This is a genomic window from Flavobacterium sp. K77 (assembly GCF_021608205.1).
GTDB lineage: Bacteria > Bacteroidota > Bacteroidia > Flavobacteriales > Flavobacteriaceae > Flavobacterium > Flavobacterium turcicum.
Genome location: NZ_JAKIHO010000001.1, coordinates 173,015 through 403,700, shown reverse-complemented (window position 1 = coordinate 403,700; position 230,686 = coordinate 173,015). Strand labels below are relative to the sequence as shown.

Annotated in this window: 206 protein-coding genes and 2 tRNA genes (2 of these 208 cut by a window edge); 89 read left to right on the top strand and 119 right to left on the bottom strand. The window is 35.6% G+C overall.

Annotated features, from left to right (window positions below; translation table 11 throughout):
- Nucleotides 1-640, top strand: partial view of an undecaprenyl-diphosphate phosphatase gene (locus L1S34_RS01825; RefSeq protein WP_236362470.1) — the 3' portion only. Its footprint begins 170 nt before the window's first position; the window shows 640 of its 810 coding nt (coding positions 171-810); the start codon falls outside the window, past its left edge; the stop codon is at nt 638-640.
- A 9-nt stretch (nt 641-649) separates the two neighbouring features.
- Nucleotides 650-1,345, top strand: a complete 696-nt coding sequence (gene truB / locus L1S34_RS01820; protein WP_236362468.1) for a tRNA pseudouridine(55) synthase TruB — start codon at nt 650-652, stop codon at nt 1,343-1,345.
- Between the two features lie 463 nt (nt 1,346-1,808).
- Here the strand turns inward: truB and L1S34_RS01815 are convergent, their stop codons facing one another.
- Nucleotides 1,809-2,405 (bottom strand): thioredoxin family protein, encoded by a 597-nt coding sequence (locus tag L1S34_RS01815; RefSeq protein WP_236362467.1) that lies wholly within the window; start codon nt 2,403-2,405, stop codon nt 1,809-1,811.
- Between the two features lie 106 nt (nt 2,406-2,511).
- On the opposite strand from L1S34_RS01815, the gene L1S34_RS01810 reads away from it, so the two are divergent.
- The 6 genes from L1S34_RS01810 (at nt 2,512) to L1S34_RS01785 (ending at nt 7,759) form a co-directional block, all read left to right on the top strand.
- On the top strand, nt 2,512-3,291 hold the full coding sequence (locus tag L1S34_RS01810; protein ID WP_236362465.1) for a patatin-like phospholipase family protein: 780 nt from the start codon (nt 2,512-2,514) through the stop codon (nt 3,289-3,291).
- Nucleotides 3,292-3,358: 67 nt separating this feature from the next.
- Nucleotides 3,359-4,066: a UMP kinase gene (gene pyrH, locus L1S34_RS01805; RefSeq protein WP_166132874.1), complete on the top strand. Its 708-nt coding sequence runs from the start codon at nt 3,359-3,361 to the stop codon at nt 4,064-4,066.
- A gap of 72 nt (nt 4,067-4,138) precedes the next feature.
- The gene (gene frr / locus L1S34_RS01800) at nt 4,139-4,702 is read left to right on the top strand and encodes a ribosome recycling factor (RefSeq protein WP_236362463.1); all 564 of its coding nucleotides are present in this window, start codon (nt 4,139-4,141) and stop codon (nt 4,700-4,702) included.
- A gap of 574 nt (nt 4,703-5,276) precedes the next feature.
- On the top strand, nt 5,277-6,530 hold the full coding sequence (locus L1S34_RS01795; RefSeq protein ID WP_236362460.1) for a T6SS effector amidase Tae4 family protein: 1,254 nt from the start codon (nt 5,277-5,279) through the stop codon (nt 6,528-6,530).
- A 5-nt stretch (nt 6,531-6,535) separates the two neighbouring features.
- Nucleotides 6,536-6,991, top strand: a complete 456-nt coding sequence (locus L1S34_RS01790) for a hypothetical protein (protein WP_236362459.1) — start codon at nt 6,536-6,538, stop codon at nt 6,989-6,991.
- 297 nt (nt 6,992-7,288) lie between these two features.
- Entirely contained in the window at nt 7,289-7,759 is a 471-nt protein-coding gene (locus L1S34_RS01785; protein WP_236362457.1) for a hypothetical protein, read from the top strand.
- 351 nt (nt 7,760-8,110) lie between these two features.
- Here L1S34_RS01785 and L1S34_RS01780 read toward each other — a convergent pair whose 3' ends face one another.
- The 3 genes from L1S34_RS01780 to L1S34_RS01770 form a co-directional block, all read right to left on the bottom strand.
- Nucleotides 8,111-8,416: a YbjQ family protein gene (locus tag L1S34_RS01780; RefSeq protein ID WP_236362455.1), complete on the bottom strand. Its 306-nt coding sequence runs from the start codon at nt 8,414-8,416 to the stop codon at nt 8,111-8,113.
- A gap of 111 nt (nt 8,417-8,527) precedes the next feature.
- Nucleotides 8,528-8,857 carry a DMT family transporter gene (locus L1S34_RS01775; RefSeq protein ID WP_166132870.1) on the bottom strand — a complete coding sequence of 110 codons (330 nt, stop codon included), beginning with the start codon at nt 8,855-8,857 and terminating at the stop codon, nt 8,528-8,530.
- Between the two features lies 1 nt (nt 8,858).
- Entirely contained in the window at nt 8,859-11,129 is a 2,271-nt protein-coding gene (locus tag L1S34_RS01770) for a cation:proton antiporter (protein ID WP_236362453.1), read from the bottom strand.
- 195 nt (nt 11,130-11,324) lie between these two features.
- Here L1S34_RS01770 and L1S34_RS01765 point away from each other — a divergent pair, with 195 nt between their 5' ends.
- Both L1S34_RS01765 and L1S34_RS01760 read left to right on the top strand, forming a co-directional pair.
- Nucleotides 11,325-13,742, top strand: coding sequence for an efflux RND transporter permease subunit (locus L1S34_RS01765; protein WP_236362451.1), 2,418 nt, complete (start codon nt 11,325-11,327; stop codon nt 13,740-13,742).
- 425 nt (nt 13,743-14,167) lie between these two features.
- Entirely contained in the window at nt 14,168-16,792 is a 2,625-nt protein-coding gene (locus L1S34_RS01760; protein ID WP_236362449.1) for an MGH1-like glycoside hydrolase domain-containing protein, read from the top strand.
- A 51-nt stretch (nt 16,793-16,843) separates the two neighbouring features.
- Here the strand turns inward: L1S34_RS01760 and L1S34_RS01755 are convergent, their stop codons facing one another.
- Nucleotides 16,844-17,302 (bottom strand): RNA methyltransferase, encoded by a 459-nt coding sequence (locus L1S34_RS01755; protein ID WP_166132866.1) that lies wholly within the window; start codon nt 17,300-17,302, stop codon nt 16,844-16,846.
- A gap of 280 nt (nt 17,303-17,582) precedes the next feature.
- Here L1S34_RS01755 and asnS point away from each other — a divergent pair, with 280 nt between their 5' ends.
- From asnS to L1S34_RS01740, 3 genes are all read left to right on the top strand, one after another.
- Nucleotides 17,583-19,016 carry an asparagine--tRNA ligase gene (asnS, locus tag L1S34_RS01750; protein ID WP_166133527.1) on the top strand — a complete coding sequence of 478 codons (1,434 nt, stop codon included), beginning with the start codon at nt 17,583-17,585 and terminating at the stop codon, nt 19,014-19,016.
- A gap of 128 nt (nt 19,017-19,144) precedes the next feature.
- Nucleotides 19,145-20,611 (top strand): RNA polymerase factor sigma-54, encoded by a 1,467-nt coding sequence (gene rpoN, locus L1S34_RS01745; RefSeq protein ID WP_236362447.1) that lies wholly within the window; start codon nt 19,145-19,147, stop codon nt 20,609-20,611.
- An 87-nt stretch (nt 20,612-20,698) separates the two neighbouring features.
- On the top strand, nt 20,699-21,289 hold the full coding sequence (locus L1S34_RS01740; RefSeq protein ID WP_166133525.1) for a Uma2 family endonuclease: 591 nt from the start codon (nt 20,699-20,701) through the stop codon (nt 21,287-21,289).
- 77 nt (nt 21,290-21,366) lie between these two features.
- On the opposite strand, the gene L1S34_RS01735 is transcribed toward L1S34_RS01740, so the two are convergent.
- Complete coding sequence (locus L1S34_RS01735; protein ID WP_166132863.1) at nt 21,367-21,960, bottom strand: thymidine kinase; 594 nt, start codon at nt 21,958-21,960, stop codon at nt 21,367-21,369.
- A gap of 246 nt (nt 21,961-22,206) precedes the next feature.
- Here L1S34_RS01735 and L1S34_RS01730 point away from each other — a divergent pair, with 246 nt between their 5' ends.
- The 7 genes from L1S34_RS01730 to L1S34_RS01700 all read left to right on the top strand — a co-directional run bounded on the left by L1S34_RS01730 (nt 22,207) and on the right by L1S34_RS01700 (nt 28,982).
- Nucleotides 22,207-23,253, top strand: a complete 1,047-nt coding sequence (locus L1S34_RS01730; RefSeq protein ID WP_236362444.1) for a hypothetical protein — start codon at nt 22,207-22,209, stop codon at nt 23,251-23,253.
- 57 nt (nt 23,254-23,310) lie between these two features.
- Nucleotides 23,311-24,030 (top strand): 16S rRNA (cytidine(1402)-2'-O)-methyltransferase, encoded by a 720-nt coding sequence (gene rsmI / locus L1S34_RS01725; RefSeq protein WP_236362442.1) that lies wholly within the window; start codon nt 23,311-23,313, stop codon nt 24,028-24,030.
- Nucleotides 24,027-25,079 (top strand): flavin monoamine oxidase family protein, encoded by a 1,053-nt coding sequence (locus L1S34_RS01720; protein ID WP_236362440.1) that lies wholly within the window; start codon nt 24,027-24,029, stop codon nt 25,077-25,079. Before rsmI ends, L1S34_RS01720 begins: the two co-directional genes overlap by 4 nt.
- A 13-nt stretch (nt 25,080-25,092) precedes the next feature.
- Complete coding sequence (locus L1S34_RS01715; protein ID WP_236362438.1) at nt 25,093-25,437, top strand: HopJ type III effector protein; 345 nt, start codon at nt 25,093-25,095, stop codon at nt 25,435-25,437.
- Between the two features lie 107 nt (nt 25,438-25,544).
- Nucleotides 25,545-27,236 carry a single-stranded-DNA-specific exonuclease RecJ gene (gene recJ / locus L1S34_RS01710; RefSeq protein WP_236362436.1) on the top strand — a complete coding sequence of 564 codons (1,692 nt, stop codon included), beginning with the start codon at nt 25,545-25,547 and terminating at the stop codon, nt 27,234-27,236.
- A gap of 4 nt (nt 27,237-27,240) precedes the next feature.
- Nucleotides 27,241-28,518, top strand: a complete 1,278-nt coding sequence (locus tag L1S34_RS01705) for an MFS transporter (protein WP_236362434.1) — start codon at nt 27,241-27,243, stop codon at nt 28,516-28,518.
- A gap of 107 nt (nt 28,519-28,625) precedes the next feature.
- Complete coding sequence (locus tag L1S34_RS01700) at nt 28,626-28,982, top strand: hypothetical protein (RefSeq protein WP_236362432.1); 357 nt, start codon at nt 28,626-28,628, stop codon at nt 28,980-28,982.
- Here L1S34_RS01700 and L1S34_RS01695 read toward each other — a convergent pair.
- Complete coding sequence (locus L1S34_RS01695) at nt 28,979-29,737, bottom strand: UDP-2,3-diacylglucosamine diphosphatase (RefSeq protein ID WP_236362430.1); 759 nt, start codon at nt 29,735-29,737, stop codon at nt 28,979-28,981. The genes L1S34_RS01700 and L1S34_RS01695 overlap by 4 nt on opposite strands.
- 16 nt (nt 29,738-29,753) lie before the next feature.
- On the bottom strand, nt 29,754-30,206 hold the full coding sequence (locus tag L1S34_RS01690; RefSeq protein ID WP_210788008.1) for a 6-pyruvoyl trahydropterin synthase family protein: 453 nt from the start codon (nt 30,204-30,206) through the stop codon (nt 29,754-29,756).
- A 113-nt stretch (nt 30,207-30,319) separates the two neighbouring features.
- Here L1S34_RS01690 and L1S34_RS01685 point away from each other — a divergent pair, with 113 nt between their 5' ends.
- Nucleotides 30,320-30,487, top strand: coding sequence for a hypothetical protein (locus L1S34_RS01685; protein ID WP_236362428.1), 168 nt, complete (start codon nt 30,320-30,322; stop codon nt 30,485-30,487).
- On the opposite strand, the gene L1S34_RS01680 is transcribed toward L1S34_RS01685, so the two are convergent.
- On the bottom strand, nt 30,477-31,244 hold the full coding sequence (locus L1S34_RS01680) for an enoyl-CoA hydratase/isomerase family protein (RefSeq protein ID WP_236362426.1): 768 nt from the start codon (nt 31,242-31,244) through the stop codon (nt 30,477-30,479). The two genes, L1S34_RS01685 and L1S34_RS01680, sit on opposite strands and share 11 nt — an antisense overlap.
- Nucleotides 31,245-31,369: 125 nt before the next feature.
- Between L1S34_RS01680 and L1S34_RS01675 the strand changes: the two genes are divergently transcribed.
- A tRNA-Ala gene (locus L1S34_RS01675) sits at nt 31,370-31,443 on the top strand.
- Between the two features lie 407 nt (nt 31,444-31,850).
- On the opposite strand, the gene mtgA is transcribed toward L1S34_RS01675, so the two are convergent.
- Nucleotides 31,851-32,597 (bottom strand): monofunctional biosynthetic peptidoglycan transglycosylase, encoded by a 747-nt coding sequence (mtgA, locus tag L1S34_RS01670; protein ID WP_236362425.1) that lies wholly within the window; start codon nt 32,595-32,597, stop codon nt 31,851-31,853.
- A complete protein-coding gene (locus tag L1S34_RS01665) occupies nt 32,597-33,709 on the bottom strand; it encodes an NAD(P)/FAD-dependent oxidoreductase (RefSeq protein ID WP_236362423.1) in 1,113 nt (370 codons plus the stop codon). Before L1S34_RS01665 ends, mtgA begins: the two co-directional genes overlap by 1 nt.
- A 209-nt stretch (nt 33,710-33,918) precedes the next feature.
- On the opposite strand from L1S34_RS01665, the gene L1S34_RS01660 reads away from it, so the two are divergent.
- Both L1S34_RS01660 and L1S34_RS01655 read left to right on the top strand, forming a co-directional pair.
- On the top strand, nt 33,919-35,820 hold the full coding sequence (locus L1S34_RS01660) for a S9 family peptidase (protein WP_236362421.1): 1,902 nt from the start codon (nt 33,919-33,921) through the stop codon (nt 35,818-35,820).
- Nucleotides 35,821-35,925: 105 nt separating this feature from the next.
- Nucleotides 35,926-38,361, top strand: a complete 2,436-nt coding sequence (locus L1S34_RS01655) for an ATP-binding protein (protein WP_236362419.1) — start codon at nt 35,926-35,928, stop codon at nt 38,359-38,361.
- Here the strand turns inward: L1S34_RS01655 and L1S34_RS01650 are convergent.
- From L1S34_RS01650 to pdxA, 8 genes are all read right to left on the bottom strand, one after another.
- Nucleotides 38,354-39,700: a sigma-54-dependent transcriptional regulator gene (locus tag L1S34_RS01650; RefSeq protein ID WP_236362417.1), complete on the bottom strand. Its 1,347-nt coding sequence runs from the start codon at nt 39,698-39,700 to the stop codon at nt 38,354-38,356. The genes L1S34_RS01655 and L1S34_RS01650 overlap by 8 nt on opposite strands.
- Nucleotides 39,701-39,908: 208 nt before the next feature.
- Complete coding sequence (locus L1S34_RS01645; protein WP_166132844.1) at nt 39,909-40,205, bottom strand: hypothetical protein; 297 nt, start codon at nt 40,203-40,205, stop codon at nt 39,909-39,911.
- 266 nt (nt 40,206-40,471) lie between these two features.
- Nucleotides 40,472-41,818, bottom strand: coding sequence for an acetyl-CoA carboxylase biotin carboxylase subunit (gene accC / locus L1S34_RS01640; protein WP_166132843.1), 1,347 nt, complete (start codon nt 41,816-41,818; stop codon nt 40,472-40,474).
- A 98-nt stretch (nt 41,819-41,916) separates the two neighbouring features.
- Nucleotides 41,917-42,396 (bottom strand): acetyl-CoA carboxylase biotin carboxyl carrier protein, encoded by a 480-nt coding sequence (gene accB / locus L1S34_RS01635; RefSeq protein ID WP_166132842.1) that lies wholly within the window; start codon nt 42,394-42,396, stop codon nt 41,917-41,919.
- Between the two features lie 23 nt (nt 42,397-42,419).
- Nucleotides 42,420-43,418 (bottom strand): beta-ketoacyl-ACP synthase III, encoded by a 999-nt coding sequence (locus L1S34_RS01630; RefSeq protein ID WP_166132841.1) that lies wholly within the window; start codon nt 43,416-43,418, stop codon nt 42,420-42,422.
- Between the two features lie 170 nt (nt 43,419-43,588).
- On the bottom strand, nt 43,589-43,783 hold the full coding sequence (gene rpmF / locus L1S34_RS01625) for a 50S ribosomal protein L32 (RefSeq protein WP_133532440.1): 195 nt from the start codon (nt 43,781-43,783) through the stop codon (nt 43,589-43,591).
- A gap of 9 nt (nt 43,784-43,792) precedes the next feature.
- Nucleotides 43,793-44,335: a YceD family protein gene (locus tag L1S34_RS01620; protein ID WP_236362415.1), complete on the bottom strand. Its 543-nt coding sequence runs from the start codon at nt 44,333-44,335 to the stop codon at nt 43,793-43,795.
- A 102-nt stretch (nt 44,336-44,437) separates the two neighbouring features.
- The gene (pdxA, locus tag L1S34_RS01615) at nt 44,438-45,481 is read right to left on the bottom strand and encodes a 4-hydroxythreonine-4-phosphate dehydrogenase PdxA (RefSeq protein ID WP_236362413.1); all 1,044 of its coding nucleotides are present in this window, start codon (nt 45,479-45,481) and stop codon (nt 44,438-44,440) included.
- A gap of 58 nt (nt 45,482-45,539) precedes the next feature.
- Here pdxA and L1S34_RS01610 point away from each other — a divergent pair, with 58 nt between their 5' ends.
- Nucleotides 45,540-46,127 carry a riboflavin synthase gene (locus tag L1S34_RS01610; RefSeq protein WP_166132838.1) on the top strand — a complete coding sequence of 196 codons (588 nt, stop codon included), beginning with the start codon at nt 45,540-45,542 and terminating at the stop codon, nt 46,125-46,127.
- Between the two features lie 374 nt (nt 46,128-46,501).
- Here L1S34_RS01610 and L1S34_RS01605 read toward each other — a convergent pair.
- Nucleotides 46,502-46,575, bottom strand: a tRNA-Ile gene (locus L1S34_RS01605).
- 139 nt (nt 46,576-46,714) lie between these two features.
- The gene (gene mce, locus L1S34_RS01600; RefSeq protein ID WP_236362411.1) at nt 46,715-47,116 is read right to left on the bottom strand and encodes a methylmalonyl-CoA epimerase; all 402 of its coding nucleotides are present in this window, start codon (nt 47,114-47,116) and stop codon (nt 46,715-46,717) included.
- A gap of 202 nt (nt 47,117-47,318) precedes the next feature.
- Between mce and L1S34_RS01595 the strand changes: the two genes are divergently transcribed.
- Nucleotides 47,319-48,971 carry an Ig-like domain-containing protein gene (locus L1S34_RS01595; RefSeq protein WP_236362409.1) on the top strand — a complete coding sequence of 551 codons (1,653 nt, stop codon included), beginning with the start codon at nt 47,319-47,321 and terminating at the stop codon, nt 48,969-48,971.
- 7 nt (nt 48,972-48,978) lie between these two features.
- Here the strand turns inward: L1S34_RS01595 and L1S34_RS01590 are convergent, their stop codons facing one another.
- Nucleotides 48,979-49,743 (bottom strand): amidohydrolase, encoded by a 765-nt coding sequence (locus L1S34_RS01590; protein WP_236362407.1) that lies wholly within the window; start codon nt 49,741-49,743, stop codon nt 48,979-48,981.
- Between the two features lie 163 nt (nt 49,744-49,906).
- On the opposite strand from L1S34_RS01590, the gene L1S34_RS01585 reads away from it, so the two are divergent.
- Nucleotides 49,907-50,380, top strand: a complete 474-nt coding sequence (locus L1S34_RS01585; protein WP_370637559.1) for a hypothetical protein — start codon at nt 49,907-49,909, stop codon at nt 50,378-50,380.
- 86 nt (nt 50,381-50,466) lie between these two features.
- Here the strand turns inward: L1S34_RS01585 and L1S34_RS01580 are convergent, their stop codons facing one another.
- The 3 genes from L1S34_RS01580 to L1S34_RS01570 all read right to left on the bottom strand — a co-directional run bounded on the left by L1S34_RS01580 (nt 50,467) and on the right by L1S34_RS01570 (nt 53,962).
- Complete coding sequence (locus tag L1S34_RS01580) at nt 50,467-51,213, bottom strand: succinate dehydrogenase/fumarate reductase iron-sulfur subunit (protein ID WP_236362405.1); 747 nt, start codon at nt 51,211-51,213, stop codon at nt 50,467-50,469.
- 69 nt (nt 51,214-51,282) lie between these two features.
- Nucleotides 51,283-53,283, bottom strand: coding sequence for a fumarate reductase/succinate dehydrogenase flavoprotein subunit (locus L1S34_RS01575; protein WP_236362403.1), 2,001 nt, complete (start codon nt 53,281-53,283; stop codon nt 51,283-51,285).
- 13 nt (nt 53,284-53,296) lie between these two features.
- Nucleotides 53,297-53,962 (bottom strand): succinate dehydrogenase cytochrome b subunit, encoded by a 666-nt coding sequence (locus L1S34_RS01570; protein ID WP_166132831.1) that lies wholly within the window; start codon nt 53,960-53,962, stop codon nt 53,297-53,299.
- A 367-nt stretch (nt 53,963-54,329) separates the two neighbouring features.
- On the opposite strand from L1S34_RS01570, the gene L1S34_RS01565 reads away from it, so the two are divergent.
- Complete coding sequence (locus tag L1S34_RS01565; RefSeq protein ID WP_236362401.1) at nt 54,330-55,691, top strand: hydroxymethylglutaryl-CoA synthase family protein; 1,362 nt, start codon at nt 54,330-54,332, stop codon at nt 55,689-55,691.
- 300 nt (nt 55,692-55,991) lie between these two features.
- Here the strand turns inward: L1S34_RS01565 and L1S34_RS01560 are convergent, their stop codons facing one another.
- The 3 genes from L1S34_RS01560 to L1S34_RS01550 form a co-directional block, all read right to left on the bottom strand.
- Nucleotides 55,992-56,465 carry a hypothetical protein gene (locus tag L1S34_RS01560; protein ID WP_236362399.1) on the bottom strand — a complete coding sequence of 158 codons (474 nt, stop codon included), beginning with the start codon at nt 56,463-56,465 and terminating at the stop codon, nt 55,992-55,994.
- Between the two features lie 183 nt (nt 56,466-56,648).
- Nucleotides 56,649-57,125, bottom strand: coding sequence for a hypothetical protein (locus tag L1S34_RS01555; protein ID WP_236362397.1), 477 nt, complete (start codon nt 57,123-57,125; stop codon nt 56,649-56,651).
- A 410-nt stretch (nt 57,126-57,535) separates the two neighbouring features.
- Nucleotides 57,536-60,373, bottom strand: a complete 2,838-nt coding sequence (locus L1S34_RS01550) for a WD40/YVTN/BNR-like repeat-containing protein (RefSeq protein ID WP_236362395.1) — start codon at nt 60,371-60,373, stop codon at nt 57,536-57,538.
- Nucleotides 60,374-60,577: 204 nt separating this feature from the next.
- Between L1S34_RS01550 and L1S34_RS01545 the strand changes: the two genes are divergently transcribed.
- Both L1S34_RS01545 and L1S34_RS01540 read left to right on the top strand, forming a co-directional pair.
- Complete coding sequence (locus L1S34_RS01545) at nt 60,578-61,870, top strand: aminopeptidase P family protein (protein ID WP_236362393.1); 1,293 nt, start codon at nt 60,578-60,580, stop codon at nt 61,868-61,870.
- A 318-nt stretch (nt 61,871-62,188) separates the two neighbouring features.
- Nucleotides 62,189-62,989, top strand: coding sequence for a TIGR00266 family protein (locus tag L1S34_RS01540; RefSeq protein ID WP_236362391.1), 801 nt, complete (start codon nt 62,189-62,191; stop codon nt 62,987-62,989).
- Between the two features lie 31 nt (nt 62,990-63,020).
- Here L1S34_RS01540 and L1S34_RS01535 read toward each other — a convergent pair whose 3' ends face one another.
- Nucleotides 63,021-64,265, bottom strand: coding sequence for an AbiH family protein (locus tag L1S34_RS01535; RefSeq protein WP_236362389.1), 1,245 nt, complete (start codon nt 64,263-64,265; stop codon nt 63,021-63,023).
- Between the two features lie 214 nt (nt 64,266-64,479).
- Here L1S34_RS01535 and L1S34_RS01530 point away from each other — a divergent pair, with 214 nt between their 5' ends.
- A complete protein-coding gene (locus L1S34_RS01530; protein ID WP_236362387.1) occupies nt 64,480-65,262 on the top strand; it encodes an alpha/beta fold hydrolase in 783 nt (260 codons plus the stop codon).
- On the opposite strand, the gene L1S34_RS01525 is transcribed toward L1S34_RS01530, so the two are convergent.
- From L1S34_RS01525 to L1S34_RS01505, 5 genes are all read right to left on the bottom strand, one after another.
- Complete coding sequence (locus L1S34_RS01525; RefSeq protein ID WP_236362385.1) at nt 65,259-65,930, bottom strand: ATP-binding cassette domain-containing protein; 672 nt, start codon at nt 65,928-65,930, stop codon at nt 65,259-65,261. The genes L1S34_RS01530 and L1S34_RS01525 overlap by 4 nt on opposite strands.
- Nucleotides 65,931-66,230: 300 nt before the next feature.
- Nucleotides 66,231-69,008, bottom strand: a complete 2,778-nt coding sequence (locus L1S34_RS01520; RefSeq protein ID WP_236362383.1) for a PD-(D/E)XK nuclease family protein — start codon at nt 69,006-69,008, stop codon at nt 66,231-66,233.
- Nucleotides 69,009-69,071: 63 nt separating this feature from the next.
- Entirely contained in the window at nt 69,072-70,520 is a 1,449-nt protein-coding gene (locus L1S34_RS01515; RefSeq protein ID WP_236362380.1) for an OmpA family protein, read from the bottom strand.
- 112 nt (nt 70,521-70,632) lie between these two features.
- Nucleotides 70,633-71,826 carry a glycine C-acetyltransferase gene (kbl, locus tag L1S34_RS01510; protein ID WP_236362378.1) on the bottom strand — a complete coding sequence of 398 codons (1,194 nt, stop codon included), beginning with the start codon at nt 71,824-71,826 and terminating at the stop codon, nt 70,633-70,635.
- Nucleotides 71,827-71,871: 45 nt separating this feature from the next.
- Nucleotides 71,872-75,048 (bottom strand): UvrD-helicase domain-containing protein, encoded by a 3,177-nt coding sequence (locus tag L1S34_RS01505; RefSeq protein WP_236362376.1) that lies wholly within the window; start codon nt 75,046-75,048, stop codon nt 71,872-71,874.
- Between the two features lie 232 nt (nt 75,049-75,280).
- On the opposite strand from L1S34_RS01505, the gene rbfA reads away from it, so the two are divergent.
- Nucleotides 75,281-75,673 (top strand): 30S ribosome-binding factor RbfA, encoded by a 393-nt coding sequence (gene rbfA, locus L1S34_RS01500; RefSeq protein ID WP_166132818.1) that lies wholly within the window; start codon nt 75,281-75,283, stop codon nt 75,671-75,673.
- 3 nt (nt 75,674-75,676) lie between these two features.
- Complete coding sequence (locus tag L1S34_RS01495) at nt 75,677-76,876, top strand: ABC transporter permease (protein WP_236362374.1); 1,200 nt, start codon at nt 75,677-75,679, stop codon at nt 76,874-76,876.
- Between the two features lie 114 nt (nt 76,877-76,990).
- On the opposite strand, the gene dusB is transcribed toward L1S34_RS01495, so the two are convergent.
- From dusB to L1S34_RS01480, 3 genes are read right to left on the bottom strand one after another with little or no spacing between them, the layout of a single operon-like run.
- The gene (gene dusB / locus L1S34_RS01490; protein ID WP_144890531.1) at nt 76,991-77,986 is read right to left on the bottom strand and encodes a tRNA dihydrouridine synthase DusB; all 996 of its coding nucleotides are present in this window, start codon (nt 77,984-77,986) and stop codon (nt 76,991-76,993) included.
- Nucleotides 77,987-78,028: 42 nt separating this feature from the next.
- Nucleotides 78,029-78,796 (bottom strand): TIGR03915 family putative DNA repair protein, encoded by a 768-nt coding sequence (locus tag L1S34_RS01485; protein WP_236362372.1) that lies wholly within the window; start codon nt 78,794-78,796, stop codon nt 78,029-78,031.
- The gene (locus tag L1S34_RS01480) at nt 78,774-80,054 is read right to left on the bottom strand and encodes a putative DNA modification/repair radical SAM protein (protein ID WP_236362370.1); all 1,281 of its coding nucleotides are present in this window, start codon (nt 80,052-80,054) and stop codon (nt 78,774-78,776) included. The genes L1S34_RS01485 and L1S34_RS01480 overlap by 23 nt, the downstream gene beginning before the upstream one ends.
- 150 nt (nt 80,055-80,204) lie before the next feature.
- On the opposite strand from L1S34_RS01480, the gene L1S34_RS01475 reads away from it, so the two are divergent.
- Entirely contained in the window at nt 80,205-81,407 is a 1,203-nt protein-coding gene (locus L1S34_RS01475) for a helix-turn-helix domain-containing protein (protein ID WP_236362368.1), read from the top strand.
- Between the two features lie 28 nt (nt 81,408-81,435).
- Here L1S34_RS01475 and L1S34_RS01470 read toward each other — a convergent pair whose 3' ends face one another.
- Nucleotides 81,436-81,609, bottom strand: a complete 174-nt coding sequence (locus tag L1S34_RS01470; RefSeq protein ID WP_166132814.1) for a hypothetical protein — start codon at nt 81,607-81,609, stop codon at nt 81,436-81,438.
- A gap of 337 nt (nt 81,610-81,946) precedes the next feature.
- Between L1S34_RS01470 and L1S34_RS01465 the strand changes: the two genes are divergently transcribed.
- The 4 genes from L1S34_RS01465 (at nt 81,947) to L1S34_RS01450 (ending at nt 84,662) form a co-directional block, all read left to right on the top strand.
- Nucleotides 81,947-82,612, top strand: a complete 666-nt coding sequence (locus tag L1S34_RS01465) for a GIN domain-containing protein (RefSeq protein ID WP_236362366.1) — start codon at nt 81,947-81,949, stop codon at nt 82,610-82,612.
- A gap of 87 nt (nt 82,613-82,699) precedes the next feature.
- On the top strand, nt 82,700-83,182 hold the full coding sequence (locus tag L1S34_RS01460; protein WP_236362364.1) for a DoxX family protein: 483 nt from the start codon (nt 82,700-82,702) through the stop codon (nt 83,180-83,182).
- A 2-nt stretch (nt 83,183-83,184) separates the two neighbouring features.
- A complete protein-coding gene (locus L1S34_RS01455) occupies nt 83,185-83,544 on the top strand; it encodes a hypothetical protein (RefSeq protein ID WP_236362362.1) in 360 nt (119 codons plus the stop codon).
- 38 nt (nt 83,545-83,582) lie between these two features.
- Nucleotides 83,583-84,662 carry a serine hydrolase domain-containing protein gene (locus L1S34_RS01450; RefSeq protein ID WP_236362360.1) on the top strand — a complete coding sequence of 360 codons (1,080 nt, stop codon included), beginning with the start codon at nt 83,583-83,585 and terminating at the stop codon, nt 84,660-84,662.
- Between the two features lie 12 nt (nt 84,663-84,674).
- Here L1S34_RS01450 and L1S34_RS01445 read toward each other — a convergent pair whose 3' ends face one another.
- Complete coding sequence (locus L1S34_RS01445; protein WP_236362359.1) at nt 84,675-85,313, bottom strand: pyridoxamine 5'-phosphate oxidase family protein; 639 nt, start codon at nt 85,311-85,313, stop codon at nt 84,675-84,677.
- Nucleotides 85,314-85,637: 324 nt separating this feature from the next.
- Here L1S34_RS01445 and lepA point away from each other — a divergent pair, with 324 nt between their 5' ends.
- The gene (gene lepA, locus L1S34_RS01440; RefSeq protein ID WP_236362357.1) at nt 85,638-87,434 is read left to right on the top strand and encodes a translation elongation factor 4; all 1,797 of its coding nucleotides are present in this window, start codon (nt 85,638-85,640) and stop codon (nt 87,432-87,434) included.
- A 112-nt stretch (nt 87,435-87,546) separates the two neighbouring features.
- Here the strand turns inward: lepA and L1S34_RS01435 are convergent, their stop codons facing one another.
- The 3 genes from L1S34_RS01435 to L1S34_RS01425 form a co-directional block, all read right to left on the bottom strand.
- On the bottom strand, nt 87,547-88,173 hold the full coding sequence (locus L1S34_RS01435) for a DUF6705 family protein (RefSeq protein WP_236362355.1): 627 nt from the start codon (nt 88,171-88,173) through the stop codon (nt 87,547-87,549).
- A gap of 16 nt (nt 88,174-88,189) precedes the next feature.
- A complete protein-coding gene (locus tag L1S34_RS01430; RefSeq protein WP_236362353.1) occupies nt 88,190-89,767 on the bottom strand; it encodes a hypothetical protein in 1,578 nt (525 codons plus the stop codon).
- A 203-nt stretch (nt 89,768-89,970) separates the two neighbouring features.
- Entirely contained in the window at nt 89,971-90,897 is a 927-nt protein-coding gene (locus L1S34_RS01425) for a 1-phosphofructokinase family hexose kinase (RefSeq protein WP_236362352.1), read from the bottom strand.
- 512 nt (nt 90,898-91,409) lie between these two features.
- Between L1S34_RS01425 and thiL the strand changes: the two genes are divergently transcribed.
- Complete coding sequence (thiL, locus tag L1S34_RS01420; RefSeq protein WP_236362350.1) at nt 91,410-92,456, top strand: thiamine-phosphate kinase; 1,047 nt, start codon at nt 91,410-91,412, stop codon at nt 92,454-92,456.
- Nucleotides 92,457-92,498: 42 nt separating this feature from the next.
- Here thiL and L1S34_RS01415 read toward each other — a convergent pair whose 3' ends face one another.
- The 5 genes from L1S34_RS01415 to L1S34_RS01395 form a co-directional block, all read right to left on the bottom strand.
- The gene (locus L1S34_RS01415; protein WP_236362348.1) at nt 92,499-93,200 is read right to left on the bottom strand and encodes a response regulator; all 702 of its coding nucleotides are present in this window, start codon (nt 93,198-93,200) and stop codon (nt 92,499-92,501) included.
- Between the two features lie 17 nt (nt 93,201-93,217).
- The gene (locus L1S34_RS01410; protein WP_236362347.1) at nt 93,218-95,302 is read right to left on the bottom strand and encodes a tetratricopeptide repeat-containing sensor histidine kinase; all 2,085 of its coding nucleotides are present in this window, start codon (nt 95,300-95,302) and stop codon (nt 93,218-93,220) included.
- A 38-nt stretch (nt 95,303-95,340) separates the two neighbouring features.
- A complete protein-coding gene (locus tag L1S34_RS01405) occupies nt 95,341-95,625 on the bottom strand; it encodes a 3-oxoacyl-ACP reductase (RefSeq protein ID WP_236362344.1) in 285 nt (94 codons plus the stop codon).
- Nucleotides 95,626-95,803: 178 nt separating this feature from the next.
- Nucleotides 95,804-96,613, bottom strand: coding sequence for a LytR/AlgR family response regulator transcription factor (locus tag L1S34_RS01400; protein ID WP_236362342.1), 810 nt, complete (start codon nt 96,611-96,613; stop codon nt 95,804-95,806).
- 356 nt (nt 96,614-96,969) lie between these two features.
- Nucleotides 96,970-98,511, bottom strand: a complete 1,542-nt coding sequence (locus tag L1S34_RS01395; RefSeq protein ID WP_236362340.1) for a glycine--tRNA ligase — start codon at nt 98,509-98,511, stop codon at nt 96,970-96,972.
- 97 nt (nt 98,512-98,608) lie between these two features.
- On the opposite strand from L1S34_RS01395, the gene L1S34_RS01390 reads away from it, so the two are divergent.
- Entirely contained in the window at nt 98,609-99,292 is a 684-nt protein-coding gene (locus L1S34_RS01390; RefSeq protein WP_236362338.1) for a ComF family protein, read from the top strand.
- 207 nt (nt 99,293-99,499) lie between these two features.
- A complete protein-coding gene (locus tag L1S34_RS01385) occupies nt 99,500-100,108 on the top strand; it encodes a superoxide dismutase (RefSeq protein ID WP_210788114.1) in 609 nt (202 codons plus the stop codon).
- Between the two features lie 363 nt (nt 100,109-100,471).
- Here the strand turns inward: L1S34_RS01385 and L1S34_RS01380 are convergent, their stop codons facing one another.
- From L1S34_RS01380 to purN, 4 genes are all read right to left on the bottom strand, one after another.
- Nucleotides 100,472-102,370 carry an amidophosphoribosyltransferase gene (locus tag L1S34_RS01380; RefSeq protein WP_166132798.1) on the bottom strand — a complete coding sequence of 633 codons (1,899 nt, stop codon included), beginning with the start codon at nt 102,368-102,370 and terminating at the stop codon, nt 100,472-100,474.
- A gap of 123 nt (nt 102,371-102,493) precedes the next feature.
- Entirely contained in the window at nt 102,494-103,417 is a 924-nt protein-coding gene (locus L1S34_RS01375) for a PfkB family carbohydrate kinase (protein WP_166132797.1), read from the bottom strand.
- Nucleotides 103,418-103,512: 95 nt separating this feature from the next.
- Complete coding sequence (gene rnhA, locus L1S34_RS01370; RefSeq protein WP_236362336.1) at nt 103,513-103,995, bottom strand: ribonuclease HI; 483 nt, start codon at nt 103,993-103,995, stop codon at nt 103,513-103,515.
- A gap of 2 nt (nt 103,996-103,997) precedes the next feature.
- Nucleotides 103,998-104,588 carry a phosphoribosylglycinamide formyltransferase gene (gene purN / locus L1S34_RS01365; protein ID WP_236362334.1) on the bottom strand — a complete coding sequence of 197 codons (591 nt, stop codon included), beginning with the start codon at nt 104,586-104,588 and terminating at the stop codon, nt 103,998-104,000.
- Nucleotides 104,589-104,764: 176 nt separating this feature from the next.
- Between purN and L1S34_RS01360 the strand changes: the two genes are divergently transcribed.
- From L1S34_RS01360 to pyk, 5 genes are all read left to right on the top strand, one after another.
- Nucleotides 104,765-105,001, top strand: coding sequence for an acyl carrier protein (locus L1S34_RS01360; RefSeq protein WP_007137004.1), 237 nt, complete (start codon nt 104,765-104,767; stop codon nt 104,999-105,001).
- 177 nt (nt 105,002-105,178) lie between these two features.
- Nucleotides 105,179-106,432: a beta-ketoacyl-ACP synthase II gene (fabF, locus tag L1S34_RS01355; RefSeq protein ID WP_236362332.1), complete on the top strand. Its 1,254-nt coding sequence runs from the start codon at nt 105,179-105,181 to the stop codon at nt 106,430-106,432.
- Nucleotides 106,433-106,436: 4 nt separating this feature from the next.
- Nucleotides 106,437-107,177, top strand: a complete 741-nt coding sequence (gene rnc, locus L1S34_RS01350; protein WP_166132793.1) for a ribonuclease III — start codon at nt 106,437-106,439, stop codon at nt 107,175-107,177.
- A gap of 114 nt (nt 107,178-107,291) precedes the next feature.
- The gene (locus L1S34_RS01345) at nt 107,292-107,777 is read left to right on the top strand and encodes an IPExxxVDY family protein (protein WP_236362330.1); all 486 of its coding nucleotides are present in this window, start codon (nt 107,292-107,294) and stop codon (nt 107,775-107,777) included.
- 5 nt (nt 107,778-107,782) lie between these two features.
- Nucleotides 107,783-109,213, top strand: a complete 1,431-nt coding sequence (pyk, locus tag L1S34_RS01340; RefSeq protein ID WP_236362328.1) for a pyruvate kinase — start codon at nt 107,783-107,785, stop codon at nt 109,211-109,213.
- 77 nt (nt 109,214-109,290) lie between these two features.
- Here the strand turns inward: pyk and L1S34_RS01335 are convergent, their stop codons facing one another.
- The 3 genes from L1S34_RS01335 to L1S34_RS01325 form a co-directional block, all read right to left on the bottom strand.
- Nucleotides 109,291-109,806 carry a PAS domain-containing protein gene (locus L1S34_RS01335; protein WP_236362326.1) on the bottom strand — a complete coding sequence of 172 codons (516 nt, stop codon included), beginning with the start codon at nt 109,804-109,806 and terminating at the stop codon, nt 109,291-109,293.
- 96 nt (nt 109,807-109,902) lie between these two features.
- Nucleotides 109,903-110,985, bottom strand: a complete 1,083-nt coding sequence (gene dinB, locus L1S34_RS01330; RefSeq protein ID WP_236362325.1) for a DNA polymerase IV — start codon at nt 110,983-110,985, stop codon at nt 109,903-109,905.
- Between the two features lie 49 nt (nt 110,986-111,034).
- On the bottom strand, nt 111,035-113,119 hold the full coding sequence (locus L1S34_RS01325) for a site-specific recombinase (RefSeq protein WP_236362323.1): 2,085 nt from the start codon (nt 113,117-113,119) through the stop codon (nt 111,035-111,037).
- 321 nt (nt 113,120-113,440) lie between these two features.
- Here L1S34_RS01325 and L1S34_RS01320 point away from each other — a divergent pair, with 321 nt between their 5' ends.
- Entirely contained in the window at nt 113,441-113,908 is a 468-nt protein-coding gene (locus L1S34_RS01320) for a CYTH domain-containing protein (protein WP_236362320.1), read from the top strand.
- Here the strand turns inward: L1S34_RS01320 and L1S34_RS01315 are convergent, their stop codons facing one another.
- The 12 genes from L1S34_RS01315 to uvrC form a co-directional block, all read right to left on the bottom strand.
- Nucleotides 113,909-114,436: a septal ring lytic transglycosylase RlpA family protein gene (locus L1S34_RS01315; RefSeq protein WP_236362318.1), complete on the bottom strand. Its 528-nt coding sequence runs from the start codon at nt 114,434-114,436 to the stop codon at nt 113,909-113,911. It abuts the gene before it with no gap.
- An 84-nt stretch (nt 114,437-114,520) separates the two neighbouring features.
- Nucleotides 114,521-114,943, bottom strand: a complete 423-nt coding sequence (locus L1S34_RS01310; protein ID WP_236362316.1) for a hypothetical protein — start codon at nt 114,941-114,943, stop codon at nt 114,521-114,523.
- A gap of 129 nt (nt 114,944-115,072) precedes the next feature.
- On the bottom strand, nt 115,073-116,101 hold the full coding sequence (locus L1S34_RS01305) for a fasciclin domain-containing protein (protein ID WP_236362314.1): 1,029 nt from the start codon (nt 116,099-116,101) through the stop codon (nt 115,073-115,075).
- Between the two features lie 50 nt (nt 116,102-116,151).
- On the bottom strand, nt 116,152-119,499 hold the full coding sequence (locus tag L1S34_RS01300) for a TonB-dependent receptor (protein WP_166132783.1): 3,348 nt from the start codon (nt 119,497-119,499) through the stop codon (nt 116,152-116,154).
- A 362-nt stretch (nt 119,500-119,861) separates the two neighbouring features.
- Nucleotides 119,862-121,514: a glucose-6-phosphate isomerase gene (pgi, locus tag L1S34_RS01295; RefSeq protein WP_236362313.1), complete on the bottom strand. Its 1,653-nt coding sequence runs from the start codon at nt 121,512-121,514 to the stop codon at nt 119,862-119,864.
- A 157-nt stretch (nt 121,515-121,671) separates the two neighbouring features.
- Nucleotides 121,672-122,853 (bottom strand): M23 family metallopeptidase, encoded by a 1,182-nt coding sequence (locus L1S34_RS01290; protein WP_370637573.1) that lies wholly within the window; start codon nt 122,851-122,853, stop codon nt 121,672-121,674.
- A gap of 59 nt (nt 122,854-122,912) precedes the next feature.
- Nucleotides 122,913-123,848, bottom strand: coding sequence for a tryptophan 2,3-dioxygenase family protein (locus tag L1S34_RS01285; RefSeq protein WP_236362311.1), 936 nt, complete (start codon nt 123,846-123,848; stop codon nt 122,913-122,915).
- Nucleotides 123,848-124,618 carry a DUF3108 domain-containing protein gene (locus L1S34_RS01280; protein WP_166132779.1) on the bottom strand — a complete coding sequence of 257 codons (771 nt, stop codon included), beginning with the start codon at nt 124,616-124,618 and terminating at the stop codon, nt 123,848-123,850. Before L1S34_RS01280 ends, L1S34_RS01285 begins: the two co-directional genes overlap by 1 nt.
- A gap of 287 nt (nt 124,619-124,905) precedes the next feature.
- Entirely contained in the window at nt 124,906-126,066 is a 1,161-nt protein-coding gene (gene hppD / locus L1S34_RS01275) for a 4-hydroxyphenylpyruvate dioxygenase (RefSeq protein ID WP_236362309.1), read from the bottom strand.
- A gap of 195 nt (nt 126,067-126,261) precedes the next feature.
- Entirely contained in the window at nt 126,262-127,419 is a 1,158-nt protein-coding gene (locus tag L1S34_RS01270) for a homogentisate 1,2-dioxygenase (RefSeq protein WP_236362307.1), read from the bottom strand.
- A 183-nt stretch (nt 127,420-127,602) separates the two neighbouring features.
- Complete coding sequence (locus tag L1S34_RS01265) at nt 127,603-129,957, bottom strand: patatin-like phospholipase family protein (RefSeq protein ID WP_236362305.1); 2,355 nt, start codon at nt 129,955-129,957, stop codon at nt 127,603-127,605.
- A gap of 7 nt (nt 129,958-129,964) precedes the next feature.
- Nucleotides 129,965-131,761 carry an excinuclease ABC subunit UvrC gene (gene uvrC / locus L1S34_RS01260; RefSeq protein WP_236362304.1) on the bottom strand — a complete coding sequence of 599 codons (1,797 nt, stop codon included), beginning with the start codon at nt 131,759-131,761 and terminating at the stop codon, nt 129,965-129,967.
- Between the two features lie 136 nt (nt 131,762-131,897).
- Between uvrC and L1S34_RS01255 the strand changes: the two genes are divergently transcribed.
- Together L1S34_RS01255 and L1S34_RS01250 are read left to right on the top strand one after the other, a co-directional pair.
- Nucleotides 131,898-132,875 carry a succinylglutamate desuccinylase/aspartoacylase family protein gene (locus L1S34_RS01255; RefSeq protein ID WP_236362302.1) on the top strand — a complete coding sequence of 326 codons (978 nt, stop codon included), beginning with the start codon at nt 131,898-131,900 and terminating at the stop codon, nt 132,873-132,875.
- Nucleotides 132,876-132,884: 9 nt separating this feature from the next.
- Nucleotides 132,885-133,448, top strand: a complete 564-nt coding sequence (locus L1S34_RS01250) for a 5-formyltetrahydrofolate cyclo-ligase (protein ID WP_236362300.1) — start codon at nt 132,885-132,887, stop codon at nt 133,446-133,448.
- Between the two features lie 140 nt (nt 133,449-133,588).
- Here L1S34_RS01250 and L1S34_RS01245 read toward each other — a convergent pair whose 3' ends face one another.
- From L1S34_RS01245 to gdhA, 11 genes are all read right to left on the bottom strand, one after another.
- Nucleotides 133,589-134,185: a lipoprotein signal peptidase gene (locus tag L1S34_RS01245; protein WP_166132772.1), complete on the bottom strand. Its 597-nt coding sequence runs from the start codon at nt 134,183-134,185 to the stop codon at nt 133,589-133,591.
- 116 nt (nt 134,186-134,301) lie between these two features.
- The gene (locus L1S34_RS01240; protein ID WP_166132771.1) at nt 134,302-134,682 is read right to left on the bottom strand and encodes a TraR/DksA family transcriptional regulator; all 381 of its coding nucleotides are present in this window, start codon (nt 134,680-134,682) and stop codon (nt 134,302-134,304) included.
- 10 nt (nt 134,683-134,692) lie between these two features.
- A complete protein-coding gene (gene ileS / locus L1S34_RS01235) occupies nt 134,693-138,112 on the bottom strand; it encodes an isoleucine--tRNA ligase (protein ID WP_236362298.1) in 3,420 nt (1,139 codons plus the stop codon).
- 239 nt (nt 138,113-138,351) lie between these two features.
- Nucleotides 138,352-138,639, bottom strand: a complete 288-nt coding sequence (locus L1S34_RS01230) for a hypothetical protein (protein WP_236362296.1) — start codon at nt 138,637-138,639, stop codon at nt 138,352-138,354.
- A 101-nt stretch (nt 138,640-138,740) separates the two neighbouring features.
- Entirely contained in the window at nt 138,741-138,872 is a 132-nt protein-coding gene (locus L1S34_RS14900; protein ID WP_255710672.1) for a hypothetical protein, read from the bottom strand.
- Between the two features lie 123 nt (nt 138,873-138,995).
- Nucleotides 138,996-139,670 (bottom strand): hypothetical protein, encoded by a 675-nt coding sequence (locus L1S34_RS01225; protein WP_236362294.1) that lies wholly within the window; start codon nt 139,668-139,670, stop codon nt 138,996-138,998.
- Nucleotides 139,671-139,811: 141 nt separating this feature from the next.
- Complete coding sequence (locus L1S34_RS01220) at nt 139,812-140,315, bottom strand: hypothetical protein (RefSeq protein ID WP_166132767.1); 504 nt, start codon at nt 140,313-140,315, stop codon at nt 139,812-139,814.
- 189 nt (nt 140,316-140,504) lie between these two features.
- Entirely contained in the window at nt 140,505-140,888 is a 384-nt protein-coding gene (locus L1S34_RS01215) for a hypothetical protein (protein WP_236362292.1), read from the bottom strand.
- Nucleotides 140,889-141,179: 291 nt separating this feature from the next.
- Nucleotides 141,180-141,893, bottom strand: coding sequence for a DNA repair protein RecO (gene recO, locus L1S34_RS01210; protein WP_236362291.1), 714 nt, complete (start codon nt 141,891-141,893; stop codon nt 141,180-141,182).
- A 99-nt stretch (nt 141,894-141,992) separates the two neighbouring features.
- Entirely contained in the window at nt 141,993-144,281 is a 2,289-nt protein-coding gene (gene porZ / locus L1S34_RS01205; protein ID WP_236362289.1) for a type IX secretion system anionic LPS delivery protein PorZ, read from the bottom strand.
- Between the two features lie 119 nt (nt 144,282-144,400).
- The gene (gdhA, locus tag L1S34_RS01200) at nt 144,401-145,744 is read right to left on the bottom strand and encodes an NADP-specific glutamate dehydrogenase (protein ID WP_166132763.1); all 1,344 of its coding nucleotides are present in this window, start codon (nt 145,742-145,744) and stop codon (nt 144,401-144,403) included.
- Between the two features lie 277 nt (nt 145,745-146,021).
- Between gdhA and L1S34_RS01195 the strand changes: the two genes are divergently transcribed.
- Nucleotides 146,022-146,828, top strand: coding sequence for a THC0290_0291 family protein (locus L1S34_RS01195; RefSeq protein WP_236362287.1), 807 nt, complete (start codon nt 146,022-146,024; stop codon nt 146,826-146,828).
- Nucleotides 146,829-146,889: 61 nt separating this feature from the next.
- Here L1S34_RS01195 and L1S34_RS01190 read toward each other — a convergent pair whose 3' ends face one another.
- Nucleotides 146,890-148,068: a cystathionine gamma-synthase gene (locus L1S34_RS01190; RefSeq protein ID WP_370637572.1), complete on the bottom strand. Its 1,179-nt coding sequence runs from the start codon at nt 148,066-148,068 to the stop codon at nt 146,890-146,892.
- A gap of 158 nt (nt 148,069-148,226) precedes the next feature.
- Between L1S34_RS01190 and L1S34_RS01185 the strand changes: the two genes are divergently transcribed.
- Nucleotides 148,227-148,970 carry a DUF3298 and DUF4163 domain-containing protein gene (locus L1S34_RS01185; protein WP_166132760.1) on the top strand — a complete coding sequence of 248 codons (744 nt, stop codon included), beginning with the start codon at nt 148,227-148,229 and terminating at the stop codon, nt 148,968-148,970.
- A gap of 190 nt (nt 148,971-149,160) precedes the next feature.
- Here L1S34_RS01185 and L1S34_RS01180 read toward each other — a convergent pair whose 3' ends face one another.
- Nucleotides 149,161-149,619, bottom strand: coding sequence for a DinB family protein (locus tag L1S34_RS01180; protein ID WP_236362284.1), 459 nt, complete (start codon nt 149,617-149,619; stop codon nt 149,161-149,163).
- A gap of 77 nt (nt 149,620-149,696) precedes the next feature.
- On the opposite strand from L1S34_RS01180, the gene L1S34_RS01175 reads away from it, so the two are divergent.
- The 6 genes from L1S34_RS01175 (at nt 149,697) to L1S34_RS01150 (ending at nt 154,155) form a co-directional block, all read left to right on the top strand.
- A complete protein-coding gene (locus L1S34_RS01175; protein ID WP_166132758.1) occupies nt 149,697-150,053 on the top strand; it encodes an arsenate reductase family protein in 357 nt (118 codons plus the stop codon).
- Entirely contained in the window at nt 150,046-150,927 is an 882-nt protein-coding gene (locus L1S34_RS01170; protein ID WP_236362282.1) for a DMT family transporter, read from the top strand. The genes L1S34_RS01175 and L1S34_RS01170 overlap by 8 nt, the downstream gene beginning before the upstream one ends.
- 159 nt (nt 150,928-151,086) lie before the next feature.
- A complete protein-coding gene (locus L1S34_RS01165; protein WP_166132756.1) occupies nt 151,087-151,947 on the top strand; it encodes a YicC/YloC family endoribonuclease in 861 nt (286 codons plus the stop codon).
- Between the two features lie 83 nt (nt 151,948-152,030).
- A complete protein-coding gene (gmk, locus tag L1S34_RS01160; RefSeq protein WP_086453268.1) occupies nt 152,031-152,603 on the top strand; it encodes a guanylate kinase in 573 nt (190 codons plus the stop codon).
- Nucleotides 152,604-152,884: 281 nt separating this feature from the next.
- Entirely contained in the window at nt 152,885-153,466 is a 582-nt protein-coding gene (nadD, locus tag L1S34_RS01155; protein ID WP_236362280.1) for a nicotinate (nicotinamide) nucleotide adenylyltransferase, read from the top strand.
- Nucleotides 153,463-154,155, top strand: coding sequence for a hypothetical protein (locus tag L1S34_RS01150; RefSeq protein ID WP_236362278.1), 693 nt, complete (start codon nt 153,463-153,465; stop codon nt 154,153-154,155). Before nadD ends, L1S34_RS01150 begins: the two co-directional genes overlap by 4 nt.
- 1 nt (nt 154,156) lies before the next feature.
- Here the strand turns inward: L1S34_RS01150 and L1S34_RS01145 are convergent, their stop codons facing one another.
- Nucleotides 154,157-155,164, bottom strand: coding sequence for a LysR family transcriptional regulator (locus tag L1S34_RS01145; RefSeq protein ID WP_370637558.1), 1,008 nt, complete (start codon nt 155,162-155,164; stop codon nt 154,157-154,159).
- On the opposite strand from L1S34_RS01145, the gene L1S34_RS01140 reads away from it, so the two are divergent.
- From L1S34_RS01140 to L1S34_RS01125, 4 genes are all read left to right on the top strand, one after another.
- Nucleotides 155,140-155,910, top strand: a complete 771-nt coding sequence (locus L1S34_RS01140; protein WP_236362276.1) for a type 1 glutamine amidotransferase domain-containing protein — start codon at nt 155,140-155,142, stop codon at nt 155,908-155,910. The genes L1S34_RS01145 and L1S34_RS01140 overlap by 25 nt on opposite strands.
- A gap of 93 nt (nt 155,911-156,003) precedes the next feature.
- Complete coding sequence (locus L1S34_RS01135) at nt 156,004-157,167, top strand: iron-containing alcohol dehydrogenase (protein ID WP_236362274.1); 1,164 nt, start codon at nt 156,004-156,006, stop codon at nt 157,165-157,167.
- 289 nt (nt 157,168-157,456) lie between these two features.
- On the top strand, nt 157,457-158,452 hold the full coding sequence (locus L1S34_RS01130) for an NAD(P)H-dependent glycerol-3-phosphate dehydrogenase (RefSeq protein WP_166132751.1): 996 nt from the start codon (nt 157,457-157,459) through the stop codon (nt 158,450-158,452).
- A 34-nt stretch (nt 158,453-158,486) separates the two neighbouring features.
- Nucleotides 158,487-158,699, top strand: a complete 213-nt coding sequence (locus L1S34_RS01125; RefSeq protein ID WP_236362272.1) for a hypothetical protein — start codon at nt 158,487-158,489, stop codon at nt 158,697-158,699.
- A gap of 202 nt (nt 158,700-158,901) precedes the next feature.
- On the opposite strand, the gene L1S34_RS01120 is transcribed toward L1S34_RS01125, so the two are convergent.
- The 3 genes from L1S34_RS01120 to L1S34_RS01110 all read right to left on the bottom strand — a co-directional run bounded on the left by L1S34_RS01120 (nt 158,902) and on the right by L1S34_RS01110 (nt 160,864).
- Nucleotides 158,902-159,309 carry a hypothetical protein gene (locus tag L1S34_RS01120; RefSeq protein ID WP_236362251.1) on the bottom strand — a complete coding sequence of 136 codons (408 nt, stop codon included), beginning with the start codon at nt 159,307-159,309 and terminating at the stop codon, nt 158,902-158,904.
- A gap of 77 nt (nt 159,310-159,386) precedes the next feature.
- Nucleotides 159,387-160,406: a phenylalanine--tRNA ligase subunit alpha gene (gene pheS / locus L1S34_RS01115; protein ID WP_236362249.1), complete on the bottom strand. Its 1,020-nt coding sequence runs from the start codon at nt 160,404-160,406 to the stop codon at nt 159,387-159,389.
- Between the two features lie 101 nt (nt 160,407-160,507).
- Entirely contained in the window at nt 160,508-160,864 is a 357-nt protein-coding gene (locus L1S34_RS01110) for a hypothetical protein (RefSeq protein WP_210788159.1), read from the bottom strand.
- A gap of 76 nt (nt 160,865-160,940) precedes the next feature.
- Between L1S34_RS01110 and L1S34_RS01105 the strand changes: the two genes are divergently transcribed.
- The gene (locus tag L1S34_RS01105; protein ID WP_370637557.1) at nt 160,941-161,540 is read left to right on the top strand and encodes a CvpA family protein; all 600 of its coding nucleotides are present in this window, start codon (nt 160,941-160,943) and stop codon (nt 161,538-161,540) included.
- Here the strand turns inward: L1S34_RS01105 and L1S34_RS01100 are convergent.
- From L1S34_RS01100 to L1S34_RS01060, 9 genes are all read right to left on the bottom strand, one after another.
- Nucleotides 161,537-162,283: a tetratricopeptide repeat protein gene (locus tag L1S34_RS01100; protein ID WP_236362248.1), complete on the bottom strand. Its 747-nt coding sequence runs from the start codon at nt 162,281-162,283 to the stop codon at nt 161,537-161,539. The two genes, L1S34_RS01105 and L1S34_RS01100, sit on opposite strands and share 4 nt — an antisense overlap.
- Nucleotides 162,284-162,328: 45 nt before the next feature.
- Nucleotides 162,329-162,709: a GxxExxY protein gene (locus L1S34_RS01095; RefSeq protein WP_236362246.1), complete on the bottom strand. Its 381-nt coding sequence runs from the start codon at nt 162,707-162,709 to the stop codon at nt 162,329-162,331.
- A gap of 51 nt (nt 162,710-162,760) precedes the next feature.
- Nucleotides 162,761-164,509 (bottom strand): BatD family protein, encoded by a 1,749-nt coding sequence (locus L1S34_RS01090; protein WP_236362244.1) that lies wholly within the window; start codon nt 164,507-164,509, stop codon nt 162,761-162,763.
- Nucleotides 164,510-164,529: 20 nt separating this feature from the next.
- Nucleotides 164,530-165,288 (bottom strand): tetratricopeptide repeat protein, encoded by a 759-nt coding sequence (locus L1S34_RS01085; protein WP_236362242.1) that lies wholly within the window; start codon nt 165,286-165,288, stop codon nt 164,530-164,532.
- Nucleotides 165,289-165,318: 30 nt separating this feature from the next.
- Nucleotides 165,319-166,359 carry a VWA domain-containing protein gene (locus L1S34_RS01080; RefSeq protein ID WP_236362241.1) on the bottom strand — a complete coding sequence of 347 codons (1,041 nt, stop codon included), beginning with the start codon at nt 166,357-166,359 and terminating at the stop codon, nt 165,319-165,321.
- Nucleotides 166,360-166,407: 48 nt separating this feature from the next.
- On the bottom strand, nt 166,408-167,409 hold the full coding sequence (locus L1S34_RS01075; RefSeq protein WP_166132741.1) for a vWA domain-containing protein: 1,002 nt from the start codon (nt 167,407-167,409) through the stop codon (nt 166,408-166,410).
- Nucleotides 167,409-169,040: a DUF4381 domain-containing protein gene (locus L1S34_RS01070; RefSeq protein ID WP_236362239.1), complete on the bottom strand. Its 1,632-nt coding sequence runs from the start codon at nt 169,038-169,040 to the stop codon at nt 167,409-167,411. The genes L1S34_RS01075 and L1S34_RS01070 overlap by 1 nt, the downstream gene beginning before the upstream one ends.
- Before the next feature lie 71 nt (nt 169,041-169,111).
- Nucleotides 169,112-169,975 (bottom strand): DUF58 domain-containing protein, encoded by an 864-nt coding sequence (locus L1S34_RS01065; protein WP_236362237.1) that lies wholly within the window; start codon nt 169,973-169,975, stop codon nt 169,112-169,114.
- A gap of 84 nt (nt 169,976-170,059) precedes the next feature.
- The gene (locus L1S34_RS01060) at nt 170,060-171,064 is read right to left on the bottom strand and encodes an AAA family ATPase (RefSeq protein WP_210788167.1); all 1,005 of its coding nucleotides are present in this window, start codon (nt 171,062-171,064) and stop codon (nt 170,060-170,062) included.
- Nucleotides 171,065-171,276: 212 nt separating this feature from the next.
- Here L1S34_RS01060 and L1S34_RS01055 point away from each other — a divergent pair, with 212 nt between their 5' ends.
- The 5 genes from L1S34_RS01055 to L1S34_RS01035 all read left to right on the top strand — a co-directional run bounded on the left by L1S34_RS01055 (nt 171,277) and on the right by L1S34_RS01035 (nt 176,026).
- A complete protein-coding gene (locus tag L1S34_RS01055; protein WP_236362234.1) occupies nt 171,277-172,149 on the top strand; it encodes an aldo/keto reductase in 873 nt (290 codons plus the stop codon).
- Between the two features lie 39 nt (nt 172,150-172,188).
- A complete protein-coding gene (locus tag L1S34_RS01050; protein WP_236362232.1) occupies nt 172,189-172,941 on the top strand; it encodes an SDR family NAD(P)-dependent oxidoreductase in 753 nt (250 codons plus the stop codon).
- Nucleotides 172,942-173,100: 159 nt separating this feature from the next.
- Complete coding sequence (locus L1S34_RS01045) at nt 173,101-174,237, top strand: ATP-binding protein (RefSeq protein ID WP_236362230.1); 1,137 nt, start codon at nt 173,101-173,103, stop codon at nt 174,235-174,237.
- A gap of 520 nt (nt 174,238-174,757) precedes the next feature.
- The gene (locus tag L1S34_RS01040) at nt 174,758-175,483 is read left to right on the top strand and encodes a metallophosphoesterase family protein (RefSeq protein WP_166132734.1); all 726 of its coding nucleotides are present in this window, start codon (nt 174,758-174,760) and stop codon (nt 175,481-175,483) included.
- Nucleotides 175,484-175,525: 42 nt separating this feature from the next.
- The gene (locus tag L1S34_RS01035; RefSeq protein ID WP_236362228.1) at nt 175,526-176,026 is read left to right on the top strand and encodes a DUF6646 family protein; all 501 of its coding nucleotides are present in this window, start codon (nt 175,526-175,528) and stop codon (nt 176,024-176,026) included.
- Nucleotides 176,027-176,157: 131 nt separating this feature from the next.
- Here L1S34_RS01035 and L1S34_RS01030 read toward each other — a convergent pair whose 3' ends face one another.
- The 5 genes from L1S34_RS01030 to L1S34_RS01010 form a co-directional block, all read right to left on the bottom strand.
- Complete coding sequence (locus L1S34_RS01030; RefSeq protein WP_236362227.1) at nt 176,158-176,811, bottom strand: HIRAN domain-containing protein; 654 nt, start codon at nt 176,809-176,811, stop codon at nt 176,158-176,160.
- A complete protein-coding gene (locus tag L1S34_RS01025; RefSeq protein ID WP_236362225.1) occupies nt 176,808-177,893 on the bottom strand; it encodes a hypothetical protein in 1,086 nt (361 codons plus the stop codon). Before L1S34_RS01025 ends, L1S34_RS01030 begins: the two co-directional genes overlap by 4 nt.
- Before the next feature lie 85 nt (nt 177,894-177,978).
- The gene (gene amaB, locus L1S34_RS01020) at nt 177,979-179,532 is read right to left on the bottom strand and encodes an L-piperidine-6-carboxylate dehydrogenase (protein ID WP_236362224.1); all 1,554 of its coding nucleotides are present in this window, start codon (nt 179,530-179,532) and stop codon (nt 177,979-177,981) included.
- 197 nt (nt 179,533-179,729) lie between these two features.
- Nucleotides 179,730-180,269, bottom strand: a complete 540-nt coding sequence (locus tag L1S34_RS01015; RefSeq protein WP_166132731.1) for a 3-hydroxyanthranilate 3,4-dioxygenase — start codon at nt 180,267-180,269, stop codon at nt 179,730-179,732.
- A gap of 98 nt (nt 180,270-180,367) precedes the next feature.
- Nucleotides 180,368-181,468 (bottom strand): endonuclease/exonuclease/phosphatase family protein, encoded by a 1,101-nt coding sequence (locus tag L1S34_RS01010; protein ID WP_166132730.1) that lies wholly within the window; start codon nt 181,466-181,468, stop codon nt 180,368-180,370.
- Between the two features lie 141 nt (nt 181,469-181,609).
- Here L1S34_RS01010 and L1S34_RS01005 point away from each other — a divergent pair, with 141 nt between their 5' ends.
- The 3 genes from L1S34_RS01005 (at nt 181,610) to L1S34_RS00995 (ending at nt 183,892) form a co-directional block, all read left to right on the top strand.
- Nucleotides 181,610-182,611: a S66 peptidase family protein gene (locus tag L1S34_RS01005; RefSeq protein ID WP_370637556.1), complete on the top strand. Its 1,002-nt coding sequence runs from the start codon at nt 181,610-181,612 to the stop codon at nt 182,609-182,611.
- A 155-nt stretch (nt 182,612-182,766) separates the two neighbouring features.
- Nucleotides 182,767-183,126: a YraN family protein gene (locus tag L1S34_RS01000; protein WP_236362222.1), complete on the top strand. Its 360-nt coding sequence runs from the start codon at nt 182,767-182,769 to the stop codon at nt 183,124-183,126.
- Nucleotides 183,127-183,235: 109 nt separating this feature from the next.
- Complete coding sequence (locus L1S34_RS00995; RefSeq protein WP_166132728.1) at nt 183,236-183,892, top strand: aspartate kinase; 657 nt, start codon at nt 183,236-183,238, stop codon at nt 183,890-183,892.
- 9 nt (nt 183,893-183,901) lie between these two features.
- Here the strand turns inward: L1S34_RS00995 and L1S34_RS00990 are convergent, their stop codons facing one another.
- The 5 genes from L1S34_RS00990 to L1S34_RS00970 form a co-directional block, all read right to left on the bottom strand.
- Nucleotides 183,902-184,195, bottom strand: coding sequence for a type II toxin-antitoxin system RelE/ParE family toxin (locus L1S34_RS00990; protein WP_166132727.1), 294 nt, complete (start codon nt 184,193-184,195; stop codon nt 183,902-183,904).
- Nucleotides 184,186-184,410 carry a hypothetical protein gene (locus L1S34_RS00985; protein WP_236362220.1) on the bottom strand — a complete coding sequence of 75 codons (225 nt, stop codon included), beginning with the start codon at nt 184,408-184,410 and terminating at the stop codon, nt 184,186-184,188. The genes L1S34_RS00990 and L1S34_RS00985 overlap by 10 nt, the downstream gene beginning before the upstream one ends.
- Before the next feature lie 141 nt (nt 184,411-184,551).
- Entirely contained in the window at nt 184,552-184,911 is a 360-nt protein-coding gene (locus L1S34_RS00980; protein ID WP_236362218.1) for a hypothetical protein, read from the bottom strand.
- Between the two features lie 190 nt (nt 184,912-185,101).
- The gene (gene mfd / locus L1S34_RS00975) at nt 185,102-188,470 is read right to left on the bottom strand and encodes a transcription-repair coupling factor (protein ID WP_236362217.1); all 3,369 of its coding nucleotides are present in this window, start codon (nt 188,468-188,470) and stop codon (nt 185,102-185,104) included.
- Nucleotides 188,463-189,068, bottom strand: coding sequence for a hypothetical protein (locus L1S34_RS00970; protein ID WP_236362214.1), 606 nt, complete (start codon nt 189,066-189,068; stop codon nt 188,463-188,465). The genes mfd and L1S34_RS00970 overlap by 8 nt, the downstream gene beginning before the upstream one ends.
- Before the next feature lie 352 nt (nt 189,069-189,420).
- On the opposite strand from L1S34_RS00970, the gene L1S34_RS00965 reads away from it, so the two are divergent.
- Nucleotides 189,421-190,359 (top strand): L-threonine 3-dehydrogenase, encoded by a 939-nt coding sequence (locus L1S34_RS00965; RefSeq protein WP_210788178.1) that lies wholly within the window; start codon nt 189,421-189,423, stop codon nt 190,357-190,359.
- Nucleotides 190,360-190,570: 211 nt separating this feature from the next.
- Complete coding sequence (locus L1S34_RS00960; protein WP_236362213.1) at nt 190,571-191,776, top strand: NAD(P)/FAD-dependent oxidoreductase; 1,206 nt, start codon at nt 190,571-190,573, stop codon at nt 191,774-191,776.
- Between the two features lie 77 nt (nt 191,777-191,853).
- On the opposite strand, the gene L1S34_RS00955 is transcribed toward L1S34_RS00960, so the two are convergent.
- Complete coding sequence (locus L1S34_RS00955) at nt 191,854-192,246, bottom strand: hypothetical protein (protein ID WP_236362211.1); 393 nt, start codon at nt 192,244-192,246, stop codon at nt 191,854-191,856.
- A 165-nt stretch (nt 192,247-192,411) separates the two neighbouring features.
- Between L1S34_RS00955 and L1S34_RS00950 the strand changes: the two genes are divergently transcribed.
- Genes L1S34_RS00950 through L1S34_RS00935 form a run of 4 tightly spaced genes read left to right on the top strand, consistent with a single transcriptional unit; the run spans nt 192,412 to nt 198,984 of the window.
- Nucleotides 192,412-195,147: a class I adenylate-forming enzyme family protein gene (locus L1S34_RS00950; RefSeq protein WP_236362208.1), complete on the top strand. Its 2,736-nt coding sequence runs from the start codon at nt 192,412-192,414 to the stop codon at nt 195,145-195,147.
- On the top strand, nt 195,144-196,979 hold the full coding sequence (locus tag L1S34_RS00945) for an AMP-binding protein (RefSeq protein ID WP_236362206.1): 1,836 nt from the start codon (nt 195,144-195,146) through the stop codon (nt 196,977-196,979). The genes L1S34_RS00950 and L1S34_RS00945 overlap by 4 nt, the downstream gene beginning before the upstream one ends.
- A 41-nt stretch (nt 196,980-197,020) precedes the next feature.
- Complete coding sequence (locus tag L1S34_RS00940) at nt 197,021-197,887, top strand: hypothetical protein (protein WP_236362204.1); 867 nt, start codon at nt 197,021-197,023, stop codon at nt 197,885-197,887.
- Nucleotides 197,884-198,984, top strand: a complete 1,101-nt coding sequence (locus L1S34_RS00935; protein WP_236362202.1) for an MBOAT family O-acyltransferase — start codon at nt 197,884-197,886, stop codon at nt 198,982-198,984. The genes L1S34_RS00940 and L1S34_RS00935 overlap by 4 nt, the downstream gene beginning before the upstream one ends.
- A 234-nt stretch (nt 198,985-199,218) precedes the next feature.
- Here the strand turns inward: L1S34_RS00935 and L1S34_RS00930 are convergent, their stop codons facing one another.
- From L1S34_RS00930 to L1S34_RS00910, 5 genes are all read right to left on the bottom strand, one after another.
- Nucleotides 199,219-201,087: a M1 family metallopeptidase gene (locus tag L1S34_RS00930; RefSeq protein ID WP_236362200.1), complete on the bottom strand. Its 1,869-nt coding sequence runs from the start codon at nt 201,085-201,087 to the stop codon at nt 199,219-199,221.
- Nucleotides 201,088-201,149: 62 nt separating this feature from the next.
- Complete coding sequence (locus tag L1S34_RS00925) at nt 201,150-202,778, bottom strand: S8 family peptidase (RefSeq protein ID WP_236362199.1); 1,629 nt, start codon at nt 202,776-202,778, stop codon at nt 201,150-201,152.
- 77 nt (nt 202,779-202,855) lie between these two features.
- Entirely contained in the window at nt 202,856-203,716 is an 861-nt protein-coding gene (locus tag L1S34_RS00920; protein ID WP_236362197.1) for an MBL fold metallo-hydrolase, read from the bottom strand.
- 131 nt (nt 203,717-203,847) lie between these two features.
- A complete protein-coding gene (locus L1S34_RS00915; RefSeq protein ID WP_236362195.1) occupies nt 203,848-204,918 on the bottom strand; it encodes a M48 family metallopeptidase in 1,071 nt (356 codons plus the stop codon).
- A 4-nt stretch (nt 204,919-204,922) separates the two neighbouring features.
- Nucleotides 204,923-205,882 carry a YjgN family protein gene (locus L1S34_RS00910; RefSeq protein ID WP_236362193.1) on the bottom strand — a complete coding sequence of 320 codons (960 nt, stop codon included), beginning with the start codon at nt 205,880-205,882 and terminating at the stop codon, nt 204,923-204,925.
- Between the two features lie 175 nt (nt 205,883-206,057).
- Here L1S34_RS00910 and L1S34_RS00905 point away from each other — a divergent pair, with 175 nt between their 5' ends.
- The 5 genes from L1S34_RS00905 to sufD all read left to right on the top strand — a co-directional run bounded on the left by L1S34_RS00905 (nt 206,058) and on the right by sufD (nt 210,498).
- Complete coding sequence (locus L1S34_RS00905; protein WP_166132709.1) at nt 206,058-206,387, top strand: HesB/IscA family protein; 330 nt, start codon at nt 206,058-206,060, stop codon at nt 206,385-206,387.
- A gap of 35 nt (nt 206,388-206,422) precedes the next feature.
- Complete coding sequence (locus tag L1S34_RS00900) at nt 206,423-206,791, top strand: four helix bundle protein (RefSeq protein ID WP_236362192.1); 369 nt, start codon at nt 206,423-206,425, stop codon at nt 206,789-206,791.
- Between the two features lie 43 nt (nt 206,792-206,834).
- Nucleotides 206,835-208,283: a Fe-S cluster assembly protein SufB gene (gene sufB / locus L1S34_RS00895; protein ID WP_236362190.1), complete on the top strand. Its 1,449-nt coding sequence runs from the start codon at nt 206,835-206,837 to the stop codon at nt 208,281-208,283.
- A gap of 64 nt (nt 208,284-208,347) precedes the next feature.
- On the top strand, nt 208,348-209,100 hold the full coding sequence (gene sufC, locus L1S34_RS00890; RefSeq protein ID WP_236362188.1) for a Fe-S cluster assembly ATPase SufC: 753 nt from the start codon (nt 208,348-208,350) through the stop codon (nt 209,098-209,100).
- Between the two features lie 81 nt (nt 209,101-209,181).
- A complete protein-coding gene (sufD, locus tag L1S34_RS00885; RefSeq protein ID WP_236362187.1) occupies nt 209,182-210,498 on the top strand; it encodes a Fe-S cluster assembly protein SufD in 1,317 nt (438 codons plus the stop codon).
- A 69-nt stretch (nt 210,499-210,567) separates the two neighbouring features.
- Here the strand turns inward: sufD and L1S34_RS00880 are convergent, their stop codons facing one another.
- The gene (locus L1S34_RS00880; protein WP_236362185.1) at nt 210,568-211,914 is read right to left on the bottom strand and encodes a serine hydrolase domain-containing protein; all 1,347 of its coding nucleotides are present in this window, start codon (nt 211,912-211,914) and stop codon (nt 210,568-210,570) included.
- A gap of 181 nt (nt 211,915-212,095) precedes the next feature.
- Between L1S34_RS00880 and L1S34_RS00875 the strand changes: the two genes are divergently transcribed.
- The 6 genes from L1S34_RS00875 to L1S34_RS00850 all read left to right on the top strand — a co-directional run bounded on the left by L1S34_RS00875 (nt 212,096) and on the right by L1S34_RS00850 (nt 216,205).
- A complete protein-coding gene (locus tag L1S34_RS00875) occupies nt 212,096-213,310 on the top strand; it encodes an aminotransferase class V-fold PLP-dependent enzyme (protein WP_236362183.1) in 1,215 nt (404 codons plus the stop codon).
- 17 nt (nt 213,311-213,327) lie between these two features.
- Nucleotides 213,328-213,762, top strand: a complete 435-nt coding sequence (locus tag L1S34_RS00870; protein WP_236362181.1) for a hypothetical protein — start codon at nt 213,328-213,330, stop codon at nt 213,760-213,762.
- Nucleotides 213,763-213,774: 12 nt separating this feature from the next.
- Nucleotides 213,775-214,194, top strand: a complete 420-nt coding sequence (locus L1S34_RS00865; protein ID WP_236362179.1) for a SufE family protein — start codon at nt 213,775-213,777, stop codon at nt 214,192-214,194.
- 116 nt (nt 214,195-214,310) lie between these two features.
- A complete protein-coding gene (locus tag L1S34_RS00860) occupies nt 214,311-214,634 on the top strand; it encodes an SUF system Fe-S cluster assembly protein (protein WP_086455167.1) in 324 nt (107 codons plus the stop codon).
- A gap of 67 nt (nt 214,635-214,701) precedes the next feature.
- Nucleotides 214,702-215,223 carry a DUF2480 family protein gene (locus L1S34_RS00855; RefSeq protein ID WP_236362177.1) on the top strand — a complete coding sequence of 174 codons (522 nt, stop codon included), beginning with the start codon at nt 214,702-214,704 and terminating at the stop codon, nt 215,221-215,223.
- A gap of 70 nt (nt 215,224-215,293) precedes the next feature.
- Nucleotides 215,294-216,205 carry a DUF3078 domain-containing protein gene (locus L1S34_RS00850; protein WP_236362175.1) on the top strand — a complete coding sequence of 304 codons (912 nt, stop codon included), beginning with the start codon at nt 215,294-215,296 and terminating at the stop codon, nt 216,203-216,205.
- A gap of 213 nt (nt 216,206-216,418) precedes the next feature.
- Here L1S34_RS00850 and L1S34_RS00845 read toward each other — a convergent pair whose 3' ends face one another.
- From L1S34_RS00845 to hflX, 4 genes are all read right to left on the bottom strand, one after another.
- On the bottom strand, nt 216,419-217,285 hold the full coding sequence (locus L1S34_RS00845) for a DUF5694 domain-containing protein (protein WP_236362173.1): 867 nt from the start codon (nt 217,283-217,285) through the stop codon (nt 216,419-216,421).
- Between the two features lie 60 nt (nt 217,286-217,345).
- Nucleotides 217,346-217,948, bottom strand: coding sequence for a hypothetical protein (locus tag L1S34_RS00840; RefSeq protein ID WP_236362172.1), 603 nt, complete (start codon nt 217,946-217,948; stop codon nt 217,346-217,348).
- 158 nt (nt 217,949-218,106) lie between these two features.
- Nucleotides 218,107-218,691 carry a PepSY-associated TM helix domain-containing protein gene (locus L1S34_RS00835; protein WP_236362170.1) on the bottom strand — a complete coding sequence of 195 codons (585 nt, stop codon included), beginning with the start codon at nt 218,689-218,691 and terminating at the stop codon, nt 218,107-218,109.
- A gap of 370 nt (nt 218,692-219,061) precedes the next feature.
- A complete protein-coding gene (gene hflX, locus L1S34_RS00830; RefSeq protein WP_236362168.1) occupies nt 219,062-220,318 on the bottom strand; it encodes a GTPase HflX in 1,257 nt (418 codons plus the stop codon).
- 298 nt (nt 220,319-220,616) lie between these two features.
- Between hflX and L1S34_RS00825 the strand changes: the two genes are divergently transcribed.
- On the top strand, nt 220,617-222,731 hold the full coding sequence (locus L1S34_RS00825) for a glycoside hydrolase family 97 protein (RefSeq protein ID WP_236362166.1): 2,115 nt from the start codon (nt 220,617-220,619) through the stop codon (nt 222,729-222,731).
- A 62-nt stretch (nt 222,732-222,793) separates the two neighbouring features.
- On the opposite strand, the gene L1S34_RS00820 is transcribed toward L1S34_RS00825, so the two are convergent.
- From L1S34_RS00820 to L1S34_RS00795, 6 genes are all read right to left on the bottom strand, one after another.
- Nucleotides 222,794-223,252, bottom strand: coding sequence for an FKBP-type peptidyl-prolyl cis-trans isomerase (locus L1S34_RS00820; protein ID WP_236362164.1), 459 nt, complete (start codon nt 223,250-223,252; stop codon nt 222,794-222,796).
- 59 nt (nt 223,253-223,311) lie between these two features.
- Nucleotides 223,312-224,667, bottom strand: a complete 1,356-nt coding sequence (locus tag L1S34_RS00815) for a DUF5689 domain-containing protein (protein WP_236362162.1) — start codon at nt 224,665-224,667, stop codon at nt 223,312-223,314.
- Between the two features lie 10 nt (nt 224,668-224,677).
- The gene (locus tag L1S34_RS00810; RefSeq protein ID WP_236362161.1) at nt 224,678-227,515 is read right to left on the bottom strand and encodes a carboxypeptidase-like regulatory domain-containing protein; all 2,838 of its coding nucleotides are present in this window, start codon (nt 227,513-227,515) and stop codon (nt 224,678-224,680) included.
- A 496-nt stretch (nt 227,516-228,011) separates the two neighbouring features.
- On the bottom strand, nt 228,012-229,283 hold the full coding sequence (locus tag L1S34_RS00805; RefSeq protein ID WP_236362159.1) for an MFS transporter: 1,272 nt from the start codon (nt 229,281-229,283) through the stop codon (nt 228,012-228,014).
- 76 nt (nt 229,284-229,359) lie between these two features.
- On the bottom strand, nt 229,360-230,400 hold the full coding sequence (locus L1S34_RS00800; RefSeq protein ID WP_236362157.1) for a Gfo/Idh/MocA family oxidoreductase: 1,041 nt from the start codon (nt 230,398-230,400) through the stop codon (nt 229,360-229,362).
- Between the two features lie 153 nt (nt 230,401-230,553).
- Nucleotides 230,554-230,686, bottom strand: partial view of an NADH:flavin oxidoreductase/NADH oxidase gene (locus L1S34_RS00795; RefSeq protein ID WP_236362155.1) — the 3' end only. The gene runs 935 nt beyond the window's last position; the window shows 133 of its 1,068 coding nt (coding positions 936-1,068); its start codon lies beyond the right edge, outside the window; the stop codon is at nt 230,554-230,556.

Here is a 230,686-nt window from a genome sequence, read left to right as displayed (position 1 = left end):
TGTCGCTTTGTACTGGAAAAAATTCTTTGATTTTTCTAAATTTAATTTTTACCTCAAACTATTTTGCGCTGTTATACCTGCGCTTGTATTAGGTAAATTATTTGATGACAAAATAGAAGCCGTTCTAGGAAATCCTATTCCTATTGCCATAGTTCTTATTTTAGGTGGTGTTGTTCTACTTTTTATTGACAACTATTTCAAAAATCCTACCGTTTTAAAAGAAGAGGATATTTCTATAAAAAAAGCCGTAACTATTGGTTTCTGGCAATGTTTGGCCATGATGCCTGGCACTAGTCGATCTGCGGCATCAATTATCGGAGGAATGCAACAGGGTTTATCTCGCCATGCTGCAGCCGAATTTTCATTTTTTCTAGCAGTTCCAACCATGATGGCCGTTACTTGCTACTCTGTATTCTTAAAGACCTACGAAAGCTCACAGATGAAGGGTTATGAACTCATTTTAAAATCAGATCAAAACATTCAGCTTTTTATAATTGGTAACATTGTTGCTTTTGTGGTTGCCATTATTGCAATAAAATTCTTTATTGAAATCATCAAAAAATACGGTTTCAAACCTTGGGGTTGGTACCGAATAATAGTTGGGATCTTTTTACTGATTTACTTTTCATACTTTAAATAAATTCCAGCGATGACAGTCGAAGATTACCAAAACGGACAAATTTTACTTATTGACAAACCATTAAATTGGAGTTCTTTTCAGGCTGTAAACAAGCTTAAATATGCTTTGATTAATAAAGTTGGATTGCCTAAAAAATTCAAGATTGGTCACGCCGGAACCTTAGATCCATTGGCAAGTGGTTTATTAATAGTTTGTACCGGAAAGTTTACCAAAAGAATTGCTGAACTTCAAGGTCAAGCCAAAGAATATACCGGAACTTTTTTCATTGGCGCCACAACACCTTCCTTTGATTTAGAAACAGAAGTTGACCAAACTTTCCCAACAGAACACATAAACGAAAGCTTGATTCATGAAACTGTGAAACAATTTCTTGGTGAAATTGATCAAATACCTCCTATTTTTTCGGCAATAAAAAAAGATGGCGTTCGCTTGTATGAGCACGCTCGTGCAGGAGAAAGTATTGAAATTGCAAGTCGAAAAACCACCATTCACGAGTTTGAAATCACCCGAATTGCATTACCTGAAGTAGATTTTCGAGTAGTTTGCAGTAAAGGAACTTACATTCGTTCTCTAGCGTATGATTTTGGTAAAGCCATGCAATCCGGTTCTCACCTAACCGTTTTACGAAGAACAAAAATTGGAGATTACGAAGTTAAAAACGGAATTAATGTTCTTGATTTTGAAGAAAGTTTAACCGTAAAGTAAAATCACTAACAACGGATTACAAGAAGCTTTATAGACTTTGATTGTGTTATAAAAGACAAAAACACATGACAAATTCAAACTGAAATTTGCGATGTGTTTTTTCTAAAGGTAAAAAGTAATTTTCACTTCATACTTTTACTCTGTCTGGAATTAGTAATGAGGAATATTTTTTCCACCAAATAAAACCAGAGACAAATAATCATACAATCTTTCAAATAAATTTTTCATGGTACTGTTTTTTAATTGTTAAACAATGCGAAACATGTATAAAAAAAGCAAATTAATTAAATAGATTTGGTTATCTGTCAGCAAGTTACGTTTATTTTTGAGTCTAAAGAATTAATTTTTCTTAAAAGAAATATAAAAAATAAAATGATGCGGTTCATCGATTTATATAGTTCGTTCATCGATTTTTAAGCACTTAATTTGTTAAAAAAAATCAATCAAAAAGCGAAAGACAAACTCAATCAATCAACAATTGTAAGATTTCACTTTGAGTAGAAAGTCCTTTATCTTGCAAATACCACAACTGTAGGTTTGTCTTTAGGTTGTCATCAATAACACCAAACTCTTTTTTATAATTAGAAACTAGTTCTAATGCTCCATTTGGCCTTGGTCCCCAACTATTTAAAACAGTTCCTGTTTCTTTTTCGACTGCAATCACAATAGGAATCGATTTGGCATTATTTGTCAAAAACAAATTCATTAATTCCTCATTATCATCACGCAAAACCAACCGTAATTCAATACTTGGTGTTAGCGCTGCCATTTTGTTAATTATGGGTAAAATTTGAGCCGCATCGCCGCACCAGCCTTCGGTAATGACTAACAAAATATATTCCTTACGCAAAGTTTGCAATCCATTCATAATTTCTGGAGTAACAACGATCGTTTTATCCAATCGTTTCATCCGTGCTTCATTGAGGGCACTGTAGTGCGTTAAATCTGCCGTTTGCTGTGAGCCAGTAGATTTATTTTGTGTCAAGAGATCGGTTATTAATTGCTTATATTCTGGATAGGAATAACTTTGTTTCAGTGATTGATTCACTATTTCTTTCATGTGGCCAATTTTAGTTGTACAAAGTTACGCATTACGATAAATTTTTATACCACATGAACTTAATTAACAAATAAAAAAAAGAGTAATTTTAGCACAAATAAATACAATGGATTTAGAAACAAAATCGATAGGATTAGTACTTTCGGGTGGAGGCTCCAAAGGATTGGCTCACGCTGGTGCGATTAAATTTTTAGAAGAAAAAGGCATAAAGCCCAGTATTATTGCAGGAACAAGCGCTGGATCAATAGTAGGTGCATTGTATGCCTGTGGTAAAACACCTGATGAAATTTTAGCTTTTTTTAAATCGATTTATCTTTTTAACTGGAAACATTTAACTTTTAAAAAAGCGGGATTGATCGATTCTGAATCGTTTAAGATCTATTTTAAAGCCATTTTTAAAGAAGCAACTTTGGCCGATTTAAACATTCCATTGCAAATAACTGCAACTGATATGGTACGCGGGAAGTTAAAAATTTTTAGCCCCAAAACCCTTGTAGTTGATGCCGTTTTGGCCTCATCTGCTTTTCCGGGAATAATTTCACCCTATGCCATTGATGGAAATATTTACAGTGATGGCGGAATCCTAAACCACTTCCCTACTGACATTTTATTAGGACAGTGCGATACCATTATAGGAGTTTATGTGAGCCCGATTCAAAAAATTGAAGCCTCTGACTTAAACTCAATCAAAGCAGTGACGACACGCGCCTTTGATTTGTTATCGGCCAACTCCAATATTCATAAATTTAATATGTGTGATTGGGTCATCGAGCCAAAAGAACTCTGTATCTATAGCACCTTTGAAACCAGCAAACTAAAGATGGATCAGGTGTTCCAAATTGGTTATCAAGCAGCCAAAAATTCGTATGAAAAACTAGCTTTATAAAATAGAGTCAAGATTATTTTAAAAAAAAAGAAAATTCTATATTTGCACCAATCAACGCAACATACACATGAAATACAAAAGAATTCTACTGAAATTAAGTGGAGAAGCCTTAATGGGCGACTTACAATACGGAATTGATCCTAAAAGACTAGCTGAATACGCTGACGAAATCAAGCAAATTCACGCTAAAGGAGTAGAAATTGCCATTGTTATAGGTGGTGGAAATATTTTTAGAGGAGTTGCAGGCGCAAGTGCTGGTATGGACCGTGTACAAGGCGATTATATGGGAATGCTTGCTACCGTAATCAACGGAATGGCATTGCAAGGTGCTCTTGAAGAAAAAGGAATGAAAACCCGTTTGCAGACGGCTTTAAAAATGGAGTCCATAGCTGAGCCTTACATTAAAAGAAGAGCCGACAGACATCTTGAAAAAGGCAGAATTGTAATTTTTGGTGCTGGAACCGGAAACCCATACTTTACAACAGATACTGCAGCGGTTTTAAGAGGAATTGAAATTAATGCCGATGTAATTTTAAAAGGAACGCGTGTTGATGGTGTATATGATTCTGATCCAGAAAAAAATGCATCAGCGGTAAAATTTGATTTTATCTCTTTTGAAGATGTATTGAAAAAAGGATTGAATGTAATGGACACCACGGCTTTTACCCTAAGTCAAGAAAACAAATTACCTATTGTAGTTTTTGATATGAATAAAGTGGGTAACTTACTAAAAATTTGCCAAGGCGAAAATATAGGAACTGTAGTAAACATATAGTACGCAGTTACAGTTTGCAGTCGCAAAGCGGCTAAAACTGAAAACTGTTGCTGAAAACTGAAAATTAAAATTATGACTGAAGAAATTGATTTTATATTAGATAGCACACAAGAATCAATGGCGGGTTCTATTGCGCATTTAGAAAAAGAATTTTTAAACATCCGTGCCGGAAAAGCATCGCCTGCTATGTTAGGAAGTGTTTTTGTTGATTATTACGGAGCAGCTACGCCTTTGTCACAGGTTTCAAAAATCAGTGTGCCAGACGCGAGAACGATTACGTTGCAGCCGTTTGAAAAAAGCATGCTTCACCCAATTGAAAAAGCCATCATGATAGCTAATTTGGGCTTTAACCCAATGAACAATGGAGATTTAGTAATCATCAGCGTTCCACCTTTAACCGAAGATCGTCGTAGAGAATTGGCCAAACAAGCCAAAGTAGAGGCTGAAGATGCTAAAATTGGTATTCGTAATGCTCGTAAAGATGCCAACACCGAAATCAAAAAATTAGAAAAAGACGGTACCTCAGAAGACATTTGTAAAGGTGCCGAAGAAGAGGTTCAAAACTTAACCAACAGTTTTATCAAAAAAATTGATGAACTATTAGTGGTAAAAGAAGCCGAAATCATGAAGGTGTAAACCTGATTTACAAATATATGATAACCGCCTTGTTGATAAAACAAGGTGGTTTTTTTATGGTAAATATCACCAAAAGTGGGTATTGTGCAACCTAAAGTGTATTGCTATTTTTATAATTATTAATTAACCAAAAAAAAAATATGCAAACAAACAAACAAACAAACAAACAAACAAACTGAAGAACTACGTTCGTAAGTTATTTATCTTTTCAATTATTGCTTTAACACTGAGTAATTGCTCGCAAGATACCTTGGATTTTAATGAAAATACAGTTGAAGGAACCTCAAAAAATGAAATTTCATTCAAAACTTTTAAAAGCAGGACTGGATTACATGAATTTAAAAAAACGATTAACTTACCTAATGAATCCTTAAATTTTAAAGGCAAAACAAACTTCCAAAATCACAAAATTTTCAAAGAATTTATTGTTGACACTTCGTACATAAAACAATGTGTAGTACAACACCAAATAACGTATAGTTTTAAAATTATTCCCAAAATAATAACATCAAATAGTATTTTTAATCTAATTGTGCATAATAAAAATGGCGTTTGGGAAACTACAATAATTGAAATGATGCCCTCAAAACAAAACTTAAAAGACCTAATTAGTGGTAGTTCAGAGCAATTTAAAGGTAAAATGAGACTTATTTATCAATCAAATCCATTCCAAAAAAGCAACAATAACCACTCTGCAAGAGCTACAACTACTGGCACTGGTTACACCACTATATTTGTAGAAAACAGGCATTGCACACGAACAGGAGATTGTACAGCTACCTACTGTGACAACTGCAATGCTTGTGTAAGTTACAGCTCGTATAGAGTTTCTGTTTCAGGTCAAGCAGTTGAAGCTTTTGAAGAATATACAGGCGGTGGCACCCAAGGCGGTGGCGGAGGCGGTGGCCCTATTTATGAAGATCCTAGTGGATACGTTATAGACCCTAACTTATTTGATTTAAGTGATCCACAATCATACCTCATATTGCAAAAAGCACAAATTGCTGCCACATTTTGGGCTGATTTATTAGACGAGCAACAACAATGGGCAACTCTTAATCATGATAAATATAGTGCAGTACTTAATTATTATTTAGAGAATACTTCGCCTGAAAGTAAAGCGTTTGCTAATTTTGCAATAAAATTTTTAAATGACAACTCTGATGTTACATTGGAGCAGTTCGAAAACTGGTTTATGGGAACATCCGAAGGTCAAGATGGTGAGTATGATACCGCTTTTTGGGAAGATCCTAACTTGACCTTCCCACCACAGAATTTGCCAACATTAGCTGCTTTTAAAAGTGCAATGCCTTTAAAATATACTGATGGAGGAACACTTTGCAACAGTTTAGGCGGAGATGTCCTAAAAATATATAATGATGTTATTGCAAAAGGAAAAAAACTAAACACTTGTGCAATTCGTGTTTCAATTGCATTAATCAAATGTGGAATTGTAATTCCTTTTATCCCAGATAGTAAAAAAGGATTTAAAAATACAATTAAAGACAAAGACGGTAATTATTTAATTATAAATGCTAAAGCTTTGAATGAATGGATGCGCAAAACATTTGGGACAAATCCCGCAAATTATCGCCATTTTACAGCTGCTCAAGGAGGTGTAAAAGGTGGAAATTTTCCCAAATTAATGGAAGATATAGGAAGTGATGGTATTTACTCAATGGTTTCAAGACCTGAAATCCATGGGACGTGGGGAACTGGGCATGCTGACATATTAGAAGAAGGAGATTGTAGAATTAAATGTCATTTCTTTGATGAGAAAAACAATTTCGTACCTGTTGATTATATTGATGTCTGGATATTAAAATAAAAAAAATGAAAAATAAAATAGTTATAATTGTCATAGGTTGTGTTTTATGGTCATGTACAACATACAAAAGGAATAAATTTGAATATCATTTTGGTAAAAATCAAAATGAATGGATCAATATGTATAAAACAGATATTTTTCTTACCTGCATAAGAAAAGGCTATAAAGATGATGAGGTTTTTAAATTAATAGCAAAAAAAGACCTACTTGTACCATATGAACCTTTCTTGTACATAAAAAGCATTGACAGTTTAGCAACAAATGTCATAAAAAATATGCCAAAACCAATTTTCCCACATTGTGATGATTGCACTGAAGCAGAAGAAATTGAAGAAGCAAAAAAAAATTATATTTGTGCCAGTTGTTTGAATTATTATGCTAGTAGAGAGTTAGATTCGATTGCTAGAAAAGCTTACAAGGAATACTTAAGAGGCAAAAAAGAATCATTACTAACAAACTAGAAGTCCTATTTAAATTAGTTTTAGAAATATACTAATGTTGCTTTTTATAAATTGTAAGTCTAAAAATTAAAGTGTTATAATATAAATTGTAAATACGAGCGAGACGCTCGCATCAGCCGGTGAAGATTTTCCAAATAAATTAAAATATATATATAGTATATATTCCATGATAACTACTGAAGAATACGATAAAAAAGGGGCTTCTGGCCATGCAGATCTTTTATTTACCGATAGTAAAGGTTTTGGAAATTGCCCATTTTATTGTTTTTTTAATTTACCAATACAAAGAATTGATATATGGATATTAGAATAGTAAAAACAGTTTTAGCGACAGGGGTTGTTTTAGCGATATTTTCTTGTTCAAGCATTAAAGGCAGCACAGACCTCAATACTTATTATGGAGACGCCTTTTTTTATCCAGGATATTCAAAAAATAAACCGAGACCCATAAACGGTTGGGTAATAGAATATAAAGAAAATGCCTTTTTTGATTGTTTATTTCAGGGCTATAAAAATGATTCTATTTTTAAATTAATTCAAAAAGAAGACTCTTTCATTAATGCTGATAATATTCCAATAACATTGTGGCCTAAAATTAAATCAGATAGTAAAAAAATAATACAAGCCTTACCAAATGCTGAATATTATGATGATGAGCTCTCTAAAAACAAAAAACATATTTCACAAACGTGTTTATGCTATTTTGCGAGCAGAGAACTAGACTCTATTGCAAAAAGAGCGTACAAAGAACATGCAATTGTAAAATAAAATACACCACATAATCGGATTTAGCATAGACTCCCCGCTCGTGAGGCTTGTTATGTTTTGATATAATTTTGGCTTATGATAGTGTTTAAAAATTAAAATATGTTAAAATATGTATTATATTCACAAGAGTGACGCTCGCGTCAGCCGGAGGTAAAACTTGACCAATTGTTTTATCAAAAAAATTGATGAATTGTTAGTAGTTAAAGAAGCTGAAATAATGAAGGTGTAAATCTGATTTACAAATATTTTAAAAACCGCCTTGTTGAAAAATGAGGCGGTTTTTTTATAGTTTTAAGTAGCTAGTAGTTCAATATAATTAAAGCTAAACTCGTTTAGAAAAAAAGTAATACTCTAGCGTTTAACCACACTCACTGCAGTTCCTGTTATCATTACAGTGATTAAACCTTCTCCGCTTTTTAGCTCCACATCTACTTGAATTCCTACTACTGCATTGGCATTCATTTTTTCAGCATTTGCTTGTAAGTTTGCAAAAGCCTTTTCTCTCACTTCTGCGATACTCTCAGCAATACCGTCATAGTATTTTTGCATGCTAAAAGTCAAACCCATTTTTTGTATGTTAATAGCAGTGCCTGAAACAATGCCATTGTATTCGAGAATTTTATAATCTTCGATAGAGTTGGTTGTGGTTAGAATCATAATCGTTTTGGTTTATAATTGGTTAAGTATGTTGTATTGCAGGAATTACACTGTACTTAACGTAAGTTATCCAAAACATGACAATCTTAAACCAATAAAATTTAAAAATCACTAATGACTTGAAACGAATTTCAATCCTATGATAGAACTAATTAAGGTGGTAATAAAAAACAGACGCCAAAAATCAGCTGGTTCCTTGAATACAAAAATACCCACCAATACAGTTCCCACTGCGCCAATCCCAGTCCAAACTGCGTATGCGGTTCCTATAGGTAACGTTTGCGTAGCTTTATAAAGCAATACCATACTTATTGTTAAACATGCCAAAAAGCCGAGCAACCATAATGTTGCTGCCGTACCGGTACTTTCTTTGGCTTTACCTAAACAAGTTGCAAAACCTACTTCGAACAGGCCACCAATAATCAACAAAATCCAATTCATGTTATTGTTTTACAATTAATACTGATGGTACTCCGCTAAGCCAAACGCTACGCGAATCAACCAGCTGTTTCCAGCTTTCGAGACTAATTAACATCAAATTTTGTTGAGCCAAAAACTCTTTCTTGATGGTTTTTTCAGTAATCAAACTGATATTATTTGGATGTTTTTGTTCTAAAGAATCTACGGCACTATTCATTACAAAATTAGTAGCCACATGACCATTTACATCTAAAATTATCACTTTAGAATTGTTGTTGTAAATCAATTTTTGGATGTAATCAATCACAAAAGCATCTTCGGTACTAAAAACAGGTACAAAAACATTTTGCACTTCTTGTAAATCTTTGTCAATTAAAATCCCAATTGGCATTTTGGTTTTAGAAATAATTTGTCTCGTTCGCTCATCAAACGGAGAGTTTTCGAACAAACCTTCTTTACCCGTAAATTTATCAATTAAGCGATCTGGATTTATAATTCGAGTAGTAAAACCAATTACTTTACCCAAAATAGTACCTTCAAAAATAGATTTTCCAAGTCCTACTAACAGCAAATCATAGTCGCCTTGATTGGCCACATCGGCAATTTCAGTTTCAATATCTGTAGTGGCTTTAAAAATCGTAGTGATCTCCTGTTTGAGTACCTGAGACTCCTCAACAATAGGATGGAAACTGTTTTTTTCCTTATCTTCCATATTAAAGGTATGCACCTCATCACTAAGAGATAAGTGCATCACGGTAACACTAGAGGTGTTTTTTTGTCGTTTGGTTAAGCTATTCGCCAATCGCAACAAGGATTTTCCTTTTTCGTTATTACCGAAAGAAATCAAAACGCGGTATTTATTATCGTTTATAGGCTCTAAAACCTCTGCGCTATCTTTAGTTTTAAATATAAAATTAATCAAATCGAGCGCTGGACCAGTCATAAAGGTCGTAACCAAGGCCATAATTACCATCATGGTAAAAACTTCTGGTGTTAGCACTTTCAGTTCCAAACCAATGTTCAAAACAATTAGCTCCATCAATCCTCTGGTGTTCATTAAAGCGCCAATTGTAAAACTATCACGCCACGATTGCCCCACAAACTTTGCTGCCAGAGCACTACCAAGAAATTTACCAACAACAGCTACCAAAATAATAAAGCCTGTAACTTTCCATAAATAAGGATCGTTGATAAGACCAATTTCAGTTTTTAAACCTGTAAATACAAAGAACAACGGAAGCAAAAGTATCAGCGCAACGTCTTCTACTTTTTCAATAAAAATAGTTCTGAATTTTGGAACATCAGGCATAATAACACCCGCCATAAAAGCACCAAAAAGCGCATGAATCCCGATCACTTCGGTCGCGTAAGACGACATAATAAGTACCAAAAAGAAAATAGCAACGACAGGTTTTACTATGCTTTCTTTGGAACCGTACAAATCACCAATACGTTTTAAAAATGGTTTTACTACATAAATCATAGCTACCACGTACAAGACCGCGAGTGAGATGATATATAATGAACTTACAAAATTACCCGCTTTTACAATGGCAATTACAACTGCCAAGATACACCAAGCAGTAATATCATCCGCGGCAGCGCAAGTGATTACTATAGCTCCTAACCTGGTTTTATGAATGCCTCGTTCTTGCACAATTCGGGCCAAAACCGGAAAAGCAGTAATACTCAAAGCAATACCCATGAATAAACTAAAAGACAAAAACGTCACGCCTTCGGGAGCAAACTGATTGTAAACAAAATAGGCTAATCCGATTCCGAGTGCAAAAGGAATTATAATACTCGCATGACTGATGACGATGGCTTCGTTAGCTTTATTTTTCAATATTTTCAAATCCAATTCCATCCCAATCACAAACATGAAAAGAATTAAACCAATTTGACTCAAAAACTTTAAGTTACCCAAAGAAGCAACAGGAAACAAAATCGCCGAGAACTCCGGAAAATACATTCCTAACAAAGACGGCCCCAACACAATTCCTGCAATGATTTCTCCAATCACAGAAGGTTGCCCTATTTTTCTGAAAACCCATCCAAAAAAACGAGCTACTAAAATGATGGTCACAATTTGCGCCAACAATATAGCCAAAGGTTCTTGAAAACTATGCTGCATGGAGGTCAAAAAATCAGCCCAAGAACCCTTGCCACTAGCGGGTTTTTCAATGACTTCTGTTGCTTCTAATAATTTTCCTTTTGTTATAATCCAATACATAAGTACTGAAAAACAACCTGTTACAATCAAATAGAAAATAGTGTTTTTATACTTCTTCATAGCAAAAAAAATAGTTTTTGGGGTTTGGTTTTTCCTCGCCACAACTAAGTCAAATATATCATTATTATTTTATTCTATTTTTTAAATTAAAAACAAAATAAAAACTTAATGTTTGGGTAAAACGAGCAAATCTTTAGCCTTAAACTAACGATTCAAAGTGGTTTTAACTACCTTTGCGCCCGTTAAATGTAAGTTATGATCAAGTGGTTTAGTTTAGGATTTTGGGAATTAATTGCCCGTGTAGTCCTTCGAAATAGAATTTTAATGCTGTCTATTATTGTTGCAATAACAGCACTTTTGGCCTCACAATGGAAAAACATCCATTTTACTTTTACCGAAGCTAATTTATTACCAGACGATAATATTGTTAATATTGAGTACAATGCCTTTCTCAACAAATTTGGCGAAGAAGGAAATCTTGTCATCATTGGCGTACAAGACAAAGCTATTTTTACCCCAAAAGCTTTTGCCGCTTGGAGTAAAATGATGAATACTCTTAAAGGCGACAAAGCCGTTGATTTGGTCGTGTCGTTGAATGATTTAAAAAAATTACAAAAAAACGACTCGCTCCAAACTTTTGAATTAATTCCTTTTGTTGAGCAGTCAAAAACTCTTGACCCAGCCTATCTCCAGAAAATAAAAAAAGAACTTTTTAACGACCTCCCGTTTTACGAAGGTTTACTGTTTAACAAGCGTTCTGGAAGTATTCGTTCTGCCATTTACATGGATAAGAAAATTGTAAACACCGCCGCTCGAAAAGATTTTATTTTAGACAAACTCGTTCCCGCCGTTGAAACATTCGAAAAAGAAACTGGAATCGACCTTCGTGTTTCGGGCATGCCATATATTCGAACCCTCAATGCAAAGACGATCACCGACGAAATTAGCATCTTTATTGGTGCCTCGCTCTTGGTTACTTCTTTGCTTTTCTTTTTCTTTTTTAGGAGTTTTAGAGCCACTTTAATCTCGATGATTATTGTGATTATTGGTGTAATGTGGTCGTTCGGATTTTTAGGACTGCTGCATTATGAAATTACTGTTTTAACGGCTTTAGTGCCTTCACTAATCATCGTAATTGGTATCCCAAATTGCATTTTCCTGACCAATAAATACCATCAAGAATATAAAATCCACCACAATAAAGCGAAAGCTTTGCAACGCGTTACGACCAAAGTAGGTATGGCAACACTAATGACAAATCTTACCACAGCCATTGGTTTTGCTACTTTTGTGGCATCAAATAATCAGTTGTTGTTAGAGTTTGGCGTGGTGACGTCCATCAACATCATGGCACTTTTCTTTTTATGTATTATTGTGATTCCTATTTTTCACAGTTACATTCCTGCTCCAAAAGAGCGCCACATCGAGCACTTGGATCGAGACTATGTAAAATCATTCATGGGTTGGATTTTACGCAACGTAAAGTACAACCGTTTCTCTATTTATGTTGTTGCTATTTCATTATTGGTAATTAGTATTATTGGCATTTACGAAATGCGTATTTCTGGCAGCCTTATCGAAGACATGCCTAAAAAAGAAGCCTTTTTCGAAGACATCGTTTTCTTCGAAAAAGAATTTGATGGTGTCATGCCGCTCGAAATCATGATTGATACCAAACGCAAAAAAGGAGTCATGAAACTCTCTACCCTGCGAAGAATGGACGAACTCGAGCAAGCAATTGATGAAATTCCTGAACTGTCAAAACCCATTTCTATTGTAAACTTAATCAAATATTCGAAGCAAGCGTATTACAATGGCAATCCCGCGTATTACGAATTACCATCTTCGCAAGAGCAATCCTTTATCTTATCGTATGTCAAAAATGCGACCAAAGATTCAAAGGACAACCTCATGAAAAGTTACGTAGATAATTCTGGTCAATATGCCCGAATTACAACTTTCATGCGAGACGAAAGCGGCGATAAAATTGCTAAAATTGAAGCCGAAATCAAGAAAAAAGCAGCTAAAATTTTCCCTGAAAACCAATACAACGTAACCGTAACCGGAAAAGCTCTTGTATTTCAAAAAGGAACTGGATATTTGCTAGACAACTTATTGTCATCGCTGGCTTTTGCCTTTTTACTTACCGCGCTTTTAATTGCGTTCATGTTTCGTTCCTTCAAAATGGTACTGGTTTCTATCATCCCAAACCTCTTGCCGCTCATGCTTACTGCAGGACTGATGGGCTTTTTAGACATTCCGCTTAAGCCGTCAACGATATTAGTTTTTGGAATTGCGTTCGGGCTTTCAGTCGATGATACCGTTCGTTTCTTATCTCAGTATCGAGAGGAATTAAAGAAAAATAACTGGAAAATTCGCAAATCAGTCTACGCCACCTTTACAGATGCAGGTTTGAGTATGTTCTACACCTCGATCGTGCTTTTCTTTGGGTTTTCGGTATTTATGTTGTCTAGTTTTGGCGGAACAATTGCCCTTGGAGGATTGATTTCGTTGACACTGTTATTCGGAATGTTATCCAATTTAATGTTGTTACCAGCCTTGGTGCTTACACTCAACAAAACATTGGCCAACGAGCAAGATTTTATCGAACCAAAAATTGATATTATCGAACCAACCGATGAAGAAATTGACGATTTAACCTCAAAAAAATAAAATTCATCAGGAGCTATTTCCGGCTATCCATTACAATCTTCCTGTTTTTTAGCAAAAACAGGAAGGATTTCCACTGCTATCCGGGCTAGGAACTGTTGCATTGTACACTACTTGCGCAAGAAAAGATTTTTTCTCCCAAGAGAATCGAATCTGAGGTAGAACTATTTTAACACCGATACTTAAAGTACTTCTGTTTTTATTAGCACTTCAATAAAAATAAATAATTTCAGCACCCTATTTTTACGACTTAACTAAAGAAACCAATTAATGGCGGGCAATTAAACAATTGTAAACCCCTGATTTCGTTCGGTTACAAAATAAGTCTTATTTTTACGCCAACACAATTTTCAAAAAAAGCAAGCTTCTAACGTCCTACGATTATCCTTTACTTTTTTTGAAGCACACTACTAATTTGATTTTTTACTATGTCGCAGCACCTTTCCGAAGAACAAAAATTAGCCGTTCCTGATAACTACCGCAATTGGAAAAAATGGGGACCGTATTTAGCCGAAAGACAATGGGGAACAGTTCGCGAGGACTACAGCCAAAACGGGGATGCATGGAACTTTATCAACCACGATAGAGCCCGAAGTAATGCTTACCGTTGGGGCGAGGAAGGCATCGGTGGGTTTTGTGACTCTCGCGAAATACTCTGCTTGGCTCCCGCCTTTTGGAACGGAAAAGATCCTATCATCAAAGAGCGTCTTTTTGGTTTAACCAATAATCAAGGTAATCACGGCGAAGATGTCAAAGAACTATACTTTCATCAAGTGGCTTCACCTTCGCATTCGTACAACAAATACTTGTACAAATACCCGCAAAACGAGTTTCCGTACGAAGAACTTATTGTAAAAAACCAACGCAGCCGCGAAGAAACAGAATTCGAAATAACAGATACCAATAGCTTTGACGACAATGCTTATTTTGATTGTTTCATTGAATATGTAAAAGCCGATGTCGATGATATTTTGATGCAAGTAACCATTGTAAATCGAGGCACTCAAACAGCTCAAATTCACGTCTTGCCACATCTTTGGTACCGCAATTTCTGGAAACACAACGACAGGCACCCGCGCCCATCAATGAAAAGTATAGGATACAATACTATCGAAACAACAAGCTCGCGCATTGAAACCTATTATTTATACCATCAGGAAGGAACACAACTTTTTTGTGAAAACGAAACCAATAACGAACGCATTTACGGGGTTGCCAACGAATATCCTTATGTAAAAGACGGCATTAACAACCACGTAATTCATGCTGAACCTACCGTAAATCCGGAATTATTTGGAACCAAAGCCGCTATTTGGCAACAATTTGATTTAGCAGCAGGCGAAGAAAAAAGCATTAAAATACGTTTGAGTAAAACACCAAAAGCCGAACCATGGGCCGACTTTGACGCGGTTGTGAATTCTCGAAAAGAAGAATGTGAGGCGTTTTACAACTCTAAAATTAGTTCAAACTTGCCGCAAGAACAGCAGGCCATTGCAAAAAGTGCCTTCTCAGGTTTATTGTGGACCAAACAATTTTATTATTACGACGTGTTTAAATGGTTGTACGGCGGACCAGGTGAAACGCCACCTAACCGTCACGACAAACGTAATAGTAGTTGGAAACATTTAACCAACCGTCATGTCATTTCCATGCCCGATAAATGGGAATATCCGTGGTATGCCGCTTGGGATTTAGCTTTTCACATGGCTTCTTTTGTAGAAATTGATCCGCATTTTGCCAAACAACAACTACTTTTAGTATTGCAAGAAAGCTACATGCACTCCAACGGACAAATTCCTGCTTACGAATGGAATTTTAGCGATGTGAATCCGCCCGTGCATTCTTGGGCAGTGTGGACGGTTTACGAAAAAGACCTCAAGCGAACTGGAATAGCCGACACAGAATTTTTAGAAACGGCTTTTCAAAAACTGAATGTCAATTTTACCTGGTGGGTCAATCAAAAAGACACAAGCGGCACCGATTTATTTGAAGGCGGTTTCCTTGGCCTAGATAATATTGGCGTTTTTGATCGCAACCACATGCCTGAAGGTATCAAAAAAATGCAACAAGCCGATGCCACTAGCTGGATGGCGCTGTTTTCGTTAAACATGTTGCGCATGAGTTTAGAACTGGCCAAAACCAACAAAATTTACGAAGACATATCGGCTAAGTTTTTCAGGCATTTTTTAAATATTGCTTGGGCCATGCACCACATTGGTAAAAGAGACCTGTCGCTTTGGGATGATCAAGATAATTTTTATTACGATGTGGTTGAACTCTCAGACGGCGGCTCCGAACGCTTAAAAGTACGCTCGCTTGTAGGAGTGATTCCGCTATTTGCTGTCGAAATAATGAACAAAGAGTTATTTGAACAGCTAAAAGATTTCCAGAAAAGAGCCAACGAAATCATTCGTACGCGACCTGATTTGGCTTCCTTAATTTCAAATTTAGAAACAGCGAACAAAGACGGAAACTTTATGTTTTCGATCATGCGCGGCTTTAGATTGGAGCATCTTTTAATTCGCCTTTTGGATGAAAATGAATTTTTATCCGACTTTGGTATTCGATCACTTTCTAAATTCCACAAAGACAATCCTTTTGTTTTTGGCAATAATGGCCATCATAAAATTCAGTACGAACCTGGCGAAAGCAGATCTGGTATGTTTGGTGGCAATTCAAATTGGCGTGGTCCTATTTGGATGCCGCTCAATTATATGATTATACAATCGTTGCGCAAATATTACACTTTCTATGGTGACAAATACCGTTATGAGTTTCCGACAGGATCGGGTAACAAACTGAATTTAAATCAAATTGCAAATGAGTTGACCAAAAGACTTATCAAGTTGTTTGAACGTGATGAAAATGGAAAATTCCGCTACCATTCAGAAAACCACAACCAATTGTTTAAGAACGAAGAAGAGTTCAAAAATCAACATTTGTTTTATGAGTTTTTTGATGGAGATACCGGTCGTGGTTTAGGCGCCTCGCACCAAACGGGCTGGACGGCTTTGATTGCCAACCTCATTCTAGAAATGGAAAGCAATTTGTAAAAAACTACTTTTAAACTAAAAATTCCCGCAACTAGCGGGAATTTTTAGTTTTTATGATCTTGGTTTAGGCAACGCTCGATCGTACATAACGATGCTTCCTGCCACTGACACATTTAAGCTTTTCTCTGATTTGAATTTAACCAAATGATGGCATTTGGCCATAGCCGCTTTAGATAAGCCATTGTCTTCGGCACCTAATAAATAAACGCAACGTCTTGGGTGCTCGAATGTTTCCAAATCGGTAGCGCGCTCATCTAATTCAACGCCTACTAAGCGTGCGCCTTTCGGTAAGTTGTTATAGAAATCCTCAAAATTTTCATAATGAAAATACGGTAAAGATTTTACAGCATTGTGCGTATCACAAGCTTGCTTGGCATATCGATTTCCTATGGTAAAAATATAACTCGCACCCAAATTTTGTGCGGTACGCCACAAAACTCCTAAATTCTCAGGGGTTTTACCATTTTGAATTCCGATACCGAAATACTCTGTTACAAAATTGTCGTTCATGCCGCAAAAGTACAAAGTGTTGTGCGGTTGGCCAAGTTTTTAAACCGCTTCAAAAAGAAGAAACTACAAAACAGTAAACAAAATAAGTCCTGAAACTTGCTCCCTAGCCCCGATAGAAGTGGAAATCCTTATTGTTTTGCTTGTCAAAAACAATAAGATTGCAATGGATAGCGGGAAATAGCTCCTGATTCCCTGAATTGTCACAATGCAATTACAAACAAATGATTTATATTTGCAGTTCGATTACGATACCAATTTTAATATCAACTATATACCTAAAATGAGACACACAAAAGTTAAAGACTTGCTAAACAGCACCACGACGCTTCATGAAGTAAATGCAAAAGGATGGGTGAGAACTTTTAGAAACAATCAATTTATTGCCTTAAACGATGGTTCGACCATTGCCAATATACAATGTGTGGTGGATTTTGAAAATACGCCAGACGAGACTTTAAAACGTATTACAACCGGAGCAGCGGTTTCAGTAACTGGAACTTTGGTTGAAAGCAAAGGAGCTGGACAGAAATTTGAAATTCAGGTAACTAAACTAGAGATTTTAGGAGACTCTGATCCGGAGAAATTCCCGATGCAACCTAAAAAACACTCGTTAGAATTCTTGCGTGAAAATGCGCATTTACGTGTGCGTACGAATGCTTTTGGCGCTATTATGAGAGTACGTTCTGTACTGTCCTATGCTGTTCATAGCTATTTTCAAGAGAAAGGTTTTGTGTATGTAAACACACCTATCATCACAGGATCTGATGCTGAAGGTGCTGGTGAAATGTTTAAAGTAACTGCTTTGCCATTTGACAACACTCCAAGAACTGAGGATGGAAAAGTAAATTACAAAGAAGATTTTTTTGGAAAAGAAACCAACTTGACAGTTTCTGGACAGTTAGAAGGAGAAACTTTTGCGATGGCTTTGGGTCAGATTTATACTTTTGGACCAACATTTAGAGCTGAAAACTCAAATACTTCGCGTCACTTGGCGGAATTTTGGATGATTGAGCCAGAAGTGGCGTTCAATGATTTGAATGACAACATGGACTTAGCTGAAGATTTTATTCAGTACGTGATAAAATACACAATGGATAAATGTCCGGAGGATTTGAAATTCTTAGAAGGTCGTTTATTAGAAGAAGAAAAATCAAAACCACAAGCTGAACGCAGCGAAATGGCTTTGCTAGACAAATTGAATTTTGTTTTAGAGAACAATTTCAAGCGCGTTTCGTACACAGAAGCTATTGATATTTTAAGAGATTCTACACCAAACAAAAAGAAAAAATTCAACTATATCATCAACGAATGGGGTGCTGATTTACAAAGTGAGCACGAGCGTTACTTGGTAGAAAAGCACTTTAAATGTCCTGTAATTTTGTTTGATTATCCAGCCAATATCAAAGCATTTTACATGCGTTTGAACGAAGACGGAAAAACAGTTCGCGCTATGGATATCTTGTTCCCTGGAATTGGAGAAATCGTAGGTGGATCTCAGCGTGAAGAGCGTTTTGATGTTTTGGTTGAAAAAATGAAAGCCTTAGGAATTGACGAAGAAGAATTGTGGTGGTACTTAGACACTCGAAGATTTGGATCAGCGGTTCACTCTGGTTTTGGACTTGGGTTTGAAAGATTGGTATTGTTTGTAACTGGAATGACTAACATTCGTGACGTAATTCCTTTCCCGAGAACACCAATGAATGCGGAATTTTAATTAGAAGGTTCTAAGGTTCTAAGCCACAAAGGTTCAAAGTTTAAAAATAGAAAAACAAAAAATAATTATAATTCGTCAAAATACATTACTTAGTAATTTTGTTACTCAGTAACTCAGTACCTTTTTTTATGCTAAAGCAATTCTTAAATTTAAAATTATCACAAAAATTATCTCCACAGCAAATTCAGCTGATGAAGTTAATTCAATTGCCTACGCAAGCATTTGAACAACGTTTACTCGAAGAAATGAACGAGAATCCGGCACTTGAATCCGGAAAAGAAGAAGATGATTACGAGAAGGACGAGTTCGAAAACGAAGATTATGATGATTATGATGATGCAGAATCAGAACGAATTGACGCTGAGGATATCAATATAGATGAATATTTAAGCAACGATGAAACACCTGATTATAAGACTCAGGCCAACAATTATAGCGATGATGATGAGGATCGCGAAACACCATTTGCTGCGCCAATCAGTTTTCACCAAGATTTAATCAATCAGTTGAACACCTTTATCTTGAATGATGAAGAGCGCGAAATTGCTGAATTCCTAGTAGGAAGTATTGATGATATGGGTTACATTCGTCGTAGCATTCCAGACATGGTTGATGATATGGCATTTACGCAAGGCATTTACACCGATGAAAAAATGGTGCAAAAAATGCTTCATGTAATTCACGAATTGGAACCAGCAGGTGTAGGCGCACAAGATTTGCAAGAATGTTTGCTGCTACAACTCAAGCATAAAACACCAACGGAATCGGTGGATTTGGCTATTGATATTATCGAAAATCAATTTGATGCTTTTACAAAAAAACATTACGATAAATTACTTCAAAAGTATGGCGTATCAAATGAACAATTGAAAAAAGCCATTCACGAGATTGAGAAACTGAATCCAAAACCAGGCGGTTCGTTTACCGGAAACAATAAAGTTACCGAAAATGTAGTTCCTGATTTTGCAATTAGAATTGTAGATGGCGAGCTGGAGTTGACTCTAAACGGCCGTAACGCACCATCACTGCATGTTTCAAAGGATTATCAGGAAATGATGCAAACCTATAAGGATTCTCGTGACAAATCTACACAACAAAAAGAAGCGGTTCAATTCATTAAACAAAAACTAGATTCGGCTAAATGGTTTATTGATGCAATTCGTCAGCGACAGGAAACCTTGTTTGTTACCATGAATGCGATTATGCATTACCAAGAAGAATATTTTCTTGATGGTGATGAGACTAAGATGAAGCCAATGATTTTGAAAGACATTGCCGATTTGGTAGGTCTTGATATTTCTACAATTTCACGTGTGGCCAATAGTAAATATGTAGAGACTCCGTACGGTACCAAATTGATTAAAGAATTTTTCTCAGAGTCAATGAAGAATGACCAAGGCGAAGACGTTTCGACATTGGAAATCAAGAAAATTCTACAAAACACCATTGAAGAAGAAGATAAGAAAAAACCATTGCCAGACGATCAACTAGCCGAGATCCTTAAAGAAAAAGGATATCCAATTGCAAGAAGAACGATTGCAAAATACAGAGAACAACTCGACATTCCGGTAGCGAGAATGAGGAAGAAGATGTAGAATTTTGGTTTAGTTGCTTTGATAAATTTCACTTTTCGTGATGTAATAAAGGAGTTTGTATTTTTAGTAACATTGAAAAAAAGAAGTATCATGATAACAGACATAAACCAGCTAGATTTAAATAAAACCTATTCCTATGCGGATTATTTAACTTGGCAATTTCAAGAAAAACTGGAATTGATAAAAGGAAAAGTATTTAAGATGAGTCCTGCACCAAGTACTACTCATCAACGAATTTCTGGTAATTTGCATGGACATCTTTTTAATTTTTTCAAACCACATCCTTGCAATCTTTTTGCTGCTCCATTTGATGTGCGATTGATAGATAAGAAAAAATCGAAATTAGATCAAGAAATTTATACCGTTGTACAACCTGATTTGTGTGTCATTTGTGATGATGCCAAAATTGATGAACGTGGTGCTATTGGTGCTCCTGACTTGGTTATAGAAATTCTTTCACCGGGAAATTCTAACAAAGAGATGAAATATAAATTTGATTTATATGAAGAAGCCGGAGTCCTTGAATATTGGATTGTAAACCCAGCGGACAAAACAGTTTTTATTTATGTGTTGAAAGACAATGAATTTATAGGAATGCATCCGTTAATTGAAGAAGATAAAATTCAAAGTAAATTATTTCCTGAATTAGATTTTAAATTAGAATCTATTTTTAACTAAAACAGAAACCCTTTCAAAATTTTGAAAGGGTTTCTGTTTTTATTTCATTTCTGGTCGTTCTATTGTAGAGACGGTTTTTATTTTTTCTCTTGATCTTTCCGCATCGCATGATAATAGGCCGCTCGACTCAAAGGTTCGTATTCTTGAGTTTCACCTAGCATAACTAGTTTATCGTTGTCCGTTTTTCTAAAACTATAATGTGCTAAATTTCCAGTACGCGTGCAAACCGCGTGTACTTTTGTAACATATTCTGCCGTGGCCATCAAAGCGGGCATAGGCCCAAAAGGATTTCCTTTAAAATCCATATCCAATCCTGCAACAATAACACGAATGCCTTGGTTGGCTAAATCATTGCAAACTTTTACAATTTCATCATCAAAAAACTGCGCTTCATCAATACCAACTACATCACAACCTTGTGCCAAAATCGAGATATTGGCTGCTGCAGGAACAGGTGTAGAACGAATTTGACTAGCATCATGTGATACTACCATTTCCTCGTCATAACGCGTATCGATGGCTGGTTTGAAAATTTCGATTCGTTGTTTAGCAAATTGCGCCCTTTTTAAACGACGAATTAATTCTTCGGTTTTACCCGAAAACATCGAGCCACAAATGACTTCGATCCAACCAAACTGCTCTTTGTGATTTACTGTATTTTCGAGAAACATTTTGTATTTTTCTGACTTAAAAAATGAATAGTTTTTATTACTTTGTACTGAATAAACGACCTAAAAATTTTATACTTTTACGTCGTTTCAAAAGTATAAAAATTAAATCAAAACGAGGTTTAGCTGAGACTTATTTCAAAAAAAATAAAAGTCCAAAAGCAACATCCCTCATTATCAGACCATTTATACAAGCACATCAAATCAAAATAAAAATTTTCCGCCTAACCTCTTATAATTGAAATTGTTATGAAAAAAAAATTAGAAGCCGATTTAATCAGCATTGCGCACCGAATACTACAGCTCAAAAATAAATCTGACATCAATCAATTATATTTGGAAACGCAAAAGTTATATGAAAAATTAACGGTTTTACAATTTGTAGAAAACCACTTTAGCGAGGTAAAACCTACTATTGGTCTGTCTGAGGTAACTCAGCAATTGGAAACAATTTTTGAGGAAAAAGCCACTACTATTGAAACTACTATTGAAGAAGAAATTCCAACGACACAAGAATCAGAAATCGAGAAAACGATCGAAGAAACAGTTAAAGAAGAATCATCAATCGTTGAGCCTGAAGCAGAGAACGAGCCAGAACTCATCCCGGAAGCGGAATCAAACATCAACAACGAAGAAGAAGGTACTGAAGTAAATGAGTCAATTAGCTATGATGAAGTTGAGGAAGATACAAAAGAGGAAGTGGCAGCAGTAACTGACAATAAAACTGCCGTGGAATTAGAACCTCAACATGAATCCGCTGAACCTGAACTTGCTGCGACTGCAGCCTTTGCACCGGCTTTTAGCTTACTTGCAGATGAAGTTGAAGAAACTCCAGTTGAAACCACAAAAAAACCAGAAGCAGTCCAAATTTCTTTTGAAGATTTATTAGGTGGAAATTACCACGATACTTTATTCGTAAAAAAACAGCAAATTGAAAATATACCGACCGCTGTTGTCATTGAAACTCCAGAAGAAATAGCTCTACCACAACAACCAGAACTTGTGGAGGCGGCAACTGAAATTGAAAAAACAGAGGCAAAAGCTGTATCTTTAAACGACAAACTAGCCAAAGGAATCCATATTGATTTAAATGATCGCTTGGCTTTTATCAAACATTTATTTGCAAACAGCAGCGAAGATTACAATCGCGTTTTGAGTCAGATAAATACTTTTAATTCATTTTACGAAACAAGAGATTTTGTTCAAGATATGGTAAAACCCGATTATAACAATTGGGAAGGCAAACAAGAATACGAAGACCGTTTTATGGATATCATCGAAAAGAAATTCTTGTAATTTTCATTTCAAATTAGCCTTTTGTTAAGCATTCCTAATTAGGAAATACCAACTACTATGTCAAAATTATATATCGTTCCTACGCCCATTGGTAATCTTGAAGACATGACTTTTCGAGCAATTCGAATATTAAAAGAAGTCGACTTGATTTTAGCCGAAGACACGCGTACGAGCGGCAAACTGTTGAAGCATTTTGAAATTGGCACGCACATGCACAGCCATCACATGCACAACGAACACAAAACAGTTGAAAACCTAATCGCCCGATTACAAGCTGGCGAAAACATCGCATTGATCTCAGATGCGGGTACACCAGCCATTTCTGACCCTGGTTTTTTACTTACTAGAGCATGTGTCGAACATGGTATTGCGGTTGAATGTTTGCCTGGCGCGACTGCATTTGTACCTGCATTAGTCAATAGCGGATTGCCTAATGATAAGTTTGTTTTTGAGGGTTTTTTACCTGAAAAAAAGGGCCGTCAAACGCGTTATTTGACATTAGCCGAGGAAACGAGAACCATGATTTTATATGTTTCACCACATAAATTAGTAAAAACACTCGCTGAATTTAGCACTTATTTTGGCGAAGACCGACAAATTTGTGTCTCAAGAGAATTATCAAAACTACACGAAGAAAATGTTCGTGGCACCGTAAAAGAAGTTGCTGCTCATTTTGAAAAAACAGCACCAAGAGGCGAAATTGTAGTTGTGGTAGCGGGTAAAACGGCAATTAAAGAACATAAAAAAAGTAAATTCTCGGACCAAAGTGAATCATGAATAAAAAGAAAGTAATCCTTATCGGGGCAGGACTTACGGGTTTGTACACCGCGTATTTACTACTTGAAAAAGGTTTTGATGTCAAAATCATAGAAGCTCGCAATCGTGTAGGCGGACGCATTCATACGATCACAGGTAGCACTCCCGTTACCATGGAAATGGGTGCTACTTGGTTTAGCAACCAGCATACGCATCTCGTTGCTTTATTGCAAGAATTACAAATTCCGTATTTTAGACAACACACCAAAGGAATTTCATTATTCGAAACCATGTCATTTGTGCCTCCGCAAAAGTTTGAAATATCTGATGCAGAAGAACCTTCGTTTCGAATTGAAGGCGGCAGTAGCGTTTTAATTGATCGTTTGGTATCATTGTGCGCTGCGGCAACAATTAAAACCGGACAAAAAGTAACTGCAATTCAAGAGCAAGAAAGCCAAATTACTGTAACAACAAGTAGCGGAACTATTTTTACAGCTGATTATGTCATCAGTACGATTCCGCCAAATTTACTCATTAATACAGTAGAGTTTAAGCCTGCCCTGCCTGAAAATCTGGTGCAGCTGGCTCGTAAAACTCATACTTGGATGGGCGAAAGTATTAAATTTGCCGTGGCTTACAAAACTTCATTTTGGCGTGAAGCCAATTATTCAGGAACTTTGTATAGTCAGGCAAGTATCATTCAAGAAATGTACGACCACAGCACCGCTATGGCCACAGGATTTGCATTAAAAGGCTTTTTAAACGCAGGTACAGCAGTACTTTCATCTCAAGAAAGGCAGCAAAAAGTTCTTGCCCAATTAACTAGTTTATTTGGACCTGAAGCCTCAGCAATCGAAGGCTATTATGAAACCGTTTGGCGAAACGAAGCTTTGACTTTTCACCCATACGATCAACTTGTTTTGGCACACCAAAACAATGGGCACCAAGCCTACCAACAAAGCCAGTTTAATGGAAAACTATTCTTATCTGGCTCCGAAACAGCGCAACAACATCCTGGTTACATGGACGGAGCACTTGCTGCTGCAAAAAAAATTTCATCTCAATTTTAATATATTTCAGATCATGACAATTGAAGCTTTTTTAGAAAAATTACATGCAACACCAGAATCAATCGGATTTGCAGATACTATAGCTGTTATTGAAGCCCACTATGATTTTACTCCAACCGCCTTTGAAAACGGTACACAGCACAATGCTGCTGGCGAAAATTCAGGTTCGTGTAAACTTTTGGCTTTCGCCGAAATGCACCAACTAAGTCCAGAAGCTACTTTGGCTTGTTTTGGAGCGTATTATTTTGAAGATGTTTTGGGAGATCCAAACGGAACCAATCACCAAAACATTCGCAATTTCATGAAAACAGGTTGGGATGGCATTGCTTTTTACGGAAGTCCCTTAGTGGCAAAATAAAACTATAATCTCATTGTTAGTTGCATCACAATCAATTCTGATCAAATGATTGCTAATGCGCTCAAGTATGCAAAATTTATAACACCAATTTATTATTCAGAATAAGTATGCGTTGGACACTAAAACCAAAACCGCCACAAGAAACTGTAACTGCATTGGCTAAAGCACTTAATGTAGAGGAATTTGTGGCCACTTTACTCGTTCAACGCGGCATTACTACTTTTGAAGAAGCCAAGGCTTTTTTTAGACCAAGTCTAGAACATTTACATGATCCATACTTGATGAAAGATATGGACAAAGCCATCGCACGCATTGAAAATGCCATCTCAGCAAACGAAAACATACTGGTTTTTGGTGATTACGATGTGGATGGAACAACAGCGGTATCACTCGTATCGTCCTACTTAAGGTCGTTTTACCCTAATGTTGCCACTTATATTCCGGATCGTTATGACGAAGGTTACGGAGTATCGTTTAAGGGGATTGACTTTGCAGAGGATAACGGTTTTACACTGATAATTGCTCTAGACTGCGGTATTAAATCAATCGATCACGTGGCTTACGCCAAAAACAAAGGCATTGATTTTGTCATTTGTGACCACCATAGGCCAGGCGATACCCTACCCGATGCAGTAGCAATACTTGATCCCAAGAGAGACGATTGCAGTTATCCGTATGATGAATTGTGTGGTTGCGGTATTGGATTTAAGCTTATTCAAGCACTAGGCGCCAATAGGAATCAAACCGTAACTGATTTAATGGAATACCTTGATTTAGTAGCAGCCGCCATTGCTGCAGACATTGTACCCATGACGGGAGAAAACAGAGTTTTGGCTCATTTTGGATTGCAAGTTATCAATAGTAACCCGAGACCGGGAATCAAAGCCATCATCCATCAATTAAAAAAACAAACGCTGGATATAACCGATGTAGTATTTATCATTGCTCCACGCATCAATGCTGCCGGTCGTATCAAACATGGTAACCATGCCGTTGAGTTGTTAACCGAATTTGATTTTGAACAAGCACAACAGTTTGCCTCAGAAATTGAAGCTTATAACGCAGAACGCAAAGATTTAGACAAGTACATCACCAAAGAAGCACTGCAACAAATCATTGAAAATGACGAAACGGAGCGTTTTACTACCGTTGTTTATCAAGAAGATTGGCATAAAGGAGTCATCGGAATTGTAGCTTCGCGCTTAATTGAAACTTACTACCGACCGACATTAGTTTTTACAAAAAGTGGCGACAAATATGCCGCTTCGGCACGTTCTGTAAAAGGATTTGATGTGTATAATGCTCTTGAATCTTGTGCCGAACATTTAGAACAATTTGGTGGCCACATGTATGCTGCCGGCATGACTTTAAAAGAAGAAAACTACGAGTCGTTTAAAAAAGCGTTCGAAAACGAGGTCAAACAAACCATTCCGCCCGAATTACTTGTACCAGAAATTACCATCGATGCCGAAATTGATTTTAACGACATTACGCCCAAATTGATTCGGATTTTAAAACAATTTGAACCTTTCGGGCCACAAAATATGACTCCCGTATTTTTAACCAAAAACATAAAAGATACTGGTTATGGCAAGCCAATGGGTAAAGAGGACGAACATATTCGCCTTTTTGTGAAACAAAATCATTCAGCTGGCGTTGCGGCAATAGGATTTAATCTTGGTGCTAAATTAGATATTACTTCACATCAAAAAACCTTTCAGGCTGTTTATTGCATTGACGAAAACGAATGGAACGGCACCGTTACAACCCAATTGCGATTAAAAGATATTAAAGCATAACACTATGACTACTACCAAAACTGATCCTTACGCAGCGCTCCGTTACAAAGAATTTACTATTTTTTTATTGTTGCGTTTTGCCATGGTATTTGGTTGGTCAATGCAATTTATCATCATAGAATGGGAAGTGTATAGTTTGACTCAAAATCCGCTATCGCTAGGGATTATTGGCTTAATGGAAGTAATTCCCGCTGTAACGATGGCGCTATTTGCTGGACATGTTGTAGATCAAAAGGAAAAAAAAGAGCTTCTTGTTAAATGCATCTTAGGTTTTGCAGTTATTAGTTTAGGCTTATTCTTATGTACTTTACCCTCAATTACAAAAGATATATCCAAATCGACCTTGTTGTATTTCATTTACTTTTTGGTGTTTTTAGGCGGTGCAGTTCGTGCTTTCTTAGGTCCAACTATTTTCTCTTTGTTGGCTCTTATCGTTCCCAAAAAAATATATCCCAATGCAGCAACTTGGAGTAGTTCTGTTTGGCAAATAAGTTCTGTACTTGGACCGGCAATTGCTGGTTTTTCAATCAATTGGTTTGGAGTACCAAGTTCAATGGCAGTGGTACTTTTTTGCTCTGTACTCGCTTTGCTTGCGCTAACTCAAATAGAAAAAAAGCCTATTTTGAATCCGAAAATTGGGGAGCCAATAATGGATAGCCTAAAAGAAGGCGTACGATTTGTATTTACCAACAAAACCATTTTGGGTGCTTTGTCACTAGATATGATCGCTGTTTTGTTTGGAGGTGCCGTTGCGCTGTTACCTATTTTTGCACAAGACATTTTAAAAGTGGGTCCACAAGGATTTGGTGTGTTGCGTGCCGCACCGGCAGTTGGGGCATTTTTAATGCTGATTCTTTCTGCTTACATTCCGTTTACAAAAAATGCAGGAATCAAATTATTACTGGCTGTATTTGCCTTTGGATTGTGTATGATAGTTTTTGGACTATCCTCAGTTTTTTGGATTTCGGTTGTCGCTTTATTTTTAAGTGGTCTTTTCGATGGAATTTCAGTTGTGATTAGACAAACCATTTTACAATTAAAAACACCGGATTCGATGCGAGGCCGCGTAGCAGCTGTAAATTCAATCTTTGTAGGATCCTCAAATGAATTAGGCGCTTTTGAAAGTGGATTGACCGCAAAACTTATGGGCACTGTAAATGCAGTAGTGTTTGGTGGTGTAATGACTTTGGTAACGGTATTTTTTACAGGAGCGGTATCACCTACTTTCAGAAAATTAGACCTGCAAAAAGATGTTGAAGACCATGAAAAAAGCGAGTCATAAGTCTGTTTAGCGAAGCTATCCTTAGTCATAAAATTTTAAGTCTTTTTTACAATTTATTATTTAGAATTATTTTAAATAATAATTATCTTTGTAAAAAAGAGTAGCTCATGCACGATATCAAGACTATTTATCAGAACCATTTAGGAACCGCATTTTATTGGAAAAAAGGAGAGCAACTTCTTTCAGATCGCGTTCAGGTCATTTTTAAAGACATGGGTTTTTACTATACTACGCAAGAATTACAATTGTTTGCCAATTGTATTCAAGATAGTTTTGAAAACAATAAAACGTGTGCAAGTTGTGAGTTTCAGCAACAATGCCAGCGCTTTTTGTTAAAAACACCTAATTCTCAAATAGATTTAGCGGTGACCATGACTGAACTTTCAGCGGTGAAAGACTTAGTAATGGGAACTTTGTTTGCTATTAATTTGGAAAAATATGTATATGGAGAAGGATTAAATTAAGATTGGAATTTTTTAATTTCAAAATTCTCGCCATCAAAAACACCGTAAGTAAAATATATAATCCAATCGCCTAGGTTTACGTATTCGGCATTATCGCCTACAGACACTTTCATAGGTAAATGACGGTGGCCAAAAACAAGGTAATTGTAGTGCTTGGTTTGCAATTTTTTCTTGGAATAAAGAATCAGCCATTCGTTGTCTTCGCCAAGAAATTTTACATCTTCATCGCCTGAAATTAGTTTGTTTTTTACAGAAAGGTACTGTGCTAATTTCACGCCAATATCCGGATGTAACCATCTGAAAAGCCATTTGAAAAACGGATTGGTAAATATCTTTTTCATGCGTTTGTATCCTAAATCGCCAGGGCCTTTGCCATCGCCATGTCCGATTAAAAAGGTTTTATTACCAAAAGTATACTCTTGATTGTCATGAAAAACGGGGATATTCAATTCCTTTTGGAAATAATCAGCCATCCATAAATCGTGATTGCCTACAAAAAAATAAATCGGAATTCCGCTGTCGCGAATTTCGGCTAACTTACCCAAAACACGAACAAAACCTTTAGGAACAACCGTTTTATATTCGAACCAAAAGTCAAATAAATCACCTAACAAAAAAATCGCTTCGGCATCTTTTTTAACTTCGTCTAGCCAAGCCACGAACTTTTGTTCTCGAGGAAAACTCAACTCAGGCGTTGGCGCACCAAAATGCTGATCAGAGGTAAAATAAATCTTTTTGTTAGGAGGTACAGTCATGAAAACGGCCTAAATATTAAATATTGTCACTAGCAAACCACTCTGCAAAAGACGATTCTGTTTCTTGTAATTTCAATGAGAAAAGTGCAATTCCTTCTGGAAGTCTGTTGCTGATGCGTTTTGCAAAATCAATTACCATGTTCTCACTCGTAGGTTGGTAATCAACAAGAATTACGTGATGACCACGATTGATAAGTTCGTTGGCTAGATCAATATGTGGTGTAGTACCGTTGAAAACTGTCGCGTGATCAAACTGATCAACGATTTCTTCTTTTACAATTTTCTTTAAATCCGTGAAGTCAATTACCATTCCGAATTTTACATTAGAACGATCTGTGATTGGCGTTCCTATCACAGTTACTGACAATTTATAACTGTGTCCGTGTACGTTTTTGCATTTGCCATCGTAACCATACAAGGCATGCCCGGTCTCGAAACTAAATTGTTTTGTAATTCTGATATTGCTCATTAGACTTGAATTTTGATGCAAATTTAGGAAATAGAAGCGAGAAATAAGCTGTAAATATTAGGTAAAGGCTTTTGGAGCGGAGTTTGAAAAGTGTAACCTCTTATTATAATGATATGAATGTTAAGAAATATAGCTTCAGAATTGATAAACCCATAGCCCTGATGGAAACGGCATCTCCCGATTTAGAAAAACAAGGCTTTTTTGCCGCAGTTTTTATAAATCGGGAATATAGTGTACAGCAGGAAAAAGCTCCTAAAAAAAATACCTCAACTATTTTTTAAACTGTGCCAAAGCATTTTTAGTGAAATCAGACAAAACTAATGTTCCAGAAATACTGGCGCGCTCTAACAAAAGTGTATCCCAGTTTTCGGTTCCTTCCCAAAGTACTTTTTTCATTTCAAACAATGCCTCTGGATTGTAACTCGCTAATTTGCTGCTAAACGAAGTAACGGCAGAGTCAAGTTCTTGTTGCGTGGCATAGGTTGCTGCGTACAAACCTTTGGCAACAGCCCAATCAGCCGACTTCCATTCGTGAGCAGCAAGTGTCATTTCGGACATGGCAGTTTTACCAATTTTACGAGAAACGGCTGGTTCAATAACAAACGGACCTATGCCGATGGCTAATTCAGAGAGTTTTATAGCTGCCGAAGTAGACGCCAAAACATAATCACAAGCTGCAGCGATACCTACTCCGCCACCCACTGCTTTACCATGTACGCGACCAATAATCAACTTTGAGCATGAACGCATAGCATTTATAAGATGGGCAAAACCAGAGAAAAAATGAGCTCCTTCTGCTTCATTGGATACCGCCAAGAGTTCATCAAATGAGGCACCTGCACAAAAAGCGCCTTCGCCCTTGCTTTGAATTACAATTACAGATACCTCTGGATTGTTACTCATTGCCGTTAAAGCTTCAGTTAATTGATCTAGTAAAACTCTTGGGAACGAATTACTTGCAGGATGGCCAAATGTAAGTGTTGCAACTGCTGCGTTGATAGTTGTAGTAAGCGAACCTGTAGACGGTATTGATGACATAGCGATTTTTTAGGGTAAAGTTAAAAAAACTACCGCATGATTTCAATTTTTGAGAAAAAGGAATGGATTTGTTTTTTGGAAATTTGTTTTTTGGATAATTAAAATCATATATTTGCGACGGTATTGGGGGATTAGCTCATTTGGCTAGAGCGCTTGCCTGGCAGGCAAGAGGTGATCGGTTCGAATCCGATATTCTCCACAATTACAATTAAGCCTTACAGAAATGTGAGGCTTTTTTATTTTATTGTTGTTACGAAAATAAATCATTAGAATAGAGCGTCCCGAAAGCATTCGGGAAGGTGATCGGTTCGAATCCGATATTCTCCACAATTGCAATTAAGCCTTACAGAAATGTGAGGCTTTTCTAATTTATTGTTGTTACATGAATAAATCATTAGAATAGAGCGTCCCGAAAGCATTCGGGAAGGTAATCGGTTCGAATCCGATATTCTCCACAATTAAAATTAAGTGCTTATAGTAAAATCTATAAGTGCTTTTTTTTTATGCATGTTTCACACAAAAGGCACACTACTATCAACAAAGCATAAAAACCGCAATAACTCAAAATTATTGCGGTTTTGATTGTCTGTATTAAATTTCAAAAAATTATTTACCATAATCGATCCTGCCAACAGAGCGCATGATTCTTACGATTTTAGTTTTGCGATTGTTAATGTACGACGACGAACTTATTGCGGAATACTTTCGAGGATTAGGTAAAATTGCAGCTATTCCTGCGGCTTGTTTCGGGGTCAAGCTTGAAGCGCCTTTGCGGTACCAATGTTCGGCGGCGGCTTGAGCACCATATACTCCATTCCCCATTTCGATACTGTTTAAGTACACTTCCATGATGCGTTCTTTGCCCCAAATTAGTTCAATTAAAACAGTAAAATAAGCTTCGAGACCTTTGCGCAAATAGCTACGGCCCTGCCATAAAAAAACGTTTTTGGCCGTTTGCTGTGAAATGGTACTTCCACCTTTAATTCTTCGGCCACGTTCATTGCTTTTATAGGCTTTTTGCATGGCTACAAAATCGAAACCGTTGTGTTTTAAAAAAGTCCCATCCTCGCTGGCAATCACCGCTTTTTGCAAATTCATTGACAAATTTTCAATAGGCTCCCAGTCGTGACTGAAATACACTTCTTTGTCTGAAAAATTATTTTCGATAGCACGAATGACCATTAAAGGCGTAAAATAAACCGGAACAAATTTGTACAACACAACAAAGAAAATAGATATCCCAAAAAACCAAAGCAAAGCCTTCACCAAAAAATTTCTAAGTTTTGATTGCCAAGTACTCGTTTGCTTCTTGCTAGTTTGTCTTGATTTTTTCGGTGCTATTTTGGTTCCCATTATACTAAATCTGCTAATTCTGTTCCTATTAAACTGCCTATTGCTACTCCCATTCCGCCCAAACGCACGCCACAATACACATGATTTGATAGTTGCGACACAATTGGTTTTTTACTATTTCCCATTCCCATAATACCGCTCCAACGATGAGCAATTTCAAAGTCATACTGCGGCAAAATTACTTCTTTTAGCAATTGTTCCAATTTTTTTTGTACAATTTCTGTTTGCCCCAATTGCGTAGTGTTTTCGGCTTCAAAGTCTAAGTTTCTTCCGCCGCCTAACAATATTCTGTCGCCAATGTTTCGGAAATAATAATACCCTTTATCTAAATGAAAAGTCCCTTTAATATCCAAATTAGGAATAGGTTGCGTAATTAACACTTGAGCACGTGCGGGCTGTACGGCTCCTTGAGTTAGCGAATTCGCAAAACCATTGGTCGCAAATAAAAGTTTTTGAGTGACAAAACTAAAATCGCCCAGCGCCACTTCTACTGCACTTTCTAAATCTGTATAAGCCGTAACAGTTTGTTGGTTTAGAATCAGAATATCATTTGCAATTGCTTTTTTGAGTAATGCCTGCATCATGTTACCCGTATCAATTTGTGCTTCGAACGGGTTATACACCACATAATCTTGTATGCCTTGAAACCCAAAACGATCTATTTGTTTCGCAAAAACATCTGCCTTGAAGAGAGGTCTTAAAATTTCGTTTATAAAAGGCAGCTTCGAAATACATTCTTGATAGGTACTTTCATCATCTTGTAAAAACAATTCATAACCTCCAAAAGGCTTGAAGTCGATTGCGACATCTCCCAAATTTTTACGAAGAAGCTGTAAGCCTTGCCAACGTTTTTGAATGAGTTGAATCACTTCTTCTTCGGAATGCGAATTCAAATCATCGATAATCTCCGAAATACTTCCGAAGCAAGCAAAACCGGCGTTTTTGGTACTAGCGCCTTGTGGTAACATTCCTTTTTCTAAAACTAGAATTTTACTCTCCGGAAATCTTTCGCGCAAGCGCAACGCAGCATGCAAACCAACGATTCCGCTGCCTACGATGGTATAATCTACTTTTGTAAACCAATTTTTCAACTCCCAATAACTCAAATCCATTTTCGAAATTTTTTATAAAAATAATACTTTTTTGAGGCTAATTACAGGAAACAAATTAATCTTTAACTGGGGCTTTTCTACAAAAAAGTAACACATTGAACACCAATTTATTCAGCCTTGACTGCATGAATACCCAATAGAAACAGCTGATAAAGCATCTTCAATCGAAAAAAAATGGCTAATTTTAGCATCCAAAAATAATTATTCGAATGAAAAAAATACTGCTTTTCCCTTTATTAATGTTGAGTTTAAATACTATGGCACAAAATGTAATGACACCTGAATTGCTCTGGAAATTGGGCCGCGTAACTCCATTAGGTTTATCAAAAGATGGTAAAAACATAGTTTATCAAGTGAGCACTCCTGATGTTGCTGCTAACAAATCAGTTAGCAAGCGATTCGCAATTCCGGTAGGTGGTGGCACTGCCGTGGAATTAGAGTCGACAACAGCAATTTTACCCAACAAAAACATTTCGCCAAACGGCCAATACATTGTTTATGACGAAGCCGTAAAGATTGAAAATGTTCATGGAAAAGATTTTTATCCCGCTTTGCAAAATTCTGATGTACAAATTTATGATGGTTTGAACTACCGTCATTGGGACAGTTGGAACGAAGGCAGCTACAACCATGTTTTTTACAAAGAAAACAAAGAGGGCGCAACGGGAATTGATATCATGAAAGGCGAAAATTTTGACAGCCCTCAAAAACCTTTTGGTGGCGACGAAGATTATATTTGGTCACCAGATAGCAAGCGCATTGTGTACGTTAGCAAGAAAAAAGCAGGTACTGATTACGCTATTTCAACCGATACTAACTTGTTTGAATACAATTTAGAAACAGGCGTAACCACAAATTTAACTCCCGAAAATAAAGGTTATGATACCGCACCACAATTTTCACCAAAAGGACATTTGACTTATTTACAAATGAAACGCGATGGATATGAAGCGGATAAAAATGACATTATCGTTGTTTTTAATGGTACCAAAATGAACTTAACTGCCAATTGGGACGGCAGCGTAGATAGTTTTATGTGGAGTCCGGATGGCAGCAAAGTATATTTTACAGCTGCAGTTGACGGAACCAAACAACTTTTCGAAGTCAACTTTCCGGGCGTTACAAGGATTGCCATCACAGTACGTCAAATTACTAGCGGCGCTTTTGATGTAAATGATTTGGTAGGAGTAGTTGGAGAGACAATTGTAGTTTCAAGAACGGATATGAATCATGCAGCAGAACTCTTCTCTTATAATTTCAAGAAAAAAACTTGGCAGCAACTTACAGAAGTTAACAGTGCTACATACAAATCATTACAATTAAGTACTGTCGAAAAAAGATATGTGACCACAACAGATGGCAAAAAAATGCTTGTTTGGGTTGTATTGCCACCTAATTTTGATGCCTCAAAAAAATACCCAACCTTATTGTATTGCCAAGGTGGACCACAATCTGCCTTGACACAATTTTATTCCTACCGATGGAATTTGCAATTAATGGCTGCAAACGGCTACATTGTTGTAGCACCAAACCGTCGCGGAATGCAAGGTCATGGCGTGGAGTGGAATGAAAAAATTAGTACCGATTGGGGCGGTCAAGTAATGGATGATTACCTAGCAGCAATTGATGATGTGGCCAAAGAAAGTTATGTAGACAAAACTCGTTTGGGTTGCGTGGGTGCTAGTTATGGCGGTTATTCGGCTTTTTACTTGGCGGGAATTCACAACAACCGTTTCAAAACTTTTATTGCTCACGATGGTATTTTTAATACTCAAAGTATGTACGGCACTACTGAGGAAGTGTTTTTTACAAATTGGGATTTTGGAGGACCGTATTGGGATAAAAATAATGCTGTAGCGCAAAAAGCATACACGACTTTTAATCCGATCAATTTTGTTGACAAATGGAATACCCCTATTTTGATTATTCAAGGTGGTAAAGATTTTAGAGTGCCAACTGGCCAAGGTCAAGAAGCGTTTCAAGCTGCACAACTGCGAGGTATTAAAAGTAGATTTTTGTATTTTCCCGAAGAAAACCATTGGGTACTAAAACCGCAAAATGCACAAGTTTGGCAGTACGAATTTTTTAAATGGCTGAAAGAAACTTTATAAATCAGATGACTATAACCTCACTTTTAGTGGGGTTATTTTTTATGAACAACTCACTATTTGGAATATCTTAACTTAAAAGTGGGTACTAATTTTTAACTTTGAAGAATGGATTTTAAATTAAACTACATCCCTGTTAAAGTGCTCTTGGGCTATCTCCTTTTAATACTATTATTTGGTAGCGTAGCTTGGTTTTTGTACCAAGAAAACAAGCGTTTTTCAACAACAGATAATAATCCTTCGTCAAATAACAGTGCCGTTTTACAAGTTAGTAATGTACTTGCTGATTTATACAAAACAGAAAGTATGGGTCGTGCTGCGGTACAATCAGGCCAAAATGGCGATTACAACAACTATTTGAAACAAACCAATGCGCTAACAATCGCAATTGATTCATTAAAAAAAGCTGTAAATACACCCAAACAAATTAAATTATTAGACAGTGTTCAGGTACTACTTGGTAAAAAGACCAAAAATATCCTGAAGTTAAAAGCGATTAAAAGCAAATCAGAAGACGAACAAGCCGTTAGCACTGCTATTACCGATTTAACCAAAATGCAATCGTCATTGCGTAAGTTGCAATTAGAAGATTTTGTACAAAATCCCAATAAAATGGGAGACTACGAGCGTAATGTATTGAAAAAATATGTGGCGTATCTCAATCAAAATATTCCCGACGATAGTACAAATACATTAAGCAAGAAAGAATCCGATTCGATTGTAAGTGTATCCAAAAAGCTTTTAAATCAAGTACAAACTAAAACGAATACTAAGAAAAAACTAGTAAGTGCCGAGGAAAAAAAATTACTGCAAAATGAATTGTCCATCTCGGATCAATTGCGTCAAGTTCTGGGCAGTATTGAAAAGGAAATTATTCGTAGCACAGCAAGCAATTATTTAAAAAGAGAAGCCTCTTTACAAAAAACCAACCGAATTGTAACCAGCGCTGCTATTATCGGTTTGATCTTAACCATGGCATTTTTAATTGCTATTTTGAATGATTTTTCTAAGTCGCAATTGTATAAAAAGCAGCTTGAAGCAGCCAACCTGAAAGCCAAAAAATTACTTCGTAGTAGAGAACAATTGATTGCTACCGTAAGCCATGATTTAAAAACACCTTTGAGTACCATCATGGGCTATTCTGAATTATTAAGTAATTCTGAACTCAGCAACAAGCAAATTCATTTTGCCAAAAATATTAAAGGTTCCTCCGATTATATTGCGCAATTAGTCCAAGATTTACTTGATTTTACTCAAATCGAGGCAGGAAAAATTGCCATCGAAAAAATTCCGTTTTCACTTTCTAAAAATATTCAAGAAGTAGCAGTAAGTGTTCAAGCCATTTACGCACAAAAAGATATCGAATTGAAACTCGATATTGACCCCAAATTGCAACAACCAATTTTAAGTGATCCATTCCGCTTGCGTCAAATTTTAACCAACCTGATAGGAAACGCATACAAGTTTACTGAAAAAGGAACCATCAAAATTTCGGCACAAATAGATGTAGCGCTTGAGAATATTCGCATTTCAGTTGCAGATAGCGGAATAGGAATTGCAGCAGAAAATCAGGAAATCATTTTTGAAGAATTCACACAAGCCAATGACCAAATCGAAAAAAAATACGGAGGAACAGGTCTTGGACTAACCATTTCTAAAAAAATGGCATCCATTCTCGGCGGCGATTTACAGCTGAATAGCACTCTAGGTCAGGGCAGCACATTTACAATTAAGTTGCCGCTACTATTTGCTCCGGTGTCAACTGAAAACCCTGAAGACAAAATAGAAATTTCAGGTGAAAAGAAAATAGGTGTTTTAATAGACGATGACCGCAATTTATTACAACTAACAACCGAGGTTTTAAGAAACAACAACTATATCGTTCATCCTTTTCAAGATGCTAATGAAGCCCTACAGTGGATGAAGCAGTACGCTTTTGACTTTATAATTACCGACATACAAATGCCCGTTATAGATGGATTTGAACTACTACGAAGTGTTCAAAAAAGTACCGAATATAATTCCAAAAAACAACCTATTATTGCCGTAACAGGACGCAATGACCTTGATAAAAACTACTATCTTGATGCTGGTTTTAGTACTGTAATTTACAAGCCATACACACCTAAAATTTTGCTTAAAACCATAAGCGCTATTTTAAATCAGCGTGAAATACCAAAGGCATCGATTAAAAAAGCAAGAGAAAAAAAGGTTACAAAACTATTTTCGTTAAAAGAATTAAGAGCTTTTTTACCAGATCAGAACGATGAATTACGAGAAATTCTAGAAAATTTCATGACTAGTTCAATAGAAAATTTAGCCCTTTTGAATAACGCGATAGAAAACAAAAATGCAGCTGAAGTGCAAAACATCGCGCATAAAATGAGTCCAATGTTCAAGCAAATAAAAGCCAACCACATCAGCACGATTTTGGATCAATTAGAAAGAGAATCCTATCATTCAATAGATGCAGTTGCATTGGCAAATGAATTGAGCATAAAAATGAACGCTCTGTTTGTTTTACTTCAAAAAGAAATTAATTGATATTGTACAACTTCAACTTATTATACAATGTTTTCCTGTTGATTTGAAGTAATTTAGCCGCCTCCGTTTTATTTTGATTGGTTCTAGCGAGCGCTTCAAGAATAGTTTCTTTTTCGTTTTCTGATAAGGAAAAATCAGCGCTGATCGCAGCATCCTCTTGAAAAAACTCTACAGGCAAAGCTTCTTTTTGTACCAACTCTCCCTGTGTTAGCAAAGTCGCACGCTTAATACAGTTTTGCAGTTCTCTTAAATTTCCTGGCCACTTATATTTTTGAAAGATAGAAATAACTTCAGGAGAAAATCCTAAAACGTCTTTTTGTAGTTCTTGATTGGCTTTTTCCAGAAAAAAATCGGCAAAAAGCATCAAATCTTCATTTCGTTCAACCAAAGATGGCGAATGAATCGAGAATTCATTAATTCTATGATACAAATCTTCGCGGAAATCTCCTTTTTTTACGGCCTCTCTTAAATCTTCATTAGTAGCTGTAATGATGCGAATATCGACCGCTATTTCCTTGTTGCTACCAACAGGTTTTATCTTGCGTTCTTGTAAGGCGCGCAACAATTGTATTTGATTCTCGTATGATAAATTCCCGATTTCGTCTAGAAAAACAGTTCCGTTATTAGCAGCTTCAAAAAAACCAACCTTGTCATGAATAGCACCGGTAAAAGAACCTTTTACATGACCAAAAAATTCACTTGCAGCCAATTCTTTTGGTATTGAACCGCAGTCGACAGCAATAAAGGGAGTATCTTTTCGGGTACTATTTTGGTGAATACTTTTAGCAATAACCTCTTTACCAGTTCCGCTTTCGCCAATGATAAGCACTGACATATTAGTTGGACTCACGAGCTGAATATACTCTGCTAATTTTTGAGAAGCTTTTGAAATTCCTTTCACAAAAGTTGTTACAGGCGTACTTTGAACTTGTTTTTTAGTTTTAGCAGGAACACTAGACACCGCTGTTTCTTCAGAAGGCTCTTGAGCTAATGCATTGGCAATAACCAATAAAACCTCCTCAGGATTAAAAGGCTTTGAAATATAATCTGTAGCGCCATTTTTAATTGCTTTCACAGCAGTATTTACATCGGCATAACCGGTCATGAGCAAAACGGGCAGGTTAGGAAAATCTGATTTTATTTCAGACAAAAGCAAAAGACCGTCATAATCCGGCAATCGCAAATCAGAGATAACCAAATCAAAATCAGCAGATTTTAGGCTGTTTTTGCCTTCGGCTGCTGAGAAAGCCGTTACTACTTCAAATGATTTTTTTATCAAAAATTTCTCAAGAAGTTTGCAAAAAGGTACGTCGTCCTCGATTAATAATATTTTAGCCATTGCATTTATACTTTAGTGCTAAAATACAGTTATTTTTACTGTTAATCATCCATCCACAAAAAAAAAGAGAGATTATGTAAACACAATCTCCCTTTTTAAAAATAAAAAAAACCACCCAATTATGTATCTATCTAGTCGCCATGAGCATCCGTGCGAACAGTAGCTTTCTGGTCTCTGACATTATCATTTCATTGTGATCAATATGATCTTATTTTTGAATCCATTTGCCATTTGCATCCGCAAATAAATTTCCTCTTTTGTCACCCACGGTGATTTCTAATTTATATTCTTTGTTAGCATTAACAAAGGCTTTGTCTAAAACTGCATCTGGATATGCCTTTTTCAATGCTTCTTTTACGGCAGTTGGTACTTCTTCTAATTTCACCTCGGTGTACTCTTCTTGTAAAACAACTACTTTACTAGTTGGGTTTACTTCTACTGTGTTTGCTGCTTGAGTTGCAAAACTACCTAAAACAATTGCTGCTGATAAAATGTACTTTTTCATAATAGTTATATTTAAGTTAGTGAATAACGTTTGATGTTTAGTATAATGGAAAAATTATACCAAAACTAAAAAGCAACCTATCATCTCCGTAAATTACACATTTTAAGCCATTTAAAACAAATACCGAACTACTAACCAAATAAACATATGGGTAAAACCTGTAGAATGCTGAGTAAAATTTACACAAATTAGAATGATTTTTGCAAAGTAAAAGCAAAAAAAAACCTTGCATTGCTGCAAGGTTTAGAACATAATTATCTTTAAAATTATTCTGGAGCATTCATTTTGAATGTGTCCATAAACGCTGTGGTATAATCACCCGCAATGTATGCTGGCTCATCCATCAATTGTCTGTGGAACGGAATTGTTGTTTTAATTCCCTCAATCACGAATTCATCTAAAGCTCTTCTCATTTTACTGATAGCCTCTTCACGAGTTTGCGCAGTTGTAATTAACTTAGCAATCATCGAATCGTAATTTGGCGGAATTGTATATCCTGAATACACGTGTGTATCTAAACGTACACCGTGACCTCCTGGCATGTGTAATGTAGTAATTTTTCCTGGAGAAGGACGAAAATCATTGTACGGATCCTCAGCATTGATACGGCACTCGATAGCGTGTAATTGAGGCAAGTAGTTTTTACCAGAAATCGGCACACCAGCTGCAACTAAAATTTGCTCTCTAATTAAATCGTAATCGATAACTTGCTCTGTAATTGGGTGCTCCACTTGAATACGTGTATTCATTTCCATGAAGTAGAAATTACGGTGCTTATCTACCAAGAATTCAACCGTTCCAGCACCTTCATACTTAATGAATTCGGCTGCTTTTACAGCTGCCTCTCCCATTTTTGTACGCAATTCGTCAGTCATAAACGGCGAAGGAGTTTCTTCGGTCAATTTCTGGTGACGTCTTTGTACAGAACAATCTCTTTCAGAAAGGTGACACGCTTTACCGTAAGCATCACCTACTACTTGAATTTCGATATGACGTGGCTCCTCGATCAATTTTTCAAGATACATTCCGTCATTTCCAAACGCAGCAGCTGATTCTTGACGAGCACTTTCCCATGCTTTCAATAAATCTTCTTCTTTCCATACGGCACGCATTCCTTTTCCTCCACCTCCAGCAGTAGCTTTTAGCATTACTGGAAATCCGAATTCTCTTGCTAAACCTAAGGCTTGCTCGTAAGACTCCAAAATACCTACCGAACCTGGTACGCAAGGAACTCCTGCTTCAATCATGGTTGCTTTTGCAGAAGCTTTATCACCCATTCTATCAATCATTTCAGGAGATGCTCCAATAAATTTAATACCGTGCTCTTGGCAAATTTTCGAAAATTTAGCATTCTCAGATAAGAAACCGTATCCTGGATGAATCGCATCAGCATTCGTAATTTCTGCGGCAGCGATAATATTAGACATCTTCAAATAGGACAAGTTGCTTGGCGCTGGTCCGATGCAAACTGCTTCGTCAGCAAATTTTACGTGAAGACTTTCCGCATCAGCAGTAGAGTAAACAGCAACTGTTTTAATTCCCATTTCTTTACATGTTCTGATAACACGTAATGCAATTTCGCCTCTATTTGCAATTAATATTTTTTTAAACATCTTTTTTTGAGATTTTAAATGTTGAATTTTAAATTTTAAATTATTTCAAATAACGATAACTCATCATTCAAAATTTATAATTTATAATTTATAATTTCTTATGACGGATCTACTAAGAATAATGGTTGATCAAATTCTACTGGTGACATATCATCTACCAATACTTTTACAATTTTACCAGAAATCTCAGACTCGATTTCGTTAAATAATTTCATTGCTTCAATTACGCACAATACGTCACCTTTAGCAATTGATTTTCCAACTTCAACAAACATTGGTTTATCTGGAGATGGTTTTCTGTAAAAAGTTCCAATAATTGGCGACTTAATTGTCACATAGTTTGCATTTTCAGCCGCTGGAGCTTCAACTGGTACAGCAACCGGAGCTGCTGGAGCTGGAGCTACTGCTTGTGGAAGTGCGGCTTGTGCAGGCATTTGCTGAACATAAGTAGTTTCAGTTACATTTCCTTCTAAAGTAGTTCTAATAGTGATTTTTACATCATCCATTTCTAATTTAACTTCTGCAACACCAGAATTTGCTACAAATTTGATTAGATTTTGAATTTCTTTTAAATCCATGATTATTTGTTTTTAGTTTAAATTTATTTTTTGTCGTAAGCCCATTTTAGATAAATAGATCCCCAAGTGAATCCACCACCAAAAGCGGCAAATATTATATTATCTCCTTTTTTAAGTAAATGTTCAAAATCATGCAACACTAATGGCAAAGTGGCAGAAGTTGTGTTACCGTACTTTTCAATATTCATTAATACTTTAGACTCTTCCAGATTCATTCTATTAGCCGTTGCATCAATGATACGTTTGTTGGCTTGATGTGGCACTAACCAAGATACATCCTGATTAGTCAAATTATTTCTTTGTAAAATTAATTCACTAGCATCAGCCATATTAGTAACTGCATACTTGAAAACTGTTTTACCGTCTTGAAAAATACTGTGCTTGTTGTCTCTTACCGTTTCAAGAGAAGTTGGAGTGATTGATCCACCTGCATCGATTTTTAAGAAATCTCTTCCTACTCCATCACTTCGCAGGTACTCGTCTTGTAATCCAAGTCCATCATGATTAGGTTCGAATAAAACTGCTCCTGCACCATCACCAAAAATAATACAAGTTGCTCTATCCGTATAATCTACGATTGAAGACATTTTATCAGCCCCAATTAAAAGTACTTTTTTATACCTTCCAGACTGAATGTACGCTGCAGCTGTTGACATCCCGTACAAAAAGCTTGAACATGCAGCTTGCAAATCATAGGCAAATGCATTTGTTGCGCCGATTTGAGTTGCTACAAATACTCCTGTAGAAGCCACAGGCATATCCGGAGTAGCTGTTGCCATGATTACCATGTCAATTTCTAGAGGATCCAAATTAGCTTTGGCTAATAAATCTTGAGCTGCTTTAATAGCCAAAAAAGAGGTTCCTTTATCAGCATCTTTTAAGATTCTTCTTTCCTTAATTCCAGTACGAGAAGTAATCCATTCATCATTGGTGTCAACCATTGTTTCTAAAACTTTGTTACTCAAAACAAAGTCAGGAACATAGGCTCCAACAGCGGTTATTGCGGCTGTGATTGTATTCATTTTATGCATTTATTACTGGCCAAATGTTGCCATTTGATTTTTTTTAAAAGACTTGAAAATTACGAAAAAATTTCCATCTACTTGATATAGAACCTAATAATTAATGAAAATTTTAACCAACAAAAAAACTCTCACGATGTGAGAGTTCGAATATCATTTGCTAAAATGTATTAAGCAACAGCTACAGATTTATCTATAACAACTTGCCCTCTGTAGTACATTTTACCTTCGTGCCAGTATGCTCTGTGGTATAAGTGCGCCTCACCTGTAATAGGACAAGTAGCTATTTGTGCTGCAGTAGCTTTGTAATGTGTTCTTCTCTTATCTCTTCTTGTTTTCGAGATTTTTCTCTTTGGATGTGCCATTTTACTATATTATTTATCCGTTAATAGTTTCTTTAATTTGTCCCAACGTGGGTCAATATTTTCTTCTTCGTTGTATTCTTGTTTTTCTTCGTTTATGCTTAGCTCATTGAGCTTGGTTAAGGCTTCGGTATTTAAACTTCCATCTTTTATTCCTGGATGCACACGTTTAAAGGGAACTGACAATACAATCATTTCATATATGTATTGTGCAATATTCACCTCAAATTCTCCGTGTGGCAAAATCAATAATTCTTCGTTGTCGTTGTTGAACTCTTCGCCAAAACGAACAATCAATTTCATTTTACCTTTTATAGGTAAATCAAAATCTTCTCCTGTCAAATCGCAAGGAACATTTACCGTTCCTTTATGTTTAAAATTCAACTCTAAAAGCGTGCTTTTCTTATCTAAAACCACATTTACTTTGATATCTGAATTTTGATATTCATCATAATCAAAGATTTCAAAGAACGCATTACTGATTTGATATTCAAAATGATGTTTCCCTAGCTTTAATCCTATAAAAGGTATTAAAAATTCTTTTGTGTTCTTCATTTCAACAACAATTTGAGCCTTAACTGAGCTTTCAGTACGGGAGTGCAAAGATATAAATTTATTGCAAATCTAATAATGTTATTCACTTTTTTTTGTTGACAACTACTTTTCTTTTATTCTAAGTGGTTTTGCGCTAATTTCTGCATACTGATTTCTAGAATGAAAAATATCGATAGCCAAATATACAGCCTCCTTAAAAGAGTTATAGTCAGCAATACCTTTACCTGCAATATCATAAGCCGTTCCGTGATCAGGCGAAGTTCTAATTTTATGTAAACCTGCAGTAAAATTAACTCCTTTACCAAATGACAAGGTTTTAAATGGAATTAGACCTTGATCGTGATAAGTTGCAATGATCGCATCGTACTTTTCATATTGATTACTTCCAAAAAATCCATCTGCTGGAAATGGTCCAAAAACCAATGTCCCTTTGTCAAACAATTTGCGTAGCGCAGGTTTTAAAATAGCATCGTCCTCATTACCTATTACTCCTCCATCTCCACAATGCGGATTCAAACCTAAAACTGCTATTTTTGGTTTATTGATACTAAAATCCTGAATCAATGTTTGTTTGATAGTTTCAATTTTTTTCACAATCAGTTCCTCTGTCAAATGTGCCGCAACTTCACTCAATGGTATATGATCGGTAAGCAAACCCACTCGTAAATTATCTTGCACCATTAACATTAACGCATTACCTTCTAACTCTTGGTTCAAATAATCGGTATGACCCGGAAATTGAAACGCTTCAGATTGTATGTTGTATTTGTTGATTGGCGCAGTTACCAAAACATCAATAGTACCCTCTTTTAAAGCTTCGGTAGCCGCTATGAAGGATTTTATGGCATATTCACCTGCTTTCTCATCGGACTGACCCAAACGAACATCTACCCCTTCCTTCCAAACGTTTAACACATTAATTTTTCCGGGAATTGCTTGGTCTAACTTATCAATACCGTGCAAAGTAGTAGTTGATTGAAATGATTTTTTAACAAATGATAATAGCTTTACATTGGCAAAAATAATTGGCGTGCACAACTCCAACATACGAGCATCTTCGAATGTTTTTAACACCACCTCGCTTCCAATACCGTTTAAATCTCCAATAGAAATTCCTACCAATATATTTTCTGCTTTTTTCACCATGACTTACCGTTATTTATTGCTAATTTTGAAGGACAAATTTAGTAAATTAAAATAAGAAATGTTTACAGGAATCATAGAAACACTTGGAATCATCCAAGAAATAGAAAAAGAAAACTCAAACGTACACATCACTATTGAAGCCGCTATAACGAACGAACTAAAAATCGACCAAAGCGTTGCTCATAATGGCGTTTGTTTGACCGTGGTTGCCATAAACGACAATCGTTTCACAGTTACCGCAATTGATGAAACTTTACAGAAAACCAACTTAGCCTCGTGGCATGTAGGTGATCAAATAAATCTAGAGCGCGCGATGAAATTAGGAGATCGATTAGATGGTCATCTTGTACAAGGACATGTTGATCAAGTAGGAACTTGCATAGAGGCTGAAGAAACGAATGGAAGTTGGAAATACAGCTTTGAATATGACCCTACACTTAACAATCTAACTATAGAAAAAGGGTCTATCACGGTAAACGGAGTAAGTTTAACTGTGGTGAACTCGAAGAAAAATCAGTTTAGCGTTGCTATTATTCCGTATACCTATGAGCATACCAATTTTAATAGTTTTAAAATCGGCACTAGAGTAAACCTAGAGTTTGATGTAATTGGCAAATATGTTGCACGATTACACCAAGCACATTAAAAAAACAAAACCCTTTAGTTGTCTAAAGGGTTTTGTTTTTTTCTATAATGATGTAAAATATAAAATCCAAAAAACACGGCAATTAAAGCTACATAATCTAAATACTGAGAAACAGACAAAATTGGAGCGTCTTCGCCTGGCGGCGGAGGAGGAACTTGCCCTAAAGCAATATTAACGCTTCCTATTAGAAAAATTAAAAAATAAAATTTATTTACTCTGCCTTCCATAGTGCCCAAAAATAACAAATTTTACGATAAAAAAAAATCTATTGAGTTTTTAATACTCTTTTTTTAATCGTTTCATTTCATTTACGAATAATAGCTCCTAATGGTTTAAAAAAAAACCTCCAAATTACATTTGGAGGTTTTTGGATGTGGTCCCACCTGGGCTCGAACCAGGGACCACCTGATTATGAGTCAGGTGCTCTAACCAGCTGAGCTATAGGACCGGTTAAGAGTTTGCAATATTACCATTATTTTTCATTTGCTCCAAATATTTTTGCGCTTGTTTTTAATAATAAACAATAGCACTAACACTACTATTTAAAACTAGTTGACTACTAGCAAGCTAGCACTCCTACATTTTAATTATTTTATTTCTTGACACAATTCAATTAGGACGCCGTTGGTGCTTTTGGGATGTAAAAAAGCCACTAATTTATTGTCAGCTCCCTTTTTAGGCGTTTCATTCAACACCACAAAACCTTCATTTTTTAATCTAGCAATCTCAGCAACAATATCTTCAACATCAAAGGCAATGTGATGAATACCTTCTCCCTTTTTCTCTATAAATTTTGCAATGGGACTATCCGGATGCGTTGCAGCCAAAAGTTCAATTTTATTGGGTCCGCTTTGAAAGAATGAAGTCGTAACACCTTCACTTAGCACCTCTTCAAATTTGTAGGCCGGTGCCCCAAATAGTTTTTCAAAAACCAAGTTAGAAACTTCTAAATCCTTAACTGCAATACCTATATGTTCAATTTTTCTCATGATTATTTTTTATTACTTAGAATGAAACAAACACTTAACACTACGAATCGTGCTACTAGCGACAAATTTAAGGAATGTGTACCCATTTTTTTAGTGATTTTTTCAAATCTCAATTGTAAACTATAAGCTCACAATATTTGTATAAAAATTTCGGTTGCAAGAATTATAATTGTTATTTTGTACTTTAAAAATTCGATCAAGCATGTTTAAAACAAATTGGAGATATATTAGTCTAATAATACTATTTATAATTGTAGGATGCGCCAAACGCGGCTCCATAACTGGTGGCCTAAAAGACACTATCGCTCCCGTACTGAAAGTAAGTTTTCCTGAAAATTTCAAAACTAATTTCAAAGGAAATGAAATCAAATTAGTATTTGACGAGAATATCAAATTGAAAAATCTTTCGAAGCAGTTGATCGTGTCTCCGCCAATGAAAAACGAACCGCTAATTTTACCCACAACCGCTAGTAAAACCATTACAATTAAAATTAAAGATACGTTACAACCCAATACGACTTATAGTTTTAATTTTGGGCAAAGTATAGCAGACAATAACGAAGGAAATCCGTTGAATCAATTCAAATACGTTTTTTCTACTGGCTCATATATAGATTCCTTGCAACTAAGCGGAGTGATTAAAAGCGCCATTGACAAAGAGGTGGAATCATTTGTATCAGTAATGCTCTATGATGTAAATGAAAAATATACGGACTCCATCGTATATAAGGAAACCCCACGCTACATAACCAATACTCTTGACAGTTTAAAAAGCTTTAAATTCGAAAACTTAAAAGCTGGAAAATACCTTTTGGTTGCTGTTAAGGATGCAAATAGCAATAACAAATACAATCCAAAAACAGACAAAATTGGCTTCATCAAGGAATTTGTAACTGTGCCTAACGACACCTTGTATGAATTAGAAATATTCAAAGAAGCACTTCCGTTTAAAAGTTTTAAACCTACCCAAGCCTCCGGTAACCGTTTATTGTTGGGGCATGAAGGGAAGATTAAATCGAAAAAAGATTTACCGATGCTTACATTAAAGAACAACAGCGTAGCTCTTGAAAGCATGGTGACTAAATTTCCAAAAAAGGACTCGCTACAAATTTGGTATAAACCATTAAAAGCAGATTCCTTGCAACTAGCTGTGACCAAAGGCACGTATAAAGCCAATTTCAGTTTTAAAATAAAAGATCAAAAGAAGGACACCCTACGACTATCCCCATTACAAACAAACGATTTAAAGTTTAGAGAACGCTTTGGATTTGAAAGCAACACTCCTTTAACCAAAGTGAACGACAGTAAAATTAGCATCATTAACAAATCCCGTGCAATAGTTCCCTTTACAAGTTATTACGATGAATTTGAGCAAAAACTATTTCTCGATTTCAAAAAAGAAGAGCAAGAAAACTACACCATATCCTTGCTTCCGGATGCGGTAACTGATTTTTTTGACCAAAAAAATGACTCTTTAAGTTTTAAAATAACAACTCGTTCTGCGGCTGATTACGGAAATCTTATTGTACAATTACAAAATGCAAAATCATATCCGGTACTAATCGAACTTACAAACGAAAAAGGAGAAGTACAAGCAGCAGAATACACAACTGAGGCAAGTACTATTAACTTCAACCTTTTAGAACCAGCACAATACTCTTTACGCGCCATATACGATACAAACGCAAATAAAGAATGGGATTCAGGATCCTTTATAGAAAAACGACAAGCGGAAGAGGTAATCTACCTATCAAAAATAATGGAAATTAGAACGAATTGGGACGTTAATCAAACTTTCGATTTAAGCTTACCATACGTACCCGAACCCAAAAAAGAAATAAAGAAAATAAAATAAAATCGCTTTACAGCAAATTAAACGCATCTTGATCATTCAAGAAGTTGAGTTTTTGTAGTGTTTCCAATAAGGCATCTTTATCCAAAATCGTTGTAAAAACACCTTCAACCTCATTCGCAGCCACTAATGTGTGACCAAGAAAATCTATTGCTTGTGAATGTCCAATGTATTCATAACCATTTGCATCTGTGCCAATACGGTTTACTCCAATAGCGTAGCACATGTTTTCAACAGCACGTGCTTGGAGTAAAATATCCCAAGCATTGGTCCTTGTTTTGGGCCAACTTGCCACATACAACAGCAAATCATAATTGACATTATTTCTGGAGAAAACAGGAAATCTGAGATCATAGCAAATAAAAGGACATATCCTCCAACCCATGTACTCTACAACTACTTTTTCGGTACCAGCCGTATAAACCTCGTGCTCTCCAGACAAAGTAAATAAATGCTTTTTATCATAAGTTTGAACTACACCAGACGGGTAAACAAACACCAAACGGTTGTAATATTGATCACCATCTTCAATAACCAAGCTTCCTGTGATAGCACAATTTCGGCTTTGCGCCAAAAGTTGCAACCATTGAATCGTTTCTCCCTGCATACTTTCGGCAACGGCTTGCGGATTCATAGTAAACCCCGAAGTAAACATTTCAGGCAGTACAATTAAATTAGTATCTGCTTTTACAGTTGCTATTGCATTTGTAAAATAATCACGATTGGCTTGTGGATTCTCCCAAACTAGGGGCGATTGAATAAAACTTACTTGCATTACTTTCTAATTTTCTTTAAAAATAATAATTCTAACCTATAATAACTTCCTTACTTTAGCAAAAAACTAAGACATGAAAAAAATATTATTTGCCCTAGTACTTTTAAGTCACTTAGCTACTCAAGCACAAGAAAAAACGGGTGCATAACAATTTTGGGAAAATTTGCAGAAACATTGCGGAAAATCGTTTGAAGGAGAAATTAAAGAAGGCGCTTCGAATGATACTTTTAGGGATAAAAAACTAGTAATGCATGTAAGAAGCTGCGACAAAAAAACCATTAGAATTCCGTTTTTTGTTGGTGATGACAAATCAAGAACATGGGTTTTAACATTCGATAAAGACAGAATTAAATTGAAACACGACCACAGACACGAAGATGGAACCGAAGATAAAGTAACACAATACGGCGGTACGAGTCCAAATTCAGGTAGTGCAGGAATTCAATTTTTTCCTGCAGACCAAGAAACATTAAATTTAATTCCGAACGCCGCAACTAATGTCTGGTGGATTACAATTGACGAAACCTCATTTACCTATAACCTAAGACGAATAGGCTCTGATAGATTGTTTACCGTAAAATTTGATCTAACAAAAACAGTAGCAACACCCGCTGCTCCATGGGGATGGAAAGACTAACCTCCTTTTTGAATCTGACATTTAGTCCATAAAAAAAAGCATTCGAATGACTCGAATGCTTTTTTTAAACTATTAATGGGGATAAATTATCCTTTGATACTTGCTGAAAGGTATTCTCTGTTCATACGAGCGATGTTCTCTAGAGAAATTCCTTTTGGACACTCTACTTCACACGCACCAGTATTCGTACAGTTACCAAAACCTTCTGCGTCCATTTGAGCCACCATGTTCAATACACGATCAGCTGCCTCAACTTTCCCTTGTGGTAACAAAGCGTATTGAGATACTTTAGCAGACACGAACAACATAGCCGATGAGTTTTTACAACTTGCTACACAAGCTCCGCAACCAATACAAGTTGCAGCATCAAAAGCCCTATCAGCATCGTGTTTAGGAATCAAAGTAGCATTTGCATCTGTTGGTTTTCCTGAAGTATTAACAGAAACGAAACCACCTGCGTGTTGAATTCTGTCAAAAGCACTTCTGTCAACAACTAAATCTTTAATAACTGGGAAAGCTTTTGCTCTGAATGGCTCGATAAAAATAGTATCACCATCTTTAAACATTCTCATGTGCAACTGACAAGTTGGTACACGTCTGTCTGGCCCGTGAGCTTCACCGTTGATATACAAAGAGCAAGAACCACAAATTCCTTCACGACAATCGTGGTCAAAAGATACTGGCAAATCTCCTTTGTTAATTAAACCTTCGTTTAAAACGTCAAGCATTTCAAGGAAAGACATGTCCTCTTCGATACCATCTAACGGATACTCAACAATTTTACCTTCTGCTTTGGCGTTGGCTTGACGCCATATTTTTAATGTAAGTTTCATATTTTCTTTCGTTTGAAAGTCAAAGAGCTAAAGTGGATTTCACACCATTTTAAACTCAAGGACAGATTCCTATTTATAACTACGCGTTACTAGTTTAACATTTTCGTACACAAGCGGCTCTTTGTGTAAGATAGCTTCGCTAGGCTTTCCAACATACTCCCAAGCAGCAACGTAAGCAAAGTTTTCATCATCACGTTGTGCTTCACCATCTTCCGATTGGTATTCTTCACGGAAGTGACCTCCACAAGATTCGTTACGGTGTAATGCATCCTTAGCGAAAAGCTCTCCTAACTCAAGGAAGTCAGCAACACGACCTGCTTTGTCAAGCTCTTGGTTAAAACTGTAAGCATCTCCAGGAACTTTTACATCTCTGTAAAACTCTTCTCTTAGAGCAGCAATTTCTTCGATAGCTTCAGTTAAACCTTTTGCGTTACGCGCCATACCTACTTTGTTCCACATGATTTTTCCTAATTTCTTATGAAAATAATCAACAGAATGAGTACCGTTATTATTGATTAATTTATCAATACGCGCTTTTACGTTTTTCTCAGCTTCTTCAAACTCTGGCAAATCAGTTGGAATTTTACCAGTTTTAATGTCCGGAGCTAAGTAATCACCAATTGTGTATGGCAATACAAAGTAACCATCAGCCAAACCTTGCATTAAAGCAGAAGCTCCTAGACGGTTCGCTCCGTGGTCAGAGAAGTTAGCTTCTCCAATACTAAAACATCCCGGAATTGTAGTTTGTAAGTTATAATCAACCCAAATACCACCCATAGTATAGTGTACTGCTGGGTAAATCATCATTGGAGTTGTGTATGGATCCTCATCAACGATTTTCTCATACATTTGGAATAAGTTTCCGTATTTATTAGCTACGATAGCAGCTCCTAATTTTGTTACCAACGCTTTGTCATTAGCATCAAGACCTTTAACATAGGCTTGTTCTTTACCGTAACGCTCGATTGCTGCGGCAAAATCTAAGTAAACTGCTTCACCAGTTTTGTTCACACCAAAACCAGCATCACATCTTTCTTTTGCAGCACGCGAAGCGATATCTCTAGGTACTAAGTTACCAAATGCAGGGTAACGACGCTCTAAGTAATAATCTCTATCTTCTTCGGCGATTTGTGTTGGTTTCAATTTCCCTTCACGAATAGCTTGTGCATCCTCTAATTTTGCAGGTACCCAAATACGTCCGTCGTTACGTAACGACTCAGACATCAAAGTCAATTTAGACTGGTGATCTCCTGAAACTGGGATACAAGTTGGGTGAATTTGTGTGTAGCAAGGGTTAGCGAAGAAAGCTCCTTTTTTGTGCACTTTCCATGCAGCAGTAGCGTTACTTCCCATAGCATAAGTTGACAAGAAAAATACGTTACCGTATCCTCCAGAAGCAATTACAACTGCGTGTGCAGAGTGACGCTCTAATTCACCAGTTACCAAGTTACGAGCAATAATTCCTCTTGCTTTTCCGTCAACAAGAACTAAATCTTGCATTTCGTGACGTGTGTATGATTTAATCTTACCACGACCAATTTGACGGTTCATTGCAGAATATGCTCCTAATAATAACTGCTGTCCTGTTTGTCCTTTTGCGTAAAAAGTTCTAGCCACCAACGTTCCTCCAAAAGAACGGTTGTCTAGCAAACCACCGTACTCACGAGCCAAAGGCACACCTTGCATTACACATTGGTCAATGATGTTTACAGAAACTTCTGCAAGTCTGTGAACGTTTGCTTCTCTTGAGCGGTAGTCTCCTCCTTTTACCGTGTCGTAAAACAAACGAAAAGTAGAGTCACCATCACCTTGATAGTTTTTTGCAGCGTTGATACCTCCTTGTGCAGCAATAGAGTGCGCACGACGTGGTGAATCTTGAAAGCAAAAAGTTTTAACGTTATATCCTAATTCAGCTAAAGTTGCAGCAGCAGATCCTCCTGCAAGTCCCGTTCCAACAACAATAATATCAATATTACGTTTGTTTGCTGGGTTTACTAAATTAATGTGATTTTTATAATTTGTCCATTTGTCCGCTATTGGACCATTTGGTATTTTTGAATCTAAAGCCATTTATAATTTAATATTAATGATTAAAATGATGAAATAATGCAATGAAAATAAAGCCGAAAGGAACTACAATTGCAAACGCATATCCCAATTTGTGTAATGCTCTTGAGTATTTGTTGTTAAATCCAACTGATTGGAACGAAGAATTGAAACCGTGCCATAAGTGCAACGACAACAACACAAAAGAAACACAGTAAATAGCTGTACGAATAGGATCTACAAATTTGTGCTGCAATTCACCAAAATAACGAGTTTCATCAAGAGGCTGAACATCAACGTACTTGTATACCATTTCTGGAATCCAAAAATCGTAAAAATGCAATAAAATGAACGCTAAAACTACCAATCCTGAAACGATCATGTTTCTTGATGCCCATGAAGAGTTTGCAGCACCATTGTTTTGTACATACTTAATAGGTCTTGCGCTTTTGTTTTGAAAGTCCAAAGCAATACCCATTGCAAAGTGAAAAATAACACCAACAATAAGAATTGGCTGAATTACAAACTGTACCAATGGATTATTTCCCATAAAATGAGAAATAGAGTTAAAAGTATCAGGACTAAAAACCGAGGTACTGTTTATAAAAAAATGTTGTGCTAAAAATAAAATTAAGAAAAGTCCAGAAAGCGCCATAGCGACTTTTTTTGCTATCGATGACTTTAATAATGCAGATTTTGCCATAAGATTTAGTGTGAATTAATTTAAAAAATCATACAAAAATAGGGCAATTGAAAAAGAACTACAACCTTTTCGCTATAATTTATAATGATTTTAAAGTGTTAAGCTAGATTCTCATTTAATTTCCTATAAACCAATACTTAAGACCCTAATATCGTGTTTATTAGTTGAACAAAAGTCAAAAAATACTAAAGGTTGACTTTTTGCAAATTGATGCTATCCTCATTAAAAATTACATTAATTATGATATCTATAATTTTACTTTAGAATCGAATTTAAATCCGTAAAAATTTGGCATTTAATCGTTTTTGTTTTTGTAAAAAGAACTTGCTACCAAGCTAATTTTTAATTTTATATCCAAAAAAACACAATGAAAATAGGAATAGACGCACTCGCTTTTGACGTAGCAAAAATTCATTTACCCATAGCGGTACTTGCAAAAGCCAGAAATATTGAACCCGAAAAACTAGAAAAAGGCTTAGGACTTCTTAAAATGACCTTGCCAGACACTTATCAAGATACCGTGGTTTTTGGAGCCAATGCTTTGACAAAATTAATCGAAGAGCAAAAATTAAACTTAAGCGAAATTGCTCGCATTTACGTGGGTACTGAAAGCAGTATTGACAGTTCAAAACCTATTGCCTCGTTTTTAGTTGCCTTAATGGAGCAAAAATTTGGAGCAAACACTTTTGAACATTGTGATGCAGTTGACTTTACTTTTGCTTGTATTGGCGGCGTAGATGCTATGCAAAATTGTATTGATTTTGTAACATTAAACCCTAGCAAAAAAGCCATTGTAGTGACAACAGATTTTGCAAAATACGACCTCAACTCGACTGGCGAATATACGCAAGGCGCAGGAGCAGTAGCTATTTTGATTACTGCCAACCCAAGAATTATGACAATCGAAAATAATTGGGGCGTGAGTACCAAAGGTGTTTTTGATTTTTTTAAACCCTACAGAACAGTAACTAAAGAAGCCATAACGAACAATACCAATAATGAGGTTTGGTTTGATAACTTAGAAAGCGAAATTGAAATTCACAAAGATCAACCCGTATTTGATGGGCAATATTCCAATCAATGCTATATGGATCGCACACGCAGTGCTTATTTTGCTTTCAAAAAATTAAATAACAGCTCCGAAACTGTTTACAACTCTTGGAAAAGTATTGTAATGCATTTGCCGTATGCTTTTCAAGGCCGAAGAATGCTATCTGAAATTTACGCTTTAGATGCGGGAACTACTTATCTTTCTGGTTCCGAAGATGCGACAGAATACCAAAACAAACTCAAGGAAGTTAGTAAATCAGAAACCTACAAAACCTTTGTGATCGAGAAATTACAGCCTGCTGAAATTGCTTCCTCATTAATTGGAAACCTATATACTGGCTCTATATTCATGGGACTGCTATCAACCTTAGCGCATTTTTTAGACACAAACGAAGAAATTACCAATGAAAAAATGGGCTTTCTGGCCTATGGAAGCGGCTCAAAATCAAAAGTTTTTGAAGGAACAATTGAAGACCAATGGAAAGAAGCACTTCAACCTGTTGCCTTATTTGAAATACTCGAAAAGAGTTTTGAAATTGATTTTGAAACCTACGAAAAACTACATAAAAAAGAACAACACCTAAGCGTACAAACCCCAAAAAACGAATGGGTTTTAGATCGTATTGAGAGCGAAAACCCCAACTTACTGGGAGCTCGTTATTACAAATGGGTGGATTAATAAAAGCTATAAGATAACCCGTTGGGTGTAATTAATTTTTGATGATAATTTTACGTCAGTTCGAGTGATTTTCGAAAGAAAATCGTATCGAGAACAAGTAAAATTTCATTAAAAACCATTCTAGATACTTTTTTTGCTCCATTTCATTACACAAAAAAAAACTCGAACTGACTTTTTTAATAATTACACCCAACGGGTTATAAGATATTGAATTTTCAATACCAGTTTATTATAAAAAAGGCTGTCTCCAATTTTTGAAGACAGCCTTTTTTTTCGACCTAAATCTTGTATTTTATATTTTTAATTACAATTCCCACCGCAATCTTGAGCATTTTGAAAATCCTCAGGGGTTATGGTGTAAACTTCTGTAAAATCGTTGTTGTAATCTAGTAAAAAAATATTTCTGATACTGCAATTTGATGAGACTCCATTTGCATATAAACAATTATCTGAATAAGAAGATTTCTTTATATTGTTAAAAATTAAATCTATTTTCCTAAAAGAAAAACCTGCCTTTGTAAAAAGTAACTCTTTAAAGTTTAATGGACCATCGCCACCAATTGGATGCACTCTTTTTATCTTATTAATTTTCTCACCAATACCGATAGTAACTCTTTTATTTACTTCAATGACACCATTTTCGTTGTACGGAACAATCTCAACTACTACACCAGAATTATTAATAATCGTATAGTCATAGTCTTTAAAATCTCCTTGATCCGTACAACTTGCTGCCAATAAAACAACAATGATTATTGATACAATTTTTTTCATAATTTTAATCTTGCCAGTTATTAAATAATTCGTCTAAGTAAATTTCTGTTGGATTGTTATATCTGTTTTTAATATTGTCACGCCATTCATTCCAAGAATTAGCTCCAATTAAAGCAACTTATTCTTTTCTTAAATTAAAACAACCCTTTCATAATTAGTTACTCTGAAAGGGTTTGAGTGTTATTAATTACAATTCCCACCGCAATCTTGTGCATTTTGAAAATCCTCGGGGGTTATGGTATACACTTCGGTTTCCTCATCATTAAACTTTGAATTAAATGGATTTCGATTATTTTCTGCATATTTAATATCAATACCAATATTTGAAATAGACGGACAAGTTGTACATTGCTCAGAATAGATACTAAAAATATTGATTTTTGCACTATCGTACACGAAAGCTATATAATCAGATTTAAGTAGATTACCCATTGAATAACCCGCACCGCCAGGGGGAGTATATCTGTATTTTTTATTTATTTTAGCACCTTGATTAAGTGTAATAGCATTTTTCAAATCTTTCTCTCCATTTAAAAAAGGAATTAAAATTACTGTTTTTCCTGAATCATTTACAATCGTATAATCATAATCTATTACACTTCCTGGTTCGCAACCTGAAATAATTATAATTGCAAAAATTAACATGAGTAGTTTTTTCATAATCTTAGTCTTGCCAGTTGTTAAATAATTCATCTAAGTAGGTTTCTGTTGGGTTACAGTATGTGTTCTTGATATTGTCAGAACAACTAACAATAAAATTGATAGACATTGTTTTATTCATTTTAGTTTTGGTTTACAAGGTTAATTCTTACGAAGATATACAAATTAATGTTCAGAATTACCTTTCGAAATAAATTAACAATAAAATAATAATAGAGCAAGAAAAAGGAGAACTACAGTTCATCATGCTTTTCAAAACGACGGCTTCAGTGTTTACTTTTCGTAACTGTTCATAAAAGAAAATTTAATACAATTCAAGTTAAATTAAAACTGAAATCCTTAAAAATAACAAGCAAAAAAAAGCACGATTTCTAATAGAATCGTGCTTTTTGTATTAGTGCTAAAATGATTTATTTGGACTCATAAACCTCAAGATTTACAACTTCTTTGTCTTTTCCTTTTTGGATGCTCACTTTGTTAACTGAAGGTTGTAAATAGTATTTTCCTGTTTTGGCTGGTTCCCATTTTAGTTTTTTGTCCTTAGCCAACGCTTTTTCGGCAATTGCTTTGGGTACTGCTAAATCATAAACGTACTTATTCAAACCTTTTTTGGCAGCAAACTTTTGCGAAAGCAGCACTTCCTTGTTCGGGTTTTCTATTTGTACTACAACCTCTGAATCAGAGTTGGAGTAGAACCAAATCTCAGCTTTCGGATCAGTAGGTTTTGACCATACGCTCCAGCTATTGCCCCATTCTCTTGATTTTCTGATCTTTTTTGGTTCCAAAACATGGATGTTTTTTGCTAAAACAGCGTCCGTTAATTGACCAACAGCATCTACATTTACCTTGTAAATAGAACGACCGTGTGTACCCACAACCAAGTCTTTTACTTTCTTTTGAATAACTAAATCATGTACCGCCACCGCTGGCATTCCGTTTGAAAAATCATCCCAGTTTTTGCCACGATTTAAAGACACATACAATCCATTGTCAGTTCCTAAATACAATACGTTTTCATTCGTCGGGTCTTCTGCAATAGCATTTACGGGACTCATAGGAATGTTACTGGCAATACTAGTCCAATTTTGACCATAATCATCAGATACATAAACATAAGTAGTAAAATCATCATTACGATAGCCATTTAAGGTAGCATAAACACGTTCTTTTTTATGAGTTGAAGCTACAACACGAGTTACCCATAAATTTTGCGGTAAGTTGGTTGAAATTTTTGTCCAATTCACACCGCCATCTTTTGAAACATGAATCAAGCCATCATCACTACCCGTGTACAACAAACCAAACTGCAATGCACTTTCGCTAATGCTAGCCAGCGTTCCGTAAGCTACATTTCCTTCTTTAAAACCTTGCGTTAAGTCAGGTGAAATCGCAGTCCAAGTTTGCCCTTGGTTCATAGAACGGTGCAAAAAGTTCGACCCCATATACAAGATGTCTTGGTTGTGAGACGAAAGCAAAATTGGTGTTTGCCAGTTAAAACGGAATGGCTTCTCGTCCTTTTTTGGCTTTGGCGAAACATATTCTCTTTTGCCAGTAGCGCGATCGATACGGTAGTAATTCCCAAATTGGAAACCCGTAAAAACAATATTCGGATTGCGTTTGTCTATTTGTACTTGCATTCCATCACCTCCCATTAAACTTTCATAAGGATACTTTCCAGTTTGTAACCATTCCGAAGAAAAAGTATAGTTGCTTGGCCCAACCCAAACCCCATTGTCTTGCATACCACCATAAATGTTGTAAGGCTCTTGCTCATCAACATTTACAGCATAAAACTGACTCACGCCATGCGAATTTCCTTTAAACCAATGTGCGCCATCGTCATAAGAAATATTCAATCCACCATCATTTCCGTTGATTAAATGGCCTGGTTTAGCAGGATTCACCCAAACCACGTGATGATCAGAGTGTACATTTTCTTCGCTTATGCTCGTAAAGGTTTTACCGCCATCATCTGATTTGATTACCGGAACTCCAGATAAATAAATTTTATCTGAATTAGAAGGATCTACCGATATTGCGGCAAAATAATAACCGTAAGAAGAAAATAAATCATCAATAAAGTTTTGATTTGTTTTTGTCCACGATGTTCCTCCGTTGGTTGATTTGTAAACTTCGGCACCAATTACTTCGGCATCAGCCAAACTATTGATAGATGCTAGAACTACTTTTCCAGCTTCACTAGGCTGAACGTATCCATTCTCTACCCAATGTTTAATATTCTCAGCTCTATATTTTTCAGTTAATCCGTAATTTTTCAAAATCGAATTCAAACTTTTGTTGGGTAATTTCAAAAATTCATCTCCAGGAAGTGAAAAAGCTGCTGGCAAGGCCGTACTTTTTTTACTATCCAAAGGTCGTTTGTACTGATTGTCCAAAACCGCATACACAGTAGTATCATCATACACAGCTAGACCAATTCTACCCACACCTTCACCCGTAGGGAAACCGCTGTTTACTGCAGAATATAACTTCCAAGTTGCTCCAGCATCCTCACTTTTATAAATTCCTGATGCTGCACCGCTTCCCACAAAATCCCATGCTTTCCTGTCTTTAGTCCAAGCAGCTGCGTATTGTATTTTAAAGTTCTTTGGAGAAACAGCTACATCAATAATTCCCGTCTGATCGTTCACAAAAAGGGTTTTACTCCAAGTTTTACCACCATCAGTAGTTTTATAAATACCGCGTTCTTCATTTTTTGTATACAAATGACCTACGACTCCAACCACTACTTCGTTCGGATTCGTTGGGTTGATAACGATACGGCTAATGTGGTGACTGTCGGTTAATCCCAAATTCTTCCAGGTTTTTCCTTTGTCATCAGAACGCAAAATTCCGATTCCCGCATACGAGGAACGCGACGAATTCACCTCTCCAGTTCCTACCCAAATCGTTCCGTTTTTCCAGTCAATAGCAATATCACCTACATTTTGCGTAGGCGCACTATCCATAACCGGCACAAAACTCATTCCGTTATTATTGCTATACCACAAACCTCCTGAAGCATAACCTACATAAAATTCAGTAGGATTTTCAGGATTTACATCTACATCAACTACACGTCCGCTCATTACAGTTGGACCTACATTTTGTAAATTTAGACTCTGAAAAAGCGATTGTTCTTGCAGTTGTTTCTTGGCCACTAAACTGTTTTGAACCGCCTCAGCAGAGACCTGTGCAGACGCGACAGTTTGTACAATAAAAGCGGTTAGGAGTATTCTTTTTTTCATAGGATTGATTTTTGATGCCGAAATTTAAGGATAAATACACGTACCAAAAAATTTTATACTCTAATTAACACCCATTTCTACCAAAGTTAGTATTTTTGAATAATCAATAAAATATCCAGAATAGCACTCACTTGTTTTAAATTAATGAGATAAATAAGTTGTTCTAACTACATTTTACACCCATAAAAAAATAAAACCCAACACATGAAATACCATCAAATTGACCGTAATTTATTTATAAAAAACAGAGCAAAATTCATGGCGCAAATGAAGCCAAAAAGTGTTGCTGTTTTTAATTCGAATGATATATATCCCGTTTCGGCTGATAGCACCTTGCCTTTTGCGCAACACCGTGATATCTTTTATTTGAGTGGCGTTGACCAAGAAGAAAGTATTTTATTGTTGTTCCCTGACGCGCCTTATGAACACCAACGCGAAATGGTTTTCTTGAAAGAAACTAGCGAGCACATTGCTATTTGGGAAGGTGAAAAATTAACCAAAGAACGTGCTTACGAAGTAACCGGTATCAAAACTGTGTATTGGTTGCAAGATTTTGAAAAAGTGTTATTCGAAATGATGACGCACGCCGAAACCATTTACATCAACACCAACGAGCATTACCGCGCCACCGTAGAAACCGAAACGCGTGAAGCACGATTTGTAAAATGGTGGAAAGAAAAATATCCTGCACATGCCGTTGCCAAAAGTAACCCAATCCTACAACGCCTTCGTTCTGTAAAAGAAAGCGAAGAATTAGATTTGATTCAAAAAGCCTGTAACATCACCGAGCTTGGTTTCAGACGATTGTTGCCTTTTGTAAAACCAAACGTTACTGAATACGAAATCGAAGCCGAATTAATTCACGAATTCATCCGCAATCGCTCTCGTGGTTTTGCCTACACGCCTATCATCGCATCGGGTAACAATGCCAACGTTTTGCATTATATTGAAAACAACCAACAATGCAAAGCAGGCGACTTGATTTTGCTTGATGTAGCTGCTGAATATGCTAATTATTCTAGTGACATGACGCGTACAATTCCGGTTTCTGGTCGCTATTCTTCTCGTCAAAAAGAAGTTTACAACGCTGTATTGCGTGTAAAAAACGAAGCTACTAAAATGTTAACCACTGGCACACTTTGGAAACAATACCACATCGAAGTAGGCAAAATAATGACCTCAGAATTACTAGGTTTAGGACTTATTGACAAAGCCGATGTGCAAAACGAAAACCCAGACTGGCCCGCTTACAAAAAATATTTCATGCACGGAACTTCGCACCACATGGGGCTAGACACGCACGATTACGGTATTTTGACCGAGCCTATGCAAGCCAACATGGTATTTACCGTAGAGCCTGGAATTTACATTCCTGCCGAAGGTTTTGGTATCCGTCTTGAGGACAACATCATCGTTCAAGAAAGCGGCGAACCTTTCAACATGATGCGCAACATTCCTATCGAAGTCGAGGAAATTGAAGACCTCATGAACGCTTAAAATAGCAAAAAATCAAACCACAAGCAGTCTAGTTTTCTAGGCTGCTTTTTTTTTAGGAGCACCACATCCTGCAATTTAATTCGTATAGTCCTGCTGTTCGTTTTATTCCCGCTCCAAAAACTGCGGCCCAAAAGCCTTGTTTTTCCATCGGGAGATGCCACTGCCATCAGGGCTAACATTCACAAATCATTTTCAGTAGTCAAAATGTTAAAACAATTTTAAAATTGTAACGTTACAAATCAGTCAAAGACTTACTTTAAAACTATTAGGAATAACAGTTTATAAAACGAACCAATAAAAACTAAAAAACATAAAATCATGCAAGCACACGAAATCGATTACCACATTTACGGCGAAGAAATGCAGTACGTAGAAATAGAATTAGATCCTCAAGAAATTGTAGTTGCCGAAGCAGGCAGCTTTATGATGATGGATAACAATATTCAAATGCAAACTATTTTCGGAGACGGATCGGGTCAAGAAACGGGATTGTTTGGCAAACTACTCAGCGCAGGAAAACGAGTACTTACGGGCGAAAGTCTTTTTATGACTGCTTTCATCAATCAAAACAACACTAAAAGCAAAGTGTCATTTGCATCGCCATATCCTGGAAAAATTATCCCGATCGATTTGATGCAATATGGCGGTAAGTTCATTTGCCAAAAAGATTCTTTCCTATGTGCAGCCAAAGGCGTATCAGTAGGAATCGAATTCTCTAAAAAACTAGGAACAGGTTTATTTGGTGGCGAAGGTTTTATCATGCAAAAAATTGAAGGCGACGGAATGGCCTTTGTACACACCGGAGGAACATTAGCACAAAAAGAACTAGCAGCTGGCGAAATCCTAAAAGTAGATACCGGTTGTATTGTAGGATTCACAAAAGATGTAGATTATGACATCGAGTTTGTAGGCGGAATCAAAAATTCTCTTTTTGGTGGCGAAGGATTATTTTACGCTACGCTACGCGGACCAGGAACCGTATTTATTCAATCTTTACCTTTCAGTCGCCTCGCCGACAGAATCATTGCATCGGCACCACGAGCAGGTGGCAGCAGTCGTGACGAAGGTAGTTTATTAGGCGGTTTAGGCCGATTAATAGACGGTGATAATAGATTTTAAGACTCAAAGGCTCTCATAAATGGGAGCTTTTTTATTTTAATGGTAGTTTAACCTGAGGTAATGGTTGACAAAGTGTTTTATTAACTATTTTCTCTCGCATTAATTTTTTCTTATTGAAATGTCTAGATATATTTTGAATAATTTCTGTATAATTATCTTTAATAACATTGCCATTCTCATCTTTAATTTCATGATAGAAAACTTTAATTGAACAACAATTTTCGTGTTCAAAAATAGTATTCAACAAAGTTCGGTCTGATAAGCCACAAGAGTGACCCATTATATAAACTTGAAATTTATCACTATCTATCAAATCTAATAGACGTTTGTAATTTGATGTAAGTAAATATTGAAAAGACTTTATATTTTTTAGGTATTCATTATCATCTTTCTCTTCAATTTCTTGATAATATTTATCCATTTCATCTCCAAATCCAAAGTTTATTTGATTTTTATGATCTTCTAATCTACCATGAATTTCTATTAAATTGCTCAAATCCATTTCAAGTAAATCGATATAATTATTTGCAATAGAGGTATAATTGAAACTTAAAAAATAATTTTCAATCTCAATTACTGGAATAATATCATCTGAAAAAAGATAGCCGTAAGTTGGTCTATTTTTATCAAGAATATCTTGATGTTTTTTAATTAAAAAAGATTCCGTGGCTTTAGAAATCTCACCGAAAAATTTATTTAATTCTTCATTTTTATAAGTGGTTACTTTAAAAATATCACCTATTTCACCTACAACATTCACTGAAAATGAAAATGATTTTTCAATATTTTCAATTAGATACTTTTCAAATAGTCTTTTTACAATTTCAAATTCATTATTCAAATCATGAATACTTAAATTTAAATCTTGATTTAAACATCTTTTTAAAAGTATATAATATTCATTTTCGATGTCAACCCAATTTTCGATATTTTTTTTTTCATTAATAAGTTTAAAAAAATAATTTTTAAAACTAAATATTTTTACGCGGTCATTTTTTTTGCTTGAAAAACAAGATAAATTGCTTTCATCAAAGACGTATTGATAGTCTGCACAATACGCTTTAATTTTTACAATAAAATCTTTTAAACTCTCAATTGGTCCATAATCTAAGAAATAGCCATTATAAGAATCATTGGTACAAATTAATCCTTGATAATCTTCACTCTTATATTTATCTTTAAAATTTTTCCAAAAATTGTTTATAAAATCTTTGTAAGAAGTCGGCAAACCATGAGCTAAATCGAATCCGTTTCCAAGAATAATAAGTCTGTTCATTTTCTATGTTTCTTTTCTCAAATATACTATTTTTAATACAAGTAAATTTTTAAATTACTTCCATGACCTTATATTTCTTAGATGGTAAAAATCTTTTTAGTTAAACTTTTTTATTCCAGCTATCACCAATATTCAGCCAAAAAAATCTAAAACTTAAATGGCTTATATGTTTTGAAAAAAATTAAAGCTTTAGCTTTGCCCAAACATTACAAAATTGAAACAAATTCTCTTTAAAAACACCACTATTTCCTATACCGATACTGGAAAAGGAACGGCCATTGTTTTACTACACGGTTTTCTAGAAAACAAAAGCATGTGGGATTTTTATGTCCCAGAATTGGCGCAAAAAAATCGTGTTATTAGCATTGATTTATTAGGTCATGGTTCCACAGAATGTTTGGGATATGTGCACACCATGGAGGACAATGCCGATGTGGTTCATGCCGTTTTATCAGAATTGCGCATTCGTAAAGCTATTTTTGTAGGGCATTCTATGGGAGGTTACGTGGCTTTGGCTTTCGCCGAATTATATACTGACACTATCAAAGGATTGGTTTTACTCAACTCAAGCGCAAGAGCCGACAGTGAAGAGCGCAAAAAAAATCGGGATCGTGCCATTAAAGCCGTGAAACAATCATTTGTAAATTTCATTTCGCTTTCGATTGCGAATTTATTCAGTGAAAATAACAGAGAGCGATTGGCGACCACGATCGAAAACGTGAAAAAAGAGGCACTACAAACACCCTTGCAAGGAATTGTTGCCTCACTAGAAGGCATGAAAATCAGGCAAGATCGGGAAGTATTGCTGCACCTTACTCCGTTTCCTAAACTTTTAATTTTAGGAGAAAAAGATCCTGTTTTGAATTATGACGAAACCAAGGAACAAATAGAAAACACGGCAGTACAAGTTATCACTTTTCCTGATGGACACATGAGTCATCTAGAAAATCAAGACGAATTATTAGCTGTTCTATTGTCTTTTTTTAAAAGTATTTAGAGCATACCAAATTTTAAATATCCTTTTTCTATCAGTTCGTTTTTATCTTTTAAATGGTGCATTTTACCATCTTTCATTAATGCCAGTTTGGTCGATATTTTGATTACATTTTCATAATTATGATCGGTGATCAAAATGCCTTTTACAGCAGACATGGTCGTGATTAATGCATTTATGTTTTCAACCATAATGGGTGACAAGCCGTTGTAAGGCTCATCTAGCAGTACAAATTTTGAATCATTGTTCAGGATTAATTTAATTTCTAGATAACGCAATTCTCCACCAGATAAATGTTTGATTTTTTTAGCCAACATAGACTGTATCATGCCATCTGAATAAAAATCTTTTACTTTCTCTTTGGCAATGCACAATTGAATGGTTTTTTGAACCGAAAAAGAATTTGGAATAAAAGAATCCTGAGGTAAATAGCTGATTTCTTTTAATAACTCACTTGTTTTTGAGAGCACTTTTCCACACACTCGAACAAATTTAAAATCAGCTGATTCTATTCCGAAAATAATTTTCAATAATGTAGATTTACCAGAACCATTTCTACCCAAAATCCCGAGAATAGTTCCTATTTCACATTTCAAATACACATCCGAAAGGATGATTTTTCCGTCGTATTGTTTTTGTACGCTATCTACTTCTAAAATACTTGTTGTCATAGGAAATTCAATATGAGGTTCACAGCAAGAATGAAGAGCATCGAAAAGAAAAAATTAATCAGAAATGAATAAACAATCACCTGAATTTTTGAAAGTCCGTTGTTGTAATAAAACAAGTATTCGTTTTTAGCATTCACCTCTTTAATCAAAAGACTAATGAAAAAACCAAAAAACAAGAGCGCATATTTAAAGGTTTCAAAGCCTCCAAACACAGCCGCGACAGCACTTACAGCAATATTTATAGCTAAAGTACTTTTGTAAAACTCGTAACTGTTATTTAATTTTCTGATAGTATATGAATTAAATTATTTTTTCTTTGAAAGGTATTTTCTCGTCCAAAATTTCACTTAATAGTATAACCAATTGCTCCAGATAATTATTCAGCATTTCAGTCGAAATAGTAGTTTGTACCTCTTTATCGATTTTAAAATTAAAAGGTAAAAAACCTGCTTTTAGATTTTTAAAAGAAATAATTCCAGCTTCAATTGGTTTTCCTTTTGCTTCGGTTTCATACATAAATGCGTAGGCAAGCACTTGAATTATCTTATCACTTTTTATATCTTCAATGAGTCCGTTCCAAGATTTCAAAGTCACATTTGCTTTATCTACTTTCCCCGTTTTGTAATCGATGATTCGAATGTTTCCATTGCGCTCTTCAATTCGGTCCACATTTCCTCTAATTAAAACTGGAAAAGGTAAATTCGGATGCTGTAAAATGCGCTCAAAAGTTTGTTCCAAAGCGATAATTTTGATCGCATCTCCATTTTTGATGCTTTCTAATTCTACTTTCAAGAAGTTTGATACATTCCGTTTGGCTACTTCAAAAGCTAATAAATTTCGTCCTTTTTTTATTTCGCCTTCTTTGTAAACAAGTTTAAATTGCTTTAGAACCTCATCGTCTATTTGTTTGAAACAATTTAGAATATCATTTTCAGAAATAAACTTATCAATAAATGGCTCGTATAAAACACGCAAAGTTTCGTGAATAATGGTACCCAGCGTATTCAAGGCAATATTTTCTTCCACCTCTTCTACTTCGCTGATGCGTAAAATCTTTTGGAAATAAAACTGTATCGGATTCCGAATATAACTGGTCAAAGCAGAGGGTGAAAATCCTTTTTCAGCAATTTCTTTAAGGCGAAGCATTACGCTATCCGACTTCGGGATTTCCATTGGCTCATAAGCTATTTCAGGTAAAGTAGCATTATAAATCTCGTGTGTAAGCGTGTGGTTGTTTTGTTTTTCTACTTCTAATTGGGTAATAAATCGGCTTTTTTCACCAGCATCCAAACCTTCGCTTTCCGTATTGTAAAGCAAGTAAATGTTTGTAGCGCGCTGCAACAAATGATAAAAATGATAGGTATAAATCGCGTCTTTCTCCTTAAAAGTTGGCAACCCTAACTCTCTTTTCACATCATAAGGAATAAAAGAATTTTGAGACTTTCCGGCTGGAAATTTACCTTCGTTCATAGATGTAACAATGACCGTATCAAAATCTAAAACCCTACTTTCAAGAACTCCCATTATTTGCAAACCATTTAGCGGCTCACCTTCAAACGAAACTTCGGCTAGATCAATAACCTGTTTGTAAATGGCATATAACGTTTCAATTTTATCAATATGTGCTGATTTTGAATAATAATTAATCAGTTTATTAATCACTTTAAAGATAGCATACACAAATGCTTTCGTTATTTTTTCCTCTTCGTTATCGTTGTTAAGATTCTCTTTTAAAATCAACAATAATCGAGAAATAGTTTCTAAAACAGGAATAGCTCCAAGCTTCCATTTTTGAAAAAGCAATACAAACAAATTTGTTGGCATCACATTCAACTCCACCAATTTTTGATGGGGTATAAAAGTGTAATTATTTTGATTTATTAATTGTACCAAAGCCTTAGTTTCAGCATACGGCTCCACCAAAGGATGCGTCAATATATCAAGAACATCTTTATAATAGAACACATAACTTTTCGCATTCCTAGCCAATGCATTGGTATGCATTTTGAATAATTTGGCAATTAAAATTTGCGCCGGATTATTTTTACTAGAATAACCCATTGTGATATTCAAAGCGCCCACCGTAGCTGGCAAAGAATACAACAGCGGCACCAAAAGACTCTCTTCTCCCAGTACTACAGCTACTTTATCAAGCGATTCTTTTCGGCCTAGCTCACTCGACTTTTCGATAGTTTTTTCAATGATACTTCCGGCAAGTTTAGCCTGACCCATTGTTTTGGGAGTACCAATAATTTGAATATTTTTTGTTTGAGAAAATTCGTCAACAATCCACTCAAAAGGATTTGACTTATAATGCTTCCAACTTTCTTTAAATCTGCGCAAAAACAAACCCGCATCGTGATACGGATCGTTCAAAAAAGTTTGATCAGCGTCCCAATAAATTTCGGCACGGTCAGCAGCTAATAGATGTTGTATGATTTTTTCTTCGGCAGCATTTAAGGCGTTAAAACCCGCAAATAAAAACCGACTATCTTGAAGATTTTGGCAAAATGAGTTCAAGTTGTTCACTGCTTCTCTATAAATCAAACCTTGATAACCTACTCCAAGTTCAAGTAAATGCTTGTAAAGGGTTTGATAATACTGTGGAAGTAATTTCCAAAAATCAATATATTTTTCCAGTAAAGGAGTTTTGTTTTCTACTTCAATACCCCATTTTTTTATGTCTTCAATATCCTTTAGGTATGATAAAACATAAGCAGGATCGAGCAAGTAGCGATCAATTTCATTAAAATCTTGCAATAAAGTTTTCGCCCAATTGGCAAACAATTCAAAGCTTTGTTGTTTAGACGCATCTGTTTGACTTAAATAAACCTCGTAAAACTCAAATAATAACTCTATTGGATCGATAGTTCTGATTCCAGCTATGTCTTGTATAAAATCTTCGATACTTATAATTTGAGGCGCAAGAATGTTTGTACTAACTTGCTTTTTAAGCGCTTCAAGTAAAAAGATTTTAGCGCGCTTGTTGGGTAGCACAACAATTGTTTTGGGCAAACTGGTAGCATGATTTTGTAATAAAACTGAAGCTATTTTATCTAAAAAAGAAATATTTGTCATTCTATAAAAATAAAAAAACGCCCCGATAAATCGAGGCGTTTCTTATAAATATTTTAGAAGAAATTATTTTTGTAATAAAATCTCAGTTCTTCTGTTTTTAGCTTTACCAGCAGCAGTTTTGTTAGTTTCAACTGGAGCAGACTCACCATAACCTACAGCTTTTAAATCTTCAGCTTTGATACCTCTTTCTAATAAAGCATCTCTAACCACGTTAGCTCTGTCTTCAGAAAGTTTTTGGTTAAATTCGTCAGATCCATCGCTATCAGTATGTCCTTCAACACTGAATTTAGCGTTTGGATAATTTTTAAGGATAGAAGCCATTGCATCTAGTCTAGCAGGTACATCACCAACTTTGAAAGTAGCTTTTCCTGAATTAAAGTAGATTGCTCTAGCTTGAATTTTTAAGTTATCTAAAGCTTCAGTTGTAACTTCAGGACATCCTTTGTTACTAGCTGGACCTGCTACAGATGGACAAGCGTCATCTTTGTCAAGTACTCCGTCTCCGTCAGTATCTGGCCAAGGGCAACCTGCGTTTTCTTTAGGACCAGCAACAGTAGGACATTTGTCATCTTTGTCAGCGATTCCGTCTCCGTCAGCATCTGGACAACCTTTCAAAGAAGCTAAACCAGCAACTTCTGGACATGCATCATTTTTATCAGCAATTCCGTCTCCGTCAGTATCAGGACATCCGTTTAATGCAGCTAAACCAAATTCTTCTGGACACTCATCTGCACTGTCTTGGATACCATCTTTGTCAGTATCAGGACAACCGTTGAATTCTTTCAAACCAGCAACTTCTGGACAAGCATCATCTTTGTCGTAGATTCCGTCACCATCAGTATCTTTACCTCCAAATTTGAAGATGATACCAGCAGTGTGTTGAAATAAAGATGGAGCATCTGGAGCAGCAAAATTTACATTTCCTTCTGTTCTATCTCCAAAAGCTTTTTTGTAACGTGTAGTTAACTCTAAACCAACATTATCAGTAAACCATAAAGTTAAACCTGCACCTGGATTAAGAGTTCCAAAACTACTATCACCAAGGAAAGTATAACCACCACCTACAGATAAAGATGGATCAATTACTTTAGATTTGATCAAGTTCATAAAGCTATACTTAACAGTGGCGTCAATTCCGTAATACATCAAATCACCTGGGTTAGTTACGATGTAACCACGGCTATCGTGCATAACTGTTTCTGGCTCTGGAGCAAAAGTAACGAATTTGCTAATTTTGTTTACAGATCCTGAAAGACCAAAAGAGAAATTGTCACCAACGTATCTAGATACACTAAGGTATGATACTGATGGTAAAATGTTCCAATTATCTTTTACTGCGAAAGGTTGAGAAAAATGACGATCTAGCCAGTTTTTTCCACCCTCTGCTCCTGCTTTAGTGTCAACTGCGTTAACTCCGAAAGAGATAGCGTAAGGATTGTTCCTGTCTTGTGCTTGAGAGCTTAATCCCATCGCCATTATTGCAGCAACAAAAATTTTGTTAAGATGTTTCATACTTAAATTTTTTAATTACAATTTAGTTAATTATGGACAAAAGTAGTACGTAAATTTTAAACTACAAAGTTTAATGTTAAAAAAAACCTTCTTATCCGTAACAATGTGGGAATTATATAATTTTTAACTCTTTTCCAACCTCAGTAAATGCACTAATAGCCTTATCTAGATGTGCTTGTGTATGTGCGGCAGAAAGCTGAACTCTAATTCTGGCCTTGTCTTTTGGAACTACCGGAAAGAAGAAACCAATAACATACACGCCTTTTTTTAACAATTCATCAGCCATAATTTGAGAAAGTTTAGCATCGTACAACATAACAGGTACTATTGCCGAATCACCATCGATGATATCAAAACCAGCTGCTTTCATACCTGCTTTGAAATAATTGGTATTCCACTCTAGTTGATCGCGTAAGGTGGTATCTTTTTCAAGTAATTCAAATACTTTTAATGATGCACCAACAATAGCTGGCGCTAAAGAGTTTGAAAACAAATATGGTCTTGAACGCTGACGCAAAATTTCAATAATTTCTTTTTTAGCAGTAGTGTAACCGCCCATCGCACCTCCTAAAGCCTTACCAAGCGTTCCTGTGATGATGTCCACACGCCCCATAACCCCTTTTGCTTCAGGAGTACCTTTACCAGTTGCACCAATAAAACCAGCTGCATGACATTCGTCTACCATTACTAAGGCATCATATTTATCAGCCAAATCACAAATTTTATCCAAAGGCGCAACCAATCCGTCCATAGAGAACACACCATCTGTTACAATTAATTTAAAGCGGCAACCTGCTTCTGTGGCTTTTATTAACTGTTGTTCCAAATCTTCCATGTTGGAATTTTCGTAACGGTAGCGCGCCGCCTTACACAAACGCACTCCATCAATAATAGAAGCATGGTTTAAACTATCTGAAATAATACAATCTTGGTCTCCTAATAAAGGTTCAAAAACGCCTCCGTTTGCATCAAATGCTGCAGCGTATAATATGGTGTCCTCTAAACCGTAAAAATCAGCAATCTTTTTTTCTAGCTCTTTATGAATATCTTGTGTTCCGCAAATAAAACGAACAGACGACATTCCGAAACCATGAGAATCCAAAGCATCTTTCGCTGCTTGTACCACTTCGGGATGAGATGAAAGTCCAAGATAGTTATTGGCACAAAAATTCAAAACAGTTTCTCCAGTAGAAATGGTTATTTCAGCTGCTTGTGGCGATGTAATAATTCTTTCTCTTTTAAAAATTCCATTCTCCTCTATTGTTTGCAATTCTGCTTGCAAATGTTCCTTTATTTTTCCGTACATAATTTATAGTTTACAATTCTATTTTGCGAATTATTCATTTTTGCGTTACAAATTTACTACTTCAATTCCTTTTCCGATATAAATTAGCGCTTTTTTTGTCACTTTATAACCCATAGCTTCAATAGCTTGCTGGTAGTTGTGTAGCTGCTGTCCGTATTTTTTTTGATGCATCCCCGTTTTATAATCCAATAAGTACACTTCGTTGTTGGAGTTTACTACCATTCTGTCAGGTTTTATAGTGCCGCCTTCTTTTTGAATGATGGTTTGCTCATTGAGTACCGTATTGCCTTTAGCAAAACAAGCGGCTAATTCATAATGGCTCACAATTTCCTGCAAACTGGTACGAACGGTTTCTTGTTGAGTTATGGCGATCATTCCGCTTTCGATTGCTTTGGTGATTGCTACATCAACCTCATCGTAGGTTTTTACAAAAGATAGTATCTCATGAATTAGGTTTCCGTACTCAATAGCTTCTTGTTGCTGCGTACCCCACATCAAGGCTTCGCGTTGTGCAATTTTTATATTTTTAGGATTTAAAACTTCCTGCACAAACGGAATCACGCGCGAGCTATCTACATGTGGTTTAGCTACGGACAGACGTTTTGAATTTCCAGATTCATAAAGAAATTGATTTTCATCAAACCCTCCGTTTGCTTGAAGGTACTCTATAAAAAAGGTACACATATTATTTTTTGGCAACTCGCCTTTTGAACTTAAATTCATATTCGAAATCACATACAACTGTTCCTCAGCCCTAGTTAACGCCACATAAAGTACGTTAACATTATCCAATAGTTCTTCTTGTTTCTTTTGCTGGTAAACCTCGGCGGCCTCGTCTCCAAATCCTTCTACGCTACTGCTATTATCAATCAGTACTTTTGGAATTCCTAAATCTTCTTCAGCGGCATTGAGCCATAATTTATCTTTGGGTTTTCGATTGTAATCTTCTTCTGCGAACGGAAAAATTACCACCGGAAACTCTAATCCTTTTGATTTGTGAATGGTCATAATACGGACCGCGTTCGTTCCTTCGGGCGACGGAATGCTATATTTGTGACCGCTTTTTTCCCAGAAACTTACAAAATCAGCAATGCCGGCTTGATTGCGCACGTCGCGTTCAAGAACAATATCCAAAAAGTACTGTACATACGCATTGCTTTTTTGCGACTGTAAAAACTTTGCAATAATTACTTCTACGGCTTCATACAGCGATTTTTTACGAATATTTTGAAACGACAACGCTACATTGCATTGCAATAACCATTTTTCAAAATCAGCTTCTTGTTTGAGCGCCATGCCTTGAGCGATGAAATCGTGAACCGGTAATTCCGTTTGACTATTTAATCCTATGTGATATAAAAAATGTGCTTTCGCCTCTAAGTCGGCACTGTTTTTAAGGTATTTCAACAAGTGAATAATGAGTTGCACCTCGGTTGCATTTTGAATCATCAAGGTTTCTGATGATAATAACGGTATTTTTTTCTCTGTTAAATAATTAGCAATGGCAATACCTTGGTCACGTTTACGGGTAAGCAGCACGATGTCTTTGTATTCAAATCCTTCTTGCAACACTTTTTGAATGGTTGTTAAAGTAGCTTCGAGATACAAATCGGCTTTGTCGAGAACTTCTTCGTCGCTACTTTCCTCAGCGTCTGCTGATTTTTTATCTATATTGGGGATAAAAGCAATGCTTACAAAACCTCCTTTTTTATCATTTGTTTTTTGACTGCTATGATTTTCGTATAAGTCGCGGTAATCAGGTTGATCAAAATGGTTTGCAATTAACTTGAAGAAGGCATTGTTGAACTCGATAACTTGCGAATAAGAACGGTAGTTTTTATCCAAATGTTCTAAAACTTTGTCCGGATTGCTAAACGGATTATTGTCCTTACTCAGTTCGATAAACTGCTCTGCTTTTCCTCCGCGCCAGCGATAAATAGATTGCTTAGGATCGCCCACAATCATTAACGTTCCTTTTACACCATAATCATCTTGACCCGCAAGTGCATTATCAATTAATGGAATTAAGTTCTGCCATTGCATTTCGGAGGTGTCCTGAAACTCATCTATAAAAAAGTGACGGTAGCGCTCGCCCAATCGCTCGTATATAAAAGGAGCAGGTTGATTTTGAATTTCACGGTGAATGATGGCATTGAACTCAGAAATAGACAACACATTTTGCTCTTCTTGAATTTTAGCCAATTCGTTAGTGACGGTATTCAACAAGGAAAGTGGTGTAATATTTTTGAGGAAGGCTTTGTAGAAATTTATTTTCTCGAAAGTTCCATAAATCGTTTTTAATTGATCCAGCATTTGCGGAATCAAACTTTCAATTAGATCACGATCACGATCTTTGGCTGTTTTGTTGATGGCAATATCATCAAACTCAAGAAACATTTTATTTTTAGGATTGAATTTTCCTTGCTGAATACTTGCAATATGATTGGGGAAAGTGCCTCTGGAAAAGGACTTCACATCAATACCATTTTTATCAATTAAGCTTACTATTTCTTCTGCAAAAACAACCGTTTCCTTTTCTAGCTCCTTGCAGGTTGTATCTAATTTGTTTTTTATAGCTACAAACTCAGCAATCGATTTGTCTTGAAAATGTGTAATTTCATTTCGGTTGTTCTCATTCAGCACCAATTTACCTGTGTCGAGGATTTCTCGTGAAATGTCCCAAGATTTATCATCATCGGTTTTTTCCATAGTGAAATCGATGAGCAATTTGGTCAAAGTCTCATCTTCACCGGCTTGTGCAATAATAGCATCAACCGCTTCAATCAAGAGGTTTTCGGTATCCAAAGTAACTTCAAAAGTCATGGGCAAATTCAAATCGTGCGCAAAAGCTCGAATTACTTTATGAGTGAATTTGTCAATGGTAGAAATATCAAAAGCCGCATAATTGTGAATAATATGCTTGATGATTTGTTGCGATTTTACTTTTATTTGAATAACCGATAATTGGGTTGCTGCCGCTAAATCAAGCATTAAATCATGTGCTTTGTCGCTTGGTTCGTCTTTGGCAAATTCAGACAAGCTACCCACAATACGCGACTTCATTTCGTGTACGGCTTTATTGGTAAAAGTGATGGCTAAAATATGGCGGTATGCATCGTTTTTGTGTGCTGTAAGAATGATTTTCAGGTATTCTTTGACAAGTGCATAGGTTTTTCCGGAACCTGCTGAGGCGTCGTATATAGAAAAGGATGGTCTTTGCATCTTGAATTTTGCTTTTGGATTATCTACTATCTTTACCTGAAATTAACAACTTCATTTACGTACTCCCTAGCCCCGATTGCAATGAAAATCCTTTACTGCGGTGCGCTAGCAGAGCAGGAAAGATTGTAATGAAAAGCGGGAAACAGCTCCTAAAAATTGCGCTGTAAGAGGGTTACATTTTAATTTTGAGTTGAAACTTCGGGATAAACCTTAAAAGTAGTATTTTTGCAGCATGGAAACAAATAGACAGAAAAAAATAGGCGGGGTAATCCAAAAAGATTTGGTGGATATCCTGCAAGGTGAAGTGAGAAAAAACGGCGTTTCTAACTTGGTGATCTCGGTATCTAAAGTTGCTGTAACTACTGATTTATCAGTTGCTACGGTGCATTTGAGTGTTTTTCCTCAGGACAAAGCGCAAGAGATTTTAGAAGCTGTAAAATCAAATTCAAAAAATATTAAACACGATTTATCGCAACGTGTACGCCTGCAATTGCGCAAGGTGCCTAATTTGGTTTTCTTTATTGACGACTCATTAGATTACATTGAAAAAATTGACAATGCGCTTGCCAACAGAGACAATCCTATTGAAAACAGAGATTTACTAGACAAACGCAGATTCCAATAATCCTTGAATTTTCCGCTGTACATAGCCACGCGTTACCTTAAAAGTAACAGTAAAAATAATGCCATCAATATCATAAACCGCATTGCGAGTTTGGGTATTATTGTGGGTGCTATGGCCTTGTTTGTCGTTCTTTCGGTATTTAGCGGTTTAAAAGTTTTTAGTTTGTCGTTTACGAATGAGATTGACCCTGATTTAAAAATTAGCAGTACTAAAGGGAAATCGTTTGTGGTTAGCCCGCAACAAGAGCAACAAATTAAGGCTGTTGCTGGCGTGGTATCGTTTACCAAAATTATTGAAGAACGCGTGTTGTTTACCTTTGATGGCAAGCAAGAAGTGACTTACCTAAAAGGTGTTGACCCCAACTACAGCAAGGTCAATGCCATTGAATCAAAATTATATAATGGGCAATGGTTGCAACCTGATACGTACCAAGTGGTGGTAGGTTATGGCATAGCTCAAAAATTTTCGATGGGTTTGCTGGACTTTAACCGTCAGCTTGAGGTTTTAGTGCCAAAACCGGGTCGGGGAACGATTGACAACTTGGAGCAAGCCTTTAACAAATCGGATTTGATTCCGGTTGGAATCTATGCTATCAACGAAGAATTAGACTCGAAATATGTTTTTGCCGATTTGGGTTTAGCGCAAGAATTATTGGGTTATCCTACCAATAAAGTTTCAGGAATAGAACTGAAATTAGCTGCCAACGCTGATGAAGCCACTATTAACGAGCAGTTGCAAACCATTTTAAAAAACACCGTTACCATAAAAAACAGAGCGCAGCTTAATGCCTCGCTTTACAAAATGCTCAACACGGAGAATATTGCAGTGTACTTGATTTTTACCTTAGTTATTGTGGTAGCTTTATTTAATTTGGTTGGCGCCTTGATTATGATGATTTTGGATAAAAAAGCCAACTTGAAAACCTTGTACAATTTGGGTACTCCTATTCAAGATTTACGTAAAATATTCTTGCTACAAGGTACCTTACTGAGTGTATTTGGAGGTATTTTAGGATTGTTTTTGGGAATTGTAATCGTGTTGCTTCAAGAGCATTTTCAATGGATTATGCTTACTGAAAGTTTGGCTTATCCTGTTGTTTTTTCATTTGAAAATGTTGCTATTGTGATGACAACTATTGTAATTCTTGGTTTTCTAGCTTCACTTATTGCTAGTAGTCGCGTGAGCAAATCTTTGTTGGAATAGTTTTCCCTTTTAAAATAAAACACCAATTCCACTAATTTACACGAATCAATTTGTGCAAATTAATGGAATTGCTTCGCCTATTTGATATAGCTCGGGTTATTTTGACAGTAATTACTAAACCACCTCATACCCAGCATAAGCATCCTGAATTTCATCTAAGGCTGCAAATAACTCTTCGGGACGATCGAGGGTTACTAATTTTTGTTTGTGAGTTTTAAAAGAATGGATTCCTTTAAAATAATTGGTGTAATGCGGACGTGTTTCAACAATTCCTAATCGTTCGCCTTTCCAGTCCATGGCCCAAGTAAGGTGATTGCGAACTGCCTCTACTCGATCAATAACGGTAGGTTTTGCTAAATGTTCTCCTGTTTTGAAGTAATGTTTGATTTCGTCAAAAATCCACGGATAACCAATGGCGGCGCGACCAATCATGATGCCGTCAATGCCGTATTCGTTTTTATATTGTAATGCTTTCTCTGGTGAATCAATGTCGCCATTTCCGAAAATAGGCATTGTAATTCTTGGATTGTTTTTCACGCGGGCAATGTGTGACCAATCGGAGTGACCTTTGTACATTTGGGCGCGGGTTCTAGCGTGTATGCTTAACGCCGCAACACCAATATCTTGCAAACGTTCTGCAACCTCATCGATATTGATAGAATTATCATCCCAACCCAAACGCGTTTTCACCGTTACAGGCAAATGAGTGCTATCAATAACGGCTTTGGTTAACCGAATCATTAAATCGACATCTTTTAAAACACCAGCACCGGCACCTTTACAAACGACTTTTTTAACAGGACAACCAAAATTGATATCAATAAGATCTGGATTTACAGTAGAAACAATTTTAGAAGAAAGTGCCATTGCCTCTTCGTCGCCACCAAAAATCTGGATTCCCACGGGGCGTTCGTAATCAAAAATATCCAATTTCATTCGGCTTTTGATGGCGTCACGAATCAATCCTTCGGAAGAAATAAATTCAGAGTACATCATATCAGCACCATGCATTTTGCACAATCTACGAAATGGCGGATCGCTCACATCTTCCATTGGAGCAAGAAGTAAGGGAAAATCCGGTAAAACAATATGGTCGCCTATTTTAATCAAGATGTTTTATTTTTTTGCAAAAATACGGAAATGTTAGCAAGTCTAAAACATTTTCTTTTCGGTTAAATACTTCCAATAGCGCTTTGGAACGTGTTGTACGTGGAGCTTAGTATTTTTGCGTTCTTTTATATTGCTATGGTCAAAATATTCCCACCACAATTTTTGATAATTGATTTCAGTATCCGAGAATATTTGGTTGTTTTTATCGTCTAATGATTTAATATCGAGGTCCATCATCACAATTTCGACATCATTTAAATCGTAATACACCCCATATTTGCGGCGCAAATCATAAATAATCCATTTTTGATCTTGGTATCGGTTTTTAAAATGCCTTATGATTAAAGTTAATACATCAAAATCTGGATCAATTTTTGCAAAATAAATACCATCTTTCAATTCTTCGAACCGAATAAAAGCTTCCATTCGATGTTTCTCCCGACCTACATTTTTAGTAAGTTGCGAAATTTGGAGCACACTATCATTCGAAAAATTCTTCATCACGTTGACTGTAGGATTTTGAACGGCATAATTAATAACGTCAAAAATAACATCTTCAACACCCGTTTTTTCAGATAAAAAAGCCCAAATAATGCACCTAACGCAGTCACTACCCAGTTGTGCTTGTAATTTTTTCATCACCCGATCTGATTTGGAAACATCGGTAATAATTTCAATCTTTTCGGCAAATAAATGCTGTTGCTGCTCGTCTTTTTTTATGATTTTAGGGTTTAGATATTTGAATTCAAAAATCTCGAAAACGGCAGTCAATAAACCCTCAAAAGTATTATCGTAAGAAAGTTGCGTCATTGAGTAGTGATAATTGATTATCAAATGGCTTTTCGAACTTAGATTTCATATCCCCGAGGATTATTTCTTTTAAATTCAAGGCGTTCAAGAATTTCAAATGGGTATTCTCGTTGCTTACTGAAATAAAATATTTAGCTCTATTTACCGAAACGCCTATTTTTTTAAGGTGTTCCATTGTCAAGTTTTGGAAACGTCTGGCATATACAATTTTATGTGCCGATTTTACGCCAATTCCTGGAACGCGCAAAATCATTTCTAGCGGCGCATGCTGAATTATTACTGGAAATTGGGTAATGTTTCGCAACGCCCAACCCATTTTTGGATCGACTTCTAAATCAAGAAACGGATTGTTTTTTTCGAGAATTTCATTGGCTTTAAAGCCATAAAAGCGCATCAGCCAATCGGCTTGATAGAGTCTGTTTTCGCGAACCAACGGCACTTGTGCGCCTATTGCCGGCAAACGAGCATCATTAGAAACGGGTACATAACCCGAATAATAAACACGTTTGAGATTAAAATTATTGTAAAAATGATCTGCAACCTGAATGATTTGAAAATCATTTTCCTGCGTAGCGCCAACTATTACTTGCGTGCTTTGGCCGGCCGGAGCATATTTAGGAGTGCTTTTGAATTTTTTCTTTTCTTCTTTGTATTGTATCAGCTCATTTTTTACAAAACGCATCGGCTTGATCATATCCTGATGGTTTTTATCTGGAGCCAGTAATTTTAGTCCAGATTCCGTTGGGATTTCGAGATTCATACTCAATCTATCCGCATATAAACCTGCTTCACGCATCAACTCATCACTGGCGCCAGGAATGCTTTTTAGGTGAATATATCCGTTAAAATTATGTTCTAAACGTAATTTTTTGGCCACCCTAACCAAGCGTTCCATGGTATAATCGGCATTTTTAAAAATTCCAGAACTTAAAAACAAGCCTTCGATGTAGTTTCTTCGGTAAAAATTAATCGTCAAATCAACTACCTCATCAACCGTAAATGCAGCACGCTGAATGTCATTACTGCTTCGGGTAACGCAATACGCACAATCAAAAATACAGAAATTTGTAAGTAGAATTTTAAGCAAAGAAACACACCTGCCGTCTTCTGTATAGGTATGACATATTCCTGTTGAGGAGGAATCACCCAAACCTTTGCCAGTATTTTTTCTGTTGCCGCCACTAGAGGAACATGACACGTCATATTTAGCCGCATCTGCGAGGATTTCTAGCTTTTCTTTAAGTTTATCGAAGTTCAAATTTGCTGTTTTTTTCTAGAATAAGAAGGACAAAGTTAGCTATAATTAAAATTCTTACTGTTTTATTTTGAGTTAATTAACACTTTAAAAAAAGTAATGACAAGTGCAACAAGACATTACAAATAGTACTATTTTTACAAAAAAACGCCGATGCTTTTTACCTTTGGATTTTACAGTTCCGTTTTACTTATTTCGTTTACACAAGGAGTTGTTTACAGCGTTTTGTTACTTGCAAAAGCTATCAAAACCGACAATAAATCGAATTATTGGCTGAGTTTTTTCATTTTTCTGTGTAGCCTCTATATTGCACCTTGGATGCTTGGTTTTGCAGGCTGGTATGACAATCAACCCTATCGCGATATTTTATTTTATATTCCTTTTCAACATCTTTTATGGATAGGTCCAATCATCTTTTTTTACACTCAAAGTTTATTGAATCCCTCATTTAAATTTTCGAAAAAAGAGGCACTTCATATTTTGCCAGGATTACTGTATCTTATTTACATTATTGCTATTTGGATTTACGACAAATTCATTTTTGGTGATTATTATTTTTACGAAAACGGAATGGACAAAGACTTCGAGGAATGGTATCAAAAATTAGGTTTACTCTCGATGATTGTATACTTTATTTTGAGTATCCGATATTACAATGTTTACAAAAGACTCATGTTTCAAGTAGTGAGTTATGCCGATTCGGTTTTGTTTAAATGGATTCAAACGTATTTGATTGCTTTTTTAGTGATGTTGCTTTTACCACTTGTTTTTGATGGTGTTGAATACTTTTTACCAGAGATGAAGTCGTATCAAGGTAGTTGGTGGTTTTATCTTTCTTTCTCGATTGTGATGTACTACATTGCTATTACGGGATATTCTAATCCTACAAATGCTACGATACCGTTTAAAATGTCATTTTTTGACAAAAGTCCCATTCTTTTATTGCATAGCAGCAGTATAGGTAATTTGGAAACGAGCATTGACATTCAATACGAGACGGTAGAAGAGACTGTTTCGCCCGAAACGGAACATTGGAAATCTAAAATAGAAACCTTAATTCAGGCTGAAAAACTCTATCAAAATCCCGAATTAACACTTACTGATTTGGCAAAAAAATTAGAAACCAACGCCTCTGTTATTTCCAAAACGATCAATCAAGGTTTTCAAATGAACTTTAATGATTACATCAATAATTTCAGAATTGAAGCGGTAAAATTCAGTTTGTCAAATGGCGAACACAAAAAATCAACCTTGCTAGGAATTGCTTTTGATTGCGGCTTTAACTCGAAAGCTACTTTTAATCGAGCTTTCAAGAAAAACACAGGTAAAACTCCGAAAGAATACACCACTGAATAAGGTTTGAGTACAATCCAAATACAACTACTTACTCGGCATCAAACCGCTCAATAGTATTTTTTATAAACTGTTTTTCGTAATGTCGATTACGTCTATTCTTTTTTTCTGTGGCTCTCTTGGCGAGACGTTTATCAGAAACTATTTCATTCAATCGGTTTAAATCATCAAGGTGACTGATGTCATTTAGGGAATTCCTTTTCATAATTCGATATTGTTAAAAGTTCAGGAATTTATTGTTTGATTTTATTTTCCAAAATGTAACTGCTCTTGAATATAAAAGTACATAGTCTACAAAAATGTTTCCCTACAACAAGCGTTAAATTTGAATCTACTTTCTACTTAAGAAGTGCATTTATCAACTATAATTCAAAATCAAGAATAACAACAAAGTTTTTTGCTCAAAAATAGTCGAAAACAATATTATCAGCATTTACAATACTTCACAGCTGAATTAAACTAGTCTCAAATCATAATTTGAAGCGATTGGTGCTGATTTATGGCGCAACTTTGCCCTGTTATTAATCACTAAAAAACTAATTATGAAAAAATTAATCTTGGCAATTACGTTGATATTAACTTCAACTTTTGCACACGCACAACTACAAGGATCCGGAAAAACGATCACTAAAAATTACAACTACAAAAATTTCGACAAGCTTTCTTTTGAAGATTTAGATGGAACTATTGAGGTAGAAATTGGAAAAACTTGGAGCATTGCTATAACAATCGATGACAATTTGGAACGTCTTTTGACTTTTTTAGAAAACGTTTCAGATAAAGAGCTAAAAATTCAATTCAAAGGAAACCAAAACAACAAAATGTATGTTGAAGATACCAATCTAAAAATAAAAATCACGATGCCAGAGGCAAGTGTCATCAAAAACGTTGGCAACAGTAATTTAACCGTGAAAAATGTTTTGGGTCGTTATTTTAGATTAGAAAACACCGGAAATGGAGAAAGTAAAATTAGCGGAACGATAGATGATTTAGATATTGTTAAAGTGGGAAATGGCGATGTAAACGCAGAGAATCTAGTTGCTAAAAAAGCCGATTTAAAAAGCACTGGAAACGGAAATATAACTGCCAATGTCATTGAAAAACTTACTGCAAAATTAACTGGAAACGGAGATGTCATTAACAAAGGAAAAGCCCAATTTGATTCTAATTCGAAAAAATCAGGTAATGGCGATTTGATTGTTAATTAATGAAAAGTTCAATGGCAATGGCAATGTTCAATAGCAATTTCAAAATTCAATATAAATATCAATAAGAAAATCAAAAAATACAACATTATGAAACTACTTACCAAAATCACTAAACCTGTTTTGTTACCACATTGGTCACAAGATCTATTTATTACTATTCCGCGAATTGTTTGTGGGTACTTGCTGGCTTTTAACTTTGGAGCCGATAAATTTGGAATGCCTTGGTCACCCGTTGATGCTAATTTAGGATTGTTTGAAGTCGCTTTTTGGTTTCCCGGTGATGTGGCAAATTATGGTGGGGTTTTTGCCATTGCTCCAGCTTTTTTTGCTTGGATGGGCGCTTTTGCGGAAGCTGTTGGCGGATTGCTATTGTTATTTGGATTTCAAACTCGTATTGCTTCTTTCTTAGTAATTTGTACCATGCTGGTTGCCATATTTATGCAACAAATACAAAATGGATTGTGGAATTGCCTTGCCGCCATGGGATTCCTTTGGGTAGCGATGTTCTTTTTAATACTAGGTTCAGGACGATTTGGAATTGATTATTTACTAACTAAAAACAAAGCTTAATTATGAAAACTAAAACGATATTTCTAGCACTTTTACTTTCTTTATTCTTGACAAATTGCGTTCAAAAAACCTATAAAAAAATCGTTGTTTTTACTTTGGATGCATCCGAAATGAAAAATGTAAAAAAAGTAGCCATTCGTGGAAAAGACAAACCATTATCTTGGGGTGAAGCTACCGAAATGAAATTGAATACTGCCAATAACACCTATCAAATAACAACCACAATTGTTACCGGTTATAAATTTACAGAAGTAAAATTTGTGGTTAATGACAGTTTAGAATTTGAAAATGAAGACAACCGCAGGGTCGTTTTCTCTGAAAAAGACACTACGTATTACAAAGCGAAGTTTAATAAAAGATAAATAATCAATATCTTAGAGAAACAATTTAAAGTTGAATTATGAAAAATATTGCAATCCTTGTACTATTTACAATGTGCCAAATCAGTTTTGCACAAACAAAACAATTTGATGAGATTGTAAAGTATTATCACTCGCAAAAAAACTTCAACGGAACTGTTCTAGTAGCTTCTAACGGCAAAATCGACTTTTTGAAAGAAATAGGAATTGCTAATAGACAATCGGGTAACGTGATAAAAGCTGATTCTAAATTCAAAATTTTATCGATAACCAAAACTTTTACTGCTGTTTTAATTTTGCAACTATACCAAGAACGAAAGCTTGATTTAAAAGCAACTTTTGGAAAGTATTTTCCAAAGTACAAAGGCGAAGCAAAAGACAAAGTTACCATTGAAAATTTACTGACTTACAGTTCCGGAATTCCTAATCTTGCCGATAAACTTGATTTGAAAACCTACCAATTGCCGCTATCTATTGATGACTATATTGACACTTATTGTAGCAATAAACTAGATACAATTCCCGGAAAAAAAAGCGCGTACAATAATGGTGACTATATGATTTTACATAAAATTATCGAAAACATTACCGGAAAATCATTTGAAAAAAATTTGGAAGAAAGAATTTTAAAACCGCTACAAATGCAAAACACCAATATGTTAAAATCAACGGATATCATTTCGGGATTGGTAGATTCATATACCATTGATGAAAAAACAACTGAATTCAAAAATGACGAACCTTACTATATAGAAAACTTTTTTGGATCGGGTGCAATGTATTCCACTGTAGAAGATTTATTAAAATTTGAAACTGCCATTTTCAACCATAAGTTACTTTCAAAAAATACTACCGAAATCATGATTGCGCCAAATAGAGAGCTTGACAACGTTGCCTTTGGATTTTGGTTTGCCGATGGATATGGTGTTTTCGATACTAAATTTGTATATCGTCCCGGCGGAATTTTGGGTTCCAATACCAATTGGATTCATACGCTCGACAACAACAAAAGCATTATCGTTTTTAGCAATACCAATGCGACAAATCTTTATGAAATTTCCGAACAATTGTATTTAGTTTGCAAAGGCAAAAAAAGTACAATTACCAATTTGAAAAAATAAAATCTTTGGAGGTTACGGAACTGCCCAAAAACTATCTTGCAAAACACTGTTTTCATAAAAGAAATTAGCTTTTCTGTTGCCAGTAAAGTCGAGGTATAAAAATTCAAGTTCATAGACGGCACAAGCGACAACCTTTAAATTTTCTTTAAAAATATCACTTTCACTATCTGTGGGCTTTAGGGACGAAAAACGTTCTTCATATCCCAAGGTTGGATGATTTGATTTTGTGTTGGGTGGTTCGAGTGTCATATAACCTAGACGAGCTTGCGGACTGGTTGCCTTCCAACGATCATTTGATAAGGCATCGTTAGTATGTAAAGCGGCACGCGCTTTCACTACAATTTGAACGCGTTGACGCGCATCGTAAAACAAGAGTGAAATGCGATTGTCTTTTTGTAAATCATAACATTTTCGGGAGCGATTGTCTGTGTGGAAGTAGATGTTTTTCTGAATCTCATCAACTTTTCTGTTTACAACAATTCGTAAAGCGGCGGTGTTGTTTTCATTTATGGTACCAACGCACATGGTTCGGAAACCGTTTTTTTTCTTGACTGAACCGTTGACTAATTTTTTCCAAGCTAGTTTTTCTAGCTCTTGTAAGTTATACGGAGTGTCGTTTATGGTAATAGAATCTTGTGGTGAAGTAGGCATAAATAGTTGGTATAAAAGTTCAAATGTAACTGCAAGATGCTCTTGTAAATACGAGCAAAAATACAATAAGAAAGACCCCAAATGAGAATTGCTAAAAAATTAAATTTCAATTGCAGTAACATTAGGCATTGTTCAATCTCTCATAAAAAACTTTTAGCCTATATTTGCAAATTAATTGACTCTTAGTGGGGTTTTGCGTGAGGGATAGCAGCGGCATCCTTTTGTGAAGTGCTAACGGAACAAAAGATAGAGCGCATAGCCCGACGGCTTTTTCTGCCGGCACGCCCACAAGCTGACAAGCAAATTTATTGATATTTACTGAAAATGAAACATATAAGAAATTTTTGCATTATTGCACATATTGATCACGGAAAAAGTACGCTTGCGGACCGTTTACTAGGTGCTACACAAACTGTTACTGCTCGTGAAGAAAAGGCGCAGTTGCTTGACAATATGGACTTGGAGCGTGAACGTGGTATTACTATTAAAAGTCACGCCATTCAGATGGAGTACACCTACAAGGGTGAAGAATACATCTTGAACTTGATTGACACTCCGGGACACGTTGATTTTTCGTATGAAGTTTCTCGATCTATTGCGGCTTGCGAAGGTGCGCTTTTGATTGTGGATGCTGCGCAAAGTATTCAGGCACAAACGATTTCAAATTTATATCTGGCTTTAGAAAACGACTTGGAAATTATTCCGGTTTTGAACAAAGTAGATTTGCCAAGCGCCAATCCTGAAGAGGTGAGTGATGATATTATTGACTTATTGGGTTGCGACCTAGAGGATATTATTCACGCCTCTGGAAAAACTGGTTTTGGTGTCGAAAATATATTAGCAGCTATTATTGAAAAAATACCTGCTCCAAAAGGAAATGTTGACGAGCCTTTGCAAGCTTTGATTTTTGACTCTCATTACAACCCGTTTAGAGGTATTGAGGTTATTTTTAGAGTAGTAAATGGTGAAATTAGAAAAGGGCAAAAAATTAAATTCATGGCTACTGGCAATGAATATTTTGCTGACGAAATAGGTACTTTGAAACTCAATCAAGTGCCAAAACAAGTGATTTCAGCAGGTGATGTTGGATACTTAATTTCTGGAATTAAAGAGGCGAAAGAAGTAAAAGTAGGTGATACACTTACGGATGCAAAAACACCAACAACAAATATGATCACGGGTTTTGAGGATGTAAAACCAATGGTTTTTGCTGGTATTTATCCTGTTGATACAGAGGATTACGAAGATTTGCGTGCCTCAATGGAAAAACTACAACTGAACGATGCTTCTCTTGTATTTTCAGCTGAGAGTTCAGCAGCTTTAGGTTTTGGTTTCCGTTGCGGATTCTTAGGAATGTTACACATGGAAATTATTCAGGAGCGTTTAGAACGTGAATTTAACATGACTGTAATCACTACCGTTCCTAACGTTTCGTACTTGGCATATACCAAGAAAGAACCTGATACAGCAATCATTGTAAACAACCCAAGTGACTTACCGGAGGCTACAAAATTAGACCGTGTTGAAGAGCCTTACATCAAAGCTACTATCATCACCAAAGCTGACTTTGTGGGGAACGTAATGAGTTTGTGTATTGAAAAGCGTGGACAAATTACCAATCAAACCTATTTGACAACGGAGCGTGTTGAATTGAATTTTGACATGCCACTAGCTGAAATCGTATTTGATTTTTATGATAGGCTAAAAACGGTTTCCAAAGGATATGCTTCATTTGATTATTCTCCGATAGGATTGAGAGAATCTAAACTTGTAAAAATGGATATTTTGCTAAATGCAAATCAATTAGATGCGCTTTCAGCCTTGATTCACGCAGATAACGCCTATACCATTGGTAAAAAAATGTGTGAAAAATTGCGAGAATTAATTCCAAGACAACAATTTGAAATCCCAATACAAGCCTCAATTGGTGCTAAAATTATCGCTCGTGAAACAATCAAAGCATTGCGTAAAGACGTTACCGCCAAATGTTACGGTGGAGATATTTCACGTAAACGTAAATTATTAGAAAAACAGAAAAAAGGTAAAAAACGTATGCGCCAAGTAGGGAACGTTGAAATTCCGCAAGAAGCATTTATGGCGGTTCTTAAACTGAATGACTAATTTTTTTAGAAAAAAGAATATAGAACAAAGAACATAGAGAAAACCTGACGATGAAAATTGTCAGGTTTTTTGTTTATAATTTTCTTTTAATTCAATAAAATTGACTGAAATACTATTGTTTTATCAAAACATACTTACCATAAGGCAAACTAAATCTTTTGAGCTCTGCGGTTGCGGCTTCATAAGCCTGACTAGTATTAATAAACTCGGCTATTATTTTTGCAACCCCATTTTCTTGGACTACGCGTACAATAAAGTTGGCCTGAGGGCCATTAAAACGGTCTCGGGTTGGTTCATAGAATGTAAAAATTAATCTTTTGTCATCTGTACCACATTCAGGGCATTTGGGATACGATTGTTTATTTATTCGAGCACTACTTTGTAAATTGTATTTAAAAGGGTTTTGGCTGTTGAGCAACAATGCAGGTAGTGTATTGACCATTTCGATACCATTTTCTATATACTTGTATTCGCCTACTAAGTAGTCCTCATAATAATGCAACCCACCACCAGATTCTTCATAGGACATAGGTATTTGTTTGAATTGTACAGTTAATAGAGTAGCCCCATTTGTATATTTCCAAGTACCAATAAACTGCTGCTGAAAATTGTCAATATCTTTATAATAAGCGTTGTGAGTTTCTGCAAATTCTAGGTTGCCATATCTAGGTAAAATAGGGGTCTGTGCTTTACAACCTAAAGCTATTACAAGGATTAATAGGCATAGTACTTTTTTCATGATAATGTGTTTTTATTTAATTACAAGGGATTGCTTTTACTTCTTTTGTTGTTGGGTCATAGTCAAGCTCATTCCAGCTACTACAATCACTATTGCCCTCATAGAGCCCAACGCCCATGTTGTATTTACTTAAAAGTGACAGAAAATCTTTCATAATATTAGATAGCGAGGCAGTTGCACCCCTTTCTTCCTGTTTATCTACCAATTCTTTAGCAAATGTGTAGTATTTTAGCTTGCCTTTGCTGTCAAGGGTATTTATTGCCTTAGTGAACTTGTCCCAATCTTTGATTTTGATAATAAAAGTACTACTTCCAGATGACTTAGAAGGATCTTTTACAGCAACTGATACAAAATATATGGCATTTGCTAATGGTGGCACATCACGGTTTGCATTGTCATGTTTGATCTTAAATGAAAATAAGCTCATAACATCCGCAGGAGAAAACATGGGTACACCTGCCATTGAGGCTGGATCCGTATGGTTGTGCATAGCTCCAACAAAATCACCTCCCATATATTTTGTGATATCAACTTTATTTGGGCTATCCGCACTTACTGGAAGTACTTGTCCTGCTTGCAAGATATTAGAATTTGGAAATGTTTTCACTGAAACACCTGACTCAGTAGGATTTCCAGCTTTAGTTTCTAAATTTTGTAAGCTTAACTTAAGTGAATAATTAGATGACAGCTTAGCTAATTCTTTGCAAGGATCCTCCTCGGTAACTTTCGGCATTACCGGAGAAGTAATAACATTGCCATCTGCATCAACTAAACCAGGTTCGTTATAAACAGGCTCATTATAAGGAGGTTGTGTATGCGTATTATCATTTGGTGGCATATAACCAGGATCTAAATTTCCGTCGCCACCACCACCACCGGGATTAGGTTGATTTGGCTGTGGATATCCAGATGATGAACCAACTCCTCCACTGGTAGAACCAGTACCAGTATCCGCACATAACACTTCTACAGTTTTAACATATAAATAACGAATATTTTTACACTCACTGGTTGCTGAATGTGAGGGACCAGCTCCTCCAGACCAACTTTCATAACACATTAAAACATCAATTGAACAACTTGATTCTGCTACTTTAGCAGATAATGATTTATTTGAATTCTTGTTCTGATATTTACTTTTGAAGATTTTGCCAGCAAATGAAAAGGAATTATGAGCTATATTTTGCTTTATATTTTCTGGAACATATTTTATGATACAAGCACTTGTATTATTTTGTTTATTTTTAAGAATTACTAAGTTCTCAAAATAAGAGATATCATTACTGTTTTTCCGCTTTATTAAAATTGTATATGATGTTATAGAATCTGTTTCAATAACTTTTACATTTTGATCAGATAAAATGAAATCTTGATAATTAATTGAAAAACTCTTTGCAGTTGATAGCGCATAACTCCGTTTTTCAAACCATTTGTTAAATTCTTTTTGATTGTATAATTCTTCAAGCGCTATTTCTTTGATATTAAGCTTCTTATTAGCAATCGCATCTTCGTATAAATCTTTTTCACAACTAAAAGATGTTAGGGCTAAAAATAAAAATACTAATAGTTTAATATAGGTTTGTTTATATATCATAATTTGTACAAAATAAACTTAAAATAAAAATAAGATTTTTTTTGTAATTATTGTATTTTCAAGGATGTTTAATGAATAATTAATTTCATTAGAAAGATTTATTGTAAACAAACCTAGCGCGCTAGATAAAAAATTGAACGAACAACTTAACTTATTTTTAAAAATCTCCCACTCATACCTCTAACCTAACGGATTTTACAGTTTTACCTATACTTCAACAACTCCATTAATCGCATTACATCTCTCACTTTAAAAAGTTGAGTTCCCACATTCATGGTAGCAGCTGATCCACAAGCAACTCCCCACTGAATAACCTCTTTTAAAGTTTTGTTTTGAGACAATGCCCATACCATACCACCCACCATACTATCGCCAGCTCCTACGGTACTTTTCTTTTCTACTTTTGGCGCTTTAACAAAATGAGTTTCGTCTTGAGAGACTAAAACGGCTCCATCAGCTCCTAGTGAGACTACAACAATTTCGGCACTTTTATTTTCAATTAATTGTTTGGCCGCTTTTTCAACCTCTGGTAATTCTAATCGTTCGGTACCAATTAATTTTGCTAATTCGCCAATGTTGGGTTTAATTAGATAAACTCCTGTTTCTAAGACTTTTTTCAGCGGTTCACCAGATGTATCAACAATAACCTTGATGTTAGAAGCTTGGGCTATTTTGGCTATTTGTTGGTAAAAACTGGAAGGTAGTCCTTCATTTAAGCTTCCGCTGATGACAAGATAATCTGTTTTTAAATCTTTTACTTTTTGCAAAATTTCATCTTGTTCGGCTGGAGACAACTCGTTTCCTGGAAAACCAAAACGGTATTGCGATTGTGTTTCGGAATCAAAAGCAATAAAATTTTCTCGTGTCCAGTTTTTCGTTCTTATCAATTCAGGTTGCAAACCTTCTTTTGTAATTAATTCTTCGAGCAATTCGCCAGAAGAACCACCAGAAGTAAAAATACATTTGGACGTACCTCCTAATTTTGCAATGGCTTTAGATACATTTATACCGCCACCACCAGCATCATAACGCGGTTTTCCACATCTAATTTTTTGCTCAGCGATAAGTCCCGTAAAATGAGTTGATTTATCCAAGGAAGGATTTATAGTTAGCGTTGTGATTGTTTTCATGAAAGATATTTTACAATCATAAAGATGCGAAAAAATCTGTGGTAATCTGTCTAATCTGTGGCAAATTATCTAAATATGGATGTATAGTAAGAGTTACGATTGTTTTCATGAAAGATGTTTTACAATCCTTAAGATTCGAAAAAATCTGTGATAATCTGTGGTAAATTATCTAAATATGGATGTATAGTAAGAGTTACGATTGTTTTCATGAAAGATGTTTTACAATCCTTAAGATTCGAAAAAATCTGTGATAATCTGTGTAATCTGTGGCAAATTATCTAAATATGGATGTATAGTAAGAGTTACGATTGCTTTCATGTAAGATGTTTTACAATCATCAAGTAATGAAAAAATCTGTGGTAACCTTTGTAATCTGTGGCAATTTATCTAGAGATGGATGTATAGTAAGAGTTGCGATTGTTTTCATAAAGGTTATTTTATAATAATAAAGAAGCTATAAAATCTGTGTAATCTGTGTAATCTGTGGCAAGAAAACTTTGTACCTTTGCAAAATGATAGAAGATAAAAATCCACAACGTACAAGTATAGCTCAATTAGGAGAATTTGGCCTAATTGATCATTTGACTAAAAATTTTGAAATCAACCAATCATCTACCTTAAAAGGGATTGGCGATGATGCAGCCGTTTTAGACTTCAAGGACAAAAAAGTTGTTGTTTCAACCGATTTATTGATTGAAGGAGTACATTTTGATTTGGCATATATGCCCTTAAAACATTTGGGATATAAAGCTGTTGTAGTCAATGTTTCGGATATTTGCGCTATGAATGCCAAAGCAACACAAATCACTGTTTCGGTTGCCGTTTCCAATAGATTCCCGCTAGAAGCTTTAGAAGAATTGTTTGCTGGTATTACACATGCCGCAACCGAATATAATATTGATGTAATTGGTGGTGACACCACATCCTCTCAAAAAGGATTAATCATTAGTATTACTGCCATCGGAGAAGCAAACGAAGATGAAATTGTATATCGTAATGGTGCTAAAGAAACCGATTTACTAGTTGTTACAGGAGATATTGGCGCTGCCTACATGGGATTACAAGTTTTGGAACGTGAGAAACAAGTTTTTCAAGTGAACCCAAATTCACAACCTGATTTAGACGCTTATACTTATCTTATTGAACGTCAATTAAAGCCTGAAGCACGCAAAGATGTTCGTACATTACTGCATGCACTTGAAGTAAAACCTACGGCTATGATTGATATTTCAGACGGACTTTCCTCTGAGATTATGCACATTTGTAAACAGTCAAAAGTAGGTTGTAATTTATACGAAGACAAATTACCTATTGATCCGCAGTTTATCAATATTTGCGAAGAGTTTAATATTGATAGCACCACTGTTGCCATTAACGGAGGTGAAGATTACGAATTGCTATTTACGATCTCGATTCAAGATTTTGAGAAAATAAAAGCCAATCCAAATTTTACTATCATCGGTCACATGACCCAAGAAAGTGAAGGAATTCATTTAATTACTCGCGCAAACACAAAGATCCCTCTAAAAGCGCGTGGTTGGGATGCTATTAGTGAATAGACAAAACTAAAAAACGACACCAAAAGTGTCGTTTTTTTTATTTTAAAATAATAATCCTTTGTTTTTAGCTTCTACGACTAAGGCGCTGTAGTCGTTGTATTCAACACGTAAAAGCTCTTTTAAGTTTACAATACGACGCTCAATAGCCCCCACCGATATCGGAATATATTGCACCATGTTTATAATACTTGTGCCTTTTGAAAGATGAAATAAAATTTGTTCGTCAAATTGATCAATTTCAATAGCATCAACCTCTGCTAAGTTAAGCATTTTAACAACTGATTCACTGTAGTAATTATCGTTGTTTATAATTTTATCAAAAGCAAAAATTAATTCATCAAATGTCAAATCATTTTTGATAACCAGTCCAGCAGGATTGATTGTATTAATAATCGTTTTTATTTTTAATAATTCCGTGTACATGGTCAACAAAATTATTTTACAATCTGGCATCGTATCCAAGATTAATTTGGCAACATCCTCGCCTGAGTAGATTTGTTTTTCCTCAAATGCAGGCATACTAATATCTAAAAAAGCAATATCAAAAACAGGACTGTCTGGGTTTGTTATAATTTCGTATGCGGATTCGCAATCCTTAGCTTGAGTAATTAAAAAATCATATTCGTTTGGATTGTAACGTGTTATAGCATTTTTATAACCTTCAATTATAAAACGATGATCATCAACTATTAATATGTTTTGTATTTTCTTTTGTTTTTCAACCGATTCAATCTCGCTTCCCATTCTTGTTTTTATTGTATTTAAGCAATTGGCAAAGTAACCGTAACAGTAGTCCCTTGCAATTTTGCTGATTTAATATCGACAACACCCTCACACTCGTTAGTTCGGAACAAGATATTTTGCAAACCTATTCCTTTCTTAGCTGTTTTCACATTGAAACCCTTGCCGTCATCTGATATTTTCAATACCAAATGATCTTCTTCTTTCTTGAGATCGACATTAATCTTTAAAGCTTCGGCGTATTTATTTGTATTTTGCAAAATTTCTTGAATTATGCGGTACAAATTAATTTTTACAGAGTTACTAACCAACTCCCAACGAATAGTAGCATCAATATTGACTATAAATTTTGACTTATAGGTTTTCTTCTGTTCTTCAAATAAATTATTAACGATTGCAACGAAGTTATTAATTAATTCTGATTTTTCCCTATTCAAATCATGCGAAATTTCACGAATGTCCTGCTCAATATTTTTCAATTCAGCTAAATAATTGATTCTTTGAGTCATAGCTGATTCGTCTTGCTGCTTATTCAAACCATCCAGATTCATACGTACGCCAAACATTCGACCCAGTACCCCATCATGTAATTCGCGCGCAACTCTCTTTTTCTCTTCAACTCTACTAATTTCAATAGAATTTTGTTGCGAAATCATTAAATTATAAATCTCCTCATTTGCGACTTGTTGCTGTTGTTTAAATAACAGTTCTCTATTTTTTGCTTTTTGCGATTTAATTTTAAAAATTAACAATCCTAAAACACCAAGTCCTGAAAAAAGATATAGTAAATTTCTGTTTTGCTGCGCTAGTTCATTGTTTTCACTTTTAATCTCGTCTGTTTCAAACTCAATTCGGGTAAATTTATCACCCATTTTTCGTTCTGCTTTTTGAAGACTGTCATTTATCTGTATATATTCTTTAGTATAAGCCCCTGCCATTTCTGGTTTAATCGAATTAAATTGTTTAAGAACTAACAATACACTTTTAAAATTTTTAATTTTCCGTGCTAATTCCAGTGACTCCTGAGCGTATTTAATCGCCTTTAATGTATCTCTCTGTGACGCAAAAAACTCAGATAATCTCATTTTACTCACTAAAATTCCTGATTCTAACTTGAATTCTTCACGTAATTTCAATGCATTATAGAATTCTTGAGGCAAATTTGAAGTATCTCCGGTTTTAAATTTTGAGTATGCCAGATTATCTAAAAGTATGGTATATAAGGAAGGTTTATCTATGCTTAAGTTCTTTTGAGATAACCCAGATTTAAAATATTTTATTGCAATATTGTGTTTATTCATATTTTGATAAACATATCCAATATTATTTAACGACTCTGCTTCTGATTGAAAGACAGCAGGGATTTTAAACTTATCAACACTACCTAAAGCCTTGGTGTGGTACTCTAAAGATTGATTGTAATCTCCAAGTTCGTTTCTAATCAAACCTAATAGATTGTAAGCGTCAAAAACTACGTCGTTTAACTTATTGTCCCTTGCAACCCTCAACGCACTATGAACTGTAATTTCACTGCCTAGAAAATCACCTTCGTTAAATTGTAATAACGCTTTATTAATAAATGTTCTCGAAAGGTTTGCGATATCGTTACTTTTTCTATAAATCTTTTCAGCTTTAACATAGAACTTAAAAGCGCTGTCCGACATCGAATAATTACTGTAATAATCAGCTAAATAACTATATGACTTAGCAATATTTAGTGTATCATTACTGTTTTTTGATCTCTCTAAAACGGTCTCGACACTTATTTTATAATTTTGCCAATCATTAATATTGAAAAATCTGTTTGCAATCTTGAAAAGATTAACTCTGTGTAGTGAATCATTATCTTGTTTCTCAACAATTAAAAATGCCTTTTTACAATATTGCTTCCTTATACTGTTATTCAAATTTGGATTACCTGATAATGATAGATATATATTTAAACTATCTACTACCGGACTTTCGGATGAGAAGTTTTTTTTATCTCTTTTACATTGAAGCAAAAAAAGACAAACTAACAAAACAAAAACTACCTTTATTTTATTCAATTTCATAAGTGTTTGGTCAAATGTAGAAAAAGAAAATAAATAAAAAAAGGCTATCATAATTTTGATAGCCTTTAATATGTAAATATGTATTTTTTTTAATCTAACTTCTGATTTTTACCTGCTGATCCTGCTCCTACAATATCTAGTTTTTGATTTTTACCTGCTGACCCTGCTCCTACAATGTCTAATTTTTGATTTTTACCTGCTGACCCTGCTCCTACAATGTCTAACTTCTGGTTTTTTCCTGCTGATCCTGCCCCTACAATATAAAGACTCTCGCTTGTTTCATTAGCCCCTGATTCAACCTCTGCGTTAGAAGTAAAAGAAGTTAAAACCATTACTAAAGAAAATAATCCTGATACTAAAAGTGCTTTTTTCATAACCTTGGGGTTTTTATGTTTTTTGTTAGTTTTTTAATTGTTTTCGAACCATTTATCTGTTGATTCTTTTGTAAAACTAAGCAGACAATTTTACTATTTGACAGTAAAAACACCCTTTATGGTAGTTTGCACTCAAATGAAAGTGAATGACCCACAATTTTGTGTAGATGGGTACTTTTTATATTTCTAAATAATTTCCATTTGAGAAATCATTGATAATTGTATCAATATTGGACTTATAAGACTTTGAAAAAGGAAGTTTAACCGCACTATTTTTAATGTAACAAAGCGCATTACCCGTATGGATTCGTGCAATATAATTTCGGTTAATGATATAGCTATTATGAATTCTAATAAATGGACTGTTGAGCGCAGCTTCAAAATGTTTTAGGGTTTTGAAAGCCGTAATCATTTCGCCAGTATTTAAGTGTATATCCGTTGAGTTGTTATCTGCTTTTAGGTAACAAATATCATTAGTATCTATGTACCTGTAATCACCGTATGATTTGATACATAAAATTAATGGCTGATCAGCTGGGTTTTGTGCCTCATTATTGATTGTAATTATATCTTGCCTCGGTTGCGCTTTTTCAACAGAAGTAGGCGTTTCCAAAATTGATTTATTCAATTTCAAAATCAATTTCACCAAATCAATATGCTGAAGTGGCTTAATGAGATAATCAGCTACTTCGAACTTAATAGCATCAAAAGCAAAATTTTTGGTTCTGGTAGTAATTATAATTTTTGGAATAGCTTTTAGATACCGATGCAGCTCATTTATTAGTTGTAATGATAAATTACTTTTTTTACTGGCTGGATCAATTTCTAGAAAAACAAGATCAGGTTGGTGTTCTAAAATACAATTTAACCCTTCATCATAATTATTTGCAGCAGCTATAAAATTTAATTCTGGAAAACGAGAAAGCGCAGCTTTCGTTTCCAAAACACATTCGTGATGATCATCAATAATAATGTACGAATAACTCATTAACGATTTTCCTAAAACAAATAGGACCTGCAAATTAATTTATAAAGCCATTTCGACTTTCGAAAATTTGATAAATAGGGTAATTTTGGGAAACTAATTAAACAAGAATCACTTATTTAACAGTCTAAAAATAAGCAAATAACAATTTTATTAAAGATCTTGTTAATATGTTCTTAACAAATGTTGACACATAAAGATGAACTACAAATAAATCCGATAAAATACATATTTTATTCGCTTTTGAACCTGTAAATTCCTATCTAATTACTGTAAACATCAGCTATTTTTGCTAAAACCATAAAAAAAGCCTTCCGTTATGGAAAGCTTTTCTTAATCTTTTTATTCGGTAAATTAATCTACATTTTCATCAACCAAGTTTTCATTGAAACTTCGTTTTCTATAATTGCTTTTAAATCGGCAATCGCAACACGGTCTTGTTTCATAGTGTCTCTATGACGAATGGTTACGGTTTGATCTTCGGCAGTTTGATGATCTACGGTGATACAAAATGGTGTGCCTAAGGCATCTTGTCTGCGGTAACGTCTTCCTACTGCATCTTTTTCATCGTAAGATACGCTGAAATCCCATTTCAAATCGTCAATAATTTGTCTGGCAATTTCTGGTAAACCGTCTTTTTTTACTAATGGTAAAATCGCAGCTTTTGTAGGAGCAAGTACTGATGGTAATTTTAAAACTGTTCGCGTTGATCCGTCCTCAAGTGTTTCTTCTTTTAAGGAAGTAGCAAAAACAGCCAAGAACATTCTGTCTAAACCAACTGAAGTTTCTACAACGTACGGTACATAATTTTGATTCAATTCGGCATCAAAATATTGTAATTTTCTACCTGAAAACTGCTCGTGTGCTTTTAAATCGAAATCGGTTCTAGAGTGAATTCCTTCTAATTCTTTAAATCCAAAAGGAAAGTCAAATTCAATATCAGCGGCAGCATTAGCGTAGTGTGCTAACTTCTCGTGATCGTGAAAACGGTATCTTTCTTTACCTAAACCAAGTGATAAGTGCCATTTAAGTCGGGCTTCTTTCCAAAACTCATAATGCTTCATTTCTTCGCCTGGACGCACAAAAAATTGCATTTCCATTTGTTCAAACTCACGCATACGGAAAATAAATTGTCTTGCCACAATTTCGTTTCTAAACGCTTTACCGGTTTGAGCAATTCCAAAAGGAACTTTCATACGTCCCGATTTTTGAACGTTCAAAAAGTTAACAAAAATTCCTTGAGCGGTTTCTGGTCGTAAATACAAATCCATTGCTGAATCAGCAGATGCTCCCAATTTGGTACCAAACATTAGGTTAAATTGTTTTACTTCCGTCCAATTTCTAGAACCTGAATCAGGACAAGCAATTTCAAGCTCTTCTATTAATGCTTTTACATCAGCCAAATCTTCGTTACCAAGAGAGCGAGCCATACGTTCTAGAATTTCTCTCTCTTTGGCTTTATACTCCATAACGCGTGCATTGGTAGTAACAAACTCTTGTTCATTAAAAGCTTCTCCAAAACGAGTTCGGGCTTTTTCTATTTCTTTTTGCGCCTTTTGATTGAGTTTTTCAGCATAATCTTCAATCAAAACATCGGCTCTGTATCTTTTTTTAGAATCCTTATTGTCTATCAAAGGATCGTTGAACGCATCTACGTGACCAGATGCTTTCCAAGTTGTAGGATGCATTAATATGGAAGCGTCAAGGCCCACGATGTTTTCATTCATCTGAACCATAGCGCGCCACCAATATTCGCGTATGTTCTTTTTTAACTCTACTCCGTTTTGTGCATAATCATAGACTGCACTTAAACCATCGTATATTTCGCTTGACGGAAAAATAAATCCGTATTCTTTTGCGTGCGAAACTACATTCTTAAATAAATCTTCTTGTTTTGCCATAGTATTGCAAAAATATAAAAAGTGAACTTAAAAAAAAGCAATTTCTTGGAGTTTGAAGTCCTGATTTGATTAATTTTAGCATTAAAACTCTGATTATATGTTTCAAAGCCTCATTAATCTCTTTTTTCCAAAAGTTTGTTCTGGCTGCAGTACCCTATTATTGGGTACCGAAAATATGATTTGCACTACTTGCCGTCACGATGCGCCATTGACACATCATCATTTAAACCCTGAAAATGATGCCTACAAAAAATTTTACGGTAGGGTTTTAGTTCAACATGCTTCTGCTTTATTTTATTTTCATAAAAAGGGAATCGTGCAAGAGCTCATTCATAATCTAAAGTACAAAGGCCATGAAGAATTAGGTCCATTAATAGGTGAGTGGTATGCTGCAGATTTAAAAACGGTGGTTGCTTTACAAGACGTAGACCAAATTATTCCGGTTCCTTTACATCCAAAAAAATTTAAAGAACGCGGCTACAATCAAGTAAGCGGATTTGGGAAAGCAATTTCTGAACAGCTAGATATTGCATATAATGACAAAATACTTATCCGAAAAGTCTATTCGAAAACACAATCTAAAAAAAACTTATTGGGTAGGTCAGAACTAAACGAAACTATTTTTGATGTTGTTTTTTCTGAAAAAGAGCACAACAAACATTTTTTGTTGGTTGATGATGTTCTTACAACTGGCGCTACACTTGAAGCTTGCTCACGGGCTTTATTAAATATTCCTGGTGCAAAAATCAGTATTGTTTGTATGGCTATGGCGCATTCCTAAAACTAAAAAAATGATAGGGTACAAATGGACACAATTTCATTAGTTGAACCGAAAAAAAATTAAATTGCTTATTACCAATTTTTTAATTCTAAAAATAAACTACTATAGCATAATTTAATGAAATTATAACGAAATAGAATTTCCGTTTCCAAACTTTAATGAGTAAATTTGACTATTAAATTAATTCACTTATAAAACAAACATATTATGGCTTTTGAATTACCACAATTACCTTATGCATACGATGCATTAGAACCACATATTGATGCTCGTACAATGGAAATCCACCATTCTAAGCACCACAATGCTTACACAACCAATTTGAATGCTGCCATTGCAGGAACAGATATGGAAGGTAAAACCATTGAAAATATTTTAATAAACCTAGATTTAAAAAACGCTGCTGTACGTAACAATGGTGGAGGTTTTTACAACCACAACTTGTTTTGGACTGTAATGACACCTAACGGTGGCGGCTTACCAACAGGAGATTTATTAGCAGCAATTGAAGCTGCTTTTGGGACTTTTGAAGAGTTTAAAGCTAGTTTTAGTAAAGCGGGTGCTACACAGTTTGGTTCAGGATGGGCTTGGCTTTGTGTACAAAAAGGAGGAAAACTTGAGGTTTGCGGTACACCAAATCAAGACAATCCGTTAATGCCAGGAGTAGGCTGTGGCGGAACACCTATTTTGGCAATGGACGTTTGGGAACATGCTTACTACTTAAACTACCAAAACAGAAGACCTGATTATATTGAAGCATTTTTCAACGTAATCAATTGGACTGAAGTTTCAAGAAGATATGCTTTAGAGAAATAGTCTTCTAGGACAATAGAATATATAAAATAGACGAATGAACCTTGAGTTTGTTCGGCTATTTTTTTGTTTTTAAACCAAAGTTGAATTCTCTTTTAAAACTTTTACTCAAAAAAAAAAAGACGAGCCAAAAACCTTAATTTGCTCGTCTTTATATCTTACTCGATTTCCTTATTTCTATTCACTACCTTGACTTTATTCCAATAAAAAAGGTGGAATCTCTTCCACCCTTTTTGCCCCAAATCTACCATAAATTTAACCTACTAATATTATGGTTCTTCAAATGTATAACAGTGCTTCAATCACTGCAAATATTTTAGACTAACAACTCATAAAACCGATTAAAAACTATTTCGAATCGATTTATTAGTACGCTCTTGCATCTTTCCCTTCGTAAAAGTTCATAAAGGCTCTATTTACCACACGATTACCACCTGGAGTAGGATAGTCTCCTGTAAAATACCAATCGCCTAAATTTTTAGGACAAGCTATATGCAAATCCTCCACTGTTTGAAAAATAATTTTTACCTCGGCTTTAATTTCAGGTGAACTTAACATCTCGGAAATTTTATCTGATATCTCCTGTGGATGAAATGGTTCATAAATAGCAGTAACATAATTGACTACCTCGCTATCTTTGAAATTTTCCTGTGCTTTGCATTTAGCATATACTTCATCTACAATATGATACAAATTGCGTTCTTTCAATAGTTCAAGCGCAGCTCTAAAGGCAACTAACCCCTCCAACTTGGCCATATCAATACCATAACAATCTGGATAACGTATTTGTGGCGCAGATGAAACAATTACAATTCGTTTTGGATTCAAGCGATCCATCATTTTGATAATACTCATTTTAAGAGTAGTTCCACGTACAATACTATCATCAATAATAACCAAATTATCAGTTGGTTTGATTACGCCATAAGTAACATCATATACGTGTGCAACCAAGTCGTCTCTACTACTATCTTCGGTAATAAAAGTTCGCAGCTTAGCATCTTTAATTGCTACTTTTTCAGTTCTAATTTTTACAGACAATAACTCTTGCAAAGACTCTTTGGTCAAGGTATTTCTGTTTTCTAGGATAAAATTATTTTTTCGTTGGTTCAAGAAATCCTGAGCCGCTTCGACCAAACCGTAAAAAGAAGTTTCAGCAGTGTTTGGTATGTATGAAAAAACAGTATTGTCCGTATCTTCATCGATAGACTCTAAAACGGCAGGCAAAATTAAACGCCCTAGATTTTTTCTTTCCTGATAAATTTCGGCGTCACTACCTCTTGAGAAATAAATGCGCTCAAATGAACACGCTTTTTTAACCGTTGGAGGCAAAATTTCTTTCATAGAAATCGTGCCATTCTTTTTGATAATCAATGCATTTCCTGGCTCAATTTCTTGAACCGACTCGAAAGGAACATTAAATACCGTCTGAATCACTGGTCGCTCTGAAGCTACCACCACAATTTCATCATCTTGATAAAAGTAAGCAGGTCTAATTCCGGCAGGATCTCTAAATACAAAAGAATCACCGTGACCAAGAAGTCCAGCCATGGCATACCCTCCATCTAAATTTTTAGCTGCACGTGCTAAAATTTTAGCTACATCCAATCGTTCTGCAATTACGGGAGACGCTTCTCTTTTAGTCAATCCTTCATTTTTACAATCTTGGTACAAATCAGTAACGGCATCGTCTAGAAAATGACCAATTTTTTCCATCACCGTCACCGTATCCGCCATTTCTTTTGGATGTTGCCCTAAGTCAATTAGGTTCTGGAACAACTCTTTCACATTGGTCATGTTGAAATTTCCAGCAAGAATTAAGTTGCGATGCATCCAATTGTTCTGACGTAAAAATGGGTGTACACTCTCGATACTGTTTTTACCAAAAGTTCCGTATCGAACGTGTCCTAAAAACAATTCTCCTATGTATGGAATTTTTTGTTTTTGCAAGGCCACATTATCAGCGTACTCTGGATGGGCTTCCATTTCTTCGTTAATACGATCGTTGATTTGCTTAAAAACATCTTGAATAGGTTGCGCATGATTGGAGCGAACTCTACTGATGTATCTTTCTCCCGGATCGACATCTAGTTTTATACTGGCAAAACCAGCACCGTCTTGTCCGCGATTGTGTTGCTTTTCCATTAAAAGATACATTTTCTGGATACCGTAAAATGCAGTTCCATATTTTTCTTTATAATATTCAAGCGGTTTAAGTAATCTGACTAAGGCTATTCCACATTCGTGTTTTAAAGCATCGCTCATTGTAAGTAATTTGTATTGTTGTGTTGTTGTAATAATAAGTTAACCAGCATAAATTCAGTTTAATAAATAAAATTTACACTGAATTTACGGAACAAAAAAACCCCGTTTCCGAGGTTTCTTATATTATAGTGTGATATCAAATTGTGTTAATGATTTGAACTGTTGTAGTCGAGACACCACCTCTTCTTTATTCAAAGCAAGCATTCTTTCAGTACCAAATTTTTCTACACAGAAAGAAGCTAAGTTTGAACCGTGAATGATTGCGTTTTTCATATTCTCGAAAGAGATGTTTTCGCTTTGTGTCAAATAACCTGCAAATCCTCCTGCAAATGTATCTCCTGCTCCTGTTGGGTCAAATACTTCTTCAAGTGGTAATGCTGGTGCAAAGAAAATTTCTTTATTATGAAAAATAAGCGCTCCGTGTTCTCCTTTTTTAATCACCACATATTTAGGGCCCATGGTGTGGATTTTTGCGGCAGCTTTTACTAATGAATATTCTCCAGAAAGTTGTCTAGCCTCTTCATCATTAATAGTTATTACATCAACGCGTTTGATTACGTCTAGCAATTCAGGCAAAGCACAATCCATCCAAAAGTTCATAGTATCTAAAACTACTAATTTAGGTTGTGTTTCCATTTGATCTAAAACACTGCTTTGTACTAATGGATGTAAGTTTCCTAACATCACAATCTCAGCATTCTTAAAATCTTGAGGAACTTTTGGCTGAAAATCAGCTAAAACATTCAATTGAGTGTCAAGGGTATCTCTTGAATTTAAGTCATTGTGGTAACGACCGCTCCAAAAGAAAGTTTTACCACCAGGCACCACTTCAAGACCAGAAATATCAATGTTTCTAGCAGTTAATAAATCTAAATATTCTTGCGGAAAATCATCTCCAACTACAGAAACAATGGCTGATTGCACATTAAAAAATGAAGCCGATAAACCAATGTAAGTTCCTGCTCCACCTAATATTTTATCTGTTTTTCCAAAAGGAGTTTCAATCGCGTCGAAAGCTACAGTTCCAACAATCAATAATTTATTCATTATATACGTTTCGAATTAAGGGGCAAAGATAGTTTATAAGTTGTAAAGTTGCAATGTGTTGAAAGTGTAATATTGTGGTTCTTTTTGAAAAAAAATCAGATCAATTTTGAGTTTTCTTGCTCATAAAAAGCATCAATCGAAAGTTGTTTTTGCATGGATGCCATCACTGCCAACTCATCGCACCTTTCGTTTTGAGGATGATTGTTGTGGCCTTTTATCCATTTAAAATTGACTTGATGTTTGCGGTAAACTATTAAAAAACGTTGCCACAAATCGGCATTTTTCCTAGCAGCAAAGCCTTTTTTTTCCCAACCCAATACCCATTTTTTTTCAACAGAGTCGACTACATATTTAGAATCAGATACCACCAAGACCTTTGTACCAAGATTTTTAAGTTTTTCTAAGCCTACAATTACAGCCAAAAGCTCCATCCTATTATTGGTTGTCCTACGAAAACCTTCATAAAATTCTTTTTTATAAGGCTTACCCACCCATTCCATCACAACACCATAACCACCATTGCCCGGATTTCCCTTAGCAGCACCATCTGTGTAAATATGTACATCATGTGTTGTCATGTTTAACCTTCTTTATTATCTGAACTAGTAGTGTTTAAAAGCAAACCCTCTATCACTTTTGGAAAATAATCTTGCTCTAGTTTGTGAATTTTAACTGCAACATCATGAGCATCGTCTGCCGGTGCTAAAACAACGCTTTGCTGGAAAATAATATTGCCCTCATCATAATTTTCATTTACGTAATGAATGGTAATACCGGTTTCTATTTCTTTATTAGCTACAACCGCCTCATGAATGTGCATGCCATACATTCCTTTTCCTCCATACTTTGGCAATAACGCAGGATGAATATTAATTATTTTATCAGGATAAGCATCAATTATATCGGAAGGAAATTTTAAGAGAAAGCCCGCTAAAACAATCCAATCTGGAGCGAAATTTTTTATTTTTTGTAAAACTAAACCTTCATTTAACTCATTTTTAGAAAAAATTTCAGACGAAATACCATACTTTTTTACCTTTTCTAGCACAAGAGCTTGCGCATTATTGCAAAAAACAGCTACTACTCTGCCCGATGTTGATTTTTCGAAATATTGAATAATATTTTCGGCATTAGTCCCCGATCCAGAAGCAAAAACAACTATCTTTTTCATAAAATCATCAGTTTTAAGAGCACAAAAAAAAGCATAATAAATGAAATTAAATAGCAATGCTTCGGCTTTGTTTAAATATATTTCATAAATTAGATGTCACATTTATTAACTAAATAGTTGTTTTAAAATAAAGTTTTTTATTTTTGCCAACAAATTAAATTCTAAAATTAAAGATTATGTCAGACATTGCATCAAGAGTAAAAGCGATTATCGTAGACAAATTAGGCGTTGACGAAAACGAAGTTGTAACAGAAGCAAGCTTCACTAATGATTTAGGAGCTGACTCATTAGACACTGTTGAGCTTATTATGGAATTCGAAAAAGAATTTGACATTCAAATTCCAGACGATCAAGCAGAAAACATCGCTACTGTAGGTCAAGCAATCTCTTACATTGAGGAAGCTAAAAAATAATAAAACATGCACCCGTACACTTCTGGTATACGGGTGTTATTATTTTTTTTAAGAAATTAAATTCAAGATTGACATTCAATCGAAAGATATTTATTGTAATACCCATAGCTATTTTGTAGTATTTATACAGTATCAGCATGGGTTTTATTTGTTTAAAGATAACGAAATAAAGAGTTTATGGAATTAAGACGAGTGGTTGTAACAGGTTTAGGCGCTCTAACTCCTATTGGAAATACTATTGAAGAATACTGGAATGGCTTGATAAATGGAGTAAGCGGTGCTGCACCAATAACCTATTTTGATGCCTCCAAATTTAAAACGCAGTTTGCCTGTGAAGTTAAAAACTTTAATGTTGAAGACTTTATCGATCGTAAAGAAGCAAGAAAAATGGACCGTTATGCACAATACGCCATGGTTGCCTCTGAAGAAGCAGTGAAAGATGCAGGTTTCGATTTTGATACTTTAGACAAGGACCGCGTAGGCGTGATCTGGGGCTCTGGAATTGGAGGTTTAGAGACGTTTCAAATAGAAGTTCTTAATTTTTCAGCCGGAGATGGGACACCAAAATTCAACCCGTTTTTTATCCCAAAAATGATTGCTGATATTGCTGGCGGACACATTTCTATTAAATACGGATTCAGAGGCCCGAATTTTACGACGGTTTCTGCTTGTGCTTCATCAACAAATGCTATTATTGACGCGTTCAACTACATTCGTTTAGGTCATGCTGATGCGATGGTTACTGGTGGATCTGAAGCTGCAGTAACAATAGCAGGAATGGGTGGATTTAATGCGATGCACGCTTTATCAACTAGAAACGATGATCCAAAATCAGCTTCAAGACCAATGGACAAAGACCGTGATGGGTTTGTACTTGGTGAAGGTGCTGGAGCATTAGTACTAGAAGAATATGAACATGCAATTGCTCGTGGTGCCACTATTTATTGTGAAATTGGCGGAGGCGGAATGTCTGCTGATGCACACCATATTACAGCACCACATCCAGAAGGTTTAGGTGCTAAAAATGTAATGTTGAATTGTTTACGAGATGCAGGTTTACAACCAACAGATGTAGACGGTGTTAACATGCATGGAACATCAACTCCATTGGGAGACATTGCTGAATCGAAAGCAATTTTACACGTGTTTGGAGAACATGCTTACACCATGAATCTGAATTCAACCAAATCAATGACAGGCCATTTACTTGGAGCAGCTGGAGCTATTGAGACAATTTCATCTATTTTATCATTAAAATACGGAATAATCCCTCCAACTATCAACCATACAACAAGTGACGAAAACATTGACCCAAGATTGAATTTCACTTTCAATACTGCTCAAAAAAGAGACGTAAAAGTACTTATGAGCAACACCTTTGGTTTTGGAGGTCATAATGCTTGCGTTTTGGTTAAAAAATTAGAGATCTAATTGTATGCGCATACTTAGAAAAATATTTTCAAAATCCCGTTCGAAAGAAAACGGGATTTTTTTTAATTCAATTGCCACAATACTTGGCTTTGACCCTATAAATCTAGATTTTTATTCTAAAGCCTTTACGCATCGTTCCAGCAACCGCATTGATTCTGCAGGAAATCCAGTAAGTTATGAGCGTCTAGAATTTCTAGGTGATGCCATGCTTAGCGCAGTTATTGCCGCTCATTTATTCAATGAAGTCCCAACAGGTGACGAAGGTTATCTCACCAAAATGCGTTCTAAAATTGTTAGTCGCGAACATCTAAATGAACTTGGCAAAGATTTAAACTTAATACAATTTATTGAAAGCAAAGTACCCGTTCAACATTTTGGTGAAAACATACACGGTAATATCTTTGAATCGCTTATTGGAGCAATCTATTTAGATAAAGGGTATGATGCATGTGAAAAATTCATTCAAAAAAGAGTCATCGAACCCTATGTTAATATTTCTCGCTTAGAGGGCAAAGTAATCAGCTACAAAAGTTTAATTATTGAATGGTGCCAAAAAGAAAAGAAAACCTTTCACTATGACATCTATGAAGACAATGCGATGGATGGACAAAGATTGTTTGGTGTAAAACTAAGTATTGATGATAAAGTAATTGCAAAAGCAAGAGCTACCTCTAAAAAGAAAGCAGAAGAAAAAGCATCCCAACGTGCTTATTTTGCATTTCAAGAAAAAATGGATAGAAAATAATAGAAATTTCTACAAAACTATATCGTTTTCGTTCATAAATTAACAAAAACATCTTATTTTGAGGCGTATACACTTCAATAGAAATGCTATATTTACATCTTATTTTTTAATGGAATGGCTATTCATAAACTGAATCTTGGCGAATTTGACGAAATAGATTACCATCTCATTGCGATTCATACCCTAGTTGAAGATTACCGCTTGGCTTACTTCATTAATCAAAAACTGCCCATTATTTTAGAAAAAAGCAGTATTGATATCCCGGTAAATAATAAGGAAGGAGAGACTTTTTTTTCACGATTTTCTTATTTTGATTCAGAAAATGAAGTTAACTGGGATTTGGTTCAAAACAAAAATGAGGTTAAAAAAATTGCAGCAATCACGACTCAAAACTTATTTTCAAACGTGGCAATGGAAGTATCGACTAAAGTATTTCTGCTCCCTGAATTTAAAAAAGTCGATTATTTTTTAAAAATAGAAAATAATGAATGCATTAATATTGCCGACATACAAAGCACATTAAATACAATTGAAAACGTATCAACAGTATACACTATCGATACGAATCAAATAAAAGCTAAAAACAATTTAATTTTTTAATAAAAATGCTTACAAACAAAAAAACGAAAATTGTAGCCACACTTGGGCCTGCATGTAGTACAAGAGAGATCATCAAAAATATGATTGACGCAGGTGTTAACGTGTTTCGAATTAATTTTTCGCATGCAGACTACGAGGATGTTAAAGAGAGAATACAACTTATTCGTGGATTGAATGAAGAATTTGGATACACTACTGCTATTTTAGCCGATTTACAAGGGCCGAAGTTACGCGTAGGAGTAATGGAAGAAGGTGTTGTAGTAAATGATGGTGATTTAATAACTTTTACTACCGCAGAGGATATTTTAGGTACTGCTAAAAAAGTATTCATGAAATACCAAAACTTTCCAAACGATGTAAATCCTGGAGAGCGCATATTATTAGATGATGGAAAACTGATTTTTGAAATTGTTGAAACTGATAAAAAATCAGAAGTTTTAGCAAAAGTTATTCAAGGTGGTGAATTAAAATCTAAAAAAGGAGTAAACCTTCCTAATACAAAGATTTCGTTGCCTGCGATGACAGAGAAAGATATTGCAGATGCTATTTTTGCAATTGGTCAGAATGTTGACTGGATTGCTTTATCATTTGTAAAAACACCAAGAGATTTACAAGATTTACAGGAACTTATTGCAGAACATTCTGAGTATAAAATTCCGATCGTTGCAAAAATCGAAATGCCAGAGGCACTAGAAAACATTGATAAAATTGTTGCCTATTGCGATGCATTAATGGTAGCACGTGGTGATTTAGGTGTTGAATTGCCTGCACACGAAGTGCCGTTAGTTCAAAAAGAATTAATTCGTAGAGCCAAAACAGCACGTATTCCGGTTATTGTTGCTACTCAAATGATGGAGACTATGATTACTAGTTTAACTCCTACTCGTGCTGAAGTGAATGACGTAGCCAACTCTGTAATGGATGGTGCAGATGCTGTAATGCTTTCTGGAGAAACTGCAGCGGGAAATTACCCAGTGCAAGTTATCCAAAAAATGACACAAATTATTGAAGCAGTTGAGGATTCTCCGCTAATTCAAGTACCACAAAATACACCGCAAATCAAGACCAAACGTTTTATCACAAAAACAATTTGTCATCACGCTGCCACAATGGCCAACGTAATCAAGGCAAAAGCAATCTGTACCTTAACGAATAGTGGTTACACAGCTTTCCAAATTTCGGCATGGAGACCTAATGCACATATTTTGGTTTTTACATCTAACAGACGCATCTTAACGCAGCTTAATCTACTTTGGGGAGTTAAATCATTCATGTACGAAAAAGATGTTAGCACTGATGATACCGTTACTGATGTGAACGAAATTGCAAGAGAAAAAGGTTTTGTTGAAAAAGGAGACTTTTTAATTAACCTTGCAGCAATGCCAATTAAAGATAAAGGCATGGTAAATACCTTACGTGTGTCTGAAATAGAATAATTCAGTAAAAATAAAAAAATCCATCTTTAAACCTAAAGATGGATTTTATTTAAACCTTTCTTTCTAGAGAGGTTTTTTTATGCCGCTTTTTCAAAAGCAATATAGTGACTCAATTCTCCTTTGATATTAAAAACTGGAAAACCTTTGATTGTACAAGCGTAAATACTGCCATCTTTTTTATAATTCATAACCACTTTTTCGAATGATTGTTGGGATTGAATAGCCAAACGAATTTCTTTTGAAGTAATATGATTAGTGGCTTCTCCTTGAAACATTTTAGGACTTCTACCAATTACTTCATCGGCTTCATAACCATTCATCTTGATGATGTTGTGCGATGCAAAAACAATTTTTAATTGCGCATCTGTAACAATTACAACTTCTTCTTTTAATTTTTCTTGTAAATCCCAGTCATTTGCAACCCACTTGTTATCTTGAGCAATAGCCCTCAACTTTACGCTATCCACAAATATGTTTTGCAAATCTTTGCGATATTCATGGTGAAAATCAAAGGAATAAAGTGGAAGTGTTTTAACGCGCATTGCGTTGTAATAGTTGGCAATAGCTGAATCGTACTGATGTAAAGTGCTCATGATCATTTTCATTAGAAAGGTCAAATGTATATTTATTTAAAAACATACAATAGGATTAATGCAACTTTAACCATTGTTGAACGAACTCTGCGACACTCAAAAATTGAATTTTAATTGCACTACAACAAATTTTTTCTCTTCGTTATTTAAATTACTCAACGAAATACCTAACAAGCGTACCGAATCTTTGAGACGTTCTTGATACAGCAGTTCTTTTACATTTTCAATTAATAACGCTTTGTCGGCTATAAAATAAGGCAAGGTTTTACTGCGAGTTTGCTGAGTGAAATCACTGTATTTAATTTTTAAAGTAATTGTTTTACCAGCTAAACTGTGTTTTCTTAGTCTTTTTTCTAAAGAGTTTGCGATAATTTCCAATTGCTCCATCATAAAAACCTCCGAAGATAGATTGACATCGAAAGTATGTTCTGCAGCAACCGATTTGGTAATGCGATGTGATTTGACCTCACTATTGTGAATACCACGCACTACATCATAATAAAAGTGACCGGCTTTACCGAAATGTTTTTCTAAAAATTCTAAAGATTTACTTTTGAGTTCCCGTCCTGTAAAGATTCCTAATTGATACATCTTTTCGGTGGTCACTTTGCCCACGCCATAAAACTTACGAATAGGTAATTCCTCTAAAAAAAGTAAAACGTCATCAGGATTAACTGTTTTTTGACCGTTTGGCTTATTGTAGTCGCTGGCAATTTTGGCAACAAATTTATTTACAGATATACCCGCAGATGCGGTAAGACCAACTTCTTTAAAAATTCGCTCTCGAATTTCTTGGGCCAACAAACTGGCACTAGGATTACCTTTTGTATTATGAGTAACATCGAGATAAGCTTCGTCTAATGACAAGGGCTCTACTAGATCTGTATACTCATAAAATATTTTCTGAATCTTACCCGAAATCTCTCTGTAACGATCAAATCGCGGGCGTACAAACACTAAATCTGGACATTTCTTTTTGGCCAAAACGCCACTAATAGCGCTTCGAACACCAAACTTTCTAGCTTCATAACTTGCAGCCGCAACCACGCCACGATTTTCTGAACCACCAACGGCAATAGGCTTTCCTTGTAACTCCGGATTATCCATTTGCTCTACAGAGGCATAAAAAGCATCCATATCGACATGTATAATTTTTCGGTAAGAAACAATTTCACTCATAATTGCTATTTGTTGACGAATTGCCAATCAGCGTTCTAATAAAAAATTATTATTTTGTGGATTCATCAACGTGTAAGTAATTTTCAATTACGGCTGATTTAGCTTTAACTTCGGTTGGAAAGAAAAAGCTAAAGGGACTAGATTTAAAATGCCTCCAGATGGAAATAGTTACAAAACGCAATTCGAATACAGACATTGCTCTAGATCGAAATGCTAGTCCGAGGGACAAACTAAAACTCACCATAAAATTGACCAAACCAATAATACCGATTCCAAAAATCCCCCAAATCAATAAATCAGTTGGAACTTCGTAATTAGCTCCATACATGGCTAGCGCCAAATTACCACTACCAAAAGTAATGTGTCTAATGTCGATATTAAGCCCCAAAAATAAACCAATCGAGGCCGTGCTACCCATGAATACACCAAACCAAAAATTAGATATAATTCCTGCCCATTTTTTTTCATACAACTGTGCAAATCGAGTGGTTTTTTTCTTCCCGAAATACCTTTTTAAAACTGGATGTTCACTTATTCTAAAATACACTTGATTGTGTTTGTCTCTGTTGGCAACACTTCCCGAAATAATCCCTGATAAAAACAGAAAAACACCTGCAATTGCAGCATGAACAATTGCTAGTGAATGTATCGGACTCAAATCAATAACCAAGGTTTTCCATTTAGTGGCTGCAATATTATAATCTAAATAATGATCAATAAGCCAAATTCCTAAAAGAGAAACCGGAAAAGCCATAATCACGTTGCCAACAAAGGCAATAAATTGAGAACGAAATACTCGAGCAAATAATATGGCAAACGCTTTGTACTTTTCGGCATCTTTCCCTTTTTTAACTACACCATCTTCGAGCGCTTTGATAAGTGCCGCTGCTGTCATTGCGGGCTGTTTGGTGGCCAAGGTAAAGCCTAATAAATAAATAGTGATGAACCCAAAAGCGTAGTTCATACTATACAAAAATGCATGGCCAAAAAAACTAGTTTCTACTTTTGACAACAAAACTTTTATAATACATAAAATACCAACAATAAAGCCACCACCAACAGCAGTTCGGAACATTTTATAATACTCTTTTCGGCTTTCGGTAATGTAATGTTCTCCTGTTTTAGCAGTATGCTGAGTTATTTCATAGGATATTAATTGTGTACTCTCAGCAATAAATTTTCGAACGTTGTTTTTGTAACAGTTGTACTTAATGAGTTGCAGCACGAGACTAATACCGTTAGCTTTTTTGTGTCTCTCGTCATTAACTACCAACAAGGAAATCAAAAATTTAAGTCGCACTAATTGCTGCTTAATTTTTAATAAATTTTGATTGACACGAAGCGAAATCCCATATTTAGAACTATTGTTAAAAGCGGTGTCTACAAAGTCTTCGCACTGCTTATACAAAACAAGTAACTGAGCGTATGATAAATCATCAGAAGATATATAATGTTTTTTAGACTCTTTAATCCGATCTTCAATAAGGAACAATTCCTTTTCGAAGGCAGAAAAAGGGCTCTCTAAATTTTCGAATTCAGGTACCATTTTAATCACATCGGTTTCCATCGCTCGCCCACTAATTCTTTGGGTAAGCAAATGCATGGCTACCAGCAATTCACTTAAAACAGAATTGGGCTCAACATCGTCATAAATAGATTTAAATTTCAGCAAATCACTCAATTCTTGTAATTGCTGCATTGGGATTTTAGAAATCCAAATTCCATCATTAGCAAGATAAAAAACTTGATTAAAAATATATTCAAGTGTATCCTTTTGAGGTTGGTAGGGCAAAAACTTAGCGAAAATGCGTTTTTTAACTTCAAAAAAGAAATCGGCATCTTGCAAAATTGCAGCATCAGCTAAAATTTTATTGAATTTTTTATTTGCAAAAATTTCGGCTAAATAGATAGAAAACTGCTTGCGACAAGCAAAATTGTTTTGCAAAAAAACAATGACTTCCGAAATATCTACCGTTTGAATATTTTTAGTCGATTTTGGTCTAATCAAACCTATTAACTCCACCAAAGGCTCTAAGGGATCATTTGTTTCGCGCCATGATTGGGCAACACCAAAAAACTCGGTCAAAATACCCGCTATGGTAGGATGCGCATTGGTTTTAGGAAATAATTTCATGGTGCAAATCAATTTCTGTAAAAATACAAATCGAGAGCCAATTTATGGCGCAATTATTCTATTTTTAAAAACATCTATTTTTAAAAGGTACTATCAGAACTTTAATATTGACAAGGAATGAATATAGCACGTGCAAAAACAAAACTCCTATATTTGCAACGCAACCTAGCCCAGATAGCAGTGTAAATTTACAAGAACGCAAATTGTATTTTTCTAGCAAAAAAGAGCGACCCAAGAAGCTCCTTTTTTGCTATAGAAAAAAAATTTGAGCAGTTGTAAATTGAAACGAATAGCTGGAGAAAGCTACTAAAAACAAAAAAAATGATTGAAATTGAAAGAAAGTTTTTGGTGAAGAACGATGCCTTTATTGACCAAGCAACGACTAAAAAATACATAGCACAAGGCTACTTAAACTCAGATCCACTGCGAACCGTAAGGGTACGCACCAAAGGCGATCAAGCTTTTTTGACCATAAAGGGACAAAGCAGTGCTAGTGGACTATCCCGTTTTGAATGGGAGAAAGAAGTAGCAGTTGAAGATGCTAAAGCATTATTATTATTGTGCGAAAGCGGAATTATAGAAAAAACACGTTACGAAATCTATTTAGGAAAACATACGTTTGAGGTAGATGTTTTTCACGGCGCAAACGATGGATTGATTATTGCCGAAATTGAGCTCGAAACGGAGACAGAATTATTTGAAATACCAGATTGGCTGGGTATTGAAGTTACGGGAGATAAGCGCTACTACAACTCCTACTTGAGTCAACTACCTTTTAGTTCTTGGTAGTTAATTATTGAGTACCTCGATGGTCACGATCATACCGCCGCTTGCTTTATTGGAAGCGATTTCCATAAAGGCTCTTTTGGTAAGATCAATTTCTCTTGAGCGTACAAATGGACCACGATCTATTACTTCGACAACTACTGACTTTCCATTTTTTTCGTTGGTGATACGCACTTTGGTGCCAAAAGGAAGTTTTTTGTGTGCAGCGGTATACTTATTATTATCAAATTTTTTACCGCTGGTAGTTCTTTTGCCATTGAATTTGTCAGCATAGTAAGAAGCGTGCACCAGCTTTTTATAAGGTTTAAAAACACCTGAATAAACCAAAACGCTATCAGCAGTTTTTTCTGGAATGACTGTCGTTGCTTTTATTTTTTTAACTGTATCCTTTTCAACAGCTAATTTTGTAGTGATATTTTTATCTAAAGTAGACTTTTGATTTATTTTAGTCTGCTTCTCTGCGGTGCTAGTTTGACCACTTACCCGCAGCAATATTGCGATACTAAATAATAAAGTAAATGCTATTTTCATATGTATTTTATTAGTTCAACTCTATTTTACAAAAACCGTACCTAGAAAAAAAAAGCTCTATTTCTAGAGCTTTCTATAGGTTAATTACAACCATAAATTCCAAGGTATTCTGCTTAAAATAAGAAGTAAACCAATACCGTAAAAAATTGAAAATGTTTTAAACTTACTTTCAGATGATACTAACTTTTTATGTTTAGACCATCCTACTGTAATAAGAGCAATTGCAATTATGTTGATTAGCGGGTGCTCTAATGAAGTAAGACGTAAAGCCTTATCACTCATTTGCCCTAATGATTCTAACCCTAGAGGTGAAACGAAATACAAAACGAGTCCTACTAAAAGTTGAATATGAATAGCAATTAAAGCAAATAAAGCGATTTTTCTATCTTTAGATGTGAACTCTTTACCTGAAAATTTACCGATTAAAGCATTTACTACTGCCACTACCAAAATTAAAAGTGCTAAATAAGCCCAACCAGAATGAAATTTTTGAATGAATTGATACATAAGTATTGATTTTGTTTGAAACAAATATAATAAAAAAAGGTGTAAAATCTAAACATACAAAAAGACAATAAAACAAAAAAAAGGCTGTCTAATTTAATAAGACAGCCTTTTTTATAACGAATCTGTTTCTTATTGAAATGGCTGTAATACTTTATCAATTACCTGAACCACACCATTAGTTCCTTGAATATTAAAAGTTTTAACAGTACCATTAGTAGTACCTACAACATCTTTAATTTTAACAGTACCTTGCAAAATTGTAAATCTGTTTGGTGTAAAAAGCGTAGTTATTGCTACGTCAGCAGATGTAGAATATGAATTAGTAGAACTTGGAGCTCTATTTCCATTTTCTAAGTGATATCTTAGGATACTTGTAACTTGTGCATCAGACTTACCAACCAAGTAACCATTTGTTGCAGTTGCAGCAGTAAATGCAGCATTTTCAGGAGCATAAACAGTTAAAGGTGCTGCAGCAGTTGCACCGTTAAGAGTAGTCAATACTGAAGCTTGAGCAGTTGAAGCAACTACACCTAATAAAGAAGATAAATTTGGATTAGCTTTGATATGACTTACAATAGTAGGTAACAAGATTACACCGTCAACAACATGTACGATACCGTTGCTAGCTTCTATATCTGCAGAAGTTACTTTAGCACCACCGTTAGCAACTCCGCCATTAACAAGCACATCAGTTCCAACTTTATTTACAAACAAATTGATGTTAACATTTGAAGATGCCGAAGCAGGTACTCTTACAGCTGCAAAAGTTCTAGTATAACCAGCAGCTAACAAATCATTAGCTCTAGTTCCTAAACCAATTACGTGATTCTGAAGAATTAATCTTAAATTATTAATAGCAGTATTGTCAGCAGGAGCTGTTAAAGCATTAATACTTGCACTTGAATAACCAGCAGCTGTAAAAGCCGCATTTGTTGGAGCAAAAACAGTGTAAGATCCTGCACTAGTTAAAGTAGATTCTAAACCCGTTTTTCTTAAAGCATCAACTAAGATACTGAAATTTGCAGGGTCTGCTTTAGCTATTTCAACGATCGATTTTAAAGGAGTTACCTCTTTTGGCTCATCAGTCGAGCATGAGAATGTCACAAAAGCAACAGCTAACATAGTTACGAAAGACAAAATTTGATTTTTTATTTTCATGATTTTTTTATTTAATGTTTGTGTACTGCGTTATTTTAATTATTGTTTTCTTAATTACCAAAAGTATATCTTAGCGTAAATTGTGCTTGCCAAACATCAGATACAGATGCATTTTTTTGGAAAGTATCTTTTGCTAAAAATCTTCTACCTTGATTATCCGTTTGGAAAGCCATTTGGTAACCTGGGATAAAGTTGTTTGTACTACTAGGAGCTTGATTTACAACCAAAATATTGGTGTTTGTTGCTCTCTGTGAAACTCCCCATGAACGGTTTACTAAATTAGTAAAGTTTAAGATATCTGCTCTAAATTGAAAACTATTCTTTTTACCTCCAATGTTAAGAGAAAAATCTTGGGTTACAGATAAATCCACTCTGTGTAGCATTGGCAATAAGTTTTCATTTCTATCTACATATTGACCTCTTTTTTTAGATAAATAAGGATCTTGATCTATAAACTTATCAAAAGCTTCCATTTGCTGAGCTTCTGAATATAAAACGATTGTAGAACCACCAAGGTTTTGAGTAATTGGAACAAAACGTAAATCACTAGCTTTATTAGGAACAAAAAGTAAGTCGTTTCCGTTGATACGATCACCGTTTAAGTCTCCACCATATACGTATGAGAAAGAACTTGATTGCTCACCGATGTAACCTAAATTAATTGACGTTGCCGCTCCTAACTTATTTCCATATTGAATTTTGTAACCCAATATACCTACCATTCTATGAGGAGTGTTGTTATTAGACAATCCTAGCTTTTGGTCATTATTACCATTGATAGATCTAACACCAGTCCAGCTACCTGATGCTGTAGAACCTGGAGATAACAAATCATTAGCTTGAGAGTGCGTATAAGCAAAAGATCCCCATAATCCTTTTTTATAAGGATACTCTAATTTAATTGTAGTTGAGTAAAAATATCCTTTATCAGTGTTACTTAAAAGTATACCATTAATAACATTATTGTTTATTCTAACACCGTTATCATTTCCAGCAAACAATGGTCTATTATCAGGACCATTAATTGTTCCTACTGCATTTTCAAAATTCGCATTAGAATATGCTGTTTCATTTATATTTTTACTAAAAATACCTTCAATTGTACCTGTAAATCCAAATGGTAATTTTTGGTCTACTGCAATTGTTGTTTTCCAAACTTGTGGAAACTTGTAATTTTTATCAGTGAATGCTAAATCAATAGTACTTGGTAAAGTTGGTGTACTTGGCGTAAAATATTGACTTGGGTTAACAGTAAAACCGTATCCTCCAGAACCAACATTGGCATCACTTGCGTCTACTAAACCAGTAAGAATACCGTTATTTCCAATTGCGTTAGAAAGAAACACTAATGGAGGTCTTCCTGAAAATAATCCAGAACCACCACGAACAATTGTTCTTGCATCTCTTGTAACATCTAAATTGAAACCTACTCTTGGTTCAAACAAATACTGAGTATCTGGCATATCACCAGTATTGAACTTAGCACCGTTTGCAAAAGTTAAACCTGAAACTAAAGGGTTCTCTAAAGCTGTATCTTTAAACGAAACTCTTGTTCCTCTTATACCCACAGTAACTCTTAATTGGTCACTAACTTTAAAATCATCTTGAAAATATAAATCTATTTTATCAGATTTTAATACTTGTAAAGGCTCAGCACCTCCAGCTAAAGCTGAATATCTGAATTGCGTTCTTACTGGTAAATTGTTTACAGAAGGCGCACCATTTAAAGCAATAGACTCATTCGCTGCACTATAAAACTCATCTAAAGAGTTGAAGATAAATACTCCATTTGAACCAGAGAAGAACAAGTTGCTTGATTCAAAATGCTCATAATTAGCACCAAATAATAACGAATGCTTTCCAACTGTTTTTGTTAAATTATTCGTGAAGTGTAAAGTAGAATAATTAAGTTTATTTCCTTGTGTAAATGGATCTAGACCAGCACCAATAAAATTCAAATTACCTACTGTACCTGCATTACCACCTGAAGGTGCAGTACCGTTTTTAATATCAATAGTTGGAAACAAACCTCCACCAATTAAACCTCTATCTTCAATTTGTTTGTCATAACCTCCAATGAAATTATTACTCCATGAATTAGATAATTTACTATCTAATTGAACTACGATAGATCTAGTATTATCTAAAATTGTATAACCACTATTTCTATATGACATTGAGTTAACATTTGTTCTTCTGTTACCAAATCCTAATGAATTAGAATTAGAAGTTAATTCATCAGAAGAAGAGTCATGATGCACATATCTTACAGAAAACTTATTATTATCATCGATATTCCAGTCAATTTTTGCTAGGAATTTTTTTGATATTCTTTCTGCATCGTAGTTTTCCCAAGGACCTGTAGTGTAATTAAATTTCTCTTGTAGAAAAGTTGAAAGTGCCTGCATTTGTTGAAAAGTAGGAGCAGATACTTGTCCACTTGGCTGTGGAGAACCTGTTGCTGTCCATGTAGTTGCTGGACTTAAATTGTTGATTGTTTCAAAATTTCCAAAGAAAAACAATTTGTCTTTAATGATTGGAGCTCCAATTCTAGCACCCAAAATATTTTCTTCAAATTTAGCAGGTACAATTCTAATTTGACCAGCTTTAGTACCTACAAATTCTTTCTTGTTACTTCTTGTTGATGTGTAAACAGATCCTTCTATTTCGTTGGTACCACTTCTAGTCACACCGTTTATTCCTGTTCCTGTAAATCCAGATTGACGAACGTCAAATGGAGCTACACTTACTTGCAACTGCTCAATTGCGTCTAATGAAATAGCTGTCGAACCTGTTCTACCTCCTGCTTGCGCATCAGATCCAAGTCCAAAACCATTATTAAAAACAGATCCATCAATAGTAAAATTATTCAATCTTGAATCTTGTCCTCCAAAAGAACCTCCGCCACCTGCATTGGCATTGTATTTAGTTATCGAATTGATCGATCTTGCTCCAGTTACAGGTATCGCTGTTAATTCTCTGTTAGAAAATTGTTGTGAAGCACCAGTTTTACCTTTGTTGAAAGCTCCGTTCGATTTATTTGAAACCACAACAACCTCTTTAAGCGTGTTAGAAGCTTCCTGAACAACTACATTTACACTTATATTGCTTCCCAAAGGAGCATTAATTTCTGTAATTTCTGATGTCTTATACCCTATATAGGTAACAGTCAACGTGTAAGGACCTCCTGGTCTCAAACCTTGTACTGAATAACCACCATCAAAATCAGTTGTAGAAAAATACTTTGAGCCTGTAGGTTTGTGAACAACCATGACTGAGGCTCCGGGTAAAGCCTCTCCAGTATTTGACTTAACCGTTCCAGACATAGCCGAGGTAGTAACCTGAGCATGACCAAGAGCCGATAGGAAAATAATCAAAATAAAAATAATTCTTTTCATTTTTGCTTTTTTGTTTAGTTTAAAAATATTTGGCAAAATTATAACATTTTTAGTTTAGTAAGTTAACACAAGGTTAAGAAAGCTAATTTGGAAGGATTAAAAATTGAAGTAATAATTAATTTTAAACTATAACGATTGAAATTTTAAAAATATTCGCAATAAAAAACATAAATTGATAAATTAAATGCAAATATTAAGGAATAAAATAAAGTAAAAAAAATGCAATTTTTCAGTTGAAATCATTTAAAAAGAGACTCTTAACCATAAAAAAGCCTCAATAAATATTTTATTGAGGCTTTTGTTATTTGTAATTAGTTCAAAACAAGAATGTTTTCAAACAAATTGATGAATCAAATTTTGATTTATTTGTTTTTTAAAAAATATTCAAGTAAAAAAGTAGTAGAACTATCATGTGTGTTAACAGACTTGCTCTCAATTTCATTTAATATAGAATTTGCCAACTGTTTCCCTAATTCAACTCCCCATTGATCAAAGCTAAAAATATTCCAAATTACACCTTGAACAAAAATTTTATGCTCGTACATAGCAATCAATGAACCAAGAGAAGCAGGAGTTAATTTTTGAATCAAGATTGTATTAGTCGGTTTATTACCTTCAAAAACTTTAAAAGCTCGTAACTCATTTGCTTTGGCTTCGCTTAATCCTTGTTTATCGAATTCAGCTTGAACTTGCTCAGCCGTTTTTCCGTGTAACAATGCTTCTGTTTGTGCAAAGAAATTAGACATTAACTTGTCATGATGATTTTCGTCGCCATGTAGAGAGGATACATATCCAATAAAATCTGCTGGAATCAATTTGGTACCTTGATGAATTAATTGAAAAAAGGCGTGTTGCGAATTCGTACCCGGCTCTCCCCAAATAATGGTTCCGGTTTGATAGTTTACTTTTTGACCATCACGACCAACACTTTTACCATTACTTTCCATAGTGCCTTGTTGTAAGTATGGTGCTAATTTTTGTAAATATTGCGTGTACGGAATAAGCGCTTCACTTTCGGCACCAAAAAAATTATTGTACCAAACGCTTAACAAGGCTAAAACTACTGGAATGTTAGCGTCAAACTCGGTAGTTTTAAAATGCTCATCCATAGCATTCGCACCTGATAGCAATCGTTCAAAATTAGCATATCCCACAGATAGACTGATAGAAAGTCCTACCGCACTCCATAACGAAAAACGACCACCAACCCAGTCCCACATTGGGAACACTGCATCGGGATCAATACCAAAAGCTGTAACTTTTTCGATATTGGTTGAAACTGCAACAAAATGTTTGGCAATATCCGCCTGACTTGTACCAAACTTTTCGGATAAAAACCACTTTTTAATAGTTTCTGAATTCGTTAAAGTTTCTTGTGTGGTAAAAGTTTTTGAGACAATTACAAAAAGTGTGGTTTCGGGATTTAGTTTTTTAATTACTTCCTGAACATGATCACCATCTACGTTAGAAACAAAATGCACATTCAAATGATTTTTGTAATACGCAAGCGCCTCAACTACCATTGCTGGCCCTAAATCAGATCCACCAATACCTATATTCACAACATCAGTAAATGGTTTACCCGTGTATCCTTTGCGCGCTCCAGAAGTAACTTCATTCGTAAAAGACTCTATTTTGGCTTTAACCTCATTAACCTCTGGTATTACATTTACACCATCGACTAGAATAGTATCATTTGCAGAAGCGCGTAAAGCGGTATGCAGTACGGCTCTATTTTCGGTTTGATTGATAATTGCACCTCCAAAATATTCTGCGATAGCTTCTTTTAAACCAACTTGATTGGCTAATTCAAGCAATAACGGAAGTGTTTCGTTAGTTATGATATTTTTAGAAAAGTCTACCAAGAAATCATTCCATTGCAAGTTAAACTGAGCTGTTCTGGTTGCATCTTGCTGAAATAAATCTTGCATTTTTGCCTCTTTCATAGTTTGAAAGTGCATTTCTAACTGTTTCCAAGCAGCAGTAGCCGTTGGATTTATTGTATGTAAAGCCATTAAATTGGTATTTGTAGTAAAATTTAAAGTACAGCAAAAATACTTAAAAATGTTGGAATCGTTTCTACCTACATTAGGATATAACAATATGAAGCAAAAACCTGCATTTTATAAAAAATCAAACAGTAGTTAAAATCAGATCCTAAGAAAACGCTGATTACAAATTTGCAATACTATCCAATTCAAATTTAAGCGGTGTGATTTGCTTCATGAAACGATCTTTATTAGCACCCGACATAGGTTCGCCCGAAGGTAATTTTAATCGAAGCGCATCGACCTGTACGCCATTTTTCCAGAAACGATAGCAAACATGTGGTCCGGTAGCTAAACCTGTACTACCAACCAAGCCAATAACTTGACCTTGGGTAACACGTTGCCCGCGGCGAACCAAAATTTTAGACATGTGCAAATACTGTGTAGAATAGGTTCCATTGTGTTTTACCTTAACAAAATTACCGTTGCCTGCTGTGTAACCACTTTGTTCTACCACACCTCCGGCAGTAGTAGTTATAGGTGTGCCACGCGGTGCTGCATAATCAGTTCCTTTATGTGCTTTCCAGCGATGTTGTACCGGATGAAATCTGCTGGATGAAAATCGAGAAGAAATACGACTGAATTTTATAGGCGACTTTAAAAAGAAATTTTTGAGTGTTTTACCTTGTTCATCATAATACTCTACTTTATCACTATTGGAATTGGGTTCAAATGCGAATGCGTAAATTATTTTGCCTCGGTATTCAAAGAAAGAAGCTTCTAACTCTTCGACACCGTCATAAATGGAGTCATTGATATACCGTTCAGTAAACGTCAACGCAAAACGATCCCCTTTTTTCAATTTCATAAAATCGATAGAATAGGCGTAAATTTTAGCAATTTTACTAGCCAGCGCGCCTTCAATTTTTTCGTTACCCAAAGTTTCTGATAACGATTCTTTTAAAACACCACCAATGGTGCGGCGTTTAATAGTAACCGGTTTTACTTTTTTATAAACAGCAATGGCAGTATCTCTAAAATCAACAACGTAGTAACTCAAATTATCGGGTTGATAGATAAAAACTTGAAGGTCGTTTTTTTTGTTTTTAGAACGTAGTAAAGTAAACGGTTTGTTAATACGAATGGACCGCACATCAAAACTATCTTTCACTTTAGCGATGATATCATATACTTGTCGGTCGCCAATATTTTGAGATTCTAACAATGTCCCAAAGGTATCTCCTTTTTGAATCGTGTCGTGTACCACATTAAAATCAGCGTACACAAAACCGAACTCTCCCTTTTTTGGAACAATTGTTACTTTTTTTTCTTCGTTTACTTCTTCTGATTGTTTACAAGAAACCATTGTAAACACTACTAATATTATTATAAAAATTTGTTTCAAACCTTCTTTTTTAATTCAACCTAAGCTTCCACTCCCCAATTGGCTAATTCATCATCAGTCCACAACTCTGGGAAAAAAATTCTCCTTTGGTATTTAGGATGCATGTATTTTTTCCAATCACTACCACCTGTTGCCTCACCGTCTCCTTGCCCACTTTGATCAATATATTTCTTTGCAGTGTTTAGATGCTGCATAACCCATGTGATGTTTACCGTATGATCATAATGACGCATGGCTTGCACTAATTTTTCATTCTTTTGATCTTCAGTAGGCAACTGTTTGAATTTTTGCCAAATGTTAATCGTATTATATTCTTCCATGTGAGCTAAAAAGTCTTTTTTGTACTTTCGCTCAAACTCTTCTAATAAATAGGATTTTTTACCAGTGTGATAATCTTTTCCAGCTGCTTGCCAATACAAATGTTCTAACGCAAATTCATAGGATGTATTACGATCAATTGATTCACGATAACGAGCATCAATCAAATTTATCAAATCAGTAGATGCAAATTCAATCAGGCGGTATTGCGCACTTTGAAAACCACTAGCCGGTGTAAGTGTGTTTCTGAACTTCATGTATTGATCTACTTCCATTCCGTTACCCATAATATCAAATGAAGTAGTAAGCATGTCAAAATAACGACTTACTCTACTCAATCTTTCGGTAAAAAAAGCGGTTGAAATATTGTCTTGATACGCTATTTGTTTGATTTCCCAAAGAATCATTTTAAACAAAAGTTCGTTGACCTGGTGGTACATGATAAATACCATTTCGTCTGGCAAAACGGTACGTTGCACTTGTAAATTAAGTAAGGCATCGGTTTGAATATAATCCCAATACGTTATGGGTTTAGACCACAACAAACCTTCCAGGTGCGTTTCTGTTTTTTGATTTATAGCTTCGTATTTACGGTCAATTGCTGATAGAATCGATTCTGATTGATCGGTATTGCTCATTATTTTTTTGTTTTGAAAGCTCCTTTCAAGCCTTTATATGCATCTAAATCTGCTTTGATGGAACCTACTGCAAGACTAGCTTTTACCCTAAGTGGTAATTTATTATCATCGTCTGAAATCCAAACGGTAACACTTTCTTGCTCTTTAAAAACACGCCCAGATTGCACGAGCGGTCTAAAAATCATAGCAGGCACGACCCCAAATTTAGTACTTATATTTTCTCGACCAATGAACTTTAGCCTGAATTTAGTAGTTTCGTCATCAAAAAACATGTCGATTGCGATAGATTCGCCTACATTTAACTTATCAATATTAGGATGATTCCTTAAATAATAAAAGGTAGATAAAATGTCTTGTGTATTTTTGGGAACGCTAAAGGATTTTTCAGTCTTATTTTTATAGTCTTTAACCGTAACTTTATTAGCGGTTTGATTGATAAAACCTTCTTGGTTTTTAACATATCCTCCCTCGTTTATTTTTCGAACAAATTGGTACGGATTACGAGTTTCTTTGTCAATATAGGTTTCATATAAGTCATCAACTTTAAAGAAAAAGCGAGACATTCCAGTGGTATACCCTTTACCAATTATATGATGTGTTTTTTTGGAGTTGAGAGAAGCATCTTTTACTTCGAGTGTAGCGTATCCGGCATTTACAAATCCGTAATGGATTCTTAATTTAAACCATTCGCCAGTAGTGTAGGCATCTTCTTGAGGCGTATCAAAACTTAAAGAAAGTAGCAGTACAAAGATTAGTATTAATTTTTTCATTACTTGATGTATCGTTTAGAACTGCTTGTGCAAATTTTATTCCAAATATATCAAAACAAAAAAACTCAGCCAATAAAGACTGAGTTTTTATGCTATTAACTAACCAAAAAACTATAAACTATGAAATTTATATCAACTCGGAAGGAAACCACCCCTTCCGTTTTGCGAGTGCAAAGGTAGCTAACAAATCCAGTTATTTTGGATAAAAATAAAGTTTAACACATCATCAATAAAGAATAGTGTTTAAAGTTGCTTATTTTTTTGCATAATGTAAAAAAAAGCAACTTTTATAGCGTTCCTCGCAATTGCTGTTCGCGTTCAATTGACTCAAAAAGGGCTTTAAAGTTACCTGCACCAAAGCCTTTTGCTCCCATTCGCTGAATTATTTCAAAAAACAAGGTTGGTCTGTCCTGAACTGGTTTGGTGAAAATTTGCAACAAATACCCATCTTCATCGGCATCAACCATGATGGCTAATTTTTCGATTTCACTGATGTCTTCTTTCATCATACCCATGTGAGCGCCTAAACGTTCTGGGATTGCTTCATAATAAGTATGTGGCGGCGCTGATAAAAACTCAACACCTCTTGCTTTTAATTGGCTCACGGTTTTAATGATATCATCTGTAGCAATAGCGATGTGTTGAATTCCTGGACCTCCGTAAAAATCTAAATATTCTTCAATTTGAGATCTCTTTTTACCTTCGGCTGGTTCGTTGATTGGGAATTTAATACGTCCGTTTCCGTTAGACATTACTTTACTCATCAAGGCTGAATATTCGGTATTGATTTGTTTGTCATCAAAAGAAAGGAAGTTAACAAATCCCATTACTTCTTCGTAGAACTTTACCCAAGTATTCATTTCGTTCCAACCTACATTTCCAACCATGTGATCAATGTATTTTAAACCGGTTGGCTCTGGATTATAATCCGATTTCCACTCTTTGTAACCTGGTAAAAATACACCGTTGTAGTTTTTACGCTCTACAAAAATATGCACGGTTTCGCCATAAGTGTAAATACCAGAACGTACTACTTGACCAAACTCATCTTCTTCTACAGTTGGTTCCATAAAAGAGCGTGCACCACGTTTCATGGTTTCTTCGTAAGCACTTGTAGCATCTTCAACCCAAAGTGCTGCTACTTTTACACCATCGCCATGTTTTTTTAAATGATCATGTAAAGGCGAATCTTGTGTTAATGGCGTAGTTAACACAATTCGGATTTTATCTTGCTTTAAAACGTAAGACGTTCTGTCTTTTACTCCTGTTTCAAGACCCGCATAAGCTAAGGATTGGTACCCAAAAGCTGTTTTGTAGTAATGTGCCGATTGCTTAGCGTTACCTACATAAAACTCTACATAATCTGTTCCTAAAAGTGGCAAGAAATCTTGCGCTCCTTCGAATATTTTTTCTAGTCCGTACTCTACTGATTTTACTTCTTTTGACATGGTATTTATTTGTTTTTGAATTCTTTTTTAGACGGGAATCTCATAAAAGAATTGATTTGTGATTTTGTTAAAATGGTTCTGAATGCTGTGTTCCTAGCCCTGATGGAAGCGACATCCTTTTTCTGGCTTCTTTAGCCAGGAAAAGATATAGCGTACAGCAGGAAATAGCTCCTGAAATCTTAAGCGAAAGATTATTTATTCCACCCAAGATTTATAGTATTGACCATCGTCAAGACCCATAGCCTCTTCGGTAACCATCAGCGGTCGGAAAGTATCAACCATTACGGCTAATTCTTCGGTTCCGGTGTGACCAATACTTCGCTCCATTGCTCCTGGTGCAGGACCATGTGGGATGCCTTTTGGGTGCAATGTGATATGACCTTGCTCGATATTGTTTCGCGACATAAAATCGCCATCAACGTAGTACAAAACCTCATCACTATCAATATTACTGTGGTTGTATGGTGCTGGAATTGATTTTGGGTGGTAATCATACAAACGCGGCACGAAGGAGCACACTACAAAAGTACTGGTCTCAAAGGTTTGGTGTACCGGTGGCGGTTGGTGTACGCGGCCTGTGATAGGCTCAAAATTATGAATACTGAAACCGTATGGGAAATTGTAACCATCCCAACCAACAACATCAAAAGGATGCGTGGCATAAACGACTTCATGCAGCATGCCCTCTTTTTTAATTTTAATCAAGAAATCGCCTTTTTCATCATGCGTTTCTAGTTCGTTTGGCAAAATAAAATCGCGTTCGCAAAAAGGAGAATGCTCTAAGTGCTGACCCGATTCGTTTTTATAACGTTTTGGGGTATAAAACGGAACAAATGATTCTACATAAAACAAGCGGTTGTCCTCTGTTTCAAATTCGATTTGGTAGATGATTCCTCTTGGGATAATAAGATAATCACCATACTCAAAAGGAATATTACCTAGCATGGTACGCAATTTTCCTTTTCCTTTATGGATGAAAATCAGTTCATCAGCATCGGCATTTTTATAAAAATACTGTGTGAGTGATTTGCGTGGAGCTGCTAGACCGATTGTACAATCCTTATTGACCAATAAGGCTTTGCGACTGTCTAAAAAATCGTCTTCTGGTTTTAGTTCAAAACCTTTTAAAAGTAATGATTTAATGTTTTTACCGATGGCAATTTTTGGCTCAACTGAATACGAATTTAAAATTTCTTTTACTTGTGTAGGCCTGTGAACGTGGTAGGATAAAGACGAGTGTCCGTGAAAACCCTCTGTTCCAAATAGCTGTTCGTAATAAAAACCACCGTTTGGTTTTTCGAACTGCGTGTGTCTTTTTTGAGGGAAAGTCCCTAATTTATGGTATAAAGGCATAATTTTTTGTTTTAAAAGTGTAACTAGATCAAGCTGGAAGGCTCTTCATTTTGTTATTCTAAATCAAAAAACAGTGCGCTACTCAGGATTTCTCTTGATTAAGAATTGTAGATACTCTAATAAACCTGTCCAATTTGTTTTCATTATCACAAATATCGTAATTATTTTGAAACTAAATTAAATTTAAAACAAAAAGCCTATACTGAACCAAGTAAATCCTTTAGGCAATTCAGGAGACCACGTATATTTTACTTCTATTGGTCCAATAATGGTTTCTAAGCCATAACCAACTGCGTATCCTGAATATTTAGGAAGAGATACCCAGTTAGTCGATTCAAAAATTCGGTCTCCAATATTAGCAAAATTAGCTGAGAAATTGACATGATTCTTTTTCAAGAATTCATAGTCAAAAGTACCTGTAGATTTAATGTAGCTATTACCCACCACACTCAAATAATCATAGCCGTATAAAAATTTAAAATTATTTACGGTGCTAAAACCGTAGCCACCCAAAATAAAATTAAAAAATGAAATGCTTTGTTTACCAAAAGAAAAACCAGCATCGGTTTCGAACTTAAAAGTGGTTTTATTGAAAACCGGTGTTACAATAGAGAAATCACCTTTGGCGATGGAGAACGGTTGAAAATTTCCGGTATAATTGGAGGATGCGAAATACGTTTGTACATCACCTGAAAAGAACCAACCTTTTTTGGGGAAATACTTATTGTCATAGGAATCGTATTTTAAGTAACCAAACAAACTGGTGTAAGTGCTGTTATCAACTATTGGATCAACATTCGCCAAAGTTTCGGATTTGATTTTTAAGTATTGCAATTCAAGACCGCCACCAATTAGGAACTTTTGAACAAATAACGACTGAAAATACAATTGATTAATCAAATCAGAGTAATTAACATTTACCGTATTTATATTGGGATTGGAACTGGCAATAGGACTAATTGCTGCAGCCACATTGCGACTGAATTGTGTGAAAGTTGACTTAAAACCCAAACTTAAATTGAAGCCATTTTCGATGTAATAATCAAAGTTATAGCGGATATTATCTCCTAAAATTACATCAAGCGAAGCCACATCATTTTTTAAAAGCGCTTTTTTACGGGTTAGGTTAACCAAAACACCACTCTTAAATAAATTGTCGTAATGCATACCAAATTTCAAGTAGGTTTTGGTTGGGTTTTCTTTAAGGTTCAAACTCAAGTTAACCTTGTCGTCTTGATTTTCTAATGAATAGGATATTCCGCTAAAGTTTTGTGTCGCATTGATGTTATTAATGCCACGAAGCAAACCGTCGTAAGTGATTTTTGAATCAGGTTTAAAACGAAGTTTACTGCTTACATACTCTTTGGTATAATTCGTTAATTTTCCGTAATTGATTGAACCAATGTGCAGACTATCAGTAAGCACATTCAACTTGGGTTTGTGATACACTTGACTTGAAGCTACTAATTTTTTTATTTGCTCATAGACCCCAAAAGCAGCTTCTTCGCCTTTGCGAATAATTTCTTTTCCTTTATCGAATGATACTACGCCGTATTGCGAAATATCGGGTTTGATGTAGACATCTGTATTGGCGATGTTTTTTTTCATGCGATCAATAGATTGCAAACTTGTAATTTGCACTAAGATTTTCGTAGCATCTTTGAGCTGAGTTCGATCGAGTAAACCATCTTGTACATCGACACCAATGATGATGTCTGCGCCCATTTTTCTAACTTCTTCAATTGGATAATTGTTCACAACTCCACCATCAATCAATATTTTACCGCCAATTTCAACAGGTGAAAACAAGGACGGAAAAGCCGAACTCGCAATCATGGCTTGCGCCAAATTGCCTTTGTTTAGTAATACCTCGTCACCAGTTTCGATATTGGTTGCAATACATATAAATGGCGTTGGTAATTGATTAAAATCGCGAATGTGTCTTACATTACGCGTAATGCGACTTAGTAAATTGTAATTGTACATTCCCTTTGACAAAGCCTCAGGAATTCCGATTTTGAGTTTATTAAAAGGCAAAATAAGCGGATACAACTCATCATTCCGGCGTTCGTAAAAATTTTTTGAAGAACGAGGAATAAAATCATTAATCAACTCGTTAAAATTAGTGGTTTGGAAAATCGAATCGATTTGTGCCGCGTTGTAGCCCGAAGCATACAAACCTCCAATGACAGCGCCCATGCTAGTTCCGCCAATGTAATCGACTTTTACGCCTGCTTCTTCTAATACTTTTAAAACTCCGATGTGCGCAAAACCTTTGGCGCCGCCGCCACTCAATACCAAGCCAATTTTAGGTTTTTTATTTTGTGCAAACGTGTTTGTGTTACCGGTAAAAAACGAGAACAATAGCAACAGTAAAGTACTAGACCACGTAAAGCCCCAGATAGCAGTGTAAAGCCGTGATGACAAAAAAGCTATTTTTTCTTGCAAAGCAAGAGCGACGGTAGAAGCTCCTTGGTTTGCAGTAGAAAAAAAGCTTTTTTGCGGAGCGCTTGAAACGAATAGCTGGAATAGGCTCATAAGGAAACTACTTTGTGTTGTTGTAAAAGTCGGTAATTTTTTTGGCTTTTGATACTCCTACAACCTCAGAAATTTCTTTTTCAGTAGCCAATTTTAATCTTTTTACACTTTTAAAATGTTGTATCAGCGTGAGCATGGTTTTTTCGCCAATGCCAGGAATACTTTCTATAGACGAATTTAAAGCGGCTTTGCTACGCTTGTCGCGATGATGCGTGATTCCAAAACGGTGTGCCTCGTTACGAAGTTGCTGAATAACTTTGAGCGTTTCAGACTTTTTATCAAGGTACAAAGGCACTGAATCGCCAGGATAAAATAATTCTTCGAGTCTTTTGGCAATGCCGATGATGGCGATTTTGCCACGCAAACCGAGATCATCAATACTTTTTAGCGCCGATGACAACTGCCCTTTTCCACCATCAATTATAATTAGATTGGGCAAAGGTTGGTTTTCATCTAAAAGGCGTTTGTAGCGTCGGTATACTACCTCTTCCATCGAAGCAAAGTCGTTGGGACCTTCGACGGTTTTGATATTAAAATGGCGGTAATCCTTTTTGCTGGGTTTTCCGTCTTTAAACACCACGCAGGCAGATACCGGATTGGTTCCTTGAATATTGGAGTTATCAAAACACTCAATATGTCTTGGCTCTACTGGCAATCGCAAATCTTTTTGCATTTGCGCCATGATGCGATTGGTATGCCTGTCTGGATCTACAATTTGCAGTTGCTTGAGTTGCTCAATGCGGTAAAACTTAGCGTTCCTAATTGACAAATCCAGAATTTGCTTTTTATCGCCCAATTGTGGCACTGTGATTTTTATATTTTCACCAAGATCTACGGGGAACGGCACAATTATTTCGCGAGACAACAACTGGAAACGCTCTCTTAATTCGATGATAGCCAATTCGAGTAGTTCTTCGTCGGTTTCGTCTAGTTTCTTTTTAATCTCCATTGTGTGGGAGCGAATGATGGAACCGTGCGAAATTTGCAAGAAATTGACAAATGCCGCCGCCTCATCAGACACGATCGAAAAAACATCAATGTTGGTAATTTTAGGATTTACCACGGTAGAACGCGATTGGTAGTTCTCTAGAATTTCAATTTTTTCTTTGATTTTTTGAGCTTCTTCAAAGTGCATATCAGCCGCGAGATTGGTCATAACGCGTTTAAAATCTTTCATGCTTTCTTTGAAATTTCCTTTTAAAATTTCGCGAATTGCATCTACTTGTTTTTGGTAATTCTCTATGGTTTCATGGCCTTCACATGGCCCCATACAATTGCCAATATGATACTCTAAACACACTTTAAATTTGCCGCTATCGATGTTGCTTTTATTCAAATCGTAATTGCAGGTACGCAAGGGATAGAGTTCTTTTATCAATTCTAAAATTGTCGAAACTGTTTTGAAACTTGTGTACGGACCAAAATATTCCGAGCCATCTTTTACCATTCTGCGAGTGGCAAATATGCGTGAAAAAGGTTCTTTCTTGATGCACAACCAAGGATAACTTTTATCATCGCGCAGCAATACGTTATAGCGCGGTTGCAAGGTTTTGATCAGATTATTTTCTAACAACAAAGCATCGGTCTCAGTAGGAACCACAATGTGTTTTATGGTTACAATTTTCTTAACCAGCACATTTGTTTTGGCAGCATCGTGTACTTTATTGAAATAGGACGAAACGCGTTTTTTAAGATTCTTAGCTTTACCAACGTATAAAATTTTACCTTCCTTGTCGTAATATTGGTATACACCAGGATTGTCGGGCAAGGTCTGTATTTGAAGGGCTAAAGCAGGTGGAGTCATGTAACAAATTTATTCTTCAAAATTACGAAATAGAAATCATTGTAGTTTATTTACAAGCTGCAAAATAATTCAAATAAAATGCGAGCTTAACTTATTATTATCCTTATTTTTATCTTTTCAAGAATTTGTATAAACAATGAATACACGCTCTATTACCCTTTTTGGCGAAAGTATTGCTCCTGGAGAGAATAAAACGATCAACGTTGAGATTGCGCGCCTACATACCACGACCAAACTCAATATACCTATTATTGTTCGCCGCTCTAAAATACCAGGTCCCGTAGTGCTATTTTCTGCAGGAATTCACGGGGACGAAATTAACGGAGTTGAAATTGTTCGTCAACTGATTCACAAAAAAATAAACAAACCCAAGATAGGTACCATTATTTGCATTCCCGTAATCAATGTGTATGGTTTTGTGAATAAATCACGTGAATTTCCAGATGGCCGCGACCTAAATCGCGTTTTTCCTGGAAGCAAATCAGGATCATTGGCTAGCCGATTTGCTTTTCATATTCTGACTGAAATTTTGCCTTTGGTTCATTATGCCGTAGATTTTCATGCCGGTGGCGCCAGTAGGTTTAACGCTCCGCAAATACGCATTGCACCTAACAATCCAGATCTGAAAGTTCTTGCCGATGTTTTTGATGCTCCGTTTACATTGTACTCCAGAAATATAACCGGATCGTTTAGAAGTTCAAGCGATAAAATGAATGTAAAAATGCTGCTTTTTGAAGGTGGAAAATCGTTAGACATTAACAAAAGCATAGCCACAGAAGGCGTGAATGGCGCAATTCGATTACTTGCCTATTTAGATATGTTAGGGCCAAAACACCGTGTAATCCCACAAAAATCGCCCACCATTTACATTGACAAATCAGGTTGGATAAGAGCTAAATGTTCTGGTCTCTTGCAAGATTTTGACACCGTAGGTACTTTTGTAAAAAAAGGAACTGTTTTGGCCACTATAACCGACCCTTATGGTAAATTTGAACGCAAAGTAAAAGCGCCCAACGACGGCTACATCATCAATGCCAACCACGCACCTATTGTGTACGAAGGTGATGCTATTTACCACTTATCAAATGTGGTTGCTGGCGAAGAAGACGAATAAAATACAACAATGAACAAAACTACCTTACGACAAAAATATAAAGAACTCAGAAAACAACTTTCAGAGGAACAGCTGGAAGAAATGAGTCTTGCTATTGCCAACAAAGTATTGCAATTACCCATTTGGGAATGTACTTACTTTCATGTTTTTTTGCCGATAACAGAGCAAAACGAAGTGAATACCGAATTTATTTTACATGCATTAGCCGGCAAAGACAAGGAAATCATTGTTTCTAAAGCTGATTTTGAAACGCGCACGATGACACATTTTCTGCTGACTGACAATACCAAAATTAAGAAAAACGAATACAATATTCCCGAACCTGTTGACGGAATTGAAGTTCCTTCCCATAAAATTGATGTGGTTTTTGTGCCGCTATTAGCTTATGACACCAAAGGAAATCGCGTGGGATACGGAAAAGGCTTTTACGATAAATTGCTAGCGGAATGTAAACCAGAAGTAATCAAAATTGGATTGTCATTTTTTGAACCGGAGGAAATTATTGCAGATGTTTTTGAAGCCGACGTACAACTCAACTATTGTGTGACTCCGAATAGTATTCACTCATTTTAATTTTCAATCATTACTCTAGCAAAAGGTAAGATTCAAGATTTGTCGAAAGTGTTATGCTCTTGGACAAAATATAAACTAATAAAAAAAGACCTGTTCAAATTATGAACAGGTCTTTTTTTATATTATGAACAGCTTTAATCCTAGCTGTTTTGAAATGCTTTTTTATTGAAGAAAATCAAGATTCCAACTCCTGTTGAAATGGCCATGTCAGCTACGTTAAAAATAGCATTGAAAAAAGTAAATTCTTTACCTCCCCAAATTGGCAACCAACTAGGTAAATTACCATGCCAAATCGGAAAATAAAACATATCAACTACTTTACCGTGAAACCAAGTTCCGTAAGGTTGATCAGAAAATGCCGTAGCCAATTGTTGTTGACTGTCGTTGAAGACCACGCCGTAAAACACAGAATCTAAAATATTTCCAAATGCTCCTACCAAAATTAAAGCAATAGCAACAATTAAATAGTTAGAACTTTTTTTCTTAATCGAATCCCATAACCAATATCCAATACCTGCCACAGCACCAATTCTAAAAAGAGTCAAAAATAATTTTCCGTACGCTCCTGGAATTCTAACACCCCAAGCCATACCCTCATTTTCGATGAAAAGTATTTTAAACCATGAAAACACTTCTACTTCTTGACCTAATAGAAAATTGGTTTTGATATAAATTTTTGAAGCTTGATCAACTAGCAACAAGATAAAAATAAGTAAATAGGCTCTTTGTAATGACATTTTAAAAGTTTTATGCTGCCAAAAATAGGCAAAATCTAAAAATTAAATTCCAAATTCCAATAATTGATACAATTAGTGTTGGAATTTGGAATTAATAGTTTGTATTTCGTTTCGAACTAGCGCTGTAAATTTTTTGCTTCGATACTCATTGTAGCATGAGGAACAATCATCAATCGTTCTTTGCTGATCAATTTTCCGGTTACTTTACATACGCCGTAAGTTTTATTTTCGACACGGAAAAGTGCATTTTTAAGGTCACGAATAAATTTCTCTTGGCGAATAGCCAATTGTGAGTTCGCTTCTTTTGACATGGTTTCGCTGCCTTCTTCAAAAGCTTTGAATGTAGGTGAAGTATCATCAGTACCGTTATTCAAATCGTTCATGTAAGCACTTTTAATCAAATCCAAATCGTATTGCGCTTTCTCAATTTTTTTTAGAATCAAATCTTTGAACTCTGCTAAATCAGCGTCAGAGTATCGTGTTGCTTCATCTACCATGGTTTTTTTTTTATTTAGTAATTACTATTTTGGTTGTTATTTCGTCAAATTCAATAGCAGTTCCATTTTCCAAATTATCTTCAAAAAGAAGCACTTCAGTCAATGTCTCTGATTTTATGTATGCTTCATTATTTTGTACCGCTTCTTGCAAAGTTGTTTCTGTTTGCAAATAGACTTTAATTTTATCTGTAACTTCAAATCCAGAATCTTTACGAATGTTTTGAATTCTATTTACCAATTCTCTCGCAATTCCCTCTTGTTTTAACTCTGGCGAAATCGTGATATCAAGCGCCACCGTAATTCCGTTTGCATTTGCAACCAACCAGCCTTCGATATCTTGCGAAGTAATCTCCACATCTTCTAAGGTTAAAGTTACGGTATTTCCTGCAATTACAATATCAAGACTTCCTTCTCTATCCAATTGTGCAATTTGCTCTTTAGAAAACCCTTGTATCTCCTTGTAAATCAATCCCATATCTTTACCAAAACGCGGTCCGAGCGCCTTGAAATTAGGTTTAATTTGCTTTACCAAAACTCCAGAAGCATCATCCAAAAGCACGATTTCTTTAACGTTTACTTCTGCTTTTATCAGGTCAGAAACCGCTTCGATTTCGGCTCTTTGTGCCTCGTCAAGTACCGGAATCATTACCTTTTGCAATGGTTGGCGCACTTTAATCATTTCCTTTTTACGGAGTGATAATACCAATGATGAAATGGTTTGTGCCTTCTGCATTTTACTCTCCAACGATTTATTAACATAGTTGTCAACCGCTACCGGGAACTCCGCCAAATGTACACTGTCAAACTTTTCTGTCTGTGTTGCTTGTGTTAAATCTCTGTAAAGTTTGTCCATAAAGAACGGTGCAATTGGCGCACTCAGTTTACTTACGGCCAACAAACAGCTGTATAAAGTTTGGTAAGCCGCAATTTTATCTTGCGCATACTCGCCTTTCCAAAAACGTCTTCTGCACAAACGAACGTACCAGTTACTCAGGTTTTCTTGAACAAATTCTGATATAGCTCGCGCTGCTTTTGTAGGCTCATAATCAGCATAAAAACCATCTACTTCTTTTATCAAAGTATTCAATTCAGAAATGATCCATTGATCAATTTCAGGTCTTTCTTGTACCGGAATCTCCGCTTCTTCAAAAGTAAATCCATCAATATTGGCATACAAACTAAAGAAAGAATACGTATTGTATAAAGTACCGAAGAATTTTCTACGCACCTCAGCAATTCCTTCCAAGTCAAACTTCAAGTTATCCCAAGGGTTAGCGTTTGAAATCATGTACCAACGCGTAGCATCCGGTCCGTACTCTTTTAAAGTATCAAAAGGATCTGCAGCATTGCCCAAACGTTTGGACATTTTTTGTCCATTTTTGTCTAAAACCAATCCGTTTGAAACTACATTTTTATAGGCCACTTTATCAAAAACCAGAGTACCAATAGCGTGTAAGGTATAAAACCATCCACGGGTTTGATCGACACCTTCAGCAATAAAATCAGCTGGGAAATCTTGGTTTTGATCTATTTTTTCTTTGTTTTCAAAAGGATAATGCCATTGTGCATAAGGCATAGAACCTGAATCGAACCAAACATCAATTAAGTCGGTTTCGCGTGTCATTTGCTTGCCCGATGCAGACACCAAAGTAATTTCATCGACTACATTTTTATGTAAATCAATCAAATCGTAATTTTCTTCGCTCATGTTTCCGATTTCAAAACCTTTAAAAGGATTTTCTTTTTGAAAACCAGCAGCGATTGATTTTTCTATTTCGTTGTACAGTTCTTCAACCGAACCAATTAAAATTTCCTCTTGCTTATCATCTGTTCTCCAAATTGGCAAAGGAATTCCCCAATATCTAGAACGAGATAAATTCCAGTCGTTAGCATTTTTCAACCAGTTCCCAAAACGACCTTCACCTGTTGCTTTTGGCTTCCAGTTAATGGTTTCGTTTAGGTCGAACATTCTGTCTTTAACCTCTGATATTTTGATGAACCAAGAATCTAATGGATAGTATAAAATAGGCTTGTCAGTTCTCCAGCAATGTGGGTAACTGTGCACGTATTTCTCAACCTTAAACGCTTTGTTTTCTTCCTTTAATTGAATTGCAATTTCAACATCAACCGAACGCTCCGGAGCTTCGCCTTCGTTGTAGTATTCGTTTTTCACATATTTGCCAGAAAGTGCGCCAAGACCTTGTACAAAACGTCCTTGCAAATCTACCAATGGAACCGGAATTCCGTTTTCGTCTAGAACCAACATTGGCGGAATTTCAGGTGAAGCTTCTTTGGCTACCTTAGCATCATCTGCACCAAAAGTTGGAGAGGTATGTACAATTCCTGTACCATCTTCGGTAGTAACAAAATCACCTGTAATTACTCTAAACGCATTTTCAGGGTTTTGGTACGGCAATACCAACTCCATTAATTGTTCGTATTCAATGTTAACTAAATCAGCACCTTTACAAGCTGCAGTAACAAAAAATGGTATTTTTTTATCTTCTTCTTTGTAATTCAATAATTCGCTAACCTCAGTTACCTCAGTAAATTTTCCAGCAAATTGTTTTGCCACCAATGCCTTTGCTAAAATTACATTGACAGGTTTAAATGTATATTGATTGTAGGTACTCACTAAAACATAGTCAATTTTTGGCCCTACGGTAAGTGCAGTGTTGCTTGGCAAAGTCCACGGTGTGGTGGTCCAAGCCAAAAAGAAAGTATCCTCGAAAATATGACCTATCTCAAAAATACGTTGCAATTGAGGCAAGTTGTCTTCTTTTACTTTGAATTGTGCTACCACAGTCGTGTCCGTCACATCGCGGTAACTTCCAGGTTGGTTTACCTCGTGCGATGACAATCCTGTTCCTGCTTTTGGAGAATACGGCTGAATGGTGTAGCCCTTGTACATCAAATCCTTGTTGTAGATTTGTTTTAAAATCCACCAAACGGTTTCCATGTACTTGGATTTGTAGGTTACATACGGATCATCCATATCAACCCAGTAGCCCATTTTTTCGGTCAAATCGTTCCACACATCCGTGTAGCGCATAACTGTTTTTTTACACGCTTCGTTGTATTCTTCGATCGAAATGGTTTTCCCGATATCTTCTTTGGTAATTCCGAGTTCTTTTTCAGTTCCAAGTTCAACTGGTAAACCGTGCGTATCCCAACCAGCTTTACGCTTTACTTGGAACCCTTTTTGAGTTTTATAACGGCAAAAAATATCTTTAATGGCGCGAGCCATTACGTGATGAATTCCTGGTAATCCGTTTGCTGATGGCGGTCCTTCAAAAAACACGAATGGTTGATTGCCTTCACGTGTAGAAACGCTCTTTTCAAATATATTTTCTTTTTTCCAAAAATCAAGTACTTCTGATGCTACTGTTGGTAAGTCAAGTCCTTTGTATTCAGTAAATTTTGTGCTCATTTTATCCTTTTCTTTAATCGAAATGCGAAAGTAGTAAATTAAAGTTGAAAGTTGAAAGCCGTAGGTCGAAAGTTACACCCTGGGACAAAACTGAATCTCGACTGCGCACGATTGGACAAAGCACGATATCAGTTAAATTAGTTGATTTCAGTTCGAGCGCAGTCGAGAACTAATGCACTATCCCGATTGCACTCGATTGGACCAAATTGCTACATATTGGCAAGGATTGCAAATCTGCACTAATGGGGTTTCTCTTTAAAAATAGCAGCAAATATTGAAAAAGTTATCAAGAACATTATGGATTGAATTATTAAAACAGGAATTAAGTAATCCGATGCAGCATAACGATAAGCGAAACTAATAATCGTCACAGGAAAAGTTAAGATTAAAGCATATAAAGACCATTCTCCATAAAATAAATCACTACCTGAAATCGAACAAACAGATAATGTTCCTATTCCAACATAAATTATTGAAAATATAAATGCCTTTTTTCTCCTTTCAAGGAATAACTTGAGGTTTTCCACGGTTTAATATATTTCAATGATAATTTTGGTTTTCCACCAAAAGCCTTCCTTTTTTTTTATTTAGTAAAGTATTTACGGTCTTTTGGGTTTTATACACTGTTTTAAATTTCAATAGTTTTTATTGAATTTGACATTTCTTCGATTTCTTCATCCTTCCAAGTTCCTTTTCTAAAATAAACAGTATCATTTTGGTTTAAATTAAAAATAATTAAATCTTTAGAAATTTCACTCAATTGATAATTTGGGATCTACCCATCAATCATTACAAATAGGCAAGCAAATCTCTACTGCGCTCGGTTGGACAAAGTAGCTAATACTTGTGGTTACGAATTGAAAAATCGCGCTAGCGAGTTACATCACCCTATTGTTCCATCAGCAATTCCTCCTTTTTTAATCCATTTTCCATTCTCTTTAACCATAATTAGAATACCACTTGATCCAGTCTTATTCTTAAGGTAGGTTGCATGAATAATTACTTTTTTTTGGTCTTTTGTAAAAAGAGGTTCTGAAAAAATTACTTTTGGTATAGAGTCCTCAATCTTTTTGCTTTCTTGTAATAAAATAAGTTTTACTCTACTGTTTTTTAGATCAGATTCTTCCCATTCGTTAATAGTCCAGGATTTGTACTTTTGATTCATTTCATCAAGTTCAATTTTTGAAATGAGGCCATCTATCTCTTTTAAAAATACATTGTAAGCAATATTGTTTTCTTTTTCTGCCGGACTTTTTATCATTATGCCATAGGCATATGCTCTATAATAAGGATTTAAAACATTAATAGGATGAAAGGAACTGTCATTGAAGTAGGTTTCTTTAATTAAATAAACTGATTCATAATCGTCTAAAAGAACATTGATTATTTCTTCAGTATCACTATTTAATTGACTTTTTTGACTTTTACAAGAGAAGCATATCAAAAATACAAATAGTTTTAAAAAAATATTATTTTGCATAATTCTTATGTATTTGATTTTTTTAGTCAAAAAATGTTCTTTAGCGGCTCTTGAATTTGGATTCCATAATAAGCCCATTCTTTAACTTATCAATTAATTTTTAGCAAAAACAAGGTAAACCCTAACTGCACTTGATTGGACAAAGTTGCTTCTACTTGGGGGCAAAGATTGTCAATTCGCGAAAATGGGATTCAAATCCGCGATGGCGGGCCGATACCTTTAAGCGTTTATTAATGGATAAATTGTCTTTAGCTTTTTTATATTTAACTCTTTAAAATTCACTTCTAATATTTTATCAATTTTTGTAGAGTAAAAACAACTTATAAACAGAACTTTCTTGTCTGTTGTTTTGATTTCGGCATAGTAATAATCTTCAAAAGGAAAGTTTCCGGTAGAACTATTTAAGAATCTGTTAGGCGTCATAAAAAATGTTATTTCTTTTATGTTAGCTCTTGATATAAACTCCTCTTCATTTTTAACAATCTTTGTAATTCCGGTTTCATCAATTTTATAAATAATTCCTTTGCTGTTGACATAATGGTTCAAATGAATGATACCTACGGGAATTAAAAATAAAATTAAATATGGTAATGAGAATATTAAAATCGCTCTTTTTTCGAATGGTATTTCGGCGTATGCTAACAAGCCAATATAAGATGAAGTTATCATTAATAACAAAGACAATAATTTAAATTGATTCCATAATGTTATTTGTAGGATCATATTTTTCTCTTAGATTTTTTCTATTTCCTGTAAAGCTGCGACACCATATGTTGTTTCGAATAAAATTAATCCCTGTTTACGGATTTGTTAAATCTATCTAATACAAAACAATATTCCCAATAAGCCATTTGCTCAACTCTGTTGCACTAGCTGTTATGAAAAGGCTTTATGAATATAAAAGCCAATAAATTATGGTTTAATTTCTGTTATAGAGAAACCTGATTTTAATATTGTCACTGTGTCGATAATTCTTTGAGAATAAATTCCTCTAACTATTTCAGGAGAGTCTTTTAAATATTTCAATTTAAAAAACTCTCCCTTATTCTCTTTCGAAATATTTGTATGACCACTACCACTTTCGCTAGAATTGTATTTTTTACCTTTTATATAGTATGAAACGTGAATATTTTTTCCTTTTGGAAATTCTCGTATGCTATCAATTTTGCCGATTGTCACTAAACCATGTTCCTTTAAATCTTTTTCAAATTTTAAACTTACAAATTGACCATATATAATAAATACAGCAAAGGATCCAAAAAACAATAACTTAAAAAAATTTGATTTCTGTTTCATAATTTATTTCAATCTATAAATTCTCATGAAAGTTCGACGCTTTCCCATAACTCACATATAAACGCAACTCCATTTCAAATGTACATCTACAATAAATTACTTCATCTTCCAATCAGCAGTATTTCTTTCAGCTAATATATAAAGAAATCTTACAAAAATTGCACTTGCGTGTCAATTATCGTGATGTTGAGCGTGAAGGATGGAAGCGGCATCCTTTTATGGAGTTTACGGAATAAAAGATACAGCGCACAGCCTGACCCGGAGTTTTTACGCAGGGGCACGCCCAAGATTTTAGGAGAAAACCTCTTTTAAAACATCAAGTGATTTGGGTTTTCTGAATCCGTGGAGGTGGATGCTGTAATAATCAATCAAGATGCGGAGTAAAATTTGGCGTTCGATGACATGAAAGACTTTTTGACTGTTGTCGAATTTTAAATCGAGTAGTTTTTTGAACAAATTGGTTTCGTGCTCCGTGAGTGAACTGATGGCGTGAAAGGGTGTAAAGATGCCTTCGTTCATTTCGAAAAAAGCCATATCAACATCTGAAGTATCTGGGTAAAAACCGAGGTATTTGGTGGTTTCTAACAACAAAATCAGGTGGAAATTCGCAATCTCGTCATGATTGTCTAGCCAGTGAAAGGCGGTTTCTAGGAACGTAAAAAGAGCTTCGTTTTCTTCCTCTTCGTGAATGGAATGGTGCAGCATCTCGGAAATAAACATGGCCATTGTGCTCTTGTAAATATCGGAATGTATGGAGTGAAAAGCCGTGCCAATTTTTATCTCTTTGAAATTTTCTAAGGTGCCTTTGTTTTTGTGAACGGCCTCAATTTCAAGAATAGTCAAAGGCTGAAAATAAGCGATTTTTTGATTGGCTTTTCGGCTCGAAAAAGCATCACGAACAAAGTAGGACTTGAGTCCATGCGAAAGTGTAAAACATTTTACGATCAAGCTTTTTTCTTGAAATTTTAAAGAGGAAAGCACGATAGCTCTGGTTTTGACTTGCACGGTTTTAGTTTTAGGATTTGAAAAATTAAAAGATTGAAAGATTGAAGGATTTGAAGATTGAAAGATTTGAAGATTGAAAGATTTAATTTTTCCATCAAATTATCTAATGATCATTACTTTTTTTACGTTGGTTTCGGCTCCGTCTGGTGCTGCAATAAAGATTAAATACACACCTGAGGCCACTTTGTATTTCCCAAACGCAGTGGTATCCCACTCGATAGTACCGCCTTGTGCGATGGTTTCGTGTACCAAATTACCTGCCACATCAGTGATTTTTACCGAAGCGCGATCAATTAGTCCGGCCACTTTTACAGTACCGGTAAACTCAGGTCGCACTGGATTTGGGTACACGTAGGCATTACTCAAATCATCAGCCGCACCGGTAGCAGTGCCTTTGAACGAAATCATGCCTTTGCTTGTGGCTACAAATACTTCGCCCGTGGTAGCGTTGATACTAACATCGTTGATGGTATTGCTTGGCAGCGGCGAATTGTTAATAGTAAAATGATATTTGGTTTCTTGACCGTTGGGAGATACTAAAAACAAACCCGAATCGGCAGTGCCAATCCATTTGTTATTGGCGCCATCAACAGCTATGGCTGTGATGAATTGCTCAAACAATAACTCTTGGGCCAAATTATCTTCTTCAATAATAATCGGATTGGCTTTAATTTGTTCCTCATCATGAAAGGCACCAAGGTTAGAAACCACTCGCAAACCCTTGGCAGTACCAATCCACAATTGATTGCGATTGTCTATAACTGCCGTTCGAACATTAGCAACCGGTAAATTGCCTGTGTCTGCTCCGCTAGTAATTTTTTTAAATTTTAAAGGATTTTCGCTAAAGCCAATCACACCATCACCACTGGTAGGCAACCATTTTACACCGTTGCGATCAATAGCAATGTTTGCAAAATTATTTTCTTGCGGATCCGATAAAATACTTCTCATATCAAAGCTCTGCCATTGCCCATTGGGGCGTAGTACTTTGATTCCGTTATTGATTCGGCTGTTGGTTACCCATAAATTTCCAGTTTTATCAAAGGCGGTTCCGTTGATTCGGATATCAATGTAATTGGGTCCGCCAAAAGTAAGCGACTCCAAGCCGCTATTGGTTTGATTGAACAAAACGGTAGGGACTTCTTTTACTATTTTTAATAATCCCGAAAAAAAGGAACTAGCATAAACCTCATCTTCATTGGCAGGATTTACGATAATTTTTGTCATGGATTGCGCTCCTAAAACTCGGTTGTAAGGAATGTTGTTCCATCCTTCCGAATTGTATTTACTGATTCCAAAACTATCTAAAGGATACGGGTTATAATCAGCGGCATAGTCGCCGTAAACAGTCCACACCGACGATGGCGTAACCTGCATTGAGAAAATATTATTTCGAGACGGACCAATAGGAGTTGTGTTTTCAAAATTTCCGCCTGTCGTTATCAAAGTACGGAACAAACCATTCGCTGTAGTCCCGATATAAACTTGATTATTCAGCACTGTTGCACATGTAAAAGGACTTTGAATATCTGGAATTTGATTGCTACTAATTTGACGAATCATCACCATTTGACTGTTATAAATACTTACTGAATTAGCAGTTGTAAACACCAAATACTCCGAAAGTGCACGCATATTTACAGCCGAAGCAGGAAGTTGAGCAAAAGATGTAAATGTAGTTGTTGCTGGATTGTATCTTTGAATATTTCCGGAAGACGAAACGGCATACAAATCAGCTCCAAACGCGGCAATGCCTACCCACGAACCTGATGCTCTCGTTTGCCATTGTTGAAAGTCGTTTAAATTAGGATTGTTAATGGCAGCGCTGCGTATGCCTGCAGCGGTGGCTGCGTAAATAAATCCGTTATGAACTGTGGTTTGATAAATGGTAATCTCAGCACCATTATCACCAATAAAATAAGTATCGCCAAACTGAAGCGTTGTTAAATTGAATTGAACAATCCCAAAATTACAGGCTACATAAACAATTCCTTGGTGTTCAAAAAAGTGATTTATTTTTTTTAGATTAGGAGCAAGCTGTTTGTTAATAATGTCTACAAGATTCAACTTGCTTCCATCGGCGTCGTTCACTACAATTAACAAACCGTTTTCATAGCCAATTAAGGTTTTATTGGCTGTTTTACTGTACAACAAAGCCGAAATCGTTTGACCCGAAAGACCGTCTATCGTTGTAGTGGTTTTAATTTCGTTACTAACTGCGTTTCTGACAAATAAAGCATTCTCTGAAGCAGCTACTACAGCCGAATTTGTTTCGGTGATTGCATTGATTTGCGAGTACGAAAAATATCCCTGCCACGACAAGTTATTTTGAGCAAAAGTAGCCCAGCTTACAAGGACGAAAAGAATGGTAAAAAATTGTTTTTTCATAAGTAACGCGCCTAGGGCTTACAAATATAAAACAAACGAAACTCTTATAATTTTGTTGCCAAAAAAAAATGCCTTTTATCGCAATGATAAAAGGCATTTTAATTTTAGATTGTAACAATTTATACTACCCCTTGAGCAAGCATAGCATCGGCTACTTTTACAAAACCTGCAATGTTAGCTCCTTTTACGTAGTTTACATAGCCGTCTGCATCAGTTCCATATTGTTTACATTGATTGTGAATACCAACCATGATTTCTTTTAATCTACCGTCTACTTCTTCACTTGTCCAGTTCAAACGAATAGAGTTTTGAGTCATCTCTAATCCAGATGCTGCCACACCACCAGCATTAGCTGCTTTTCCTGGTGCAAAAAGTACTTTTGCGTTCAAGAATTCTTTGATAGCCTCTAAAGTACATGGCATGTTTGCTGCTTCAGTAACACACATTACTCCATTAGCAATCAATTTTTTAGCATCTTCTTCGTTCAATTCGTTTTGAGTTGCACAAGGAATAGCCACATCAACTTTTACTTCCCAAACGCTTTTTCCTTTGTGGAATTCTGCATTTGGATATTTTTCAAGGTAAGCTTCGGCTCTGTTATCTCCTCTTGCTCTCATTTCAAGCATGAAGTCAATTTTATCTCCAGAAATACCTTCTGCATCATAAATATATCCATCAGGACCAGAAATAGTAACTACTTTTCCGCCTAAATCATTCACTTTTAACGCAACACCCCAAGCTACGTTTCCGAAACCTGAAATAGAAACCGTTTTACCTGCGATGTGTTGGCCAATAGTGTTCAACATTTGCTCAGCAAAATAAACTACACCGTATCCTGTTGCTTCTGGTCTGATCAAAGATCCTCCGTAAGCCAATCCTTTACCTGTTAACACACCTGTAAACTCGTTGCGAATTCTTTTGTATTGACCAAATAAGTAACCAATTTCTCTTGCTCCTACACCAATATCACCTGCTGGAACGTCCAACTGTGGTCCAATGTGTCTGCACAATTCTGTCATAAACGATTGGCAAAAACGCATTACTTCAGCATCTGATTTACCTTGTGGGTCAAAATCAGAACCTCCTTTACCACCACCCATTGGTAATGTTGTTAAACTGTTTTTAAAAACTTGTTCAAAAGCCAAGAACTTTAAAACTGACAAGTTTACTGAATGATGAAAACGGATTCCTCCTTTGTACGGACCAATTGCAGAGTTCATTTGAATTCTGAAACCTCTATTTACTTGAATTTCTCCTGCATCATCAACCCATGGAACGCGGAAAATAATAGAACGTTCTGGTTCAGCAATTCTTAAAAGTAGGTTCTTGCCATCGTATTTTTTTTGCTCTGCAATAAATGGAATTACAGTCTCTGCAAACTCCCTAACAGCTTGAATAAATTCAGGTTCATTTGGATTTTTGGCCTCTACTTGAGCCATAAAATCATTTATTTTTAGTAACATAGATTTAATGTGATTAATTAAGAAAACGATTTCGTTATAATTTACAAAGATACATCTTATAAAAATATTCAAACTTAGTTTTTTTATTTTATCTTCCGAATTATCTTTTTTTTAACCTTCTATAAAAATTTGCATTTAGGACTTCTTCATTTAATCCAAATCACTGCAACTTTCGTAACTAAATAGTAAATTATCTGCTTTTTTTTAATTTTAAAATATTTTTAGAAATGAGCATTGTTTTTATATATTTGTCATGATTTGAAAATATCACTTCCTAATGATCAAACAGCTAATACCACTTCTAGGAATATTACTTGGATTTACCGTAAATTCCAACGCACAATTTGGCGGATTTTCACACGAGGTGGGAGTTATTGCTGGTCCAGTTGCTTTTCAATCTGACTACGGTGAGCGTTACGATTTATCAACTAATGCAGGTAATACTGGTTTTGGAATTGGACTTATACATTATCTCAATTTTTCATACAAAGCAGATTGTAATTGCTATACTCCTGAAACTTATTTTAACGATCATTTCAAATTAAGATCTGAATTATCATTCAACAAAACCAACTTGAAGCATTTTGGTCAATACGTTGATCCAAGCATTACATCACTCGGAGCACAGCAATTGCGAGCTATGGAAGGAAGTACTGCTGTGACAAATTTAGGAATGCAATTGGAGTTTTTCCCTTGGAGCATTCGTGATTTCTCAGCAAGAAATGGAAGTTTTGGTCCTTTTGTGAGTTTGGGTGGACAATTTAGTTATTACAACGCCAAAGCGTCATCATCTCTAGGAGAACTAGGAACACCACTCACTACTTTTCCTAAATACCTTACTCCATCTGAAGGAAGGCCGTATGGTTTTTCTACAGAAAGTGGAACGGTTTGGTCTGTAGTTACCAGTGTGGGAACACGTTATAAACTGAGCCCATTGCGCGATTTAATGGTTGATTTGCGCTTTCAATATTACTTTTCGAATTGGGTAGATGGCTTAAATCCTAACCCAGATATTTATAAAGAAAACAAAGCAAACGATTGGTTGGTTTGGTTCAACGTCGGATACATTTATTACTTGGATTAATTACACTTTGATTTAAAAAAGAAACCCCAACACTCAACAGTATTGGGGTTTCTTTTTGGAATTATGCGAGTGCTTGTTTTAAATCGTCGATTAAATCATCAGCATCTTCAATACCAACGCTTAATCGCACTAAATCATCGGTGATTCCTAATTCTTTTCGTTTGTCTTCCGGGATAGATGCGTGTGTCATTAATGCAGGATGATTCGCTAAAGATTCAACGCCACCAAGCGATTCGGCCAAAGTAAATACCTTCACTTTTTCAAGAAAGTCAATGGCATCCTCTTTTTTACCAGATACAAATGTAAAAGATACCATTCCGCCAAAACCGCTCATTTGTTTTTTAGCAATTTCGTGAAACGGATGACTTGGCAATCCAGGATAGTAAACCGTTTTAATTTTTGGATGATTACTCAAAAATTCGACCACTTTAGCACCATTTTCACAATGTCTTTGTACACGCAAATGCAAGGTTTTAATTCCTCGAAGTACTAAAAAACTATCCATTGGCCCAAGTGTGGCGCCGGTTGCAAATTGTTGAAAATGTAATTGTGCTCCTAAAGCTTCGTCTTTTACAATTAAAGCTCCCGCAATTACATCTGAGTGACCGCCTAAATATTTGGTTGCTGAGTGCATTACGATATCAGCTCCTAAGTCTAACGGTTTTTGCAAATACGGCGTTGCAAAAGTGTTATCAACAGCAAAAAGTATGTTCTGTTCCTTAGTGATTTTTGCAATTTCTTGAATATCGGCTAATTTCATCAAAGGATTGGTAGGAGTTTCAACCCAAACCATTTTGGTGTTTTCATTGATTAACGACTGGAATTTATCCAAATCATTCATATCTACAAAATGGAATTTTATTCCAGAATCCTTGTATACACGTGTGAACATGCGGTACGTTCCGCCGTACAAATCATCCATTGCAATGATTTCATCACCTGCTTTAAACGAACGCAACACACAATCTGTAGCTGCTAATCCTGATGAAAAAGCCAATCCACGAGTTCCGTTTTCGATACTTGCCAATGCATTTTCAAGTGCTGAACGCGTAGGATTTGCGGCTCTACTATATTCATAATCTGGATTTAAAGGCTGCCCAGGACTAGTTTGTACAAAGGTAGAAGTTTGGTATACAGGCGGCATTACCGCTCCGGTGCTAGGATCATGGTGTTGCCCACCGTGAATTGCTTTAGTATTGAATTTCATATGTCTTAATTTATTGTTTTTTAAAAATGATATTTGATTCGCCTGATTTCATTGGTGCATGCGACCAATTGAAAGTCATCCTCATCTCCTATCGTTTGATTTTATTACCTAAAAGTTTCACAAATTTACCCTTTAATTTATACTTAGCAAGTCACAACTTGATACCTTTGTATTTAATTAACAATTGCCTCATGAAACCCTATTTCTTTTTTGCCACGCTCTTGCTTTTATTAAGTAGTTGCACCAAGGACCTTCAATTTATAACCGAAACGTATCAGAAAAAATCTAAAATTGCGTGTGCTGAAAACTGCCCCCAAATTGACATAAAAATTCCCGTAGCCAGCAACAAAGATGTGGTAGCTGATAGCATCAACAAAAGAGTATTTTCGGTTTTAAAAGAGATCGTTTATTTTGGCGAAAAACCATACGAAGCAACCACCTATGATGGATTAACAAAAGCTTTTATCGATTCGTACGAGGCATTACAAAAAGATTTTCCCGGAGAAACAATGGGTTGGGAAGCTACTGTTTCGGGTAAAATAAAATACCAATCGGCAGCGGTGCTCAATATTGAAATTAATCATTACACCTATACGGGTGGCGCTCACGGCTACCAAGGATTGCGCTCTTTATTGTTTGACCCCACAACGGGAAAAGCTTTGACAAATGAAACAATATTTAATGATGTAGCTGGTTTTAAGGCTTTCGCCGAAAAAAAATTCAGAGCCAAATACAAAATCCCGAGTTCAGCATCGATCAATTCAACTGGGCTGATGTTTGAAGAAGATCAATTTGCGCTTCCGCAAACTATTTTTTACACCGACAAGGGATTGCTGCTTTATTACAACTCCTACGAAGCCGCCTCTTACGCCGATGGCCCAAAAGAATTACTCTTGCCTTACGACACTATTGACGAGTACTTGTCACTAAAATAAGATTTTCTTAGCACTACTACTCGCACTAGCCCTGACAGCAGTGAAAATCCTGTGGGCCCAAAACCCTATTTTTTCTTGGTAGAAAAGAGCGACCACAGGAAGCTCCTTTTATGCCTTAGAAAAAATGGTTTTGGACCCACAGATTGTAACGAATGGCAGGAAATAGCTCCTGAAATCCTGAATTATTTGCTTAAATAAATTTGCGAATCATGAGCATGCAACCTATGTGAAGACCTTCGTGAAAATTGCTAAAAGCCATGGCATCGAGTGCGTTGTTCAATACATGACCGCCAGTAGATGTGGTGTAAGATGTGTAATTTTGAAAAAGGTTTTGCTCAAAATCTACCTGAGTTTGCTGCAACGTATGCGTTAAAAGATGTTTAATTTCATCTACTTCGGCTTGTGATGCATCGGTTTCAGGGCGGGTTCCTTTCATATATTTTTCGACCAATTCATTAGAGACCAAAAGCGGCAAACCCGACAGTTTGTAAACCAAAATTTGCTGCGAAACGATAATGTGTCCGATGTTCCAAATCAAATTATTGTTGAATCCCGGCGGAATGGTATTGAGTTGCGCCAAGGAATAGTTTTCAAGAAAAGTAGAAATCATTTTTCTGCTTGTGGTTGTAACGTCAAATACTTGCTTCATTTTTTTATATTTTTTGATAAAAATAAGCAATTTACGTGGCAAATGAATTTTCTTTGCAGAAAGAAATTATACGATTCATGGACAAAATATACTACCTCGCCTCTTGCGACACTTGCAGAAAAATCATTAAATCATTGCCAGAAAACCACAATTTGAGTTTTCATGACATCAAACAAAATCCGATTACCGAAACTGAATTGGAGCAAATGCGTGAACTTTCGGGTAGTTACGAAGCACTTTTTAGTAAAAAAGCGCAGCTTTACAAATCAATGGATTTGAAAAACAAAAACTTGACTGAAGCCGATTATAAGAAATACATTTTGGAACATTATACGTTTTTGAGTCGTCCTGTTTTTATCATTAAGAACAAGATTTACATTGGCAACAGCCAACAAAACATGCACCAAGTAATGCTTGCCTTTGCAAATGTCTAAACGCAATCTTGCGCTGATTGGCGCCACACTGGTATCGATTATTTATGGTGTCACTTTTACCATTGCCAAGGATGTAATGCCCGCGTACATTGATGCGTATGGATTTATTTTGCTTCGAGTTGGTGGCTCTGTATTGCTCTTTTGGCTGGCTAGGTTGTTTATGCCAAAGGAAAAGATAGACTGGAACGATTTTCCTCGAATCATAGCCGCCGCTTTTTTTGGTGTAGCCTTTAACATGCTTACTTTTTTTAAAGGATTGAGCTTGACATCGCCCATTAGTGCAGCAGTAATTATGGTATCGACCCCAATGATTGTACTGACACTTTCGGCCATAATTATGAAAGAGCGCATGCAGAAACGAAAAGTTTTTGGAATTGTACTCGGACTCATAGGAACAGCGTTTCTTATTCTGTATGGAAAATCTATCGGTAATGCTACCAATGCTGGATTGGGGAATTTCCTCGTTTTAGTAAATGCTATTTCCTACGGATTTTACCTTATTGTAGTCAAGAAATTAATGGATAAATACAATGCTTTTACTTTTGTAAAATGGATTTATTTGTTTGGTTTTTTAATGGTTTTGCCTTTTGGATGGAACGAATTTCAGGCGGTTAACTGGGCAGCAGTACCTGAGGTTATTGGCTGGAAAATAGGATTTGTAGTTATTTTTTCGACCTTTTTGACGTACCTTTTGAATTTACTTTCGATGAAGGAATTAAAACCAACTACGGTTGCTGTTTTTATTTATTTGCAACCCTTTTTTGCAACTGTATTCGCTATTGGCTTGGGTAAAGACGAATTGAGTTTGGTCAAAATTGGGTCGGCTCTCTTAATATTTACCGGAGTTTATTTAGTGACTATGAAAAAAAACTAGTTTACAGTGGACAGTTGTGAAAAGTAGTTTACAAAAATGAGATTTGATTACGAATTTGATTACTGAAAACTGCAGACAACACCCTAAAAACTGAGACTGAGACTAAAAACGAATCACTGAACACTTTTTCCTTATCTTTGCCCTCTTTTAGAAAACAATATGATACAATCAATGACCGGTTTTGGTAAAGCTACTTTGCAATTGCCAACCAAAAAAATAACAGTAGAAGTTAAATCATTAAACAGTAAAGGACTCGATTTAAATGTTCGCATGCCATCGCTTTACCGCGAAATGGAATTGGGTCTTCGAAACCAAATTGCACTGAAACTCGAGCGAGGCAAAGTTGATTTTTCTATTTTTATGGAAAGTACTGCTGAGCAAACTTCTACCAAAGTAAATGTACCTATTGTAAAAGCATACATCAGCCAGTTGCGTGAAGTATATCCACAAGCTGATGAAACCGAATTGATGAAAATGGCTGTTCGCATGCCGGATACCATGAAAATAGAGCGTGAGGAAATTGATGAAAACGATTGGATTCAAATTCAAACCGTTATCGAAGAAGCGTTACAAAACATCTTGAACTTCAGACAAGATGAAGGTATGTCACTTGAAAAAGAATTTCAATTGCGTATTGGCAACATTCGTCAATACATGACTGAGGCACTAGCGCTTGATCCAGAGCGTGTTCAGGCGATAAAAGATCGTTTGCAAACCGCTATTGCCGAATTGAAAGTGAATGTTGATGAAAATCGATTTGAACAAGAATTGATTTATTACTTAGAGAAACTAGACATCACCGAAGAAAAAGTACGTTTGACGAATCACCTAGATTATTTCCTAGAAACCATCAACGGAACGGAGGCTAACGGAAGAAAATTAGGCTTTATTACTCAAGAAATGGGACGAGAAATCAACACGATGGGTTCCAAATCGAATCACGCACAAATGCAAAAATTAGTCGTTCAAATGAAAGACGAATTGGAAAAAATTAAGGAACAGGTATTGAATGTGTTATAAAAGTAATTAGTACTTAGTCGTTAGTCCTTTGTATTCAACAACAAGGACTAAGGACCTAGAACTTTGGACTAATCATTATAAAGATGAAAAAAGGAAAATTAATCGTATTCTCGGCACCGTCAGGATCAGGAAAAACTACTATAGTTAGGCATTTATTAAAACAAGAAGACTTGAATTTAGAGTTTTCTATATCAGCAGCTACGCGCGAAGCTCGTGGTGAAGAAGTTAGTGGCAAGGATTACTATTTTATGTCATTAAAAGATTTTAAAACACACATTAAAAACGAGGATTTCGTAGAATGGGAAGAGGTTTATAGAGACAATTTTTACGGAACCTTAAAAAGCGAAGTAGAACGTATCTGGGCACTCGGTAAAAATGTGATTTTTGATATAGATGTAGCCGGCGGATTGCGCATCAAGCATAAATTTCCCGAAGAAACTTTGGCTGTTTTCGTGAAACCACCAAGCGTGGATGAACTTAAAAGACGATTAAAGGAACGCTCTACTGAAAGTGATGATAAAATCAACATGCGTATCGCTAAAGCATCTGTAGAACTTGCAACAGCTCCACAATTTGATGTGATTATCAAGAACTACGATTTGCCTGTTGCACTTGAAGAAGCATATCAATTGGTGAAGGATTTTGTTGAGGATTAAAATTATTACACAAAGTTTCGCAAAGAAAAAAAAGAGATACACAAAGCGTTAAAAATCCTTCTCGAAACTTTTAAAACCTTTTGCGAACCTTTGCGAAACAATTAGATATAAAAAAATTACCTATTGCCATTAAGGAAGCGTATCAATTGGTGAGGGATTTTGTTGAATATTAAAATTATTACACAAAGATTCGCAAAGAAAAAAAGAGATTCATTAAGCGTTTAAAAATCCTTCGTGAAACTTCTAAAACTCTTTGCGAATCTTTGCGAAACAAAATAAAAATGAAAATTGGACTTTATTTCGGAACGTTTAATCCCATTCATGTTGGGCACCTTATCATTGCCAATCACATGGCGGAGCATTCTGATTTAGATCAGGTTTGGATGGTAGTTACGCCACACAATCCTTTGAAGAAAAAAAGTACGTTGCTTGATGATTACCATCGTTTGCAAATGGTTTTTCTAGCTACTGAGGATTTCCCGAAAATCAAGCCATCGGATATTGAATTTAAACTACCACAACCAAATTATACGGTAAATACTCTTGTCCACTTAGAGGAAAAATATCCTAGCTACGAATTCTCTTTAATTATGGGTGAAGACAATTTGAAGTCGCTACACAAATGGAAAAACTACGAAGTAATCCTGGAACGTCATGACATTTATGTATATCCTCGAATCTCAACTGAAGAGGAAAATGTCGGGTTTAAAAATCACCCAAAAATACATTTGATTGATGCGCCGGTTGTAGAGATTTCAGCAACTTTCATACGTGACAATATCAAAAAAGGCAAAAACATTCAACCGCTGTTGCCTGCAAAAGTTTGGGAGTATATTGATCACAATAATTTTTATAAAAAGTGATTCTCTCATTTCGAATTTTTCGCCCAAAAAAAATAAGAGGTTCTTCTACTTTGACTTTATCCGAGAAATTACATCATTACTCTATCGCTGCTATTTTTAGTTTAGGAATACTCTCGTATATTTTTGATAATTACAACAAACCAATAATATACCTACTTGCTATTTTCGCTATTGGATACCTTGCCAGTTTTATTGTACGTTTGAATGAACATGAAAACATCAATGGCTATTTTGAAGGAGATTTTCAATTTAAAGATGATTACATGCAAGTCGATGACAGACAATTTGAATACCAACACATTACAAACTTCACTGTTTCCGCCGGTGATTACTATGGAAAACCAACTCCTGAATCCCGAAGCGGACCATGCTATACAAACGGAATAGGAAACAGCATCGCATTTACTTACAACGATGAAAAAATAAAATTCTTCTTCGAAATCAATACTCCTTACGAAGTGCGATTTTTCTTTGATCAAATCACCACTCTAATTTGCCAAGAAAAGATAAAATATTCGAGACAATACTTAAATCATATTCCTCAAGGCCATCGAGAAAGTACCGAATTTATAAATTTTGTTGCAAAACTCATCAAAGAAAAAAGAGTAGATTGTACTGAAGGTTTATTGCTTATGGGATATTCCTCAGATGAAGAAGCTATGGAAATGCGAGCAAAATATTGTTCCTAAATTAACTTAAAACCTTTTTCAACTCCATTTGAATATTCTCAAAAATAGTACTCAAATTATCATTTTTACCTGATAAGACAAAAACTGATGTGCTAGGCATTTGCTTGCTATTCCACAACATCTGGATTTTGTTTTCGGCTAGTAGCTTTTTTGCGTTGATATCCCAAACTACTCCTATTCCTGTATTTCTCGAAATAATTTCGAGCATTTCATATTCAGACGGAATGATATAGTTTGGAACCATCGACGGTCTTTTTTTGTTAAAGACATGCAACCAAAATAATTTGATATGTGGAATTTGAGCATTGTGGCTGTACCATTTTTGATCGTTTAACCAATGTTCAATGGCCGCAAAATCTTTAAGTTTTATACTTGTTTTTAATGGCGTGGCATCAATTTCTGGCGATCCTACAATTACCTGCTTGATCTCACCAACTTTTTTCTGAATGGTATCAAAGGTGTCAAATTGTTTAGTAACGACCGCAAAATCTAGTTTTTTTTCGTTAACCAATTCAAACAACGTGTCATTATCGTAGAAACTAAAGTCAATATACTCGAACTTTGATACCAAGGCACTACCCAAACTAGACATTAAATGTTTCGAAATTCCTATTGAAATTAAACGATTGGCATTGAATGCTTTAGCGCGAAAACCATTTTCTACATTTTCCAATCGGTCTAATGCTTCAATGATTAAATTATTGAGTAACTTAGCGTATTCAGTAGGTTCTACACCTTTTGACTTTCTATTGAAAAGCTTGTACCCCACGTGCGCTTCGAGCATAGATATTTGCTGACTAACAGCGGGTTGACTAATAAACAACTCTTTGGCAGCAGCCGAAAAATTTCCATTTTTGTACACTGATTTAAAGGTGCGGTACCATTCTAGATTGACCATGATATAAATATATTTATCACAAACATAATTTAAATTATTTTTACTGATAACATAATCGCCGTAAATTTGTACAAAGAAATTACAAGATGAAAAAGATCGCATTATTTGCATTACTAGTATTAACCGTGGGTTGCTTATCGGCAACAGCACAAAAAACAAAAAAAACTAAGATGAAAAAAGTATTATTTGTTGTTACCAGTCATTCTGAACTTGGAAACACAGGAGAAAAAACAGGATTTTGGACAGAAGAATTTGCTGCTCCATATTATGAATTACTAGACAAAGGTGTTCAAATTGATATTGCTACTCCAAAGGGTGGACAACCACCAATTGACCCAAAAAGTGAAGACCCATCTGCAGCTACAGAAGACACAAAACGTTTTGATGCCGACACTGAATTGCTAGCAAAACTAAAAAATACGCACAAATTAAGCGATGTAAAAGAGTCTGATTACGATGCGGTTTTTTATCCAGGTGGACACGGTCCTTTATGGGATTTAGCAACTGATTCTAATTCTAGTGCACTGATTGAATCTTTTTACACCAACAACAAACCAGTAGCTTTTGTTTGTCACTCACCAGCAGTGTTGAAAAACGTAAAAGTAAATGGAGAATTTTTAGTGAAAGGTAAAAAAGTAACTGGTTTTTCAAACACCGAGGAAGAAGCAGTTGGTTTGACTAAAGTTGTTCCATTTTTATTAGAAGATGCTTTAAAAGCTAACGGAGCAATTTATTCAAAAGTTGCAGATTGGAATCCATACGCAGTAGAAGATGGTTTGTTAATTACAGGTCAAAATCCATCTTCGTCAAAATTAGTTGCTGAAAAATTGTTGGCTCAATTGAATTCAAAAAAATAAGAGAAAGTCGCTAAGATACTGAGAAGCCATGTTACTAAACTATAAAAACTCAGCATCTTAGTGTCTTAGTAACTCTTTAAAAATTAAAATATCATGTTAAACTTCGAATTATACAATCCTACCAATTTAGTTTTTGGAAAAGGACAAATAGAAAAACTATCCACGCTGGTGCCTCAAGGAGCTAAAATTCTTTTGGCGTACGGTGGTGGAAGTATTTTCAAAAATGGTATTCACGAGCAGGTCATCAACAATCTAAAAGATTTTACAATTGTTGAATTTGGTGGAATCGAACCTAATCCGCATTTTGAAACTTTGATGAAAGCGGTTGACGTAATTAAGGAACAAAACATTGATTTCATCCTTGCCGTTGGTGGAGGATCTGTAATTGATGGAGTAAAATTTATTTCGGCAGCCGTACATTTTGAAGGAAATCCAATGGAAATTCTGCAAAAAAGATTGTTGATTAAGGACCTGTCTAAAGTAATACCTTTTGGAACTGTACTTACTTTGCCAGCAACAGGGAGCGAGATGAATTCTGGCTCTGTGGTAACTATCAAAGCTACTCAAGAGAAATTGGCTTTTGGAGGTTCGGCTTTGTTTCCAAAATTTTCTATTTGTGATCCCACAGTAATTCAATCGCTCCCAAAAAGACAATTGCAAAATGGTGTCGTAGATGCTTATACTCACGTTTTAGAGCAATATTTAACGTATCCGCACGAAGGTTTTTTACAAGATCGTATTGCCGAAAGTATTTTGCAAACCTTAATTCAAGTAGGTCCTGAAGTAGTTGAAAACCCATCCGATTACGCCTTGGCTTCAAACTTTATGTGGAGTTGTACCATGGCCTTGAACGGTTTGATTCAAAAAGGAGTTCCATCTGATTGGGCTACACACATGATTGGTCACGAACTTACGGCTTTGTACGGAATTGATCATGCTAGAACGTTAGCAGTAGTTGGTCCGAATTTATATCGCGTTATGTTTGAAACCAAAAAAGGAAAATTAGCACAATACGGAAAACGTATTTTCAATTTAACCGGAACAGATGACGAGATTGCAAATGAAGCGATTAACAAAACAGTAGCCTTTTTTCACACAATGGGAATGGACACTAAATTATCAGACTACACAAAAGAGTTTGACAATACAGCGAGTTTCATAGTAGACCGTTTCAAAGAAAGAGGCTGGTTAGGCTTAGGCGAAAAACAATTGGTAACACTTGAAAAAGTAAAAGCAATTGTAGAGCTGAGTTACTAAAAAAACTAGTTTCAAACATAAAAAAAGGCGTTCTCCAAATAAGGGAACGCCTTTTTACATTGTAAAATAACTAACTCACTCAATACGTACATTTGTTAAAACGCTGCTTATTAATTAGATACAACGAATCTGAAACAATAATATTGTACTACTATTGAAAAAAAATATCTGTTTTTTGTTTTTTTTAGACAAACAGCTACAAAACCATATTTTTCAAAGAATTGTATACTTTAATTAAATTTGCTTCATTACTCCTTTTTTAAGTACTTTTGATTAAATTCAGTAAACAATGACCGATAATAAAAAATTTGCAGTAATTGGTGGTGGGAGTTGGGCTACGGCAATAGCTAAGATGCTTTGCGTAAATCTTAACGAAATAGCTTGGTACATGCGTAATGAAGCTGCAATAGAACATCTAAAAACCTATAAGCACAATCCTAACTATTTGAGTTCGGTTGAGTTTGACGTTAAAAAATTAAAGTTAACAAGCGATATTAATGAGGCAGTGGCTTACGCCGATTATATCATTTTTGCTATACCTTCTGCTTTTGTAGGTGCCGAATTAGAAAAACTCACTGTTTCACTTGAAAATAAGATTATATTTTCAGCCATAAAAGGAATCGTTCCCGAGACAAGTTTAATTGTTGGAGAACATTTTCATGTAAAATACGATATTCCTTATTACAACATTGGAGTAATTACTGGTCCTTGCCATGCCGAAGAAGTAGCTATGGAGCGCTTATCCTACCTAACCATTGCTTGTGGTGATCCAGACAAAGCCAAATTGGTTGCAAAAAATCTTTCAGGCAATTACATTAAAACAAAAATTACCGACGACATTATAGGAACAGAATATGCAGCGATGTTAAAAAACATCTATGCTATTGCTGCTGGAATTGCTCATGGATTGGGTTATGGTGATAACTTTCAATCGGTTTTAATGAGTAACGGAATTCGCGAGATGAAAAAATTCATCCGAAAAGTGCACCGCATGAAACGCAATATTAATGATTCTGCTTATTTGGGAGATTTGTTGGTTACTGGTTACTCTGTTTTTTCTAGAAATAGAATGTTTGGTAACATGATTGGTAAAGGCTACACCGTCAAATCAGCAATGATGGAGATGAGTATGGTAGCTGAAGGTTATTATGCTGCCAAGAGCGCCTACAAACTCAATCAAGCCTATGGTGCTAAAACCCCAATAATTGATGCAGTTCACAGTATTTTGTACGAAGGTCAAGATGCAAAAGCAGTATTTAAAAAACTAACCGACAAACTCGACTAGAAAATCGTCAGTATTCAAAATTTAAAATAAACCTATGAGCGAAAGATGGAAATATCAGATTAAAATGGGTGGTATTTGGGGTTTATTTATGACGGTTTTCAATGTACTGTTTGACTTAAAAGAAACTCCATTAGCAGCACAAGTTGCCGCTCCTGCTTTTTATTTTAAAGCCTTGGCTTATATTTTAGTAGGGATATTTGTTTTGGGTTATTACACCTGGAAATCCCGACAGAAACAAAACCTATAATTTTTGAATAAGAAAAGAAAGATGAAAATACCAGCTTAAAGCTGGATTGATTAAGAATCTATACTTCAAATAATTAATGGCTCATCTCAGATATTAAACAATAATACTCAAAGAATTTCAAACAAAAAAAGCAGTCTCTCGACTGCTTTTTTTTGTATTACTATATTTTATTTAGTCTTAAATACTTCTGACAAAAATGAAACTACCTAACAATAACACCATCAACAAATAAAATTGGTACTTCTTCTACATCAGTTTCATTAATGGAGTTTGCTTTAAAAATAAATTTTTTATCGTATAATTTTCCATCCATGAAAAACGTGAGCATGAATTCATTGTTAAGCGCTAAAACACTTTTTTCGATCATTTCAACTTTCACTACAGAAACCGCAGGCACTTCCATAAAGGCATGGCGCAATAATGATGTTTTTTTCATTTCGCCATCAATGGTACCAAAAGCTTTAGAAACAACCATCACACTTTCTATTAGGTAATCGCTATCGTTTACGAGATAAGCATACCATACTTTCTCCATAAAATCGTCACTCCATTCTTGCACTGCTGCAAAAAAAACGTTTTCTACTTCGGGGATGATGATGTCTTTTTTCATTATTTAGTGAGTGGTGAGAAGTGAATGGTTAGTAGTAAAAGAAAATATTTCCTTTTCACCACTAACTATTCACATTTTTATATACTTGCTTTAAATTGCTCTAAGAAACGAACGTCATTTTCGTAAAACATACGAATATCGCCTATTTGATACAACAACATCGCAATACGCTCGATTCCCATTCCGAATGCAAATCCGGTATGTTCATCAGGATTAATGTTGCAATTTTTTAATACATTGGGATCTACCATACCACAACCGCCTATTTCTAGCCAGCCTGTTCCTTTGGTGATTCTGTAATCTGTTTCGGTTTTTAAACCCCAGTAAATATCAATTTCGGCGCTTGGTTCTGTAAACGGAAAATAAGATGGACGCAAACGGATTTTTGATTTCCCGAACATCTCTTTAGTGAAATACAACAAAGTTTGTTTTAAGTCGGCAAAAGAAACGTCTTTATCAATGTACAAGCCTTCTACTTGATGAAAAATACAGTGCGAACGTGACGAAACTGCCTCATTACGGAAAACGCGCCCTGGCGAAATGGTACGAATTGGCGGTTTGTTATTTTCCATGTAACGTACTTGTACCGACGAGGTATGTGTACGCAACAAAATATCAGGATTAGTTTGAATGAAAAACGTGTCTTGCATGTCACGCGCCGGATGGTATTCTGGCAAGTTCAAAGCGGTAAAATTATGCCAATCGTCTTCGATTTCTGGACCTTCAGAAACGTTGAAACCAATAGTTGAAAAGATATCAATAATTTGGTTTTTTACCAATGAAATTGGGTGACGCGAACCGATAACAAGCGGCTCGGCAGCACGAGTTAAATCGCCGTAAAAACCTTTGCTTTCTTCATTACTTTCTAAAGCTTCTTGAATAGATTTTACCTTTTCTTCGGCAGTGGTTTTTAGCAAATTCATAATTTGCCCAAACTCCTTTTTTTGATCGTTTGGCACATTTTTGAACTCAGCAAACAAATCTTTTAAAAGACCTTTACTTCCTAAAAATTTAATTCGGAATGCCTCTAATTCTCCTGCATTTTGTGTTGAAAAAGCTTGAGCTTCGCCAATATATTCTTTTATCTTATCTATCATTTTCCATCGGTACTTGAGAGTGCAAATTTAGGTAAAAGTTTTCAGTTTTCAGTCGCAGTTTCTAGTAGAATCATTCTGAAAACTATGACTGTGACTGTCAACTACGAAATTACTTCGCGTTCTAAAAAATAATTTACAATGGCTTCTTTCATCAAAACCGATTGTTCTCCTGCCTTTAGCGGTGGCAATTCTTCTTTTACGGTATAATGTGGCCAGCCGTCTTTATCAAAAAAATCAAATTCGTAAAAACCATAAGGTTCTAGCAACCTGCAAATAGCAATGTGCATGAGGTTTACTTTCTCGTCTTTTTTGAATTCTTGGTGTACTTTTCCTAATTCTTGTACTCCAATCAAATAAATTATGGCATCTAAATCTAAATCTTCGCCTTGCGAAAATTGATCAGACAGTATCTTGACAAGCTGTTCCCAGCGTTCTTTTAATTGTGCGTCTCTTGACATTTTTTTGAATTATGAATTATAGGTTATGAACTAGTAAGTCATCACCTTTACAATTGTATCACGCAAAGATAAGAACTTGAAAATTGACAATGGTACAGAACAAATCATTTATATTTGCGATCATAATTTTAACAACAATCAAATGGGATTTATTGATATTGTAGTAGGCGTTTTGTTGGTTTTTGCGGCTTACAAGGGTTTAAAAAACGGACTTTTTGCAGAATTGGCTTCTTTATTATCGCTATTACTTGGTGTATATTTAGCCATACAATTTTCGACAGCTGTAAAAAACCTACTTCTTGGCTTTGTCAAATGGAATCCAAATACCGTTCAAGTCATAGCCTTTATGCTCACTTTTGCTGCAGTGGTTGTTGCTGTTTCTTTGCTTGGGAAAATTTTAACCGGAATTGCTGATTTGGCTTTTTTAGGTTGGGCCAATACGCTTGGTGGCGGATTTTTTAGAATTTTAAAAACCGTTCTTATTTTGGGAGTTGTGTTCTCAATATTTGAAAAAATAAACTACCAAAATTTTTTAGCTAAAAAAGAAACTTTAGACAATTCACTTTTTTACAATCCTATCCAAAAAACGGCTAAATTTATTTTTCCTTCTATCGAAAAATGGTATGATGGGATGAAAAATAATGATTCAAAAACTGTTCAAGAGGACAAAAATTAATCCTTCACTTCCTTAATTGCACTACTTTCAATCCAGCCTTCGGTGCCATCAGTAAGTTCAATTTTGGTCCATTGTGCTTTGGTTTCAAATACGTAAACTTTAGCACCTTCATGCAAAACCAATAGTGGTTTGTCTCCATTTCGAGGCTGACTTGTAACTGCTGCTCTTTCTGCAAAAACTATAGCTGGTTTGTCATTATCAAAATGATTTTTTTCAATATTGGCAGCGGTTACACAAATCAATATTCCAGCAATCATCACGAAGATACTTCCAAAGAAAATTCTTTTCAGCACAGTATTTCTCGAAAAGTAATACCCTAAAAACACCAAAAAAACTAAGCCCGAAAATCCTACCGCAGACCAAGCCCAAGTATCATAATGCAACTTACCTGTGATGTTATGTAACAGTGCTGCGAGCCCAACTTTGGGAACTACTTTGATTTCGTCAATCGTTCTTTTTTGTGCAAATTTTAAATTATTAGCAGCAGCTGTATTTTCAGGATTTAGCACCAATGCCTTTTCGTAATTGTAAATAGCCGGTGCCACCGCGTTCAATTTATAGTGTGCATTGGCTAGGTTAAAATACAACTCGGACGAATGTTGTTTTTGGCTCAATACACTTTCGTAAGCTGCAACGGCTTCGGTGTACTTTCCTTTTGCATACAAAGCGTTGCCGTTCTCGAAGCCACTTTGGGCAAAGAAAAGTTGAGTTGAAAATAAAAGTAGGTATAATATGTTTTTCATAACATTTTAAACACGAAGGTCACAAAGAATTCTCAAAGAACACTATCAAAGTGATCCATTTATAACTCGTCTTACGCCTTCTTTTAGCAATTTAACATTAAAATTAATTAGTAATCCTAATCTACAATCTGATAATCTCAAATAGGTAAGCACTTGTGCTAAGTGAACATCGGTCAAAGTTTCAACTGATTTTACCTCAATTATAAACTTATCTTCAATCATTAAATCAATCCTATAACCTACATCTAGCTTTACCTCTTCATAAATTAAAGGAAGGGCTTTCTGTTTTTCTACTTTTAGATTACTTTTTTTAAGTTCGTAAAATAAGCATTCTTCATAAGCACTTTCCAACAGCCCAGGACCTAAAACTTTGTGCACTTTTAAAGCACTTTCAAATACAATTTTTGATATTTCGTCTTCAGTCATTTTATTTTGTAAAAACTTATGTGCTCTGCGACTTCTTTGTGCCCTTAGTGGTTAGCTAATTTGTTTCTCTAAATCAGAAATAATTGCGACCGCTTTATCAAAATCTTGTTGAATCGTGACACTTGATGACGGCGCATATCGCGCTATTTCGCAATTTTCAGTAAGCGTAATAAAATCAGTTACTACCGCTGGATTTGCATTTTTAGACAATAACAACTCTTGAATATTTTCTTTACTCATTTCAGAGGTTTCAATACGCAATTTCGCTTTTAAGAAATTATGCATCGCTTTTTCCAAAGCCACGTAGAACAATTCTTTGTTTTTGATTTGTTTCTTCGCTTCCGATAAATATTTTTTAGCCAATTTGTTGTTCATGCGGATTCTGTTTCCAGTAACATCGCCGGCAAGTGCTTCGCGTTTGTTTTGCACCAAAATCACAATCGGAATTAACAAAAATGGCAACAGCAACAGACCTAAAAAGCGGTTTGAACCAAAAAATCTATCTGAACTTACCGGTACTAACTTCGTTTTGGTTTGGATATTTTTGAATTCTTTTACAACGACCGCTTTGTTTTTATTGCCAGCAACAGCAGTAGAATCAACTGGTGATGGGCCATCAATCACATTGATCATCACCTCAGGCGTTTTAATGGTTTTATAAGTTCCAGAGTTCAAATCAAAATAAGAGAACTGCATTGGTTTTACGGGATAATTGCCTTTGTATTGCGGAATAATGGTGTAACTATCCGTTGATTTTCCAGCCATACCAGAAAGTGGCGTATTGATGGACTCACTATGAACAGGATCATACATTTCGAGTGCGTTTGGCACAACCGGTTTAGGCAAACTAAAGAGTTTTAAGTTTCCTTTTCCGCTAACGCTTACGACCAAATCTAAACTTTCTCCGTGCTTCAATGTGGTTTTTGAAGGCGTAACTTTAAAATCAAAATTACCCACAGCACCAGTAAAATCATCTGGCTTTCCAGCCTCAGGCAATTGTTTTACATTGATGGTTTTGGCTCCAGCCGATACCGTTTTGGTTGCGTCAGCTACTACCATACGCCCAAACATATCCCTACGATTGGTTGGTAATTGCACATCAACAGAAAGTGATAGGGGTTCTATTTTTAGTTTTCCTGACTTTTGCGGATACAGCACTACTTTTTTAAGCACAATATACCTAAAGTTTTGTCCTTTAAAAATTCCTTCTTCGGCTACTAACTGCTTGATTTCGATGTTTTGACTCCAAAAATCATTGTATTTTGGTTTGCTAGCTTCACCTAAATTTGACATTCCAATATTAAAACTGAAGTACAACTTGTAAACCACCGTAATTGGCTCGTTAACATACGGATTGGTTTTCGAGACATCAGCAACCAAATACAAATTTTCATCTACGTTAATCTGAGGATCGCTAGGATCGCGAGGCTGCTGCGTTGCGGCAGTAACTGTGATTTTTATGGGAGCGGTTTTATAAATTTGACCATTGTACTCAATAGCTGCAGGCTTTATTACAAACGTACCTTTTTGATTGGGTGACAAAAAATAAGAATATGCTTTTTCAAATGAACTGCGGCCATTAACCCAAGATTGGCTTACTTGTTGACTTGGACCAGCAATAATACGAAAACCGTCAAATGAAGGCTGTACGAAGTTGTCGCCATCTACATTCATCATAAAGTCAATTCGCAAACGCTCGTTCAAACCCAAAGTTGTTTTACTCACACGCGCCTCAAACTGCACTTGTGCACTGAGCGTACTGCATACCAATAAAACAATTGCCGCTATATATCTTTTCATCTTCACACTCTGTAATTGCATTACCAATCTTTTTCAGTTTTAACTGGTTTACCTTTTACTTTTTTGGCGTTTACTTTATCTTGAATTTTCTTTTCTTCTTTATTTACTGCGTCTAATAAATTCTCTAAACGCTCTTTTGAAATTCCTCCCGGAGCAGGTTTTGGTTCCCCCTTTTCGTTCGGGTTCGGTTTTTTGTTTTGCTTGTCCTTGTCGCCTTGGTCGTCTTTTTTATCTTTATTTGGGTCATCCTTTTTATCTTGATCCCCGTCTTTTTTATCGTCCTTTTTGTCGTCTTTCTTGTCTTTGTCTTTTTTATCGTCTTTTTTCTTGTCGTCTTTAGGCGGATTGTCTTTCAACATTTTTTTTGCCAAAGCATAATTATAACGCGTTTCCTCATCGGTAGGATCATTGCGCAAAGCGTTTTTGTAGGCCTCAACTGCCTTTGTGTAATCTTTCTCATTCATAAAAACATTGCCCAAGTTGTGCAGCGCGCGGTGCTTTTCAGGACGTGTTTTGGAATTTTTTAAAGCTTTTGCAAAAGCAAATTTAGCCTCAGAAGATTGTTTTTGTTTGTAAATGGAGTTCCCAAGATTGAAAGGCGCAGTCGCTTTGTTTGGAAATTTAGAATCCGAAATACGATACATCGCTTCCGCATCTACAAACTTACTTTCTGTATATTCTTGGTTTGCTTTTGGTAAAATTCGATCTTTTTGTTGCGCAAAGCAGCTTAACCCCACAAAGAGCACCAATAAAAGACATCTATTTTGAATTGTTTTCATTTTTTATTTTTAACAGAATCAGTCGTGCGCTTACGATGATGCTTTTTCGTTGAACAAATCTAATTTATTAACCCAACTTGTTTTTCTATCCAATACAAATACATCGATCAACAACAACAAGAAACCTAAACCTAAAAACCATTGAAATTGCGATTGGAATTCGGCCATTTCAGTTGCCTCAAACTCTGTTTTTTGAATGTTATTGAGTGTGTTTTTGATGTGTTCTACAACTTCCTTAGTATTATTACCGCTTACATAACTGCCTTTTGTTGTTTTTGCAATCAATTCTAAACTGGCTTTATTCAGTTTGGTAATTACTATTTCATTGTTATTGTCTTTTTGATAACCTTCAACCACACCGTTACGTTTCAAAGGAATATTAGCTCCTTTTTCGGTACCAACTCCAATGGTAATAATTTTTAAACCGAGTTTGTTCGCTTCTTCTGCAGCAGTTTCTGCACCTTCAGAATGATCTTCTCCATCCGAAATTAAAATAAGCAGTTTGCTAGTTTTGCTTTTTTCGTCAAAATAAGTAGCCGATAATTTAATAGCCTCGTCAAGCGAAGTTCCTTGTGAGGAGACCATTCCTGTATTCATACTTTGCAAAAACATACGCGCCACACCATAATCTGTAGTGATAGGCAATACCGGAAATGCACTGCCTGCGTATGCCACAATACCAATTCTGTCACTGCCTAATTGCTTGATGATTTGCGATACCAATTGTTTGCTTTTATCCAAACGGTTGGGAGCTACGTCTTCGGCTAACATACTTTTGGACACGTCCATGGCAAAAACAATATCAATACCTTCTCGTTTTACGGTTTCCATCTTGGTTCCAATTTTTGGATTAACCAAAGCAAAAACCAATGCCAAAAGCGCTACAAGTAACAAAACCAATTTTGCAACTGGCTTAAAAATCGACGCATCGGGACTTAGTTTTTTAACCATTTCAAGTTCACCAAACTCGCGCTGTTTTTTTCGTTTCCAATACAAATTGGCCATAAAAACAAGCACCACCAAAGGCAGGATTACTAATAGGTATAAATATTTCTTTTCGTCTAATTCCATTTTATTTCTTTTAGTCGGTGTTCTCTTTAACTAAGAATTCGACTTTTATTATACAAAGCTTTTGAAAACTGTATTTCGTAAACCAAATTCAGCTAACAGTAAAAAACCAGCAATCCAGACAAAGAGTCTGAATTTTTCGTCGTAATCATAAAACTTGAGTTCCTCGATTTCAGTAGTTTCTAGCTTATTGATTGAGTTATAAATTTCTGCTAATTTTGAATTGCTTGTTGCTCTAAAATACTGACCTTCGGTTTTTTTGGCAATATTTTTCATCAATTGCTCGTCAATTTCTACTTTCATCATTTGAAACAAAAACTCTCCATTTGGCGCAACTGCGTATGGAAACATGGCCATTCCATTAGTTCCAATACCAATCGTATATACTTTTATGCCGTATTGTTTGGCAATATCTGATGCCGTTTCAGGCTCAATAAAACCAGAGTTATTTACTCCATCGGTCAACAGAATAATTACTTTACTTTTAGCTTGACTGTCTTTCAATCGGTTCACAGCGGTAGCTAAACCCATACCAATTCCGGTACCGTCTTGCAGCACATTGTCGTATTTGATACTGTTGATCGCATCTAAAATAATTGCTTTATCGCTAGTTACAGGCGTTTTAGTGTACGCTTCAGATGCATAAACCACCAAACCAATTCGGTCATTCGGACGCTCTTGCACAAAATCGGCTGCAACGCGCTTTAGCGCTTCCATACGATTCGGTTTTAGATCCTTGGCTAACATACTACCTGATACGTCAATTGCCATAACGATATCAACACCCTTGGTTATTTTTGTTTTGTTACTCACATCAACCGTTCGTGGTCTTGCTAAGGCAATGATAAGAGAACAAAGCGCCAAAACACGAAACACATTCAAAACAGGTTTTAGTTTTGTAATCACGGATTTTGTTCCTTTGAAACCATCAAGTGAACTCATTTTTAGAGTAGCCGATTGTTGGTTTTTTTTCTTCCAAAACCAAAATACAACTACTGGAATCACAAGAAACAACCAAAAAAATTCTGGGTTTAAAAACGTTAATTTCTCCATTAGTTGCTCGCTTGTTTTAATTCAACAGTATTCAAAACACGCTCTGCAATGGTGTTGCCGTAAGTATCTCCTTCTTCATGGAAAATGAGTAATTGTTGCAAACCACCATCTTGACTAAAAATAAGTGCCTCGTAATACATTTTGGCTGTATTTTTATTATTGCTATCCAATTGCGAGAAAGTACCGTAGGCTTTTAGACCCTTAACACCTTCGGGAGTTTCGAATTCCTCCTGTTTTACGATCATGTTCTGTGCGCCTTGTGCCTCAAGCGATTGCAAAGCTCCATCCATAGATTTGGCCAAATCAATTTGCGTTTCGGCTTTGTATTTAAAGGTAGAAACCAAGATATAAAAACGATCTATAAGGCTACCGTAGCCAAATGATTGCATCTCTTTGATCAGCGCCATTCCGTTTTTAGGAAGGCTTTTGGTCAAATCTACTCTTTTTAAAACCTTAGGTGTTTCAATAATCACACCCGGATTTCCGTATTCACTTTTCACCCATTCGCCCTCTAAAAGTTCTTTGGTTGGGTGTCCGAGAATCGTGTCCTTCACATAATCAAATCCTTTGGTTACAGAGAAATAAACTGTTGTGGCTAACAGAACAAAGGCAACAGCTGCCACTGCCAAACTGATTCTTTTTTTGCGTTCTTTGCGCAATTGTAATTCAATTTGTTTTTGTCTTTGCGCTTCATTCAGTAGCAATTCTTCTTGGTCAGGAACCTCAACTGGAATGGATTTATCCAATGTTAAAATCACTTTTTGAATCTTGTTACGGTCTTCTGTAATTTCAAAATCAAGCGGTTTTACCTTAGCAAATTTCACCAAATCGGCTTGTTTTAGAACACGCTCTAAATTTTCAATAATGTCTTTTGAAAGCTTCATTTTCTTTTTAAGAGATGCTGCTTTTAAACCTTGAATCAACTCTGATGTAGTGCTTTCCATGGCCGGAATTTCAATCGCCTCTTCAATATAATTACGGGCGATATCAGTAAGCTCACTGTAATAAGCCTTTACTTCTCCTTTTTGCCATAACTCTTTTTTCTCCAGCGTATCAAGCAAGTTGGTTGCTTTTTCGATTGGCGTTTTGTAAACCTCTTCGGCAATTTTATTGCGTTGTCTTCGTTTTACAAACCAATACACTCCCGCTCCAATTCCTGCTAAAAGCAAAAAGCCCAAAAGATATTTCCACCAATCGCCAACAGCATCCTCTGCAGGAGCTATGTCTTTGATGTCAAACATTTTTTGCTTTAAAGTGTCTACTTGCACATTGGCTACCTCAACAAGAAGCGAATCAGTAAAAAACGGTTTGCTGTTAATGAAGATTTTCACGCGAGGAATAACATACCTACCAGAATCAAACTGCGTTAAGCCGTATTTTTTGATTAACTCATATTTGCTATCCATTCGAATTGTGTCGATGGGATACGATTGAATCACCTCAAGCGCGCCAATGTTTCTAAACTTTGGAAACACTACTTTAGCCGAAGTATCAACCGTCGTTTTGATAGACAACTTGAACTCGGCTCCTATTTTATTTTTAATAGTATCAAGGCTGGTGACTACTTGTTTTTGTTGTGCAAAAACGGTGGTAGATATCAGTATTAATAATATGTAGAATTGTTTTTTCATGTTTTAGTATTGAACCTTTCTCGATTTTTGATGGAGGACTAACGATTTTTGATTTGCTTTGAAAAAGTTGGTTACCTTGACTTGAAATAGCTTAATAATTTAGTTACGTAACTTTCATCAACCCTTGTGTGTACTACTCCAGATCCTGATTTACTGAAAGTTTCTTTAAAATAATCAACCTTTTCATGGTATTGCTTTTCATATTGAAAGCGCAACTGTTTTGATCCCGTATTAATCAACTCAATGGCACCTGTTTCAGCATCTAGCATCGGGACCATACCTAAATCTGGCATTTTTTCCTCTCGACTGTCGTAAACTCGAATTCCGGTTATATCGTGCTTTTTTGCTGCAATTTTCAAGGTTTGCTCATAGCTGTGCGCCATAAAATCAGAAATTACAAACACAATAGCTTTTTTCTTTTGAGTTCCAGATAAAAATTTTAAAGCTTGAGCAATATCGGTTTTTTTACTTTTAGGTTCAAATTCTAAAAGTTCTCGAATAATTCTCAATACATGAGAGCGTCCTTTTTTGGGCGGAATGTACAATTCGATTGCATCTGAAAATAAAATCAATCCTATTTTATCGTTGTTTTGAGTAGCCGAAAAAGCCATTGTAGCAGCAATTTCGGTAACGATATCTTTTTTAAACTGATTTTTAGAACCAAAACTTTCAGAACCCGAAATATCAACCATTAACATCATGGTGAGTTCGCGCTCCTCTTCAAAAACCTTTACGTGTGCCTCGTTGTAGCGTGCAGTAACATTCCAATCAATAGCACGAATATCGTCACCGTATTGGTATTGACGCACTTCGCTAAAGGTCATTCCACGTCCTTTAAAAGATGTATGGTATTCACCCGAAAAGATGTGATCACTCAACCTTCGGGTCTTAATTTCTATTTTACGTACCTTTTTTAAAAGCTCTTTTGTATCCATTTTTTTTAGTTTTCAGTCGCAGTTTTCAGTTGCAGTGACAAGACGTGATCTTGTACACCGTTACAGAAAACTGAAAACTAATTTTTAAGGTACTTCTACTTCGTTTACGATTTTGTTGATAATGTCAACAGATGTAATGTTTTCAGCCTCTGCCTCGTAAGTAACTCCAATTCTGTGGCGTAATACATCGTGAACTACCGCACGTACATCTTCAGGAATTACATAGCCACGGCGCTTGATAAAAGCATAACATTTAGCCGCATTAGCCAAGTTGATACTACCACGAGGTGATGCTCCAAAACTGATTAAAGGTTTCAAATCAGCTAATTTGTATTTTTCAGGATAACGGGTAGCAAATATGATATCGAGAATGTATTTCTCTATTTTTTCATCCATGTATACTTCACGAACAGCTTCTTGCGCACGTAAAATTTGCTCTACAGAGACAACTGCATTTACTTTTTCGAAACTACCTTTCAAGTTTTGACGAATTACCATGCGCTCGTCTTCCATTTTAGGATAATCAATAACCGTTTTTAGCATAAAACGATCTACTTGCGCTTCTGGTAATTGGTATGTTCCTTCTTGCTCTACCGGATTTTGAGTAGCCAAAACTAAAAATGGGCGGTCTAATTTAAAAGTAGTGTCCCCAATAGTAACTTGTTTTTCTTGCATAGCCTCTAAAAGCGCCGATTGTACCTTAGCAGGCGCACGGTTGATCTCATCTGCTAGAACGAAATTAGCAAAAATAGGCCCTTTTTTTATGGAGAATTCGTTTGACTTTATGTTGTAAATCATGGTTCCTACCACATCGGCAGGCAATAAATCTGGAGTAAACTGAATCCTGCTAAACGAACCTTGAACTGCTTGTGACAAAGTATTGATAGCCAAAGTTTTTGCCAATCCTGGCACTCCTTCTAACAAAATATGGCCTTGACCCAAAAGTCCAATTAACAAGCGCTCTACCATGTGCTTTTGACCCACAATAACCTTATTCATTTCCATTACGAGAAGGTCAATAAACGCACTCTCTCTCTCTATTTTTTCATTGATCGCTCTAATGTCTAAAGTCGCCGTATTTTCTTCCATTATTTTATGTTTAAAAACTTGAATTAAATGCCTTTGGTTTGAAGCTGCAAATTGAATTTTTTTTTAGAAGTAAGATGTTAAAAAATGGTTAAAACTTAAGTAAAATAGGTAATTTTAAGTACTAATTGTGATACAATTTTTATAATTTTAAGAACTTTGAATAATAAAGTTCGAAAACGTAAAAAAGCCGTTTTTTACAAAAAATAAAAAACATGATGAAAACAAATTTATCCCCCATAATTGCTGGTGTAATGAATTGGGGAATTTGGGATAAAAATCTCACTTCCAAAGAAATGGAGAACATGATTAATGTGTGTTTGGAGAATAAAATTTCTTCGTTTGACCATGCAGATATTTATGGTGATTATACCACGGAAGCCACTTTTGGAAAAGCATTTGCAGCAAGCAAAATAGCGCGCGAAAAAATACAGCTGATTTCAAAATGTGGCATCCAGATGGTTACTAGTAACAGAAACAACGCCATCAAGCATTATCAGTACTCCAAGGATTATATTATTCAATCTGTCGAGGCCTCTTTACAAAACCTACACACTGATTATTTAGATGTGTTGTTATTGCACCGACCAAGCCCATTAATGCAGGCTGATGAAATTGCTGAGGCGGTAACTCAATTGCAAAATCAAGGTAAAATCGTTGATTTTGGACTTTCCAATTTTACGAATTCACAAACTGAATTGATTAGACAAAAAACACCTGTTTCCTGCAATCAAATTCAGTTTTCAGCCACGCACCACGAGCCTATGCTAGATGGTAGTTTGGATTATATGCAACTGCACAACATTCGACCAATGTCTTGGAATCCGTTAGGATCTGTGTTTAGAGAAGACAATGCGCAAACCCGACGTTTGAAAAAATTATTGGCTACTTTGGTTGCTAAATACGAATTAGGTTCAGACACATTATTGCTTGCATGGATTTTACAGCATCCTTCTAAAATAATTCCAATTGCAGGTACAGTAAATGTTGCTCGAATTCAATCACTGATGAAAGCTGCTGCTTTACAATTGGATCATGAAGATTGGTTTGCTATCTGGACTGAAAGCATGGGGAACAAAGTTCCTTAATTTAGATCAAGCGCCTTTTTAATTTTTAAAAAAATACAAATGAATAAAACCGCATTAATAACTGGTGCTACCAGCGGCATAGGTAAGGCAACAGCCCAACTTTTAGCCAAAAACAATTTTAATGTGATCTTGTGCGGCCGTCGAGAAGACCGCCTTGAAGAACTTGCTCAGGAGTTAAGCAACATCACTCAAGTACACACATTGTGTTTTGATGTACGCGATAAAGAAGCAGTTTCAAATCAAATTAGCTCCTTGCCAGCTGCTTTTTCAACCATCGATGTTTTGATTAACAATGCTGGAAATGCCCACGGACTGGACCCGATTCAAACAGGAAGCCTTGACGATTGGGACGCCATGATTGACATTAATGTAAAAGGACTTTTATACGTTTCTAAAGCGGTAATTCCGAGTATGATTGCCAAAAAATCAGGTCATATCATCAATATTGGTTCAATTGCAGGCAAAGAAGTTTATCCAAACGGAAATGTCTATTGCGCCTCAAAACACGCGGTAGATGCTTTGAACCAAGCTATGCGAATTGATTTGAATCCGTTCGGAATTCGAGTTGGAGCGATACATCCTGGTGCAGTTGAAACCGAATTTAGTAAAGTGCGCTTTAAGGGCGATACTAGTAGAGCAGCTAGTGTTTATAACGGATTTGAGCCGCTACGTGCCGAAGATATTGCAGATATCATTCATTTTGTAGTAACAAGACCATACCACGTTAATATCGGTGATTTACTGGTGCTACCTACCGCTCAAGCAGCAGCAACTATTTTAAAGAGAGAATAGTAAAAAATTGTAATGATTAAAAAATTAACCGCAGCTTCGCAGATTTTTAATTAATTTTAAGTCCGTGAATCTGCGGTAATTTATTTTACAAAGAACCTAAACATAATTAATTCTTCAATGACGATTTAAGATATTGGAAATAAACATTAATCAAGAACAATGATCAACAAGCGCCTTTTGATTAAAAATTTACTCGCACACAATGACGAATGTAGTTTTTATGATAAAAAGCGACAGTTGAACCTTCATACTCGCGAGGGAAAAGCCAAGTTCCTGAAACACATTTGCGCTTTATCTAACTCCAATCCTACCAACAATTCTTACATAGTCGTCGGTGTCGAGGATCAAGATAACACAATTGTAGGCGATGATTTTTTTGACGATAGCCGAATTCAAAATCTTGTAAACGCCTATCTAGAAAACCCTCCCAAAATTCAATACGAGAATGTTCCTTTTCCTAATTTACCAAAGGATAAAGTTGTAGGATTGGTAACTATAAAACCCAAAAATAAAGTCTCTAGTTTTAAAAAAGGCATTCATACCATTCCTATAAACAGTATTTTTATCCGTGTTGGTAGCAATACCACTCCGCTTGAAGGCAAAATAGAATTCAATTTTACCAATGTTGAGACCGTAATTGGCATCGAAAACAATTCCCGAAACAGCATTGCGCACACATTAGATGGCGTAATTGAATTTATGAATTTCAAACATAAAGACATTGCCCCCAAGTACAAAGTTTTTAAAGAGTTGTTTGTGATATGTTGGGCGGGAATTACTAAAAAATCTAAAAACAAAACCTATTTATCACGAGTAGATATTGAGCTCGTAAACGAACAAATTAAATTGTTTTACTCTTCTCAAGATGTTGTAGAAATTTTCTTTGACGATGACAGTTTCACCATTATTGAGTATGTACCTCTAGGATTAAATGATCAAATGCAATACTATCCGCTAGAAAAACAAACATTACATTTTTTTGATAACGGTTATTATAAAATCGAAACAGAGTTTCTTTTCCAGCCACCTGAATTTGATAAAAAAATTCTCTTTCACACTTACAATTCTAACTTGGCATTACTCAAAAAGATGAACTCCAATCAGCCTTTGACATCGCAAGAGCAAAAAGATTTATTGCATTTGCCATATACGTTTATGATTTGTTATTTGAACGGATTTGAAAAAGCCAAACAAAATTTGATTGATGCAAAAACAATTCTGAAACCATTTATTCCTGTATATATTTCGTTTAAAGAAGCTCTGAGGGTTTTACGAAAAATGAAATACGACACTTAACTATTACATGAAAGTATACCTAAATAATTGAAAGTCTTCTTCAATTGCATTAAATAAAAATCTAGATGGGGAAAAAAATTTTTGCTTGTATAAAGCCAAAATTAAGAAGGTGCCAATTGCTTTATTTTTACTTTTTAATACTCTAAAGCAGCATCTTAAAAGTTTATAGCAATTAACACAAAAGAATTGATGTAAAAAATTCAGAAAAAATTAAAAATAATTTATAATATCTGTAATCAATTGACACATCATCTTTACAAGAAGTAACGTTATTTTAACCAGTGTACTCATCAGGGAATTGGTTTAAATTTCCGTAAAGATAACTGTAATAATTGAATTACACAATCATTTGTAAGTACATTTTTCACAACTGTTTAACGATTTATGATTACCGTGTTTAAAACAGTAAAAAATGAATTTAGCTCAAAACAATACGTCTCAAATTTCATTGTTTTCACAATTAGCTTAAATAGTGCTTTTTTTCTGCTATTTTTGCAAATACAAATAGACAAAATTCAGAATGAGAACACTCGTTATAGGCGATATTCATGGTGGCTTGCGAGCGCTACATCAAATCATGGAGCGTGCCAAAGTTACCAAACACGACACTCTTATTTTTTTAGGAGATTATGTAGACGGATGGAGTCAATCGCCTCAGGTACTTGATTTTATTATTGATTTGCAATCACAACAAAATTGCATTTGTATTCGCGGCAATCATGATGATTTATTACTAGAATGGCTTGATGAGAGCAAAGACAACCTTTTGTGGTACAAACATGGTGGCGAAGCAACTGTAAAAGCCTATGAAAGTGTAACATACAGCCAAAAACAAAAACATATCGAATTCCTTAAATCGCTTAAAAATTATTATTTAGACGAGCACAACAGATTGTATGTTCATGCCGGTTTTACGAATGTGAATGGCGCACAATTTGAATATTTTCCGGGTCAATTTTACTGGGACCGTACTCTTTGGGAAACCGCCTTATCCTTAGACGATCGGATGGCGCTTGACCATCCTTTTTATCCAAAAAGATTGAGCATGTACCATGAAATTTTTATTGGTCATACTCCCGTAACGCGAATTGGAGAAACGACACCTGTTAAAAAAGCCAACGTATGGAATGTAGATACGGGAGCCGCGTTTAAAGGTCCGCTTACCATTCTTGATGTTGACACCAAAGAATTTTGGCAAAGTGAGCCGCTTAATCAATTGTATTTTGACGAAAAAGGCCGAAATTAATAAAACATAACAACTAATTTTTACGAATTTAAAACAGAGGAAATGAAAAAATATATTGTACTTTTTGCACTTGTACTAACAGCTAGCGTAGCTCAAGGCCAAGCTTTTAAGGGTAATGGTGATACTAAATTTGATCTTGGAGCAATACTACAAGATGGCGGATCCGGAATACGTGTTGCAACTGATTTTGGTTTGGGAGAAAATATGTCATTTGGCTTTGTAACTTCCTATTTGCTTTCTGTTTCAAATGATGCCTTAGGAAACAAACCAGATTTTGGTGACCGAATTGATTTAAAAGCCCGTTTTAATGCTAATTTAGGAAACGTATTTGAGCTGGATGAAAAAATGGATATTTATCCTGGATTGGATTTAGGTTTAAGAAATTTTGGTGCTCACTTGGGTTTTAGATATTTCTTTACACAAGGTTTTGGTGTTTTTACTGAAGCAGGAATTCCTATTGCTAGTTACAAAACAAATCCAATTGGTTTTGATAAACTAAACAATCAGTTTACTTTTAGTATAGGAGCGTCTTTCAATTTGTAGAACAAAACTATTATGAAACAAAAAAAGGCAATTTGAGATTTCAAATTGCCTTTTTTAATATTTCTATTTATTCAATTACAAATCAAATTTAATTCCTTGTGCTAAAGGTAAACTTGTGGTGTAATTGATTTTTACAAACTTGCTTTAACAAAAATTCGCTTTAATACACCATTCTTTTCGATTCCTTGAACAATTAAATCAAACCTTCTACTTGTTTTGTGAAAAACCTCAGAGTGTATTAATTTAACATAGCCAAGATATAATTCTCCTTTAAAGACTTTTACTGCTTTTTTATCATATTCATTAGTTGGCTCTAATTCATATCTCAAAATATCATTAACAGAAACTTTATCAGATGGAATTTGAGCCTCAGTCAAATTAGCAATTTCTGTAACAAAAGATAAAGAATCGACGGGATTAAAATTTGCTAAAAACTCAAAATTATCAGTAGGCAAGAGACCTTGGGTAAAAGCCAACATATAAAATTTATCTTCCTTCTTATTTAAATCAACATTCCAAAAATCATAAAAATCTTGTAAATCTGGTCTTTCACTACGCATTAAACGTTGTCCGAAAATTTCAATTACATTTTCTCTATAATCTATAAACGTATCCGGAAAACCTTCATAATGGACAAAACCTAGCTTCTTAGCTTTTTCTACACCTTCCTGATTATATTGAAAGCGGATTCCTTCTAAGGTACTTTTTTTAATAGTACCAACAGAAATTCTTCTACTACCTTTGCCTGGTCTCCAGATAAGGTGTATGTTTCCTATTGCTTTCATAAATATTGAATTAATTTTTCGATGCGCAAAGTTACCAATTTAAACATCAATTGTTTTCTTGTTCCCGATAATTTAAAGTTAATTAAATCTATTGGGACATTTATGTCAATATTTTCTATTATCTCTTTAATTGATTTAGGGTTATATTTTTCCTTAACCCTCACGATAATTTTTTTTGTTTCATCGGGATGGTTTTCCAACAATAATTCTATAAGTTCAAAATGTTTTCTTTTTTTTAAATTTCCCTGCCAATGAATTTCTGATTCTCCTTTCCGAATATATGCCTCAATCATCTGTGAATTATTTAGCATTTTCAAAACTCGTTCATCTGTATGCTCTCTACCAAGACAACATCCACTATCATAAATTGGCGCAAATTTATGTGGGGCTAAATCTGCTTGTACAATTAGATCCGATTTACTAAGTTTACCATTAGTATCGTGCACATGAATAAGCTTTTCTCCCAGTAATCGATTAAGTTTATTCTTAATTTTACTAAAAAACCCAATTTTATTACTATTTATCTCTCTTTCAATATTGTCAAAAATTTCTTGATAATAAGCAATTATGCCCCAATTTTCTTGGTGCCTATCTGAATTCCCAATAACACTATCGAATACAATAATCTCAATTATATTTTGAATATAATTTCCTAAATGAAATTTATCTAACGCATTGCATATAAATTGAAATGTATAATCCTTTTTATGTAAACTTGGAATATATTTTGAATTAAACCCAGTCAAATAAGCAACTCCCTCTGTAAGTTTATTTTTAGAACTTAAAACCATTGACATTGACAGGCTACCAATTTGTTGTTTGTGATTACTATCATATGCTATGTTATAGTCCAACATATGAAAGCAAAGGAATTGTCCAATTTTAGATGAAACAATTTCAGACCAAAATTCCGTTGGATAGCGTATTTCTCTTAAAGGTGTCTCCTTTGAACCTTTAAAAAAATACTCTTCATTTGTTTCGGGATGCAAAGCGATATATTTACTACGAGTTCCCCCAGTACTATAATGAACATTCTTATGCCAACCTGAAATATCTGTAAATGTTGCTTCTAAATTGGTCATACGTCGTTTTTTTGTCTAAAATATAAAAAACCGCTTTATCTCAATCAGAAAAAGCGGTTTTGATAAATTATTTTTAAATAAAAGATTACAAATCAAATTTAATTCCTTGTGCTAAAGGTAAACTTGTGGTGTAATTAATGGTATTAGTTTGGCGACGCATGTACACTTTCCAAGCATCAGAGCCAGACTCACGACCACCACCTGTTTCTTTTTCTCCTCCAAAAGCACCTCCAATTTCGGCGCCAGAAGTTCCAATGTTTACGTTTGCAATTCCACAATCAGAACCCGTTACTGATAAAAACAATTCAGCTTCACGCAAATTGTTGGTCATAATAGCAGATGATAATCCTTGTGCTACTCCGTTTTGAATTGCAATGGCATTTTCTACCGTTCCTGAATATTTTAACAAATACAATACTGGTGCAAAAGTTTCGTGTTGTACAATTTCAAAAGTGTTATCAGCCTCAGCAATAGCTGGTTTTACATAACAACCACTTTCAAATCCTTCGCCAGAAAGTACTCCACCTTCGACAAGAATATTTCCACCTTCTGCAACCACTTTTTCAAGCGCTTTATTATACATTTCTACAGCATGTGTGTCAATTACAGGACCAACATGGTTGTTCTCATCTAATGGATTACCAATACGTAATTGCTTGTAAGCCGACACCATAGCATCTTTTACCGTATCGTAAATACTTTCGTGAATGATCAATCTACGTGTTGAAGTACAACGTTGACCTGCTGTTCCTACTGCACCAAATACAGCACCAATAACGGTCATTTTTATATCCGCATCCGGAGTTACAATGATGGCATTGTTTCCACCTAATTCTAACAATGATTTTCCAAGACGAGCAGCAACCGCTTGCGCTACAATTTTACCCATACGAGTAGAACCTGTTGCAGATACCAACGGAACGCGTTTGTCATTAGTCATCATTTCGCCTACTTTGTAATCTCCGTTGATCAAACAAGAAATTCCTTCAGGAAGGTTGTTTTCTTTAATTACTTCGGCAATAATATTTTGGCAAGCAATTCCACAAAGAGGTGTTTTTTCAGATGGTTTCCAAACGCAAACATCGCCGCAAATCCAGGCTAATGCTGTGTTCCAAGCCCAAACTGCCACTGGAAAGTTAAATGCCGAAATGATTCCTACCACTCCTAATGGATGGTATTGCTCGTACATTCTATGTCCAGGACGTTCAGAATGCATGGTTAAACCGTGTAATTGACGAGATAATCCCACTGCAAAATCACAGATATCAATCATTTCCTGAACTTCGCCGTAGCCTTCTTGCAATGATTTCCCCATTTCATAGGAAACTAATTTACCAAGAGCTTCTTTATTTTTACGTAATTTTTCACCAAACTGGCGTACAATTTCACCGCGTTGTGGCGCTGGCATTGTTTTAAAAGTTTTAAAAGCCTCTGTTGCTGTTTGCAATACTTTTTCGTAATCAGCGGCAGTAGATGTTTTTACTTTACCTATTAACTGTCCGTCAACAGGCGAAAAACTTTCTAAAATTTCACCATTTGAAAAGGAGTTTTGTCCGGTTGAACTTCCTTCGTTTATATCTTTTATGCCCAATTGCTTCAAGGCTTCGTTCATTCCGAATTGATTGGCTATTGTTATCATTCTAACTTTTTTGATTAAAATTGTTATATTTATCTACAAATATATTGATTTCAGCTTGAAAAATACACTTTGGTATTTTATTTTGTTCTAGCCCCGGTAGTAGCGGCATCTCCCGATTTTAAAAAACAAGGCTTTTTTGGCCGTAGTTTTTTTAATCGGGAATACAGCGGATGACGGGAAAAAGCTCCTAAAAAAAACTAGTCTTTAGAAACAAATTTAGGATCGGCTTGCATGACCGTTCCGCACGAATCGCAGGTGCGCAAGCTTTCTGAATTATAAAAATGTTTGAAATGAGGCAGAAAATCCTTCTCTATGTTATGGAGTTCAAAATAAACCTCGTGCAATTTGTGATTGCAGTTATCACAAAACCACAGTAAGCCATCGGTAAAACCCTGACCCGCTCGTTTGCGTTCAATAACCAACCCAATTGAACCCTCAGAACGAACCGGTGAATGTGGTGTTTTGGCAGGATTGAGATACATATCGCCAGGATTTAATTCCATTTCGCGGCGCTCTCCATCTTCTTGAATAATTACTTTTATAGAACCTTCAAGTTGGTAAAATAGTTCTTCGGTTTCGTTGTAATGATAGTCTTTACGGGCGTTGGGGCCAGCCACCACCATAACGATATAATCTCCTGATTCTTGGTATAAATTTTTGTTACCTACGGGCGGTTTGAGTAGGTGACGATTTTCATCAATCCACTTATTGAGGTTGAAGGGTTTTGCGATTGCCATTTTAGTATGAGTTTCAAAGTTACTAAGCCACTAAGGTACTAAGATTTTCAATGAATCAAGCGACTAATTTTTACCAAAAAAGCGAAGGTGGCTGTGTGTTATTTTTGCTTGATCAAATAAATGTAAACGGGAAAATGGTCGCTAAAACCAATTTCAGAAGATGAATGCCGCAACGGATATCCTTTAAACTGACCGCTGTTTTGGATGAGAAAAGGCTTGTTGTAAATACCCGCTTTCCAGAAACGATAGCTAGAAAAATCAGTGCGGATTAAAGTTTCTGAAATCATTATTTGATCAAAAATATCCCAAGCATCACGATGCGCAATGGTTCCTTGGCCTTTTTGAGCCATTTCTTCAAAAGGGTTAAAGATGCCAAACGCTACTACAGATGCTTTTTTAGCTTTGGCGCCAAGCCCTATTTTTACGCTTTTATTATAAGGTCCGTCATTGAGATCGCCCATAGTGATGATTTTTGCTTCGGGATTAATTCGCTGTAACGAATCAATTATTTTTCTGTTCAATAAGCCTGCTGCCTCGCGATACGGACTTGATTTTTTTTCACCTCCAGAGCGAGATGGCCAGTGGTTTACAATAATATGAATTTCTTCGCCTTCAAGAAAACCGGTTACTAAAAGTTGATCTCGAGTGTATACTCTGTAATTTTTGGTATTTACTTCAGGATTATCATCCGTGATCTCAGCGGCTTTATCAGCTACCTCATCTTTTGTCACATTTCCTTTTTTGTAAATGTACAACGGGATGTTGCTGGAGCTTGTGGGTTGGAATTTACTTTTTTGATACAAAAGCGCTACATCGATTCCGCGTTTGTCTGGCGAATCAAAATGTACGATGCCATATTCTTTCTCTAACAAAAGTGGCTGTTTGACAAGATCTTCAAGAACAGCTCTGTTTTCAATTTCGCAACCTCCAATAAGCGTTGGTGAATCTGCATGCTCTCCAGTGCCAATTGAAGAAAGAACACGAGCTAGATTGGCTAACTTTTTTTGGTATTTGTCGAATGTCCAACGCTGTAAACCTTTTGGCGTCCATTCCTCATCAAAAGTATCTGGGTCATTTATAGTGTCGAATAAATTTTCGAAATTATAAAAAGCTACGGTGTGAATGCTGTATTTTTTAGTTTGTGACGAGGCAATTGTAGGTAGGCCGAGAGAAAGGAGCAACAGAATTCTAAATTTCATTGTTTTTTTTTTTGAGTTACAACGTACCGATAATCAATTACTTTAGGTTAAAAGTAGTAATTTGTATTGAATTTCGCATTGTTTTAGAAATGACTATCTTTGAATTTATAAACAAACACTTTTTTCAGTTAACGCCAATTCATGAACTACTATACATTCAAGCAACCGACAAGACATTCTATTTTTTATTGGTTGCTATTTCTTATTTTTGTTTTAGAAACCTCATACAGTCAAGCTCAAACCACTATGATTACACCACCTTATTTGCAAAAAGGAGATACCGTTGCTCTTGTAGCTACAGCTCGAAAAAACATTGACAACAACCTACAACCTGCTATTGATTTATTACATAGTTGGGGACTTGAGGTTGTCATTGGAAAAACAATTGGCTTAGACAATAATCAACTTGCAGGAACTGATGAACAACGTGCAGCCGATTTTCAAACACAGTTAGACAACCCTAACATCAAAGCAATTTGGTGCGTAAAAGGCGGTTATGGTACAGTTAGAATGGTTGATTTATTAGATTTTACACAGTTTAAAATGAATCCGAAATGGATTGTAGGTTTTAGCGATGTAACTGTTTTGCATAGTCATTTGAATACTTTAGGTTTTCAATCGCTTCATGCCATTATGCCACTTACTGCGCCACGAGCAACACCACAAGCCATAACATCACTCAAAAAAGCGCTTTTTGGTGAATCGCTTTCTTACCAAGTTGCCGCTTTTAGCAAAAACAAAATAGGAACTGCAACCGGACGTTTGGTGGGCGGAAATTTATCGATACTCTACAGTTTGTTTGGCTCTACCTCAGCAATTGATTGCACCGATAAAATTTTATTTATAGAAGATCTTGACGAATATTTGTATCACATAGACCGTATGATGATGAACTTAAAACGCAATGGTTGCCTCGAAAGCATCAAAGGAATTGTTGTAGGATCAATGACCAAAATGAAAGACAACGATATTCCGTGGGGAAAAAATGCGATCGAAATTATTGAAGATGTAACGCAAAAATACAACATTCCGATTTTGTACAATTTCCCAGCCGGGCACATTCAAGACAATAGAGCCTTGATTTTAGGACAAATGGTTACACTAGATGTTCAAGAAAAGGGCGGAACGCTTACTTTTGAATAAAAAATCCTCTACCCCAATTTTTTTGAAGGAGTGAGAGCCTAAACGAAAGAAGTTTGAGGACTTATGCAGTACATTAAATTCTGTTTTTTTCATTGATGAATTTTAGTTGCAGAAGTTAAAAACTTGAAACCTCAAACTTGAAACAAAATTTTTAAATGGCTGAACACAACGAACTTGGTAAACTTGGCGAAGAAATGGCTGTTGAATTCCTGCAAAAGGAAGGCTATACTATTTTGCAAACCAATTACACGTTTCAAAAAGCAGAAATTGACATCCTGGCTCAAAAATCAGGTGTTCTTGCTGTTGTCGAAGTAAAAACAAGATCTTCTTTGGATTTTGGTTTACCACAGGATTTTGTGAAGCCAAAAAAAATACAACTACTAGTAAAGGCTGTCGATGCATTTGTCACTCAAAATGATCTTGACCTAGAGGTACGTTTTGACATCATAGCTATTCATAAAAACGATAAATCTTTTGTTATTGAGCATCTTACCGATGCCTTTTATCATTTTTAATGACTTTTTTACATTGTTATATTTGTAACAAATTGTTTTTTTATTTATATTTGCATTCAAATTACACAGTAACTACATAAAACGCAACTACAAATTAAAAAAATCCATCATGAAAACTGTTTCTTCAATTGTTGAAAATTACATCAAAACAAAACCTTTTTTACTAAATGCTTTGTCATTAGGCATTATCAATTTAACTTCGTTATCACGTAATATCATGACAGAGTTAGAAGCCGATTTTGGTAAAGAAGTGAAGCAAGGTGCTGTAGTAATGGCATTGAAAAGATTAACAGAGGAACTGGATTTTAGACTCAACCACAAGATTAATAAAGTCATTAAAAACATTGGCGAAATCACCGTGCGATCAGCCTTGACAGATTATACTTTTGCAGCCTCAGAAACAGTTTTGAACAAACAGGCTGATTTAATTGCGGATATCAATGCATTACCAGATATTTTTTATACTTCATCAAGAGGAGTAAACGAAACAAATATTGTAGTGAGCAACAGCATCAATCATCTTGTAGACAAACATTTTGCAAACGAAAAACTGATTCAGAAACTAGATGATCTGGCATCAATCACTGTAAAATTACCCAAAGAAAACATTGTAGTTCCTGGAATTTACTATTTCATTTTTCAGCGTTTGGCTTGGGAAGGAATTATTATCAACGAGGTAATTTCGACATCAAACGAATTCACTATTTTAGTAAGTGAAGAACAAGTGGATGTGGCTTTTAAAGTGATAAAGGATTTGAAGAATTAAATTCACTTTCTAATATTTAGGTTTTTGTTTCGTTCCTCTAAAATTAATTATTTCAATACATGATTTTTTATAATTAACTTGGTAAACAAGATAGTTATTTCTATCTATGGTTGCTTTATGAAGATTTTTAAAGGATTTAGACTTTGGATAAAGGTCAGGGAAATGACTAATTTGCTTAATAACTTGATTGATATTTTCTTCCAACTGCAAAATTTCCCTGAACGTCCATTCCGCTTCTAAATATTCAATAACAATTGCCAAACCTGTATCGGCTTGAGGAGTCCATTTAATCTCTAACGCCATTTGGCAAATCTGTTCATTACAATTTCATGACTTACAAACTCGTAATTTTCTGCTTGTTTTAAACCGATTTCAATTTGCTGTTTTTCCTCTGAATTCAAATCAGTAAACCAATCCTTTTTACTGGTTTTTAAAATGATTTCAAGTTTTTCCAATAAACTTTCGTCAATAGTTGTCAACTCTTGAATCAAATTATATTTTCTGGTGGCTAAATTCATAACTTAAAATTTTAGTTTAACAAAGTTATCTTTTTTGATAATGGTAAAAAAATAAATCGTCAAATTTAACTAAGTGTTTCATTTTTAAAATATTAAACAAATAGATTTTATTAATATTGATTTAAGAAAATGACAAGCATTTTATTTTAATTCTGGATGGATATCATCTTCTGTATTTAAAATCAAATCAGGACCCAATGATTTTAAAACATAATCACCTTCTTGTTTTTTGTAATAAAATCTTGCAGGTTTTGATTCTTTAAAATTGAATTCACTATTAAACAACTCATCATCATTAAAAAACTTGTTTTGTAGTTTCAATTCTGGTAAACTATCAGGATACTTTCCATTTTTACTTTTATAAAACTCTAAATCTTTTACCATTTCATTCAATTGAATATTTGTAAATTGTATTAAATGTTTTTCATGAAAATCGCTGTTTAGATAAATAAACCAAAATATAGGTGTGAAAAGAATTCCTCCTAATCCAATTAATTTCATTTTTTTATCTTTCCTTATAAATCCCTGAAACAATAGAACTCCGCCAGGAATCAATCCAAAATTGGGAATCAATCCTACAAAACCAAATTTATATAGGCTTTTGGAAGTTATTTTTTTAAAAAATGATTTTTCCTTAGTAGTATTAGTTGTCAATTATTCAATTATTTAAAGTTTATTGAAGAAATATTTTTTACTCCCCACCCAACATCTCCATCAATTCCAAGCACCTACGCGTAGTTTTGGCATCATCAAAGGTTAAGAGCAAACGTAATCCTGCCGGAGTTTGCTTTTCTTTCATTCGACAAATCGCACTATTTTTTTGAACAAAATTCACAACTTGCATAAATCGCTTGGATTGGTAGTAATCCGATTGTTGATCTGAAACAAAATAACCAATCATTTTGCCTTGCTTCAATACCAATTTCTCTATTCCTATTCGTGTAGCGATCCATTTAATACGAATACTATTCATCAATGCTTTGGCGCGTGGCGGCATAGGTCCAAAACGATCAATCAATTTATTTTGAAACACGATTAATTCTTCTTCGTTTTTGATGGCGCCCAACTCATTGTATAAACTCAATCGTTCCGATACATTATTGATGTATTCATCAGAAAACAATAGTTCAAAATCAGTATCTATTTGAAGGTCTTTTACATATTCCTTGGTTTCAATATTATTTTCTTCAGGATACAAATCTTTGAATTCGTTTTCTTTCAACTCATCAATAGCCTCGTTCATAATTTTTTGATAGGTATCAAAACCAATTTCGTTAATAAAACCGCTTTGCTCACCGCCCAATAAATCTCCTGCACCACGAATCTCTAAATCTTTCATAGCAATGTTAAATCCGCTACCTAATTCACTAAACTGCTCCAAAGCCTGAATACGTTTACGAGCATCTTCGGTCATACTTGAATATGGCGGACAGATAAAATAACAGAACGCTTTCTTGTTGCTACGCCCAACTCGACCACGCATTTGATGCAAATCAGACAAACCGAAATTATTGGCATTATTGATGAAAATCGTGTTCGCATTGGGTACATCCAATCCGCTTTCGATAATGGTTGTTGCGACTAAAACATCGAATTCACCGTTCATGAAAGCCAACATCAACTCTTCAAGTTTTTTACCATCCATTTGGCCGTGACCGATTCCGACTCTGGCATTGGGAACCAAACGCTGAATCATTCCGGCTACTTCCTTAATATTTTCTATTCGATTATTGATAAAGAAAACCTGTCCGTTTCGCTGAATTTCATACGAAATCGCATCTCGAATAGTCTCTTCGCTAAAGCCAACCACATTCGTTTCAATAGGATATCTATTTGGCGGAGGTGTTGTAATAACTGACAAATCTCGCGCTGCCATCAATGAAAACTGTAAGGTTCTCGGAATTGGAGTTGCCGTTAAAGTTAAAGTATCTACATTAGCAGCAATGGTTTTGAGCTTGTCTTTAACGTTTACACCAAATTTTTGTTCCTCATCTACAATCAATAGTCCAAGATCTTTGAAAACTACATTTTTGTTGACCAATTGATGCGTTCCTATGACAATATCCAATTTGCCTTCGGCTAATTGTTTTAAGGTTTCCGCTTTTTGTTTGGCGGTTCTAAAACGGTTTAAATAGCCAATCGACACCGGCATATCTTTCAATCGCTCGCTAAAAGTTCTATAATGTTGGTAAGCCAAAATAGTTGTAGGAACCAAAACGGCAACTTGCTTGCTATTATCGACTGCTTTGAAAGCCGCACGAATAGCCACTTCGGTTTTACCAAAACCTACATCGCCACAAACCAAGCGATCCATCGGACGATCGCTTTCCATATCTGCTTTTACCTCAGCCGTTGATTTAGTTTGGTCAGGCGTATCTTCGTAAATGAAAGAGCTTTCTAACTCGTTTTGCAAATAACTATCGGGTGCGTATTGAAATCCTTTTTCGAGTCTTCTTTTGGCGTAAAGCTGAATCAAATTGAAGGCAATATGTTTGACACGCGCTTTGGTTTTTTGTTTTAAAACCTTCCAAGCGTTAGAACCTAGCTTGTAAATTTTGGGTGGCGTTCCGTCTTTGCCGTTGTATTTTGAAATTTTGTGGAGCGAATGAATGCTTACGTACACAATGTCATTATCGGCATACACGAGCTTGATGGCTTCTTGTGTTTTGCCTTCGACTTGTATTTTTTGCAAACCTCCAAAACGACCTATTCCGTGATCAATATGCGTTACATAATCGCCCACCGAAAGTGTCGTGAGTTCTTTTAAAGTTATATTTTGCTTTTTTGAATAACCATTTTTGATGTTGAATTTATGGTAACGTTCAAAAATTTGATGGTCAGTGTAGCACGTAATTTGGTTTTCTTCGTCAATAAAACCTTGATACAATGGCAAAACAACAGTATTGTATTGCTTACGGATATTCTCAGAATTGGCCTCGTCTAAGGTTTCGAAGATATCATGAAAACGTTTGGCTTGCGCATCATTCGAACAAAACAAATAATTTTTGAAACCATTAAAATGGTTTTCATTCAAATTATTCAACAACAAATCAAATTGTTTATTGAACGAAGGTTGCGGCTTGATGTGGAACTCCCATTTTTGAGTAGTTCTAAAAATAGCCTTAGTATTGAACTCAATAATCGAAAAATCTAGCGCGCGCTTGATGAATTGTGTTTGGTTCAAAAACAATTGCTCTGGCTCACTACGTTTGATTTCTTGCGATAATTTAGCAAAAGCGGTTTCGGCACGAGCAAATTGTTTGTCTAACTCTGTGCATAAATTTTCAGTGTTTTGAATACAAATAACCGTTTGCTCTGAGATATAATCTAGAAAACTTTCACGGTTTTCTTGAAAGACTTTATTCTCGACATTGGGAATAATGGCAATTTTTTTCTGAGGTAGAATAGACAACTGCGTCGCTACATCAAAAGTACGGATACTCTCGACCTCATCGCCAAAAAATTCAATTCGGTACGGATTATCATTCGAGAAAGAAAACACATCAACGATTCCTCCACGAACAGAAAACTCGCCCGGTTCGGTAATAAAATCGACTCTTTTAAATTCGTATTCGAATAAAACTTCGTTTATAAAATCGATAGAAATTTTGTCACCAACAGCCACTTTTAAAGTATTGGTGTCTAATTGCTTTCGAGTTACCACTTTTTCAAACAAAGCCTCCGGATAAGTAACAATGAGGGCTGGTTTTTTACGAGAGTTGATGCGGTTCAAAACTTCGGCTCTGAGCAAAACATTGGCATTATCGGTATCCTCAAGCTCGTATGGCCTACGAAACGATGCTGGATAAAACAACACATCTTGTTCACCCACCATTTGTTCTAGATCATTCAAATAATAAGCAGCTTCTTCTTTGTCATTGAGCACAACTAAAAACGGAAGCTCCGCCTTTTTAAAAACAGCACGCAAAACAAAGGAAAGAGATGATCCCACCAAGCCCGAAAGCTGCATTTTTACCTGATTTTTTTCGAGTAAGCGCGCTGCAATTTGTATGGTTTTGGGAGCAGTATCGTAGGTTTGGTATAAAACTGATTTACTCAACGCGTGGAATATTTGGATCTACAATAGGCGTATTAGGAATGGCTCTGCTGCTGTCTAGCATGCGCAGCAAATCAGATTCACCTTCTTCTAACTGGATTTTACTTTTCTCGACAATTTCGTCCATTTGTCGTTGAACGGAAAGTAATTCGAGATTAATTTCAGCCACCAAAGCACTGACTTTTTTGTCTGGAATAACGTCTAAGTGCATAAATAAATCCAACATCCGCACCTTGGTTGTTAGGGATGCAATGCGGCTACGTATTTGTGGTTTATCGTATTGGTACGGTATACGTTCGCCAAGCGCTATTACTTTTTTAGATAATTCTGCCGATTTGCGTTGATAAGCACGAACAGAGGCTTGCGGTTTTTGTGCCAAGGCATCCAGAAAAAGGCGCAACTCGTTCCAAGAGGCAATACTCGTTTCAGAAGCTTCGGTAAGTGGTGTGTCATAAAAATCCCAAGCCTTTTGTAATTTTTTTACTAAAACTTCCTTTTTTTGAACCTCCTTTTGTGTGTCTGCCAAACGATTGTCATCCTCATTTTTACAAGAAAATAAGAACAAAACGAGGCAACAGCAAAGAGCAAAATTATATTTCATATTTTGTGTCATTAAAGCACAAAGTTACAAACTAAATTGGCAATAACGAATGGTGGTTTTGGGTAATGTCAATCTCGCTTGAAACCATTTAAAATTCGATTTACTAGCTATACAATACTGCTTTTTGACTCTGTATAATCTATCAAAATAGAATCTGAATTAAATTTGTTTTAAAAATAATGGTTATAACTTTGCCATTTTGACAACAACCAAATGGAATTCACCAATAAAAAAACCAGTATTTTCGTTTTAGATTAAATTTAATGTAGTGTTTTGTGGTTTTTATTGCTGTTTTTATCAAAAGTTGTACTATTTGCGAAAACGTTATCTTTGTTTTTCAAAACAGAAAAAGATGAGTACTAAAATATTGATTATAGGCGCTTGCGGCCAAATAGGAACAGAGCTTACGCAAAAGTTACGCTCGATTTACGGAACCGAAAATGTGATTGCCTCTGACATCAGAAAACTGAACGTTGATGTAGTAAATTCGGGTCCATTTGAAGTAGTAAATGCTTTAGATTTTAATCAAATTGAGCATTTGGTCGAAGTTCATCAAATTACCGATGTATATTTAATGGCTGCACTATTATCGGCAACAGCCGAGAAAAACCCTGCCTTTGCATGGGATTTGAATATGAACTCTTTATTCCATGTTTTGAATTTGGCGAAAGCCGGAAAAATAAAAAAGATATTTTGGCCATCAAGCATCGCGGTTTTTGGACCAACAACACCCAAAGAAAACACACCTCAATACACGGTTATGGAGCCATCAACGGTGTACGGAATCAGTAAGCAAGCAGGCGAGAGATGGTGTGAATACTACCACAATGTGTTTGGTGTTGATGTGCGCAGCATTCGTTATCCTGGTTTAATTAGTTGGTCATCGCCTCCTGGTGGCGGAACTACAGATTATGCTGTAGATATTTATCACAAAGCACTAGCCGATCAAAAATACGAATGTTTTTTATCCTCAGAAACTAAAATGCCAATGATGTACATGGATGACGCTATTGCGGCAACCATCAAAATCATGCAAGCACCTGTGGAAGAAATTAAGATTCGTTCTTCTTACAACCTTGCAGCTATGAGCTTTACGCCAACAGAAATTGCTGCCGAAATCAAGAAACACATTCCTGAATTTACGATTACCTACGAACCGGATTTCCGTCAGAAAATTGCCGATAGCTGGCCTGCCAGTATTGATGACAGCAGCGCTCGCAAAGACTGGAATTGGAATCATGAGTTTGATTTAGCAAGCATGACAATTGATATGCTGGAGCATTTGAAGTAAACTTTTTGCACATAAACAAAACGCCGCAAAATTGATGTTTTGCGGCGTTTTTTTGTTTGTGATATTTCAAACTTCCAAACCCCACACTTCCATTTAAAAAACAATCGTTTCCTAAAAAAACAGAAATCACCCTATAATTATGTAACATTATCATTTTAAAAATAAATGTAGCGCACTGATTATCATTATTTTTGATAAAAACTAGAACGTTATGAAACTTAAATCAAGTGAACCTTTTTGGTTGGTAAAAAACGGAATTCTGCACTCCTATCCATCGTTACAAGAAAATATTTCTACGGATATTTTGGTAGTAGGTGGCGGTATCACGGGAAGTTTGATTGCGCATCAATGCATCAAAGACGGTCACAAAACGGTTTTAATTGACAGACGAGAAATAGGTCATGGCAGTACATCAGCAACAACCTCGATGCTGCAATATGAAATAGATGTTCCATTACACGAACTCAACGATTTAATAGGTCCTGAAGAGGCAGCCGCGAGTTACTGGGCTTGCTACAGATCAATAGACGATTTGCAAAAGATTGTTTCAACCATAAAATCTGACTGCGGATTCAAGAAAAAGGATTCCCTTTACTTTGCTGCTTATAAAAAAGATGTTGCTTGGCTGAAAGATGAATTTGAGGCCCGAAAACAAATAGGACTTCCTGTGCAATGGCTCGAAGCTGCTGACATTGAAAAACGTTTTAAAATAAAAAATTCGCACGGCGGCATTTTATCACAACAAGGCGGAAGTATTGATGCGTTTCAATTGGCACATGATCTTTTGCACTACAATCATAAAAAAGGTTTGCAAATATTTGACAAAACTGATATTAAAAACACAAGCTATAACCAAAACAACGTTGTAGTTACAATCGAGCATGGCAGCACAATTACTGCCAAAAAAATCATCTATTGCAACGGCTTTGAAAGTACTGAAATTATTAAAGATAAATTCGTGAACCTCTTGTCAACCTACGCCATGGTTGGGGAACAATTTGAAGACGATCAAAGTCACTTGAGTGAAACTCTTTTTTGGAACACCGCAAAACCTTATATGTACATGCGCACCACAGATGACAACAGGTTGTTGATAGGTGGTGAGGATGAAGACTTTGTTGATGCTTCAAAACGTGATGCTTTACTTGAAAAAAAATCAGTCAAACTAAAGAACTATTTGAAAAAAATGTTGCCAGATTACCAATTCCAAACCGATTTTGTTTGGGCAGGTACTTTTGGAGAAACTAAAGACGGATTACCCTACATAGGCGAACATCCTAATTTTCCGGGCGCTTATTTTGTGCTTGGTTTTGGCGGTAACGGAATCACCTTTTCTGTCATCGGAATGGAACTTGTTGCTGACATGCTACAAAACAAAAAACATCCACTGTCAGATACTTTTAAATTCAGACGATAATTTGTTTTCCAAATAACAAAAAGCCCAAGTAAACCATAGTTTATTTGGGCTTTTGTGTGGAGCGTAAAAAGAAGAACTTACTTTTTCTTTTTTGCTAATAACGTCTGTAATTCTTTGTACTCTGCTTCAGATTGTAATTCAATTAAATCCCGAAGTTTACCGTTTTTGAGTACGAGGGCATATTTTTTTCTAACCGATGTCGACTTATCTTGCACGGATACAATTTGCTCCAGCGGAATCGTATTGCTACCCGTTTTTTTTATAAAATACTGTCGCAAACCCACCGCAGCTGCCATACCAATTAACAACCAAATTAGTTTCATTAAACCAAACTCCACTTGAGAATTGGATAGGTTCAAAATCACATTGACAAAAGTCACGATGAGCAAGAGTCGTACAATTAAAAAATGACTTTTTAAACTGTCTATAATTTCAAGCGAAGCAGTTGCTTCATTGTATTTGAATTTCATGTGAAAAAATAATTAAAATCTTAAAATAATTTTTGAGAAGCCCGCGTTTTAACACGCTATGAATAGCAACTGATAACTAAACTTTCTTTATTTAGTCATAACTTTGCAAGTCGGACCGCGACCCTGACAAAATTAATCATAATTCAGTTTACCAATTCAATTTGAATGATAAATATCCCTCAAATTTCGAACCTTCGGTTTTATACCGAATCTTCACTTGCAATAGATAGCATCAGTGAAAAAAAGGAACAAAATATTCATAATAAAATAAATTCTAGCTCGTACGAACTCTTTTGCCGAAACAAATTTCGAAAGCCGCTATTTGATTTGTACGCCATGTTTAACCCATTTAATGAAGCTAACAAAGCCTTTTACCCTTTTATACCCTATTTGAAAAAAAAGCTTAAAAAAGGGGATGTAATTTTGGATATTTGGAGTAGAACTGGCTGGTCTACCGCTATGCTATCAGGCTTGTTTCCTGAACAAAAAATAATCAGTATTTGGGAAGGTGACACTGATGTTCTGGGTTACAATGGGTTTGCTTATTGGTTTTCTCATCAAGAAATACCCTCAAATGTTGAAATTTATTTTTGTAACCTTAAGGAAAAATTACCTTTTGAGGATCAATCTATTGCTTTTGTTTTTGGATTTGATTTGCTACACAGACAATTAAAAACAAATTTAATTCCGGAGATTTTAAGAGTTAGTCAAGATAATGCATTGCTTGTTTTTCCGCACGTTCATTTATCTAATAATGAACCTGTTCCTTATTTTTCTAGATGCGGAGACTTGATTCACGGTCGTGATTATGAAGCATTTTTTGAGCAGTTAAAACCTATGAACAAATCAGCTTATGTGTTTTCAGAGCCTGATTTGTATCGTAAAAGTTTTGATCAAAATTTTCAAGCTAAAGCAAATCCTAATACAGGAGATTATAACGGATTAATAGCCATTGCACCAACTAAAATAGATCTTGAGAGCGAACTGCAGTCCTACAATTTTTTTGATTATTTCGATATCAAGGCAGCTAATATTTTACTCAATCCACTCTTAGAAGTTGATAGTAACAATCAAATTATTTACAGAAAATCCGATTTAGAGGATGAGATTTTAAACTTATTGCAAAATCACCCTGTGTATGAAGCGCAACTTGAAAAAACATTGGGTTACCATCTTTCGAACGAAGAATTAATTTTATTGTATTGGGCCCGAAAATGCCGCAGTTGTAGCTTCATTCAAAAACAATTGGGTTTAAATGAAACTAATTTTAAAAAAATAATTACTAAGTTAGAGCGACTAGATATTTTACAAATTGTACCCATTACCTCAAAACAAGTACGATTACAGCACTATTTCTCTCACCAAGAGTTTATTGATGCCCCTGAGCTCATGAACTTACAAACCTTGTGGCAAAGATCCGTTAGAAATTTTCCAGAAAACACCTTTGCGTTTGATCGTACTGATGAAACTTTTTACAATTACAAGGAGTTTAATGAAATTGTAAATTGCATCACGTACACCTTACAACAAAAAGGATTTAAAAAAGGAGATACGATTATTTTAGAGGCAGATATTCATTTTGAAGCTATGGGCTTATTTTGGGCCTGTATGAATTTAGGTGTTGTGTTTGTACCTATCAATAGCGACCTTCCTGAAGCTCTTTTTAATGATTTAATTGTACAATACCAGCCAAAAATTATTTTTTTAAACTACTCTACTAAAGCAATCGAAAATCCTAAGGCGGAAACTGTTTATTTTGATTCCGAAGACTTCAATGAAACGGGTACAAAGTTATTTTTTTCTGATTGGTTACTTGAAAACGAAGAGATGACACCATTGTTATCACTTCATGAAAATGATCTTGCAGTGATTTTGCATACATCTGGATCAAGTGGTAAGCCAAAAGGGGTATTGTTAACGCATGGACAATTGTTTCAAAGCGCTATCAATATGGTAACAACATATAAAATTACAAATCAAGATAAATACCTTTCAATTGGAAATCTTGATTCTATGAGTGGCCTACGCAATGCCTGCTTGGTTACCGCTACTGCTGGAGCAAGTTGTGTTCTTCCGTCAAAGGATGAACGCAATAACATAAGTGCGCTTTTAGATGGTATTTATGAAGCAGACATTAGTTTTTTGGTGGCGAGTCCTAGTTTACTGAATCAATTTTTAACTAAAAAAGAAGTAAAAAATAGATTGGCGAAAGTGAGCACCGTTTTAAGTACCGGAAGTAATTTATCGAAACAATTGAAAGAACTATTTTTTGAAAAAACAACTAAAAAAATCTTGAACTACTACGGCTTGACTGAAACAACGGGCTTTTGCCTTGGAGAAACTCATGTATCATACCAAGATATTGGACATAATATAGGCAAGACCATTGATTGTATTGCTCAAATTGTTGATAAAAACAATCAAGAAGTACCCATAGGAATCATTGGCGAACTGCGCATATATAGTTATTGCAATACCCAAGGATATCATTCCAATAATTCTGATTTTGATGGAGTTCAAACTTGGTTCTACACTGGAGATTTAGCCAAAAAAACGATACTTGGAACCATCGAATTAACAGGGCGAAAGAAAGATTTTATAAAAAATGCTCGTAGTGAAATTGTATATTTTCAAGAAATTGAAGACGTAGTGCAAGCACTAGGAGATGTTGTAGACACTGGACTAATCTCTTTTTTTGATAACGAATCAGAAAAACTAGCTTTGTTTGTAGAAGTAGTAAACCAGAATAAAACACCAGAAATTGGTATTGGAACTATAAAAGAAAAAATTTCGAAACAATTAGGCCAGAGCAAAGTACCTAGCGTCATTAAAATAATTGAGAAAATGCCACGTACAAGCCACGGAAAAATTATTAAAACAGAATTACAAAAGTATTTATGAATTGTATACAATTGCTAGATCGCGCGCGATTATATCCCAATAAAAAATTTGCTGTTTTAGCAGATAATAAAGCTATTACTTATCAAGATCTTGTTTCAACTACAAATCAACTTAGTGTTTATTTTGATAAACTCGGTTTGCAAGCATCGGATAAAATTATATTGTCTACAGCAGACCACCAAAGTTTAGTAGAATTAACAATTGCCGCATATTCATTTGGCCTGACCGTGGTTTTATTAGACTACAATACCAAATCATCTAGGGCACATTCTATCATAAAAAATTGCGAACCAAAAGCTATTTTTTTAGATACTTCTGTAAAATTAGCCTGGGAAGTTACGCATGAAAACTGCATCGAAATACAAAGAACTCAAGTTGGAAAGAAAAAATTTCTGAGTAAAATTTTTGCACAAAAAACTACCGATTCTAACACAGACATTAACAACAACTCGTATCCGGCTTGTTTACAAAAATTTGAAAAGGTACCATTGCAAAACCATAAAGCGATTGACCCTGAGAGTATAGCATATATAATGTACACATCAGGTTCTACCTCAGATCCAAAAGGTGTTGCAATATCTTATGATAGCTTATTTAGTCATTTAGAAACATTACAAAAAGTGTATGAAATGAATGAAAGTTCGGCTATTTTAAATGTACTTAATCTATATCATGCAGATGGAATCAATCAAGGTCCACTTCTAGCTTTTTATTGTGGTGCCACTTGGTATTGCCCTTTTAAACTCGATACTTCTAAACTCGATTTAATCTATTACGCAATCTACAAGTATAAGATATCACACTTATTTGTAGTTCCTACTTTGCTTTCCTTTTTTGAGAAATACCACGAAGATTTTGAAGATAGTTTTCAAACTCCCGACTTTAAGTACATCATTTCAGTAGCAGCGCAACTTGAGGAAAAATTATGGACTTCAGTTTCGTCTCTTTTTAAGGTTCAAATATTGAATGTTTATGGTTTGACCGAAACTGTTAATGGCAGTTTGTTTTGTGGCCCCTCATCAGATTCTTTTAAAATAGGAACCGTAGGAAAACCTGTTGATTGCGAAGTAAAAATTATTGATGAAAATGGTACCGAAGTAGGACCAAATAAAACCGGTGAGTTAGCTATTTCTGGTAAACACATCATGAAAAAATATTTTGGTAACCCTACAGCAACCCTTGAAGTACTTATTGATGGATGGTTACATACCGGCGATTATGCACAGCAAGACGAACAAGGGTTTGTTAAAATAATTGGTCGTAAAAAAAGCATGATCAACTCTGGTGGTTTTAGGATTCAACCTGAGGAAATTGAAGAAGTAATATTAAACACTAATGAAGTTCATGATTGTAAAGTAATTGGCGTTTATGACGCTGTTTTGACTGAAAAAATAATTGCCTGCATTCAACTAAATGAAGGTAGTACTTTAAATGAAATACAACTTTACAAATACCTACGAGAAAATTTAGAGCAAGAAAAAGTGCCTCATGATATTTATTTTGTTGCTGATTTACCGCGTGGTATAAGTGGCAAAATACAAGTAGATCAACTAAAGAAAAATATTGAGCAGCAATTAAAAAAACCAATTGAGAATAGCGCAGAAACACTCGAAACTATTATTCAAACTGCGGCTACTACTTTTAAAATTGACAGCAATGACATAACTGAAGCAAGCTCTTCAAATTCTCTTTCAGGATGGGACTCATTGAATAACTTGATTTTTATAACAACACTTGAAGAAATTTTTTCAATTCAATTTACAACTTCAGAGATTATGTCAATGACGAGCATTCGCTCCATTCACGCCATGATTTCAAAAAAAATTAATTAATGAACGAAACGAGTCCACCGCTAAAAGTTTGGTTGTATACTGTGAGTACCATTTTAGTGCTTGTATTAATTTCTGTATTTGGTTTACAAACTGAAAAGAAAAATAAACAAATCGAATATAAAAATATCAACACTAAAGTCAGAAAAATTTTAAAAGTAAATAACAGTTCTAATGCCGCAAGACCATCAGTTGTTTTTTTAGGATCATCTTTAATAGGTCATGCCTTATATAACCTAAACGCAATTGATGAAAAATTTGAATTAAAGCAAACAAAAGCAAGTCCAAAAATTTGCTCCATAGCAATTAATGCTCTAGACAATGAAAAAATTAACAAATTAAAACTTTTTGAAGAATTAGTAAATCATCCACCAGATTATCTATTTATTGAGATCAATCACATCTTGGTTGATGGTGAAGAAACTGAGTTAACCTTGAAGTATCTAAAAATTGCTATTAATAATTTATTTTTTTTTGTCAAAAATACAATTGGATTGGCTCCAGAAAAGACAATAAATTTCTTTAAAATCACACCCGAAAACGCTTTATTCCATGATCAGTTTAACATTGAAGATTATAAACAATTATTACAAAAAAAGCGTTCTATTAGATTATTTAATGAAAATAAAATTTTAAACGAGGCTTGTTCAACGTTACAGCTTAAAAAGACAAAAATTATTTTTATAGATCTTCCTCGTGCTCCTCAATTAGAACAAATCTGGTTAAGTTCTACTCAAAAAAAAGCTTGGATCGAAGTACTAAAAAAATACCAAAGAACCTATAAAATAGACTTCTGGAAGTATCCTAATCTATTGAATAATTCTGACTTTGTTGATGGTGGCCATTTAAATTACAAAGGCGCAAAAAAATACCAAGATTGGCTAATTACTCAATTTAAATTATTACCATGACCTTAGTCTATCATTTGTTTTGCTTTGCTATTCCTATGGTTATTTTATCATGGATTTTGCCAAAAAAATATGTTTTACAATCGCAAATTATTTGTACTGGATTATTTATTCTTTATGAGTCTCCATTATCTTTTGCTTTGTTGACATTTGTCACGATAGGAAATTTTTACCTTCTACATCACACAAAACTAAAACAAACCTTCAAAATAGGGATTAGCTTACTGTTTTTGGCGCTATTGCTATTGACAATAAAAATAACTATTGCTTTAGAACAAAATTGGGTTGTGCCTTTGGGAATTTCTTATTACACGTTTCGAAATATTCATTACACTTTAGAATTTTTTAAAGATAAAGTTAAAAACCCAAACCTATTGTTCTACTTGAGCTATAATTTTTTTCTACCTGTATTTATTGTTGGTCCAATAAACCGCTATGCTGATTTTGTGAAGGATTGGCAAAGAAGACGCTTTAATCAAGACTACTTTTCTGATGGATTACAACGCATATTGTATGGCTTGTCTAAAATTGTTATTCTAGGAAATTATTTATTTACGTTTAAGGCAAACCTTTTTATCAAAAATTTAGATCCAAGTGACATTTGGCTACAAAATTACTTAGAAACTATTCGTTTTGTTTTGAATGCTTACTTTCAGTTTGCTGGGTACTCTGATATTGCAATAGGTCTTAGTTTATTGATGGGTTACCGGATAACTGAAAATTTTAATTATCCATTTTTAACAACAAACATGCGCGATTTCTGGACAAAGTACCACATGTCGTTATCGTCTTTTTGCAAAGATTATATCTACACTCCTATTAGTTCATACTACAGAAAACCACTGCTAGGCGTGGGGATTACGATGATTGTAATTGCAATGTGGCATGAAATTTCAATTCGTTACTTGATTTGGGGAATTTTGCAGGCAATAGCCATTTCTGTAGGTTCCTTTTTTCAACAAATACCAAAAAACTTAGTAAGCACTTTTTTAGGACGGCTGTTTGTACTTCATTTTTTTGCTTGTAGTGGCATCATTATCAGTCATGAATCGCTAGCAAGTGCAATTGAAACTTACAAAATTTTATTTCTAATTTCATAACCATGTATTCTTTTTTAAAAAAATACTTCCATAAAAACACAGCCTTAATTCTAATCGTAATATGGTATACCATATTAATAATCTATCTTCTAAGATTACTTTTGGCTGATCTTGGAGAAGGACAATTTCGTTATATTGGCTGGTAACTTTAACTACATAAAAAAAATGTCTACTTCTTCAACAACACTTTAAAGATGTTGATCAAGAAGTAGACATTAATTTTATTAAAAAGAATTATTTAAAAACGTTATTCTCTTTTTTAATATCAGCCATTAAACTGCTTGGGTCAATGGTAATACTTTTTATAGATGATTTTGCTTTAGGAAGATTCAACTCGTAAGTTGGGTATGCCCAAGCCCAATCAGAAAGTACGGTTCTTTTAATTGCTGGATACGGATTTTCTTTTTCAAAACTCATCATGCGCAACGGCACATAAAAAGTTTCTACTGTTCCATCTGTATATTCTACAAGCAAATCAATTGGCATTGGCATTCTACCAATTCTTTCTAAAACTACTTTGGTTTGACCTGCATTTTCAGTTACTTCTTTAATTCCGTAATCAATTGTGTTGGTTGTTTGTGTCCAATCTGTTAAATACCAATCTAAGTTAGCACCTGAAACTCTTTCGGCAGTTCTTTTAATATCATTCGGTGTAGGATGCTTGAATTTGAAATCGCTGTAGTATTTTTTCAAAGTCTTCATCAAATTGTCTTTCCCAATCAAATAAACTAATTGTGTCAAGAAAAGTTCTCCTTTACTGTACGAACTAATACTGTACACTCTGTTTTCATCAAAACGATCGGCGTGTGTTCCTTGAGGCAATTCTTTTCCTGAATTAACCATTGAAAAATATCCTGCATAACCTCCCGAAAAAGGATTTTGTGCTTTTTTCTCTGCAAGTTCATTCATTCCTAAATCTTCTAAGAACGATGTAAATCCTTCGTCCATCCAGCCGTGTTTAGATTCGTTGGAAGCCAATACGTGTTGGAACCAAGAGTGCGCCATTTCGTGAGCTGTTACGCCCAACAATCCTTCAAATTTTCCTTGACCCAAAATCAAAGTACACATGGCATACTCCATTCCGCCATCGCCACCTTGAATTACCGAATATTGTTTGTACGGATAATCGCCCACGGTTTTGTTGTAAAACTCCATCAATTTTACAGTTAACGGCTGTAAATTTTTCCAGTTTTCAATGTATTGCGGATTGTTTTTGTACAAAAAGTGAATATCAACACCATTTGGACCTTTAGCAATATCATGAATATAGTTTTTGTCAGCTGCCCAAGTAAAGTCGTGAACCATTGGTGCTTTAAAATGCCATGTTAGTGTTTTAGCTTTTTTAGGAATGGTAACCACTGTGCCTTGATCTTGGTATCCGTGACCAATTTCATTTGGATTTTGCAAGTAACCTGTTCCACCTAAAACATAGTTTTTATCGATAGTAATTTTTACATCAAAGTCGCCCCAAACTCCGTGAAATTCTCTTGCTATATAAGGATCAGCGTGCCAACCTTCAAAATCAAATTCGGCCAATTTAGGATACCATTGCGCCATTGACAATTCAACTCCTTCAGCATTATTTCGTCCTGAACGACGAATTTGTACCGGAACTTGTCCGTCAAAATCTAGTGTAAATGTAGTTTTAGAATTCGGTAAAATAGGCTTTGCCAAAGTTACTTCGAGTATGGTTCCCACCTCTTTTGCAGCAGCGGCAACACCATCTTGTTTGAAATTCGTTACGTGTAAAAACCCAATTTCGTTAGGTTTCAAATTTTTAATGCGACTTTCTTTTACTTCTTTGTCACCTACTTTTACTTTAGAGACCATTCTGCCATCAGGATCTTTGATGTTTTGAATGCGCGCATCCATTTCGCTTCCTGGCTGAAAAGCGTTGTTGAATAAATGGTAATACACTTTTCTTAACGTATCCGAAGAATTGTTAGTATACACCAGCTCTTGCGCTCCTTTGTACTTATAGGTAGCTACATCGAGTGCAACTTCCATTTTGTAGTTTGCATGTTGCTGCCAATACGCATTACTTTGTGCCCAAACACTACCAAAACCAGTAGTTAAAAGAGCGCATAAAAATAGTTTTTTCATAAGTGGTTAAAATAAAAAATGGAAGGACGATTTGTCCTTCCATAAAATTAAGTTTTTATTAGTTATTTTGACATTTTCTCAGCCATCAATAATGCGTTGTAAGCATTTACAATTTTACCTGATTGTGATAGTGTGCTAAACGAACGTTTGTCTGTTGGTTTTCCGCCTACAATTACTTCGGTAGTTATTGCAACTCCTGAATCCATCAAGATTTGTTTTACTTGTTTGGCTGATAATTTTGGATAGTATGAACGAATCAATGCTGCAACTCCTGCTGTGTTTGGCGCTGCCATTGAAGTTCCTTGTAAATATTGGTATTCGTTATTTGGAGTGGTTGCATAAATTTTTACTCCTGGTGCAAAAACGTCTACATTTAATTTACCAATGTTAGAAAAACGAGCGACTACTTTTTCTCCGTACTCATAATTCAATGCTCCAATTGTAATTACGTTTGAAGCAAACTCTTTTACTTTATCATCAGAATCGTTCGGGAAATTTTCGGCAAAGTCAATATCTTTCGCATCGTTTCCGGCTGCGTGTACAAAAAGCACGTCTTTTTTCTCTGCATATTTGATCGCGTCATACACCCACTGCTTGTGAGGTGAAAAAGCCTTACCAAAACTTCCGTTGATTACTTTCGCGCCATTGTCTACCGCATAGCGAATTCCTAATGCAATATCTTTATCGTACTCATCTCCGTCTGGCACGGCACGAACTGTTAAAATTTGAACATTATTAGCCACACCATCTCCACCTAAATTGTTCCCTCTAACTTGAGCCACAATCCCGGCAACGTGTGTACCATGCAAAATTTCGTTTTTATCTGGACCCATTACGTTGTTGTTTCCGTACTTGGTATCCGTAATATCGTTTGGATTGTCACCAACCACTTTACGATAATCTGTTTTCAGGTTGTCGCCATTAATAAGTGCATCTTGAGCATCTTTTTGTTTTTGAACTGCAACTTTCAACTCGGCAACTGGTAAACCATAACCCAACATTTGTTGCATTGTAGTTTTGCTTTTTAGTAAATCAGCATCTTGAGTTGTAATTGCTTTTACCTCTTCTGCGGTATAAACAGCTTTACCTAAATGCTTCGCAATTGCAGCATCACTTGTGGTTAATGTGCTAATCATTTGCTCCGATCGTGCTTTGATGGTAGCTGCTTCGGCCACTTTTTTATCATTTACTGCTTTGGCTTCTTGAAATGTTTTTTCGTCTACCAAAGTTTTATCTCTAATGATTCTTTCGTATTCAACATTTTCTTTGGTAATATCACCCAAGAAATTCCAACCGTGAATATCATCAACGTAACCATTTTTATCATCGTCAATACCGTTTCCTGCAATTTCCTTAGCATTGGTCCACAAAACCGATTTTAAATCTTCGTGCTCGATATCAACACCTGAGTCCACAATACCTACAATTACTGGTACTCCTTTTTTACCTTTTAATAATTCAGCGTAAGCTTTATCAACACTCATTCCAGGAATGGTGTCGCTTACGATATCAAGGTGACTCCAACGTTTCAATTCATTTTCGGTTAAAGCCGCTTTCTTCTGTATATTTAACGGTGCCGAAATTGGAGCTAAATTAGCTGTCGCAGTACTCGAAACTTGTTTTGCAGCACCACATCCTACTAAAGCAAGCATGGCAAAAGCAGAAATGTAGATAGGTTTGATGGTATTCATGGATATTTACTTTTAAAAATTTTATAAAATATTGGTCTAAAATAATTGATTTTGTTACACAAATAAAAGGATTAACACTACGTTAAGATTTCATCGCATCTGTAAACTTGTTGTAGTCGAACTCCTTTTTCAGTTTGTGCTACAATAACTATTTCATTGTGGGCATCATGCTCTAAAAACAAATAGTATTCTTGGTTTGCGGCTGAAGTCAATAATTTAGTTTTTTCTGGCATGGTAAGTAGTGGCCTTGTATCATAACCCATAACGTAAGGTATGGGAATGTGCCCGGCTGTAGCCAATAAATCAGCGCAAAAAACGATGGTTTTACCTTTATATTGAATGTGTGGAATCATCTGTTTTTCGGTATGTCCATCTACAAAAAAGATTCCAAATCCTAATTCAGATTTTTCAAGAAAATCACCTTCGGGTCTTTGTATAAAATGCAATTGACCGCTTTCTTGCATGGGCAAAATATTTTCAGATAGGAACGAAGCTTTCTCCCTCGGGTTAGGTTTTGTAGCCCATTCCCAATGATTTTCGTTGGTCCAAAACTTAGCATTTTTAAAGGCTGGTTCATATCCCGTTTTGTCTTTATTCCATTGTACACTTCCTCCACAATGGTCAAAATGCAAATGCGTCATAAATACATCCGTAATATCGTCGCGGTGAAAACCGTATTTTGCCAGAGATTTATCTAATGAATGAGAACCCCATAAAGAATAGTATCCGAAAAATTTATCAGATTGTTTGTTTCCCATTCCGGTGTCTATCAAAATCAAGCGGTTTTCCTCTTCAATTAATAAACAACGTGCCGCAATATCAATTAGGTTATTGGCATCAGCAGGATTGGTTTTGTTCCAGATGGTTTTGGGAACCACGCCAAACATAGCACCGCCATCTAATTTAAAATTACCGGTTTCAATTGGATATAGTTTCATAATGTATCAAAATTGTATGCTCTAAAATTAAGCATATTTATTGATACCGACCTAAAAGTGTGTAAAAACAAATTGCACCCAAACCAATACACAATTGATTTGCAATGATTTAAGTGCAATTTGACTTGAGATTATTTTTTTAATTGTTGAAATAACTGTTGCAGCTTTTTATTTGCCTCAACTTGGTGCGGAGTAGATTTAACCAACTGTCTAGTGGTTGCAATGCGCTGCTTTGTAACAGGATGCGAACTCAAAAACTCCGGAACGATAGAATCACCTTCGTCTTGAAGTCTTTTAAATAAATTCAACATTCCGTTAGGATTTACTTTATTTTTAACAACAATAGCAAAACCTTCACGATCAGCTTCTTGTTCGAACTCACGAGAAAACGACAATGATTGAAAACTATTTACGTTATCGCCTATGGTAGCCATTATTCCGTTGGCATCACCTAAAATTGCTGAGATAAACAAGTAACCAGACAAGTTGCGACAAAGCATTTTCATCGAATGGCGATTGTTAACGTGCGCGGCTTCGTGGCCTAAAAGTGCAACTAACTCATCGTAATTTTGCATCTTGTCTATAATTTCGGAATATACCACAATTGTACCATCAGGCAAAGCAAAAGCGTTTACAATATCCTCTTCAACAAATATGAATTTCAATTTCTTTTTATTGTTGAGTTGTAACTCTTTTGCGAAAGCGTTTAAGACTTTGGATTTATCCGAAGCTACATCTGAGAACAGCAAATTATCGCTGATAAACGTTCCGCTCATGGTATCATCAAAACTCTCAGGAATTAGCGCTACTGATTTTTCTCCCACCCACGGAATGGCGTAAACATAGGTCAGACCAATTAAACCCAAAATCACGAGTGCCAAAACAAGATGAAATTTCATGCCCGATGCCAGCATTTTTTCATACCAACCTACTTGATTGTTTTCTTTACGAAATTTTAAAATAGCAGCTGCAAATGTGGAGTCTGTAATTTTTAAAATTGCGATGCCATCCGGTTGCTGTTTTTGCAATTGCAGGGTTGTACCCACGTTTTCAAAACTCAGTTCACCCAGCAACCAGCGCCCTACTGTAGCTGTTTCGGTTTGAAACTGTAGAACACCATTTAATGTGTTCAAAACAATAGTTACTGCTTGCGGGGCGGCTGACTTGCCATCAAAATAAATTCCTGCGGCTTCTTGGTTCATATTTTTAAACGATAAAATCCATATCTAAAAAGTCACTAACGTCTTCGCCGGTAGCATCTTTATAGTTTTCTTCGGTTTGGTGTAATGTATTCAAATCAATATTACCGTCTAATTGAATGTGGTCAAAAATAAATTTCATAGTACGCGTTACTACCCAAGAGTAACCCAATCCTAATGTAAACACAATTAGCAACATATTAATTACGATCAAGCCAATAAAATCAGCACCACTAGCAGTCGATGTAAACTCGATGCGTTTGTCATCTTTGTGTAATGACAAATTGTTCACATAGTATTCAAAAATTTCTTTTTGCCACCAGAAGGAGTAAATTCCGAAAGTAAAAATTGTCAAAAAATATCCTTTGATATTCATCAATAAATAATCGCCACCATCACCATCGTAATTCATCTCGGCATCACCAAAACGAATATTGCCGATAACATACCTGCGTAAATTCATTTGAAACCATGAACCGTAAATACCCAAAGTAATAATGGTAAAGAAAACCCACTTAAAAAAAAGTTTAACTAATTCTGCTTGATCACCTCGGTAACCAAAACGAATTCCTCTCCATGTCGTGCGGGACATTCTGTAACGGTACGATCCGTGAATGGCCAATGGCATAATAGCAAAAATCCCTAAATAAAGAACCAAAATACCAATACCTTGATGACCTAAGTAGGTAAGTGCACCCAATATTCCAAACAAAATAAAAAAGACTAATAAAGCTTTTAAAAATCCTTTGAACATCTCCTTACCAGTACCATGAAAAGCAAAGGCATCATCATTTAAAGTGGTTTGACCGAATAAAAATTGTAGCGTTTTGGCCTTAGCCCACGGATAATAAAGTCCTAAAGTAACGATAGTTAAGAGCCAATTGACAATTACGATACCGAAAAAAGTTTCCCCTTTTCCTTTAAAATCGAGTTGATAATGCATTTTGCTTGGTACATTTTCTTCCATAAATAGTTTTTTTGGTTTGTTTGTAAGTTATAAAGCGTTAAAAGTAATATAATAAAATTAAAATGCGCAAATAACTAAATTCTATTTTTGCATTAGTTATAATAATGTTATCAATTATGGAAAAAGTATTTTAAACACTATCTTTGCGTTTAATTTAGACAAAATCAATATAAACATGATAAAGGTATCTGACACTGCCAAAAAGAAAATTATCGACTTAATGCAAGACGATGGTTTTAATGCTGCTACAGATTATGTACGAGTAGGTGTAAAAAGCGGCGGCTGCTCTGGATTGTCATATGATTTAAAATTTGACAAAAACAAAGGAGACGATGATAAAATATTCATTGACAACGACATAACTATAGCGGTTGAGAAAAAATCATTCCTTTACCTAGCAGGAACTATTTTAGAGTTTTCTGGTGGATTAAACGGAAAAGGTTTTGTATTTAACAATCCGAATGCAACAAGAACTTGCGGTTGTGGCGAGAGTTTCTCTCTTTAATTTAAAGATTGAAAAATTAAAAGATTAATGAAAGCATGACAAAATCATTTGAAGAATTTGATGTTCATAAGAAAGGTGTTGTCTTGACCAAATTAATTTTTGAATTATTAAACAATAAATCTTTAGAAAAAGAATTTGGTTTTAAAGACCAAATAAAAAGAGCTGTAGTTTCAATTACAAATAATATTGCCGAAGGTTCAGAATACAATAGTAATAGACAATTTACAAGATATTTAAAAATCTCCAAAGGCAGTTGTGCGGAGGTTAGAAATATGTTGATATTAGCAAGAGAGTTAGGGTTTTGCAATCAAGAGGAGATTCAAATAGGTTATAATTTAACAATTGAAATTTCTCAAAACCTTTCTAATTTTATTAAATATTTAGACACAAATAATAAAGGTTAATGTTCAATTTTGAATCTTTAAATCTTTAAATCTTTAAATCAAAATGAGTAAATACACAGAAGACGATTTAAAAATCGAACTCGAAAATAAAGAATACGAATACGGATTTTACACCGAGCTGGAAGCTGAGACGTTTCCTATTGGTTTAAATGAAGATATTGTTCGTGCCATTTCACTTAAAAAAGAAGAACCACAATGGATGACCGATTGGCGCCTTGAGGCTTTTCGTGCTTGGGAGCAAATGGTAGAACCAGAATGGGCTAACGTACATTATGAAAAACCAGATTTCCAAGCAATATCATACTATTCTGCACCAAAAGCAGTTGATCCTAATAAAACTTTAGATGATGTAGATCCGGAACTTTTAGAAATGTACAAAAAGTTAGGTATCTCTGTTGATGAGCAAAAAATGATGAATAATGTGGCCATGGATATCGTAGTTGACTCGGTATCGGTAGCTACAACATTCAAGAAAACTTTAGGCGAAAAAGGAATTATTTTCATGAGTATTTCTGAAGCCATCAAAGAACATCCAGAATTAGTACGCAAATATTTGGGAACTGTAGTGCCACAAAAAGACAACTTTTACGCTGCCTTGAACTCAGCCGTATTCTCTGATGGATCTTTTTGTTACATCCCAAAAGGAGTGCGTTGCCCAATGGAACTTTCAACTTATTTCCGTATCAATCAAGCCGGTACAGGACAATTTGAAAGAACCTTACTTATTGCCGATGAAGGAAGCTACGTTTCATACCTTGAGGGCTGTACAGCACCAAGTCGTGACGAAAACCAATTACACGCTGCAGTAGTGGAGTTAATTGCACTTGACGATGCCGAAATAAAATATTCAACCGTACAAAACTGGTATCCTGGAAACAAAGAAGGAAAAGGTGGTGTGTATAATTTTGTAACTAAAAGAGGAATTTGCGAGAAAAACGCAAAAATTTCTTGGACACAAGTAGAAACAGGATCAGCTGTAACTTGGAAATACCCATCGGTAGTTTTAAAAGGGGATAATTCAACGGGAGAATTTTATTCGATTGCAGTAACTAATAATTACCAACAAGCCGATACGGGAACTAAAATGGTTCACCTTGGTAAGAACACAAAATCGACTATTATTTCCAAGGGAATTTCTGCTGGTAAATCACAGAATAGTTACCGTGGTTTAGTACGTATTTCACCTAACGCTGATAATGCTCGTAATTTTTCACAATGCGACTCTTTATTAATGGGGAACAAATGTGGAGCACATACATTCCCGTACATCGAAAGTAAAAATCCAACAGCAAAAATTGAACACGAAGCTACGACAAGTAAAATTGGTGAAGACCAAGTTTTTTATTGCAACCAACGTGGTATTCCAACTGAAAAAGCAATTGCATTAATCGTAAACGGTTTCAGTAAAGATGTATTGAATAAGTTGCCAATGGAATTTGCGGTAGAAGCACAAAAATTATTGGAAATTTCTCTTGAAGGTTCGGTGGGATAAAAATTAGACAACCGATAGAAAACTAAATGAATCTTAATACCTTAATGGTTTAAAATAAAATCTAATGTTAAGCATAAAAAATTTACACGCCTCAATAGGCGACAAAGAAATATTAAAAGGAATTAACCTGGAAGTAAAAGCGGGAGAAATTCACGCGATTATGGGACCAAACGGTGCTGGAAAAAGTACCCTTTCGGCAATTATTGCAGGAAACGAAAATTATGAAGTGACCGAAGGACAAATCTTTTTGGATAACGAAGACATTTCAGAATTGGCTCCAGAGGAAAGAGCGCACAAAGGTGTTTTCCTTTCGTTTCAATATCCTGTTGAAATTCCGGGAGTTTCGGTAACTAACTTCATGAGAACAGCTATCAACGAAACACGTAAAGCAAATGGTCAGGAAGAAATGCCTGCCAACGAAATGCTGAAAGTGATTCGTGAAAAATCAGAATTACTAGAAATAGACCGTAAGTTTTTGTCACGTTCTTTAAATGAAGGTTTTTCAGGTGGAGAGAAAAAGCGTAATGAAATTTTTCAAATGGCGATGCTAGAACCAAAATTAGCTATTCTTGACGAAACCGATTCTGGACTAGATATCGATGCTTTGAGAATTGTTGCCAATGGTGTTAACAAACTAAAAAGCGATAAAAATGCTATCGTAGTGATCACACACTACCAAAGATTACTTGATTATATCGTTCCTGATTTTGTTCACGTTTTGTACAACGGAAAAATTGTAAAATCTGGCGGAAAAGAATTGGCCCACGAGCTAGAAGAAAAAGGATACGACTGGATTAAACAAGAACAAGAAGCTTAAAATTTTGTTTGAAGTTTAAAGTTTAAAGTTGCCTCATGATAACTTTAAACTTTTAAACCTTAAACTTTAAACAATATAAAAATGGATTTAAAAGAAAAATTAATATCGTCTTTTATGGCTTTTGAGGAGCGCGTTGATGTTCACACTGAACTACACGACCTGCGTACCGCTGCCCTAAAAAACTTTGAAACCAAAGGTTTCCCAACTAAAAAAGAGGAAGCTTGGAAATATACATCGCTTAACGCAATTCTTAAAAATGACTTTACCGTTTTTCCAAAACAGGAAAACGCTGTACAATATTCTGATGTAAAAAAATACTTTTTACATGAAGTTGATACCTACAAAGTGGTTTTTATTGATGGTGTTTTTAGTTCGCATTTATCAGCTACAACTCACGAAGGAATTGATGTTTGCTTACTGTCTTCTGCCTTGACAAAACCAAAATACAAAACAGTTATTGACGCGTATTTTAATCAAGTTGTCAACAAAGAAGAAACTTTGACTTCATTAAACACGGCTTTCGCCAATGAAGGAGCGTACATCAACATTCCGAAAGGAAAAGTGGCAGACAAACCGATCGAAATCATGTATTTATCGACTGGTAATGAAGCAGCAATGCTAGTACAACCGCGCAACTTGATTGTTGTGGGAGAGAACGCGCAAGTGCAAATCATCGAACGTCACCAAAGTTTGAACGAAAATGCAGTATTAACCAATTCGGTTACTGAGATTTTTGCACAAAAAAGAGCCTTTGTAGATGTTTATAAAATTCAAAACGATAACGAAGCTGCTAATTTAGTTGATAACACATATGTATCTCAGCAAGAAGAAAGCAGTGTTGCTGTAAATACCTTCAGTTTTGGAGGGAACATGACTCGTAATAATCTTAATTTTTACCATTTCGGGGAGCATATCGTAAGCTACTTGAACGGTATTACCATCATTGGCGATAAGCAGCACGTAGACCACTACACCTTGGTACACCACGCCACTCCAAACTGTGAAAGTCATCAAGATTACAAAGGAATATTCACTGATAAATCAACCGGTGTATTCAACGGAAAAATCTTTGTTGAAAAAGAAGCTCAAAAAACAAATGCGTTTCAAAAAAGCAATAATATTTTGTTGAGTGACAAGGCTACCATCAATGCCAAACCGCAACTAGAAATTTTTGCTGATGATGTAAAATGTTCTCATGGTTGCACCATCGGGCAATTAGACGAAACAGCATTGTTCTATATGCAACAACGCGGAATTCCAGTTAAAGAAGCAAAAGCTTTATTGATGTACGCATTCTCTAATGCAGTAATCGAAAGCATTAAAATACCAGAGTTAAAACAACGCATCACCAAAATTATTGCCAACAAACTTGGCGTAAAAATGGGATTTGATTTATAGTTTTAACCACAAGGTTCGCTATAGACAAAGGGCGCAGAGTTTCACAACTTTGCGCCCTTTCTATTTCAATTATTTTTTTACTGCTTTGAGAATGTCTCGTAGCATTCCATTAAAATCAAACTCCGAATTCTCTTTTAAACCCATTCTAACAATCACAATATCCATTGATGGAATGATGGCTACCATTTGGCCTTGAAAACCGCTACAGTAATACATATCCTTTGGAACATCAGGGAAAAATCCTCCAGCGTTTAGCCAAAATTGACCACCGTATCTACCTCCTGAGGTATTTGTAGGTGTTGCGGTGTATTTCACCCAACTTTCATTAAAAATTTGTTCTCCGTTCCAGTTGCCTTGATGTAAATAAAGTAAGCCAAACTTAGACCAATCCCGAGTAGTCGCCCAACCGTAAGATGATCCCACATAATTCCCTGCCATATCGGTTTCGATAACCATAGAATTCATTCCAATTTTATCAATTAAATCCGTGTACCAAAAATCTAAGTATTCTTGATGTGTTTTAAACTGCTTGCGCAAAATTCCAGAAAGTAAATTCGTCGTTCCAGAGGAGTAATTCCAATGGGTATTGGGTTTATGAGCGGCTGGTTTCTCGAGTTGCGCTCGGGTCATATCTTCGGCTTGGAAAAGCATTTTGGTAGCATCACAAATAGAAGCATAATCTTCCACCCATTGCAAACCAGAATTCATGTGGAGCAAGTCACTTGTTGTAATTTTTTTACGTTCGTCATTTGCCCATTCTGCAATAGGAGCTGGAGCATCAATGTCAAATTTTCTTTGCTTTTCTAAAACTCCCAACATGGCGCTCGTGATACTTTTGGTCATAGACCAACCTAAAATTCTACTGTTTTTAGTAAATCCTGTATCGTATTTTTCGGCAATAATTTTGTCTTTATAAATTACTAATAGGGAACGAGTTCTCTTTTTCAATTCTCCTTTCACATCAAAAGCATTGGCTACAGCCGCATTCAATTTGGTATAATCAACGTTAGCAAAAATGGTATCTTTAGGTTCGTTATTTCCGTATGGAAAAGGTAAATTATTGTTCAATTTTGTTCTTTTGGGAACCAAATACGGTTTTGAAACATCAAAATCATCGTTAATTAAAGTAACTCCCAAACCTTCACGGTAAATGGCTTTTCGTTCCTTTAATCCATAAACTGAAGCAGTAGCAAACTTTCCAGCCTCATCAATTTGATTTGTTGCCAAATCGATCAAATCAATATCATTATCGCCAGCTTCAATCATAGCTTGTGATCTACCATCTAGAAAATGACCCGAAGCAATACTTTTGGCTGAAAAACCAGAAATTAAATCGAGCTTTGGATAAGTTGTAAAACCCACATATACAATTCCGATTAGAAGAACAACCGAAGCAATTTTAAATATTTTTTTCATAAACCATTCTTTTGACTGCAATTTATTAAAAACATTTGAATTAGGTTGGTTTAAAAAACGACTGTTTGGCAAATAATTTGGCTATCAAAGCATAACAAGAAAGTATGAAAAACTTGGGTTTCTTAATTTCAAAACGGTTTAATTTCAGTACTTTTGTATCTAGATTTTTTCTACGATAACTATGCTAGACATTCAAAAAATAAGAGCCGATTTTCCGATACTTACTCAAAAAGTAAACGGTAAACCATTAGTCTATTTCGATAACGGAGCTACCACTCAAAAACCACAAGTGGTGATTGATGCGATAGCGAAATACTACCAAGAAATCAACGCTAATATCCATCGCGGTGTACATACCTTGAGTCAATTAGCAACTGACGCTTACGAAGAATCCCGCAAGAAAATTCAAAATCACATCAATGCAAAATTTGCTCACGAAGTACTTTTTACCTCGGGAACTACACACGGCATCAATGCAGTAACGAATGGATTTGCTTCGATTTTAAAACCGGGTGATGAAATTTTAGTTTCGGCATTGGAACACCATAGCAATATTGTGCCTTGGCAAATGTTGTGCGAACGTACAGGAGCAATTTTACGTGTCATTCCTATGAATACGGATGGCGAGTTAATTATGGCAGAATACGATAAATTGTTGTCGGATAAAACTAAGGTCGTAACAGTGAATCATATTTCGAATGCGCTAGGAACGATCAATCCTGTTAAATACATGATTGACAAAGCACACGCAGTAGGCGCTGCAGTTTTGATAGATGGTGCACAAGCTGTTCCGCATTTAAAACCTGATGTACAAGAACTAGATTGTGATTTTTATGTTTTTTCAGGACATAAATTGTGCGGACCAACAGGTACCGGTATTTTATACGGTAAAGAGGAATGGTTGAATAAATTACCGCCGTATCAAGGAGGTGGCGAAATGATCAAAGAAGTGACTTTCGAGAAAACAACTTATGCAGAACTACCTCATAAATTTGAAGCAGGGACGCCTAATATTGCTGGAGGAATTGCATTAGGAACTGCGGTTGATTATATGAACTCGATTGGTTTTGACAACATTCAGCAGCAAGAAAAAGAATTGCTTGAGTATGGAACCCAACAATTATTAACCATTGAAGGTTTGAAAATTTACGGTACTGCCAAAGAAAAAACATCTGTGATTTCATTTAATATTGAAGGAATTCACCCGTACGATATTGGTACCATAATTGACAAATTAGGAATTGCAGTTCGAACAGGACATCATTGTGCACAACCGATCATGAATTTCTTTGAGATTCCTGGCACCATAAGAGCTTCGTTTGCGTTTTACAATACCAAAGAAGAAATTGATAGCCTAGTTGCCGCCGTAAAAAGAGCCCAAAATATGCTTGCTTAACGCTTAAACACAACCTTATGAAAACAGTACTAGCTTTAGTGGCCACCGTGATTCTTGGATCTACATGCAGTAACAAGAAACAATCTGATTTAGAAAACACAGTGATCGAGTACACGGCTAATACGAGAGGTTTTTATCAAAAAATTACCGTTGTCAACCAAGAATTGAGTATAAGTAAAGACAGAAATGAGACTGAAAAACCAACCACAACTCCCATTTCTGATGCAGATTGGAAAGAACTTATAACGGATTTTCAAACTATTGAACTTGACAAAGTGGAAACATTAAAAGCGCCTTCTGAAAAAAGATTTCACGACGGCGCAGCAATGGCAAATCTGAAAATAGTGCACAAAGAAAAGACCTATCAAAGTAAAACATTTGATCATGGTACTCCTCCAAAAGAAATTGAAAAATTAGTAAACAAAATCAATGCTTTAGCTGAGGCAAATTAAACACGAATAAACATGACTATAAAAGATATACAAGAGGAAATAGTAGAAGAATTCTCGATGTTTGATGACTGGATGGATCGTTACGAATACATCATTGAACTGGGAAAAAAACTACCGCTTATCAAAGACGAATACAAAACAGAAGATAACATCATCAAAGGTTGTCAATCAAAAGTATGGTTACAAGGCGAGCAAGCCGACGATAAAATTGTGTTCACTGCCGATAGTGATGCTATTTTAACCAAAGGAATTATTGCCATTTTGATTCGCGCTTTTAGCAATCAAAAAGCCGCCGACATACTAGCTGCCGATATGGATTTTATTGATGAAATTGGCCTGAAAGAACACTTGTCGCCCACTCGAGCTAATGGTTTAGTTTCGATGATAAAAAACATCAAAATGTATGCTTTGGCTTTTGAGGCGAAGAACTAAATTTCCTTTTACCATATAAGACATATAAGGGCATATAAGTTAAAAATGAAAAATTACGTTAAAACTTAAATATCCTGATATTACTTAGATACTATAAAAAATAAAAAAATAAAAACATGACACAAGAAATAGACACTAACGAATTAGGAGAAGCAATCGTAAAAAAATTAAAAACTATTTACGATCCAGAGATTCCTGTAGATATTTACGAACTAGGCTTGATTTATGACGTAATGGTAAACACAGATTACGAAGTAAAAGTTCTTATGACACTTACTTCACCAAATTGTCCCGTTGCAGAAAGCTTACCAAAAGAGGTAGAAGACAAAATTAAATCTATCGAGCATGTAAAAGATGCCGAAGTTGAAATCACTTTTGACCCGCCATGGAGCAAAGATTTGATGAGTGAAGAAGCTAAATTAGAATTGGGGATGTTGTAAAATTTGTTTCAGGTTTAAAGTTAAAGGTTGAGCAACTTTAAACTTTAAACCTTTTAAACTTTTCGAAATGGAAGAGATAATTAATAAAGTAGCCAATAGTGTACTCGAAGTTTTTGATCTTGAGGATTATTATCCAAAAGGGATTCGTACGCAAATTGACATCTCACAATGGCTTGCTGAAGGATTTTTGTTAAGAGAGAAAGATTTCAGAGAAAGTCTGAAGAATCACGATTGGTCTCAATACCAAGATCATTATGTAGCCATTCATTGCAGTACTGACGCAATTGTTCCGGCTTGGGCATCGATTTTAGTGGCTACGCAGGTAGCGCCTTTTGCAAAAAAAACAATCAACGGAACATTACAAGACATTGAAGCTTCTTTATACGAAGAATTATTGCCAAAAATAGACTATTCGGTGTATCAAGACAAACCCGTTATCTTGAAAGGATGTTCTAAAAAACCAGTACCAACCCGTGCTTATGTGGTTGCTGTACAACATCTACAACAAGTAGCCCGCAGTATTATGTATGGTGAAGCTTGTTCGGCCGTTCCTTTATTCAAACGAGGAAAAGAAGATTCTAATCGATAAAACTTGCCGTTTAACAACTTTTTTTGAACGATAACGCTGCAGATGTAATTTTGTATTTAAAATAAAATACATGAAAAAAATTATACTTAGTATGATGTTAGTGTCGACCATAGGTTTGGCGCAAGTAAACGAGAAAGAAAATTTAAAAAAAACAGAGGCTGCTGCCGCAAAAGTAGGAGCTGATAAACCGGACGGCTGGTTAAAATCAGGGACCTTTTCGCTAATTGGAAACCAAGCCACATTCAACAATTGGCTTGCAGGTGGACAAAGTAATATTGCCGCTAACTTATTAATCAACTACGATTTCAATTATAAAAAAGGAGATCTTAATTGGGACAACAAAGTAATTGTAGGTTATGGTATTGCTAAAATTAAAAATGCAAAAACTCAAAAAACAGATGACCGCCTGCTGTACAACTCTTTAGTGGGTAAAAAAGCTACTGGATATTGGTTTTACTCTGCGTTTTTTAATTTCCAAACACAATTAGATTCTGGTTTTGATCCCGCTACTCAAACCAACAAAATATCTCATTTCTTTTCACCAGCTTATTTTCAATTGGGACCAGGTATGATGTGGAAAAAAAGTAATACTTTTAAATTTAACATTGCACCAGCAACCTCGAGATTAATTGTGGTACATCCACATTTTACTTCTCCAGAAGCTTTAGCATTAGCCGAAAAAACAACCTCTTTTGGAGTGGCCGAGGGCGAGAGTACTCGTTATGAATTTGGTGCCGCAGTAAATGGCTATTACAAATTCAATGCGATGAAAAATGTCTCAGTAGAACAAATTGCCAATTTATACTCGAATTATTTAGATACTCCCAAAAATGTTGATATCGACTATCAAGTTAATGTAGTGATGACTATTAATAAATACTTATCAACCAATTTTACCTTTCAAACCATTTATGATGACAATGCCTTTCAAGGATTTCAAACTCGTCAAAATATTGGTTTAGGTGTTAATTATGGTTTTTAATTTTAAATTATTTCATAAAAAATGCATTCTGAAATCTTTTTAGAATGTATTTTTTATGAATTATATCTTTATCAATCTTTGCCTTTTCAACTTCCTCTAAACTCGCATATTCAAACTTTAATAAAACCTTTTCGACAAATGATCCTACTGAAAATAAATTTTGTGAAGAGGTAAAACTAGATACATCAAATTTAAAACTTTACTGCTTATTATTTAGTTGAGCACTTTTTGAATATCTAAAACTTCAAAAAACGGATTACCATTAAACAAGTATTGTAAAAAAGGAATGTGATTGGACCCATAAATAATCAAGTAACATTCATCTTGCTTGTAATCTACTTGCCGCATGACATTATTGAAATTTCTAAGGTTTGCTCCGTACCAAAACGAACTTACATATTCTAAAGAGCTCATATCACTACCGGTTCCCATACTTAAAAAATAGTTCCATTCGTTATACTCTGCTTGCTGTAATTTTTTCTCAGAATTAATGTGTTGCAAAAACTTATTCAATGGCACCTTTTGCAGGAGCGAATCTAGCTTGGGAAATTTGTATGGGTATTTCAAATCATAAAATTGAGCATTCGTTCTGGTTTCATCATTAAATTTACCTAACTCCAAGTATAATTTTCTAACTGCCTCATCCACCTTGTTTTTAGGTTTATAGGTGCTATCCGCTAATTCTTCGGGTTGGTAATTCATACCGATTACCTTTTTATGATTGAGGATTTTGGCCGTTTTCATTCCGAGTTGGAAAATTTCATTGGCTTTTACACTTCGTTTCTCAGGTTCTTTTCCTTGCAAATAATCGTTGTAAATACTGTCATAAAAAGGTTGATTTTTCGGAGTAAATTCAAGGAATACCTTCGTAGGCTTGTATTTAGCAAGTTTTGCTACTAAACTAGCAACCTCCTCTTGTCGCTTTTGCGAAAATAAGTCTGAATGCAACTTGCTACTGCTTTCTAAACTTTGATTAAAATGAAAAGTCCCTAATAAAATAACTTTTATTCTTTTGGGATTGTCTTGCCCGAAAGAAACACAACTTATAAGCAAGGCGAGTATCAATAGGTACTTTTTCATAGCGATCTGTTTTAGAGTTGAGTTAAAACGTTTATTTATTTTGGCAACGGACTTCTAATTTTATTTTATTTGAAACTGTTGCACCATCCAATGCGAAGCATGTTCCGATATTAATTCTTTTTTTAAACTTTCGTTCCTCGTATCTAAGTATGAATATACTTTTAAAGGAACCGACTTAGGAAACTCCTGCAAACTTTTTGCTAACAACGCACTTGATTCACTGAACTTGCCAGCCGATTGTAGAGCTTCTACTTTATAAATTTTGATAATAACGGGCACAACGCCAAAGGTGCTTTGCAATTCGGTCTCCAAATCGTCTAACAAATTATTCTGAAAAGTAGCATCCGGTACTTTTCCATTAACTGCCGTTTGGCTGATATGTTCTTGATACGCTAAAAACAAATTCAAGATATGGAGGTTTTTAGCATCTTTATCAGCATACAATTTCTGAATTCGCTCTGACATACTAGCTTGTAATTCACCTGTTTCCGACTGTAAAATTTGTTCGTAAAAATCAGTTAACAAGTTAAGTACCGTTTGGTCTTTGGTATCAATTTTGGCGTCTTTTTTAATTTGTTGTACAAAGGAAACGTAGTCTGCATTTTTTTGTGAAAATGAGTTGAGACTGATTAAAAGCAAACCTGCTAAAATAATTTTTTTCATGAATTTGTAATGTATAACTATGTTTTGGTTTAAATTTAAAAAATAATAAATCTGTATATTTTTAGCCACCAAATGGATAACTGTCTGTTAAAGAATAAATTACAATACTCCTATCCATTTTTATGTGACTAACAATCTCTTTTCGAAACTGTCACCCGCTATTCCTTCGAATTTTTTGATTGCTTGCGCATGCGCTTTGGTCCGTACCAAAGCCAAAATCCGGTTACGGTAAAAATGAGTAATGCCAAACCCATAACCGAACTATACACCACCTTCAATTCTCCGCCCGTGGTACCAAATATTTGATCTAAAAACGACCCGTCGTGAATGGTTTCTATAAAATCAGAACGACGGCGTGCTACTTGTAGCAAATTACCGGTAGCGCCATCCAATTGTACTTCCCAGAAACTATCGGTAAATACAAATTTTACCATTCCTTTATCTTTTCGAATATCGATTCGGTCTAATTCAAGCGAGAGTTGAGGATCAATTGAATCGTGTGCAATTTTACACGCCTTTTGATGCAACTTATCTAGTGGCAACCACTCTTTCAAATTGGTTGATGTTCCTTTAATTGATTGTGGTAATAGTAATCCGTTACTATGTTTTTTCCATCCCAAAAACAAACCACTTAATGCAATGACAAAGAAAAACACAAAGAGTAAGGCACCTGTTTTGCGGTGAATTTCTCTGAAATTTCGTAGCAACTTTGCTTGATTTTGTCGTTTATTTGATGGGGTCATTTAATTGTTCAAAAGATTGAAAATAGTACCAAAGTTCAAAAATACATATAGCTTTTAAAGCTCTGCGTTTGTTTTCAAATATACTGAAAAAAGAAACTTATACAAGACATTTCGTACCCAACTATGCAACTGAAAAGTGTTAATTATTGTAAATAGCACTTTAAAATGCTACCCTAATGCATGAAGGATGGAAGCGGCATCCTTTTTATACCTTTTAGGCTACTAGCCTTTTGAAGGCTAGTAGCCTAAAAGGTATAAAAAGATATAGCGAACAGCCTGACGCAGCTGCAACGATAGTGAAAGCTGGGGCATGCCCAAAAAAAATCCCTCTTGAAATTCAAAAGGGATGTGATATAAGGTTGTGAAACGATTAATCTATTTCGGATTCATCGTCTTGTTCCTCGTCTTTCTCGATGGCGTCATTGTAATCTGGATACAAAAACTTGTTGTACGGGAAACGGGTTATGTGTATCTGGCGCACAGACTCGTACACGCGTTCTCTGAATTCTTCGAAATTTTCTTTGTGTGTGGCCGAGATAAACAAAGCGTTTTGCTCTCCTACTCTACTCATCCAAGTGGCTTTCCATTCCTCTAGCGTGAAGTGTCTTGGTGTTTTTTCGGTCATCAAATCGTCCTCGTCAATGACTAGTGGTTTGTAGGCGTCAATTTTATTGAACACCATAATCACCGGTTTGTCATGCGCCTTGATGTCTTGCAAGGTTTGATTTACCGACTCGATATGGTCTTCAAAATCTGGGTGCGAAATATCGACTACGTGCAGCAATAAATCGGCCTCGCGCACCTCATCAAGTGTACTTTTGAAGGAATCAACCAACTGCGTAGGCAATTTTCTAATGAATCCTACGGTATCCGAAAGTAGGAAAGGCAAGTTTTTAATAACCACTTTACGCACGGTAGTATCTAGCGTTGCAAAGAGTTTGTTCTCTACAAAAACATCACTTTTACCCACAGCATTCATCAAAGTAGATTTACCAACATTGGTATACCCAACTAGCGCCACACGAACCATAGCGCCACGGTTGCTGCGTTGCACGCCCATTTGTTTATCAATGGTTTTGATTTTGTCTTTGAGTAACGAAATACGATCACGTACGATACGACGGTCGGTTTCAATCTCGGTTTCACCCGGTCCGCGCATTCCAATTCCCCCTTTTTGGCGCTCTAAGTGCGTCCAAAGTCCTGATAAACGAGGCAACATATAAATACATTGCGCCAGTTCAACTTGGGTACGGGCATAAGAGGTTTCGGCACGTTGCGCAAAAATATCTAGAATAAGGTGGGTACGATCTAGAATTTTACATTCGGTGATAATCTTGGATATATTTTTTTGCTGTGACGGCGATAATTCGTCATCAAAAACTAGGGTCGAAATTCCATTTTCTTTTACAAAAAGGTGTATTTCTTCTATTTTTCCGGTACCAACAAACGTTTTGGGATTAGGGCGCTCCATTTTTTGCGAAAAGCGTTTGATTACCTCTCCACCAGCGGTGTAGGTTAAAAACTCTAATTCGTCTAGGTATTCGTTTAACTTTTCTTCACTTTGATTTTGAGTTACGATACCTACTAAAGCGGTTTTTTCGAAATTGATTACTTCTGTTTCTAACATGTTATTGAATAAGCTACAAATTTACGGATTTGTCAGCGACTTACGAAGCTATCTGATTATAAAAAAAGAACGTTTGAACAGAATGTAACTTCGGTCAAGCCAAAGGAAAGTTTTAACTCGAATATGAATCTAAAAAAAAATCAAAAGCAGGCTTACGGACATTAAATGCAATTTGTTTTAAAAATAAAAAATAAAGGGCTTACTTTTGTAATTAAGGGGTTTTCATTGGACTTATCATTGTTGAATGGCTTTTGCCAAATGAAAATCGAAACATTAATTTTTAAAATTTTATTTAAAAATGAAGCAATTCTTTTTTACAACCGTAGTTTGTTTCCTGTTTTTGGGCACGATACAAGCGCAACAATTGCAATCTCCGAACGGAAAATTAGTTTTGGAGTTTGCCCTACAAGCAAATGGAACACCAAGCTACCAGCTGAATTATAAAAACAAGGCGGTAATTAAAACCAGTAAATTAGGTCTTGAATTGAAAAATGACAAGAAATCATTACTAAATGATTTTACGGTTGTTGATCAAAAAACAAGCAGTGTTAACGAAAATTGGCAACCTGTTTGGGGCGAAGTTGCCACCGTAACAAATAATTACAACGAACTAGCCATTACTTTAGAGCAAAAAGAAACGGAACGTAAAATGATTATTCGTTTTCGTTTGTTCAATGACGGTTTGGGTTTTCGCTATGAATTTCCTTCGCAAAAAAACTTGACTTACTTTGTAATCAAAGAAGAAAGAAGCCAATTTGCCATGACTGGCGATCATACTGCATTCTGGATTCCGGGCGATTATGATACACAAGAATACGATTATACCACCTCTAAACTATCCGAAATTAGAGGGTTGACAGAGAAAGCTACAACTGCCAATGTATCTCAAAAATCATTTTCGAATACAGGAGTTCAAACTTCATTAATGCTAAAAACTGCTGACGGATTATACATCAACCTACACGAGGCGGCATTGATCAATTATTCTTGTATGCACCTAAACCTTGATGATAAAAATATGATTTTTGAATCGTGGTTAACTCCTGATGCTAAAGGTGATAAAGGCTACATGCAAGCGCCACAACATTCACCATGGCGTACCATTATCGTGAGTGATGATGCGAGAGAAATATTAGCCTCTAAAATGACATTGAACCTCAACGAACCCAACAAAATCAAAGATACTTCATGGATTAAGCCTGTGAAATATGTGGGCGTTTGGTGGGAAATGATTACTGGAAAAAGTTCTTGGGCTTACACAGATGAGTTGCCGACTGTACAATTGGGAGTAACTGATTTCTCAAAAGTAAAACCAAACGGCAAGCACGGAGCTACCAATGCCAACGTAAAAAAGTATATCGATTTTGCTGCCAAGCACGGTTTTGATGGAGTTTTAGTTGAAGGCTGGAACGAAGGTTGGGAAGACTGGTTTGGTCATTTAAAAGATTATGTTTTTGATTTTGTAACGCCTTATCCTGATTTTGATGTAAAAGGTTTGCAAGCTTATGCTACAGAAAAAGGCGTAAAGATGATCATGCACCACGAAACTTCAGGATCGGTGCGCAATTACGAACGCCACCTAGACAAAGCGTACCAATTCATGAAAGACAATGGATACGATGCTGTAAAAAGTGGTTATGTTGGGGATATTATTGAAAACGGTGGCAATCATTACAACCAATTCATGATCAACCATTACCAATACGCTATTGAAAAAGCAGCCGATTATAAAATTATGGTGAATGCTCACGAAGCGGTACGACCAACAGGAATTGCGAGAACCTATCCTAATTTAATAGGCAACGAAGCGGCAAGAGGAACAGAATACCAATCTTTTGGAGGATCAAAACCAAACCACGTCACGGTTTTGCCATTTACACGTTTAGTTGGTGGACCAATGGATTATACTCCAGGAATATTTGAAATGGATTTGAGCAAGTTGAACAAGGACAATAATTCTCATGTAAACAGTACACTTGCCAATCAGTTAGCTTTGTACGTGACTATGTACAGCCCACTTCAAATGGCGGCTGATACACCAGAGAATTACGATCGTTTTCCAGATGCGTTTCAGTTTATTAAAGATGTTGCTGTAGATTGGTCTGATAGCAAATACCTTGAGGCAGAACCTGGACAATACGTTACTGTTGCGCGTAAAGCCAAAGGAACAAACAACTGGTTTGTAGGTAACGTAAATGGCGAAACACCGAGAACAGCAACAATCACATTTGATTTTTTAGAGAAAGGTAAAAAATACAATGCTGTAATTTATGCTGATGCAAAAGATGCCCATTATAAAACCAATCCGCAAGCTTACACCATTCAAAAAAAGGTAGTAACTAGTACTTCAAAAATTAAATTATCTAGCGCTCCTGGTGGTGGTTACGCCATTAGTTTAATAGAAATTAAGTAATAGTAAAAAAGGCTGTCAAATCAATGACAGCCTTTTTTTATGAAGAGTAAAAACGTTTAGTCTTAATTTACTTTGATAACTTTGATATCAAAAATTAAAACAGAACCTCCGGGAATACCACTGTAATCAAAACTACCGTAACCCAAGTGTGCCGGGATTAATAACATTCCGCTTCCTCCTTCTTTAAAAAAAGGAATTCCTTCGGTCCAACCTTTGATTACCTGTTGCAATCCAAAAGAAATTCCTTCTGGTTTACTTTGATCAAACACATTTCCGTTGGTATAATATCCTTTGTACGCTACAGTCACATTAGATGTTGCGGTAGGCTGTGCTCCCGTACCTTGCTCAGTAACCACATAATACAACCCAGTACCTGTTGCAGTAGCCGTTAGGTTTTTTGCAGCGATATAATCTGTAATTTGTTTTTCATTTTGCGCTGTAAAATCGGTTGGCTCTTTGTCGTTGTCAGACAAACAAGAAACAAATAAGAACGAAATCAAAGCTAATACTGTATATTTCATAATGTAATTTTTTAGTTTGCTGGCAAATATACTAATTTCAGCGAATGAGTAAGTTAAAATTATTTTTCTCCATAAAGTTGTACATCATCCACCATAAACGAACCATCCAGAGCTAAGTTCCGACCTGATCCTACAAACTTGAATGCTATGTTAATTTTGCCTTGATAAGCAGATAAATCAATTGGGCCACTGCCAATGAATTGATTCCAAGGCGTTGCTTGAGTTGGCAATTTCGGGTTTAATTTAGTCCAAGTGGCAGTAGTTACATTCAACCCATTAAAATCAGTTGACACGTAAACCTCCAGCGCATTTAAAGGCGAATCAACATCCAAATGATGCTGTGCCGCTCTAAAAGTGAGGATTTCCTTGGTGTACACATCCATATCAAATTTTGGCGATATTAACCACGCAGTATTGTTCAACACTCGAGTACCTGAAAAGTAAAACTCCGCATATCCGTTTCCTGACGAAACACCACCGCGCCAAGCTAATGATCCGTTTTGTACAATATTGGCCCAGCCTGGTAAACTAATAACAGAACGATCTACAACAGTTTTAAAATCTTGATTAAAAAAAGGAATGGCTCTGTTACCAGTCATCACTATATCTTTAGCCGAGCGTGGAAGCAGTTGGTAATCATCTCCAAATTTGGTCAAAATCCCTCGAACAGTCCCGTTTCCTTCAGGTATTTTTTGAGCAGCAAAGTCGGCAAAACTGCTCGTTCGAACATACAACTGATTGCCACTTTTATCCACTATATTCCAATTACTTGCTCCTCCTACATTATTGGTTTCTTCAAAAAAACTACGCCCAATGGCTTCTTCTGCAAATTGAACATCTTTGATTTCAATAAGTGTGTTTAAATTGGCATCATTAAACACCTCTTGTAAACTCATTTTGCGTACCAACGCCCCCTCCTGAAGCTGCGTACACGAAGCATTTACTATTTTTTTATAATCATTTTGCGAAAGCCGCCCCACTCCACCTTGATTAAAGGCATTCACATAGAGACCACCAATTCGTAAACCTCCAAAGTATAAATCGGTGTACAAGTCTTTTAGTTTAATATACACTTTTGTGCCCACTCGATACTCAATATACAAGTTGCTCACATCAATAGGAATGCTAAAACCTTGCGCCGCTGTGTTGGCTGTAGCCAAAGTTTGAAAGGAAATCGATTTGAAAAAATTCCCTCCTTCATCACTTGATACCACATAAGCCTCAACCACATCATCGTATTGGTATTGGGTTGCGGTGGCAGTTGTTTGAGCTAATACCTTAGCAACTGTAGCTGTCACCGCAATGTCAGACTGTGTACATTTTAATTCTGGTACAGCTGTTTCCTCAGGAACGCAACCTACCAAAAAGAATAAAAAACTTAAAACAACTATCGTATTTTTAAACATTGTTTTCATAACTATCATATTACAAGTTGATATAAAAATTGACAAAATAAGTACGGCCATAACCATAAAAATACTTTGGTCCAAAAGAAGGTGTTCCGCTTGAAACATCTTGGTTTCGCTCTCTAAAATTAGCATTACGAGCTTGCTCAAAACCACCTGTTTTGAAACGTTGATTCAGCACATTATTCACACTAAAAAAGACTCCCAGATTTTTACCTTTCACAATCCATGATTTGCCACCTACAAGATTCAAAAGCATAATAGGATCGAGTTGTTCTTGCTGCAACAACTCTTTGCCACGTTCAGGAGTAGCCTCTGGAAAAGTAAGTCCGCTACTTGGGTTTCTGTAAAAAATATCAGTCCGCGCTATTGGCGATACATCCAGAAAACTATGAGACAAATAGTTTATGGTGCTACCCAACCACCAATATTTAGGATCACGATACTCGCAACCAAAGGAGTACGCTCGCTGCGGTGTCCCCGATTGTTTATAGTTGGTTAATGCAGCTTTGCCGAAATCAAATTGAGCATTTTCATTGGTTGTTGCTGCTTGCGCGTCATTAACCAAAGTTACATTCGGATTACTTGCATACGTATGCAAACCAAAAGCTCCCGCTAAAGTAGTCTTAAATGTTGCCGTCCATTGATACTCTAAACTCAACTCTGCACCTGTATTTTTTTTGTTTAAACCTGTTAAAGTCTGACTCACAAAAGCATCGGTACTCGCATATCCAGCACCATCGTCAAAAATTCCTTCGGCATAGAAAAAAGATACTTTGGTGATATCGCGTTGTAAGGTGTGGTACGCCGTAGCACGCGCCTTAAACAATGGAGAACGATAGGTATAACTCAACTCTAAACTACTATTGCGTTCACTTTTTACATTGGGAACCAACACATTATTGAGTCTAGCGTTTGAAAATACATTTCGTAACGCTGGCGCTTTACTCAAGTGAGCCGCATGAAAACTGAGGAGTTGCTTCCCAGAAATTTTGTAAATCAAACCCGCTTTAAACCCAAAATTTTCAAAATGTACCGTTTCGCTTTTTCCAAAGGAGCTGCTGGGATACAAACCATTTTTGTACAAGCCCTCTCTTTGATACACCGTATTGGAATAAGTTTGGGCTACATAAAAATCGACATCATTATAATTGAATTTAAACTGTGTAAAAGCGTCAATTGTTTGTGCTGCGTAGTTAAAATTATAGCCATAAACATCTCCCACCACAACCTGACGGTTCGGATTATTTAAATCAGATTGTGATTCATCGCCGTTGTAAAAAGCATCAACATCATTGTAGAACTTGCCTCCTAATAAATCCGTTAACTTTTGGTAATTGCGTGAAAAGAGTTTCTTGTACGAAGCAGCAGCGTTCAGACTAATATTATCGGACAGTTGCGCATTCAAATTGGTTGTTGCTGCTGCCACCTGATCATTTACAACATCATCGTAAAGCACATACTTGCTTTGAGCAGGTTCATAGCCTGTGATGGCGCCATTGCTATCGGTTACAGCGGTTTGATTGGCCATATACAAAGCTCTCCAATCTAACTGTGGTTGTGCTAAAAAGGCAGCTTTATTTTTGGCGGCATTATCTTCATCTGGCGTAAAAGCCCCAGAAAACTCCCCGTCATCAGGAGCGTAAAGCGAACTGTAAAAACTAGGTAATTTGCGATAATAAGCTGGATCCGGACTGTTGGCATTTTGAAAATCGATATTGCTATTGGTGATGGTTCCCATTTGATACATTAAAGTGGTGTTCAATTGGATTTGTTCTTTAATTTTAAAAAAATGTTGCAACATCACTATTGGTTCTTCGACCGTTTTTAAGCGCGCATTTCGTTTTTTTCCGTTTTGGAAACCCCAATACGAATTGTAATTTTCGGAGGTGAGTTGTGTGACCTCATCTGTATTTGGTGAATTTTTTGCTCGGGTGTTGGGTGTGTAAAAAGCAGTCAGATTTAGAGAATGACGTTGATTGAGTTTCTTTTCGATACTCACGAAAAAAGAATTCGCATCATACGAAGTGCCGTCAAAATAGCCCTCTTGCGCCCATCTTTTACTGGCCGAAATAACATATGCCCAACCCGATGAACTCATACCTGATGCGTGAGTAGCCATAGAACGCCAATTGTAATTGCTATTGGTTCCTGAAAAAGTGAGGCGCGTTCCCGGCCGATAAATAGAAGCTCGAGTATTTATTTCCTGAGTACCCAAAAGTGCCCCAAAAGTATAATCAGAAGGTGTGGTGCCAATGGTAAACTCTTGATTACGGAGCGCATCATTGAGTCCGCCCCAATCGCCCCACTGCGGTCGGCCATCAATTATTTTATTCATGCTAACGCCATTAATCATCATTATGGCCTGTTCACTATCTAATCCTCGGGTTCGAAAACGGGCTTGTCCCCAATGAAAAGCCGCCGCTTGTAAAAAAGCATCTCGGGTAGATTGTAGCAGGCCCGCCGTGTTTTCGGAACTGGAATTATCATCACTAAAATCACTTTCAGATAAAGCTATAATACTAGATTGCTGCTCGAAGGATTGGTCTTCTTGAAGTGGAATTGTACCTAAATCTAGGATTTGATTTGCGGTGAGTTCAATAGGAAATAACGCATCTTGATAACCTTGATTTCGCACCAAAAGATACCATTTGCCTGCCGGAATTTCTTGAATTTGAAAGCTGCCATCAGGATTGGTAATTTGCATTTGTGAGGTGTTTTGAATACTCACTACGACACCTGCAATAGGAATTTGAGTTTTGGCATTTACAACTGTACCGCGAGCAGCAGCATTATTTTGCGACCAAACACTATTAAACAACAAACCAAAGCACAAACAAATTCCGAGTTTTACCATATCCAATGCATTAGATTTTTACATCAACAAAAAATATTTTTTTAATTCAGCATGCCCAAAGTTCAACCAAAAGATATGACTTAAGGTTGAACAGCAAGCAGGCTTTATACCCACTTTTTTGCGGGTACTTCGTGTTAGAATTAAAAAATAAATTTTGGAAAAGTGGTATAAATCTTAAAGCTTAAGGCTGATGAATGGTATTTGAATTTCAAGCACTTAAAAACAATTCGAACGAATTATTATGTTAAAAATAACAAAAAAAATTATTAGTTGTTTCTTTTTTTGAAAAAAATAGCAGTATTTTTCTTTTTAAAAAAAATGAGCTGTGTGAGAAAAAAGAATACGACAAACATAGCCCTGATCGCAGCAGGTATCCTTTTTTATAAACGCTACTATTTTTGGTGTTGTACCACTACTCGTGTGCGTTTATAAAAAAGATACGGCTAAGAGCGGGAATAGATAGCTACTGAAAAGAGCATGACTGGTCCTACAAAAATTACGCGATAGCTTTTATTCTGGAAACCATAAGTGTAATTAACAGTCCGAAAACACCAATGAAAGCGAAAGAAAAACGCAGACTTGACAGCTCAGCGATGTAACCAATAATAGGCGGACCCATTAAAAAACCTAGGAAACTAACGCTTGAAACAGTGGTTAAGGCCACACTTGGCGATACATTAGGCGTTTTGCCCGCTACGCTATAAACGGTAGGGACAATGGTTGAAACTCCTAAACCAACAAACATGAATGCAATAGTTGAAGGAATAACAAAAGGGAAAAATACGGCTGTAAAAAGCCCAGCAGAAATCATGACTCCGCTAATTTGTAATACTTTTTTACGACCGAATTTATGTATCAAACTATCGCCAACAAAGCGTCCGCTGGCCATCATGATCATAAACGAGGTGTAACCCAAAATTACTAAGGCACCCGGTGCTTTTATTACATCTTTAAAGTAGACTCCGCTCCAGTCAAACATGACTCCCTCGCTGGCCATACAGCAAAAACCGATAACTCCAAGCCATATCAAAGTAGGATCAGGTTTAGAAAATAATTTTTTCTTGGCGGCTTTAGCAGTTTCTTTGGCTTTGATTAAAAATTTGTAATTGAAAACCATTAATAGAAGTACTAAAGCCCCTACGATAAGAAAATGAGCATACGGAGATAGTTTAAAAGCGAGCATACCTAAACCTACCAAGGCACCTGTAAAACCGGCAAAACTCCACATACCATGAAAGGAGCTCATGATGGTTTTTTTGAATAAGACTTCGGTGTACACGCCTTGCGTATTTACAGCAATGTTAGAGAGATTTCCGAAGATACCAAACACAAACAAACCAAGCGATAATTGCCAAGCCGCGGCAGCCAAACCCAAATTGGTTAAGCTGAGCACATACATAAAAAGTGAAAACATCAAAACTTTGTGACTTCCAAAACGAGTAACCAATTGGCCTGAGAACGGCATAATTACCAATTGCCCCATAGGTAAGGCAAAAAGAATACTTCCTAAATCGCCTTCGCTAAGGTGCAATGCTGTCTTGATATCCGGAATACGGCTTGCCCAAGTAGCAAAAGACAAACCCATGCCAAAATAAAACATAGAAACCGCCCAACGAATGCGGTTTAAATACGAGATTTTGACATCTTTATATGATTTTTTGAATTTGGCTTTGGTACGAGACCTGTTTAAAAAGTTGAGCACAATCAAAATAATGAATTTAGTAATTAGAGGTGTAAAATTACAAAAACCAACTATTGATTGTGTCAATACAACACTAATACCAATTAATACAACGTTATTGTTTATAAATAGCTATTAGCAAGCCATTATTTTGAAGGCTACTTTAAAGTGAAATTACTTTTTGTGTTGCGCTACTTTGCAATGCTGCCTCGATAATTTGCATTACATGAACACCATCTTGGCCCGTTACAGGCTCAACGATATTGTTTGTAATTGAATGATACACACCATCAAAAAACGCCATATAATTGCCTTGTTGTGTAGGTACGAATTCTTTTTTCAAAATTCCATCAACTTCAGTGTGTAAAAAACCTTGTTGCGTTTCGGGCTCTGTTCCCCAAGTTGCTGTGTTGGGCTGCATGCCAAGTTTCAAATTATCTTCTTGCACATCGGCGCGGGTTTTTAAGAACGATCCTTTTTTACCATGAACAACAAACGACGGAACGGCTTCGCGAACAAAAAAACCAGCTTTCAAACGTACTCTAAATGAATTGTAATACAAAAGAATATCAATACAATCATCAACCAATGAATTTACTCTCGTAATACGAATATCAGCAAAAACAGCTGTTGGCATTCCGAACAAACACAATGCTTGGTCTATTAAGTGTGGGCCCAAATCTTTCAGAATTCCGGCACCATCATTAGTTGTTTCTTTGTGTTGCTTAGGACTTAACAAAGGATTGTATCGATCAAAATGGAATTCGGCTTCTACAATTTCGCCCAAAAATCCTTCTTGAACCACTTTTTGAACCGTTTTGAAATCGCTATCCCAACGGCGGTTTTGAAAAACGGCCAATTTCACCCCTTTTTCTTGAGCAATTTGGGCCAATTCTTCTGCTTGAGCAACTGTTGTGGTAAAAGCTTTCTCGACAATGGCATGTTTTCCGGCTAATAAAACTTGTTTGGCATACTCGTAATGCGTTGCAACGGGTGTGTTCACAATTACTAAATCAACTTCATCTTGTAAAACGGCTTCAAGCGTAGGATAACTTTTTACGTTTGGAAAATCAAGTTGAATTAACTTTTTACTGCGTTCCCACGAGCCTAGCAATTCAAATCCGGAATGATTGGTTATAAAGGGTGCATGAAATACTTTTCCTGACATTCCGTAGGAGAGTAATGCGGTTTTTATTTTTTGCATAAAATAAGTTTCAATTTTGTGACATGTTCATTTTAAACATATAAGTCATATTGGGTCTCGAAGTTATTTAGGAATCAAGCAAACCCTTAACTTTTCTTAATATCTTAATGGTTAAAAAAAAGAAAACTTACCTGACTTATATGTTTACAAAACCTAAAGTTTAGCTCGCTCGTATTGTTTAGGCCAAGCAATTTCTGCATTTAAATCGTGTGCAAATGTCAATCCCAAATTAGGATCTCTCAATGATTCACGCGCTACCAAAACCAAATCGGCTTTTCCAGAGGAA

Excerpts from the sequence above, each read along its gene's own strand:
- truB (WP_236362468.1), top strand. The coding sequence starts at position 650 with ATGACAGTCGAAGATTACCAAAACGGACAAATTTTACTTATTGACAAA.
- L1S34_RS01815 (WP_236362467.1), bottom strand. The coding sequence starts at position 2,405 with ATGAAAGAAATAGTGAATCAATCACTGAAACAAAGTTATTCCTATCCA.
- L1S34_RS01810 (WP_236362465.1), top strand. The coding sequence starts at position 2,512 with ATGGATTTAGAAACAAAATCGATAGGATTAGTACTTTCGGGTGGAGGC.
- pyrH (WP_166132874.1), top strand. The coding sequence starts at position 3,359 with ATGAAATACAAAAGAATTCTACTGAAATTAAGTGGAGAAGCCTTAATG.
- frr (WP_236362463.1), top strand. The coding sequence starts at position 4,139 with ATGACTGAAGAAATTGATTTTATATTAGATAGCACACAAGAATCAATG.
- L1S34_RS01795 (WP_236362460.1), top strand. The coding sequence starts at position 5,277 with ATGATGCCCTCAAAACAAAACTTAAAAGACCTAATTAGTGGTAGTTCA.
- L1S34_RS01790 (WP_236362459.1), top strand. The coding sequence starts at position 6,536 with ATGAAAAATAAAATAGTTATAATTGTCATAGGTTGTGTTTTATGGTCA.
- L1S34_RS01785 (WP_236362457.1), top strand. The coding sequence starts at position 7,289 with ATGGATATTAGAATAGTAAAAACAGTTTTAGCGACAGGGGTTGTTTTA.
- L1S34_RS01780 (WP_236362455.1), bottom strand. The coding sequence starts at position 8,416 with ATGATTCTAACCACAACCAACTCTATCGAAGATTATAAAATTCTCGAA.
- L1S34_RS01775 (WP_166132870.1), bottom strand. The coding sequence starts at position 8,857 with ATGAATTGGATTTTGTTGATTATTGGTGGCCTGTTCGAAGTAGGTTTT.
- L1S34_RS01770 (WP_236362453.1), bottom strand. The coding sequence starts at position 11,129 with ATGAAGAAGTATAAAAACACTATTTTCTATTTGATTGTAACAGGTTGT.
- L1S34_RS01765 (WP_236362451.1), top strand. The coding sequence starts at position 11,325 with ATGATCAAGTGGTTTAGTTTAGGATTTTGGGAATTAATTGCCCGTGTA.
- L1S34_RS01760 (WP_236362449.1), top strand. The coding sequence starts at position 14,168 with ATGTCGCAGCACCTTTCCGAAGAACAAAAATTAGCCGTTCCTGATAAC.
- L1S34_RS01755 (WP_166132866.1), bottom strand. The coding sequence starts at position 17,302 with ATGAACGACAATTTTGTAACAGAGTATTTCGGTATCGGAATTCAAAAT.
- asnS (WP_166133527.1), top strand. The coding sequence starts at position 17,583 with ATGAGACACACAAAAGTTAAAGACTTGCTAAACAGCACCACGACGCTT.
- rpoN (WP_236362447.1), top strand. The coding sequence starts at position 19,145 with ATGCTAAAGCAATTCTTAAATTTAAAATTATCACAAAAATTATCTCCA.
- L1S34_RS01735 (WP_166132863.1), bottom strand. The coding sequence starts at position 21,960 with ATGTTTCTCGAAAATACAGTAAATCACAAAGAGCAGTTTGGTTGGATC.
- L1S34_RS01730 (WP_236362444.1), top strand. The coding sequence starts at position 22,207 with ATGAAAAAAAAATTAGAAGCCGATTTAATCAGCATTGCGCACCGAATA.
- rsmI (WP_236362442.1), top strand. The coding sequence starts at position 23,311 with ATGTCAAAATTATATATCGTTCCTACGCCCATTGGTAATCTTGAAGAC.
- L1S34_RS01720 (WP_236362440.1), top strand. The coding sequence starts at position 24,027 with ATGAATAAAAAGAAAGTAATCCTTATCGGGGCAGGACTTACGGGTTTG.
- L1S34_RS01715 (WP_236362438.1), top strand. The coding sequence starts at position 25,093 with ATGACAATTGAAGCTTTTTTAGAAAAATTACATGCAACACCAGAATCA.
- recJ (WP_236362436.1), top strand. The coding sequence starts at position 25,545 with ATGCGTTGGACACTAAAACCAAAACCGCCACAAGAAACTGTAACTGCA.
- L1S34_RS01705 (WP_236362434.1), top strand. The coding sequence starts at position 27,241 with ATGACTACTACCAAAACTGATCCTTACGCAGCGCTCCGTTACAAAGAA.
- L1S34_RS01700 (WP_236362432.1), top strand. The coding sequence starts at position 28,626 with ATGCACGATATCAAGACTATTTATCAGAACCATTTAGGAACCGCATTT.
- L1S34_RS01695 (WP_236362430.1), bottom strand. The coding sequence starts at position 29,737 with ATGACTGTACCTCCTAACAAAAAGATTTATTTTACCTCTGATCAGCAT.
- L1S34_RS01690 (WP_210788008.1), bottom strand. The coding sequence starts at position 30,206 with ATGAGCAATATCAGAATTACAAAACAATTTAGTTTCGAGACCGGGCAT.
- L1S34_RS01685 (WP_236362428.1), top strand. The coding sequence starts at position 30,320 with ATGAATGTTAAGAAATATAGCTTCAGAATTGATAAACCCATAGCCCTG.
- L1S34_RS01680 (WP_236362426.1), bottom strand. The coding sequence starts at position 31,244 with ATGTCATCAATACCGTCTACAGGTTCGCTTACTACAACTATCAACGCA.
- mtgA (WP_236362425.1), bottom strand. The coding sequence starts at position 32,597 with ATGGGAACCAAAATAGCACCGAAAAAATCAAGACAAACTAGCAAGAAG.
- L1S34_RS01665 (WP_236362423.1), bottom strand. The coding sequence starts at position 33,709 with ATGGATTTGAGTTATTGGGAGTTGAAAAATTGGTTTACAAAAGTAGAT.
- L1S34_RS01660 (WP_236362421.1), top strand. The coding sequence starts at position 33,919 with ATGAAAAAAATACTGCTTTTCCCTTTATTAATGTTGAGTTTAAATACT.
- L1S34_RS01655 (WP_236362419.1), top strand. The coding sequence starts at position 35,926 with ATGGATTTTAAATTAAACTACATCCCTGTTAAAGTGCTCTTGGGCTAT.
- L1S34_RS01650 (WP_236362417.1), bottom strand. The coding sequence starts at position 39,700 with ATGGCTAAAATATTATTAATCGAGGACGACGTACCTTTTTGCAAACTT.
- L1S34_RS01645 (WP_166132844.1), bottom strand. The coding sequence starts at position 40,205 with ATGAAAAAGTACATTTTATCAGCAGCAATTGTTTTAGGTAGTTTTGCA.
- accC (WP_166132843.1), bottom strand. The coding sequence starts at position 41,818 with ATGTTTAAAAAAATATTAATTGCAAATAGAGGCGAAATTGCATTACGT.
- accB (WP_166132842.1), bottom strand. The coding sequence starts at position 42,396 with ATGGATTTAAAAGAAATTCAAAATCTAATCAAATTTGTAGCAAATTCT.
- L1S34_RS01630 (WP_166132841.1), bottom strand. The coding sequence starts at position 43,418 with ATGAATACAATCACAGCCGCAATAACCGCTGTTGGAGCCTATGTTCCT.
- rpmF (WP_133532440.1), bottom strand. The coding sequence starts at position 43,783 with ATGGCACATCCAAAGAGAAAAATCTCGAAAACAAGAAGAGATAAGAGA.
- L1S34_RS01620 (WP_236362415.1), bottom strand. The coding sequence starts at position 44,335 with ATGAAGAACACAAAAGAATTTTTAATACCTTTTATAGGATTAAAGCTA.
- pdxA (WP_236362413.1), bottom strand. The coding sequence starts at position 45,481 with ATGGTGAAAAAAGCAGAAAATATATTGGTAGGAATTTCTATTGGAGAT.
- L1S34_RS01610 (WP_166132838.1), top strand. The coding sequence starts at position 45,540 with ATGTTTACAGGAATCATAGAAACACTTGGAATCATCCAAGAAATAGAA.
- mce (WP_236362411.1), bottom strand. The coding sequence starts at position 47,116 with ATGAGAAAAATTGAACATATAGGTATTGCAGTTAAGGATTTAGAAGTT.
- L1S34_RS01595 (WP_236362409.1), top strand. The coding sequence starts at position 47,319 with ATGTTTAAAACAAATTGGAGATATATTAGTCTAATAATACTATTTATA.
- L1S34_RS01590 (WP_236362407.1), bottom strand. The coding sequence starts at position 49,743 with ATGCAAGTAAGTTTTATTCAATCGCCCCTAGTTTGGGAGAATCCACAA.
- L1S34_RS01580 (WP_236362405.1), bottom strand. The coding sequence starts at position 51,213 with ATGAAACTTACATTAAAAATATGGCGTCAAGCCAACGCCAAAGCAGAA.
- L1S34_RS01575 (WP_236362403.1), bottom strand. The coding sequence starts at position 53,283 with ATGGCTTTAGATTCAAAAATACCAAATGGTCCAATAGCGGACAAATGG.
- L1S34_RS01570 (WP_166132831.1), bottom strand. The coding sequence starts at position 53,962 with ATGGCAAAATCTGCATTATTAAAGTCATCGATAGCAAAAAAAGTCGCT.
- L1S34_RS01565 (WP_236362401.1), top strand. The coding sequence starts at position 54,330 with ATGAAAATAGGAATAGACGCACTCGCTTTTGACGTAGCAAAAATTCAT.
- L1S34_RS01560 (WP_236362399.1), bottom strand. The coding sequence starts at position 56,465 with ATGAAAAAAATTGTATCAATAATCATTGTTGTTTTATTGGCAGCAAGT.
- L1S34_RS01555 (WP_236362397.1), bottom strand. The coding sequence starts at position 57,125 with ATGAAAAAACTACTCATGTTAATTTTTGCAATTATAATTATTTCAGGT.
- L1S34_RS01550 (WP_236362395.1), bottom strand. The coding sequence starts at position 60,373 with ATGAAAAAAAGAATACTCCTAACCGCTTTTATTGTACAAACTGTCGCG.
- L1S34_RS01545 (WP_236362393.1), top strand. The coding sequence starts at position 60,578 with ATGAAATACCATCAAATTGACCGTAATTTATTTATAAAAAACAGAGCA.
- L1S34_RS01540 (WP_236362391.1), top strand. The coding sequence starts at position 62,189 with ATGCAAGCACACGAAATCGATTACCACATTTACGGCGAAGAAATGCAG.
- L1S34_RS01535 (WP_236362389.1), bottom strand. The coding sequence starts at position 64,265 with ATGAACAGACTTATTATTCTTGGAAACGGATTCGATTTAGCTCATGGT.
- L1S34_RS01525 (WP_236362385.1), bottom strand. The coding sequence starts at position 65,930 with ATGACAACAAGTATTTTAGAAGTAGATAGCGTACAAAAACAATACGAC.
- L1S34_RS01520 (WP_236362383.1), bottom strand. The coding sequence starts at position 69,008 with ATGACAAATATTTCTTTTTTAGATAAAATAGCTTCAGTTTTATTACAA.
- L1S34_RS01515 (WP_236362380.1), bottom strand. The coding sequence starts at position 70,520 with ATGAAACATCTTAACAAAATTTTTGTTGCTGCAATAATGGCGATGGGA.
- kbl (WP_236362378.1), bottom strand. The coding sequence starts at position 71,826 with ATGTACGGAAAAATAAAGGAACATTTGCAAGCAGAATTGCAAACAATA.
- L1S34_RS01505 (WP_236362376.1), bottom strand. The coding sequence starts at position 75,048 with ATGCAAAGACCATCCTTTTCTATATACGACGCCTCAGCAGGTTCCGGA.
- rbfA (WP_166132818.1), top strand. The coding sequence starts at position 75,281 with ATGGAAACAAATAGACAGAAAAAAATAGGCGGGGTAATCCAAAAAGAT.
- L1S34_RS01485 (WP_236362372.1), bottom strand. The coding sequence starts at position 78,796 with ATGACGCAACTTTCTTACGATAATACTTTTGAGGGTTTATTGACTGCC.
- L1S34_RS01475 (WP_236362368.1), top strand. The coding sequence starts at position 80,205 with ATGCTTTTTACCTTTGGATTTTACAGTTCCGTTTTACTTATTTCGTTT.
- L1S34_RS01470 (WP_166132814.1), bottom strand. The coding sequence starts at position 81,609 with ATGAAAAGGAATTCCCTAAATGACATCAGTCACCTTGATGATTTAAAC.
- L1S34_RS01465 (WP_236362366.1), top strand. The coding sequence starts at position 81,947 with ATGAAAAAATTAATCTTGGCAATTACGTTGATATTAACTTCAACTTTT.
- L1S34_RS01460 (WP_236362364.1), top strand. The coding sequence starts at position 82,700 with ATGAAACTACTTACCAAAATCACTAAACCTGTTTTGTTACCACATTGG.
- L1S34_RS01455 (WP_236362362.1), top strand. The coding sequence starts at position 83,185 with ATGAAAACTAAAACGATATTTCTAGCACTTTTACTTTCTTTATTCTTG.
- L1S34_RS01450 (WP_236362360.1), top strand. The coding sequence starts at position 83,583 with ATGAAAAATATTGCAATCCTTGTACTATTTACAATGTGCCAAATCAGT.
- L1S34_RS01445 (WP_236362359.1), bottom strand. The coding sequence starts at position 85,313 with ATGCCTACTTCACCACAAGATTCTATTACCATAAACGACACTCCGTAT.
- lepA (WP_236362357.1), top strand. The coding sequence starts at position 85,638 with ATGAAACATATAAGAAATTTTTGCATTATTGCACATATTGATCACGGA.
- L1S34_RS01435 (WP_236362355.1), bottom strand. The coding sequence starts at position 88,173 with ATGAAAAAAGTACTATGCCTATTAATCCTTGTAATAGCTTTAGGTTGT.
- L1S34_RS01430 (WP_236362353.1), bottom strand. The coding sequence starts at position 89,767 with ATGATATATAAACAAACCTATATTAAACTATTAGTATTTTTATTTTTA.
- L1S34_RS01425 (WP_236362352.1), bottom strand. The coding sequence starts at position 90,897 with ATGAAAACAATCACAACGCTAACTATAAATCCTTCCTTGGATAAATCA.
- thiL (WP_236362350.1), top strand. The coding sequence starts at position 91,410 with ATGATAGAAGATAAAAATCCACAACGTACAAGTATAGCTCAATTAGGA.
- L1S34_RS01415 (WP_236362348.1), bottom strand. The coding sequence starts at position 93,200 with ATGGGAAGCGAGATTGAATCGGTTGAAAAACAAAAGAAAATACAAAAC.
- L1S34_RS01410 (WP_236362347.1), bottom strand. The coding sequence starts at position 95,302 with ATGATAGCCTTTTTTTATTTATTTTCTTTTTCTACATTTGACCAAACA.
- L1S34_RS01405 (WP_236362344.1), bottom strand. The coding sequence starts at position 95,625 with ATGAAAAAAGCACTTTTAGTATCAGGATTATTTTCTTTAGTAATGGTT.
- L1S34_RS01400 (WP_236362342.1), bottom strand. The coding sequence starts at position 96,613 with ATGAGTTATTCGTACATTATTATTGATGATCATCACGAATGTGTTTTG.
- L1S34_RS01395 (WP_236362340.1), bottom strand. The coding sequence starts at position 98,511 with ATGGCAAAACAAGAAGATTTATTTAAGAATGTAGTTTCGCACGCAAAA.
- L1S34_RS01390 (WP_236362338.1), top strand. The coding sequence starts at position 98,609 with ATGTTTCAAAGCCTCATTAATCTCTTTTTTCCAAAAGTTTGTTCTGGC.
- L1S34_RS01385 (WP_210788114.1), top strand. The coding sequence starts at position 99,500 with ATGGCTTTTGAATTACCACAATTACCTTATGCATACGATGCATTAGAA.
- L1S34_RS01380 (WP_166132798.1), bottom strand. The coding sequence starts at position 102,370 with ATGAGCGATGCTTTAAAACACGAATGTGGAATAGCCTTAGTCAGATTA.
- L1S34_RS01375 (WP_166132797.1), bottom strand. The coding sequence starts at position 103,417 with ATGAATAAATTATTGATTGTTGGAACTGTAGCTTTCGACGCGATTGAA.
- rnhA (WP_236362336.1), bottom strand. The coding sequence starts at position 103,995 with ATGACAACACATGATGTACATATTTACACAGATGGTGCTGCTAAGGGA.
- purN (WP_236362334.1), bottom strand. The coding sequence starts at position 104,588 with ATGAAAAAGATAGTTGTTTTTGCTTCTGGATCGGGGACTAATGCCGAA.
- L1S34_RS01360 (WP_007137004.1), top strand. The coding sequence starts at position 104,765 with ATGTCAGACATTGCATCAAGAGTAAAAGCGATTATCGTAGACAAATTA.
- fabF (WP_236362332.1), top strand. The coding sequence starts at position 105,179 with ATGGAATTAAGACGAGTGGTTGTAACAGGTTTAGGCGCTCTAACTCCT.
- rnc (WP_166132793.1), top strand. The coding sequence starts at position 106,437 with ATGCGCATACTTAGAAAAATATTTTCAAAATCCCGTTCGAAAGAAAAC.
- L1S34_RS01345 (WP_236362330.1), top strand. The coding sequence starts at position 107,292 with ATGGCTATTCATAAACTGAATCTTGGCGAATTTGACGAAATAGATTAC.
- pyk (WP_236362328.1), top strand. The coding sequence starts at position 107,783 with ATGCTTACAAACAAAAAAACGAAAATTGTAGCCACACTTGGGCCTGCA.
- L1S34_RS01335 (WP_236362326.1), bottom strand. The coding sequence starts at position 109,806 with ATGAGCACTTTACATCAGTACGATTCAGCTATTGCCAACTATTACAAC.
- dinB (WP_236362325.1), bottom strand. The coding sequence starts at position 110,985 with ATGAGTGAAATTGTTTCTTACCGAAAAATTATACATGTCGATATGGAT.
- L1S34_RS01325 (WP_236362323.1), bottom strand. The coding sequence starts at position 113,119 with ATGAAATTATTTCCTAAAACCAATGCGCATCCTACCATAGCGGGTATT.
- L1S34_RS01320 (WP_236362320.1), top strand. The coding sequence starts at position 113,441 with ATGATTGAAATTGAAAGAAAGTTTTTGGTGAAGAACGATGCCTTTATT.
- L1S34_RS01315 (WP_236362318.1), bottom strand. The coding sequence starts at position 114,436 with ATGAAAATAGCATTTACTTTATTATTTAGTATCGCAATATTGCTGCGG.
- L1S34_RS01310 (WP_236362316.1), bottom strand. The coding sequence starts at position 114,943 with ATGTATCAATTCATTCAAAAATTTCATTCTGGTTGGGCTTATTTAGCA.
- L1S34_RS01305 (WP_236362314.1), bottom strand. The coding sequence starts at position 116,101 with ATGAAAATAAAAAATCAAATTTTGTCTTTCGTAACTATGTTAGCTGTT.
- L1S34_RS01300 (WP_166132783.1), bottom strand. The coding sequence starts at position 119,499 with ATGAAAAGAATTATTTTTATTTTGATTATTTTCCTATCGGCTCTTGGT.
- pgi (WP_236362313.1), bottom strand. The coding sequence starts at position 121,514 with ATGGCTTTACATACAATAAATCCAACGGCTACTGCTGCTTGGAAACAG.
- L1S34_RS01290 (WP_370637573.1), bottom strand. The coding sequence starts at position 122,853 with ATGGTTTCTTGTAAACAATCAGAAGAAGTAAACGAAGAAAAAAAAGTA.
- L1S34_RS01285 (WP_236362311.1), bottom strand. The coding sequence starts at position 123,848 with ATGAGCAATACCGATCAATCAGAATCGATTCTATCAGCAATTGACCGT.
- L1S34_RS01280 (WP_166132779.1), bottom strand. The coding sequence starts at position 124,618 with ATGAAAAAATTAATACTAATCTTTGTACTGCTACTTTCTTTAAGTTTT.
- hppD (WP_236362309.1), bottom strand. The coding sequence starts at position 126,066 with ATGTCAAAAGAAGTAAAATCAGTAGAGTACGGACTAGAAAAAATATTC.
- L1S34_RS01270 (WP_236362307.1), bottom strand. The coding sequence starts at position 127,419 with ATGCCTTTATACCATAAATTAGGGACTTTCCCTCAAAAAAGACACACG.
- L1S34_RS01265 (WP_236362305.1), bottom strand. The coding sequence starts at position 129,957 with ATGAGCCTATTCCAGCTATTCGTTTCAAGCGCTCCGCAAAAAAGCTTT.
- uvrC (WP_236362304.1), bottom strand. The coding sequence starts at position 131,761 with ATGACTCCACCTGCTTTAGCCCTTCAAATACAGACCTTGCCCGACAAT.
- L1S34_RS01255 (WP_236362302.1), top strand. The coding sequence starts at position 131,898 with ATGAATACACGCTCTATTACCCTTTTTGGCGAAAGTATTGCTCCTGGA.
- L1S34_RS01250 (WP_236362300.1), top strand. The coding sequence starts at position 132,885 with ATGAACAAAACTACCTTACGACAAAAATATAAAGAACTCAGAAAACAA.
- L1S34_RS01245 (WP_166132772.1), bottom strand. The coding sequence starts at position 134,185 with ATGTCATTACAAAGAGCCTATTTACTTATTTTTATCTTGTTGCTAGTT.
- L1S34_RS01240 (WP_166132771.1), bottom strand. The coding sequence starts at position 134,682 with ATGGTAGATGAAGCAACACGATACTCTGACGCTGATTTAGCAGAGTTC.
- ileS (WP_236362298.1), bottom strand. The coding sequence starts at position 138,112 with ATGAGCACAAAATTTACTGAATACAAAGGACTTGACTTACCAACAGTA.
- L1S34_RS01225 (WP_236362294.1), bottom strand. The coding sequence starts at position 139,670 with ATGGGCTTATTATGGAATCCAAATTCAAGAGCCGCTAAAGAACATTTT.
- L1S34_RS01220 (WP_166132767.1), bottom strand. The coding sequence starts at position 140,315 with ATGATCCTACAAATAACATTATGGAATCAATTTAAATTATTGTCTTTG.
- L1S34_RS01215 (WP_236362292.1), bottom strand. The coding sequence starts at position 140,888 with ATGAAACAGAAATCAAATTTTTTTAAGTTATTGTTTTTTGGATCCTTT.
- porZ (WP_236362289.1), bottom strand. The coding sequence starts at position 144,281 with ATGAAAAAACAATTTTTTACCATTCTTTTCGTCCTTGTAAGCTGGGCT.
- gdhA (WP_166132763.1), bottom strand. The coding sequence starts at position 145,744 with ATGTTACTAAAAATAAATGATTTTATGGCTCAAGTAGAGGCCAAAAAT.
- L1S34_RS01195 (WP_236362287.1), top strand. The coding sequence starts at position 146,022 with ATGATCAAACAGCTAATACCACTTCTAGGAATATTACTTGGATTTACC.
- L1S34_RS01185 (WP_166132760.1), top strand. The coding sequence starts at position 148,227 with ATGAAACCCTATTTCTTTTTTGCCACGCTCTTGCTTTTATTAAGTAGT.
- L1S34_RS01180 (WP_236362284.1), bottom strand. The coding sequence starts at position 149,619 with ATGAAGCAAGTATTTGACGTTACAACCACAAGCAGAAAAATGATTTCT.
- L1S34_RS01175 (WP_166132758.1), top strand. The coding sequence starts at position 149,697 with ATGGACAAAATATACTACCTCGCCTCTTGCGACACTTGCAGAAAAATC.
- L1S34_RS01170 (WP_236362282.1), top strand. The coding sequence starts at position 150,046 with ATGTCTAAACGCAATCTTGCGCTGATTGGCGCCACACTGGTATCGATT.
- L1S34_RS01165 (WP_166132756.1), top strand. The coding sequence starts at position 151,087 with ATGATACAATCAATGACCGGTTTTGGTAAAGCTACTTTGCAATTGCCA.
- gmk (WP_086453268.1), top strand. The coding sequence starts at position 152,031 with ATGAAAAAAGGAAAATTAATCGTATTCTCGGCACCGTCAGGATCAGGA.
- nadD (WP_236362280.1), top strand. The coding sequence starts at position 152,885 with ATGAAAATTGGACTTTATTTCGGAACGTTTAATCCCATTCATGTTGGG.
- L1S34_RS01140 (WP_236362276.1), top strand. The coding sequence starts at position 155,140 with ATGAAAAAGATCGCATTATTTGCATTACTAGTATTAACCGTGGGTTGC.
- L1S34_RS01145 (WP_370637558.1), bottom strand. The coding sequence starts at position 155,164 with ATGCAAATAATGCGATCTTTTTCATCTTGTAATTTCTTTGTACAAATT.
- L1S34_RS01135 (WP_236362274.1), top strand. The coding sequence starts at position 156,004 with ATGTTAAACTTCGAATTATACAATCCTACCAATTTAGTTTTTGGAAAA.
- L1S34_RS01130 (WP_166132751.1), top strand. The coding sequence starts at position 157,457 with ATGACCGATAATAAAAAATTTGCAGTAATTGGTGGTGGGAGTTGGGCT.
- L1S34_RS01125 (WP_236362272.1), top strand. The coding sequence starts at position 158,487 with ATGAGCGAAAGATGGAAATATCAGATTAAAATGGGTGGTATTTGGGGT.
- L1S34_RS01120 (WP_236362251.1), bottom strand. The coding sequence starts at position 159,309 with ATGAAAAAAGACATCATCATCCCCGAAGTAGAAAACGTTTTTTTTGCA.
- pheS (WP_236362249.1), bottom strand. The coding sequence starts at position 160,406 with ATGATAGATAAGATAAAAGAATATATTGGCGAAGCTCAAGCTTTTTCA.
- L1S34_RS01110 (WP_210788159.1), bottom strand. The coding sequence starts at position 160,864 with ATGTCAAGAGACGCACAATTAAAAGAACGCTGGGAACAGCTTGTCAAG.
- L1S34_RS01100 (WP_236362248.1), bottom strand. The coding sequence starts at position 162,283 with ATGAAAAACATATTATACCTACTTTTATTTTCAACTCAACTTTTCTTT.
- L1S34_RS01095 (WP_236362246.1), bottom strand. The coding sequence starts at position 162,709 with ATGACTGAAGACGAAATATCAAAAATTGTATTTGAAAGTGCTTTAAAA.
- L1S34_RS01090 (WP_236362244.1), bottom strand. The coding sequence starts at position 164,509 with ATGAAAAGATATATAGCGGCAATTGTTTTATTGGTATGCAGTACGCTC.
- L1S34_RS01085 (WP_236362242.1), bottom strand. The coding sequence starts at position 165,288 with ATGAAAACAATTCAAAATAGATGTCTTTTATTGGTGCTCTTTGTGGGG.
- L1S34_RS01080 (WP_236362241.1), bottom strand. The coding sequence starts at position 166,359 with ATGGAATTAGACGAAAAGAAATATTTATACCTATTAGTAATCCTGCCT.
- L1S34_RS01075 (WP_166132741.1), bottom strand. The coding sequence starts at position 167,409 with ATGGAGAAATTAACGTTTTTAAACCCAGAATTTTTTTGGTTGTTTCTT.
- L1S34_RS01070 (WP_236362239.1), bottom strand. The coding sequence starts at position 169,040 with ATGAAAAAACAATTCTACATATTATTAATACTGATATCTACCACCGTT.
- L1S34_RS01065 (WP_236362237.1), bottom strand. The coding sequence starts at position 169,975 with ATGGATACAAAAGAGCTTTTAAAAAAGGTACGTAAAATAGAAATTAAG.
- L1S34_RS01060 (WP_210788167.1), bottom strand. The coding sequence starts at position 171,064 with ATGGAAGAAAATACGGCGACTTTAGACATTAGAGCGATCAATGAAAAA.
- L1S34_RS01055 (WP_236362234.1), top strand. The coding sequence starts at position 171,277 with ATGATGAAAACAAATTTATCCCCCATAATTGCTGGTGTAATGAATTGG.
- L1S34_RS01050 (WP_236362232.1), top strand. The coding sequence starts at position 172,189 with ATGAATAAAACCGCATTAATAACTGGTGCTACCAGCGGCATAGGTAAG.
- L1S34_RS01045 (WP_236362230.1), top strand. The coding sequence starts at position 173,101 with ATGATCAACAAGCGCCTTTTGATTAAAAATTTACTCGCACACAATGAC.
- L1S34_RS01040 (WP_166132734.1), top strand. The coding sequence starts at position 174,758 with ATGAGAACACTCGTTATAGGCGATATTCATGGTGGCTTGCGAGCGCTA.
- L1S34_RS01035 (WP_236362228.1), top strand. The coding sequence starts at position 175,526 with ATGAAAAAATATATTGTACTTTTTGCACTTGTACTAACAGCTAGCGTA.
- L1S34_RS01030 (WP_236362227.1), bottom strand. The coding sequence starts at position 176,811 with ATGAAAGCAATAGGAAACATACACCTTATCTGGAGACCAGGCAAAGGT.
- L1S34_RS01025 (WP_236362225.1), bottom strand. The coding sequence starts at position 177,893 with ATGACCAATTTAGAAGCAACATTTACAGATATTTCAGGTTGGCATAAG.
- amaB (WP_236362224.1), bottom strand. The coding sequence starts at position 179,532 with ATGATAACAATAGCCAATCAATTCGGAATGAACGAAGCCTTGAAGCAA.
- L1S34_RS01015 (WP_166132731.1), bottom strand. The coding sequence starts at position 180,269 with ATGGCAATCGCAAAACCCTTCAACCTCAATAAGTGGATTGATGAAAAT.
- L1S34_RS01010 (WP_166132730.1), bottom strand. The coding sequence starts at position 181,468 with ATGAAATTTAGAATTCTGTTGCTCCTTTCTCTCGGCCTACCTACAATT.
- L1S34_RS01005 (WP_370637556.1), top strand. The coding sequence starts at position 181,610 with ATGAACTACTATACATTCAAGCAACCGACAAGACATTCTATTTTTTAT.
- L1S34_RS01000 (WP_236362222.1), top strand. The coding sequence starts at position 182,767 with ATGGCTGAACACAACGAACTTGGTAAACTTGGCGAAGAAATGGCTGTT.
- L1S34_RS00995 (WP_166132728.1), top strand. The coding sequence starts at position 183,236 with ATGAAAACTGTTTCTTCAATTGTTGAAAATTACATCAAAACAAAACCT.
- L1S34_RS00990 (WP_166132727.1), bottom strand. The coding sequence starts at position 184,195 with ATGGCGTTAGAGATTAAATGGACTCCTCAAGCCGATACAGGTTTGGCA.
- L1S34_RS00985 (WP_236362220.1), bottom strand. The coding sequence starts at position 184,410 with ATGAATTTAGCCACCAGAAAATATAATTTGATTCAAGAGTTGACAACT.
- L1S34_RS00980 (WP_236362218.1), bottom strand. The coding sequence starts at position 184,911 with ATGAAATTAATTGGATTAGGAGGAATTCTTTTCACACCTATATTTTGG.
- L1S34_RS00970 (WP_236362214.1), bottom strand. The coding sequence starts at position 189,068 with ATGAAATATAATTTTGCTCTTTGCTGTTGCCTCGTTTTGTTCTTATTT.
- L1S34_RS00965 (WP_210788178.1), top strand. The coding sequence starts at position 189,421 with ATGAGTACTAAAATATTGATTATAGGCGCTTGCGGCCAAATAGGAACA.
- L1S34_RS00960 (WP_236362213.1), top strand. The coding sequence starts at position 190,571 with ATGAAACTTAAATCAAGTGAACCTTTTTGGTTGGTAAAAAACGGAATT.
- L1S34_RS00955 (WP_236362211.1), bottom strand. The coding sequence starts at position 192,246 with ATGAAATTCAAATACAATGAAGCAACTGCTTCGCTTGAAATTATAGAC.
- L1S34_RS00950 (WP_236362208.1), top strand. The coding sequence starts at position 192,412 with ATGATAAATATCCCTCAAATTTCGAACCTTCGGTTTTATACCGAATCT.
- L1S34_RS00945 (WP_236362206.1), top strand. The coding sequence starts at position 195,144 with ATGAATTGTATACAATTGCTAGATCGCGCGCGATTATATCCCAATAAA.
- L1S34_RS00935 (WP_236362202.1), top strand. The coding sequence starts at position 197,884 with ATGACCTTAGTCTATCATTTGTTTTGCTTTGCTATTCCTATGGTTATT.
- L1S34_RS00930 (WP_236362200.1), bottom strand. The coding sequence starts at position 201,087 with ATGAAAAAACTATTTTTATGCGCTCTTTTAACTACTGGTTTTGGTAGT.
- L1S34_RS00925 (WP_236362199.1), bottom strand. The coding sequence starts at position 202,778 with ATGAATACCATCAAACCTATCTACATTTCTGCTTTTGCCATGCTTGCT.
- L1S34_RS00920 (WP_236362197.1), bottom strand. The coding sequence starts at position 203,716 with ATGAAACTATATCCAATTGAAACCGGTAATTTTAAATTAGATGGCGGT.
- L1S34_RS00915 (WP_236362195.1), bottom strand. The coding sequence starts at position 204,918 with ATGAACCAAGAAGCCGCAGGAATTTATTTTGATGGCAAGTCAGCCGCC.
- L1S34_RS00910 (WP_236362193.1), bottom strand. The coding sequence starts at position 205,882 with ATGGAAGAAAATGTACCAAGCAAAATGCATTATCAACTCGATTTTAAA.
- L1S34_RS00905 (WP_166132709.1), top strand. The coding sequence starts at position 206,058 with ATGATAAAGGTATCTGACACTGCCAAAAAGAAAATTATCGACTTAATG.
- L1S34_RS00900 (WP_236362192.1), top strand. The coding sequence starts at position 206,423 with ATGACAAAATCATTTGAAGAATTTGATGTTCATAAGAAAGGTGTTGTC.
- sufB (WP_236362190.1), top strand. The coding sequence starts at position 206,835 with ATGAGTAAATACACAGAAGACGATTTAAAAATCGAACTCGAAAATAAA.
- sufC (WP_236362188.1), top strand. The coding sequence starts at position 208,348 with ATGTTAAGCATAAAAAATTTACACGCCTCAATAGGCGACAAAGAAATA.
- sufD (WP_236362187.1), top strand. The coding sequence starts at position 209,182 with ATGGATTTAAAAGAAAAATTAATATCGTCTTTTATGGCTTTTGAGGAG.
- L1S34_RS00880 (WP_236362185.1), bottom strand. The coding sequence starts at position 211,914 with ATGAAAAAAATATTTAAAATTGCTTCGGTTGTTCTTCTAATCGGAATT.
- L1S34_RS00875 (WP_236362183.1), top strand. The coding sequence starts at position 212,096 with ATGCTAGACATTCAAAAAATAAGAGCCGATTTTCCGATACTTACTCAA.
- L1S34_RS00870 (WP_236362181.1), top strand. The coding sequence starts at position 213,328 with ATGAAAACAGTACTAGCTTTAGTGGCCACCGTGATTCTTGGATCTACA.
- L1S34_RS00865 (WP_236362179.1), top strand. The coding sequence starts at position 213,775 with ATGACTATAAAAGATATACAAGAGGAAATAGTAGAAGAATTCTCGATG.
- L1S34_RS00860 (WP_086455167.1), top strand. The coding sequence starts at position 214,311 with ATGACACAAGAAATAGACACTAACGAATTAGGAGAAGCAATCGTAAAA.
- L1S34_RS00855 (WP_236362177.1), top strand. The coding sequence starts at position 214,702 with ATGGAAGAGATAATTAATAAAGTAGCCAATAGTGTACTCGAAGTTTTT.
- L1S34_RS00850 (WP_236362175.1), top strand. The coding sequence starts at position 215,294 with ATGAAAAAAATTATACTTAGTATGATGTTAGTGTCGACCATAGGTTTG.
- L1S34_RS00845 (WP_236362173.1), bottom strand. The coding sequence starts at position 217,285 with ATGAAAAAGTACCTATTGATACTCGCCTTGCTTATAAGTTGTGTTTCT.
- L1S34_RS00840 (WP_236362172.1), bottom strand. The coding sequence starts at position 217,948 with ATGAAAAAAATTATTTTAGCAGGTTTGCTTTTAATCAGTCTCAACTCA.
- L1S34_RS00835 (WP_236362170.1), bottom strand. The coding sequence starts at position 218,691 with ATGACCCCATCAAATAAACGACAAAATCAAGCAAAGTTGCTACGAAAT.
- hflX (WP_236362168.1), bottom strand. The coding sequence starts at position 220,318 with ATGTTAGAAACAGAAGTAATCAATTTCGAAAAAACCGCTTTAGTAGGT.
- L1S34_RS00825 (WP_236362166.1), top strand. The coding sequence starts at position 220,617 with ATGAAGCAATTCTTTTTTACAACCGTAGTTTGTTTCCTGTTTTTGGGC.
- L1S34_RS00820 (WP_236362164.1), bottom strand. The coding sequence starts at position 223,252 with ATGAAATATACAGTATTAGCTTTGATTTCGTTCTTATTTGTTTCTTGT.
- L1S34_RS00815 (WP_236362162.1), bottom strand. The coding sequence starts at position 224,667 with ATGAAAACAATGTTTAAAAATACGATAGTTGTTTTAAGTTTTTTATTC.
- L1S34_RS00810 (WP_236362161.1), bottom strand. The coding sequence starts at position 227,515 with ATGGTAAAACTCGGAATTTGTTTGTGCTTTGGTTTGTTGTTTAATAGT.
- L1S34_RS00800 (WP_236362157.1), bottom strand. The coding sequence starts at position 230,400 with ATGCAAAAAATAAAAACCGCATTACTCTCCTACGGAATGTCAGGAAAA.